Origin of the sequence: Pseudomonas sp. N2-3-1-14 (assembly GCF_041228395.1) — a bacterium.
In the GTDB taxonomy this organism is placed as follows: domain Bacteria; phylum Pseudomonadota; class Gammaproteobacteria; order Pseudomonadales; family Pseudomonadaceae; genus Aquipseudomonas.
Genome location: NZ_CP166199.1, coordinates 4,055,791 through 4,278,211 on the forward strand (window position 1 = coordinate 4,055,791; position 222,421 = coordinate 4,278,211).

224 protein-coding genes, 9 tRNA genes, 13 pseudogenes and 1 riboswitch (1 of these 247 cut by a window edge) are annotated in these 222,421 nt (G+C 59.4%); of the genes and pseudogenes, 80 read left to right on the top strand and 166 right to left on the bottom strand.

The genetic code is table 11. From position 1 onward, the window contains the following. From AB5I78_RS18520 to AB5I78_RS18560, 9 genes and pseudogenes are all read left to right on the top strand, one after another. Nucleotides 1–699 carry the 3' portion of a fimbrial protein gene (locus tag AB5I78_RS18520; RefSeq protein ID WP_242199229.1) on the top strand. It extends 258 nt beyond the left edge of the window, so the window shows 699 of its 957 coding nt (coding positions 259–957); its start codon lies off the left edge, out of view; its stop codon occupies nt 697–699. Between the two features lie 57 nt (nt 700–756). Next, nucleotides 757–3,555 carry an ATP-binding protein gene (locus tag AB5I78_RS18525; protein WP_369300976.1) on the top strand — a complete coding sequence of 933 codons (2,799 nt, stop codon included), beginning with the start codon at nt 757–759 and terminating at the stop codon, nt 3,553–3,555. Beyond that, nucleotides 3,542–4,735 (top strand): EAL domain-containing protein, encoded by a 1,194-nt coding sequence (locus AB5I78_RS18530; RefSeq protein ID WP_106578938.1) that lies wholly within the window; start codon nt 3,542–3,544, stop codon nt 4,733–4,735. Before AB5I78_RS18525 ends, AB5I78_RS18530 begins: the two co-directional genes overlap by 14 nt. A gap of 83 nt (nt 4,736–4,818) precedes the next feature. Next, nucleotides 4,819–7,992 carry a response regulator gene (locus AB5I78_RS18535; protein ID WP_369300978.1) on the top strand — a complete coding sequence of 1,058 codons (3,174 nt, stop codon included), beginning with the start codon at nt 4,819–4,821 and terminating at the stop codon, nt 7,990–7,992. Nucleotides 7,993–8,015: 23 nt separating this feature from the next. After that, nucleotides 8,016–8,663, top strand: coding sequence for a response regulator (locus AB5I78_RS18540; protein WP_053257033.1), 648 nt, complete (start codon nt 8,016–8,018; stop codon nt 8,661–8,663). 194 nt (nt 8,664–8,857) lie between these two features. Beyond that, on the top strand, nt 8,858–9,460 hold the full coding sequence (locus AB5I78_RS18545; protein ID WP_145165911.1) for a fimbrial protein: 603 nt from the start codon (nt 8,858–8,860) through the stop codon (nt 9,458–9,460). Between the two features lie 76 nt (nt 9,461–9,536). Further along, nucleotides 9,537–10,268 (top strand): molecular chaperone, encoded by a 732-nt coding sequence (locus AB5I78_RS18550; protein ID WP_214247810.1) that lies wholly within the window; start codon nt 9,537–9,539, stop codon nt 10,266–10,268. Nucleotides 10,269–10,353: 85 nt separating this feature from the next. After that, nucleotides 10,354–12,864 carry a fimbria/pilus outer membrane usher protein gene (locus AB5I78_RS18555; protein WP_369300980.1) on the top strand — a complete coding sequence of 837 codons (2,511 nt, stop codon included), beginning with the start codon at nt 10,354–10,356 and terminating at the stop codon, nt 12,862–12,864. 211 nt (nt 12,865–13,075) lie between these two features. Continuing rightward, nucleotides 13,076–13,192 (top strand): annotated as a pseudogene (locus AB5I78_RS18560) (acid phosphatase); the annotation flags it as partial. Between the two features lie 4 nt (nt 13,193–13,196). On the opposite strand, the gene AB5I78_RS18565 reads toward AB5I78_RS18560, so the two are convergent. Further along, nucleotides 13,197–13,475: a hypothetical protein gene (locus AB5I78_RS18565; protein ID WP_262210275.1), complete on the bottom strand. Its 279-nt coding sequence runs from the start codon at nt 13,473–13,475 to the stop codon at nt 13,197–13,199. Between the two features lie 115 nt (nt 13,476–13,590). After that, the gene (locus AB5I78_RS18570) at nt 13,591–14,079 is read right to left on the bottom strand and encodes a type VI secretion system tube protein Hcp (RefSeq protein WP_177018538.1); all 489 of its coding nucleotides are present in this window, start codon (nt 14,077–14,079) and stop codon (nt 13,591–13,593) included. Nucleotides 14,080–14,266: 187 nt separating this feature from the next. Between AB5I78_RS18570 and AB5I78_RS18575 the strand changes: the two genes are divergently transcribed. Next, the gene (locus AB5I78_RS18575; RefSeq protein ID WP_369300982.1) at nt 14,267–15,181 is read left to right on the top strand and encodes an NAD synthetase; all 915 of its coding nucleotides are present in this window, start codon (nt 14,267–14,269) and stop codon (nt 15,179–15,181) included. After that, nucleotides 15,178–15,744 (top strand): hypothetical protein, encoded by a 567-nt coding sequence (locus AB5I78_RS18580; protein ID WP_242199213.1) that lies wholly within the window; start codon nt 15,178–15,180, stop codon nt 15,742–15,744. Before AB5I78_RS18575 ends, AB5I78_RS18580 begins: the two co-directional genes overlap by 4 nt. Before the next feature lie 4 nt (nt 15,745–15,748). Here the strand turns inward: AB5I78_RS18580 and AB5I78_RS18585 are convergent, their stop codons facing one another. The 19 genes from AB5I78_RS18585 to AB5I78_RS18675 all read right to left on the bottom strand — a co-directional run bounded on the left by AB5I78_RS18585 (nt 15,749) and on the right by AB5I78_RS18675 (nt 36,256). Continuing rightward, nucleotides 15,749–17,107 carry an LLM class flavin-dependent oxidoreductase gene (locus AB5I78_RS18585; RefSeq protein WP_369300983.1) on the bottom strand — a complete coding sequence of 453 codons (1,359 nt, stop codon included), beginning with the start codon at nt 17,105–17,107 and terminating at the stop codon, nt 15,749–15,751. 244 nt (nt 17,108–17,351) lie between these two features. Next, complete coding sequence (locus tag AB5I78_RS18590; RefSeq protein WP_369300984.1) at nt 17,352–17,786, bottom strand: RidA family protein; 435 nt, start codon at nt 17,784–17,786, stop codon at nt 17,352–17,354. A gap of 11 nt (nt 17,787–17,797) precedes the next feature. Then, the gene (locus tag AB5I78_RS18595) at nt 17,798–19,381 is read right to left on the bottom strand and encodes a flavin monoamine oxidase family protein (RefSeq protein WP_369300985.1); all 1,584 of its coding nucleotides are present in this window, start codon (nt 19,379–19,381) and stop codon (nt 17,798–17,800) included. A gap of 11 nt (nt 19,382–19,392) precedes the next feature. Further along, nucleotides 19,393–20,316, bottom strand: coding sequence for an ABC transporter substrate-binding protein (locus AB5I78_RS18600; protein WP_369300986.1), 924 nt, complete (start codon nt 20,314–20,316; stop codon nt 19,393–19,395). 17 nt (nt 20,317–20,333) lie between these two features. After that, a complete protein-coding gene (locus AB5I78_RS18605; protein ID WP_242199205.1) occupies nt 20,334–21,107 on the bottom strand; it encodes an amino acid ABC transporter ATP-binding protein in 774 nt (257 codons plus the stop codon). Beyond that, on the bottom strand, nt 21,100–22,071 hold the full coding sequence (locus AB5I78_RS18610; RefSeq protein ID WP_106578952.1) for an amino acid ABC transporter permease: 972 nt from the start codon (nt 22,069–22,071) through the stop codon (nt 21,100–21,102). Before AB5I78_RS18610 ends, AB5I78_RS18605 begins: the two co-directional genes overlap by 8 nt. Nucleotides 22,072–22,096: 25 nt before the next feature. Then, entirely contained in the window at nt 22,097–24,490 is a 2,394-nt protein-coding gene (locus tag AB5I78_RS18615; RefSeq protein WP_369300987.1) for a TonB-dependent receptor plug domain-containing protein, read from the bottom strand. An 852-nt stretch (nt 24,491–25,342) separates the two neighbouring features. Beyond that, complete coding sequence (gene gspD, locus AB5I78_RS18620) at nt 25,343–27,466, bottom strand: type II secretion system secretin GspD (RefSeq protein ID WP_369300988.1); 2,124 nt, start codon at nt 27,464–27,466, stop codon at nt 25,343–25,345. A 5-nt stretch (nt 27,467–27,471) separates the two neighbouring features. Beyond that, complete coding sequence (locus AB5I78_RS18625) at nt 27,472–27,990, bottom strand: hypothetical protein (RefSeq protein WP_369300989.1); 519 nt, start codon at nt 27,988–27,990, stop codon at nt 27,472–27,474. Then, the gene (gene gspM, locus AB5I78_RS18630; RefSeq protein WP_242151007.1) at nt 27,987–28,586 is read right to left on the bottom strand and encodes a type II secretion system protein GspM; all 600 of its coding nucleotides are present in this window, start codon (nt 28,584–28,586) and stop codon (nt 27,987–27,989) included. The genes AB5I78_RS18625 and gspM overlap by 4 nt, the downstream gene beginning before the upstream one ends. Continuing rightward, nucleotides 28,561–29,553 carry a type II secretion system protein GspL gene (locus AB5I78_RS18635; protein ID WP_262210295.1) on the bottom strand — a complete coding sequence of 331 codons (993 nt, stop codon included), beginning with the start codon at nt 29,551–29,553 and terminating at the stop codon, nt 28,561–28,563. The genes gspM and AB5I78_RS18635 overlap by 26 nt, the downstream gene beginning before the upstream one ends. Then, nucleotides 29,550–30,251, bottom strand: coding sequence for a helix-hairpin-helix domain-containing protein (locus tag AB5I78_RS18640; protein WP_145165887.1), 702 nt, complete (start codon nt 30,249–30,251; stop codon nt 29,550–29,552). Before AB5I78_RS18640 ends, AB5I78_RS18635 begins: the two co-directional genes overlap by 4 nt. After that, complete coding sequence (locus AB5I78_RS18645; protein WP_369300990.1) at nt 30,248–30,856, bottom strand: prepilin-type N-terminal cleavage/methylation domain-containing protein; 609 nt, start codon at nt 30,854–30,856, stop codon at nt 30,248–30,250. The genes AB5I78_RS18640 and AB5I78_RS18645 overlap by 4 nt, the downstream gene beginning before the upstream one ends. Further along, the gene (locus AB5I78_RS18650) at nt 30,853–31,185 is read right to left on the bottom strand and encodes a type II secretion system protein (RefSeq protein ID WP_145165885.1); all 333 of its coding nucleotides are present in this window, start codon (nt 31,183–31,185) and stop codon (nt 30,853–30,855) included. The genes AB5I78_RS18645 and AB5I78_RS18650 overlap by 4 nt, the downstream gene beginning before the upstream one ends. After that, a complete protein-coding gene (locus tag AB5I78_RS18655; protein ID WP_242199191.1) occupies nt 31,182–31,607 on the bottom strand; it encodes a prepilin-type N-terminal cleavage/methylation domain-containing protein in 426 nt (141 codons plus the stop codon). The genes AB5I78_RS18650 and AB5I78_RS18655 overlap by 4 nt, the downstream gene beginning before the upstream one ends. A gap of 7 nt (nt 31,608–31,614) precedes the next feature. Next, nucleotides 31,615–32,064 carry a type II secretion system major pseudopilin GspG gene (gene gspG, locus AB5I78_RS18660; RefSeq protein ID WP_145165883.1) on the bottom strand — a complete coding sequence of 150 codons (450 nt, stop codon included), beginning with the start codon at nt 32,062–32,064 and terminating at the stop codon, nt 31,615–31,617. Continuing rightward, the gene (gene gspF / locus AB5I78_RS18665; protein WP_369300991.1) at nt 32,061–33,257 is read right to left on the bottom strand and encodes a type II secretion system inner membrane protein GspF; all 1,197 of its coding nucleotides are present in this window, start codon (nt 33,255–33,257) and stop codon (nt 32,061–32,063) included. Before gspF ends, gspG begins: the two co-directional genes overlap by 4 nt. Next, on the bottom strand, nt 33,254–34,951 hold the full coding sequence (gene gspE, locus AB5I78_RS18670) for a type II secretion system ATPase GspE (RefSeq protein ID WP_145165881.1): 1,698 nt from the start codon (nt 34,949–34,951) through the stop codon (nt 33,254–33,256). Before gspE ends, gspF begins: the two co-directional genes overlap by 4 nt. Nucleotides 34,952–35,215: 264 nt before the next feature. Next, complete coding sequence (locus AB5I78_RS18675; protein ID WP_369300993.1) at nt 35,216–36,256, bottom strand: LacI family DNA-binding transcriptional regulator; 1,041 nt, start codon at nt 36,254–36,256, stop codon at nt 35,216–35,218. A 205-nt stretch (nt 36,257–36,461) separates the two neighbouring features. Between AB5I78_RS18675 and AB5I78_RS18680 the strand changes: the two genes are divergently transcribed. From AB5I78_RS18680 to AB5I78_RS18690, 3 genes are read left to right on the top strand one after another with little or no spacing between them, the layout of a single operon-like run. Further along, a complete protein-coding gene (locus AB5I78_RS18680) occupies nt 36,462–38,654 on the top strand; it encodes a TonB-dependent receptor (RefSeq protein ID WP_369300994.1) in 2,193 nt (730 codons plus the stop codon). 2 nt (nt 38,655–38,656) lie between these two features. Continuing rightward, nucleotides 38,657–39,988, top strand: a complete 1,332-nt coding sequence (locus AB5I78_RS18685; RefSeq protein WP_369300995.1) for an LLM class flavin-dependent oxidoreductase — start codon at nt 38,657–38,659, stop codon at nt 39,986–39,988. Continuing rightward, the gene (locus AB5I78_RS18690) at nt 39,985–40,917 is read left to right on the top strand and encodes a sulfonate ABC transporter substrate-binding protein (RefSeq protein ID WP_369300996.1); all 933 of its coding nucleotides are present in this window, start codon (nt 39,985–39,987) and stop codon (nt 40,915–40,917) included. The genes AB5I78_RS18685 and AB5I78_RS18690 overlap by 4 nt, the downstream gene beginning before the upstream one ends. A gap of 163 nt (nt 40,918–41,080) precedes the next feature. Here AB5I78_RS18690 and fecE read toward each other — a convergent pair whose 3' ends face one another. The 6 genes and pseudogenes from fecE to AB5I78_RS18720 form a co-directional block, all read right to left on the bottom strand. Then, nucleotides 41,081–41,872, bottom strand: coding sequence for a Fe(3+) dicitrate ABC transporter ATP-binding protein FecE (fecE, locus tag AB5I78_RS18695; protein WP_145165876.1), 792 nt, complete (start codon nt 41,870–41,872; stop codon nt 41,081–41,083). A 4-nt stretch (nt 41,873–41,876) separates the two neighbouring features. Continuing rightward, nucleotides 41,877–42,845, bottom strand: a complete 969-nt coding sequence (locus AB5I78_RS18700) for an iron ABC transporter permease (RefSeq protein ID WP_145165875.1) — start codon at nt 42,843–42,845, stop codon at nt 41,877–41,879. After that, complete coding sequence (gene fecC, locus AB5I78_RS18705; RefSeq protein ID WP_369300997.1) at nt 42,842–43,831, bottom strand: iron-dicitrate ABC transporter permease FecC; 990 nt, start codon at nt 43,829–43,831, stop codon at nt 42,842–42,844. The genes AB5I78_RS18700 and fecC overlap by 4 nt, the downstream gene beginning before the upstream one ends. Before the next feature lie 2 nt (nt 43,832–43,833). Continuing rightward, nucleotides 43,834–44,748 (bottom strand): Fe(3+) dicitrate ABC transporter substrate-binding protein FecB, encoded by a 915-nt coding sequence (locus tag AB5I78_RS18710; protein WP_370004784.1) that lies wholly within the window; start codon nt 44,746–44,748, stop codon nt 43,834–43,836. Between the two features lie 354 nt (nt 44,749–45,102). Continuing rightward, on the bottom strand, nt 45,103–47,508 hold the full coding sequence (locus AB5I78_RS18715; RefSeq protein WP_369300999.1) for a TonB-dependent siderophore receptor: 2,406 nt from the start codon (nt 47,506–47,508) through the stop codon (nt 45,103–45,105). A 96-nt stretch (nt 47,509–47,604) separates the two neighbouring features. Continuing rightward, nucleotides 47,605–47,736: pseudogene (locus tag AB5I78_RS18720) on the bottom strand (Lrp/AsnC ligand binding domain-containing protein); the annotation flags it as partial. Nucleotides 47,737–47,978: 242 nt separating this feature from the next. Between AB5I78_RS18720 and AB5I78_RS18725 the strand changes: the two are divergent. Beyond that, nucleotides 47,979–48,605 carry a CatB-related O-acetyltransferase gene (locus AB5I78_RS18725; protein ID WP_106580540.1) on the top strand — a complete coding sequence of 209 codons (627 nt, stop codon included), beginning with the start codon at nt 47,979–47,981 and terminating at the stop codon, nt 48,603–48,605. A 96-nt stretch (nt 48,606–48,701) separates the two neighbouring features. Here the strand turns inward: AB5I78_RS18725 and AB5I78_RS18730 are convergent, their stop codons facing one another. Continuing rightward, on the bottom strand, nt 48,702–50,324 hold the full coding sequence (locus AB5I78_RS18730; RefSeq protein WP_369301000.1) for a methyl-accepting chemotaxis protein: 1,623 nt from the start codon (nt 50,322–50,324) through the stop codon (nt 48,702–48,704). Between the two features lie 493 nt (nt 50,325–50,817). After that, entirely contained in the window at nt 50,818–51,456 is a 639-nt protein-coding gene (locus AB5I78_RS18735; protein WP_370004786.1) for a lysis system i-spanin subunit Rz, read from the bottom strand. Nucleotides 51,457–51,608: 152 nt separating this feature from the next. On the opposite strand from AB5I78_RS18735, the gene AB5I78_RS18740 reads away from it, so the two are divergent. After that, on the top strand, nt 51,609–52,142 hold the full coding sequence (locus AB5I78_RS18740) for a hypothetical protein (protein ID WP_369301001.1): 534 nt from the start codon (nt 51,609–51,611) through the stop codon (nt 52,140–52,142). A gap of 221 nt (nt 52,143–52,363) precedes the next feature. Here AB5I78_RS18740 and AB5I78_RS18745 read toward each other — a convergent pair whose 3' ends face one another. From AB5I78_RS18745 to AB5I78_RS18755, 3 genes and pseudogenes are all read right to left on the bottom strand, one after another. Beyond that, nucleotides 52,364–52,594: a hypothetical protein gene (locus tag AB5I78_RS18745; protein ID WP_262210326.1), complete on the bottom strand. Its 231-nt coding sequence runs from the start codon at nt 52,592–52,594 to the stop codon at nt 52,364–52,366. Between the two features lie 57 nt (nt 52,595–52,651). Further along, nucleotides 52,652–52,990, bottom strand: a complete 339-nt coding sequence (locus AB5I78_RS18750) for a hypothetical protein (protein WP_369301002.1) — start codon at nt 52,988–52,990, stop codon at nt 52,652–52,654. Further along, nucleotides 52,974–53,118 (bottom strand): annotated as a pseudogene (locus tag AB5I78_RS18755) (chemotaxis protein); the annotation flags it as partial. The gene AB5I78_RS18750 and the pseudogene AB5I78_RS18755, both read right to left, overlap by 17 nt. Here AB5I78_RS18755 and AB5I78_RS18760 point away from each other — a divergent pair. Beyond that, nucleotides 53,112–53,892, top strand: a pseudogene (locus AB5I78_RS18760) (tyrosine-type recombinase/integrase); the annotation flags it as partial. The pseudogenes AB5I78_RS18755 and AB5I78_RS18760 sit on opposite strands and share 7 nt — an antisense overlap. A 69-nt stretch (nt 53,893–53,961) precedes the next feature. Here the strand turns inward: AB5I78_RS18760 and AB5I78_RS18765 are convergent. The 9 genes from AB5I78_RS18765 to thrS form a co-directional block, all read right to left on the bottom strand. Next, nucleotides 53,962–54,038 (bottom strand) — tRNA-Pro (locus AB5I78_RS18765). 90 nt (nt 54,039–54,128) lie between these two features. Then, nucleotides 54,129–54,485 carry a MerR family transcriptional regulator gene (locus AB5I78_RS18770; RefSeq protein WP_003174972.1) on the bottom strand — a complete coding sequence of 119 codons (357 nt, stop codon included), beginning with the start codon at nt 54,483–54,485 and terminating at the stop codon, nt 54,129–54,131. Further along, nucleotides 54,466–54,768, bottom strand: coding sequence for an integration host factor subunit alpha (gene ihfA, locus AB5I78_RS18775; RefSeq protein WP_002553164.1), 303 nt, complete (start codon nt 54,766–54,768; stop codon nt 54,466–54,468). The genes AB5I78_RS18770 and ihfA overlap by 20 nt, the downstream gene beginning before the upstream one ends. Nucleotides 54,769–54,771: 3 nt before the next feature. Beyond that, nucleotides 54,772–57,150: a phenylalanine--tRNA ligase subunit beta gene (gene pheT, locus AB5I78_RS18780; RefSeq protein WP_369301004.1), complete on the bottom strand. Its 2,379-nt coding sequence runs from the start codon at nt 57,148–57,150 to the stop codon at nt 54,772–54,774. Nucleotides 57,151–57,176: 26 nt separating this feature from the next. Beyond that, nucleotides 57,177–58,193: a phenylalanine--tRNA ligase subunit alpha gene (gene pheS, locus AB5I78_RS18785; RefSeq protein WP_057721572.1), complete on the bottom strand. Its 1,017-nt coding sequence runs from the start codon at nt 58,191–58,193 to the stop codon at nt 57,177–57,179. A gap of 109 nt (nt 58,194–58,302) precedes the next feature. Next, nucleotides 58,303–58,659 (bottom strand): 50S ribosomal protein L20, encoded by a 357-nt coding sequence (gene rplT, locus AB5I78_RS18790; protein ID WP_053257052.1) that lies wholly within the window; start codon nt 58,657–58,659, stop codon nt 58,303–58,305. 30 nt (nt 58,660–58,689) lie between these two features. Continuing rightward, complete coding sequence (gene rpmI / locus AB5I78_RS18795; protein ID WP_002553160.1) at nt 58,690–58,884, bottom strand: 50S ribosomal protein L35; 195 nt, start codon at nt 58,882–58,884, stop codon at nt 58,690–58,692. Between the two features lie 60 nt (nt 58,885–58,944). Continuing rightward, nucleotides 58,945–59,496 carry a translation initiation factor IF-3 gene (infC, locus tag AB5I78_RS18800; RefSeq protein ID WP_015884933.1) on the bottom strand — a complete coding sequence of 184 codons (552 nt, stop codon included), beginning with the start codon at nt 59,494–59,496 and terminating at the stop codon, nt 58,945–58,947. Beyond that, on the bottom strand, nt 59,496–61,418 hold the full coding sequence (thrS, locus tag AB5I78_RS18805) for a threonine--tRNA ligase (RefSeq protein ID WP_119742672.1): 1,923 nt from the start codon (nt 61,416–61,418) through the stop codon (nt 59,496–59,498). The genes infC and thrS overlap by 1 nt, the downstream gene beginning before the upstream one ends. A 368-nt stretch (nt 61,419–61,786) precedes the next feature. Between thrS and AB5I78_RS18810 the strand changes: the two genes are divergently transcribed. Together AB5I78_RS18810 and AB5I78_RS18815 are read left to right on the top strand one after the other, a co-directional pair. Then, entirely contained in the window at nt 61,787–62,098 is a 312-nt protein-coding gene (locus AB5I78_RS18810; protein WP_106580537.1) for a hypothetical protein, read from the top strand. A 292-nt stretch (nt 62,099–62,390) separates the two neighbouring features. Next, nucleotides 62,391–62,603: a cold-shock protein gene (locus AB5I78_RS18815; protein WP_003234260.1), complete on the top strand. Its 213-nt coding sequence runs from the start codon at nt 62,391–62,393 to the stop codon at nt 62,601–62,603. Nucleotides 62,604–62,677: 74 nt separating this feature from the next. Here the strand turns inward: AB5I78_RS18815 and AB5I78_RS18820 are convergent, their stop codons facing one another. After that, nucleotides 62,678–62,998 (bottom strand): I78 family peptidase inhibitor, encoded by a 321-nt coding sequence (locus AB5I78_RS18820; protein WP_106580536.1) that lies wholly within the window; start codon nt 62,996–62,998, stop codon nt 62,678–62,680. Between the two features lie 143 nt (nt 62,999–63,141). Further along, nucleotides 63,142–63,447 carry a hypothetical protein gene (locus AB5I78_RS18825; protein ID WP_145165847.1) on the bottom strand — a complete coding sequence of 102 codons (306 nt, stop codon included), beginning with the start codon at nt 63,445–63,447 and terminating at the stop codon, nt 63,142–63,144. 157 nt (nt 63,448–63,604) lie between these two features. On the opposite strand from AB5I78_RS18825, the gene AB5I78_RS18830 reads away from it, so the two are divergent. Continuing rightward, nucleotides 63,605–63,817 carry a hypothetical protein gene (locus tag AB5I78_RS18830; RefSeq protein ID WP_032886978.1) on the top strand — a complete coding sequence of 71 codons (213 nt, stop codon included), beginning with the start codon at nt 63,605–63,607 and terminating at the stop codon, nt 63,815–63,817. A gap of 33 nt (nt 63,818–63,850) precedes the next feature. On the opposite strand, the gene AB5I78_RS18835 is transcribed toward AB5I78_RS18830, so the two are convergent. The 7 genes and pseudogenes from AB5I78_RS18835 to AB5I78_RS18865 all read right to left on the bottom strand — a co-directional run bounded on the left by AB5I78_RS18835 (nt 63,851) and on the right by AB5I78_RS18865 (nt 70,817). Beyond that, nucleotides 63,851–64,879, bottom strand: a complete 1,029-nt coding sequence (locus AB5I78_RS18835; RefSeq protein ID WP_106580533.1) for a nucleoside hydrolase — start codon at nt 64,877–64,879, stop codon at nt 63,851–63,853. Nucleotides 64,880–64,905: 26 nt separating this feature from the next. Beyond that, nucleotides 64,906–65,310, bottom strand: coding sequence for a D-ribose pyranase (gene rbsD / locus AB5I78_RS18840; RefSeq protein WP_145165845.1), 405 nt, complete (start codon nt 65,308–65,310; stop codon nt 64,906–64,908). Beyond that, a complete protein-coding gene (gene rbsK / locus AB5I78_RS18845; RefSeq protein WP_369301006.1) occupies nt 65,307–66,224 on the bottom strand; it encodes a ribokinase in 918 nt (305 codons plus the stop codon). Before rbsK ends, rbsD begins: the two co-directional genes overlap by 4 nt. A 23-nt stretch (nt 66,225–66,247) precedes the next feature. Then, nucleotides 66,248–67,269 (bottom strand): annotated as a pseudogene (locus AB5I78_RS18850) (LacI family DNA-binding transcriptional regulator). Nucleotides 67,270–67,272: 3 nt separating this feature from the next. Then, nucleotides 67,273–68,250: an ABC transporter permease gene (locus AB5I78_RS18855; protein WP_145165842.1), complete on the bottom strand. Its 978-nt coding sequence runs from the start codon at nt 68,248–68,250 to the stop codon at nt 67,273–67,275. Then, nucleotides 68,247–69,800, bottom strand: a complete 1,554-nt coding sequence (locus tag AB5I78_RS18860; protein ID WP_145165841.1) for a sugar ABC transporter ATP-binding protein — start codon at nt 69,798–69,800, stop codon at nt 68,247–68,249. The genes AB5I78_RS18855 and AB5I78_RS18860 overlap by 4 nt, the downstream gene beginning before the upstream one ends. A 57-nt stretch (nt 69,801–69,857) precedes the next feature. Then, the gene (locus AB5I78_RS18865) at nt 69,858–70,817 is read right to left on the bottom strand and encodes a sugar ABC transporter substrate-binding protein (protein WP_145165840.1); all 960 of its coding nucleotides are present in this window, start codon (nt 70,815–70,817) and stop codon (nt 69,858–69,860) included. A gap of 496 nt (nt 70,818–71,313) precedes the next feature. On the opposite strand from AB5I78_RS18865, the gene AB5I78_RS18870 reads away from it, so the two are divergent. From AB5I78_RS18870 to AB5I78_RS18880, 3 genes are all read left to right on the top strand, one after another. Next, nucleotides 71,314–72,402: an asparaginase gene (locus AB5I78_RS18870; protein WP_369301010.1), complete on the top strand. Its 1,089-nt coding sequence runs from the start codon at nt 71,314–71,316 to the stop codon at nt 72,400–72,402. A gap of 155 nt (nt 72,403–72,557) precedes the next feature. Continuing rightward, nucleotides 72,558–72,809, top strand: a complete 252-nt coding sequence (locus AB5I78_RS18875; RefSeq protein ID WP_369301012.1) for a DUF1654 domain-containing protein — start codon at nt 72,558–72,560, stop codon at nt 72,807–72,809. 4 nt (nt 72,810–72,813) lie between these two features. Continuing rightward, nucleotides 72,814–73,503: an endonuclease gene (locus tag AB5I78_RS18880; RefSeq protein WP_124418031.1), complete on the top strand. Its 690-nt coding sequence runs from the start codon at nt 72,814–72,816 to the stop codon at nt 73,501–73,503. 31 nt (nt 73,504–73,534) lie between these two features. On the opposite strand, the gene AB5I78_RS18885 is transcribed toward AB5I78_RS18880, so the two are convergent. Further along, entirely contained in the window at nt 73,535–73,900 is a 366-nt protein-coding gene (locus AB5I78_RS18885; RefSeq protein WP_369301436.1) for an SPOR domain-containing protein, read from the bottom strand. A gap of 262 nt (nt 73,901–74,162) precedes the next feature. Between AB5I78_RS18885 and csrA the strand changes: the two genes are divergently transcribed. The 3 genes from csrA to AB5I78_RS18900 all read left to right on the top strand — a co-directional run bounded on the left by csrA (nt 74,163) and on the right by AB5I78_RS18900 (nt 75,221). Then, nucleotides 74,163–74,357, top strand: a complete 195-nt coding sequence (csrA, locus tag AB5I78_RS18890; protein ID WP_003192511.1) for a carbon storage regulator CsrA — start codon at nt 74,163–74,165, stop codon at nt 74,355–74,357. A 209-nt stretch (nt 74,358–74,566) separates the two neighbouring features. Then, nucleotides 74,567–74,830 carry a hypothetical protein gene (locus AB5I78_RS18895; protein ID WP_145165837.1) on the top strand — a complete coding sequence of 88 codons (264 nt, stop codon included), beginning with the start codon at nt 74,567–74,569 and terminating at the stop codon, nt 74,828–74,830. 94 nt (nt 74,831–74,924) lie between these two features. Continuing rightward, a complete protein-coding gene (locus AB5I78_RS18900) occupies nt 74,925–75,221 on the top strand; it encodes a hypothetical protein (protein ID WP_369301013.1) in 297 nt (98 codons plus the stop codon). Nucleotides 75,222–75,258: 37 nt separating this feature from the next. On the opposite strand, the gene AB5I78_RS18905 is transcribed toward AB5I78_RS18900, so the two are convergent. Beyond that, nucleotides 75,259–75,936 carry an HAD family hydrolase gene (locus AB5I78_RS18905; protein WP_369301015.1) on the bottom strand — a complete coding sequence of 226 codons (678 nt, stop codon included), beginning with the start codon at nt 75,934–75,936 and terminating at the stop codon, nt 75,259–75,261. 215 nt (nt 75,937–76,151) lie between these two features. Here AB5I78_RS18905 and AB5I78_RS18910 point away from each other — a divergent pair, with 215 nt between their 5' ends. The 5 genes and pseudogenes from AB5I78_RS18910 to AB5I78_RS18930 all read left to right on the top strand — a co-directional run bounded on the left by AB5I78_RS18910 (nt 76,152) and on the right by AB5I78_RS18930 (nt 79,854). Continuing rightward, nucleotides 76,152–76,922 (top strand): alpha/beta fold hydrolase, encoded by a 771-nt coding sequence (locus AB5I78_RS18910; RefSeq protein ID WP_369301016.1) that lies wholly within the window; start codon nt 76,152–76,154, stop codon nt 76,920–76,922. A gap of 111 nt (nt 76,923–77,033) precedes the next feature. Continuing rightward, nucleotides 77,034–77,294 (top strand): DUF2790 domain-containing protein, encoded by a 261-nt coding sequence (locus AB5I78_RS18915; protein WP_145165834.1) that lies wholly within the window; start codon nt 77,034–77,036, stop codon nt 77,292–77,294. 43 nt (nt 77,295–77,337) lie between these two features. Next, a pseudogene (locus tag AB5I78_RS18920) lies at nt 77,338–78,008 on the top strand (heavy metal response regulator transcription factor). After that, nucleotides 78,005–79,405, top strand: coding sequence for a heavy metal sensor histidine kinase (locus tag AB5I78_RS18925; protein ID WP_369301017.1), 1,401 nt, complete (start codon nt 78,005–78,007; stop codon nt 79,403–79,405). Before AB5I78_RS18920 ends, AB5I78_RS18925 begins: the two are co-directional and overlap by 4 nt. Nucleotides 79,406–79,608: 203 nt before the next feature. After that, nucleotides 79,609–79,854: a hypothetical protein gene (locus AB5I78_RS18930; protein ID WP_145165831.1), complete on the top strand. Its 246-nt coding sequence runs from the start codon at nt 79,609–79,611 to the stop codon at nt 79,852–79,854. Between the two features lie 15 nt (nt 79,855–79,869). On the opposite strand, the gene pcp is transcribed toward AB5I78_RS18930, so the two are convergent. The 5 genes from pcp to AB5I78_RS18955 form a co-directional block, all read right to left on the bottom strand. Continuing rightward, on the bottom strand, nt 79,870–80,514 hold the full coding sequence (gene pcp / locus AB5I78_RS18935; RefSeq protein WP_369301018.1) for a pyroglutamyl-peptidase I: 645 nt from the start codon (nt 80,512–80,514) through the stop codon (nt 79,870–79,872). A gap of 8 nt (nt 80,515–80,522) precedes the next feature. Further along, nucleotides 80,523–81,473 (bottom strand): DUF979 domain-containing protein, encoded by a 951-nt coding sequence (locus tag AB5I78_RS18940; RefSeq protein ID WP_145165829.1) that lies wholly within the window; start codon nt 81,471–81,473, stop codon nt 80,523–80,525. After that, a complete protein-coding gene (locus tag AB5I78_RS18945) occupies nt 81,470–82,186 on the bottom strand; it encodes a DUF969 domain-containing protein (RefSeq protein WP_242195166.1) in 717 nt (238 codons plus the stop codon). The genes AB5I78_RS18940 and AB5I78_RS18945 overlap by 4 nt, the downstream gene beginning before the upstream one ends. Nucleotides 82,187–82,427: 241 nt before the next feature. After that, entirely contained in the window at nt 82,428–82,853 is a 426-nt protein-coding gene (locus AB5I78_RS18950; RefSeq protein WP_369301020.1) for a GNAT family N-acetyltransferase, read from the bottom strand. Then, nucleotides 82,820–83,257 (bottom strand): ROK family protein, encoded by a 438-nt coding sequence (locus tag AB5I78_RS18955; protein WP_369301021.1) that lies wholly within the window; start codon nt 83,255–83,257, stop codon nt 82,820–82,822. Before AB5I78_RS18955 ends, AB5I78_RS18950 begins: the two co-directional genes overlap by 34 nt. A gap of 227 nt (nt 83,258–83,484) precedes the next feature. On the opposite strand from AB5I78_RS18955, the gene AB5I78_RS18960 reads away from it, so the two are divergent. Beyond that, a complete protein-coding gene (locus AB5I78_RS18960; RefSeq protein WP_369301022.1) occupies nt 83,485–84,885 on the top strand; it encodes an MFS transporter in 1,401 nt (466 codons plus the stop codon). Continuing rightward, nucleotides 84,882–85,079, top strand: a complete 198-nt coding sequence (locus tag AB5I78_RS18965) for a hypothetical protein (protein WP_145165826.1) — start codon at nt 84,882–84,884, stop codon at nt 85,077–85,079. The genes AB5I78_RS18960 and AB5I78_RS18965 overlap by 4 nt, the downstream gene beginning before the upstream one ends. 1,176 nt (nt 85,080–86,255) lie before the next feature. Here AB5I78_RS18965 and AB5I78_RS18970 read toward each other — a convergent pair. Then, entirely contained in the window at nt 86,256–86,762 is a 507-nt protein-coding gene (locus tag AB5I78_RS18970; RefSeq protein WP_369301023.1) for a hypothetical protein, read from the bottom strand. A gap of 1,150 nt (nt 86,763–87,912) precedes the next feature. Between AB5I78_RS18970 and AB5I78_RS18975 the strand changes: the two genes are divergently transcribed. Beyond that, a complete protein-coding gene (locus tag AB5I78_RS18975; RefSeq protein ID WP_145163928.1) occupies nt 87,913–88,122 on the top strand; it encodes a hypothetical protein in 210 nt (69 codons plus the stop codon). A gap of 25 nt (nt 88,123–88,147) precedes the next feature. Here the strand turns inward: AB5I78_RS18975 and umuC are convergent, their stop codons facing one another. The 3 genes from umuC to AB5I78_RS18990 form a co-directional block, all read right to left on the bottom strand. Continuing rightward, nucleotides 88,148–89,425 carry a translesion error-prone DNA polymerase V subunit UmuC gene (umuC, locus tag AB5I78_RS18980; protein WP_242198592.1) on the bottom strand — a complete coding sequence of 426 codons (1,278 nt, stop codon included), beginning with the start codon at nt 89,423–89,425 and terminating at the stop codon, nt 88,148–88,150. Beyond that, entirely contained in the window at nt 89,418–89,843 is a 426-nt protein-coding gene (locus AB5I78_RS18985) for a LexA family protein (RefSeq protein WP_369301025.1), read from the bottom strand. The genes umuC and AB5I78_RS18985 overlap by 8 nt, the downstream gene beginning before the upstream one ends. 96 nt (nt 89,844–89,939) lie before the next feature. After that, nucleotides 89,940–90,149 (bottom strand): hypothetical protein, encoded by a 210-nt coding sequence (locus AB5I78_RS18990; protein WP_242198598.1) that lies wholly within the window; start codon nt 90,147–90,149, stop codon nt 89,940–89,942. 83 nt (nt 90,150–90,232) lie between these two features. Here AB5I78_RS18990 and AB5I78_RS18995 point away from each other — a divergent pair. Further along, nucleotides 90,233–90,538 (top strand): annotated as a pseudogene (locus tag AB5I78_RS18995) (SOS response-associated peptidase family protein); the annotation flags it as partial. A gap of 483 nt (nt 90,539–91,021) precedes the next feature. Here AB5I78_RS18995 and AB5I78_RS19000 read toward each other — a convergent pair. Together AB5I78_RS19000 and AB5I78_RS19005 are read right to left on the bottom strand one after the other, a co-directional pair. After that, complete coding sequence (locus AB5I78_RS19000) at nt 91,022–91,267, bottom strand: hypothetical protein (protein ID WP_242198600.1); 246 nt, start codon at nt 91,265–91,267, stop codon at nt 91,022–91,024. A gap of 703 nt (nt 91,268–91,970) precedes the next feature. Next, nucleotides 91,971–92,510 (bottom strand): hypothetical protein, encoded by a 540-nt coding sequence (locus AB5I78_RS19005; protein ID WP_369301026.1) that lies wholly within the window; start codon nt 92,508–92,510, stop codon nt 91,971–91,973. A gap of 745 nt (nt 92,511–93,255) precedes the next feature. Between AB5I78_RS19005 and AB5I78_RS19010 the strand changes: the two genes are divergently transcribed. Then, entirely contained in the window at nt 93,256–94,881 is a 1,626-nt protein-coding gene (locus AB5I78_RS19010) for a methyl-accepting chemotaxis protein (protein WP_242198604.1), read from the top strand. A gap of 33 nt (nt 94,882–94,914) precedes the next feature. Here the strand turns inward: AB5I78_RS19010 and AB5I78_RS19015 are convergent, their stop codons facing one another. The 23 genes and pseudogenes from AB5I78_RS19015 to AB5I78_RS19125 form a co-directional block, all read right to left on the bottom strand. Beyond that, nucleotides 94,915–95,430: a lysis system i-spanin subunit Rz gene (locus tag AB5I78_RS19015; RefSeq protein ID WP_242198606.1), complete on the bottom strand. Its 516-nt coding sequence runs from the start codon at nt 95,428–95,430 to the stop codon at nt 94,915–94,917. Then, entirely contained in the window at nt 95,427–95,960 is a 534-nt protein-coding gene (locus tag AB5I78_RS19020) for a glycoside hydrolase family 19 protein (RefSeq protein ID WP_369301027.1), read from the bottom strand. Before AB5I78_RS19020 ends, AB5I78_RS19015 begins: the two co-directional genes overlap by 4 nt. Nucleotides 95,961–96,028: 68 nt before the next feature. After that, nucleotides 96,029–96,787, bottom strand: coding sequence for a tail fiber domain-containing protein (locus AB5I78_RS19025; protein WP_370003278.1), 759 nt, complete (start codon nt 96,785–96,787; stop codon nt 96,029–96,031). A gap of 180 nt (nt 96,788–96,967) precedes the next feature. Then, nucleotides 96,968–97,657 (bottom strand): hypothetical protein, encoded by a 690-nt coding sequence (locus AB5I78_RS19030; protein ID WP_214247846.1) that lies wholly within the window; start codon nt 97,655–97,657, stop codon nt 96,968–96,970. Nucleotides 97,658–97,989: 332 nt separating this feature from the next. Further along, complete coding sequence (locus AB5I78_RS19035; RefSeq protein ID WP_369301028.1) at nt 97,990–101,685, bottom strand: phage tail protein; 3,696 nt, start codon at nt 101,683–101,685, stop codon at nt 97,990–97,992. A gap of 59 nt (nt 101,686–101,744) precedes the next feature. Continuing rightward, entirely contained in the window at nt 101,745–102,356 is a 612-nt protein-coding gene (locus tag AB5I78_RS19040) for a tail assembly protein (protein ID WP_145164116.1), read from the bottom strand. Between the two features lie 228 nt (nt 102,357–102,584). Then, nucleotides 102,585–103,022 carry a methyl-accepting chemotaxis protein gene (locus AB5I78_RS19045; protein WP_250212154.1) on the bottom strand — a complete coding sequence of 146 codons (438 nt, stop codon included), beginning with the start codon at nt 103,020–103,022 and terminating at the stop codon, nt 102,585–102,587. Between the two features lie 99 nt (nt 103,023–103,121). Continuing rightward, nucleotides 103,122–103,898, bottom strand: a pseudogene (locus AB5I78_RS19050) (PAS domain-containing protein); the annotation flags it as partial. A 160-nt stretch (nt 103,899–104,058) separates the two neighbouring features. Then, on the bottom strand, nt 104,059–104,826 hold the full coding sequence (locus AB5I78_RS19055; protein ID WP_145163900.1) for a C40 family peptidase: 768 nt from the start codon (nt 104,824–104,826) through the stop codon (nt 104,059–104,061). Nucleotides 104,827–104,828: 2 nt separating this feature from the next. Continuing rightward, entirely contained in the window at nt 104,829–105,581 is a 753-nt protein-coding gene (locus AB5I78_RS19060; protein WP_145163898.1) for a phage minor tail protein L, read from the bottom strand. Between the two features lie 11 nt (nt 105,582–105,592). Further along, complete coding sequence (locus tag AB5I78_RS19065; protein ID WP_145163896.1) at nt 105,593–105,931, bottom strand: phage tail protein; 339 nt, start codon at nt 105,929–105,931, stop codon at nt 105,593–105,595. After that, nucleotides 105,931–106,938: pseudogene (locus tag AB5I78_RS19070) on the bottom strand (phage tail tape measure protein); the annotation flags it as partial. The gene AB5I78_RS19065 and the pseudogene AB5I78_RS19070, both read right to left, overlap by 1 nt. Then, entirely contained in the window at nt 106,917–108,989 is a 2,073-nt protein-coding gene (locus AB5I78_RS19075; protein ID WP_370003282.1) for a phage tail length tape measure family protein, read from the bottom strand. The gene AB5I78_RS19075 and the pseudogene AB5I78_RS19070, both read right to left, overlap by 22 nt. 27 nt (nt 108,990–109,016) lie before the next feature. After that, a complete protein-coding gene (locus tag AB5I78_RS19080; protein WP_242198619.1) occupies nt 109,017–109,322 on the bottom strand; it encodes a DUF1799 domain-containing protein in 306 nt (101 codons plus the stop codon). Between the two features lie 17 nt (nt 109,323–109,339). Then, entirely contained in the window at nt 109,340–109,720 is a 381-nt protein-coding gene (locus AB5I78_RS19085) for a phage tail assembly chaperone (protein WP_369301031.1), read from the bottom strand. 9 nt (nt 109,721–109,729) lie between these two features. Next, nucleotides 109,730–110,389 carry a phage tail protein gene (locus AB5I78_RS19090; RefSeq protein WP_145163890.1) on the bottom strand — a complete coding sequence of 220 codons (660 nt, stop codon included), beginning with the start codon at nt 110,387–110,389 and terminating at the stop codon, nt 109,730–109,732. A 39-nt stretch (nt 110,390–110,428) separates the two neighbouring features. Then, complete coding sequence (locus AB5I78_RS19095) at nt 110,429–110,857, bottom strand: phage tail terminator-like protein (protein WP_369301032.1); 429 nt, start codon at nt 110,855–110,857, stop codon at nt 110,429–110,431. Further along, on the bottom strand, nt 110,854–111,510 hold the full coding sequence (locus AB5I78_RS19100) for a hypothetical protein (protein ID WP_369301033.1): 657 nt from the start codon (nt 111,508–111,510) through the stop codon (nt 110,854–110,856). Before AB5I78_RS19100 ends, AB5I78_RS19095 begins: the two co-directional genes overlap by 4 nt. Next, on the bottom strand, nt 111,507–111,878 hold the full coding sequence (locus AB5I78_RS19105) for a hypothetical protein (protein WP_369301035.1): 372 nt from the start codon (nt 111,876–111,878) through the stop codon (nt 111,507–111,509). The genes AB5I78_RS19100 and AB5I78_RS19105 overlap by 4 nt, the downstream gene beginning before the upstream one ends. 17 nt (nt 111,879–111,895) lie before the next feature. Beyond that, nucleotides 111,896–112,399 (bottom strand): DnaT-like ssDNA-binding protein, encoded by a 504-nt coding sequence (locus AB5I78_RS19110; RefSeq protein ID WP_145163883.1) that lies wholly within the window; start codon nt 112,397–112,399, stop codon nt 111,896–111,898. 59 nt (nt 112,400–112,458) lie between these two features. Next, on the bottom strand, nt 112,459–113,043 hold the full coding sequence (locus AB5I78_RS19115; RefSeq protein ID WP_178119727.1) for a hypothetical protein: 585 nt from the start codon (nt 113,041–113,043) through the stop codon (nt 112,459–112,461). 47 nt (nt 113,044–113,090) lie between these two features. Then, a complete protein-coding gene (locus AB5I78_RS19120) occupies nt 113,091–114,056 on the bottom strand; it encodes a major capsid protein (protein WP_122822492.1) in 966 nt (321 codons plus the stop codon). Between the two features lie 12 nt (nt 114,057–114,068). Continuing rightward, the gene (locus tag AB5I78_RS19125; RefSeq protein WP_017479625.1) at nt 114,069–114,797 is read right to left on the bottom strand and encodes a hypothetical protein; all 729 of its coding nucleotides are present in this window, start codon (nt 114,795–114,797) and stop codon (nt 114,069–114,071) included. A gap of 78 nt (nt 114,798–114,875) precedes the next feature. Between AB5I78_RS19125 and AB5I78_RS19130 the strand changes: the two genes are divergently transcribed. Beyond that, nucleotides 114,876–115,343, top strand: a complete 468-nt coding sequence (locus tag AB5I78_RS19130; protein WP_256670891.1) for a hypothetical protein — start codon at nt 114,876–114,878, stop codon at nt 115,341–115,343. Here the strand turns inward: AB5I78_RS19130 and AB5I78_RS19135 are convergent. Genes AB5I78_RS19135 through AB5I78_RS19155 form a run of 5 tightly spaced genes read right to left on the bottom strand, consistent with a single transcriptional unit; the run spans nt 115,308 to nt 120,195 of the window. Next, nucleotides 115,308–116,402: a phage minor head protein gene (locus AB5I78_RS19135; protein WP_369301037.1), complete on the bottom strand. Its 1,095-nt coding sequence runs from the start codon at nt 116,400–116,402 to the stop codon at nt 115,308–115,310. The genes AB5I78_RS19130 and AB5I78_RS19135 overlap by 36 nt on opposite strands. Next, nucleotides 116,377–117,795: a DUF4055 domain-containing protein gene (locus AB5I78_RS19140; RefSeq protein ID WP_369301039.1), complete on the bottom strand. Its 1,419-nt coding sequence runs from the start codon at nt 117,793–117,795 to the stop codon at nt 116,377–116,379. Before AB5I78_RS19140 ends, AB5I78_RS19135 begins: the two co-directional genes overlap by 26 nt. Then, entirely contained in the window at nt 117,792–119,093 is a 1,302-nt protein-coding gene (locus AB5I78_RS19145; RefSeq protein ID WP_145163871.1) for a terminase large subunit domain-containing protein, read from the bottom strand. The genes AB5I78_RS19140 and AB5I78_RS19145 overlap by 4 nt, the downstream gene beginning before the upstream one ends. Further along, a complete protein-coding gene (locus AB5I78_RS19150; RefSeq protein WP_242201978.1) occupies nt 119,080–119,541 on the bottom strand; it encodes a DUF2280 domain-containing protein in 462 nt (153 codons plus the stop codon). Before AB5I78_RS19150 ends, AB5I78_RS19145 begins: the two co-directional genes overlap by 14 nt. Nucleotides 119,542–119,571: 30 nt before the next feature. Further along, nucleotides 119,572–120,195 (bottom strand): putative metallopeptidase, encoded by a 624-nt coding sequence (locus AB5I78_RS19155; protein WP_145164111.1) that lies wholly within the window; start codon nt 120,193–120,195, stop codon nt 119,572–119,574. Nucleotides 120,196–120,905: 710 nt separating this feature from the next. Here AB5I78_RS19155 and AB5I78_RS19160 point away from each other — a divergent pair. Next, nucleotides 120,906–121,154: a hypothetical protein gene (locus AB5I78_RS19160; RefSeq protein ID WP_369301042.1), complete on the top strand. Its 249-nt coding sequence runs from the start codon at nt 120,906–120,908 to the stop codon at nt 121,152–121,154. A 125-nt stretch (nt 121,155–121,279) separates the two neighbouring features. On the opposite strand, the gene AB5I78_RS19165 is transcribed toward AB5I78_RS19160, so the two are convergent. Together AB5I78_RS19165 and AB5I78_RS19170 are read right to left on the bottom strand one after the other, a co-directional pair. Then, a complete protein-coding gene (locus AB5I78_RS19165) occupies nt 121,280–121,597 on the bottom strand; it encodes a hypothetical protein (protein ID WP_369301044.1) in 318 nt (105 codons plus the stop codon). Next, the gene (locus tag AB5I78_RS19170) at nt 121,597–121,968 is read right to left on the bottom strand and encodes a chemotaxis protein (RefSeq protein ID WP_025856073.1); all 372 of its coding nucleotides are present in this window, start codon (nt 121,966–121,968) and stop codon (nt 121,597–121,599) included. The genes AB5I78_RS19165 and AB5I78_RS19170 overlap by 1 nt, the downstream gene beginning before the upstream one ends. A 180-nt stretch (nt 121,969–122,148) precedes the next feature. On the opposite strand from AB5I78_RS19170, the gene AB5I78_RS19175 reads away from it, so the two are divergent. The 3 genes from AB5I78_RS19175 to AB5I78_RS19185 all read left to right on the top strand — a co-directional run bounded on the left by AB5I78_RS19175 (nt 122,149) and on the right by AB5I78_RS19185 (nt 125,696). After that, a complete protein-coding gene (locus AB5I78_RS19175; RefSeq protein WP_178119726.1) occupies nt 122,149–122,343 on the top strand; it encodes a carbon storage regulator in 195 nt (64 codons plus the stop codon). 1,164 nt (nt 122,344–123,507) lie between these two features. Beyond that, nucleotides 123,508–125,286, top strand: coding sequence for an EAL domain-containing protein (locus AB5I78_RS19180; RefSeq protein WP_369301046.1), 1,779 nt, complete (start codon nt 123,508–123,510; stop codon nt 125,284–125,286). Between the two features lie 173 nt (nt 125,287–125,459). Further along, on the top strand, nt 125,460–125,696 hold the full coding sequence (locus tag AB5I78_RS19185) for a hypothetical protein (RefSeq protein WP_369301047.1): 237 nt from the start codon (nt 125,460–125,462) through the stop codon (nt 125,694–125,696). Between the two features lie 67 nt (nt 125,697–125,763). Here the strand turns inward: AB5I78_RS19185 and AB5I78_RS19190 are convergent, their stop codons facing one another. The 11 genes from AB5I78_RS19190 to AB5I78_RS19240 form a co-directional block, all read right to left on the bottom strand. After that, nucleotides 125,764–126,309, bottom strand: coding sequence for a hypothetical protein (locus AB5I78_RS19190; RefSeq protein ID WP_145163857.1), 546 nt, complete (start codon nt 126,307–126,309; stop codon nt 125,764–125,766). Next, nucleotides 126,306–126,950 (bottom strand): recombination protein NinG, encoded by a 645-nt coding sequence (locus AB5I78_RS19195; RefSeq protein ID WP_369301049.1) that lies wholly within the window; start codon nt 126,948–126,950, stop codon nt 126,306–126,308. Before AB5I78_RS19195 ends, AB5I78_RS19190 begins: the two co-directional genes overlap by 4 nt. After that, nucleotides 126,947–127,462, bottom strand: a complete 516-nt coding sequence (locus tag AB5I78_RS19200; RefSeq protein WP_369301050.1) for a hypothetical protein — start codon at nt 127,460–127,462, stop codon at nt 126,947–126,949. Before AB5I78_RS19200 ends, AB5I78_RS19195 begins: the two co-directional genes overlap by 4 nt. Continuing rightward, the gene (locus AB5I78_RS19205; protein ID WP_369301051.1) at nt 127,459–127,626 is read right to left on the bottom strand and encodes a hypothetical protein; all 168 of its coding nucleotides are present in this window, start codon (nt 127,624–127,626) and stop codon (nt 127,459–127,461) included. The genes AB5I78_RS19200 and AB5I78_RS19205 overlap by 4 nt, the downstream gene beginning before the upstream one ends. Then, the gene (locus AB5I78_RS19210; RefSeq protein ID WP_369301052.1) at nt 127,623–128,066 is read right to left on the bottom strand and encodes a hypothetical protein; all 444 of its coding nucleotides are present in this window, start codon (nt 128,064–128,066) and stop codon (nt 127,623–127,625) included. The genes AB5I78_RS19205 and AB5I78_RS19210 overlap by 4 nt, the downstream gene beginning before the upstream one ends. Then, a complete protein-coding gene (locus AB5I78_RS19215; RefSeq protein ID WP_369301054.1) occupies nt 128,063–128,851 on the bottom strand; it encodes a hypothetical protein in 789 nt (262 codons plus the stop codon). Before AB5I78_RS19215 ends, AB5I78_RS19210 begins: the two co-directional genes overlap by 4 nt. Continuing rightward, complete coding sequence (locus tag AB5I78_RS19220; protein WP_369301056.1) at nt 128,838–129,767, bottom strand: helix-turn-helix domain-containing protein; 930 nt, start codon at nt 129,765–129,767, stop codon at nt 128,838–128,840. Before AB5I78_RS19220 ends, AB5I78_RS19215 begins: the two co-directional genes overlap by 14 nt. Next, on the bottom strand, nt 129,764–130,351 hold the full coding sequence (locus tag AB5I78_RS19225; RefSeq protein WP_370003297.1) for an HNH endonuclease: 588 nt from the start codon (nt 130,349–130,351) through the stop codon (nt 129,764–129,766). Before AB5I78_RS19225 ends, AB5I78_RS19220 begins: the two co-directional genes overlap by 4 nt. Before the next feature lies 1 nt (nt 130,352). Continuing rightward, nucleotides 130,353–131,126 carry a Bro-N domain-containing protein gene (locus AB5I78_RS19230; protein ID WP_369301057.1) on the bottom strand — a complete coding sequence of 258 codons (774 nt, stop codon included), beginning with the start codon at nt 131,124–131,126 and terminating at the stop codon, nt 130,353–130,355. Nucleotides 131,127–131,281: 155 nt separating this feature from the next. Next, nucleotides 131,282–131,896 (bottom strand): hypothetical protein, encoded by a 615-nt coding sequence (locus tag AB5I78_RS19235; protein WP_369301059.1) that lies wholly within the window; start codon nt 131,894–131,896, stop codon nt 131,282–131,284. Nucleotides 131,897–131,946: 50 nt separating this feature from the next. Further along, on the bottom strand, nt 131,947–132,144 hold the full coding sequence (locus AB5I78_RS19240) for a Cro/CI family transcriptional regulator (RefSeq protein ID WP_369301440.1): 198 nt from the start codon (nt 132,142–132,144) through the stop codon (nt 131,947–131,949). Nucleotides 132,145–132,259: 115 nt separating this feature from the next. Here AB5I78_RS19240 and AB5I78_RS19245 point away from each other — a divergent pair, with 115 nt between their 5' ends. From AB5I78_RS19245 to AB5I78_RS19305, 13 genes and pseudogenes are all read left to right on the top strand, one after another. Then, a complete protein-coding gene (locus tag AB5I78_RS19245) occupies nt 132,260–133,072 on the top strand; it encodes a helix-turn-helix transcriptional regulator (protein WP_369301060.1) in 813 nt (270 codons plus the stop codon). Next, nucleotides 133,069–133,286, top strand: a pseudogene (locus AB5I78_RS19250) (hypothetical protein). Before AB5I78_RS19245 ends, AB5I78_RS19250 begins: the two are co-directional and overlap by 4 nt. A 113-nt stretch (nt 133,287–133,399) precedes the next feature. Further along, the gene (locus AB5I78_RS19255) at nt 133,400–134,317 is read left to right on the top strand and encodes a hypothetical protein (RefSeq protein ID WP_056861762.1); all 918 of its coding nucleotides are present in this window, start codon (nt 133,400–133,402) and stop codon (nt 134,315–134,317) included. 392 nt (nt 134,318–134,709) lie between these two features. Further along, on the top strand, nt 134,710–134,853 hold the full coding sequence (locus tag AB5I78_RS19260) for a hypothetical protein (protein WP_369301061.1): 144 nt from the start codon (nt 134,710–134,712) through the stop codon (nt 134,851–134,853). Between the two features lie 514 nt (nt 134,854–135,367). After that, nucleotides 135,368–135,604, top strand: coding sequence for a DUF1654 domain-containing protein (locus tag AB5I78_RS19265; protein WP_369301063.1), 237 nt, complete (start codon nt 135,368–135,370; stop codon nt 135,602–135,604). 762 nt (nt 135,605–136,366) lie between these two features. Next, nucleotides 136,367–136,804 carry a hypothetical protein gene (locus AB5I78_RS19270; RefSeq protein WP_369301065.1) on the top strand — a complete coding sequence of 146 codons (438 nt, stop codon included), beginning with the start codon at nt 136,367–136,369 and terminating at the stop codon, nt 136,802–136,804. Continuing rightward, entirely contained in the window at nt 136,801–136,992 is a 192-nt protein-coding gene (locus tag AB5I78_RS19275) for a hypothetical protein (RefSeq protein WP_145163824.1), read from the top strand. Before AB5I78_RS19270 ends, AB5I78_RS19275 begins: the two co-directional genes overlap by 4 nt. Continuing rightward, a complete protein-coding gene (locus AB5I78_RS19280) occupies nt 136,989–137,183 on the top strand; it encodes a hypothetical protein (protein WP_145163822.1) in 195 nt (64 codons plus the stop codon). Before AB5I78_RS19275 ends, AB5I78_RS19280 begins: the two co-directional genes overlap by 4 nt. Before the next feature lie 153 nt (nt 137,184–137,336). Continuing rightward, entirely contained in the window at nt 137,337–138,074 is a 738-nt protein-coding gene (locus AB5I78_RS19285) for a hypothetical protein (protein ID WP_145163820.1), read from the top strand. Then, on the top strand, nt 138,071–138,634 hold the full coding sequence (locus AB5I78_RS19290; protein WP_145163819.1) for a siphovirus Gp157 family protein: 564 nt from the start codon (nt 138,071–138,073) through the stop codon (nt 138,632–138,634). The genes AB5I78_RS19285 and AB5I78_RS19290 overlap by 4 nt, the downstream gene beginning before the upstream one ends. A 7-nt stretch (nt 138,635–138,641) precedes the next feature. Next, on the top strand, nt 138,642–138,887 hold the full coding sequence (locus tag AB5I78_RS19295; RefSeq protein WP_145163817.1) for a hypothetical protein: 246 nt from the start codon (nt 138,642–138,644) through the stop codon (nt 138,885–138,887). Continuing rightward, a complete protein-coding gene (locus AB5I78_RS19300) occupies nt 138,884–139,354 on the top strand; it encodes a hypothetical protein (RefSeq protein WP_369301066.1) in 471 nt (156 codons plus the stop codon). Before AB5I78_RS19295 ends, AB5I78_RS19300 begins: the two co-directional genes overlap by 4 nt. A 69-nt stretch (nt 139,355–139,423) precedes the next feature. Continuing rightward, on the top strand, nt 139,424–139,762 hold the full coding sequence (locus AB5I78_RS19305) for a hypothetical protein (protein ID WP_369301068.1): 339 nt from the start codon (nt 139,424–139,426) through the stop codon (nt 139,760–139,762). On the opposite strand, the gene AB5I78_RS19310 is transcribed toward AB5I78_RS19305, so the two are convergent. Beyond that, nucleotides 139,751–139,993 (bottom strand): hypothetical protein, encoded by a 243-nt coding sequence (locus AB5I78_RS19310; protein ID WP_369301069.1) that lies wholly within the window; start codon nt 139,991–139,993, stop codon nt 139,751–139,753. The two genes, AB5I78_RS19305 and AB5I78_RS19310, sit on opposite strands and share 12 nt — an antisense overlap. A gap of 120 nt (nt 139,994–140,113) precedes the next feature. Between AB5I78_RS19310 and AB5I78_RS19315 the strand changes: the two genes are divergently transcribed. Then, entirely contained in the window at nt 140,114–140,674 is a 561-nt protein-coding gene (locus tag AB5I78_RS19315; protein WP_369301070.1) for a hypothetical protein, read from the top strand. Between the two features lies 1 nt (nt 140,675). Here the strand turns inward: AB5I78_RS19315 and AB5I78_RS19320 are convergent, their stop codons facing one another. Together AB5I78_RS19320 and AB5I78_RS19325 are read right to left on the bottom strand one after the other, a co-directional pair. Further along, nucleotides 140,676–140,867 (bottom strand): hypothetical protein, encoded by a 192-nt coding sequence (locus AB5I78_RS19320; RefSeq protein WP_369301071.1) that lies wholly within the window; start codon nt 140,865–140,867, stop codon nt 140,676–140,678. Between the two features lie 99 nt (nt 140,868–140,966). Then, nucleotides 140,967–141,524 (bottom strand): hypothetical protein, encoded by a 558-nt coding sequence (locus tag AB5I78_RS19325; protein ID WP_369301072.1) that lies wholly within the window; start codon nt 141,522–141,524, stop codon nt 140,967–140,969. 47 nt (nt 141,525–141,571) lie between these two features. On the opposite strand from AB5I78_RS19325, the gene AB5I78_RS19330 reads away from it, so the two are divergent. Then, on the top strand, nt 141,572–143,602 hold the full coding sequence (locus AB5I78_RS19330; RefSeq protein WP_369301073.1) for a DNA cytosine methyltransferase: 2,031 nt from the start codon (nt 141,572–141,574) through the stop codon (nt 143,600–143,602). 379 nt (nt 143,603–143,981) lie between these two features. Here AB5I78_RS19330 and AB5I78_RS19335 read toward each other — a convergent pair whose 3' ends face one another. Further along, nucleotides 143,982–144,296 (bottom strand): hypothetical protein, encoded by a 315-nt coding sequence (locus AB5I78_RS19335; RefSeq protein WP_242199513.1) that lies wholly within the window; start codon nt 144,294–144,296, stop codon nt 143,982–143,984. Between the two features lie 151 nt (nt 144,297–144,447). Between AB5I78_RS19335 and AB5I78_RS19340 the strand changes: the two genes are divergently transcribed. The 6 genes and pseudogenes from AB5I78_RS19340 (at nt 144,448) to AB5I78_RS19365 (ending at nt 147,974) form a co-directional block, all read left to right on the top strand. Further along, nucleotides 144,448–144,696, top strand: coding sequence for a hypothetical protein (locus AB5I78_RS19340; protein WP_242199511.1), 249 nt, complete (start codon nt 144,448–144,450; stop codon nt 144,694–144,696). A gap of 49 nt (nt 144,697–144,745) precedes the next feature. Continuing rightward, a pseudogene (locus AB5I78_RS19345) lies at nt 144,746–145,839 on the top strand (site-specific DNA-methyltransferase). 49 nt (nt 145,840–145,888) lie between these two features. Beyond that, complete coding sequence (locus AB5I78_RS19350; protein ID WP_369301075.1) at nt 145,889–146,347, top strand: hypothetical protein; 459 nt, start codon at nt 145,889–145,891, stop codon at nt 146,345–146,347. A gap of 36 nt (nt 146,348–146,383) precedes the next feature. Next, nucleotides 146,384–146,602, top strand: coding sequence for a hypothetical protein (locus tag AB5I78_RS19355; protein WP_369301076.1), 219 nt, complete (start codon nt 146,384–146,386; stop codon nt 146,600–146,602). A 2-nt stretch (nt 146,603–146,604) separates the two neighbouring features. Continuing rightward, a complete protein-coding gene (locus AB5I78_RS19360) occupies nt 146,605–146,838 on the top strand; it encodes a hypothetical protein (RefSeq protein ID WP_105525176.1) in 234 nt (77 codons plus the stop codon). Continuing rightward, nucleotides 146,838–147,974 carry a tyrosine-type recombinase/integrase gene (locus AB5I78_RS19365; protein WP_369301078.1) on the top strand — a complete coding sequence of 379 codons (1,137 nt, stop codon included), beginning with the start codon at nt 146,838–146,840 and terminating at the stop codon, nt 147,972–147,974. The genes AB5I78_RS19360 and AB5I78_RS19365 overlap by 1 nt, the downstream gene beginning before the upstream one ends. Before the next feature lie 109 nt (nt 147,975–148,083). Here the strand turns inward: AB5I78_RS19365 and AB5I78_RS19370 are convergent. Then, nucleotides 148,084–148,160 (bottom strand) — tRNA-Val (locus tag AB5I78_RS19370). 184 nt (nt 148,161–148,344) lie between these two features. Between AB5I78_RS19370 and AB5I78_RS19375 the strand changes: the two genes are divergently transcribed. Continuing rightward, nucleotides 148,345–149,628, top strand: coding sequence for an FAD-binding oxidoreductase (locus AB5I78_RS19375; RefSeq protein ID WP_145165825.1), 1,284 nt, complete (start codon nt 148,345–148,347; stop codon nt 149,626–149,628). 158 nt (nt 149,629–149,786) lie between these two features. Here the strand turns inward: AB5I78_RS19375 and AB5I78_RS19380 are convergent. The 19 genes from AB5I78_RS19380 to leuC all read right to left on the bottom strand — a co-directional run bounded on the left by AB5I78_RS19380 (nt 149,787) and on the right by leuC (nt 168,864). Beyond that, nucleotides 149,787–149,863: transfer RNA gene (locus AB5I78_RS19380), tRNA-Asp, on the bottom strand. Between the two features lie 105 nt (nt 149,864–149,968). Then, nucleotides 149,969–150,044 (bottom strand) — tRNA-Asp (locus AB5I78_RS19385). Nucleotides 150,045–150,099: 55 nt separating this feature from the next. Continuing rightward, nucleotides 150,100–150,175: transfer RNA gene (locus AB5I78_RS19390), tRNA-Val, on the bottom strand. Nucleotides 150,176–150,282: 107 nt separating this feature from the next. Beyond that, nucleotides 150,283–151,047, bottom strand: a complete 765-nt coding sequence (locus tag AB5I78_RS19395) for an SDR family oxidoreductase (protein WP_106576690.1) — start codon at nt 151,045–151,047, stop codon at nt 150,283–150,285. Between the two features lie 11 nt (nt 151,048–151,058). Beyond that, on the bottom strand, nt 151,059–152,270 hold the full coding sequence (locus AB5I78_RS19400; protein WP_099583998.1) for an O-succinylhomoserine sulfhydrylase: 1,212 nt from the start codon (nt 152,268–152,270) through the stop codon (nt 151,059–151,061). Between the two features lie 65 nt (nt 152,271–152,335). After that, on the bottom strand, nt 152,336–153,841 hold the full coding sequence (gene purF, locus AB5I78_RS19405; protein WP_058426877.1) for an amidophosphoribosyltransferase: 1,506 nt from the start codon (nt 153,839–153,841) through the stop codon (nt 152,336–152,338). Nucleotides 153,842–153,882: 41 nt separating this feature from the next. After that, complete coding sequence (locus AB5I78_RS19410; protein WP_003192538.1) at nt 153,883–154,440, bottom strand: CvpA family protein; 558 nt, start codon at nt 154,438–154,440, stop codon at nt 153,883–153,885. A gap of 253 nt (nt 154,441–154,693) precedes the next feature. Then, nucleotides 154,694–155,371 carry an SPOR domain-containing protein gene (locus AB5I78_RS19415; RefSeq protein WP_262210364.1) on the bottom strand — a complete coding sequence of 226 codons (678 nt, stop codon included), beginning with the start codon at nt 155,369–155,371 and terminating at the stop codon, nt 154,694–154,696. After that, a complete protein-coding gene (gene folC, locus AB5I78_RS19420) occupies nt 155,355–156,662 on the bottom strand; it encodes a bifunctional tetrahydrofolate synthase/dihydrofolate synthase (protein WP_369301079.1) in 1,308 nt (435 codons plus the stop codon). The genes AB5I78_RS19415 and folC overlap by 17 nt, the downstream gene beginning before the upstream one ends. Beyond that, nucleotides 156,659–157,579, bottom strand: coding sequence for an acetyl-CoA carboxylase, carboxyltransferase subunit beta (gene accD / locus AB5I78_RS19425; RefSeq protein WP_106576687.1), 921 nt, complete (start codon nt 157,577–157,579; stop codon nt 156,659–156,661). Before accD ends, folC begins: the two co-directional genes overlap by 4 nt. 243 nt (nt 157,580–157,822) lie before the next feature. Next, nucleotides 157,823–158,455, bottom strand: a complete 633-nt coding sequence (locus AB5I78_RS19430; RefSeq protein WP_369301080.1) for a phosphoribosylanthranilate isomerase — start codon at nt 158,453–158,455, stop codon at nt 157,823–157,825. Between the two features lie 64 nt (nt 158,456–158,519). Further along, nucleotides 158,520–159,344 carry a tRNA pseudouridine(38-40) synthase TruA gene (gene truA / locus AB5I78_RS19435; RefSeq protein WP_106576685.1) on the bottom strand — a complete coding sequence of 275 codons (825 nt, stop codon included), beginning with the start codon at nt 159,342–159,344 and terminating at the stop codon, nt 158,520–158,522. A 234-nt stretch (nt 159,345–159,578) separates the two neighbouring features. Then, nucleotides 159,579–162,173, bottom strand: a complete 2,595-nt coding sequence (locus AB5I78_RS19440; RefSeq protein WP_369301081.1) for a FimV/HubP family polar landmark protein — start codon at nt 162,171–162,173, stop codon at nt 159,579–159,581. 161 nt (nt 162,174–162,334) lie between these two features. Continuing rightward, a complete protein-coding gene (locus AB5I78_RS19445; RefSeq protein ID WP_369301083.1) occupies nt 162,335–163,345 on the bottom strand; it encodes an aspartate-semialdehyde dehydrogenase in 1,011 nt (336 codons plus the stop codon). A gap of 239 nt (nt 163,346–163,584) precedes the next feature. Next, nucleotides 163,585–164,697 (bottom strand): aspartate-semialdehyde dehydrogenase, encoded by a 1,113-nt coding sequence (asd, locus tag AB5I78_RS19450; RefSeq protein WP_058412147.1) that lies wholly within the window; start codon nt 164,695–164,697, stop codon nt 163,585–163,587. Nucleotides 164,698–164,761: 64 nt separating this feature from the next. Then, nucleotides 164,762–165,844, bottom strand: a complete 1,083-nt coding sequence (gene leuB, locus AB5I78_RS19455; protein ID WP_021491199.1) for a 3-isopropylmalate dehydrogenase — start codon at nt 165,842–165,844, stop codon at nt 164,762–164,764. 52 nt (nt 165,845–165,896) lie between these two features. Next, complete coding sequence (locus AB5I78_RS19460; protein ID WP_369301084.1) at nt 165,897–166,661, bottom strand: class I SAM-dependent methyltransferase; 765 nt, start codon at nt 166,659–166,661, stop codon at nt 165,897–165,899. A gap of 129 nt (nt 166,662–166,790) precedes the next feature. After that, the gene (gene leuD, locus AB5I78_RS19465; RefSeq protein ID WP_094953214.1) at nt 166,791–167,435 is read right to left on the bottom strand and encodes a 3-isopropylmalate dehydratase small subunit; all 645 of its coding nucleotides are present in this window, start codon (nt 167,433–167,435) and stop codon (nt 166,791–166,793) included. Between the two features lie 10 nt (nt 167,436–167,445). Further along, entirely contained in the window at nt 167,446–168,864 is a 1,419-nt protein-coding gene (gene leuC, locus AB5I78_RS19470; protein WP_369301441.1) for a 3-isopropylmalate dehydratase large subunit, read from the bottom strand. A 147-nt stretch (nt 168,865–169,011) separates the two neighbouring features. On the opposite strand from leuC, the gene AB5I78_RS19475 reads away from it, so the two are divergent. Both AB5I78_RS19475 and AB5I78_RS19480 read left to right on the top strand, forming a co-directional pair. Next, on the top strand, nt 169,012–169,902 hold the full coding sequence (locus AB5I78_RS19475; protein WP_106576678.1) for a LysR family transcriptional regulator: 891 nt from the start codon (nt 169,012–169,014) through the stop codon (nt 169,900–169,902). A gap of 65 nt (nt 169,903–169,967) precedes the next feature. Then, a complete protein-coding gene (locus tag AB5I78_RS19480) occupies nt 169,968–173,246 on the top strand; it encodes an EAL domain-containing protein (protein ID WP_369301091.1) in 3,279 nt (1,092 codons plus the stop codon). Nucleotides 173,247–173,249: 3 nt separating this feature from the next. Here the strand turns inward: AB5I78_RS19480 and AB5I78_RS19485 are convergent, their stop codons facing one another. From AB5I78_RS19485 to AB5I78_RS19515, 7 genes are all read right to left on the bottom strand, one after another. Next, nucleotides 173,250–174,533, bottom strand: a complete 1,284-nt coding sequence (locus tag AB5I78_RS19485) for a hypothetical protein (protein ID WP_369301093.1) — start codon at nt 174,531–174,533, stop codon at nt 173,250–173,252. 104 nt (nt 174,534–174,637) lie between these two features. Next, a complete protein-coding gene (locus AB5I78_RS19490) occupies nt 174,638–175,588 on the bottom strand; it encodes a hypothetical protein (protein ID WP_369301094.1) in 951 nt (316 codons plus the stop codon). Between the two features lie 89 nt (nt 175,589–175,677). After that, nucleotides 175,678–176,673: a hypothetical protein gene (locus AB5I78_RS19495; RefSeq protein ID WP_369301095.1), complete on the bottom strand. Its 996-nt coding sequence runs from the start codon at nt 176,671–176,673 to the stop codon at nt 175,678–175,680. Nucleotides 176,674–177,037: 364 nt separating this feature from the next. Further along, the gene (locus AB5I78_RS19500) at nt 177,038–177,997 is read right to left on the bottom strand and encodes a tRNA-dihydrouridine synthase (RefSeq protein WP_145166116.1); all 960 of its coding nucleotides are present in this window, start codon (nt 177,995–177,997) and stop codon (nt 177,038–177,040) included. A 55-nt stretch (nt 177,998–178,052) separates the two neighbouring features. Further along, nucleotides 178,053–178,487 (bottom strand): thioesterase family protein, encoded by a 435-nt coding sequence (locus AB5I78_RS19505; protein ID WP_106576673.1) that lies wholly within the window; start codon nt 178,485–178,487, stop codon nt 178,053–178,055. A 38-nt stretch (nt 178,488–178,525) separates the two neighbouring features. Continuing rightward, entirely contained in the window at nt 178,526–179,359 is an 834-nt protein-coding gene (locus tag AB5I78_RS19510) for an alpha/beta hydrolase (RefSeq protein WP_242195227.1), read from the bottom strand. 15 nt (nt 179,360–179,374) lie between these two features. Continuing rightward, nucleotides 179,375–179,914 (bottom strand): TetR/AcrR family transcriptional regulator, encoded by a 540-nt coding sequence (locus AB5I78_RS19515; RefSeq protein ID WP_083357717.1) that lies wholly within the window; start codon nt 179,912–179,914, stop codon nt 179,375–179,377. 268 nt (nt 179,915–180,182) lie between these two features. Between AB5I78_RS19515 and AB5I78_RS19520 the strand changes: the two genes are divergently transcribed. Beyond that, nucleotides 180,183–180,548: a hypothetical protein gene (locus AB5I78_RS19520; RefSeq protein WP_369301097.1), complete on the top strand. Its 366-nt coding sequence runs from the start codon at nt 180,183–180,185 to the stop codon at nt 180,546–180,548. Between the two features lie 90 nt (nt 180,549–180,638). On the opposite strand, the gene AB5I78_RS19525 is transcribed toward AB5I78_RS19520, so the two are convergent. From AB5I78_RS19525 to uvrB, 6 genes are all read right to left on the bottom strand, one after another. Next, nucleotides 180,639–180,714: transfer RNA gene (locus tag AB5I78_RS19525), tRNA-Glu, on the bottom strand. 79 nt (nt 180,715–180,793) lie between these two features. Beyond that, a tRNA-Ala gene (locus tag AB5I78_RS19530) sits at nt 180,794–180,869 on the bottom strand. A gap of 50 nt (nt 180,870–180,919) precedes the next feature. Then, a tRNA-Glu gene (locus AB5I78_RS19535) sits at nt 180,920–180,995 on the bottom strand. Nucleotides 180,996–181,072: 77 nt separating this feature from the next. After that, nucleotides 181,073–181,148, bottom strand: a tRNA-Ala gene (locus AB5I78_RS19540). 147 nt (nt 181,149–181,295) lie between these two features. Then, nucleotides 181,296–182,777 (bottom strand): glutamate--tRNA ligase, encoded by a 1,482-nt coding sequence (gene gltX, locus AB5I78_RS19545; protein WP_053128828.1) that lies wholly within the window; start codon nt 182,775–182,777, stop codon nt 181,296–181,298. Nucleotides 182,778–182,963: 186 nt separating this feature from the next. Continuing rightward, nucleotides 182,964–184,979, bottom strand: a complete 2,016-nt coding sequence (gene uvrB, locus AB5I78_RS19550) for an excinuclease ABC subunit UvrB (RefSeq protein WP_369301098.1) — start codon at nt 184,977–184,979, stop codon at nt 182,964–182,966. A gap of 343 nt (nt 184,980–185,322) precedes the next feature. Between uvrB and AB5I78_RS19555 the strand changes: the two genes are divergently transcribed. Then, the gene (locus tag AB5I78_RS19555; RefSeq protein WP_369301099.1) at nt 185,323–186,519 is read left to right on the top strand and encodes an amino acid aminotransferase; all 1,197 of its coding nucleotides are present in this window, start codon (nt 185,323–185,325) and stop codon (nt 186,517–186,519) included. A 293-nt stretch (nt 186,520–186,812) separates the two neighbouring features. Next, entirely contained in the window at nt 186,813–187,022 is a 210-nt protein-coding gene (locus tag AB5I78_RS19560) for a hypothetical protein (protein ID WP_078738148.1), read from the top strand. Nucleotides 187,023–187,131: 109 nt separating this feature from the next. On the opposite strand, the gene AB5I78_RS19565 is transcribed toward AB5I78_RS19560, so the two are convergent. Continuing rightward, complete coding sequence (locus AB5I78_RS19565) at nt 187,132–188,004, bottom strand: LysR family transcriptional regulator (RefSeq protein ID WP_242195239.1); 873 nt, start codon at nt 188,002–188,004, stop codon at nt 187,132–187,134. Between the two features lie 102 nt (nt 188,005–188,106). Between AB5I78_RS19565 and AB5I78_RS19570 the strand changes: the two genes are divergently transcribed. Continuing rightward, nucleotides 188,107–189,498, top strand: coding sequence for an aldehyde dehydrogenase family protein (locus AB5I78_RS19570; RefSeq protein WP_369301101.1), 1,392 nt, complete (start codon nt 188,107–188,109; stop codon nt 189,496–189,498). 756 nt (nt 189,499–190,254) lie between these two features. Here AB5I78_RS19570 and AB5I78_RS19575 read toward each other — a convergent pair. The 3 genes from AB5I78_RS19575 to AB5I78_RS19585 are packed head-to-tail and all read right to left on the bottom strand — an operon-like array spanning nt 190,255 to nt 193,181. Then, nucleotides 190,255–191,274 carry a sensor histidine kinase gene (locus AB5I78_RS19575; protein WP_369301102.1) on the bottom strand — a complete coding sequence of 340 codons (1,020 nt, stop codon included), beginning with the start codon at nt 191,272–191,274 and terminating at the stop codon, nt 190,255–190,257. 9 nt (nt 191,275–191,283) lie between these two features. Further along, nucleotides 191,284–192,750: an RAD55 family ATPase gene (locus tag AB5I78_RS19580; protein WP_369301104.1), complete on the bottom strand. Its 1,467-nt coding sequence runs from the start codon at nt 192,748–192,750 to the stop codon at nt 191,284–191,286. Continuing rightward, on the bottom strand, nt 192,747–193,181 hold the full coding sequence (locus AB5I78_RS19585; protein WP_369301106.1) for a hypothetical protein: 435 nt from the start codon (nt 193,179–193,181) through the stop codon (nt 192,747–192,749). Before AB5I78_RS19585 ends, AB5I78_RS19580 begins: the two co-directional genes overlap by 4 nt. Nucleotides 193,182–193,293: 112 nt before the next feature. Further along, nucleotides 193,294–193,487, top strand: a riboswitch (cobalamin riboswitch). A 115-nt stretch (nt 193,488–193,602) separates the two neighbouring features. Here AB5I78_RS19585 and AB5I78_RS19590 point away from each other — a divergent pair. Genes AB5I78_RS19590 through AB5I78_RS19600 form a run of 3 tightly spaced genes read left to right on the top strand, consistent with a single transcriptional unit; the run spans nt 193,603 to nt 196,375 of the window. Then, on the top strand, nt 193,603–194,613 hold the full coding sequence (locus tag AB5I78_RS19590; protein ID WP_369301107.1) for an ABC transporter substrate-binding protein: 1,011 nt from the start codon (nt 193,603–193,605) through the stop codon (nt 194,611–194,613). Further along, nucleotides 194,610–195,614, top strand: coding sequence for a FecCD family ABC transporter permease (locus AB5I78_RS19595; RefSeq protein WP_369301109.1), 1,005 nt, complete (start codon nt 194,610–194,612; stop codon nt 195,612–195,614). The genes AB5I78_RS19590 and AB5I78_RS19595 overlap by 4 nt, the downstream gene beginning before the upstream one ends. Further along, entirely contained in the window at nt 195,611–196,375 is a 765-nt protein-coding gene (locus tag AB5I78_RS19600) for an ABC transporter ATP-binding protein (protein WP_369301110.1), read from the top strand. Before AB5I78_RS19595 ends, AB5I78_RS19600 begins: the two co-directional genes overlap by 4 nt. Nucleotides 196,376–196,688: 313 nt before the next feature. On the opposite strand, the gene AB5I78_RS19605 is transcribed toward AB5I78_RS19600, so the two are convergent. From AB5I78_RS19605 to AB5I78_RS19640, 8 genes are all read right to left on the bottom strand, one after another. Beyond that, nucleotides 196,689–197,186, bottom strand: a complete 498-nt coding sequence (locus tag AB5I78_RS19605) for a GNAT family N-acetyltransferase (protein ID WP_169367240.1) — start codon at nt 197,184–197,186, stop codon at nt 196,689–196,691. After that, nucleotides 197,183–197,407 (bottom strand): hypothetical protein, encoded by a 225-nt coding sequence (locus AB5I78_RS19610; RefSeq protein WP_145166000.1) that lies wholly within the window; start codon nt 197,405–197,407, stop codon nt 197,183–197,185. Before AB5I78_RS19610 ends, AB5I78_RS19605 begins: the two co-directional genes overlap by 4 nt. A gap of 84 nt (nt 197,408–197,491) precedes the next feature. Beyond that, nucleotides 197,492–198,031, bottom strand: a complete 540-nt coding sequence (locus AB5I78_RS19615) for a hypothetical protein (RefSeq protein ID WP_369301112.1) — start codon at nt 198,029–198,031, stop codon at nt 197,492–197,494. Nucleotides 198,032–198,219: 188 nt separating this feature from the next. Continuing rightward, a complete protein-coding gene (gene yidD, locus AB5I78_RS19620) occupies nt 198,220–198,426 on the bottom strand; it encodes a membrane protein insertion efficiency factor YidD (RefSeq protein WP_145166002.1) in 207 nt (68 codons plus the stop codon). Beyond that, complete coding sequence (locus AB5I78_RS19625) at nt 198,423–198,665, bottom strand: DUF4177 domain-containing protein (RefSeq protein ID WP_145166003.1); 243 nt, start codon at nt 198,663–198,665, stop codon at nt 198,423–198,425. Before AB5I78_RS19625 ends, yidD begins: the two co-directional genes overlap by 4 nt. A 53-nt stretch (nt 198,666–198,718) precedes the next feature. After that, complete coding sequence (locus tag AB5I78_RS19630; protein ID WP_369301114.1) at nt 198,719–199,669, bottom strand: alpha/beta hydrolase; 951 nt, start codon at nt 199,667–199,669, stop codon at nt 198,719–198,721. Further along, nucleotides 199,669–200,109 carry a TspO/MBR family protein gene (locus tag AB5I78_RS19635; protein ID WP_124418050.1) on the bottom strand — a complete coding sequence of 147 codons (441 nt, stop codon included), beginning with the start codon at nt 200,107–200,109 and terminating at the stop codon, nt 199,669–199,671. The genes AB5I78_RS19630 and AB5I78_RS19635 overlap by 1 nt, the downstream gene beginning before the upstream one ends. A 58-nt stretch (nt 200,110–200,167) precedes the next feature. Then, a complete protein-coding gene (locus AB5I78_RS19640; protein ID WP_124418051.1) occupies nt 200,168–200,737 on the bottom strand; it encodes a nucleotidyltransferase family protein in 570 nt (189 codons plus the stop codon). A gap of 124 nt (nt 200,738–200,861) precedes the next feature. Between AB5I78_RS19640 and AB5I78_RS19645 the strand changes: the two genes are divergently transcribed. Together AB5I78_RS19645 and AB5I78_RS19650 are read left to right on the top strand one after the other, a co-directional pair. Next, the gene (locus AB5I78_RS19645) at nt 200,862–201,467 is read left to right on the top strand and encodes a hypothetical protein (RefSeq protein WP_369301116.1); all 606 of its coding nucleotides are present in this window, start codon (nt 200,862–200,864) and stop codon (nt 201,465–201,467) included. Nucleotides 201,468–202,028: 561 nt separating this feature from the next. Then, nucleotides 202,029–202,268 carry a DUF6124 family protein gene (locus AB5I78_RS19650; protein WP_145166006.1) on the top strand — a complete coding sequence of 80 codons (240 nt, stop codon included), beginning with the start codon at nt 202,029–202,031 and terminating at the stop codon, nt 202,266–202,268. A gap of 37 nt (nt 202,269–202,305) precedes the next feature. Here the strand turns inward: AB5I78_RS19650 and AB5I78_RS19655 are convergent, their stop codons facing one another. From AB5I78_RS19655 to AB5I78_RS19695, 9 genes and pseudogenes are all read right to left on the bottom strand, one after another. Then, nucleotides 202,306–202,605, bottom strand: coding sequence for a hypothetical protein (locus AB5I78_RS19655; RefSeq protein ID WP_169367244.1), 300 nt, complete (start codon nt 202,603–202,605; stop codon nt 202,306–202,308). 76 nt (nt 202,606–202,681) lie between these two features. Then, the gene (locus tag AB5I78_RS19660) at nt 202,682–202,915 is read right to left on the bottom strand and encodes a hypothetical protein (RefSeq protein WP_106576648.1); all 234 of its coding nucleotides are present in this window, start codon (nt 202,913–202,915) and stop codon (nt 202,682–202,684) included. A gap of 814 nt (nt 202,916–203,729) precedes the next feature. Continuing rightward, nucleotides 203,730–204,098 (bottom strand): hypothetical protein, encoded by a 369-nt coding sequence (locus AB5I78_RS19665; RefSeq protein ID WP_119742573.1) that lies wholly within the window; start codon nt 204,096–204,098, stop codon nt 203,730–203,732. A 348-nt stretch (nt 204,099–204,446) separates the two neighbouring features. After that, complete coding sequence (locus AB5I78_RS19670) at nt 204,447–204,995, bottom strand: hypothetical protein (protein ID WP_369301117.1); 549 nt, start codon at nt 204,993–204,995, stop codon at nt 204,447–204,449. Nucleotides 204,996–205,018: 23 nt separating this feature from the next. Further along, entirely contained in the window at nt 205,019–205,333 is a 315-nt protein-coding gene (locus tag AB5I78_RS19675) for a hypothetical protein (protein ID WP_119742569.1), read from the bottom strand. Nucleotides 205,334–205,344: 11 nt separating this feature from the next. Further along, nucleotides 205,345–207,276 (bottom strand): annotated as a pseudogene (locus AB5I78_RS19680) (hemagglutinin repeat-containing protein); the annotation flags it as partial. Beyond that, nucleotides 207,177–213,587: a filamentous hemagglutinin N-terminal domain-containing protein gene (locus tag AB5I78_RS19685; RefSeq protein WP_370003342.1), complete on the bottom strand. Its 6,411-nt coding sequence runs from the start codon at nt 213,585–213,587 to the stop codon at nt 207,177–207,179. The pseudogene AB5I78_RS19680 and the gene AB5I78_RS19685, both read right to left, overlap by 100 nt. A gap of 41 nt (nt 213,588–213,628) precedes the next feature. Continuing rightward, nucleotides 213,629–214,135 carry a toxin-activating lysine-acyltransferase gene (locus tag AB5I78_RS19690; protein ID WP_078827813.1) on the bottom strand — a complete coding sequence of 169 codons (507 nt, stop codon included), beginning with the start codon at nt 214,133–214,135 and terminating at the stop codon, nt 213,629–213,631. Between the two features lie 9 nt (nt 214,136–214,144). Further along, nucleotides 214,145–215,923: a ShlB/FhaC/HecB family hemolysin secretion/activation protein gene (locus AB5I78_RS19695; RefSeq protein ID WP_369301122.1), complete on the bottom strand. Its 1,779-nt coding sequence runs from the start codon at nt 215,921–215,923 to the stop codon at nt 214,145–214,147. A gap of 251 nt (nt 215,924–216,174) precedes the next feature. Between AB5I78_RS19695 and AB5I78_RS19700 the strand changes: the two genes are divergently transcribed. Next, nucleotides 216,175–216,795 carry a tyrosine-type recombinase/integrase gene (locus tag AB5I78_RS19700; RefSeq protein WP_369301123.1) on the top strand — a complete coding sequence of 207 codons (621 nt, stop codon included), beginning with the start codon at nt 216,175–216,177 and terminating at the stop codon, nt 216,793–216,795. A gap of 44 nt (nt 216,796–216,839) precedes the next feature. Here the strand turns inward: AB5I78_RS19700 and AB5I78_RS19705 are convergent, their stop codons facing one another. The 4 genes from AB5I78_RS19705 to AB5I78_RS19720 all read right to left on the bottom strand — a co-directional run bounded on the left by AB5I78_RS19705 (nt 216,840) and on the right by AB5I78_RS19720 (nt 219,684). Next, nucleotides 216,840–217,292: a hypothetical protein gene (locus AB5I78_RS19705; protein ID WP_145166009.1), complete on the bottom strand. Its 453-nt coding sequence runs from the start codon at nt 217,290–217,292 to the stop codon at nt 216,840–216,842. Nucleotides 217,293–217,704: 412 nt separating this feature from the next. Further along, on the bottom strand, nt 217,705–217,968 hold the full coding sequence (locus tag AB5I78_RS19710) for a hypothetical protein (protein WP_369301125.1): 264 nt from the start codon (nt 217,966–217,968) through the stop codon (nt 217,705–217,707). A 254-nt stretch (nt 217,969–218,222) separates the two neighbouring features. After that, nucleotides 218,223–218,738 (bottom strand): hypothetical protein, encoded by a 516-nt coding sequence (locus AB5I78_RS19715; protein ID WP_369301127.1) that lies wholly within the window; start codon nt 218,736–218,738, stop codon nt 218,223–218,225. Nucleotides 218,739–218,943: 205 nt separating this feature from the next. Then, nucleotides 218,944–219,684, bottom strand: coding sequence for a BPL-N domain-containing protein (locus AB5I78_RS19720; RefSeq protein WP_369301128.1), 741 nt, complete (start codon nt 219,682–219,684; stop codon nt 218,944–218,946). A 125-nt stretch (nt 219,685–219,809) separates the two neighbouring features. On the opposite strand from AB5I78_RS19720, the gene AB5I78_RS19725 reads away from it, so the two are divergent. From AB5I78_RS19725 to AB5I78_RS19745, 5 genes and pseudogenes are all read left to right on the top strand, one after another. Next, nucleotides 219,810–220,265, top strand: coding sequence for a VOC family protein (locus AB5I78_RS19725; RefSeq protein WP_369301129.1), 456 nt, complete (start codon nt 219,810–219,812; stop codon nt 220,263–220,265). Nucleotides 220,266–220,331: 66 nt separating this feature from the next. Next, the gene (locus AB5I78_RS19730; protein WP_369301442.1) at nt 220,332–220,958 is read left to right on the top strand and encodes a LysE family translocator; all 627 of its coding nucleotides are present in this window, start codon (nt 220,332–220,334) and stop codon (nt 220,956–220,958) included. A 9-nt stretch (nt 220,959–220,967) separates the two neighbouring features. Then, nucleotides 220,968–221,378 (top strand): hypothetical protein, encoded by a 411-nt coding sequence (locus AB5I78_RS19735; protein WP_369301130.1) that lies wholly within the window; start codon nt 220,968–220,970, stop codon nt 221,376–221,378. Between the two features lie 92 nt (nt 221,379–221,470). Continuing rightward, complete coding sequence (locus AB5I78_RS19740; protein WP_369301132.1) at nt 221,471–221,821, top strand: hypothetical protein; 351 nt, start codon at nt 221,471–221,473, stop codon at nt 221,819–221,821. A 364-nt stretch (nt 221,822–222,185) separates the two neighbouring features. Next, a pseudogene (locus AB5I78_RS19745) lies at nt 222,186–222,332 on the top strand (N-methyl-L-tryptophan oxidase); the annotation flags it as partial. Between the last annotated feature and the right edge of the window lie 89 nt (nt 222,333–222,421).

Below are 222,421 nucleotides of genomic sequence, written 5' to 3' on the forward strand. Positions count from 1 at the left end.
CGCGTGGGTATTCGCTATAACAACCAGCCGATCACCCAAAGTACCGGCAAGGTCGGCACCGGGTTCTTTTCCGACCGCGGCTGCAACCTGACCAACTGCAAAGGCTGGGAAAAGGCGCGCTTCACCCTCAACTTCAGCGTATTCATCGAGAAATACGACCCGACGCCTCCCAGTGGCCAGGCCAGTACCCTGACCGAGTATCGGGTGTTCCAGCTGGACGGCGTGCGCGGGCTGAACTCAAGGCCCAACAGCAACTTCAACTACGTGGTCACCGGCATGAACGGCATCCGCTTCGTGCCCTGTACCCCCGAGCTGACGATCAGCCCCAGCGTGGTCAGCTTCCCGATGCCCTCGCGCAAGTTTGCAATCGGCGAAGTCGCCAGCACCGCAAACTTCAGCTTGAACCTGCGCAAAGGCTGCGACACGCCTTATACCGTCAGCGCGCGCTTCGCCACCACGCCGGGTGGCGGCAGTGTGATCAATGGGTTGCTGGTACCGGACAACAATAAATCGGTGGGCATCGCCCTGTCCCGCGCCGAGAGCCAACAACAATTGCCGTTCGACAATTGGTTCACGCTGCAGAACCTCATGGGCCTGGGCCAGAGCCACGACGAATTCCGCGCCGATTTGAAATGGCGCACCCTGCCGATTCCCGGCGCATTCGACGCCGCGGTGGTGGTGGATATGTATTACAAATAGCTGATTTTTAAGGATCGTCTTATGCCACGCGACACGGCCGACGCTTAAAGTCCGCCGATGCGATTGAAAAGTTATCTGCTCCAGATCAACCCCGTCCTCTCCCGACCCGAAGCAGCCAGAAGGCTGCTTCGTATTTTCGCGACCGTGCTGCTCATCGGCATCCTCAGCGGCGTTTACACCTTTCTGCTGTCCACCTTCAACAACGATATTTCCCAACGCCGTGGCTACATGAGCAGCGCCATCGCCGAAGCCCATACGTTTTTCACCAACCGCGAGGCGCTGCTTGAAAGCCTCAGCCTCTCGGCGGTGCGCAAGCAGTCGAGGATTTACCCCTCCTCTCCCGAAGAAGAGCATGTGCAGCTGGGCGACACGCCGGGCAACCAGTGGAGCATCTGGCTGACGGCACGCCTGCGCGACTACCTCAAGGCCAAGCAACTCAACCTGCTGTACGTGAACGCCGGCCCTACCCCGCAGGTGACACGGGTGTATGACGCGACCGCGCAAGTCCTGCCGATTTCCAAGTGCATGCTCAACCGCCTCAAGGCCTTGCAGCACAGCGATCCGTCCACCCTCAACGAGTTGTGGCTGAGCGACCGCACCGAACACCATTCGCACCTGTACATATTCATCCGTCTGGACCGCCAAGACCCCACTTCCGGCTGGCTGGGTCTGGAAATGGAAAGCCGTGAAGTGTCCTCGACCCTCAGCGACCAGAGCGCCGGCGAGTTCATGATGCTCAACTCCCAGGGCATGCTGGTATTTACCAACAGCGACGACACGCAGATGCGCCAGCAACACCTCAGGCCCAAGGAAGAAAGCTTTTTCGGCTTTGTCGGCAACGGCTTGCTGCCCGATCACCTGGTGATCCGCAAGCACCTGAAATCCTCGGACTGGCAGTTGATGTATTCCATCGACCTGCGCGCGGTGGTCACCGGCTTGTGGAAACAGCTACTGGGTTCGCTGCTGTTCTGCCTGTTCAGCCTGACGCTGATCTGGCTGGTGATGCGCCGCGTCGACCAGCGCTTCATCATTCCCTCGATCCATCGCATCCAGGCGCTGATCGAAAGCGAGGCGTTCGGCCGCGATGTGATCCAGACCGCGCCTGTCGCCCTGTGTGTACTGCGCCGCACCGACGGCCAGGTGGTGCTGGAAAACACCCTGGCCCAGCAATGGCTGGGCCACGGCCCGGAGCGCGAGGCGTTGCGCGCCTGTTGGATCGCGCAGGCCTACGCCGGTGAGCCGTCCGAACGCAGCGATTACTTTGAAACCATCGACGGCCGTCACCTGTACCTGAGCAGCGCACCGACCCGCTACAGGGGCGAGGACGTGCTGTTTTGCGCCTTCAGCGATATCAGCGCACGCAAACAAGTGGAAGCGGCGCTGGAAGAAGCGCGGCAGTCGGCAGACGCCGCCAACGCCGCCAAGACCTTGTTCCTGGCGACCATGAGCCATGAAATCCGCACGCCGCTGTACGGCGTGCTCGGCACCCTGGAATTGCTGGCGCGCACACAACTGGACGCCCAGCAGAAAGACTATCTGCAGGCCATCGAAGGGTCTTCCTCGACCTTGCTGCAACTGATCTGCGACGTGCTCGATGTGTCGAAGATCGAAGCCGGGCAGCTGGCTCTTGAAATGAGCGAGTTTTCGCCGCTGGACCTGGTCCACGAAATCATTCAGGGCTACGCCGCGGCCGCCCAGGGCAAAGGTTTGCAGCTGTATGCCTGCTTCGACCCGAAGTTGCCGGAACGGCTGATCGGCGACGTGACACGCATCCGCCAGATTCTCAACAACCTGCTCAACAACGCCGTGAAGTTCACCGACTATGGGCGCGTGGTGCTGCGCGTCAAAGTGCTTGGCCGCGATGGCGAGCGCTCCAGTGTGTTGTGGCAAGTCTCGGACACCGGCAAAGGCATCGCCCAGGAAGACCAGGCGATGATTTTCGAGCCCTTCTACCAGAGCGAAGGCAACACTAACGTGGTTGCCGGCACCGGCCTGGGCCTGCCGATCTGCCAGCGCCTCACCGAATTGATGAACGGTAATATCCGCATGGTCAGCGAACTGGGCCTGGGCAGCAGCTTCAGCCTGATCCTGCCGCTGGAAGAAGCGCCGACGCCACCGATGACCCCGCTGCTGGCCGAGACGATCTACGTGGTGTCGCCCATCCCGGAACTGGCGCATTCGATCAGCGGCTGGCTGCGCCGCTGGGGTGCACGCGCTCAGACCGGGCTGCCGACGCTGCCGGAAAGCCATCTGCTGCTGCAAGTGCATCCCGGCAGCGTCGATCCATCGCTGGCGCCCGAGTGGCCGGGCCCGGTGATTCACGTCAGCAGCCATGCCTGCACCGCGCTGGAGGCCGAGGCCGGCGCCTGGCACGTCAACCTCAACCACTTGGGCGCTGTTCATCAGGCCGTGAGCCAGGCCCAGGGGCTGTGGGTGGCCCGCGCCGGTGAGCAGACGCGTCAGCGTGACTTGAACAAACTCAACCTGCACCTGCTGGTGGCCGAGGACAACATCATCAACCAGCTGATTTTGCGTGACCAACTCGAAGAGCTCGGCTGCACCGTGGAGCTGGCGGCCGATGGTCAGGAAGCGTTGCAGCTGTACACCGCCGGCAACTTCGACGTGGTGCTGACGGACGTGAACATGCCCCACATCAACGGCTATGAACTGGCGCGCGAACTGCGTCGTCAGGGCTGCCCGTTGCCGATTATCGGGGCCACCGCCAACGCCATGCGCGGCGAGGCCGACCTGTGCCTGGCCGCCGGCATGAACCATTGCCTGGTCAAACCCTTTGCGTTGCGGGCTCTATTCAACTCCCTGGCGCCTTATGCACGGATCACCCATGAAGCCCCTTAGTATTTTGATTGTTGAGGACCATCCCCTGCAGCACATCTACCTGCAGCACCTGCTCAGTGAGTTGGGGGATTTCATGCTCGAAACCGCCGAGGACGGTAAAGAAGCGCTGGAGCGTCTGCGCCAGCGCGATTTTGACCTGGTACTGACCGACCTGCTGATGCCCGGCATGGACGGCGTGCAGTTTATCCAGTGCCTGGCCAGCCTGCGCTGCAAGCCGGCGCTGGCGATCATGAGCGCGGCGTCGCGGCGCATGCTGATGGCGGCCAGCCTGGTGGCGAAAAACCTCGATGTGGAAGTGATCGGGCTGATCTCCAAACCGGTCGCCGCAGACGCCCTGCGCAGCCTCGTCGACCAACTCAGGAACACAGTGCGCAAGCCCTCCCCCGAATTGCCCGAGCACCTGGACATCGACCGCCACACCCTGGTGCACGCCATGAGCAGCGGCCAGCTGCAGGCCTGGTTCCAACCGAAAAAGTCCCTCGCCAACGGCCGCATCGTCGCCGCCGAAGCCCTGGTGCGCTGGATGCATCCCGAGCAAGGCGTGATGCTACCCGCCGCGTTCCTGCCGGCGATCAAGGCATTCGAGCTGGAGGAGCGATTGTTGTGGGTGGTGCTCAAACAGGCGATCCACGCCCAGGAACGCTGGCGCCAGCGTGGCTACGAAATACCGGTGTCGATCAACTTGCCCACGCACCTGCTCAACAGCCATGACCTGGCCGACCGCTTGCTGGAATTTGTGCTGCACCACGACGGCATTCCGGGAATGATCTGCTTCGAACTGATGGAATGCTCGGTGCCCCAGGACATCAGCAACTTCTACGCCGGCGCCTGCCGCCTGCGCATCAAGGGCTTCGGCCTGTCCCAGGATGATTTCGGCAAGGGCTACAGCTCGTACTTGAACCTGGTCTCCACGCCGTTTACCGAATTGAAGATAGACCAGGCACTGGTGCAGGGCTGCCACGACAACGAGGGCATGGCGCAGGCCCTGGCAAGCATCATCGCGCTGGGCCGCAAACTTGGTCTCACGGTGGTGGCTGAAGGGGTGGAAACGCCGCAGCAACTGGCTCTGCTGCGCAAGGTCGACTGCAATCAGGTGCAGGGTTTCCTGATTTCACACGCGGTCTCTTCAGAACAATTTCAACAACTTCTGAACAATGATGGCCCCGCGACATCTCACTAGCTGACGGCCGCGGATAATCTGTTCGATAGTAAGGAGTCAGCTCCATCCTGTGCCGATTTATCCTGCGCCTGCGGAAACCCCTGATGAAGCACAACAACGCGGTCCTCGAAGCCTTCACCCGCAGCTCGTCGCGCCTGAACAAAGGCCTGATGGTGCTGCTCGGGATCGCGTTGCTGTTGGTGCTGACCAACTACTGGTCACTGCAACGCGGGGTCGAAACCCGTTACGGCGCCACGCGTTTTCATTTTGCGCGCCTGATGGAGAACCTGGCGGAGCAGGAGTCGTACCTCAAGAGTCTGACGCACCCGGGCATCCAGGCCGAACTGTTGCGCGCCACCAACGTTCAGGTCAGCCTCAAAAGCCGCATGGTCGACAACCACCGCACGCTGTACGAAGGCCAGAAATATTCGTTTTCGGTGCCGTTCAGCGTCAAGTTTGACGAGCAGCAGATCAGCGCTGCCGCCCGGTCGCAGATTTTTGCCCTGGGCGCGCACCTCACCAGCTATTACAGCGCCTTCTGGTCGTCATCGCCCTATGAAGCGCCACAAACCTTTCTGCTCAATCGCCAGACGCCTTACGCCATCACCGTTCCGTCGGTGGGCTACCAGCGTCGAGAAAGTAGCGAGGAAACCGGCAACTTGGTGGCGCTGGTCAACGCGGTGCAACAGACCCTCGAGCAGACGCCGCAGCCGCTGGAACAGAACCGCGTGTACTGGCAGGCCGGTCCCGCGCCTGCGCACCTGTTGGCCTATATCGGCCTGCCCCTCGACGGCCAGGGCCAGGCGGTGGTCGGCACCTTGCTCGACGTGGCTCAGGTTGACGATGTGCAGCGCGCCCTGGACCACTCGGCCTTTGACCGCTTCACCCTGATTGCCCCCGACGGCAGCCGGCTGGTCGGGCCAGACATCGGTGTGCCGCTCAGCGATGGCGTGCACTTCAGGGCAGACGGCTTCGAATTCAAGATTACCCAACGCGGCGACCAGCCCTGGAGCGCAATCTATGGGCTGAACTACTCGCACTTTTTCCATTCGGCCTTGTGGCCGCTGAGCAGCCTGGCCCTGTTGCTGGGCATCCTGATTACGCTGTGCTGGGGCGGTAGCCGCTGGTACCGGCGCCAAGTGATCAACCCCGCACGCCTGGCGCACGAACGCATCGCCGAAAGCGTGGCGTTCAGCCGCGTGATCATCGACACCGCCCCCACTGGCCTGTGCGTGGTGCGGCGCAGTGACGGCAAGGTGTTGATCGAGAACCAGCGTGCCCAGCAATGGCCAGGCACCGCGCGGCTGGTCTCCGCATTGACCGGTGTGCATGACAGCGCCGACAGCGGCGAGACGCACCTGGAGATCGAAGGCCGCCACCTGCAAATCGGCTTCGTCTCCACCCGTTACCAGGCCGAAGACGTACGCCTGTATGCATTCAACGACATCACCCGGCATATCGAAGATGCCCAGTCGTTAGAGGACGCCCGCCACGCCGCCGATGCCGCCAACGAGGCCAAGACGCTGTTCCTGGCGACCATGAGCCATGAAATTCGCACGCCGTTGTATGGCGTGCTCGGCACTCTGGAACTGCTCGGCCTGACCGACCTGGACCCGCACCAGAAAACCTACCTGCAGACCATTCAGCGTTCGTCCGCGACGCTGTTCCAGCTGATCAGCGACGTGCTCGACGTGTCGAAAATCGAGTCCGGGCAAATGGCGATTGAAGCCGTGGAGTTCTGCCCGCTGGACATGCTCGAAGACACCCTGCACACCTACGCCGCCTTCGCCCAGCGCAAGGGGTTGCAGCTTTACAGTTGCATCGACCCGCAGCTGCCCGACAGCGTACTGGGCGACCCGATGCGCATTCGCCAGATTCTCAACAACCTGGTGAGCAACGCGCTCAAGTTCACCGACATCGGGCGCGTGGTGATCCGCGCCCGGGTCACGGCGTGCGCCGCCGAGTACGTCAATCTGGAATGGCAGGTCACCGACTCTGGCGTGGGCATCCCCGAGGCGCAGCAGGCCAAGCTGTTCGATGTGTTTTACCAGGCTCCCGACACCGCCGGCGAAGGCGGCGCCGGGCTGGGGCTGCCGATTTGCCGTTGGCTGGCGCAAATGATGGACGGCGAGATCAAAGTGGTCAGCGAGCCCGGCCTGGGCAGCAGCTTCACCCTGAAAATACGCCTGCCGCTGAGCAGCGGTGCGCTGACCAACCCGCCGCTGATCGAACCCAGCGCGACGCCTGTGTATGTGCAGGCGCCGGTGCGCGAGCTGGCGCAGTCGCTGTGTGACTGGCTCAATCGCCTGGGCATTGCCGCGGCCCTGGCGGCGCCCACGCCGGAACAGGACAGCCGCCAGGCGGTGCTGGTCGATCTGCTGCCCAGCGAGCCCGCCCGCTACTGGGCCGGGCAACGCGTGCTGTGTCTGCCCGGCGCGCACAGCCCGCCGCTGCACACGGCACAGGGCTGGGTCGTGGACGTGCACGACGTACGGGCTATCGCCACCACCGTGTCGCTGGCCCAGCACGGCAAGCATGAGCAACCGCCGGCGGCCCTGCCACAAAGCGCCGGGCAGCTTGGGTTGCGCATCCTGGTGGCCGAGGACAACCCGATCAATCAGGCGATCATCAAGGAACAACTGGAGGCGCTCGGCTGCTCGGTGACCCTGGCCGCCAACGGCGAGCAGGCGCTGCAGTTGTGGCAACCGCAAGCCTTCGACCTGGTGTTGACCGACGTGAACATGCCCCTGATGAATGGTTATGAGCTGGCCCGCACGCTCAGGGCGCATGACCCGCAATTGCCGATCATCGGCGTGACCGCCAACGCCATGCGCGAGGAAGGCGTGCGTTGCCTGGCGGTCGGCATGAACGCCTGGATCGTCAAACCCCTGAGCCTGCAAACCCTGCGCGCGCAGTTGGTCAAGCTGTGCCAGGTCAAGGCGCCGGTCGAACCGCCGCCCGCGCCGTTCGACGACCACGTGCAGCTGTCGGACAAGATGCGCCCGCTGTTCATCAGCAGCGTGCAGCAAGATTTGCAGCGACTCGGCGCGGCACTGGCGCAGCGTGATGCGCGCGCGCTCGCCCAACTGCTGCATTCGGCCGCCGGCGCGCTGGGCGCCGTGCAGGCGCTCCCTCTGGCCCAAGCCTGCATCGAGCTGGAAAACGCACTGAACCGCGGCAGCCTCGACACGACGCTTGAGCTCAAGGTGAAGGCGGTGATGCAACGACTGTCGGCCGTCCTGGACACTCTCCAGCCCGGGCACACTTCCCTCACTTGAACTGGCACTACGGACGGCCCTTTATGAAAAAATTCAACGTGGTTATCGCGGACGATCACCCGATCGTGCTGCTCGGGGTACGCGAACTGGTGGAGCGCGACACGCGCTTTCAAGTCGTGGGCGAAGCGGTGTGTTCGGCGGGCCTGATCGAGCTGTTGCAGCGCCAGGGCGCCGACATCGTGATCACCGATTACAACATGCCCGGCGACTCGCCCTACGGCGATGGGCTGAAGCTGGTGGAGTACCTGAAACGGCATTTTCCGCAGGTGCAGATTTTGATCCTGACCATGATTTCCAACCACCTGATCCTCACGCGTCTGCAGGAGTTGGGCGTGGTCGGCATCATCCAGAAAAGCCAGTTGCACACCGAGATTCAACTGGCGCTCAAGGCGATTGCGCAACAGAGCGCCTACCGCAGCCTGGAGCCGCCCAAGACCTCGGTGATCGAGACCCTCACGGCCATCGACGAGCGCTTTACCAGCTTGTCGCCCAAAGAGTTCGAGATCTTGCGTTTGTTTATTTCCGGCATGAGCGTGAGTGATATTGCGCGCAGCCAGAACCGCAGTTCAAAGACCATCAGTGCGCAAAAAATATCGGCCATGCGCAAACTTGAAGTGAGCAGCGACCAGGACCTTCTCGCCTATTGCCTGGCGCGCAATATCTTCAACTAAGCACACCGTGCAAGCCATTCCCGGGCAATGGCTTGGCCCCCTGTTTGTGGGCTCCGAAACTGCCTTGCGGTGCAACTAACCCGTCTATTGCGCGGCTTATAAGAATCGTCTTATTCGCTCGCAGCGCCTGCCCTCTTATTCTTTCCTCGCAGTTCAACAACCGCATTTTCCAACTAACACTTACGGACATCATCATGAAGAAGTTTTCCCTGGCTGTTATCGCCTCGGCCATTATCGCCGCCTCCGGCAGTGCATTTGCCGATGATCCGGCACCGACGCCTACCCTGGGCGGCAGCGGTAAAATTACCTTCACCGGCGTGATCAACAACGACGCCTGCTCGGTAGACGGCGCCAACTCCGATCGCAGTATTTCGGTGGACATGGGCAACGTTTCGATCAAAGACATGGGCACCGCGGAAAACCCAACCGCCGGCCGTGTGACTGCCAAAGACTTCAACCTGAACGTCAACTGCAACCAGGGCACCAAAGTCGCGATGATCTTTGACGCCAACAACGGCGGTTCGGGCCTGGTGACCGGCAAGAACGTACTGGCGCTGAACGCCGGTTCCGCTTCGGCTAAAAACGTCGGTATCGCCCTGCTCGACAGCAATGGCAGCTTGATCGACCTCAGCTCGCAGGCCACTGCGCGCATCGAAAGCACCATGCACGGCACCGGCACTGCCGGCGGCGACGCCACCCTGAGCTTTGCGGCTGCCTACGTCACCACCGGCGCTGCCGGTGCATCCACCGCCGGTCGCGGTGATGCCACCCTACCGTTCATCCTGCAATACGAGTAACCCCGGCGCCCCGTGCACCGAACGCGCGAGGCCACACGGCCTCGCCATTCTTTTTTGATTACACCGGATAACCCTCATGCTGCCTCGTTCTATTGCCGCATGCCTGGGGCTGCTGGGCATGCTTATGGCTACCCAGGCCGCCGCCAGCATTTCATTGAATGCCACCCGCATCGTGTTCGATGGCGACCACAAAGAAGCCAATATCACCGTGCGCAACGGTAACCAGGATGTGTTGATTCAGTCCTGGGTCGACATGAATGACTCCAGCGGCAGCCGTGCTCCGTTTGCCGTCACCCCGCCACTGGCCCGGGTGTTCGCCAAGGAACAGCAACTGCTGCGCATCTTGTATGAAGGCACGGGCATGCCCACGGACCGCGAGTCGGTGGTGTGGTTGAACGTGCAGGAAATCCCCAAGGCCAGCGAGACCGAGAACACCTTGCAGTTGGCCATTCGCCAACGCATCAAGATTTTTTTCCGCCCTGCCGGCCTGACCGGCAGTGCGTTGCAGGCGCCTGCACAGCTGGAGTGGGCATTGGTCAAGCACGGCGCGCAAACGCTGTTGCAGGTGAAAAACCCGACGCTGTACCACGTGTCCATGGCCGACGTTAAGGTGCAGGCACAACTGGCGAGCGACTCGACCATGATCGCGCCCGGCGAGCAAAGACAGTTCGCGCTCAAGACGGCGCCAGCGCCCGGCCCGGTGCAACTGTCGTTTTCCAGCATCAATGACTACGGCGCACAGAACCATTACACCGCGCCACTTTCGGGCATCGCTGCACACGCCACCGAATCACGCCTCAACCCCTAAGCACTTTCTCTAACCCACAGGCTCACGTTGCGTGCGTGTTCGCGTGCCCGCCTGTTCGCCAATCAGGGATGTCACAGGTCTTCGCATGTCTTTTCTTTCCAGTAACAGGCCCGCGCGTGGCGCACTGAAGTTGAAGACGCTGTCGTTCGCGATTGCCGCCGGCCTGCCGGCCTGGGCGATGGCCGAGGACACTGCGCAAACCTTCAACACCACGTTCCTGCAAGGCTCGCAGTCAACGGTCGACCTGCAGCAATTGCTCTCGGCCAACAGCGTGCTGCCGGGCAATTACCGCGTCGACCTGTACAGCAACGAAGTGCTGGTGGGCCGGCGCGATATCGACTTCAAGCGCAACCCGAAAAACGACCGGGTCGAAGCCTGCCTGACCCTCGATCTGCTCAAGCAGCTGGGCATCGACATGCACCGCCTCCAGGCCGAAGGCAAAATCGACCCGCAGCAGCCGCAGGAATGCTATGCCCTCGCCGAGATGATCGAGGAGGCCAGCGTGCGTTACGACAGCAGCCGCCTGCGCCTGATGGCGAGCATTCCGCAGGTGGCCATGCAGCGCGGCATGCGCGGTTACGTCGACCCGCAACTATGGGATGACGGCGTGCCCGCAGCGTTTATCAACTACCAGCTCAACAGCAGCCGCACCGCCGGCGACTACAAAACGCGCCTCTCCAATAACCTCGGCCTGCGCAACGGTATCAACCTGGGCGCGTGGCGCCTGCGCAATGAATCGAACTTGAGCGGCGGCACCGGGCGCTCGAACACTTACACCAGCAACCGTACTTACCTGCAGCACGACGTGACGGCGATCAAGGGCCAGTTCAGCGCCGGTGAGATTTTCTCCGACACCGACCTGTTCGACAGCGTGCGTTATCGCGGCCTCAAACTGGCCTCCGATGACGGCATGCGCGCCGACAGCGAGCGCGGTTATGCGCCGGTGATCCGTGGCGTGGCGCAGACCAACGCGACGGTGGAAATCCGCCAGAACGACTACATCCTCTACACCGCCAACGTCGCGCCGGGGCCATTCGAGATCAACGACATCTACCCCAGCGGCTCCAACGGCGACCTGCAAATCACCGTGATCGAAGCCGACGGCACGCGCCGCGTGACGATGCAGGCGTTTTCCAGCTTGCCGATCATGGTGCGTGAAGGCCAGGTCAAGTACAGCCTCTCGGCGGGTACCTTCAAGAGCAACGCCGACGGCCTGGCGAGCCCGCGTTTTCTCAGCGGCACCCTGGCGTACGGCCTGACCAGCAACCTCAGCGGAATTGTCGGGTTGCAGGCCAGCGAGGACTACAACGCACTGTCCATTGGCGCCGGCAAGAACACCTCGTTCGGCGCTTTCTCGCTGGACACGACGCACTCCTCCAGCAAGGCGCAGGGGAAAACCACTCAGGGCAGCAGCGTGCGGGCGCTGTATGCAAAGACTTTCACTGGCACCGACACCAACTTCACCCTGGCCGCCTACCGCTACTCCACCGAGGGCTACCGCACCCTCAGCGACCATGTCGAAGACAACAGCCAGGATGTGCGTGTGCGCACCGGCCACTCAAAAACCCGCACCGACCTGACCATCAACCAGAGCATCGGGCGCAACAACGAATTTGGCAGCGTGTACGTGAATGCCAGCGACCAGCGCTACTGGAACCGCGGCGGCTCGCAGAGCTTTTCGGCCGGCTACACCAGCAACTGGGGCGACCTGAGCTACAACCTCGGCGTAACGCGCACCAAGCAGATTGTCACCTGGGGCCAGCCGAGCAGCGACACGCAATTGAACCTGTCGATTTCGTTTCCGCTGGGCAGCCAGGCCCGCGCGCCGCGCGCGTTCGTCACCACCAGCCGGCAGCACGGCGACACCACCACGCAGGCGGGCATCAATGGCTACGTTGCCGATACCAGCGACACGTTTTATTCGGTGCAGGCCGGCCACAGCGACACCAGCGGGGATTCCGGTTCGGTGAACATCAACAGCCGGACGTCCGTGGCGGATGTGAGCCTGGGCTACAGCCAGGGCCAGGGTTACAACTCGCAGAACCTCAACCTCGCCGGCTCCGTGGTCGCTCACGCAGGCGGTATCAACCTGGGGCAGACGGTCAGTGAGACCTTCGCACTGGCCGAAGTGCCAGGCATCTCCGGCGCGAAGATCAGCAGCTACAGCGGCGTAGAGACCGGCTATAACGGCTATGCAGTGATCCCCAATGCCCAGCCTTATCGGGTGAACTGGGTCAGCCTGGACACCCGCGACCTGGGCGGCAATGTGGAAATCACCAACGCCACCCAACAAGTGGTGCCACGCCGTGGCGCGATCGTGGTGGCGCACTACAGCGGCACCACCGGGCGCCGGGTGTTGTTCGAGTTGTTTGATGCGCAGCACAAGCCTCTGTCGTTCGGGGCTTCGCTGGAAGATTCGGCCGGCAAGCAACTGGCGATTGCCGACCCGAATGGCAATGCGCTGGCGTTGGTGGAAGAGGATCAGGGCACGTTGATCATCAAGTGGGGCGATCAGCAGTGCAGCGCAAGCTATGCGTTGGCGCCGCAGAACAAGGCGCTGAACTATGAGCGCCAGGCGTTGGTGTGTAGGCCTTGAAGGGGCAATCCACATCCTTGCTGTCTGATTCTCGAAGATCCAAATGTGGGAGCGGGCTTGCTCGCGAACGCAGTGTGTCAGTCACCAGATACATCAACTGACACTCCACCTTCGCGAGCAAGCCCGCTCCCACATTTCGGTTGAGGTACAGCTTAAGGTCAGCGTTTAGGCTAAGGTGCTGCCGATGCGCCCTCCTCTTCGAGACTTGCCCATGCGTAACCTGATTTTCGCCGGTGCCTGCCTGCTGGCCACAGCCCTCGCAGGCTGCCAGCAAACCCCACCCGCCAACGATCAACTCGACGCCGTGCTCTGGACCCAGACCTCCATCGGTATCATTTGAACCGTTCGTTTTTGCCCATTTCTCGGGCAATCCACGCCGTAAACAGGGTCAGCGCAATTAAAAACGTTTCAATAGCTGCCAACCAACTAAGGGTGAACCAATAGTGTTTCGGCTGCCCCGCCAGCGTGTAAGTGATGGAAGGCCCGACGCGACTGAAGGACACCACTACACCTCGAATCAACCCATCAATAATCTGGTAGCCGGAAAGCCCTACAATGACGGTCAATAGCGCAGTGATGTACCAGAACGACCGACTGTCTGAACGCTTCATAAAACTTCTCTTAATCTCCTAGATTGCGGGGGCAAATGAATCCGCCGCAAATTCTGGCGGCAGCGTGTGCTGTCTATTTTGATGAAGACGCAGTATCCGGGCACGTGATGGGGGCTCAGGCTTTCACGTTCTGCCGGATGTTCCAGCCAAACTTCACCGGCCCACCGTCCTTGCCGCCATCGGCTTTCTGCGGTTGGTAACTGACGTCGACGGTGGCGAAATTCAAGGCGAAACTGTCGTGCAGCACATCGGCGCCGTTTTCAGCACTGGTGCTGTAGGACACCACCATGACCTCCTTCAGGGTGATCACCAGATACTCCACCGGGCTCGCGCCTCCCGCCTTGCGCACCACCAGTTTCGCTTCCGGATAATGCTTGCCGCTGGCGCAGGCCATCATCAGGTTAGGGCTGGATTTATCCAGCGGCTTTGTCAGGTTCAAGTTGGCAATATTGACCTTGCCCGCACCGCCACCCGTGCCGCTGTGCATCGAACCCGACTGCGACATTCCCCACGCCCAGTGGGTAATATCGATCTCGTCGCGATGGGCTTGATCCCTTGACTCACCCTTGATGTCGCCCAGCTTCAAAAACATATCGACGGCCATGTTTGCTCCCTGCCTTGGTGTGCGTTGGTAGTGACGTGGGGGCGCACTTTTCCTTAGCCCCCACGTTGCACGCAAGACGCCAAAGCGGGATAGAGACGCACCCCACTTGAATTGGCGAACCTTCCGACATTCATAGGTGCCTGCGGGTCTTTACGCTCTCGACTCCCGCAAAAACAAGGCGTTAAGGATGACTGCGTCCCTGTTGAAAGATGGTTTCCCCTCGGCTCACCGCACCACGCGTCAGCGGATTGAAAGCAGTATTGATGTGCGTCGGCTGTTTTTTGCCATTGATACCGACCCGGGGCTGATTGGCGCGGGCGTGGTGTACATCGATGAGGCGTTCAACGTGGTGACACTGCGTGAGTTTCAGGCGGTATGCAGCGTGGTGCCGAAGAAGCTGGTGCTGCGCGAGGCGCCTCGCTATGTCGGGCCTGCGGAGTTCAAGCGGATGCTGGAGCATGAGCCGCGGGAGTCGAAGTTAGTGGCGGAGGCGCTTGGCACGGCGGTGACGTGTGCGGGGGCAATACTGAGTTGGATAGTTGTGACGAGTGGAGTGATGTTGTTGCCCTTTACGGCGGGCACGAGTGCGGTGATTACATTTATCGGCCAGGCCGCCCTAGCTGCCAGCGTTACACAATGCATGGTCGGGCTAGGTCGAACCGGCGCCGAGGCGTTTGCTCCGCAACGCCTTGATCGGTTGGATAGCGAAGCCTGGTATCAGGCCGTCGACGCAACGCTGAATGCCATTGCATTACTGGGTGTTGCCACTTCCGCCTTGACCACGATCAAAACAGTAAACACAGCAACGAGAGTCACCGGCAAGCCGCTCAAACAAGTACTCAAAGGCCTGAACCGCCAAGAGCGAGCGAAACTGAATGATGAGCTGCTCAAGCTTCGTGCCCCCCGATTGACGTCCAAACTGCTCAAGGTAAAACAAGCCAATGGGGTATTACCAAAACGAATCAGCGCCACACAAATGCAACTTTCTACCGTCAACCATATTAGAGATGCCTTCGCTGCAACCTTGGGTTTCGCTAGCAGCTCACTACCAGGAAACATCAGGACGCTGGCGATTGGTATCTACGAGGAAGCCAGCCAATGAGCAAGCGCGAAACATTAAAAGACCTAGGCGAATCCGCAATGGATGAAAAATGTAAAGATTGGAAATCTTTGCCTTCCGACGAACGCGCTTACGCATACTTCTACTTTGAAAACCCACGAAAGTTCAGGAGACGCTATGCGCTAGTGATTGGAGCCGATCTACTTGCCGGCTGTTTCACGATTGCGATGACTGCCGTCCTATTGTTGGTGACCCTTCTCTCAGGACTTCCGGAAGACCTTGCAATCAAAATCTTCTTTTTCGGCAGTGTTGCGACAGGCCTTGTCCTCTTTTTTTCCAAGGCTCAAGTCACCTATGGTCGAATCCGCTTGGTATGGGTCAGTGTCGGCATTTACGTAATCTGCTTACTGATATCGCTGCCCACGATAGCGTACCGTCCGCCGCCTTTTCTCTACGCCATATCCCTGCTTAGCCCGCTGACCGGCCTATTGATCCTCAACAGCCACCGCTACCGCGAACTCCGTCACAAGATGGTAGAAATCCGCCATAAACGCGAAGCCGTCATCGCGACCCTGAAAAAACAGGGTCGCTGGAAATGGTGGTAATCCCTTATCCGACTGCCTGCAACACCTCAGGCGCAGGCTCAGCGCGCGCCGCGGTGTGCCGATTTACCGGCACCGGTAAGCCCAAGTGCCCGCGCAAGGTGCTGTGGCTGTACTCACTGCGAAACAACCCGCGATCACGCAACAACGGCAGCACTTGATCGGTGAAGCGCGCGAAGTCGTCCGGCGCGCCCACGTGGATATTGAAACCGTCCACCGCCTCTTCGACAAACCAGCGTTCGATCTCGTCCGCCACGGTCTTGGGTGAGCCGACAAAACTGGAGAACGGCTTGGCGAAGCGCAGCGCCGCCTGGCGCAAGGTCAGCCCTTGATCGCGGGCGACTTGCTTTATGTTCTCGGCATGCCCGCGATAGCCATTGCTGCCCAGGTCACCCAGGTCAGGGAACGGCTCATCCAGCGCGTACTGCGTGAAGTCGTGGTAGTTGAACGGCCGACCCAGTTGCACCAGCGCCTTGTGCAAGTCCAGCTCGCCGTTGCGTTCACGGTCGATGGCCTGGGCCTGTTCGTCGGTGTCGGCAATAATCGGCGAGATACCGGGCAGGATGGTCACGTGGTCGGGGTTGCGCCCGGCGGCGGCAGTACGTTGTTTGATGTCGCGGTAGTAAGCCTGGGCGTCTTCAAAATTGCCCACGCCGGCGAAAATCCCTTCGGCGTAGTTCGCCGCCAGGCTGCGCCCGGACTCGGAGATCCCGGCCTGGAAGATCACCGGTTGGCCTTGGGCCGAACGGGCAATATTCAGCGGCCCGGTGACTGAGAAAAACTCACCGTGGTGGTCCAGGCGATGCTGACGTTGGGGGTCGAGAAACACCTTGCTGACTTTGTCGCGCACGAAGGCGTCGTCCTCGTAGGAATCCCACAGCCCTTGCACCACTTCCAAGTGCTCGGCCGCGCGGCGATAGCGCTCGGTGTGGTCGATATGCTGCTCACGGCCAAAGTTGCCGGCGGCGCCTTCCAGGCCGGTGGTCACCACGTTCCAGCCGGCGCGGCCGCCGCTGATCAAGTCCAGGGAGGCGAACTGCCGCGCCACGTTGAAAGGTTCGGTGTAGGACGTGGTCAGTGTGGCGACCAAGCCGATTTTCGAGGTCGCACCGGCCACTGCCGAGAGCAGGGTCAGCGGCTCCAGGCGGTTGAGAAAGTGCGGCGCCGAATCCTGGGTGATGTAGGGGCTGTCGACGATGAACACCAGGTCGAACTTCGCCGCTTCGGCCTGCTGCGCCTGGGCGCGATACCAGTCGATGTCGACACTGGCATCGCCGGGGATTTGCGGGTGCAGCCATTCGTTTTGCGCCGTGCCGACGCCAGTGAGAATGGCGCCGAACTTGAGTTTCCGGGGGAATGTGGACATTTTGATGCTCCTCCGTGGATAAACATGAATCACTGTGGCCAGCGCGCTTGTTGTGGCGAGCGGGCTTGCCCCGCGTTGGGCTGCGCAGCAGCCCCAAAACCTGACGACGCGGTTTACCCGTTATACCGCGGCGGTTGGATTGGGAGCGCTTCGCACTCCAACGCGGGGCGAGCCCGCTCGCCACAGTAAGCCCGCTTGCCACAACAGCCCCGCTTGCCACAATTAACCTGCTCACTGCAAAAAATTACGCCGTACGGGCCGCGATAGCTTCGACTTCCACCAACGCCCCCGGCAAGGGCAACGCCACCACTTGCAACGCCGTACGCGCCGGTTTGTTCGGCTGCTCTGGCGTGCCGAAGAACTGCGTATAACCACGCTGCAACCCGGCAAAGTCCAGCTTGCCACCGGTTTCTTCAGCGCCGACCAGAAACACCCGCAACTGCACGATATCGCCCAGGTCCAGGTCTTGTTGTTGAAGGATCTTGCGCAGCTTGTTGAACACCGACACCGTCTGCACTTCGGTGCTGCCGTACGCGGCTGGCGTGCCTGCCGGTGCCTGCGCGTCGGCAGGATCCGGTAAGGTGCCGCTGACGAAAATCAGGCTGGCAGACGCCGGCACAGTCACGGTTTGCGAGATCGGAAAATCACCGACGCTGGTACGTTGAATGCTGTCGCTCATGAGGATGCTCCTTAAGACGCGGCCAATGCCGCACGCTGTGTTTGTTGCGTCACGCGGTCCGCCAGTTGCGCAACCACATGGCGCGCCGAGTTGGCCGCCGATTCCTGCCAGATGCCCACGCCGCTTTGCACCAGACCGTCTCCGGCGAAATACACGCGGCCATGGGCCTGTTCAAGCAAGGCACTGGCGTGGGCGGGGAAGTGTTCGCGTTGCAGCCACGGGCCTTCGCTGTAGGGAATCTGTTCCCAGGACACGGCCAGCGGGTTGCGCAGGTGTTTGGCGTAACCCGGATGCAACAGCTCCACGGCTTCCCTGGAGGTGGCGTACTGCTTATCGAACGGCTGCGCGCCAAACACGTCGGCGCCCTCCCCGGTCACGTATCCGGCCACCAGCAAGCCTTCGCGGGTGTTGAGGTCGTTGCTCGGGTACCAGAGCAGGCGCGCCGGGTGTTCGATCCAGGACAGGCCGCCGTAGGTGCGGTAGTCGGTTTCCCAGAAGCGCGGCGATTGCCACGCCACTTTGGTGGCCTGATCGCTGCGGGTGCTGAGCAACGCGGCTTTGATCGGGTCGCTGAAATCGGTGTCGAGTTTGGCCAGCAACGGCAGCGGTAAGGTCGAGACCAGGTAATCAGCGCGCACCACCTGTTCGCGGCCGCTGTGTGTGTCGTGGTAAGTCACCGCCACGCCGTCTTCCAGCTGACGGACCTGCCTGACCTGCGCGCCCAACTGCACGTGTTCGCTGACGCGTTGGTAGAAAGCGTCGGTGATGCGGTCCATGCCGCCGACCGGCTCGAACATGGTTGCCGAAAACTCAGGGAACTCAGTGTGCAATAACGCGCCCCACAGTTCGGGGTGCAGCAAGCGGTCCAGCGCCAGCGGGCTGCGGCTGGCGGGCAATGCGCCGGGATGCGCGGGCGACTCCAGGTGACCGGCGCGCAGGCTGCCCTCATAGGCCAGTTCTTGCGACAGATCGCCGTAGACCTGCAAGAAGGCCAGCAAGCGCGTGCGCTCTTCGCCGCTCAACACATCATCGAGTGCATCACGCTGCACGGCTTTGGCGAGCAAACCAGAGAGGTGCCCACGCGCATCATTGATCGCCTGGCCAACGGTGAATGCCGGCTGTTGCAGGTCCGGGCGCACCTGCGCGCCATGGCTGCTGTTGACCAGCACTTCCAGCGGCACGCCCAGCTCGCTGCAGTAATCCAGAATCGTTCGGTGCTGGCTGGGAATCCTGGCCGGGCCGGCGTTGAAATACAGGCCCTGATCAAATGCCACGGTTTGCGTGCGGCCGTCCTTGTAGTCCACGCGGTCGCCATGGCGCAGGGTCCAGGTGCGCCCGCCGACGCGATCGCGCGCTTCCAGCACTTGCACACTGAACCCGGCGCGGGTCAGTTCCAACGCAGTGACCAGCCCGGCAATCCCCGCCCCCAGCACCAACACGCGGGTGCCCTGCCCCAGGCCGGGCTTGAGTTTCAGCGGCTGCGGGCGTCGGTGCGACGACGGCCCCAGCCCCAATACCGCCAGTGCATCCTTGACTGCCTGCTCACCGCCTACCGCGGCAATGCTCGACAGCGCTTCACGTCGTGTCAGTCCCATGATCGATGCTCCTAGTCCGGCAGGCCCGGTGGGTTGATCAGCGACTTATCGACGCGCTCGATGTCCAGGCCCCAACGTTGCAGCACCTGTTCGTATTGGCCGCCGGCAATCGCGCCTTCAAGCGCCGTATGAATCGGCTGGACCAGGCCGTTGTCCTTGCGCGTGGTCACGGCGATATCCGCTTTCAGCGGCCAGCCACCATTGACCGTGCCGACAAGCTTGATGCCACCGGTGATGGCCGCCGAATAGGCGTACACCGAGTTAGGCCCGAACAGCGCATCGCTGCGCCCCGATTGCACCGCCAGCTGCGCGGCGGCCTGGTCGTCGAAGTACTGCAACAGCGCAGGCTTGATGCCGGCCTTTTCATTCGCATCGTTCCACGCCAGCAGGACTTTTTCCTGGTTGGTGCCAGAGCCGACAATGATCTTCAGCCCGGCAATGTCCGCGGCCTGCTTGATCGCGGTGATCTTGCTGGTGCTCTTGACGTAAAACCCCAGCACATCCTGGCGATACGTGGCGAAGTCAAAACGCCTCTTGCGCGCTTCGGTCACGGTGACGTTGCTGATCACCGCGTCGTATTTGCCTGAGCTGACGCCCAGCGGCCAATCCTCCCAGCTGGTCTGCACCACGTTGAGTTGCAGGCCAAGGCTGTCGGCGACCAGCTGCGCGGTGTCGGCCTCGCTGCCGATGGTGGTCTTGTCGTCATTGGCCAGCAGCGCCAGCGGTGGCCCGGCCACGCCGGACACAGCCACGGTGAACTTGCCCGGCTGGGCAAACTTGAAGCCTGGCGGGATCTGCGCGATGGCTGCTTCGTTGCGCGGCACATGAATGCGCACGCGGTCGGGGCTGAGGTCGACCTGTTGCACGGCAAAAGCGCTTTGCGCGGTGCTGACGGCAAGCGCCAGCAAGGCCACGCGGGCGGTATGGATGAACATGGCAGTCACTCCTTGAACTAAAGCACCTTGCCGAGAAAGGCCACGGTGCGGGGATGTCGGGGTTGGCGGAAAATCTGTTCGGGCGGGCCCTCTTCGATCAGTTGACCGTCGCATAGGAACACCACGTGGTCGGCCACCTCACGGGCGAAACCGATCTCGTGGGTGACGATCACCAGGGTCACGCCCAGTTGGGTCAGGCCCTTGATCACATCGAGCACCTCGCCCACCAGTTCCGGGTCGAGGGCTGAAGTGGGTTCGTCAAACAGCAGCACCTTGGGGTCCAGTGCCAAGGCGCGGGCGATGGCCACGCGCTGTTGCTGGCCACCGGAAAGCTGGCGCGGGTAGGCATCGACCTTGTCCGCCAGGCCAACCTTGGCCAGCAACTCGGCGGCCTTGAAGTGGGCTTCGGCTTTACGCCAGCGCTTGTGGGCCAACGGCGCTTCGGCGATGTTTTCCCAGGCGGTGAGGTGCGGGAACAGGTTGAAGTTCTGGAACACGAAACCCACGTCGATGCGCCGCTTGAGAATCTCGCGCTCTTTCAATTCGTAGAGCAGGTCACCCTTGCGCCGATAGCCGACGTATTCACCGTCGATGGTGATGTGCCCGCTGTCGATCTTCTCCAGGTGGTTGATGGTGCGCAGCAAGGTGGATTTGCCCGAGCCGGACGGCCCGAGGATCACCGTGACCTTGCCCGGGTCAATGGTCAGGTCGATGTCGTTGAGCACCTGCTGGTTGCCAAAGCGCTTGCCCACGCCCTGGATCTGGATGCGCCCGGCGCGTGCGTCACTCATGGGTTTTCTCCTTGAGCCAGCGGCGGATGCGTTGCAGCGGCGTCGGCGGCAGCACGCGCGCGGTACCACGCGCAAAGTGGCGCTCGACGTAATACTGGGCGCTGGTCAGCACGGTGGTGATGATCAGGTACCACACGGTGGCCACGATCAGCAGCGGGATAACTGCCTGGGTGCGGTTGTAGATGACCTGCACGGTGTAGAACAGCTCCGGCAAAGCCAGCACGTAGACGATGGACGTGCCCTTGACCAGGCCGATGATTTCGTTGAAACCCGAGGGCAGAATCGAACGCAGCGCCTGGGGCAGGATGATCCGGAAGATACGCCGCGAGGCTGGCAAGCCCAAGGCCGCCGCCGCTTCATGCTGGCCGGCATCCACGCCGATCAGGCCGCCGCGAATGATCTCTGCCGCGTAGGCCGCTTGCATCAGGCTCAGGCCCAACACCGCCACGGTGAATTGACTGAGCACATCCACCGTCGACCATTCGGCGAACACCACGCCGGTGAATGGCACGCCGAGCACGATGTGGTCATACAGGTAGGCAAAGTTGTAGAGGATGATCAGCACCAGCAGCGCCGGCATCGAGCGGAAAAACCAGATGTAGCCCCAGGCCAACGCCGCCAGCAGCGGCGAGCCCGACAGCCGCGCCAGGGCCAATGCCGTGCCGAGGATGATGCTGAACACGGTGCTGAGCAATGTCAGCAACAGCGTCTGGCCCAGGCCACGCAGCACCGACGGCGAAAAGAACCACTGGCCGAACACGCCCCACTCCCAGCGCGGGTTGGTGGCCAGCGAATGCACGATGGCCAGCAGCACCAGCGCGGCGAAAATCGACCCGGCCCAGCGCCACGGGTGCCGGGCCGGCACCACGTGCAAGGCTTTGATCGGCGTTGCGACACGCGCCTGGCGAACCGGGTAGTCGGTGACCTCATCGATCAGGTCATAGGTTTTGGCGACAATGGGCATGGTCTATTCCTCGCGAGTTGCGGCCTTAGAAGGCGTAAGTCAGCCGGGTGTAGTAGTACCCGCCGGTAAAACCGTAGGGTGAATACGTGCCGTAGCTGGCGAGCATGGTGCTGCTCGGCACGCCTTGTTTTTTGGGGTATTGGTCGAACAGGTTCTTGGCGCCGACGGCGACGTTCAGGTCTTTGGTGAGGTTGTAGCCAAGGTCGAGGTCGGTGATCCACTTGGCGCTGTAGACCCGGTCGAGGCTGCGGTCGGCGGAGACGTTGACCTCTTTGTAAGAACCGTAACGGGTCAAGGCCAGGTTGAGGTTGAAGCGGTCGATGCTCCAGTCACCGCCCAGGATCAGCTTGGTCTTGGGCTGCACATCGGTGATCAGGCCGCGGGCCTGGCGGTCCATCAGGTCATAGGAGGTGCCGAGGATGTCGGTGGACGCCTTGTAGTTGAGGATCTTGGTCTGGTTCCAGTTGAACGCGGCCGTCCACTTCAGCGAGCCGTACGGGCCGATGTCCTGGTTGTAGTTGCTGACCAGGTCCACGCCTTTGGTGCGGGTGTCGGCGCCGTTGATGAAGTACTGGCCGCCGGAGGTGGAGTTGATGCCGTTGTTCTGCAAGACCTGGGTGACTTCCGGGCCCAGCAGGGTGCCGGTCAGGGTGATGCGGTCACGCAGGTTGATCACGTAGGCGTCGGCGGTGAAGTTCAAGCGGTCGGTGGGCGTGAGGGTGAAACCGAGGCTGAAGTTGGTCGAACGCTCGGGTTTCAAGCCCTCGGCGCCCAAGGCCTTGGCCGCCGCCGACCCCACGGGCAACACGCCGTAGTTGATCGATTGATACACGCCGTCAACCACGCCATAGGTCGTGGAGCGCGCGCTGAACAGGCTGTTGGCCAGGGACGGCGCGCGAAAACCATTGCTGACCGTAGCGCGCACGGCGAACTGCGGGGTGAAATCGTAGCGCGTGGTCAGTTTGCCGCTGCGGGTCGCGCCGACGCCTTCGTTGTAATGCTCATAGCGCAACGCGGTGCCCAGGTACCAGTCCGGCAGCGGGTTGAAGCCCACATCGACATAGCTGGCGAGGCTGTTGCGCGAGGCGCTGCTCTCTTCCGCCGGTGAAATGCCGTTGGTGACCTGCGCCCCGGACGACGCGCAATTGCCCGGCGCCACGCAGTAACCGCCATTGGCATAGGACGCGTAGTCACCGGCCTGCACCTCATAGGTGTCGCGCCGATGCTCGAAGCCGTAAGACAGGTCCAGCGGCTTTTGCAGGCCAATGTCGAAGCCGCGCTTGAAGTCAAGGTTGGTGGTCAGCTCGGTGGAAATCCAGGTGCCGGAGGTGAAGCTGTTGGGTGTGTACTCGCCCAGCGACGGGTTCTGGTTGTGGGTGGTGCCCTGCTCCGCTTCGTTGCGCCCGTAGGTGGTGGACAGATCCCAGTCCCACGCGCCGACCGTGCCCTTGCCGCCGAACGCGGCCTGGAAATCATCCTCGTCGATGTACCAGGTCGGCGTGTAGCCGGCCGGGTAGCCATTGGGCCCGGTGGTGATGGTGTTGGTGATGGTCGGCAGGCGGAAGTTCTGGCCTTGCTCGGCCTTGCGTCGCGAGTAGGTGGTGAAGGAATACAGGCTCAAACTGTCATCAATCGGCAGCTCGGCGTTGTAGCCCAGGGTCAGCAGGTTGGTCTTGGGCGTGCCGTAGCCGCCATAAGTGGACTTGCCCGCCAGGCCATAGGCTTGCTCGTAGGTGTAACCGTTGGCGCTGGCCTTGTTGTCGTCATTCTGGCTGCGTGCGTCCAGGGCCAACTGCACGATGCCGCCGTTGCCGATTTCGAAACCCTTGTTGAGGCTTTGCTGCACGGTCTGTTTCTTGCCGTCGTAGCCCTGGCCGATGTTGGTCACAGCGGTGCCGCTGGTGTCGGCCTTGAGGATCACGTTGATCACCCCGGCAATGGCGTCCGAGCCGTATTGGGCGGCAGCGCCGTCGCGCAGCACTTCAACGTGGTCGATGGCGCTGATCGGGATCAGGTCCAAGTCAGCCGGAGCCGCGCCGGTGTTGATGCCGTTGATGTTCAGGGTGGCGCTGGTGTGACGGCGCTTGCCGTTGACCAGCACCAGCACTTCGGCGGCACTCAGGCCGCGCAGGTTCGGGGCGCGGGCAATACCGCTGGCGTCCCAACCGGTTTTTTCCGGCAGGGTCAGCGACGGGATGACGGCGCTCAAGGCTTCCATCAAACCGGGCTTGCCAGTGTTTTGCAGTTGCTTGGCGCTGACGACATCGATTGGCACCGGGCTGCTGGTGACGGTGCGCTGCTCGGCGCCACGGTTGCCGGTGACCACCACGGTGGACAGGGTGCTGTCGTCCTGGGCCTGAGCTGCACTCGCCAGCAGGGCCAGCGCCAGGGCGGTGGTGGGGTGTAAAACGTGCTTCATGGCCACTCCAGACTTTCCAGATCGCGAAGTCGGGCGCTCGCGCGGTCGGGCGCGGTGCTCGGATTTTTCGAGGGTGTTTCGGCGATTGGAAACTAGGTGTGGGGCGAGCGAGGGGTTTGAATGGGCAACATACGTTGAACTCCGTTCCAACGATTCTGCCGCAGGGTCTTTACCCGGTTATGGCGCGCAGAATCTGAATCACGCTGGGTACCATCCGAGGTCAGGGGTAGGCTGTTGCGATCAAACATAACGGAATGGATTTTAAAAATATAATGCTATTTGGGTATAAGCTAATATTCTCTACTTTCATTATTTATTAATAATTTTATTCGTATTGGTAATGTCTTATTGAGATCAGGCGCGGGTCGCCAGCGTGGTTTAACTTGAGCACCCAGGATCAAAATCTACAGCTCGGCGGGCTGACAGCCGACCTGATCCTGGAGGCTGCACTCAATCAAATGTGGGAGCTGGCTTGCCTGCGATGCAGACAACTCGGTGGATCAGGCATACCCGGTTGATGCCATCGCGGGCAAGCCCGCTCCCACATTTGGATCTCTGTGCATCAGATAGAGATGTGTTGCTGTGCTTTTGCTTCTACCACTCAGGTCGGCTACCAGGCCGCCGTGCTCTGCTTTTCCAAAGCCTGCGTGAGGGCACACCGAGCCCAGGCGAGGTGCCGAGTGGTGGGGCGAGGACCTTTTGGTTACTTTTGGGTCCGTACAGGTCCTTCCAAAAGTGACCCGCTGTAAAAGCGGAACCCATAGCAGCCGTTACCACAGCAACGGATATGTACACGAGCTACCACCATCCCAGGCAACCCAACTCCCACATTTTCCACCCCATTGCTTCACTTCATCTCGCCGGCCGCAGCAACTGCATCTGCTGGCGATAATCATCCGTCACCTGCCGCGCCTGGCTGCTGCTGGTAATCACCCGAGGCGTAATTAACACAATCAACTCCGTGCGATCCTTGGACTTGCTGGTGTTACCAAACAACCACCGCAACCCAGGAATTTTGCCCAGATACGGCACAGCACTGACACTCTGCGCGTTGTCCTGCTTGATCAACCCGCCCAGCAACACCGTCTGCCCACTTTGCACCGCGACCTGCGTCGACACCGAGCGCGTCGATATCCGCGGATTCACCGGAGTATCACTGGTACCACTCTGAGTTTCGGCATCACTGACCTGCTGCTGAATATCCATGTACACCAACCCGCCCGGATTAATGCGCGGCACCACATCCAGAATCACCCCGGTCTGCACGTACTCGACGCTGCTCAAGGTGGAATCGGCGTTGCCGGTATTCACCGTGGTCTGACTGATAGGAATGTTATCCCCCACCTGAATCTGCGCCGGCTGGTTATTCATCACCACCAACGACGGCGCCGACAGCACCTGAGTGCGCCCATTGGTCTCCAACGCATGCAACGCCACCTGCAAATTGGTGCTGACAAACGAATAAAACAACGAATCCGACGCCCCCAGCCCTGCCCCGCCGCCCCCGAGCGCCCCCTGGCTGCCCGAGGCATTCGCCACCGTATTACTTCCCGAATTCCCCGCCAGGCGCCCCAGATACCACTGCACCCCAAGGTCCAGTTCCCCGGTCAACTTGACCTCAAGAATGCGCGTCTCGATCTGCACCTGAAGCGGCGGATTATCGAGGCGTTTGATCGCCGCTTCGATCTCCTTCCACTGCGCCGGACGCGTGCGCACCAGCAGTTGGTTACTGCTCTTCTGCGCGGTAATCCGAGTACCGGCTTCAAGACTTTTATCCGCCGCAGGCGCAGCAACGTCCGGTGCTTGCTCAGGCTCCTCGGCAGGCGGCGGCGCATCTTGCAACCCGCCGGAATTGCTGTTGAGCGACGACAACGTCGCCGTGCGCAACCCCGGCGCAACCTTCGCCGGCGCGTCGTCCTTGATCGCGTCATTGCCGTAGATCTGGCGCAGGTACCTGGCCAGGTCCGAAGCCTTCATATTGCGCACATCGTAGACATACATCTGCGGCTCGTTACCGCCGCCCTCATCGATGGTGCGGATCCAGTCACCCACCTCGCTGAGGTACTGCGGCTGTGAAGAAATCGCCACCACCGAATTGGTGCGCTCAATCGGCAAAAACCGCAGCATGCCCGCCAACGGCATGCCACTGTCCGGGCCGAACATGGCTTGCAGCTCGGGCATCAACTCGGCCACTGACGCGCGTTGCAGGCCGAACACGCCCACCGACATGCCCTTGAGCCAGTCCACATCAAAGGTGTCGATGGTTTCCTGATAATTGGCCAGTTCCTCCGCGGTGCCGGCCAGGCTGAGGATATTGCGCGCCGGGTCCACCAGCAAAAACGCGTTCTCGCGGGCAAACGGCTTGAGCAGCTTTTGCATCTCGGTGGCGGAGATATACCGCAGTGGGAACAACCGCGCAGAGAGGCCGCTGGACGGCGCCGCCACGTGCATTTGCGGCACCAGCTTGCCGGCCACGGCCTGGTCGGCGGGCAGGATCACATAGCGCTGGCCCTGGCGGATCATCGCGTTGTCGGTCCAGGACAGCAGGGTTTCCAGAATCGACAGCGCCTGCTGCTTGTCCACCGGTTTGGAGGTGGAAAAGCTGACGTTGCCCTTCACGCCCTGGGCGATGCTGTAGTTCTCGTGCAGCAGGTCGCCCATCACGCTGTTGATCACCGCTTCGATGGGCTGGTCGGCGAAGTTGAACACGATGTCGCCGCCCTGCTCCTTCGCGCTCGGTGATGCGGCGGGCGGGCGCACGAATTGCTGGTTGCCACGGATCACCTGGCGCTGTGGCGCTGACCTGGCTGCAAGCGGCGGGCTTTCAGGCGCAGGCGCCGCAGTCGGCGGCCGTTGTGAACCGGTGCCCTGCATGGCTTCGTGCAGCAGCTCGTCGTCCGCGTCGGGGCGGTCGGGGAAGGCGCCACAGCCACCCAGTGCGAGGGCGGTGGCCAGGCAAAATGTTGAAGTGCGCATGTCGATCAAGGGAGGGGCTCGCGGGGAAGAGTAATCGGGGGCCGGGTGGACGGCGGCGGCAGGCGTTTGGCATAGAGGTGCAAGGTTTGCGTGCGGCCATCCAGGGCAAAACGGGCGTATTGCGGCGTCAGGTGTTCCAGGCGCCAGCCGTTGGGCAGCGTCTGGCCCAGGCGCACGGTCAGCGGGCGGCCGTCGGCCTGCTTGAGCATCGCCATTTGCAGGTTGCCAGTGATCATGATGCCGCTGAGGGTCAGGTTGGCCAGGCTCGAGACTCGGGCTTTGCCTACCACGCTGTCGGGGCTGCGATCAGGGCTGAACAGCGGCGTTTGCCACGTGGCGGCGAGGCTGTCGAGTGTCACGCTTGGCGCCACGCGCGCACTGACCGCAGGGTGCGCGCGCACGACGGGTTCGGGCAGCCACTGCGGTTCATCGCCGATGCTGCTGAGGATGACCGCCATCAGCACGCCGAGTAACCCGGCCAAGCCGAGCAAGCCCCATTCCAGGGGACGCAGTGCGCCGATCATCGCGCCACCTGCGGTTGCAGATAGCCGCGCACCAACAGGTGCACCAGCAGTTTTCCCGCCCCGCCGCTGGCTGGCGCCTGCTGGCCGCGACGGATGCGCAGCTCATCCACAAACAAAAACGGCGGCTGGTACTCCAGCTCATGCAGCACGGCTTCCAAGGGCTCGATGGCGCAGTTCAGGGTCAGGCTGACTTTGACCTGACGATACGGCTCGCCCTCGTCCTGCTCGGGGGTGATGGGCTTGCGTTGGGTCAGGCTGCAGCCGCCGCCGAGCGTGGCGTGGCTGTTGATCAGGTCGGCAAGACGCTGCATCAGGTCGGCGGCCACCACGTCAGGGTCATCGCCCGGCAACAGGCTGGTGCTGCTGGCCGGGTCCTGGCGGGCCTGTTGCAGTTGCTGGCGCAGCGCATCGCCCTGGCGCACCACGCCGGCGTAGCGTTGCTGCTGCTCGCGCAACTGCTCGGCCTGTTCGCCCATGTCACGCAAGGGGCCGGCGAACCAGCTGTCGATCAACAGCCAGTAGGCCGCGCCGACGACCACGGCCAGCAGCAGCAAGGCCGCGCCGCGACGTTCACGGGGTGTGAGGGGTCGGCGCATCGGCGGCCTCCTGGCGTAGGTGGGCACGCAAGGCAAACTGGTCCTTGCCGGTGCGCGCATCGGGTTGAATCACCCCTTCGAACTGGGCGTTTTCCAGGCTGTGGCAACCCTTGATGCGGGTGATCAGCGCGCTGGCCTTGGCGCTTTGCCCGGAGATGGAAATCTCGCCGTCCTTGACGTCCAACTGGTCGAGCCAGGTGTCGGCGGGCAGGCAGGTGGTGAGGTCATTGAGCAACGCGGCCAAGGGCGGCTGCGCCAGTTTGCGCCGGGTCAGGTATTGCGCCGCGCCACGGGTATTGAGCAGTTGCTGGCGCAAGGCGTGCACTTCGGCAACCTGGGCTTTTTGCTGCTGCACGCTGGCGCGCATGGCGTCGAGCACGCGCTGGCGGTCGTTGAGCCACAGCAACATCGCCGCAATCAGCAAGGCGCCGCATAGCCACGGCAGGCTGCGTTGCAGGCCTTTGCCGGTGGGGCGTTGGCGCGGGCGCAGTGGCGCCGGGAGCAAGTCGATGCCCAAGTGATTCACATCCACCCGATGAGGGTGCACGCCGAGGGCGGCGCAGTCGGTGAGGATCTGGTCCAGCTGTTCGCGCAGGATCGCCACCAGCGTGACCTGCAGGTGCGTGGCGGTGCGTTGCTCCTGGCGCGCGACGAAGTACAGCTGGTCAGCCTCGAAGGGCGTGTAGCGATCCAGCTCGTACCCGACCACGGCGGTCAGGTTGCGCGCGGCGGCCAGCGGCAGCTGCACGGTTTGCAGCAGCACCGCGTCGGGCGCGAGCATCAGCACCTGGCGCGCGCTGGCGAGTGTGACCGGTTCGCTCAGTGGCCAGTGGCAGACCTGCTCAGGCGGCTCGCTCAGGGCCAGCCATTTCGGGACACAGGCGCGCAACTCCGCGAGCCACAGGCGCCAGCCCTGTTGCAGCAGGCTGCCGCGCCAGTGCCGGGCGATGGGTTCCAGTCGATTCATTCTTGCCAACGCAGCACCCGGTAGGGTTGCGCGCTGTCCTCCGAGGGGCTCAATAAAACGGTGAGTTGCAGGCGTGCCTGGTAGCCGCCGGGACGCTGTGCGTGGCTGTCGACCACCAGCACCACACCCGGGTCGGCGCCTTCGGCGTTCTGACGCGGCAAGTTCAGCGCCTTGCGCATCAGCGGGCTGGCGAAGGCCGGATCGGGTCGATCCAGGTCACTCCACAGGGTGATTTCCGGCAGCAATTGGCTGTACAGCGTTTGTGTCATGCCGGGCAGCTGGCGCACTTCTTCCAGCACCCGAAACGGCGGCAGGCCGTGCTTGCGGCGCGCCTCAAAGGCTTTGATCAATTGGTCGGCCTGGGCCTGGGTGGCGCCGCAGGCCAGGGCCAGGCGCATCAAGTCATCGGCCTCGGCGTTGATCAGGTAGAGCTTGCCGCGCTCGCTGCGCAGGCTGACGTGCAACTGGGCATCGTCGAAGGTCAGCGGGATGTCACGGCCGTCGGCAACCCAGCGCCGATCGGCCATGACCAGGGCGATGCCGGCTTCGGCAGCCAGCACGGTCTGGGTGTGCTGGCGCAACCACAGGGCCTGACGGCTTTGCAGCTGTACCCAACCGGCCAGGCCGCCGAGCAACACACTGAGCAAGGCCAGTGCCCACAGCACCAGCAGCAGCGCAGCGCCGCGTTGGCGCCTCATTCCTCCAGCGCTCCGCTGGCGAGGTTAAGACGCAGGGCAATCACTTGGGTAACCCACGGCAGCGGGCCGTCGATACGCGCGGCAATACGCACCGCAGCGGGCAAACGCTTGGGCCACGGCCATTGGTTGATCCATCCGGTGGCTTGGCCCAAAGGCGATACGCCGCGGTAACTGAACTGCACGTCCTGGACGTTTTTGAGCAGCACTTGCGGCTCACTGCGGGCGACGTTGGTGTGCGATTCGAGCTGAGCAAACGACACCTGCAATGCCTGTTTTTGCGCTTGCAGCGTGAACCGCTGAATGCCGCCGCCGAGCACACCTGGCAGCGTCGCCACAAACTGCAATCGCTGGGGCGTGCCGACAAAAAAACCATCGGTCTGGCTGTCATCTTCGGTGACGTCCAGCGGCAGCGCTTCACTGATCGCCGTGCGTAGAAACTGCTGGGCGGCGCGCATCTCATCCAGGCTGGTGGTGTAGCGCTGGGCCTTGGACACGGCGCGATTGGCGCCCAGCAACGCCCCGCCCACCAGCACCAGCAGCACCGCGAGCAGGCTCAGCACCACGAGGATCTCCAGCAAGGTGAAGCCCTGCTCGCGGCGCTTCACAGGCGCGCCTTCAAGGTACTGAAACGGGCCTGGTGCGGCCCTTCGCTGACGGTCAGGTCGAGGCGAAAAAGGTGCGGCTGTTGTCGGGTCTGGGTCAGTTGCCAGTGGATGCCCTGCAAGTCACCTTCACTGACACCTTCAGCCAGCGGCCCCGCCGCTTCCTGGTCGAGTACCGTCAGCGCCGCATGGGTGAGGCGGTCGCTGTGGGCGACTTGCGACAACGAGCGCGCGCTTTGGCCAAAGGCGACCAGCAACACTGTGCCGCACACCGCCATCAAGGTCAGTGCGGCGAGCATTTCAAGCAAGGTGAAGCCTGTCTGGTATTTCATGGCAGCGCCTTGGACTGCACGCTGCCGGTCAGCCAGCCCACGTCGATACGCCAGCGCCGGCTGCCATTGGCCAACAACAGGTGGCCGCCGGTTGAGCTGCCGTCGGGGTAAAACTCGACAGCCGAGCCGGCCTGTTCGGCAGTGTGCAAGCTCACCTGCAACTCAGCCGGCCAGCGTTGCAGCGCGCGGCCCGGCGCCTGGAAGGTCATTTTCTGCAGGTCGAATTCAGTGCGCGCCGCCGTGCCGCTGACAACCGCCCCGGCCCGCGTGGTGCGCAGCGCATCGACCATCTGCCCGACCACGCGACGCTCTTGCGCCGCCTGCAAACCCTGGCGCACGCCCAGCCCCAGCAACCCGGCGGCGAGGCCGATCAACAGGATGACCACCAGCATCTCCAGCAGGGTAAAGCCGCGCTGGGCCATGGCGAGGTTATTCCCAGTTGCCCAGGTCGGCGCTGTAGCCATCGCCGCCCGGCTGGCCGTCCTGACCGTAGAAAATCAAATCGAAGGCGCCGTGCTCGCCGGGGTAGCGATAGCCGAAGGCATGGCCGAACGGGTCCTTGAGGTCGGAGGGCTTGGCGTAGGGGCCGGCCCAGCTGGATGCGTTGGCGGGCTTGTCCACCAGCTGTCGCAGGCTGTTGGGCGGTGCGCCGACGTCGAGGGCATAGCTGTCGATTTTCATGCTCAGGCCGGCCAGCTGCGCCTTGCCTGCGCCGTATTTGCCCTTGTCCACGTTGCCGCCGACCTGGCGCACCACAATGGTCGCGACAATGCCCAGCAACACGATCACCGCGAGCATTTCGAGCAGGGTGAAACCGCTTTGGCGGCGTGTCGATCCGAGTTGAAGGTGTCGCATGGGAGTGGCTCCTTGAAGGTTCATATATTGCTGGTCAGGCTCATCAGCGGCAGCATGATCGCCAGCATGATTACCGCCACCAGCACGGCCATGACCACGGTCAGCGACGGCACCAGCGCGGCGAGCAGGCGGTCGATGCCGCGTTTGGCTTCGACGTCGAACACCTCGGCGACCTTGAGCAGCATGCTGTCCAGTTCACCGGCCTGTTCGCCGACTTCAATCATTTGCAGGGCCAGGTCTGGCAGCAGCGGTTGCGCGCCGAACGCGCTGGCGAGGGTGCCGCCGCCTTTGACCGATTCCGCCGCCTCCGCCACTTGTGCCTGCAGCGCACGGTTGGTGCAGACTTGGCGGGCAATGACGAGTGCCTGCAGCAAGGCCACGCCGTTGCTGAGCAAGGTGCCGAGGGTGCGCGTCAGCCGGGCGGCTTCGACGCGTTGCAGCAGCGGGCCGATCACGCGAATGCCGAGCAGGCGGCGGTCGTAGCGCTGCCTGCGCAGCGGATCACGCAGGCGTGCCGCCACGATCCAGATGACCGCCACCAGAGCGCCCAGGACCCACACGCCATAGGCGCCGAGGAACTGGCCAAGCGCGAGAATGACCTCGGTGATCAGCGGAATCGGCACGCCCAGGTCCTGGAAAATCGGCACGAATTGCGGCACCACGTACGCCAGCAACAGCGCCAGCGAACCCACTACACCGACCACCAGGAACGCCGGGTAGATCAGCGCATTGATGACGTCGCCGCGCAGCAACTGGCTGCGTTCCAGGTAGTCGCCCAACTGATGCAAGGTGCTTTCCAGCGCGCCACCGGCCTCACCGGCGCGCACCATGCTCAAATACAGCGCCGAGAACGTGTCGCCCTCCTCCTCCAGCGCGGCGGATAACGGCTTGCCCGCCTTGACGTGGTCGCGGATACGCTCGATCAGCGCGCGCACCTGGGGTTGGCCGGGTGGTTTGAGCAGCAGGCCCAACGCGCGCTCAAGCGGCTGACCGGCGCCGAGCAACGTGGCCAGTTGCTGGGTAAAGCTCACCAGGGCTGCGCCCTTCAACGGCCCGCGCACAGTGCGCAGCAGCGGGCTGCCGGCCACTTCGATGTGCAACAGCAGTAAACCGCGTTTGTGCAGGACGGCGATGGCAGCCGCCTGGTCCTGGGCTTGCAGCGTACCGTTGTGGGCCACGCCCTGGCTGTCCAGCGCGCGAAACTTGAACAGGCTCACGCGCCCTCTCCACGGGTGACGCGCAGCACTTCTTCCAGCGAGGTGACGCCCGCCAGCGCCTGGCGCAGGCCTTCTTCATGCAAGGTGCGCAGACCGGCGCGGCGCGCGGCCTGCTCCAGCGTGGCGGCGTCGGCGTGGCGCATCAACAGGCTGCGCAGTTCGTCGTTCATCACCAGCAATTCGGTGATTGCACTGCGACCGCGATAAGTGCCCTTGTAGAGCAGGATCGGGCGCTGGTCGGTCAAGCGATCCAGGCCATGTTCTTCGATCAGTTCCGGCGCGGCTTCGAATGCCACGCGGGTCGCCGGGTCCAGGCGCCGTACCAGGCGCTGGGCGAGAATGCCGCTGACCGTCGAGGCGATCAGGTAGCTTTCCACGCCCATGTCCAGCAAGCGCGTGATGCTCGCGGCGGCGCTGTTGGTGTGCAGGGTGGAGAGCACAAGGTGGCCGGTGAGCGAGGACTGGATGGCGATGCGGCAGGTCTCCAGGTCGCGGATTTCGCCGACCATGATCACGTCCGGGTCCTGGCGCACGATGGAGCGCAGCGCGCCGGCGAAGTCCAGGCCAATGGCGGGCTTGACCTGGATCTGATTGATGCCTTCGAGCTGGTATTCCACCGGGTCTTCAACGGTGATGATCTTGCGTTCAGCGGTGTTGAGCCGCGACAACGCGGTGTAGAGCGTGGTGGTTTTGCCTGAGCCTGTGGGCCCGGTGACCAGCAGGATACCGTGCGGGCGTTCGAGCAGGTCGAGAAACGCCGCCAGGCGCTGGCCGTCAAAGCCCAGGCTCTGGAAGTCGAACTGCACGGTTTGCCGGTCGAGCAGGCGCATCACCACCGATTCGCCGAAGCTGGTGGGCACCGTGGACACGCGCAGGTCCAGCGCCTTGCCCTGGACGCGCAGCATGATCCGCCCGTCCTGAGGCAGGCGCCGTTCGGCGATGTCCAGGCGCGCCATGATCTTGACCCGCGAGATCACCGCCGCCGACGAACTGGCCGGCGGCGCTTCGGCGTCGTGCAGCACACCGTCGATGCGGTAACGCACCTTGAGCTGGTTTTCGAAGGGTTCGATGTGGATATCCGACGCGCGCTGTTCCACCGCACGCTGCAGGATCAGGTTGACCAGGCGAATCACCGGCGCTTCGGAGGCCATGTCCTTGAGGTGTTCGATATCTTCCAGCGCCCCGCCCTGCTCATCGAGGTTTTCGATCAGGGTGCCCATGGCGGAGCGGCCCTGGCCGTAGTAACGCTCGATCAGCGTGTCGACTTCAGTACGCGGGCCGATGGCCAGCCACACCGGCACCTGGCAGGCGTAGGCCAGGGCTTGAAAGGGATAGAGGTGCGCCGGGTTGGCCGCCAATACGCGCAGGCCACCTTGGGCCCAGCCCATGGGCACAACCTGGTAGTGGCGCATAAAGCGTTCAGTGAGGGCGGGCAATGGGTCGAGCAGCGGCGGCGCGGCATCGGCCAGCAACAGCGGCGCGCCAAGCAGGTCCGCCCAGGCGCGGGCCAGTTCGATTTCAGAGACCAGCCCCAGACGCGCGAGCAGGCCGAGCAGGTCGCCGGCGTCCGTAGACAGGCGCCGGGCGCGCTCCAGGTCGACCGTTTTCAGCCCGGCGTGCCGCATCAGCCACGCGCACACGTGGTCGGTGTGCGGGATCTGCAGAGTGCAGGCATCGATGGGCATTGACGACATAGTGTGGGGTGTCTAGTTGCGAGAAAGTATGGCTATTTGGAACTACTGGCCAATACCGGAGAAGTGCCATTAGTTCGCCACGCCGCAGTCGGGGTTAACCGGGTTAATCGACTGAAAGTTGTAAATCTAGTTCCTGATGGCTGGAAACAAACTGAAAAGAATACGCATTGGCTGTCCCGGATTTCCGGTACAGCCCTTGATTTAGGGCCTTTGGAGTGAATCAGCAGAAGTGAGCTAGTTGCAATTAGCCACTTCACTAGTTATTCAAGTGCTCTCACGCTCAATCAAGCGACACTCCAGAAGATTCAATCGCACAACTTCATCCTCCACTGGCAGAACACCCAAACTTTCAAGTACCCGCGTGGCGGCTAATATTCCGATTTCCAGGGCTGGCGGTTTTATCGTGCTCAGACTTGGCAAAAGCATTTGGGCAAAGGGGTAATCACCAAAACCGAGCACGGCGCAGTCTTGCGGGATGTTCAATCCGGCCCGCTGGCCTGCCAGCAAACCACCGGCGGCCAGGTTGTCGTTGGCGAAGAAAATCGCATCCGGCGGCGTGGCGTGGCTCATCAGCACCTGCATTGCCTGCTTGCCGGCTTCGAAAGGCGCCAGGTCCGCATCCGGGGCAAACACCCAGGGCTGCACACCCAGTTGGGCGGCGGTGGCGGCATAACCGTCGCGCCGCTCCAGCGCACTGAAGTCGCCGGGCGCACTGTTCTGCACGAAGGCGATGCGCCGATACCCTTTGGCATGCAGGTAGCGCGCAGCACTGACGCCCACCTCGTAATGGGAGAAGCCAATCTGCAAGGGTTCGCGCGCGGGCACGTAATCCCAGGTTTCCACCACCGGAATGTCTGCCTCGGCGATCATTTTTTCAGTGCCCGCGCTGTGGAAACGACTGGTCAGTACCAACGCCGCCGGCGACCACCCGAGAAACGCGCGCACCGCACTTTCTTCCTGGTCGGCGCTGAAGTAACTGGACGCCAATAGCAGCTGATAACCATGGCGGCTGAGCGTGTCACTGAAGCCCTGGATGGTGTTGGCAAAGATCGGCCCGGAGATGTTGGGAATCACCATGGCCACGATCCGCCCACGCGCCGAGGCCAACCCACCGGCCACCAGATTGGGCACATAACCCAACTCGGCCACCACCGCCGCGATACGCTCCCGGCGCTCTGGCGAGACCTGCTCTGGCTGATTGAAATAGCGCGACACGGTGATCGCCGACACCCCGGCCTGGCGCGCCACGGTATTAAGAGTGACGCGCCCGGCGCCACGGCGTTTGCGCGGTTTTTCTTCGCTCAAGAGGCAATCCTGTTAGACACGAAAAGGCATATAGGACTAATTTTTTAGTATTTGACGCTCTAAACCAGTCCCAACAATAATGCCGATGTTAGCGCTACCAAAGCGCTTTGTCTGCTACTCGCTCGAGCGAATGCCCAAGACACGACACAGGCGCTGACGGTCGCAGAACCGCAGCGGTTCAGGGCATTTTTGGAGCGGGCACAGCATGCACAACTTTCCACGTCACACTCATTTATTGTTTCTCGCCGGGCTGACCGCCCTCCCCGCGCCGGGCGTATTTGCCGCCGATGAGCAAGAACCCACGCTCAAATCCATCACGGTTACCGCGACGCGGCGTGAAGAGTCGCTGCAAAAAGTCCCGGTGGCGGTCTCGGTACTCGATGGCGAACAACTGGAGCGCGATAACCGCAACGGCGTGGCGAGCATCGTGCAGCAAGTGCCGTCGCTGAACTTTCGCACCGGCGCGTCGAACAAGGACACCTCGTTGTTCGTGCGCGGCGTGGGCACCATTTCCACCTCTCCAGGCGTTGAACCGACCGTGGCCACAGTGATCGACGGCGTGGTGTATGCGCGTCCAGGCCAGGCCACCCTCGACCTGCTGGACCTTGAGCGCATCGAAGTGCTGCGCGGCCCGCAGGGCACCCTGTTCGGCAAGAATGCCTCGGCCGGCGTACTGAACATCACCAGCAAGGCACCCACCGCCGAGACCCACGGCTATATTGATCAGTCGTATTACAGCGGCAACGAAAGCCGCACGCGTTTCGGTATTGGTGGCAGCCTGGTGCCGGGGGTGCTCAAGGGCTCGATCAGCACGCTGCTGGGCAGTTACGACGGTAATGTGGATAACAAAAATAACGGCCAGGAGATCAACGGCTACAACCACAAAGGTATTCGCGGCAAGCTGGAATTCACCCCCAGTGACGAGGTGAAACTGACCTTGATCGCCGACTATATGCAGGCCCATGACGACGGCCCGAATGGCGTGGTGAGCAAGTCGCTGACACCCGCGTTTGCCAATGCGTTGAGCCCGGTGCGCGCGTCCAGCGACAACCGCGATATCAACACTGACACGCGCAACCATGTCGAAGACACCAATAAAGGGTTATCGGCGCAGCTGGACTGGAACCTGGGCGACTACACCCTGACCTCGATCACCGCCTGGCGCGGCTGGGACAACACCCAATACCAGGATGGCGACCGCCTCGGCACCATAACCGCCGCCTTCCCCGGCACCGCCGACAAGGGCGAGCTGGCCTTCGACCAGTACTCCCAGGAACTGCGCCTGGCCTCGCCCAAGGGTGAGTTCCTGGAGTACGTCGGTGGCCTGTTCTACATGCATGGCAAGGACGAAGAGACCTACCAGCGCACGCTGACCACCCCGGCGCGCACCGACCGCGGCATTGCCGACTACACCACCACCAGCGACAGCTACGCGGCATTCGGTGAAACCACGCTGAATTTCACCTCACGCTTTCGCGGCATCGCCGGCCTGCGCTACACCCACGACGACCTGAAATACGATCACCGCCGCGTGTCGACCTCCGCCACCACGGTGAGTGGCATTCAACCGGCCACCCGCAGTGCCGGTTCGGTAGACGAGGACGGCTGGTCCGGGCGGTTGGGCGTGCAATTCGACATCAGCGACAGCATCACCAGCTACCTGACCTACTCACGTGGCTACAAAGGCCCGGCGTACAACGTGTTTTTCAACATGCAGCCGCGCGACACCAACGCCCTCAAGCCAGAAACCTCCAACACCTGGGAAGCCGGGATCAAGGCCACCAGCTGGAACAATCGCCTGACCACCAACCTTGCGGTCTTCCACAGCGACTACGACAACTACCAGGCCAACTTTTTCGACACGGTCGCCGGCCAAGTCGTGACGCGCCTGATCAACGCCGGCAGCGTCAGCACTGAAGGTGTCGAACTCGATTACGCCTTGCAGGCCACCCAGCAACTCAAGCTGTCCGGGGCCTTGGCCTACACCCGTGCACGTATTGACGAATTCGCCTGCCCCGCCGGTGCGGCGGCAACGTGCAACGTGAATGGCAAACCACTGCCGTTCAGCCCGGACTGGAAAAGCTACGTGCGCGCCGACTACAGCATCCCGCTGGAGAACGGCCTGGACGTTGAGCTGGGCACCGACTACAGCTGGCAGAGCGAAGTGCAGTACGACATCAGCCAGAACCTCGACACCAAACAAGGCGCCTACGGCATCTGGAACGCCAGCGTGGCCCTGGCCGATTACAGCAATGGCTGGCGCGTGGCGCTGTTGGCCAAGAACCTCGCCGACAAGTCTTATTCACCGCTGCTGGCCAGCGGCGGCAACTACATCTACCGCGCCGTACCCCGTGACGATGAACGTTACTTCGGCGTGCAACTGCGCAAGGATTTTTAAGCATGAGCCGTCAATTGAAACTCGGCGCCTTTCTCATGGCCACCGGGCACCACGTCGCCGCCTGGCGCCACCCGGACGTGCCGGCCAACGCCGGGCTGGATTTCGCCCAGTACAAACGTCTGGCGCAGATCGCCGAGGCGGCCAAGTTCGACGCGCTGTTCGTGGCCGACAGCATTGCCGCCGCCACGGGTGAGATCGCCAGCCAGATGGCGCGTTCGGATCACTTCGAGCCGCTGACGTTGCTCTCGGCGTTGAGTGCGGTAACGGCGCATATCGGCCTGATCGCCACGGCGACCACCAGCTACAACGAGCCCTACCACGTGGCCCGCAAATTCGCCTCGCTGGACCACCTCTCCGGCGGGCGCGCCGGCTGGAACCTGGTGACCTCGGACAATGCCGCCGAGGCGCAGAACTTTGGTCGGGATGAGCACCTGGGCCATCGCGAGCGTTACAGCCGGGCGCGGGAATTTCATCAGGTGGTGACCGGGCTGTGGGACAGCTGGGAAGACGACGCTTTTGTGCGCAACAAGGCCAGCGGCCACTACTATGACCCGGCGAAACTGCATGTGCTGGACCACGTCGGCGAGCATTTCCGGGTCAAGGGCCCGTTGAACGTGGCCCGCTCGCCACAGGGCCAGCCGGTGGTCGTGCAGGCGGGTTCTTCCGAAGCCGGCCGGGAGCTGGCTGCGCAGACCGCCGACGTGGTGTTCACCGCGCAAACGTCGCTGGCCAATGCGCAGGCGTTTTATGCCGACCTCAAAGGGCGCCTGGGCGGCTACGGGCGTGAGGCCGACGCGCTGAAAATCATGCCCGGCGTGTTTGTGGTAGTGGGGCCAACCGAGGCTGAGGCACAGGCGAAATTCGAGGCGTTCCAGGCGTTGGTCGAGCCCGAGGTGGGCGTGGCTTTGCTGGGGCGGATGCTGGGTAATTTCGACCTGTCCAAGTACCCGTTGGACGGGCCGTTGCCGCCGCTGCCATTGACCGACAGCGGGCAACGCAGCCGCCAGCAATTGCTCAGTGACCTAGCGAATCAGGAGCAACTGACGCTGGCGCAACTGGGCCGGCGGATTGCCGGTGGTCGCGGGCATTACAGCCTGATCGGCACGCCGGTGCAGATTGCCGATGAGCTGCAACGCTGGTTCGAAAACGCTGCGGCCGATGGTTTCAATATCCTGGTGCCGCATTTGCCGGGAGGGCTTGAGGACTTTGCCCAATGGGTGGTGCCCGAGTTGCAGCGGCGCGGCCTGTTCCGGACCGACTACACCGGCAGCACACTCAGGGAACACCTCGGTTTAGTGCGCCCGGCGAATCGTTTCAAGGCGGCTCAGGCATGAAAATCCCTTTGCTGTTGCTGACCTTGCTGGCCGTCACCGACACCGCGCTGGCGGCCGACCCCGCCACCCTGCGCATCGGCTATCAGAAAGGCTCTATCGCCCTGGTACTCGCCAAGGAACATGGCCTGCTGGAAAAACGCTTTGCACACACCGCGGTGAAATGGGTCGAGTTTCCCGCCGGCCCGCAGATGCTTGAGGCACTGAACGTGGGCGCGCTGGATGTAGGCTCTACCGGCGATATCCCGCCGCTGTTCGCACAAGCGGCCGGTGCCGACCTGGTCTACATCGGCGCCGAACCGCCCAAGCCAACCGCCGAAATCCTCCTGGTGCGCAACGACAGCCCGCTGCACTCGGTTGCCGACCTCAAGGGCAAAAAAGTGGCCTTCCAGAAGGGCTCCAGCTCCCACAACCTGATCCTGCGCGCCTTGAATAAAGCAGGCCTGCGCTATCAGGATATTCAACCGGTGTACTTGCCCCCGGCCGACGCACGCGCGGCGTTCGAGCAAGGCAGCGTGGACGCCTGGGCGATCTGGGAACCCTATTCGTCATTGGCGTTGAGCCAGAGCCCGAGCCATGTGCTGGCCAATGGCGAGGGCCTGGGTTTGTCGGGGCCGATGTACACCGCGCGGCGTGAGTATGCACAGGCGAACGGCGCGTTTATCCATGCTCTGCTGGGTGAACTCAGTGCCGCCGAAGCGCTCACCCGCAGCGAGCGTGAAGACAGCTTGAAGGTGCTGACCGCCTTTATGGGCCTGCCTGCCGAGGTGATTGCCCGCTATATGGATAACCGCCCGCCTTCGCCGATCCTGCCGATTGACGAGACGGTCATCCAGGCGCAGCAAGCGACGGCGGATCTGTTTTATCAGAACCGTTTGTTGCCCAAGGCCATTGAAGTGAAGAAAGCCGTGTGGAGCGCTGAAGCCAACTGAGGCCAGGCATTGTGGGAGCGGGATTGCTCGCGAATAGAGCGTGTCAGCCAACACATCAGGTGGCTGACCCACCGCATTCGCGAGCAAGCCCGCTCCCACAGTTTTAACTGCATTTCACATCAAGCCACGCAGGGCACGGTGGTCAGTAGCAGGTTGAGTGGCGTCAGGCTTGATTTCGGGTGCTTTTTTCCACGAGGCACATCGGTGTGCCGGCCACCGGCTCGCGCATGATCTGTACCTGCACATCGAACACTTGACGCATCAGTTCGGCGCTGATCACTTCGGCGGGCGCGCCGTGCGCGACCAGTTTGCCGCCGTGCATCACCGCCAGGTGGTCGGCATAGCGGCAGGCCTGGTTGATGTCATGGAGCACGGTGATCACGGTCTTGCCTTCGGCGGCCAGTTCGCCCATCAGGTCGAGCAGTTCGACCTGGTGACTGATGTCGAGGTAGGTAGTGGGTTCGTCGAGCAGCACCACCGGTGCGTTCTGCGCCAGCACCATCGCCAGCCACGCGCGTTGGCGCTGGCCTCCGGACAAGTCCGCCAGGGCGCGGTCGGCCAGGGCGTCGAGTTCCAGGCGCTGCAGGGCTTGGGTCACGTGGGCCTGGTCGTTGCCGCTCAGGCGCCCCCACAGCGAGTTATGCGGGCTGCGGCCATAAGCGATGAGTTGGCGCACGCTGACGCCTTCCGGCACCGGCAGCACCTGGGGCAAAAATGCGATCTGTTGTGCCAACTGACGAGCGGACAGGCTGGCGTAGGCTTGATCCCCCAACGTCAACTCGCCCTGGCTTGGCTTGAGGATGCGCGCGAAGGCCTTGAGCAAGGTGGACTTGCCGCAGCCATTGGGTCCGATCAACGCAGTGACACGCCCCGGTGGCGGCGCGAACGACAAACCCTGCACGATGCGCGTGGCGCCGTAGCCGATATCGAGTTGATGTGCTTTTAAAATGCTCATGTCATCAGCCCTTGAACCGTGCCAGCAACCAAAGAAAATACGGCGCGCCAATCACCGCCGTCAGCACCCCCGCAGGGATTTCGCTGGGCGCGATCAACGTGCGCCCGAGGGTGTCGGCCAGCACCAGCAACAGCGCGCCGATCAGCATCGCCGCCGGCAGCAGATACAGGTGATGCCCTCCGACCAGCCGCCGCGCCATGTGCGGCGCGACCAGGCCGATAAACCCAATCGGCCCGATCACCCCCACGCCGAGGCTGGTCAGGACCACCGCGCACGCCATCGCCAACCAACGCGTGCGGGTCAGTGCGGTGCCCAGGCTGTGGGCGGCTTCGTCACCCAGGGCGATCAGGTTCAGCGGTTTGGCCAGGCACAGGCCCAACGGAATCAGCAGCAGAAACGGCAACACCAGCGCCACGTGGTGCCAGTTGCGGCTCCACAAACTGCCGGTCAATGCGAGCAAGGCGGTGTTGATATCCAGCGGATGGGAGAGGATCAGAAATTCAGTAACGCTGGACAACGTGACCGCAATCGCCACGCCCGACAGCGCGAAACGCACCCCGGAAAAACTCACGCCGGTGTTGTACAGCGCGAGCAGCAAGGCGCCACCCGCACCGCCGAGGCAGGCCACCAGGGGCAACCAGGCAATCGGCATGTGCGGCCATCCGATGATCGCCACCGTCAGTGCCAGCCCGGCGCCCTGAGTGACGCCGAGGATTTCCGGCGAGGCCAGCGGGTTGCGAATCACACCCTGGACAATCGCCCCGGCCAGGCCGAACGCGCAGCCGGCGAGGATGGCGATCAGGCTGCGTGGCAGGCGATGGTTCCACACTTCGAAGTCGAGGGCGTTGTGGGCCAGCAGACGGTCCAGCACCGTTTCCGGGGTGAGCCACACCGTGCCGGCACTGAGGCTGACACCGGTCGCCACCAGCAACATGCCGAGCAACAGCCATAGGCGTAATCGGGGTTGGGTCATAGCGCGCGCCTGGCAAGAAAGAGGAAGAACGGCGCACCGATCAGCGCGGTCACCACACCCGCCGGAGTTTCCACCGGAAAGGCCACAGCGCGGCTGAGCAAGTCGGCGCCGAGCACGATCGCCGCGCCCAGGGCTGCACTCAGCGGGATCAGCCAGCGGTAGTCATTGCCGAGAAATTGCCGAATGATATTCGGCGCGATCAGCCCGACAAAACCGATGGGGCCGACGGCGCAGACGCTGGCCCCCACCAGCAACAGGCTGGCGAAAAATACCTGCAGACGCAGGCTGGCGATGCCCACGCCCAGCGAGCGTGCAGCGTCTTCGCCCAGGTTGATCAGGTTCAGGCGCGGCGCGCACCACAGCGCCCACAGGCCGCCGATCAAGGTGCAAGGCCAGAGTAATTGCACCTGGGCCGCGCCGACGTTCGCCAGGGAGCCGGCCAGCCAGTTCAGCACGCTTTGTGCCTGAGCCTCGACCAGAATCACCGTGAGCCGCGTCAATGCTGCGCACAGCGCCGCCACGGCCACGCCGGCCAATACCAGCAGGCCTTGGGCGGTGGCGGGCGACCACGCACCGCCCAGACTGAACACGGTAATCCAGGCCAATGCGCCGCCCACGCAGGTCATCAACAATGCGCCGCCGGCAAAGGGTGGCGCGACCAAGCCGGTCGAGAACAATGCCAACCCCAGCGCCGCACCCGCCGTTACACCAAACAGCGACGGCGATGCCAGGCGGTTGCGGGTAATGCCCTGCATCAGCGCACCGGCCAGGCCCAGGCAGGCCCCGACCAAGGCCGCGCATACCGCTCGCGGCACCCGCAACTGGGCGACGATATAGGCCATATTGCCGCCCACGCTGCCCTGGTGAACCAAGCCATTCCAGGCATCCGTCGCCGTGAGGGTGAACGGTGACCAGCTGTACAAAGAGAGCCAGAACAATAAAGCGCCCAGCAGCACGATACTCGCTGCCGCGAGACTTCGGCCCATGCTTATTGGCTCAGTACGGCTTTGCCGCCTTTGAGAATGGCCAGGGCGTCTTCGGCGATTTGCTCCGAGGCCAACACACCGCGATTGCGCGCCCAGCTGTCGCCGTCGACTTCGGCCACATGGTGGTTACGCACCGCACCGAGCACTTGCCACAGCGGCTGCTTGCTCCAGGTGTCGACGATGCTTGGGCGGCGGTAGTGACCGACCAGCAACCAGCCCGGATCCAGCGCGAGCAATTGCTCCAGGCTGACAAACTCAGTGGGGGCGGCGTTGGCGCGCACCGAAGGTACTTTCAGGCCAATGGCTTGCAGCACGCTGCCGGCATAGGAGTCCGGGCCGTGCACGGAAAAGCTGTCTTCCCGGGCGACGCCGAACAGTACGCTGGCACCGGCGGGTATCTGCTTGGCAATCGCCTGCAAATGCTCGCGGTTCTGCGCGATACGCGCCTCCATCTGCGGGCTTTTACCCAGGGCCTTGCCGATCAGCTCGGCGGACTTGAGGCTGCCCTCGTAATCCTCACCACGCGAAGGCAACAGCAAGGTGGGCGCGATGCTCGACAGGTCGCTGTACAGCGCCTGGTGGCGATTGAGGTCGGCGACGATCAGGTCCGGCTTGAGCCGGGCGATTTCCTCGATGCTCGGCTGCGAGCGCAGGCCCACCGATTTCCATTGGCCGATGGCCTGGCGCACGCGTGGCAGCACTCGGTTGGCGTCGCCATCATCGGCAGCGCCTACGGGCGTAACGTCAACAGCGGCGAGGCTGTCGAGAAAGGAAAACTCCAGCACCACCACGCGCTTGGGCACATCCGGCAAGTGCACTGCGTGCTGACCATCATTGAGGTCGATGGGTGCAGCGCTTAACACGCTGGACGAGAACGCCAGGAGGCAGGCGGCAAGGGTCGGGATGGAGCGCAGCATTCGCATGACAGGGACCTCGGCGTTGGAACACCCCGGCTGGACAGGCTGGGGAAAACGGCGGGTACTATTCCATATCGGGGCGATGCAATCAAAAAACATTCTTATTAACGCTTTTTCATTTACAGGCGCTGTACATCCTGTTGGCAGTTGGGCTGCTGTGGCGAGCGGGCTTGTTGTGGCGAGCGGGCTTGCCCCGCGTTGGGCTGCGCAGCAGCCCCTATTCAGTCACCGCAGTTTTTTCAGTCAGAACTCATTGGCAGGTTTTGGGGCCGCTTCGCAGCCCAACGCGGGGCAAGCCCGCTCGCCACATCAATCACGCTTGCCTCGACAAGCGCTCGCCCTCAAGTTGCGCAGTTAGAAGTCGACGGTGGCCGAGAGCAAGTAGGTACGCGGCGTCGACAGGGTCAATCCCGGTTCGCTGTCATCCGAGGCCCCGGCCGAGCTCCAGTAGCGTTTATCGGCGACGTTCTCGATATTGGCGCGCAAGGTGATGTGTTTGTCATCCACCTTGAAGGCGTAACGCGCGCCAACGTCGATGCGGTTCCAGGCATCAATTTCTTTCACGTTGGACTGATCCAGGTACTGCGAGCTGGAATAAATGCCCCGGCTGGTCAGGGTCAAACCCTCGAGCGTCGGCACATCCCATTCCGCCCCCAGGTTCACGTTGTACTTGGGCGTGGCCGGCGCGCGGTTGCCGTCGTAGGTGCCGTTGGTGGTATGGGTCAGCTCGCTGTCGATGTACATCACGCCACCGAGCAGGCGAAAGCCCTTGAGCGGCTCGCCAAACACACTCAGCTCCACCCCGTCGTTCTGGCGTTTGCCGTTGGGGCCGAACACCCGCGTGGTCGCGTTGGTCTCATAGGCTGGCTGTTTGATGCGGAACACGGCGGCGGTGACGGCGAAGGCGCCCGCGTCGTATTTGGCACCGACTTCGACCTGGCGGCTGATGAACGGCGGGAAGATTTCGTCTTCGTTGATCGAGGTAGAAGGTGCGATTTTGCCCTGGCTCAGGCCTTCCATATAGTTGGCATACAGCGACAACGTGTCGGTGGCCTTGAAGAGGATGCCACCCGACGGCGAGACTTTTTCCTCGTCATAGGCGGTGTCACCTTTGACGTTGTCGGTCCAGTCATCCACCTTCACCCGCTGCCAGCGCGCGCCGAGGGTCAGCAGCAATCGGTCGTCGAAGAAACCCAGGGTGTCGGACAGCGCGACACCGCTGAACTTATTCTCCGTGTAGACCTTGGAATCGAAGCGCGTCGGCCGCGAGGGGGTCGGGGTTTGCACGGGGTCGTAAAGGTTACTTGGCGCCGCCGCGTACCGCGCCCCGCCATTTTCAAAGTCCATATAGAAGTAGCTGGCAGCCAGGTTGAGCTCATGGCTGACGGGGCCGGTGTGCAACCAACTGCGCACTCCCGCCGTGGCGGTACGCACGTTTTCTTCACGGGTGAAATCACGCGGCTGCACGCTGAAATCCCCGGCGTTGTTGGTGACGGACACTGCGTGGCGCAGGAAGTCGTGATTACTTTTTCGCGCGCCGACACCGCCGTAGAGCATCACGCTATCAGTGAGGTCGAACTCGCCGTTGACGGTGCCGAACGTATCGTTGGTGCTGGCCTTGCTCCAGGGTTGCGCGTAGTTGCGGCGCACATCGCTGGCACTCGGCACGCGGGCATTCGGGCCGATCTGGACACGCTCCTGCGGGGCATCGGTGTCACGCTCGGTGTGACCGATGTCAGTGGAAAGGCGCAGACGTTCGCCACGAAAATCCAGGCCCAGAACGGCCATCTCACGGTCGACACTCTGGTGGTCCCACTCGGTGTCGCCAGACTGCTTCACGCCGTTGAAACGGATGCCGAATTTGTTGTCCTCACCAAAGCGCCGGCCCACGTCCACCGCACCGCCAGCCTGGCTGCCGGAAGCCCAGGTGCCGGTAAACGAATTGATGTCTTTGTCGGTGGCGCGCTTGGGCACCACGTTGATTCCGCCGCCGACGCTGCCGCGTGGTGAGATGCCGTTGAGCAACTGGCTAGGGCCTTTGAGGATATCGACGCGCTCGGCCATTTCCATGTCGATGGTGTACGTCGGCAAAACGCCGTACAGGCCGTTGTAGGCCACATCACTGTTGAACAGACTGAATCCGCGAATGGTGAACTGCTCATAGCGCCCGCCGGCCGGGTTGGTAGCGCGCACTGAGGGGTCACTGGCGATCAGGTCGCCGAGGGTGCGCGCCTGCTGGTTCTTCACCGCTTCCTCGGTGTAGGTGGTCATGCTGAACGGCGTTTCCATGAAGTCCCGCGAACCGAGCAAGCCCTGCGAACCACGACGCGCCACTTGCCCGCCAGCGTAGGTATCGCCGCCCTCCTGCCCTGCGCTGCCGATGATTGACGTCGGCGCCAATTGCAGGCTGCTGCCTTCGGGCACCGGCACCAGCCTGTACGCCTGCTCACCCATCGGTTGCAACTGCAGGCCGGAGCCTTGCAACAGGTAAGCAAAGCCCTCCTCCACGCCATATTCGCCGGCCAGGCCACTGCTGCTGCGACCGCTGACCAACGCAGGATCTACCGACAGATTAACCCCCGACAACCCGGCGAAACGGGTCAGCGCCGCGCTCAGGCTGCCAGCCGGCACCTGGTAGCTGCGCCGAGCACTGCTGTCTTCGGCGTAGCTGATCGGGACGAATAATGGGCTGGCACTGAGGCTCAGCATCAGGCTCAAGTTCAGTAACGGGCGCAGGCGCAAGGGTGGGACGGCGGGCATTGGCGGAAGCTCTCGATTTGATTCACTTGCCATGAATGACAGGCGAGGTGAAAAAAAGGGACAGGCATCGGCCATTTTTTTCAGGCAATGAAGCGCTCAACTGATCGGTACTTTTAGCCCCACCTTGACCCGGTCCAGCGCCTGGTATTCCCGCAGGCTGGCGACATTCAGTATCAGCACGAAATCCACTTCGCCGGTGACGGGGTAGCAATGGTGCACCTGGGGCAGGATCGACCCGTCGAAACCGTCCAGGACCAGGGTGTGGAAGAAGGTCAGTGGGTGCGCCTGGCGTGCCTGATCAACCCTGCTGGTGACGTTGATGGGACTTTGCTGCTGGCGGTGGTTGGCAGCTAAACGCTTACGTGCCAGGGTTCTCCCGGCCATTACCCTGAGCATTTTCGTCTTGCATAGAAGCCACCCATTGCTCAGGATGGCGGCCTGATTTCAACCTCTGCAAGAAGGCTCGACGCATGAAACTATTGCGTAAATGGCGCGAACACCAAGCGCGCAAGGCATTGCGCGCGCTCTCCCCCCTGGAGCGTTCGACGCAGAAACTGCGCAACCGTTACCCCGACTACAGCTTTGGCATCGGCACCTACGGAGACCTGAAGGTTCACGACTGGCATGAAGGCACGACCTTGCGCGTAGGTGCCTACACGTCCATTGCCGGCAATGTCGAAGTGTACCTGGGGGGCCATCATCGCACCGACTGGCTCAGCTGCTATCCCTTCCCGGCCAAGGTCAAAAGCCTCGCGCACATCACTGATTTTGGTGGCAGCAAGGGCGACGTGATCATTGGCAATGATTGCTGGATCAGCTCGCACGCGAAGATTCTGTCCGGCGTCACCATCGGCAATGGCGCGGTCGTCGCGGCCGGCTCGATTGTGACCAAGGATGTTGCCCCGTACGCCATCGTGGGCGGCAACCCCGCCAAACATATCCGCTGGCGCTTCGATGAGCCCACCCGCCAGATCCTCGAACAGTCCGCCTGGTGGGAATGGCCGGAAACCGAGGTGCGCGCGATCGCTCATTTACTCTGCAGCACGGATATCGACCCGTTTGTGGATTACCTCAAGCAGCGCGCCACTGGCGCCTGACGGGTGCCAACAGGCAGCCATGCAAAACTTACGCGCATGAAAAAGCCCAACCTTTGCAGGTTGGGCTTGATCAAGAATATGGTTTCTGCCACTCCATTACAGACGAAACCGACCTACTTCCTGTTTAAGTCCTATCGCCAACTGATTCAAATCGTTGCTGGTGCGCAGAAGATCTTGCACAGACTGATTATTTTGCTCAGCCATCTGTGCAGATCGTTCGACGTTACGTGCGACGTCCTGACTTGCAGCTGTTTGCTCACGCAAGGCCAAAGAAATCTGTTCGACCACCTCGAGCACTTGGCCAGAGCTTTGACTAATTTCAGTAATAGCCTTGCCAGCTGACTCCGCCATTTCCACACCCTGGCTAACTTCCATCACGCCGCTGCGCATACTCTCCACAGTCTCACGGACTCCGAGCTGGATCTTGTCGATCATGCCGGCAATTTCCTGGGTAGATTTACCGGTGTTCTGCGCGAGCAACCGTACCTCGTCGGCGACTACTGCAAAGCCGCGGCCTTGTTCACCCGCTCGAGCAGCCTCAATGGCAGCGTTGAGGGCGAGGAGATTGGTTTGATCTGCGATGCCTTGAATAACACTGATAATGGTAGATATCTGCTCGGAATGGTGGCCCAACTCTGACACTTTGGTTGAGGCATGCTGCACTGTCTTCGCGATACCATTCATGCTGGTCAGTGTGTTCTGGATGACAGTGGATCCATCTATTGATTGCTGACCAGAGCGGTGAGCGAGTCCGCCGGCCTCGCCTGCGTTGTTGGATACATGGTTGATACTTACCGTAAGTTCTTCAACCGTGGCCGCCATCGCGGATGCCGAGTTTGATTGTTCGTTTACCGCGCTGGAAAGCTGCTCCGAAGCTCCTGAAATCTTCTGTACGGATTCAATCAATTGACTGGCAGCTTGATTGATCTGCTGAATCATTTCCCGCAGGCGCGTTTGCATGCGATCAAATGCCCTGGGCAGTTCATCGCTGCTGCTGGTATCAATCACGGTGTCCAATCTACCTTCGGCAACCGCTGTCGCCGCGTCTATAGCCACTTGCAGGCGGGCGCGCGTGGTACGGCCTAAAGCATAGGCGAGGATGACCGCCAAAAAGGCCGCAATCAAACCACCGGCCACCAGAATCGTAATCGCGCGATCCTTGGCGTTGTTCATCTCTTGAGTGCGGCTTGCCAACAGAACGTCTTCTGCCTGCGATAGCTCTGCAATAATGCCGCGCATGCCATCCATTTTGGCTTTGTCTGCGCCGCTGCTTATGCGCTGATTCAGCGAATCACCGGAGGTGCCGCTTTGCGTCAGCTCACGCCGTTGCGCGATGATCGAATGAACGTCTTCGTCCAGCCACCGCTTTTGTAGCTGCTCCAATGAGGCAAGCCGTTTCTGCTGCTCGGCGTTATCAATCGTCAGTTCTTTGAGCGTCGCAAGACTGCTAGAGAATGTACTTTCACCGGCAATCTGGGGCTCAAGAAAGTTGTCCTTGCCGGTGATGACGAAGCCGCGCATACCGGTCTCGATATTGATCAACTGTTCAAGGGCTATCTTGGACTGACTTAACACGCGATAACTGTGGACGTTGCTGCTGATCGCACTGTCGACCTGTCCAAACCCACGGTATGCGCTGATGACAAGGATGCCCAACAGAAACACGATGGCGGCAAAGCTGAGGTAGAGCTTTTGGGAAATACTGAGTTTGCTATACATATGTATGCTCGAATGGTGGAGCATCCTTGGCTCGGACTTTTAGATTTTTAATGCAAAGATCGAATGATGTCGTATCGACATCACTCTTTATCGACTGCTAGTGCCCTAGCTTGAGTGGCGCTCTCAACAGGCATCAAATTTACTGGAGTGCGCCTTAAGACATGAGTCTGGGCATCACGTTTAGTCAACGGAAAGCCCCCATAGCAGGCTGCCACCCCTCACGGGAAGCGGAGCCAAAGCTGCAGAATGGTTGGAGTCCGCTCGATCACTGCTTGTCTCCCACTCATAACCTGTAGCCGCTGGTGGACCGGTGATCGAGCTTCTAGCAAAACAATGGCTCATTGACATCATCGCAACCATCCGACAACCTCTATTTAAGTGTAGGAATGTTGAAACAGCGGTTAGGAAAACCCCTACCCCAATGCGCTGGTCACAAAATCGACGGCAGCGATGAGCAAGACAAAAGCGCCAAAAAGGACTGCTTATCCATAACTTAATAACTCCTCCAGTGCGAAGTTAAAATGCTTTTCACATAACCCTGACAGGCCCGCAGCGCGATCAATCCTTGGTCGCCGGCGTCGGTGATGCCGATAATTCTTTGAACATGCGCTGGGTCAAGTTGGGCTCGACGGGCTGCCTGAACCACGCCGACGGTGCCGGCGGCGGTAGGCACGTTGCAGCCACTGGCTGGGTCGTCGGCAAGGAGGACTGACAGCCGCACATCAGCAGTGGCAAGGCGATCGCGCAAAAGGGCCTGGTTGCGTTGAGCATCGGATAGTTCTCGGGTGTGTTGTTGGTCCTGGGCCGCGAGATCCTGCTCGATGGCCAGGCGCTTGTTCTGTTCTGCGCGGGCTTGCGCGCTGGCGGCTTTAGCTATTGCGGCCAAATCATCCTTGTGCAGGCCGGCCTGCTCGGCGAACCAATCACGCATCTGTTGCTCCATCCGGGCTTTCTGCCAACCGCCGGCGCGGAACGCTACTTGTTCGGCCTGGCCAAGAACTGTTCTGCCCTGCTTCTCGAAGCTCGATGACGCCCACATCACCCGGATGTCTGCATCCAATAGGTGGGCATGGTCTTCGTTGTGAATGCTACCGGTGTCGGCAAGGATCTCGGCTTGGAGCCAGTCCCACACCTCTGGAGCTGGGGTCAGGCGAATATTGTGAGAAGACAAAATCTAAGGGATCGAGCAACGAAGCAGCAGGCATCGGCCTTTTCACGACTCCCCCATAACGTCTTTGAGATGGTAGGTTCTCGTGCGTAACGAACGACCTAGAGCTTAATGAAATGAAAGACCTGAGCCATCAAGAACCTAAGCCCCCAAGATTCAAACTTCTTAGCTTGCTAAAGGACGGGACGTGGTTTGCAAGCTTCACAGTGCTGTTAATTTTTGCGATCAATGTCGTAGATGAACGAAGTCAACTTAGAAGCGACGTCAAACACCTGACTGACACGTTGGCGGAGGTGAGAAAGGACCTTGAGTCAGCTCACCTCGAAAACAAGCAGCTCAACGATTCACTGCTCCAAAGCCGAATCGATCTCGCCACGAAAGAGGTTCGTCTCGAAGAGTTCGATAAACAACTCGCCTCCATCAATCGGGGCGCTTTGAACTCTAAGGCAGAAGCTGAAACCTACAAAGCACTCACGGCATCTGATAAACGCTGCGAACCCTACAGGCAAGATATTTCAAGACTGGAGAGCAAACTCGCTATATCGGCACTGGATGTATTCTCGACTCGAGGAGAGCAGCGCAAAGAGACACTGGCGGCGCTGGAACGGAGCAAAGACTCATTGGATGCTTGCATGGGGATAAAACGTTAACTGCCTGATCTCACCCCAGCTCCTTAACGGCTATTCAACTCACCATGATGTGGGTTTGTACGTGTGCGTGCCCATGCAGCTCCGCGACGATCAGCCCTTGAGGGATTCCGGCGACCCGAGCAGCGTCGACCGCCTTGGCGATGGCCACATCCAGGTCGGTCAGTGCCTTGTGATGTCCTGGCTCATCGGCAGCGCGTGGCGCAGGCGGGTTACATTGCTCTTCAGCTGAACGGATCGGCAGGTTTCGCGATCGAGCGCACAAACCACATGAAACCCTGCTGCAGATTGGACTTTGCCAACGCTAACAGTCGCGGGTCAACGCCTTCAATCTGGCCGATCTGCTTGAACAGCTCGCCGGCGTCGGCTTCCAGAGCTTTGATCGAGTTCATGCCGTCGATCTCGGACTGACTCAGGTCGCGGTAGCCGGTGATTTTCTTGTGCTGGTTATCCATGGGGGATTCCTCATGATTGCGCGCCACGATTTGGCGCATTCGAAAACGTGGCGCGGATTACGGCGCCTGCCGCTCTACCGCTTCGCTGACCTTCTCGGCCGCCTTGCTAGCGGTATCAGCCACCTGGACTGCGGAGCGTGAAGCGTCTTGCACCTTCACTGCAGCGTCCTGGGTCTTCTCGGCCAGGGTAGTCAGTCGCAGGTCGCGCTTGCCCAGGGCGACGTCGTAAGCGGCGCGAACCTCGGCAAGCTGTTTGGTCTGCTCGCTACTGGCGGACCACACGCCGGCTTGGTAGCCAAGTGTCAGCCCGCCGAACACCAGCAGGATCGCAATGACCCATACTTCGGCGCGCCGCCACCAATGGCGGGCGATGAAGTTGATTGCGCATCTGTCCATCAGTTGATGCCTCCCAGCTTGATTCGCAGTCGGGCGATCTCTTCGCTCTGCGAGATGACCGTTGCCATGACCTGCGCGACCTGGCTTGTGAGGGATTCGATCTTCCCTTCCATGCGCCCTACTGCAGCGCGTCGTCAGGATTTTGAACCTATGCCACCGCAAATGGCGCGATGCTGAAAAGCGGCCGTGGCTGGAGAGCGTACCGATGATATCGATGCTTGAGGAAAAGAGGTCTGCCCGGAAACCCTACCCGATGTCCTGGGAAGAGCAGACGATTCTGTTCCCTGAACTGCCGGATCACCTGTTGAGGATGGCCCTCTATAAGGTGAACACGGGGTGCCGGGAACAGGAAGTGTGCAAGTTACGATGGGAGTGGGAAATACGGGTGCCGGATCTGAACACCAGCGTGTTTTTGATACCTGCCGGATTCGGTGGGCGAAGTGATAAAGCTGGGTAAAGAACGGCGATGAACGCCTGGTGATCTTGAATAGAGTGGCGATGAATATCATCGACAAGCAGCGCGGCCTGCATAAAGACTTGGTGTTCCCCTACGGACAGCCAGATCAATATGGGGCCACTACCATGGACAGAATGAACGACTCCGCCTGGAGGAAGGCCAGGAAGCGCGCGGCGGACAAGTGGGAGGTAGCCAACCAGTCGCCGGCGCATCCAGGGTTCAGGTCATTTCGGATTCACGATCTGAAGCACACCTTTGGCAGAAGGCTACGTGCAGCAGGTGTGACAGAGGAAGATCGGAAAGCATTGTTGGGGAACAAGAACGGCAGCATTACGAGCCACTATTCTACCCGGAGCTGCAGCACCTGATTGAGGCTGCGAACAAAGTGTCGGCAACTGACTCTAGGGGGCCAGCGCTGACTATCTTGAGAAGGAAATCGGGCTGATCCCCCGCAAAAGTCCCTACGCATGAAAAAGCCGAACTGGTTAGAGTTCGGCTAAGTCATTGAAAAATATGGTCGGGACGGAGTGATTCGAACACTCGACCCCTAGCACCCCATGCTAGTGCGCTACCGGACTGCGCTACGCCCCGACTAGGCGTGTTACTGGGTTCGCTTCGCTACGAAGCGATCCGGAATATACCGCAAGCTTTTGAAATGTGGAAGTATTTTAAAAGCCGACGTTATTTCTTCAAAACCACCAGCACATCTTCGAGTTCGGAGATCATCTGGCGGATCAGTTGCTTGTATTGGGTGGTGTCGTCTTTGGCTTCATCACCGGACATGCGCTGGCGCGCGCCACTGATGGTGAACCCCTGATCGTACAGCAACGCGCGGATCTGTCGGATCATCAGCACATCCTGGCGCTGATAATACCGACGGTTCCCGGTGCGTTTGACGGGGTTGAGTTGAGGAAACTCCTGCTCCCAATAGCGCAGCACGTGCGGCTTGACCGCACAAAGCTCGCTGACTTCACCAATGGTGAAGTAGCGTTTGCCTGGGATGACGGGTAGTTCGTCGTTATGACTTGGTTCCAGCATAAGCCTCAACTCGGGCCTTCAACTTCTGCCCTGGACGAAAGGTGACCACACGGCGAGCCGTGATCGGGATTTCTTCTCCCGTTTTTGGATTGCGGCCAGGCCGCTGGCGTTTGTCCCGCAGGTCAAAATTGCCGAAACCGGACAATTTGACCTGTTCGTTGTCTTCCAGAGCGTGCCTGATTTCTTCAAAAAACAGCTCGACCAATTCCTTGGCTTCGCGTTTGTTCAGACCCAGCTCTTCGTACAGACGTTCCGCCATCTCAGCTTTCGTCAAAGCCCCCATACGTCACTTCCTTAACGTGGCGTTCAACCTTTGTTCAAGCGAGGTGAGGATATTTTGTGTCGTGGTATTCACCTCATCGTCATTAAGAGTGCGCGATGGATGCTGCCAGGTCAAGCCAACTGCAAGGCTTTTTCTATGCGGATCAATGCCTTTACCCTGATAGACGTCAAATAGCCTGAGGTCTGTCAGCCATTCCCCTGCATTTTCACGGATTACATCCAGAACGGCAGTGGCGGCGACTTCGCGATCGGCGATCAGGGCCAGGTCACGACGCACTTCAGGGAAGCGCGACAACTCGCTGAATTTAGGCATCTTGCCCGACGCAACTTCCGCCAAGACTAGCTCAAAAACGAATACCGGACGGTCCAGGCCGAGGGTTTTCGACAACTCCGGGTGGATGGCACCTACGTAGCCCACCAGGCGCCCTTCGCGTTCGATACGCGCAGTCTGGCCTGGGTGCAACGCTGGGTGGCTTCCCGGCACGAACGTGAAATCGTCAAGCGCGCCGGCAAAGCCCAATACCGCTTCCACGTCAGCCTTGACGTCGAAGAAGTCCACGGCGTCGCGGCCTTGGGCCCAGCCCTCAGGCAGGCGGCTGCCGCACACCACGCCAGCCAGCATCGGTTCTTGTTTCAGGCCGTCGAGTTGGCCGACAAAACGCAGACCGCTTTCGAACATGCGCACGCGGTCTTGCTGACGATTAAGGTTGTGGGACAGTGCCTTTACCAGGCCCGGCCACAACGACGAACGCATGGCCGCCATGTCGTTCGAGATCGGGTTAGCCAACAGCAGTGGCTCGACGCCCGGGTTGAACAGCTCGAACTGTTTAGGATCGATGAAGCTGTAGGTCACCGCTTCCTGGTAGCCACGAGCGACCAGCAGGCGACGCAACTCCGGCAGGTGCGCACGGGCCTCAGCTTTAGGCTGCGGCGCCAGGCGTGCTTGCGGATAGCGAACCGGCAGGCGGTTGTAGCCATACAGGCGGGCCAGTTCTTCGATCAGGTCGACTTCCAGGCTGATATCGAAGCGATGGCTTGGTACTTCGACGTGCCACTGCCCTTCCGCGCCCGCGGAAATGCTCAGGCCGAGGGCCGACAGCAGTTGCTCGATCTGAGCCGGCTCGATTACCAGGCCGAGCATTTGCTCGACGCTCTTGGCGCGCAAGGTGATCGGTGCAACGGATGGCAGGTGCTGCTCGCTCACGGTTTCAGTGATCGGGCCAGCTTCGCCGCCGGTGATTTCCAGCAGCAGGCCAGTGGCGCGCTCCATGGCTTCACGGGCCAGCTTCCAGTCCACACCACGCTCATAGCGGTGCGAGGCATCGGTGTGCAGGCCGTAGGAACGGGCTTTGCCAGCGATGGCGATCTGATCAAAGAACGCACTTTCAAGGAAAATATCACGCGTGGTCGCGAACACGCCGCTGTGCTCGCCACCCATAACGCCGGCAATGGCCAGGGCGCGGGAATGATCGGCGATCACCAGGGTATCGGCGCGCAGGGCCACTTCCTGGCCGTCGAGCAAGACCAGTTTCTCGCCTTCTTCGGCCATGCGGACGCGAATGCCGCCGTTGATTTCGGCGAGATCGAACGCGTGCAACGGTTGTCCCAGCTCCAGCATCACGTAGTTGGTGATGTCGACGGCAGCGTCGATGCTGCGCACGTCGGCGCGGCGCAGGCGCTCAACCATCCACAGCGGGGTTGGCTTGGACAGGTCGACGTTGCGGATCACACGGCCCAGGTAACGCGGGCAAGCGTTGGGAGCCAAGACCTCGATCGGGCGCACTTCATCGTGCACAGCGGGCACGGCGGCAACCACTGGACGAGTAACCGGGACGTTATACAACGCACCCACTTCACGTGCCAGACCGGCCAGGGACAGGCAGTCGCCACGGTTCGGGGTCAGGTCGACCTCGATGCTGGCGTCTTCGAGTTCCAGGTAAACGCGGATGTCCTGGCCCACTGGCGCGTCGGCCGGCAGTTCCATCAGGCCGTCGTTGCCTTCGCCCACTTGCAGTTCAGCCTGGGAGCACAGCATGCCGTTGGATTCAACGCCACGCAGCTTGGCTTTCTTGATCTTGAAGTCACCCGGCAGTTCGGCGCCGATCATGGCAAACGGAATCTTCAGGCCCGGGCGCACGTTAGGCGCTCCGCACACGACCTGAAACGTCTGCGCGCCGTCACTGACCTGGCACACACGCAATTTGTCGGCATCCGGGTGCTGCTCGGTGCTCAGCACCTCGCCCACCACGACGCCGCTGAAAACACCGGCGGCCGGCGTGACGCTATCGACCTCAAGACCGGCCATCGACAGACGAGCAACCAGCTCGTCGCGATCTACCTGCGGGCTTACCCAGCCACGCAGCCATTGTTCACTGAATTTCATCCTGCTCTCCTAAAGATTCGTTACGACTAGCGAAATTGCGCGAGGAACCGCAAGTCGTTGTCGAAGAACAGACGCAAGTCGTTCACGCCGTAACGCAGCATGGCCAGGCGCTCAACGCCCATGCCGAAGGCAAAGCCCGAGAACTCTTCCGGGTCGATCCCGGACATGCGCAGCACGTTAGGGTGAACCATGCCGCAGCCCATCACTTCCAGCCAACCGGTCTGTTTGCAGACGCGGCAGCCTTTGCCGCTGCACATCACGCATTCCATGTCGACTTCAGCGGACGGCTCGGTGAACGGGAAGAACGAAGGACGGAATCGCACCGCCAGCTCTTTTTCGAAGAACACCCGCAGGAATTCTTCGATGGTGCCTTTGAGATCGGCGAAATTGATGTCGCGATCAACCAGCAGGCCTTCGACCTGGTGGAACATCGGCGAGTGGGTGATATCCGAGTCGCTACGGTACACACGGCCTGGGCAGACGATGCGGATCGGCGGCTTGGTCGCTTCCATGGTGCGGACCTGTACCGGCGAGGTATGGGTGCGCAACAGCATGTTCGCGTTGAAATAGAAGGTGTCGTGCATCGACCGGGCCGGGTGATGGCCTGGGATGTTGAGCGCCTCGAAGTTGTGATAGTCGTCTTCGACCTCAGGGCCTTCGGCAATGCCGTAGCCGATGTGGGTAAAGAACTGCTCGATACGCTCCAGAGTCCGGGTGATCGGATGCAGACCGCCCGAGGCCTGGCCACGGCCAGGCAGGGTCACGTCAATGGACTCGGCGGCGAGTTTGGCCGCAAGATCGGCCTCCTCGAGCGACGCCTTGCGCGCATTGAGAACCTCTGTGACACGCTCCTTGGCAACGTTGATCAGCGCACCGACTTGCGGACGCTCTTCAGCCGGCAAATTCCCCAGGGTCTTCATCACCTGAGTCAATTCACCTTTCTTGCCAAGGTAGTGAACCCGGATTTGCTCCAGGGCATTTACATCTTCAGCGCTTTGCACAGCCTCAAGGGCTTGAGCGACGAGCGCGTCCAGGTTTTCCATGTACAGACTCCAGATACAAAATAGGGGAAGAGCTTGAAGGCTCTTCCCCTATTTATGACGTTTACCACCTTGAGCTGCAGGAGCAGCCCAGGGTGACTGTCGGGGGTACTTAAGCCAAGGTGGCTTTAGCTTTCTCGACAATCGCAGCAAACACCGCTTTATCGTTCACGGCCAGTTCAGCCAGAACCTTACGGTCGATTTCGATGGACGCTTTTTTCAGGCCAGCGATGAAACGGCTGTAGGACAGACCGTTAACACGAGCACCAGCATTGATACGAGCGATCCACAGAGCGCGGAACTGACGTTTTTTCTGACGACGGTCACGGTAGGCGTATTGGCCTGCCTTGATTACCGCTTGCTTGGCAACACGGAATACGCGTGAGCGTGCGCCGTAGTAGCCTTTAGCGAGTTTCAGAATTTTTTTGTGACGTTTACGGGCAATGACGCCACGCTTTACACGAGCCATGAGTTACTTCCTCTAGTCTTGATCCAAAAATTAACGAAGGCGCAGCATGCGCTCGACTTTTGCCACGTCAGACGGATGCAGCAAGCTGCTACCGCGCAGTTGACGCTTACGCTTGGTCGACATTTTGGTCAGGATGTGGCTCTTGAAAGCGTGCTTGTGCTTGATACCGTTAGCAGTTTTCAGAAACCGCTTAGCAGCACCACTTTTAGTCTTCATCTTTGGCATGTTCGGATACTCCGCATTCAGTTGATAAACATAATCAGAAGGCCTGCCGTGCCCTGTTGATTACTTCTTCTTTTTCGGGGCGATGACCATAATCAGCTGGCGTCCTTCCATCTTAGGATGCTGCTCGACGGAACCGTACTCCAGCAGGTCAGCTTCAACCCGCTTGAGGAGTTCCATCCCCAGCTCCTGGTGGGCCATCTCACGGCCGCGGAATCGCAAGGATACCTTGGCCCTGTCCCCATCACTCAGGAAACGTACCAGGTTGCGCAGTTTTACCTGGTAATCCCCTTCCTCCGTCCCTGGACGAAACTTGATTTCTTTTACTTGAATCTGCTTCTGGTTCTTCTTCGCTGCGGCAACCTGCTTCTTCTTCTCGAAGATCGACTTGCCGTAGTCCATCACCCGGCAAACGGGTGGGATTGCATCGGCGGAGATTTCCACCAGGTCCAATTTGGACTCTTCAGCAATACGAAGCGCTTCATCAATCGAGACGATGCCAATCTGCTCGCCGTCAGCGCCAATTAACCGAACCTCGCGTGCCGAGATATTCTCGTTGATCGGGGCTTTCGGTGCAGCTCGTTTATCTTGTCTCATTTCACGCTTAATAATAATTACTCCGAATCTGGGCGACCACGCCGGGAAACCGCTTGCGCGAGGAACTCAGCGAACTGGGCGACGGGCATCGAGCCCAGGTCAGCACCTTCACGAGTACGCACAGCGACAGTCTGCATCTCGACTTCCCGATCTCCGATAACCAAAAGATAGGGAACCTTGAGCAAAGTATGCTCGCGGATTTTAAAGCCGATCTTTTCATTTCTCAAGTCGGACTTGGCACGAAATCCGCTTTCGTTGAGAGTTTTTTCAACTTCAGCCGCAAAATCTGCCTGTTTATCAGTGATATTCATGATCACTGCCTGGGTCGGAGCAAGCCACGCAGGGAACGCACCCTCGTAGTGCTCGATCAGGATTCCGACAAACCGTTCGAACGAACCAAGGATCGCTCGGTGCAACATAACCGGGTGTTTCCGGCTGTTGTCTTCGGAGACGTATTCGGCTCCCAAACGGATCGGCAGGTTAAAATCGAGCTGCAAAGTACCACATTGCCAGACACGACCAAGACAATCTTTCAGCGAGAACTCGATTTTCGGACCGTAGAAGGCGCCCTCACCCGGCTGCAGATCGTACGCAAGGCCCGCGCTGTCTAGGGCTGCGGCCAGTGCAGCTTCGGCGCGATCCCACAGTTCGTCGGAGCCGACGCGTTTTTCCGGACGAGTGGACAGCTTCATTTCGACTTCGGTGAAGCCGAAATCGCGATAAACGTCCATGGTCAGTTTGATGAACGCGGCGGATTCAGCCTGCATCTGCTCTTCGGTGCAGAAGATGTGGGCGTCGTCCTGAGTAAAACCGCGCACGCGCATAATGCCGTGCAGCGCACCCGATGGCTCGTTACGGTGGCAGGCACCAAACTCGGCCAGACGCATCGGCAACTCGCGGTAGCTTTTCAGGCCCTGGTTGAACACCTGCACGTGGCATGGGCAGTTCATCGGCTTGATGGCGTAGTCGCGGTTTTCCGACTGAGTGGTGAACATGTTGTCGGCGTAGTTGGCCCAGTGCCCGGATTTTTCCCAGAGGCTGCGGTCAACGACCTGCGGAGTCTTGATCTCCAGGTAGCCGTTTTCGCGCTGAACCTTGCGCATGTACTGCTCGAGCACCTGGTACAGGGTCCAACCGTTCGGGTGCCAGAACACCATCCCAGGCGCTTCTTCCTGAAGGTGGAACAGGTTCAGGCGCTTGCCGATCTTGCGGTGGTCGCGTTTTTCGGCTTCTTCAATGCGCTGGATGTAGGCCGCCAGCTGCTTTTTGTCAGCCCAGGCCGTGCCGTAGATACGCTGCAGTTGCTCGTTCTTTGCATCGCCGCGCCAGTAAGCGCCGGACAGCTTGGTCAGCTTGAACGACTTGAGGAAGCGCGTATTCGGCACGTGCGGGCCACGGCACATGTCGACGTATTCTTCGTGGTAGTACAGGCCCATGGCCTGCTCGTCCGGCATGTCTTCCACCAGACGCAGCTTGTAGTCTTCGCCACGCGCGGTGAACACGTCGATCACCTCGGCGCGCGGCGTGACCTTCTTGATTACGTCGTAATCTTTTTCGATCAGCGCGTGCATGCGCGCTTCGATAGCGGCCAGGTCGTCCGGAGTGAAAGGACGCTCGTAGGCGATATCGTAATAGAAGCCTTCATCGATAACCGGACCGATCACCATTTTTGCCGTGGGGTACAGCTGTTTAACCGCATGGCCGATCAAGTGCGCGCAAGAGTGGCGAATGATCTCCAGCCCCTCTTGATCCTTGGGCGTGATGATTTGCAGGCTGGCGTCGCTGGTGATCAGGTCGCTGGCGTCAACCAGCTTGCCGTCGACTTTGCCGGCTACGGTGGCCTTGGCCAGGCCTGCACCGATAGAAGCGGCGACCTCGGCTACGGATACCGAATGATCGAATGAACGTTGACTGCCGTCGGGAAGAGTAATAGTTGGCATGGCGCCTCCTCTCCTAGTGGTGACCCCTACCAAAGGTCACGTGGGTTGGGATGAGCCAGTACAAGATCCAACACCAGGCCGTTCAATGATGAACGCCTGCCTTACAGCGGCAGGAGCCTTTCGGCCAACCGATAATCGAACCAGAGTGACTGGAGTGAGCTAAAAAGAACATGGCAAGGCGGCAACTTGGCACGCCTGGAAATAGCCAGGCCGAGGATGCTAGCACAGATGAACGGTCATCGTGCTGGCGCCGCCTTTCTGAAAGACAAATTCGAGGCTTTATAGGTGCAAAAGTGAACTTGAGCTGTACGCCATGCCTCAAACACACCGAGAATCGCTGTTCGTCCTCGACCCAAAGGAGCATCCACATGATGCGTTTCACCTCGACCCTCGCTCTCGCTGCTTCCCTGGCCTTCCTGTCGCTCGGCGCCCAGGCAGCCGCCCCATCGAACTGGCCAACCGGCGCTCGCGACAACTTCATCAAAGATTGCAGCTCGGCAGCCCAGCAAAGCGTGGACGCCAAAACTGCCAAAGACCATTGCGAATGTGGCGCTGACAAGATCAACGCCGAATTGAGCACTGCAGAGATCAAGGAGCTCATGACCAACCAGAACGCAGATCCGGCGCTTAAGAACAAAGCTGTCGCGGCTATTTCGTCCTGCAAAGTCGTGAAGAAATAATCAGAACGACCACTGATCAGACGGCCGTCGCGCTGAAAAAACAGCCTGAAAACTGCCATTTCGCACAAATTACGCAGCTTTTACGGCTTTTTTTAACAGCTGATATTTCGCACCAAAGCCCCGTAAATCGGGGCTTTCAGCCAGCCCAGACAGCAAATGCAACGCTATTGATTAGCAAACAATGCCTTGGGGGGGCTCCCAAGTCGAACATTTCGACTATGATAGCCAAGTGTGCCCAGTTGGCCTGAGCAGCACAGCACTACTGAAAATATATGTTTCTTGGAGATACACCATGTCTAATCGCCAAACCGGCACCGTTAAATGGTTCAACGATGAAAAAGGCTTCGGCTTCATCACTCCTCAAGGTGGCGGTGACGACCTGTTCGTACACTTCAAAGCTATCGAAAGCGACGGTTTCAAAAGCCTGAAAGAAGGCCAAACCGTTTCCTTCGTGGCTGAGAAAGGCCAAAAGGGTATGCAAGCTGCACAGGTTCGCGGCGAGTAATTCTCCGCTGAGCTAAAAAAAACCCCGTCCATGTGACGGGGTTTTTTATGGGAGCTACAAAAGTGCCGAGGTTCTTAGCCGCAGTTGACTCGCGTGATCACCAGATTGTCATCGGTGTTCAGGTTCAGGCGGTCGGAGCGGTATTCCAGGGTGATCATGTCATTAGGCTTGAGGATACGTGCGTTCTGCGCACCGGCACGTGTACGCGCCTGCTCCAGCAACTGGGGCGAGGCTTTCTGGCCGATCGCGAACTCGGCGGCCTTCGCCTCACAGCGGCTATGACCGGCATCGGCCACGGCGGCGTCTTTGGCTGGCTCAGAGGTACCCGGGGTGCTGCAACCCGCCAACGCGAATGCTGCCAACAAAGTACCGAATGATGCGAGCTTCCAAGGCATGAAGCCTCCTATGATAAAAATGGACAGAGATCGTGCGACAGCGATCTGGGGGATTGGTTTCAAGACGTGAATCGCCCGCAGGCAAGTCTGCCTGACTCAGGCCGAGCATTCGCTCGGTCAATCGTCACCAGATATGAATGTATTCAGTAGATGTCGATGTAGTCGAACGGCGGCTTCGGCCAGTTCTGCTTGAGCGCGTTGAATATCTGCATGACCCAGACTTCATCACTGGCCGCTACGTTACCGACATAACCGGAGCCTTTGGCCCAGGTCTCAAGGCGAAACAGCAAGCCGGCGATATCAGTGCCGCCCACCACGCCTGACGAGATGTAGGCAATCCCGGCCTTGGTCACCCGCAGCTGGGTATGCTGGTCATCGCTGGCGCTGGCCAGCAACTGACGAACAGCCTCCAGCGTCAGGTTCTCGGGGTTGTTCAAATCGATCTGCACCTGGCGTTCCCCGGCAATTAAACAGGGCCACAGTGTCGCACAGCACATGCCTCATGCCTAAGTAGCAGTGCCAAACGCTACCCAAAAATGGTTAACTGCGCCGGTAAAAGCCGCGTTTTAGCGCACTGCCCAGTACTTTCAACCCCGCGAGACACCCATGACCACTGTTACCCTCCAAGCCGACATCAAAGCCAAGTGGCCCCAAGGACAAAGCTCCTACAGCCCCGGAAGCCCGGAGGAGTTGGCAATCATCGGAATCGACCTGCTGGTCAAGGAACTCGGCACTCAGGCTGCACAGGCCTTCATCGGCCAGGTATTCGAAAAATACCCGGCCGATCACATGGGCGCACACAACCCCGAGCGCGAATAAGAACCGGCCGACGAACGCCGACCGGCACACACATTACTTCAGACGCGCCAGACGCTCGGTCAGCAGATCGAAGAAGCCCTGAGCATCGCCGTTCTCGACCCAGAAGGCATTCTTCGGCTGCTTCAGGCCATCGTACCAATCGACAATGGTCTGGCCGAAGGTCGGGCCTTCACGGCTGTCCACCACCACATTGACTTCACGGCCGCTGAACAGCTCAGGTTTGAGCAGGTAGGCAATAACGGTGGCATCGTGAACCGGGCCGCCTGGAATGCCGTAGTGCTCCATGTCGCCTTTGACGTATTCATTCAGAATATCGCCGACGACTTTGCTCGCGTTGTTGTTGATATCGGCGATTTGCTTGAGGCGCGCCTCACTGGTCAACACCTTGTGGGTGACGTCCAGTGGCAGGTAAGTCAACTTGACGCCGCTTTTGAGCACGACCTCAGCCGCGATAGGGTCGGCAAACAAGTTGAATTCGGCCACTGGCGTGATATTGCCGCCGTTGAAGTGCGCACCGCCCATCACCACCACTTCCTTGATGCCTTGGGTGATTTCCGGAGCCTGGGTCAACGCCAGCGCCAGGTTGGTCTGTGGGCCGAGCATGGCGATAGTGATGCTGTGGGGCTTGGCGGTGCTCAGGGTTTTGATCAGGTAATCAACGGCATTGCCTTCGGCCAGGCCTTTTTTCGGCTCGTGCACGGTAACGCCCGAAATACCCTCTTTACCGTGAATATTCTCGGCGTAGATCGGCGTGCGCAGCATCGGTTTTGGCGCCCCTGCGTACACTGGAATATCCTCACGCCCCGCCCATTCGCGGGCCAGGCGCGCATTGCGGGAGGTTTTGTCGAGGCGCACGTTACCGGCGACGGTGGTCAGCGCACGAATATTCAATTCCTGTGGAGAGGCCATTGCAAACAGCAAGGCCACTACATCGTCAGCACCCGGGTCGGTGTCGATGATCAGGTCGATTTTTTCCGCCGCGTGGGCGCTGGCTGCTGTGAGCGCGGACAAAAGCAGGACACTCCGAAACAGGTTTTTCAGGGATGGAAGACCACGTTGCATGAAACACTCCTTGTCGTAGGAAATCTCTAGAAAGTTACGCCGGACACCAGCGCGATATTGCAATAAGGCTGGCACTCGCCGGTGCGCACGACGGCGCGAGCCTTGCGGCTCAGTTGCTTGAATTCTTCGTGGCTGACCAGGCGTCGCTCGCCCAGGGCTGCCTGCTCGGTCAGGGTGTTGAGCGCAGTGAGTGCAGGCGGTTGCTTGAGCAGGATTTCTTCGGCCAGCACGTGGCTTTCCACCTGCATCTCGCTGAGCACAATGCGCAGGGTGCTGATGAAGTCAGGAATACCTTGGGTCAGCGCCAGGTCGATCAGCTCGACACCCGGCGGCACGGGCAAGCCGGCATCGCCGATCACCAGGACGTCACCGTGACCGAGAGACGCAATGACACGCGACAGGGCAATATTGAGCAGCGGTGTCTTTTTCATAAGGGCACAAAACCTTGAACGTCGTGCAGCGTGGGAATAGAGGGTTGCGCACCGGCGCGAGTCACAGATAGCGCTGCGGCCACCTGACCAAAGCGGATGGCCTCGGCTTCGCTCTTGCCATTGGCGAGCGCGGCGGCAAACCCGCCGACAAAGGTGTCGCCCGCCGCCGTGGTGTCCACCGCCTTGACCTTGGGCGCCACCAGATGCTCAAAGCCTTGGCCATCGGCAAACAATGCGCCCTGGGCACCGAGGGTAATGATGACCTTGCCCGCGCCTGCCTTGATCAACTGCGTCGCAGCGACCTTGGCACTGTCGAGAGAGTCGAGCGTCACGCCGCTCAAGGCGGCGGCTTCACTTTCATTGGGAATCAGGTAGTCAATCGAGGCATACCATTCGGCCGGCAAAGGGCCGCTGGCGGGTGCCGGATTGAGGATCACCGTCTTGCCCAGTTCACGTCCGCGCTTGAGGGCCTGGCCTACCGTGTCCATCGGCGATTCCAGCTGGCAGACGATGACATCGGCGGCCTGCAACACTGCGTCAGCCCGTTGCAACGAGGCTGGCGTCAGCGCACCGTTGCCGCCGGCCACGATCACAATTGCGTTCTGGCTGCTGTCATCCACCACAATCAACGCCACGCCGCTGGAGCCGTCTACCGTGCTCACGGCCTGACAATCAATGTCCTCCACCACCAGCGCATCACGCAATTGGGCGCCGTAGGCATCAGTGCCGACACAGCCGACCATCGCCACATCAGCGCCCAGACGCGCAGCAGCCACTGCCTGGTTGGCGCCCTTGCCGCCGGGGACGGTAGAGAACGTTTGGCCGATCAGGGTTTCACCGGCACGCGGCAACCGACTGGCGCGGGTGACCAGGTCCATGTTCAAGCTGCCTATTACCACTACTTTTGCTGGCATACATCAGTACTCATCAATTCGGTTCAGCGGTATTGGGCGAACACACCGGCGACCGGCGCCGTCGACTCACGCAAAACAATACTCGGCGTCACGATACGTTGAACGATCGGCAGTTGGGGGTTGCAATTCTTCGCAGCAAAAGCTCGGCCGCCGTTTCGCCCAGTTGCACGATCGACTGCCCGACCGTAGTCAGCGCCGGGTACACGTAACGGCCCATTTGAATATCATCGAAACCAATCACCGACAATTCGCCGGGCACGCGAATATTGCGCTCTGCCGCAGCGCGCAACACGCCGAAACCGATCATATCGTTACTGGCAAAGATCGCGCTCGGCGGATTGTCCGACAGCAACTGCACGGCTGCGGCATACCCGCCGATGCTGGTGAAGTCGCTCTCTTGAGTGCGATTGGCCGCTACTTGCACACCCGCCTCACGCAGCGCCCGGTGATACCCCGCCAGACGCATTTGCGCCACGCGGGTGTGGCCGGGGCCACCAATGCAGGCGATGTCGCGGTGACCGAGTTCAAGCAAGTGCCGGGTCGCCAGGTAGGCGCCCTCCTCGTGGTCGATGCGCACCAGATCGACATCGATGCCATCCAGCGCACGGTCGACGATCACCATGGGCGTGCGCACTGCGCTCAAGCCAGCGGCAAGGCCACTGTCGTCGCCCCCTACCGAGGTCACGATCAAGCCGTCGATGCGCTTTTCGAGCAACACGCGCAAGTAGCTGCGCTGTTTTTCAGCGTTGTCATCGGAGTTGCAGAGGATCACGCAATAGCCATTACGCTCGCAGTAATCCTCGATCCCGCGGGCCAACTCGGCAAAATACGGGTTGAGGCTGTTCGGCACCAACAGGCCGATGGTGGCGGTGGTCTTGGCCTTGAGCGATCGCGCGACCGCACTGGGCACATAATCGAGCTGCTTGATTGCCGCTTCGACCTTGATCCGCACAGGCTCACTCACCGGCCGCGTCTTGTTCACCACATGGGACACGGTGGTGTAGGAAATACCCGCAAGCGCTGCCACATCCTTGATCGTCGCCATGGTTCAGACTCGCCGGCTGGCGCGCTGGCTGCGATAAGTGTCGAGGACCACGGCAATCACGATCACAGCACCGGTGATGATGCGTTTGGTGGGCTCCGTAGCACCGATCTGCGCCAGGCCAGCGGCCAGTACCGAAATGATCAACACGCCGAAAAAGGTGCTGATAACCGAACCGCGTCCGCCCATCAAGCTGGTGCCGCCGATCACCACAGCGGCGATCACCTGCAGCTCCAGGCCGGAGCCGGCATTCGGGTCCGCCGCTTCCAGGCGCGAAATCTGGAACAGTGCCGCCACACCGGCCAACAGCCCCATCAGGCTGAACACCAGGATTTTGTACGGCTTGGGATTGATCCCGGCCAGGCGCACGGCCTCTTCGTTGGTGCCGATACCGATCAGGTAGCGACCAAACACCGTGCGCGTCAACACCAACTGAGCGGCAATGATCACCAGCAAGGCAATGATGAACGACGGCGAAATTCCGAAGGCAATCGGGTTCGACAGCCAGGCAAACGAATCACCAATATAGGCGGTGCGCGAGCCGGTCATTTGGTACGCCACGCCGCGCGCCATCTCCAGCACGCCGAGGGACACAATAAACGAGGGGATTCGCCAGGCCACAGTAATCGAGCCGGTGATGGTGCCTGCCACTGCCGCACAGCCCATGCCCAGCAGCGCTGCCGGCAGCACGCTCCAGCCCCAGCCGAGAATCGCCACACTGACCGCCGACGCGGCCAATGCGAGCACCGAGCCAACCGACAGATCGATGCCGCCGATAATCAGGATGAACGTCATGCCCACCGCCAACACCATCAAGTCCGGTATCTGGTTGGCCAGGGTGCTGAAGGTGTCATAGGACAGGAAGTGATCGCTCAACACTGAGAACAGCGCAATCATCGCCAGCAAGGCGCCAGCCAGCCCCAGGTAAGTGCCCAGGCCGTAAAAGTTGCCGCCGGTTTTACCCGGGGAAGTTGTGGTTTTCATGGGGTATCCCTAAGCGCTGCGTCGTTGAGCAGCGCGTCACGTTTTTGGTAGCCGGCAAAAGCGGCGGCGAGCAATTCGTCCTGGGTCCAGCTGTCGCGCTCGAAGGTTTCGATCAGGCGCCCGGCGGACAGCACACCGATGCGGTCACAGATCAGCATCAGCTCACGCAGGTCGCTGGACACCACCACCAGCGCTTTGCCCTGGCGCGTCAATTCGCCGAGCAAGGCATAAATGTCGAACTTGGCGCCGACGTCGATGCCTCGGGTCGGCTCATCGAACAGCATCACCGCGCAATCGCGCTCCAGCCAACGGCCGATCACGACTTTCTGCTGGTTACCGCCCGACAGCTCAGACACCAACTGCGCAGGACTGGAGCTGCGGATGCGCATGGCGTCGATCTGGCGCTTGGCCAAGGCGGTTTCGTCGCGGCTGTTCACCACGCCGCCGCCGGAAATTTCCGGCATGTTGCCCAAAGCAATGTTGGCGCTGATCGACTGGGTCAACAGCAGGCCTTCGCCCTTGCGGTCTTCGGTGATCAGGGCAATGCCATGGCCCACCGCATCCACCGGGGAACGAATGCTCACCACCTGAGCCGGCGACCCCAAGGCGACAGTGCCGCTGTCCGCCAGGTCCGCGCCGAAGATCAGGCGCAGCAGCTCGGTGCGGCCGGCGCCGATCAGGCCGGAGATGCCATAGATCTCCCCGGCGCGTACTTCAAAGGACACATCACGCACCTTGTCCGAGCGGGTCAGCCCTTTCACGGTCAAGGCGGGGCCGCCGATAGTGCGCGGGCCCAGGTCGATCTGTTCACCCAGCTCGCGCCCGACCATCAGGGTGACCAGTTGCTCACTGTTGTAGTTGGCCATCGGCTCGACGCAGACCAGTTTGCCGTCGCGCAATACCGCAATACGCTGGGCAACACGGGCCAGCTCTTCGAGCCGGTGTGAAATATAAATGATCGCCACGCCCCGAGCCTGCAGGCGGGTGATTTGTTCAAAGAGCATTTCGACTTCACGCGCGGTCAGCATCGCCGTGGGTTCATCGAGGATCAGTACGTGGCAGTCGCCGATCAGGTTGCGGGCGATTTCGACCATCTGCTGATGGCCAATGCCCAAGGTGCCAACCAGGGTATCCGGGTCGATCGCATCCAGGCCGACCTGAGCCATGGCTTCGATCGCGGCTTTGCGCAGCTGTTTGCGGCTGATCCATCCACACTTGCTGGGCAGGTTATCCAGGAACAGATTTTCGGCCACGGTCAGTGTGGGCAGCAGGTTGAGCTCCTGCATGACCATGCGCACGCCCAGCTCTTCAGCCTGGGTGCGGCTGCCGGGACGGTAGTCCTGACCATTGAACTGCATATGCCCGGTGGTCGGCGTGACCAGCCCGCCGATGATTTTCGACAGCGTACTTTTACCTGCGCCGTTTTCACCGGTCAGCGCCAGCACTTCCCCACGATTGAGCGTCAGGGTGATGTCGGACAGAACCGGTTGGGCATAGGTCTTGCCGATACCGCTGACCGAGAGGACAGCGTTCGGGGCGGAAGATGACATAGGAAAATCTCCAGGCGCCCACTCAGGACGAGCGGGCGCTGTTGGGTGCTGCCAGGATTACTTCTTGAGGACGAGTTCGACCGGGGTTTCGATCACACCGTCTTTGGCATCGACTTTCTCACCCTTGACCAGCTTGAGCGCGTTCTGGATACCGAACACGGCTTGCTGGGCGGCAGCCTGGTCAGCGGTCGCAAGCACACGGCCATCTTGCAGCATTGGTTTGATGGCTTCGATGTTGTCGTAGCCTACGACCAGCACTTTGCCGGCTTTGCCCGCAGCGCGCACGGCAGAGACAGCGCCCAAGGCCATGTTGTCGTTACCCGCCAACAGTGCCTTGAGGTCCGGGTATTCGCTCAACATGGCGGAGGCGACTTTCTGACCCTGGTCGATTTCCCAGTTGCCCGACTGAGTGGAGACGATCTTCATGCCGGCCGCGTCCATCGCGTCCTTGTAGCCTGCGGTGCGCTGCTGCGCGTTGGTGGTGGTCGGGACACCTTCGATGATGCCGACCTTGTCACCCGCGGCCAGTTGCTTGGCCAGGTAGTCACCGACCAGCTTGGAGCCTTTACGGTTATCCGGGCCTACGAACGGAATATCGAGGTTTTTGCTTTTCAATACATCCGGATCAAGGCGGTTGTCGATGTTGACGACCTTGATGCCCGCATCGGAAGCTTTCTTCAACACGGTGACCAACGCCTTGGAATCAGCCGGAGCAATCACGATGGCGTTTACTTTGGCGAGGATCATCTGGTTGACGATATCGATCTGCGCGCTGGTATCGGTTTCGTTCTTGATCCCGTTGGTGATCATGTCGAAATCACCGGCGTGGTCTTTTTGATACTTCTTGGCGCCGTCCTGCATGGTCACGAAGAATTCGTTGGCGAGGGACTTCATCACCAGGCCGACCTTGGGTTTGGCGGCGGCGTCATCGGCAAAAGCAGAGGAAAGGGGCAGAGCAGCGGATGCAGCGGCAAGCACAGCGACAGCAAGAAGACGTCCAGCAAATGGCAGCTTCATGGGTTCACTCCGATCTTATGATTATTGTGAGCAACGCTTGCACGGCAGACCGTCTCGCAAACGTTTGCGTTAGTCAAACTATGAGAACCTTGTCGAGATTTGTCAACGGGTGAAAAACGCCTTTCATCCAAGCCCATTGCTACCTGCCATTGCGCCCCATTCGGTGGATGCGACTAAACATCGCCCTCGCCCGCCCGTTCTCTAAAACGACAGCCTGTGAGACTCATGTCATACGCAACCTGTCGATATGCCCTGATGGCTTTCGGACAACCGAACACGATACTGCCTCCCCGTTCGGAAAGCCGGACGTGTGCTTTTTCATGTCCTCTGGGATATCTGTAAATAGTGTTTTAAATCAACACCTTAATTTATAGGCACGAACACAATCAGCTTGGTACAAATCCTGCTCTTTCCTGGCACCTCGTGGCGTTCAGAACCGCCCGGGTGTTCTAGATGAACCTGCGACCGCACTCATCAAAAACCAGAGAGAAAAATAATGAAATCTGCACTGAAGTCTTTTGTTCCGGGCGCACTCGCCCTCCTGCTGCTGTTCCCCGTTGCCGCTCAGGCAAAGGAAGTTGAAACCAAGACCAAACTGTCCAATGTGGTGATCCTTGCCACCGGCGGCACTATTGCCGGCGCTGGCGCCAGCGCTGCCAACAGCGCCACTTATCAGGCGGCCAAGGTCGGCATCGAGCAATTGATCGCTGGTGTTCCTGAGCTTAGCCAGATTGCCAATGTGCGCGGCGAGCAAGTGATGCAAATTGCGTCCGAAAGCATCAACAATGAAAACCTGCTGCAACTGGGTCGCCGTGTTGCCGAACTGGCCGACAGCAAGGACGTCGACGGCATCGTGATTACGCACGGTACCGACACCCTCGAAGAAACCGCCTACTTCCTTAACCTGGTGGAAAAAACCGACAAGCCAATCGTTGTGGTGGGCTCGATGCGTCCGGGCACCGCCATGTCGGCGGACGGCATGCTCAACCTGTACAACGCCGTCGCCGTCGCTGGCAGCAAAGATGCACGCGGCAAGGGCGTGCTGGTCACCATGAACGATGAGATCCAGTCGGGTCGTGACGTCAGCAAGATGATCAATATCAAGACCGAAGCGTTCAAGAGCCCATGGGGCCCATTGGGCATGGTGGTTGAAGGCAAATCCTACTGGTTCCGCCTGCCGGCCAAGCGCCACACCCTGGATTCTGAATTCGATATCAAAACCATCAAAAGCCTGCCGGACGTTGAAATCGCTTATGGCTACGGCAATGTGAGCGACACCGCCGTCAAGGCCCTGGCTCAGGCTGGCGCCAAAGCCATCATCCATGCCGGCACTGGCAATGGTTCGGTGTCTTCCAAGGTCGTCCCTGCCCTGCAGAAACTGCGCAAACAAGGGGTGCAGATCATTCGCTCGTCCCACGTGAACGCCGGCGGTTTCGTGCTGCGTAACGCCGAACAGCCTGACGACAAGTACGACTGGGTGGTTGCCCATGACCTGAACCCGCAGAAAGCGCGGATCCTGGCGATGGTTGCGCTGACCAAGACCCAAGACAGCAAAGAGCTGCAACGGATGTTCTGGGAATATTGATTTCTGATAACACTGTGGAGGCGGGTTTACTCGCCTCTATCTTCCCTTGAAACTTCCCCGCCACAACTCCCCGCGCAAGTCCTGAGTTTTAAGCAGTTGCGAAATTCCTTATAGTTAAATACTGTATACACATACAGCAAACTAAGGAATGCTCCGTGGCAAAGTCCTCTTCCGCAACCACAACCCCGCCTGACGCTTACGCACGCTTGGCCGTTCGTGTGCAAAAAATCATCAACTCGACCAATGCCCAGAAAGCCAAGGCAGCCTTGATCTTCCGTTTACCCGAAGAGCCCGAAGATGAATGGGCGCGCTTGCTGGAAGAAATTGCGGAGAACGACAACGTGACCCTCGCTTATCGGGACGACGGTGGTGTGCAGATTTTCTGGGTTGTGCCGAAGGAAGATTGATTCAATGAGTGTTCGCTTTACTGCGTTGTTTTGTCTGTTTTTTGCCATTACTGCCAACGCCCAGGCGCCTCGAACCTTCAGCGAAGCCAAGAAAGTTGCCTGGAAGCTCTATGCGCCACAATCCACAGAGTTTTACTGCGGCTGCAAATACACCGGCAACCGGGTGGATTTAAAAGCCTGCGGGTATATTCCACGCAAAAATGCCAACCGTGCCGCACGCATCGAATGGGAGCATATCGTTCCAGCCTGGCAGATCGGCCATCAGCGTCAATGCTGGCAGAACGGTGGACGCAAGAACTGTACGCGCCGCGATGATGTATTCAAGCGTGCAGAGGCCGACTTGCACAACCTGGTGCCTAGCATCGGGGAGGTCAATGGTGACCGCAATAACTTCAGTTTTGGTTGGCTGCCGGTACAAACCGGACAGTACGGCTCATGTTTGACCCAAGTGGACTTCAAGGCAAAAAAGGTCATGCCGCGCCCGTCTATTCGCGGAATGATTGCCCGGACCTACTTTTACATGAGCAAACAATATGGCTTGCGCCTGTCGAAACAGGACCGCCAACTATATGAAGCCTGGAACAAGACTTACCCGGTACAAACCTGGGAGCGCCAGCGCAACCAGACCGTGGCCTGCGTGATGGGGCGGGGCAACGAGTTTGTCGGCCCGGTTAACCTGAAAGCCTGCGGTTGAAGGCGGGAGGAACTCCCGCCCGGTCTGTTGGTTACTGTGCAACCTTGTGTTCAATCACCTGGGACTCGGTGTCATTTTTCTTGGCGCGGGCCAGTTTTTCGGTCAGTTGCGCCTGCTTGGCTTCGGCTTCGGCCTTACTGGCGAACGGCCCCAACAGGACATCGTCCTTGCCGTCTGTTTTCACGATATAAAAATTAAACCCATGTTCCAGCAACCAGGCAGTCAAGTCAGTGATTGCCTGGAGCTTGTGGTCCGGCGGGCCGACCCACACATCCCATTCCTGAGCGGCAATCGCGCCGGTGCCTGGCTGGCTTTCAGTCACGGCAGGCTTGGCCTTGGGCGCTTCGACAGGTTTGCCTTCACCGCAACCGGCCAATGCCAACACCGCAATTGCCATCGCTACTTTACGCACTGCCCTGCTCCTTTGAGGATAAAGAGGCAACTTTATCATTCACTGTCTATTCTGGCCGTCATAAACGTTGGCTTAAACAATGCGAATGATGTATCGCAGACCTGTATGATGCCGCCATGGGAATTAATGTCGCCTCTATGCGTCCTAAAAGAGGCAGTCACAGGGAAGCGCTTAGCAGTAAGCTACACACATCCGACATCTGCCCTGTCTGAAACATGTGTCCTTAAAAGTAATCAAGGAGAAGTCCATGCTTATACTCACCCGCAAAGTCGGTGAAAGCATAAACATCGGTGATGACATCACGATCACCATTCTGGGCGTCAGCGGCCAGCAAGTACGAATCGGCATCAACGCACCCAAGGACGTTGCCGTGCATCGCGAGGAGATTTACCAGCGTATCCAGGCTGGCCTGACGGCTCCGGACAAAAACCAGACTCCTTGACGCACTCTCAGTAGCCAGCCCTTTCGTTCACTGTAACGGCTGGCGAAGACCCTTAAAGGCTGCTCGAGTCTCTTGCGTGAACAGCACGCTTTGCGCCTTGCGCTTCGCCCCAAGATGAAACTGTCTTGACGACTTGAACTTGTTGCGTAATCCACAGCCGAATCTTCTGACTCTTATCCTGCCGTCCGAGTGCATTCAGGAGCACGTCGATGAGGCACGCCGCCCCCAAGCCCCTCGTTTCCAAGTCCTGGTGGATCGTCCTGCTGATAGGGCTGGTCTTCGTGACGCTGGGTTATGGCCTGAGATACGAAATTGAAAGTAGCAGTGCCTCCCATGGTAGCTCTTGGCCTGATCTGGCGCTGTTTCTGTGCGGTTACCTGTTTGCGTTCTGCCTCAAGCCTATTCAGAAGGCGATTCTGCGCAAGTTGTGTCAACGCGCCGCGCAACGAACGCACCACAAAACTGCACGATGACGCCTCCTTGCGGGCTATCAGATCACCGGCATTTACAGTGTCGCAGCAAGACCTATGCTTGGGCTTGCACGGTCAGTATTAAGGGCTGAAACAGATGGATACCCTGAGTAAATCCGAAATTGAAACTGCGCTGGCGGCCCGCCTGCCCAGTTACACAATCGCCTGCACACTGCACGCTGACGGCACATTGTCGGCTGTTCTCAGCGGCCCTGAAACCGACCACTTTGCAATCACCGGTATCGTGCGCGCGCACTATCGCGGCCCAGAAGCGATAGCCCGGCTGGCGAACGAAATCCTCAGAGAAATGGTGATGTCCCGACAGGGCCTTCGCAGCAGCCGACTGCAGGCCCTACCGGAAAACAGCGTAAGGTCAGACCGACCCGGCAGCTGATGAAATCAGGAGCGATAACAGGTTTGGCTTTCGTGTATCAAGCCACGGCGATCGATAAACTCAGCAACCCGTCATCATTACGATGCACGCGCACGCGCTCATACCCATGAATCGACGCATGTACCGTGACCATGGGCTGCAAGTGCGTCGAGGTCACGACTACCACGTCAGCCCCCGCCGCCTCCGCGGCGCGAATCCCCACCGTCGCATCCTCGAACACCAGGCAGTCCTGCACCGGTACGCCCAGACGCTGCGCACCCAGCACATAACAAGCCGGATCCGGTTTGCCGCTGGCGACATCCTCGGCCGTCACCAGCACTGCCGGCGGCGCAATGCCCGCCGCTTGCAGGCGGCGCAACGCCAACTCCCTGGGGGCAGACGTGACCAGCGCCCACTGACCGCCAGGCAAACTGTTCAGAAACTCGACAGCGCCTGGAATCGCGACGACACCCTCGACATCGTTGATTTCCGCCTCGGTTATCCACTGCGCTTCAACTTCAGCGTCCACGCCTGGCAATGCCTGCCGGGTGATCGTATCAATGGCTCGTGCGCCGTGAATGGTACTCAGAAAAGCCGCCACCTCCAGGCCGTGGCGTTCAGCCCAGATACTCCAGACCCGTTCGGCGGCGGCGATAGAGTTGAGCAAGGTCCCATCCATATCGAATAAAAAGGCGCGGTAGCGTTGGGTAAATGCGGCTGGACCTTGAATAGACACTGCGGGGTTTCCTTTTTATCGCTGACAAATGCTGACCCCGATGCAATCTACGGATCACGTCAACACTTGTAAACGTTGCAGAGCACTGCCCTCCCCCTTTGCATTACAAGCTTGTAATGAAGCTGTAAGTCTTGTCAGCACCCTCACTTCATACAGTGGCGTCGCCAGTCACCCACACCGGGTGACACACCTGCACACTGATGAAGGGCCGCACGATGAAACCTGCAAGCACACTCTGCCTGATCGCCGCCAGCTTGTTGATGCTGGGCACCGGTACCGCCATGGCTGGCACCGTGGCACCGATCAAAGCCAACAACGTGGTCCTGGTGCACGGCTCCTGGGCGGACGGCTCGAGCTGGTCCGAGGTGATCACCCGTCTTCAGGCCGCCGGCCTGCATGTCACCGCCGTACAGAACCCGCTGACCTCGGTGGCCGATGACGTCGCCGCCACCAACCGCGTACTCGATCAACAGGACGGTCCTACCGTCCTGGTCGGCCATTCCTACGCCGGCACCGTGGTCAGCGACGCCGGCGCGAACTCGAAGGTCAGCTCTCTGGTGTATGTGGCAGCCCGCGCGCCGGACGCCAATGAAGACTTTGTCGCGCTCTCCGCCAAATACCCGAGCATGCCGGTGCGAGCCGGCGTTGAAGAGCACGACGGTTACCTGACCCTGCACCAGGACGCTTTCCTGAAGTACTTCGCCGCCGACGTGCCCCGCGCCAAGGCACTGGAGCTGTACGCCGTACAACAACCGATTACCAAGACGCTGTTCAGTGGTCGCACCGTGAATGCCGCCTGGCACACCAAGCCGTCCTGGTACGCCGTGTCGAGCAATGACCAGACCATCAACCCGGAGCTGGAACGCTTCCTCGCCAAGCGCATGAACGCCACCACCATCGAGCTGCCTTCGAGCCACTTGTCGTTGGTGTCCCACACCAAGGAAATCACCGACCTGATCCTCGAAGCGTCCGGTCGCCAGCCTTGAATCCGTTGATTACGAACTTGTCATGATCCTGTTGGTTGGCTGTTTGGGGCGCCTGGTTACTGTGAACTCACTGCCAATCCCGGCAGCCGACCTTTTAAGAGAGCTACTGCCATGAAACTGTTTATCCTGGGCTTCGCCGCGCTGCTTGCCACCGGTTCCGCATTTGCCGCCGACACCTCTTCCGCCAACAACGTGATCCACGACAAGACCGGCTTCTTCGTGCACCTGGACGTCGACAAAGTGCTGTCGAGCACCGACACCTACGGGCAGTGCGGCATCGTCCCTGCCCGCCTCGATTACCTCGACCACCAGGGCCGCGAACATGTGCTGGACTACCAGGTACAGGGCATCGGTTGCGCCAGTGACAATTGATCGGGCTACACTTGCGCCACGCACAGAATCAGGGCACTTCCCCATGAGTATCCTTGTAGTCGAAGACGAACCCAAGGCCGGCAATTACCTGCTCAATGGGCTGCAGGAACTGGGTTACTCCGTGAGCCTTGCCCGTGACGGTGTGGACGGGTTGCACCAGGCGCTGGAAAAGTCATTCGACGTGATCGTGCTGGATGTGATGATGCCGAAAATGGACGGTTGGGAAGTGCTGCGCCGACTGCGCAAGGAGGCCGACACGCCGGTGCTGTTTCTCACCGCCCGCGACGACATTGCCGACCGCATCAAGGGCCTGGAACTGGGTGCCGATGATTACTTGATCAAGCCGTTCTCCTTCGCCGAGCTGGTCGCGCGTTTGCGCACCTTGACCGCCGCGGCCCGAGCCGCGAAGAAGAACAGCTGCACATCGCCGACCTGCAGATCGACGTGCTCAAACGCCGCGTCACCCGCGCCGGCGCGCGCATTACCCTGACCAATAAAGAGTTCGCCCTGCTGCATCTGTTCGCGACCCATCAGGACCAGGTGCTGTCACGTTCGATGATCGCCTCGCGGGTCTGGGACATGAACTTCGACAGCGACACCAATGTAGTCGACGTCGCCGTGAGGCGCCTGCGCCTGAAAATCGACGACCCGTTCCAGCTCAAGTTGATCCACAGCGTGCGGGGCATTGGCTACCGCTTCGACACCCAGCCATGAACAACCGCCGCCACTACTCGCTGACCCTGCGCCTGGCGCTGATCTTCGCCCTGCTCGCCTTTGCCCTGCTGGCCACCCTGGGCGTGGCGCTGTACCGCGAACTTGAGCGTGAACTGATCAAGCGTGACGATGCCGCGCTGATCTATCGCGCCGACCAGTTGCGCGACCTGCTCAACGACAGCAACACCCTGGACCTGATCAAGACCAAGCCGGAGCTGTTCCGGAACATGCTGGGCAACAGCGAGTCGGTGCTGAGTATCGCGGCGCCGGGGCAGAAGCCGTTATTGCTGGTCAACCCGGGCAACATTGAAATGCCGAACGTAACGCCCGTGCCAAAGGACCATGAACTGGGCTTTTCCGACGTGCACCACTTACCTGGAGTGAACGGCGTACCCTTCGCCACCGTCGCCGCCTCCATTGATTCCGGAGACCTGGGAAGCCTGCAAGTCACCACGGGACGCTTGATGACCGAACGTACCGCCATGCTTGCCAGCTATCGCCTGAGCGTATTTATCCTGGCCAGCATCGCGGCGATTATCCTCGCCTTGGTCGGTTACCTGCTGGTGTACCGAGGCCTGCTGCCGCTGCGGCGCCTGGCCACACACGCGCAAGGCGTCGGCGTGGGTAACCTTGCCGAACGACTCGACAGCCACGGTGCGCCGAAAGAACTTCTGCCGATGATCGACTCTTTCAACACCATGCTCGAGCGGCTGGCCAAGGGTTTTGTGCAACTGGGCCAGGTGTCTACCGACATGGCCCACGAACTGCGCACGCCGATCAACAACCTGCTGGGCGAAACCCAGGTCGCGCTTCAGCAGAGCCGCAGCATCGAAAGCTATCAGCAATTGCTGGCCTCCAATGTCGAAGAGCTCGAACGCCTGGCACGGATGCTCGACAACATGCTGTTTCTCGCCCGCACCGATCCGGCCAGCGCCTTGCGCCAGCGCCAGGAGCTGAGTGCAGCGGATGAAGTGCAACGCATGGCTGATTACTTCGAAGGGTTGGCGAGCGATGTGAATATCAGCATCCTCGCGCAAGGCGAAGGCGTGATCTGGGCTGAACCGATGCTGCTGCGCCGGGCGCTGGCAAACTTGTGTGCCAATGCCATCAAATACGGCGCCCCCGGTTCGGAGCTGGTGATTCAAGCCACGCCAAATGCCGAAGGCATCCGCCTGAGCGTCAGCAATCAGGGAGAGACCATCCCCGCCGAACACCTGCCCAGGCTGTTCGAACGGTTTTATCGGGTGGACGAATCGCGGGAACGCTCGGCCCAGTCCAACGGGCTGGGTTTATCGATCGTCGCGACCATCATGCAGCTGCATAACGGCCGCTACAGCGTCACCAGTGAAAGCGCATTGACATGTTTTGAGCTGATTTTTCCGAAGCGGGAACACTGAGCAGTGCGTGCCAGAACCCTGGTGTTATTTTGCAAAGTTTTGTAGGTCGCAGCCGTTCCCATCTGCCTCTACTCTTGCCCAGAGCGCTCTCTCAGATCATTCAAAACAGGTGTCACGCTTTGGAGAACAAACAGCATCAATCAGGCGGGACGAACACGCTGACTCAGGGTAGAGCCGGTGCAGGTAATAACGGAGATTCTGGTATGGAAAAACGCTTGGGTTTACTGGAAAAAGGGCTGGCTGACATGAAAGAGAAGCTGATCGCCGTTTCGAACAGGGCAGAAGCCATTGAAAGGCACTCCACCACCCATGAAAAACACTATGCAACCCGCGCGGACCTGGCAACCACAGAGCTGAACCTGATCAAATGGTATGTGGCCACTGCGTTCGCGATGACGGGGTTGGCCTGCGCCATTACTTTCGGGCTGACCCGAGCGTTGGCCGGTTGAGGCAAGCCTGGCAGGTCAACTGACCTGCCCACCGGTTTGCACGATATCCACCTGCGTATCCCACGCCGTCTGTAGCGCAACCCGCAAACCTTCAACCATTGTCACCAGTGCCATAGAGGGCTGCGCCGCACCAGAGACCTGATCCGGCAGGCTTGGGGGTACGTGGATAAAGCCACTGCGTATCGCCGTGCCGGCCAGGGCATGCTGCAATAGGTAAAACACCTGATTACACACAAAGGTCCCCGCCGTCTGTGATACCGACGCCGCGATCCCGGCCTCGCGCACAGCCTTGACCATCGCTTTGATCGGCAAGGTCGTGAAGTAGGCCACCGGCCCCCCGACCACCACTGGGGTATCGACCGGTTGGGCCCCCAGATTGTCAGGGATGCGTGCGTCGTTCACGTTGATTGCCACGCGCTCCATGGAGAAATCGCTACGGCCGGGGGCGAGGCCTGTGGCAATCACCATCACCGGGTCAAATTCGGCGATCAACCGCGTCAGGCACGCCCCCGCCGTGGCAAACGCACAGGGCAGTCGACGCGCCACAATGTGCACATCTTCGCTCAGTCGCACGCCGTCCAACTGGCGCGATGCCTCCCAGGACGGGTTCATCAGGTCCTGGTCAAAGGGCTCGAAGCCCGTCAGCAACACAGTTTGCATTTTTGGCCTCACATCAACAGGTAGAGCAGCACGATATTGACCACCAGCATCATCAACGCCGTCGGCAGTTGAGCCTTGATCACCGCGTTCTTGTCCGGTAACTCCAGCAACGCCGCCGGGACGATATTGAAGTTGGCAGCCATGGGCGTCATCAACGTGCCGCAATAGCCGGAGAACATGCCGATTGCCGCCATCACCGCCGGGTTGCCGCCATACACGCCCACCAACACCGGTACGCCGACACCGCCGGTCATCACCGGAAACGCCGCAAAGCCGTTACCCATGATCACCGTGAACAGCGCCATGCCCAGCACGTAGACCATCACCGCCACCAACTTGAAATCAAGGTTGATGTAGGTAGTGGTGACATGCGCAACGGCCGTGCCCACTCCGGCTTCATTGAACAATAGCCCCAGCATTGCAAGCATCTGCGGCAATACCATGGCCCAGCCGAGGGCCTCGGTCAGGCGCCGGGATTCACGCAAGGCTTGCACCGGAGTATCGCGGGTCAGCCAGCAAGCCAGGCCGAGGGCGATCAGACAGCCGATGCCCAAGGATACAAAGGTGGTGTTTTTCGGGTCCAGCAGCGGTACGCCGCCGATCTCGGTGTGTTTGAGCAACACCGAACCAATCACGGTGGTGAGGGGAATGGCCAGCGCGGGAATAAACAATTTATGCCCCAGGCGCCCGGCACTCGCGCGGGAGGCCTTGTCATGCAGTTCGGCATGCTTGCCGCGGCCGACGCCACCCAAGCCTGCGATCAGCGCCATCACCACCACGCCGACACCAATGACCACCGACGGCAAGCGCTCCCCCACCAGGAATGGAACGGCAAACAAGAGCCAGAACAGCGCGGTTGACCAGCGTTTAGGGTGGGTTCGATCCAGCAGGATCATTCCTGCAGTTATCAGCAATAGAACACCGGCAAGCCAGTACAGGTACTCAATGGAGATGATCATTGTGCAGCCTCCACCGGCGTGGCGGCGGGCGTCATCTCGCGCGTAAGCCTGCGATCAAACCGGTGCAGGCGAATGGCGTGGATGATAAAGGCGCAAATCGCCGTCGGAATGCCCCACACCGCAATGTGCAGTGGCTCCACATCAATCCCCGAACCCAGCAGGAAGGTGTGCATCAACGCGATCGCACCAAAGGCGACAAAGATGTCCTCACCGAAAAACAGCCCGACGTTATCGGTTGCCGCACACATGGCCAACACTTTGTGGCGCAACGTATCCGGCAGTTTGCCGTAGCGCTTTTCCGCCGCCCCTTCGGCCATGGGCGCCAGCAACGGCCGCACCATTTGCGGATGCCCGCCCAAGCTGGTCAGGCCCATGGCGGCGGTGGACTCGCGCACAAACAGGTAAATGATCAACAGGCGCCCGACCGTGGCTCGCTCGAAACGCGCGATCCAGTTTTGTGCATGCAAGCGCAGGCCATGGCGCTCCAGCAGGCCAATAACAGCCAGGGGCAATAACAGGATCAGTTGCAGCGCGCGGGTCTGAAGGAAACCATCACCCATGCTGGCGAGAATTTTTTCCAGCGGGAAGTGGGCAGCCAGCCCGGTGGCAATGGCGGCGGCGGTGACCACCAACAGCGGATTGAAGCGCAAGACGAAGCCAACCACGATGACAAGTACGCCGATCAACGGCCATAGGTTCACAACAGTTTGCATGACGAAGAGGTCCTTGAATGCGCGCTGCGGCGCCATTACAGCAGGATGTGAACAAAGGGTTCACAGCATGAAAGTGGCATGCAGCTCGGCGCGGTTTTTATTGTTGACCCGATAGGTCGAGCGTCAGTGGCGGCAACTTTGCTGCCTGGGGGCGGGAGGTGTCCAACAAGAAAAATTGTTGCTGCAAACCAATAAATTTTGTGGGTGATTGGCGCCGGGCGATCCGGCGCCGTACGAAAATTCAGCCGAGGCGTTTCTGGAAAAAGTGCCGCTGGTGACCCGCCGGGTAATCAGCGATATGGCCAAATTCACTGAAGCCCAGCTTTCGATAAAACCCCGGTGCCTGGAAGCTGAAGGTGTCCAGCCAAATCCCGACACACTCCCGCTCACGGGCCAGCTCTTCGGCGGCGCGCATCAACCGCGTGCCGGTACCTTGGGTACGCATCTGATCCGGGATGCTCAACAGCTCAATGAACATCCACCCATAGGAAATTTTTCCATAAAGGCCACCGACAACCTCTTGTGTAGCGGGGTCTCGCAACAAAATCCCGATGGTTTCGAACGCCATGTTGCCCGTGTGACTGAGGTTGTACGCCCTCAGCGGTTTGAGGATGGCCTCACGCTCCTGCGCCGTTACGTCGAACGACACTTCCATTGCCACTTCCATAGCGTGCTCCCTGGTATGAATTGAGTCGGCGACCAGTATGCAGGCTTACTGCGGCTTGACCAGCCTCGTAATCCGGGCTGATCTGCGCCAGGATCATCGAGGCTGCAGCCCCCAATGGCACTGCGTCCTGCCCAGCGGCCCCAGGTGCTCCAACACCCTTGGTTACCCCAGGAACACGCCTTGCCACCCGGAATCACCATCATGTGCCCGATCTCACCAGCATTGTGCCAGTGGCCGGAATACCGGCGGTTATCCAGGTACAAACCGGCACCGAGACCGCTGCCGATAAACAGGTGCACAAAATTCGTCAGCTCGCTGGCGACGCAATAGAGGCGTTCAATTGTGATTGATCGCCGCGCGGCACGGCTTGCGAAGGCCTGTTGCCCAGCGTGCCGACCGCACATGCGCTACTGGAACCCTTCACGATGATTCAAGGGTTCTATGTGAGTGCAGTGCAGCTGGCTATGACGCGCGGGCGCAATCCGGATCAGCCGCGGAATTTGAAGAAGGTGACGCAGACGCGGTAATTCGAGCGTGCGGGCCCAGGGCTGACCCGGTATTGTCGAGTGCGATCGACCTTCACTGAAAAAGGCCAACACCGGTGACATCATCCGTTACACCTGTTTCAAGCGTGCAAACCCGTTTGATCGCCCTGGTGGTCGCCGTGACCTTTTTCATGGAGAACCTCGATGCCACCGTCATCGCCACCGCCTTGCCCACCATGGCGTCCGCGTTCGGGGTCACGGCGGTCGACATGAATATCGGCATCACCGCGTACATTCTTGCCGTAGCGATCTTCATCCCGCTGTCCAGTTGGATCGCCGACCGTTTTGGCGCACGCCGGGTGTTCGCCGGTGCGATCATTATCTTCACCCTGGCTTCGCTGCTTTGCGGGTTGAGCCAAAGCCTTGAGATGTTCGTGATCGCCCGTGTGCTGCAAGGCGTGGGCGGCGCGCTGATGGTGCCGGTGGGGCGCCTGGCGGTGCTGCGCAATACCGACAAAAAAGACTTGGTGAACATGATTGCGGTGATCACCTGGCCCGGCCTGGTCGCGCCAATTCTAGGGCCGTTGGTGGGTGGTTTGATCGTGACCCACGCAACGTGGCCGTGGATTTTTTACGTAAATCTGCCTCTGGGAGTGCTGGCCCTCGTTGCCGCATTGTGGCTTGTGCCCAAGGGGCGCGAGGCCAGCGTACGGCGATTCGATGCCAAAGGCTTTGTGCTGCTGGCAGGTGCGTGTGTGGCAGTGCTGGGCGGGCTGGAATGGCTGGGCAACCAGACCAGCGAAACGCTGATCCCGGGTTTTGTACTGGTGGCCACGGGCACGTTGCTCGCGGCATGGGCCGTGCATCATTGCCGCCAGCATGCCGAACCGTTATTACCGCTTCAGACCCTGTCCATCGGCACCTTTCGCGTGAGTATTCTTGGCGGGTCGCTGTTCCGTCTCGCCATCAGCGCCCTGCCCTTTCTACTGCCCCTGTTGTTTCAAGTGGGTTTTGGCCTTTCTGCGGTGGATGCCGGCTTGCTGGTGCTGGCGGTGTTTGCCGGCAACCTGGTAATGAAACCCTTCACGACGCCCATCATGCAACGCTTCGGGTTCCGCCCGGTGCTGCTGGTCAATGGCGCCATTGGCGTCGCATTGGTTGCGGCCTGTGCCTTGTTCACGGTGCAAACGCCCTTACCGCTGATAGCGGCCGTGCTGTTCGTGGGTGGGCTGTCACGGTCGATGCAGTTTACTTGCTACAACTCAATCGGCTTCGCCGACGTCCCCAAGGCGCGGATGAGCGAGGCGTCGGCGCTGTTCAGCATGGCGTTCCAGCTGGCGATGGGTCTGGGGGTCTCCATGGCGGCGCTATTGTTACGGGCGTCGATGGCTGTGCAAGGGCACGCCGTGCACGCGGCCGTCGGGGACTTTCGGGTGGCCTTCGTGGGCGTGGCGCTGCTTGGGCTCGTGGGATTGATTGACGTGTATCGTTTACCGATGGGCGCCGGCGAAAACGTGCTGAATCGCGCTAAAACGACGGGACCGTGAAGAATCCTGTTCCAGACCTATACTCACTTGAGCTGTTGCGCGTTTTGCGCACCGCTCACGGCAGTATTGCCGACCAAGAGGTAGCCGCTATGTACGCAGGACAAATGAATATGACGACAACAAATGGTGAAATACGCTGCCAGATGGTTGTTCAAATCATCTGCCTTTTGTCGGTTGCCACGCTGTTCTGCTGACCCATCAGTACTGCCTGCCTTTCAACCTCCGCCGCGTATAACCGCGCGGGGGCCGCATTCGCGCTGAAGATCTTAAATAATAGGCCTCAAGGGCTTGAACACCCCGCCAGAACATTCAAGGCCTTGGCGTATCGGGCCAGACGCGCGCCTAGCTCAACAAACAGGCGAAAGCCGAAAATAAAGCCGACAACGACAAACCAGACGGATAAATAGGTGAGCTTCTCCGCGCCGGTCGAATCGCGCCCACACCGGTATCGGCTATTTTGAGTAAACCTCAATCACATCGGCGCAGCGTGTGATCAGCACCGATGCACTCAGGGCGATTCGAATAAGAAGGCGGGCGCCGAACGGGGCGTGGGTAAATCGCAGACAACAAAAAAGGGCCCACCTTTCGGTGAGCCCTTCTAGACCGCCCAGCAGAGCGGATTTTGTTTGGTAGGCGCGATTGGACTCGAACCAACGACCCCCACCATGTCAAGGTGACCCCGAAACAGATGTAAGTCTTTGACACACAAGGAAAACATACCATTTTTCTGTGCATCCATAACAGCCAATACTCTCTATAAAAATCAACAACTTAGCGTTGGATATTCCTACAGTAGTGCCCCCTCCCCGGCGTCCTGCCGACCGAACACGACCCTCCCAAATAACACCGGTTGCTAAGCTGTTCACTCCACCAGAGAAACGCAAATGCCAAACTCAAACCTACTCCCTTCACTGTTGGAAGATGTGGTTCCAGCCACTGTTACGGTGGGCAGCGCTCATAAAAAGCCTGCAGCTCTACCTCGGTGAGCTGCAAAAGATGATCTACGAGCAGTACCTACCTGCGTTCGAGGAGGTCGGCTCTAAGCCGTGAAAATCTACGTCTTACGCAACCACATCGAATGTGTGTTGGCCAAACGCTTACCAAAGGTTAGCGTGATGGCTGAACCAAACCGCAGAAACGCAAAAGCCCCGCTAATGCAGGGCTTTCGTTTGAATCTTAACGGTAGACCGGGGAGTCGAACCCTGGAGATGCTATCAACGTCCGACGGCTTTCAAGACCGCTATGCAACTGCCCGCAGGCCGTGGCCTTTGAATGTTCATTGATTCGCGTGAGGCGAGTATTGCACCAGAGATGGACGTCTTTTTCAGTATTTCCCTCACTGGCAAAAGACTCACCCTCACGCGGAATCATTACTTGGCTTGGCGAAGCACGAGCTCCGAGAGACGGGTCTTAACCCGGAAGCAGAACTCGCGAATTTGAAATTGATAAGCGGGCATGACCATGTGGTTTAAATCGGGACCTAATGAGTCTTTGATTTCCATGTACTTGGCCGTCTTGGCAGCAATGGCCTGGTATTCCGCCTCGTATTTGTTGTAAGACACTTTGTTGTAGACCTTTAAAACATCCAGCTCTTTACGGCATTGCTCAGCGCGATTTTGGTTCAGGTCTGTTTCTGATTCTGCCTGCGCGGATTCCGGAGCGGCAGGGACATGTGAATCAGCACGGGCGTTCGCAGGCGCAGCCTCGTAGCGGACTGTCCAGTTGTCTGGAGTGGTGTGTGCGACTTCAGGGGGGGCTTCCTGGACGACGGCAGGAGGTGGAGCCACGTCAGGTTTTTCTGGCGTTTTCGTAGCGCATCCCGAGAGGGCCAGTCCTACCACTACAACGATGCCACACATTTTATCCATCGGTTCCACCAATAGTCCATTACGGTTGGCTGAGTCGTTAGGTTCTGGGTAAAAGTATTAACTCACTCAATGATCGAGTGAAATTTTCTACCAGCCTCAAGGCGCTCAGCCCCTCTTCCTTGAGTACGCAGATAAACGATAATAGTAAAAAAACAAAAACATGACGAGTAAAAGCTCGCCAGAAAGGCTACAAATTTAATCGGTTAAATTAGTGTGGGGCCACGCTGCGCATGCGCCTGGTGGTGGCCCGTGTAAATCGCAGCGCCGATGGGGATGGCTGCCATTGTGGGCCAAGGGCAAGCGCCCCGAACCAATTGACGCCATTATAGGGGCGGTCACCAAATGGATTTACCGAAGGATTGGTGAGGACGCCAAGCCCTTCGAATAGTCAAGGTTTCGGCCCCCATGAGAAACCGTCTTACGCCATCAACCCCCAGAAACGCAAAAGCCCCGCTTTCGCGAGGCTTTTGTGTAAATCTTGGCGGGAAACTAGGGATTCGAACCATGGGAACGCTATTAACGTTCGCCAGTTTTCAAGACCGCTACGCATATAAAGACGGGCTGACGCCTTGAGGGCCTGCAGAGTTCCTTTTCTCGAAGCAATTGATAAGGCTTGAAGGCGCATTCCACCTGGGGTACTTTTTTAGTTTAGGAACTGCTTTTCTAAGCAAATTGCCCCATAAAAAACCCAGCTAGCACTCCAGACCACCCAGGTCAACAAAAACTTGACAGGCCGTTTTTTTTATGAGATGATTTTATAGATTAGTGTTTTTAGCTAGTGTGTTTCTGAGTTCGAATCTCAGTGCCTTGCTGTTCCCCCTACTGTTTCTTAGTTTTTTGCGTTTCATCAGCGTTTTAGTGCAAAAAAAATCAGAACAGAGCTTTAAATCAACAAAAAAGGGGGTACTTATGAATAATAAATCTCAACGTCGTACAAAAAGCAATGTCATCACTTATGTTGCATGTTTTTTTGAGACAGTATGGGCAGCAATGGTATCGGTAATGGCGGCCAGCACGAGCGGTGTACAGGGTATCCTGTCACTAGCTAAGAACATTATTTCTCTTCGCTGATTCCTGCGCACCTTTAATTAGATGCTTCGGCCTCACTTCTCAAATACCTTCTGACTGGTACTCTTATTCCTTCTTAGGAGAACCAGACATGCCCAACTCAGACCTGCTCCCCTCTCTTCTGTCCAAGCTCTACGAAAACCAGCTGGCCCTTGAGGCTTCCATCATGGAGATATCGAACTGGATCGAGCAGCGTGGCTCCGCCGAGGTAGCCGAGAACGTGCGCGGAGCTCTGGACACCATTGATGACAACGAGAAGTTCATCAAGCTGACCCTGGCGGTCCTTATGTCGCCCGAGTGAAGTTGATCTGACGCTGAGCGCTTCACTACTTGCAAGCAACCGACCACAGCTGATCGAGCTTCGTAGTGTAGCTCTGGCTCATCATGTCCCGGCGCATCCCCCAGTCGGGGTTTGTCGGTACACTGGCCGATCGCAGCGTCCCCCTTCCCCACCTGTCATTGATCTGGTCCAGCACGGTCATCACTCTGGTGGCCTCGACTGGCTGAGACACCGCGAATAGATCGTCCGTGTATTCACCTGGCTGGCAAAGGTTGAGCAACATCACCTCGGCTTTACTGTACTTGAAGCCAGGTCGAAAAATCCGGTCAAGGGCGTCAACTGCAGCCTTTGTCAGCAGGCGCACGTCGTCAGTTGGATACGGCATATCCACCACTACCCCATTGGCATACTTGGCTTCTTCGGGGTTGAACATGCCTGTGCGGATGCAGACACGGACCTTTTTGCACAGCGAGTTTTGAGCTCGCAGCTTTTCAGAGGCGCGCATCATGTAGGTGGCCACCGCCTCCTTGATCGGCGGCAACTCGGTAAGGCGCTTTCCGAACATCCGGCTACAACAGATTTCCTGCTTGGGTGGGTCGGGCTCGTCCAGTTCCAGGCATGAGGTGCCGGCCAGTTCGCGGGCGGTCTTCTCGATGACCACGCTGAATTTTTTGCGAAGCGTCCAGGGGTCGGCCTTGGCCAGATCCATCGCTGTCTTGATGCCCATCGTGTCCAGGTGAAGCTTCATCTTCCGGCCGACACCCCACACCTCTGAGACGTCGGTGTTGCGCAATACCCAGTCACGCTTTACCGGGTCAGTGATATTCACTACACCGCCGGTCTGGGCCTGCAGGCGCTTCGCTGTGTGGTTGGCCAGCTTGGCCAGGGTCTTTGTGTGGGCGATTCCGACGCCCACCGGGATTCCGGTACACTGAAAGACCCGTGCGCGGATCTGGCGTCCGAGGACATCCAGGCTGGCAATACCGCTCAGGTCGGCGAAGGCCTCATCAATGCTGTAGATCTCGACGGCGGGCACCATGCTCTCGATCAGCGTCATGACCCGCTCACTCATGTCCCCGTACAGGGCATAATTTGATGAAAACGAGACAATGCCGTGCTGCTTGAGCTTGTGCTTGATCTGGAAATACGGCTCGCCCATCTTGATGAAAGGCTTCGCGTCGTAGCTTCGGGCGATGACACAGCCGTCGTTGTTGCTTAGCACCACGATTGGCACCTTTGCCAAGTCAGGGCGGAACACACGCTCGCAGCTTGCATAAAAGCTGTTGCAGTCAATCAGCGCAAAGACAGGTGTCTGTTCAGACATGGCTGCGTACGGTGCTGGTGATCACGCCCCAAATCGACAGCTCGTCGCCCTCCAGAATGTACCGCGCCGGGTATTTCGGGTTCTCCGACAGAAGGATCACCTCTCTCCCGCGCTTACACAGACGTTTGCAGATGGGGTCATTATTCAGCAGCGCCACCACTACATGCCCGTGTGCCGGCTCAATAGACCGGTCCACAACCGCCAGGTCACCCTCAAAAATTCCCGCGCCCTGCATGCTCTCGCCAGTGATGGCGATCAGATAGACGTGCGGCGCCCTGATATTTAAGACCTCATCCAATGAGATGTTCTGCTCAATATGGTCGGCCGCCGGCGATGGAAAGCCAGCTGGTACCCGAAAAGAGCAAAAGGGCAGCTTCGTGCCGCCCTCGGCGATAGGACCTAAAATTGCGAAGCTCATGATGCAGCCTTTTACATGCACTGTACGAATGTACAGTTAATAACGCAGATGGCTTGCGGTCAATTTGGCGTAAGAGATATCTGACAAGCGGCCCCGTCAGACAAACTCATCTGCGTAAGCGGCGACAGCCTCTTCTGTGAGTTCCCGCCACTCACCGCTGTCGATTACGCCGCGCTCTTTCATATCGTCAGCCAGGGACAGGCGCCTCTCGTAACGATCTTCAGCTGTCGCCGATATGAAGTCGGGTTCATTGCGCAAGGCGAACCACGCCTGCATTGCGTTGATTTGCTCGCTGTGGATCGTCATGACGAATACTCGAGGCCAGTGTCTACAGTGTAGAGATTGGCCAGCGCCCAACTGTTCAGCAGGTCCGACAAGCGGAGAGCATCATGTGCGGAAGACTTACCCAGTACCGGGGAATTCACGACTTCGTGGCAGCGTTGAGCATGCCTAACGCTCTGGCTAACTCTGTCGGTGAATTGCCAGTGGAGCGTTACAACGTAGCCCCCACAACCCAAGTCGCCCTGCTCCACCTACAGGGTGATCTGCTGCACGCCGACATGGTGCGCTGGGGTCGGCGGCCACACTGGGCCAAGGTCAGGGCCGCACCGATCAATGCGCGCGTCGAGAAAGTAGCCCATGGACGGTTCTTTCGTGCGATCTGTCCGCACCGAGCAATCGCACCCATCGACAGCGGCTGCGCTTGTCGCGATGGCGACTGTAAAGACGCTACCACCACGCCCCCGGCGCTTTCCGTCTGATCAGGGACAGCGCTGGCGGCCCAGTTCGGCCACGCCACAGGCCCCCTGAATGGATCGCCGAACGGATGGGAAAAGCAACCGGCAACATGATCCTCTAGCACCATGGGGAATGGATTAACGAGGATGGGCCGGACGCGGTGGGCGTGCTACAGCTGGCACTAAAGCTTCCGCCGACGCCAGTTTTACACTTGACGCCTTAAAGCCCCATGACTGGCGCAACGGACCACTGCAGTGGGGCTTGATCAGGTACGCAATGGTTCTCGTACAGAGCGCATCGGTACAAGCCGCGCCGAGGTATCGCCCAGACGAATCGAAAGCGTCCGCTTACTATCTTTGCCGGCAATGCTGCCAACCACCACCTCACGCATCACGTGTTCACTGACAAGAGCTTTAGCGTGTCGGGTGAAGCCTCCTCGATCAAGCGGTCAGTTCCCGGTACCGCGCGGCAGCTGCGTCCTCGACCGCAATAAACAGCGCCTCGATGGTCGCCGGGGTCAGCGCATGGGCTGCATCTACCCCTTCGACAAAACCTTTAGCGCGCGCCAGGGCCAGCTTCAGGGCTTGCAAATCCTCAGCACGCGCCTGGCGTGACAGGTGGTTTTGCATCTTGGTGCGAAGCCCAGCCGGTAGGCTTATCGCGTCCAACTGCTGGCTGACGTTCATCTCGCAACTCCCTGCACTTCGGCTAATATTCTGGCCAATTCGCGCAACGGGTACTGAGCTTGAATCAGCTCGCAGCCTGCGCAGTGTCGCACCGGGTCATGAGCATTACTCGGCCATTGCGTGGCCAGGCATAAACGGCAGCGTACCGCTTCCTCGCTCATGATCCATCGCTCATTCAACAGGCCTAAAGCGAAATCAGCACACAAGTCGGGCGACAGTGGGCTAGAAACAGGACACTGAACCTTTATGTATTCATCCATGCGGATTCGAACCCTTTAATAAGACGGTAATGGAATTCCCGCCCGTGCTCTGGGGATAAGACCTCGCCGGCGATCAAACCGTCCAAAAAACCAATCAACTGGTTATACAGACTGGGCGGCGCCCGCTCAGTCAAGGACTGGATCCGGAACGCCTCTACGTGGTGACGCACTCTAAATAAGATGTACTCGGGGTCTGCCAGGGTCATGAGGTCGTTGAAAAATTGCTGGGCGTTATCGATGGCTAGTGGATGAGTGAGGGGCGCGTACATAATTATTGTTGCCTTTGTAGATGGACTGCACGTTGAAGCGGTTATGCGAAACTGGTAACACAGTCTAGGGCTGCCTGGCTGCCTATACCAATAAAAAACGTCTCCGTCAAGTCAATACGTGCAGCCCCTTTTTATAAGTGGATTATTGTTAACGCCTGACTGGGAGAATGCCACTCATGGAGAATCCTCCGACACAGCCCTCAGAATGTTTGCCAAATCCCGCAACGGATATTGCATGTTGCCAATTTCACAGCCATCGGAATGGACCATCGGAATTTGAGCATTGCTGGGCAATTGTGTGGCAAGGCAGTAGCTGCAGCGCACGGCTTCGTCACTCATAAGCCACTTATCATTCCACAGTCCGAGTGCAAAATCGGCCGTCGTTGTGTCGGCCACTGCCGGCGGTAGATCTGGATTTAGGGTCATACTCCACCTCGCCATGCGCTGGTCAGCGTCGCCATTCGTATTCGGGCAACCAAATTCCTCGGGGAAGACTTTGTTATCGTTCAGCCACGTAAAGACCTGGGCACATGCTCGGACGATCTCTGGATCAAGTCCCCACACCTCGGTAACGGCGGAGCGAACATGTCTTCCCGCGTTCCACAAGGTGAACAGAAAACTGGCTACCGTACGGCCCTGCCTGGTGTCCTTCTGAGCGGTTAACAGGAGTTGCTCAAGTGCTTGTTGAGTTTCGGAATCGAAAGTAAGTGACACGGCGTAATTTCCTTTTTACGTAATCGATGGACTTACGAAGAGCTACTGCGGGGGTAGGGTATACCCTGCCTGAGGCCGACTTTCCATTCAGCTATCAAAGCTTTACCTTTGACATAGATGATTGCAGCGACTAACGCGATACGCCTCAGCGATGCACAGAGCCCACGCCGCTTCGGCTTGTCCGCCAGAAGGTAGCACAGGTTAACTCGCTGATGGCCACACCATAAACACCGACTTGTAACACCGGAGCGTGACTGGTGATAGTACCGGTGGCGTGGACTGTGTGGGCCAAAGCCGACGCTGAGGGGCGCCAACCGCTGCTGCTCGCGATTGACGCATGCACTGATGGGCCCTGACAGAATATGCACACTCGTCGACAGGTGAAGTGAATAATCTCCACAACTACCAATCCATGCAATATAACTTGGATACCGGAGACTAAGGTTGACTAGTATTAGTGGGTGAAGGTGTCGTAAGCACTCACCAATATTCTGAAATAGCCCCCTGTACTACACTGAAAGGTTCCACGCAGCGTCACTTGATGCCCTCGCAGATTTTCCCAATTCACTTTTCGCAATCCATCTGCCGTAAAATTGGCGTTTTGAGAGCTCCATAGACTCCAAGCACGCTCAGCTGCAGACATAACGGGTCATTCGATAGAAATTTTTGATTGATCTGTCAGAGGTTAAGGCCGATAGATAAATAATACTGGCAGCGTCGCTGGTTTTTTCCCTATGGAGTCACCATGAATCTACGTTCCATTAATATCGCTCCCAGATCCGCTCTCTGCTTCGGCCTTATCACTATGCTTGTAATTGCACTTGGAGCCTTTTCGTACGTACAGCTCGGAAAATTGAGAGGAACAGAGCAGGACATTGAAAATAATTGGCTCGCAAGCATACAGACTGCTGACGATATACAGATTGCACTTTTGGGCGCCCGTTTAGAGAGCATTCGCTTACTAGCCACTTCGAGCCTAGAAGAAAAAGCGACAGCTTCAGAGCATCTCCAGGACGCGCAGAATATACTTAATAAGCAAACCGAATACTATCGAAACAATTTAATATCCGATGAAGACGAACGAGCGAAATTTAATGAAGCCGCTACGACGATGGAGAAATATATAGACGGGCTCAAAACCATACTCGAATTAGATGGCACGCAGCATGAGAAAGCCGTTCAATTTGCAAATACTGAACAGCGTGATCGCGCCAACGATTACCAGGCTAAGCTTACAGCATTGAGAGATCACAACGTCAAAGGAGCAGCTACAGCAGGGACTACAGCGACGGCTGTATACTCAAACAGCATTACAATTGTCGACTCAGTGATTGGTGCTTCATTAGTTCTTACCATATTTCTTGCAATTGCACTTACTCGAAGTATAGTTCGCCCTATGAACTCCTCTGTAAAGATGGCAGAAGAGATAGCAGCAGGCGACCTTAGGCTTGTTCTTGAGGTAACCGGAAATGATGAGTCCGCAAGGTTAATGCGAGCGCTCAATACAATGCAAGGAACCTTGCGTGATACCATCAGCGAGATATCTGAGGCTGCCACGCAGCTTAGCACTGCCGCAGTTGAGATGAGCTCGATAACAGAAGGCGCAAGCTTTACCCTTCAGCAGCAAAATAGTGAAATCGAACAGGCTGCAACTGCGGTGACCGAGATGAGCGCCGCGGTTGATGAGGTTGCTCGCAACGCTATTTCCACATCAGAATCAGCTCGTGAATCCAACAAAGCTGCAGCGGCAGGAAACAATAAAGTTGGTGAAACACTCAAAGCAATGCGCAGCTTAACGGACAGGATTGAGATCACGTCGGAACAAGTACAACTGCTAGCTGGACAAACGCAAGAAATAAGTACAGTTTTAAGTGTAATTCGAGCAATCGCGGAGCAAACCAACCTCCTAGCGCTAAACGCTGCTATTGAAGCTGCTAGAGCAGGTGAACAAGGAAGAGGATTCGCAGTGGTTGCGGATGAAGTTAGAGCTCTTGCTCATCGAACCCAAACTGCAACTCAGGAAATCGAACAAATGATTTCAAGCATTCAGGCAGGTAGTGCGCAAGCTGTAGAATCGATGATTAGTAGCACCCATGAGGCGCATAGCACTAGGCAAACGGCTGATGAGGCTGGCCAGTCGCTCAAAGCTATCACATCAGCTGTTCAGCTGATCGATGATCGGAATCAGCAGATCGCGACTGCATCGGAAGAGCAGGCTCATGTAGCAAGAGAGGTAGATAGAGCCCTCATAAGCATTAGAGAACTCAGCGTTCAAAGTAGCGAAGGAACCCATCAGACTCTTCTAGCAAGTAACGAGCTTTCGAGACTTGCAATATCACTCAATCAGATGGTCGGTCGTTTCAGAATTTAAATACCAAACCCACCGTCAGCCCTGCCATTTAATTTAATCGGCTATCGCCCTGAGATATGCCTGGCACGCGCGCAGCGCGATCAGTCCGTTGTCCCCATCGTCGGTGATGGCGATAATTCGTTGCGCATGCGCTGGGTCAAGTTGGGCTCGACGGGCTGCATGAACCACGCCGACGGCGCCGGCGGCGGTAGGCACGTTACAGCCACTGGCTGGATCATCGGCAAGGAGGACCGACAGCCGCACATCAGCAGTGGCAAGGCGGTCGCGCAAAAGAGCCTGGTTGCGTTGAGCATCGGATAGTTCTCGAGTGTGTTGTTGATCCTGGGCCGCGAGATCCTGCTCGATGGCCAAGCGTTTGTCCTGTTCGGCGCGGGCCTGGGCCGCTGCGGCATTGCTGATCGTTGCCAAATCATCCTTGTGCAGGCCGGCCTGCTCGGCGAGCTTCTCTCCCATGCGCCAGTCCTGCACCTGCCAGGTCACGCCCGCGGCGCCGGCCATCAGCGCCAGGATCAGCAGCACCAGGCTCGCCAGCTTCTGCACCGGCGTCACGCCAGCACCTTCTTAGCCCGCTCCCACAACTGCAGGCGATCTTCCAGGCCGTTGAGCCCACCGTTAATGCGGCGGGTGATCTTCGTGAATTCACCCTGATCCGCCAGCGTGTTGAGCCCCTTGGTGGACCAGAACCAGGCCGCAGACATCGCCGCGTGCTGGGGCAGTTCGAGCAGTTCGGGCTCGTTGATCAGCTCCAGGCCCATCGCTTCACCGCACGCGGCATAGTTGGCCCGGCCGGTGATCTGGATCAGGCCGCGGCCACGGTACTTAGAACCGTCCCCCTTAACGGTGTTGCCCAGATCGGCGCGACCTTCATAGCCGGCCTGCTGAGCTGTGGGTCCCCAGACCTCGCGCACGTAACGCAGTTGCCCCGATTCATGCCCGACCTGGGCGATAAACGCGGCCAGGCGCAACTTGCCGACGATGCCATAGCGGCCCATGGCCGTGTTCAACACAGGAACGAAAACGCCGGTTTGGCGGCCGGCGTTCGGGAGGATTTGCAGCAACTGCTGCTCGGTGATCGGCATAGCTTTTCTCCAGGCGAAAAAAAACCGCTCAAGGCGGTATCGGTGGGCTTTTTTGTGGGGGGCTCTGCTTAAGCCTGTGCAGCCTTCAACGCAGCGAGTTCTGCGCGCAATTCTTTGACAGCCCCCATCAAGTCCGTGATCAACGCCATCGGTTCGAGTTGCTGAACGCGGGGTTGGCCGTCGTCGCCAATCCCATCTTTTTCGCCGGTGACGGCAAGCGGATTGACTTCCTGCGCCTCGTGCGCGATCAGCCCTTGGTAAACGACGTTGTCACCTTTGAACACATCGCCGAAATTTTTGCGCTGGTAGGTGACGATCCGGTAAGCGTCGACACGGTCCAGGTAAGATGTCTTCGGCGCGTCCTTGATGTATTTCTTGAAGCGGTAGTCAGAGCCGAACAGTGTCATGGTGCCCACGTACGTTGCGCCGATGTACACGTCAACGTTGGAGCCGGTCCAGTTGAAGTTGTAAGATGTTGCACCATATACACCACCAACACCTGTACGCGTACGGTATCCACGAGCAGCGATTGGTGTATTAACCTCGTTCGACACTGTTAAAATACTGACATTGGCATATGGGGTTACTACACTTGTAGGGACATTAAGTGTCCCTCCATATGAATAACTCATAGAAGGTCCACCAGCTGTGTTATCTGCATTAACAGATCGCCAAGTGAACCCACCGTCACCATTACCCTTGTTTACGATGAAGTGCCCCTCCCCCAGCCCGCCAGCATTCCAGCCCATATACAAACCTTGGATGTTGTACCGGCCTGATGCTTCCCGAACGCCTACCTCCGCGAATATAGCGCGGCCGTCAGTCACGCCAGTGCCACCCTTAGCAACTGGTAAGGCGGAAGGGAGAGTTCCACCCGTTCCGCCGAGGGCCGCATAAAGCTCCGTCGACATAGCGTTGATCTTCGTGCTCGCAGTCCGAGGTGGATCACCACCTAGACCTTGTGGCGGAGTACCGAGGATAATTTCTTGCCTAGCCATAAGTTCTCCCTATACCACCATCTTGGCGGTCATCGTCGATATACCTAAAGAGGTCGTGTTGTATCCTGGAATGTAAATAACGGCCGCAATCATGCGCTTATTCGGGTAATCCCAAATAAACTGAAGGTCGCTTTGTTGTTGAAGCGACCTAGTTACAGGCATGCTCATTGTATTTATAAGCACGTATTCATTATCTGAAAGGACAAAAGGAGATGAGAAGAAGTTAATACTCTGACCCTGAGCCGTTGAGCCGCTCCCCGTGAAAGTCCAAGTAGAATTTGAGTTTGAGAAAAGCGCTGTGGGCGTGCCTGTGTCGAAAATAATCTTTCTGGAACCATCTCGAAGCCTTATTCCGTAATCGCTCAGGATTTCAGCACCAAACCCAGCCGCGAAATATTGACCATTAGGCCGTACACTTGAGTTGTCGTAAGCCCTAATCTGAAACCCCGTCCATGCGCCAGCGCTTCCGAGAACTTCGGCGCGAGACATGCCTATTTGGCCCGATACAGGATCTGGCCGAATGAAAACAAAGGGCGGCAAGATCGACGTGATGGTGAATGGAAACGAGGTTATTGCAAATAGTCCAGAGTTATTGTTGTATCTCCCCTTGCATATAACAGAAAGCCTTGTTCGCTCAGAATCGATAATCACCCTGTTATCGACTGACCCCTTAAACATTAGTCCGTAGGAATCTGCCATTTATTTGAACCTCACTACCACTAAGGTCATTGCCGTCAATGAAATCCAGCTTGCTGTTGTCGTATATCCTTTCATGCGCCTCCATACCCGAGCAGCGCCATTTATCACTTCAGGCTCAAGCTGACGATCACTGTTGTAGTTTATTGGTCCAAGGGGGACGCAGAAGGCAATAGAGTTCTGGGGCGTAATGTCAGCAATGGGCACGTCGATATATGAAGTGCCCGGAGCCCAGGTATTAGGGCTTACAGTTTCGGCGTAGACAATTCGACAAGTGAACACGCTATCGTCGAGCTGGACCTGTCCATCGCCCCCCTTTACACGCATGCCATTATTCATGGCATAAGCCTCCCTACCGTGACTCGATCAACATCATTAGGGTCGTACACCGTGATGCCGTCATTGTTGAGCACCGTTGACGCACCAGCGCCAGCACTACGCAGCGTGAAGGTCCCGGCCTTGACGTTGATCTCCAACAGTGGCCGCCCCTTAGGGTCGACAGCTTCAGACCTCAGTGTCATACCCAGAATGATTTCCTGGATGAAAGCCTTGCTGATAATTGCTTGGTTGAGGACGACCTGATTGTTCTGTACCACGAACATCGGCACCAACTGACCGCTTACCTCATCGACCACCGCGAATCGCTGCGCGAATATGAGGAACTCCGACTGCTCTCCATCCGATCCAAACGCAAACCCGGAAGTTACCGTCTTACCGCCAACTATTGTCTGAGCCTTGAGAGTGACCATTGCCGACACTTTTCCATTGGTGGTGGCGACAACCTGGTTCGTCTCCTGAATGGCCGCTGTATTTCGCCCCGAGCTAGCCTGCACGGTGTCGATCCTCTCGCTAAGCGCCTGATCCGTGGCAGCAAGCGTGGTTGTTGTGGATTTGAACGCAGCTTCATTGCTGTCGACCTTTGCTCCTAGCGTCGTTACTCGCTCTGCGACTGCGGTCGTAGCCGTAGCCGCTGCCCTAGACACATCCAGAATGCTCGCCGCGTTATTCGCGACATTGGCCTCAACAATGTCTGTGCGTACAGATTGCGCAAAATCACGCTCTGCGATCACAGACATCAAAGACCATGCTCCCGCGGAGGAAGTGCTGTCGCCAGCGCTCCCCTCCTCTGAGCCTGCTGAGTCGGACTTCACAAGCGCGTACACCCCGTCCAGGCGCTCGGCGGTGGCCGTGACCTTCCCGTCCACGTCCCCGATAGCTGCCTTGTTCTTGCTGATCTCCAGGGCCATAGCTGCATTGGTTTCGGCGATGGTGCCCAAGTTGAACCAGTAGTTGGCGTTCGGCGGCGTCGTATTGACAGGGACTGCGGTTGTCGCCTGGAATAGCTGCTGACCCACGCGAACCATATCGCCCTTGACGTAGGTTTTGCTCGGCACGTATTCCAGAGCGTCGACCACTTCAGATATAAGTTCTTCCAACTCCTGCCTGGCCTTATCCAATCGGTCATTGACCGAGCCAGGGCCGTCGCCAGTGATCAGATCGATCTCCTCACGCAGGCTCTGGTACAGCGCCCCCTTGCCGATCTTCTCGGCGAAATACTTGTCGTACTCGGTCTGATCAGAGCTAGCACGGCCATTCACTGCGCCCGGGATCGGCCAGAACGGCCCAACGTTGCCGGTGCGGTCCACCAGGCGCGCCCAAAAGAACAAGCTCGCACCGGCCAGCAAGCTGTGCATCTCATGTTTGGCCTGCGGGTAGCTGAAGTCGCTCAGCTTGGTCGCGGTGCCCAGGTCAGGCGCTTGGCTATACCAAAGCTCAGACCGCTGAGTGTCTTCGGCGCCCGGCGGGAATCCCCACTGAATGCCGATGCCGTAGACCAGACTGGTGGTGGTCAGGAACGACACCGGCGGCGGCAGGCCAGTTTTGCCTTGCAGTTTGGTGAGGTTCGAACTCTTCCAGACTGAGGAAATTTCAAAGGCGCTCACCGAGCGCACGCGAGCCAGGTAGGCGCCCGAGTAGATGCCGGTGACGTCGACGCTGGTCGAGCCAGTGCGCTGCACCTTGATCCAGTTGCCGCTGTCCTTACGCCACTCCACGTCGTACGCGACGGCGCCGATGACGGCTGGCCACGAGATGTCCATGGTGCTGATCGCGATGCCCTGATTTACGGCATAGCTCGATGTCAGGGTGACGCTGGCCGGCGCCGGAACCACGGTGATCGGGATAACGCTGATCGGCCGATCTTCCAGGCGCGCGCCGGTGTCGATGTGCGCAAACTTGCTCGGGTCGTACTGCACGGCCGAGATCTCGAACACGCCAGGCTCTGGCCGGGCCACGCTCACGACCCGATACAGCGGGATCGCCAAGTCGTCGGCATCCAGCGCCCACACCAGTTCAGCTTCGGGCGTCACGGAATAAGCCACGGTCACCGTGACTTTCCGGCCACTCACCAGTTGCACAGTCCGCCCCTCACACTTGCCATCAGGCAGGTTGAGGATCAACCGGTCGCCGGGCTTGGCCTGGGTGTCGCGGTCCAGGGTGATGACCTTGCCATTCACAGCCGAGATGCGCCCGCCCACCGGCCGACCGGCCAGCAGTTCGTCAGCGATCGGAATTACGTAGCCGGGCAGCGGGATACGCCCGTCGAGGCCGACCTTGAAGGTGACCGCCCGATCCTTGGAGTTTGTGAGCAGCGCCCACTTACCACGGCGCTGGGCCTCGGATTCGCGGGTGCAGCCAATCGCGCTGATCTCCAACGGATTGTCGCCATAGCGCCGCTGCAGCTTCTGGTCAGTCACCGCCGTGACGTCGGTGTCGTAGTTGTTCAGCGGGTTGTCGTAGCTGACCAGCGCGCGGGTATAGCGGGTGCGCTCCGACGCGCTGGAATAGGTGAACTTGCCATCGAGCACGCTTGCGCGGGTGTAAGCGAAGTCGAAGTCCGTGGCTCGCGGCATATCCGACAGGGTGAATACCTGGCCCTGAGCCCAGTAGGTCATCCCTCGGTAGATCGCCGAGATATCGCGCAGTAGCGACCAGGCATCAGCCTTGCTCTGCAGGTTCAAGTTGCAGATGAAGCGCGGCTCCTGGCCACCCTTCCCGTCCGGCACCAGCTGGTCACAATACTGCGAGATGCGGTACAGCTCCCACTTGTCGACCATCCACGGCTTGATGCGGCGGCCCAGGCCGAAACGGTCGTTTGTTGTGATGCCGTAGGTGTGCCAGACAGGGTTGTCCGTCCAAGCCTCCTTGAACGTCCCATCCCAGACACCTGTGTAGCTACGCGATCGGGGATCATAGTTACTCGGCACCTGCCATTTTCGGCCATCACACTCGAGCGTTACCGCTGGAATATTGCGGAACTGCTCGGCCGAAAACTCGATGAAAAGTAGGGCCGTATTTGGGTAACGAATCTTTGCGTCGATCACCTCGGTGAAACCGGCGATCTGCATCGTATCGGAGATTTTGTTGTTGTTCTGGTTGGACGTCAGCCGGGTGATCTTCAGCAACCATCCAGCCGTTGCGCGCGGCAGATCGATTCGCCGGCTGCGCTCGTACAGGCTGGTGGTCTTTCCGGAAACCCCCTCGCTCAGCACTTCCTGGTAGGCGCCGCCGTCAGTGGCCAACTCGATCTTGTAGCCGATCGCGTAACCATTGATGTTGCTGCCAGCATCCACAGATTGAAGCGCCGGCCATGCAAAGCGCACGCGCACAGCCGAGAGCTGTGTGTTGCTGATGGAACGGACCCATGGAGTACCGCTACGCAACTCGGTGCCAATAGTGGTTTCGTTCGCGACAGATGGAATGCCCTGGATGTAGGTTTGGTCTACCGCTCCTGCTCGCCACTCCCACTTCACATTCGGGAAATTGATGTTTCCCTGAGGGTCTTGCAGGGGGGTGTTGTCGAGATAGATGTCGCGCGCCGTCGGTATGCCTTCGAACTCACCCTCGCCCACCGCGATCAGCATTTTCGCGATAGCAACAGAGCGCAGACTGTCCGGCGCTTCGGTTGGTATTTTCGGTTTCTCGGAACCACCCTTGGCGCCGTAGATGTCGAGCTTCTTTGCTGCGCCCATGCTTTCCTCCAGGCAATAAAAAACCGCCTCAAGGGGCGGCGCTGTTCAGCAGGTGCGGGCTACATTTGGTCTTCCGCGTAGATTTCGGCACTGATGATCGCGCCGCCCCAGCGTCGGCGGCCGGCACACAGTGCTGCCGGGTTGCCGGATGCCGTGGTGTTCTTCGCGCTACCGAAGGCGTAGCCGGGAGTATTCTCCGGCGCCGCACTGGTCTTGAGGCCGCCGGCCTGGGGGCTGAGCATTTGGATAACGCCGCCCAGCACCATCGAACCGCCCATCATGATCAAGGCTGAGCCAAACGGTGCCCCCGCGCCAAAGGTTCCGCCGGTGATGACCAGCCCGACAACGATCAGTACTGCGCCGACAATGGTTTGCAGCGCTCCGCCGCGCTTACTGCCGGTTATCACCGGGGCAATGCGAATATCACCCTCCCCCGAGAACTCAAGTTCCTTCTCAGCTAGGTTTGTCTTGCCGCGAAATACGGCGAACTCGATCCCACGGGACTTCGCGTTGGACAAGAATCGCTCGAACCCTGGAATTTGCACGCACAGGGCCTTAACTGCTTCTGCCGGCGTCCTTACGGCCATCCGAAAGGACTTACCAAACTGACGAAGCTGTCCGTAGAGCAGGATCGTGGTCATAGGCTGATAATTAACGGCAAGTGCCGCCATTTGCTTTTCTCCAGGCAATAAAAAGGCCCGCAGAAACGAGCCTTGATCAATTTGATGCGCTGCAATACGCGCTAGTTTAAGTACCGCCAGTCTCTTACTGGCGATCCAGTAACTCACCAACAAATAGTGCGTTGTCTCAGAAGCTACGCCTCTGGGCCGATTTAAAGTTACTCTCCAACGAATGAACCTAGCCCTCAAAATGGCAGCCTTACCGGACCACCTCGTTCGCTAAGCAACCTGGGTCGCAAACCTGCCCACCGCGTCGACCACTCGCTTCGCACCATCCTGAATTTCGACAATGACCTGACCTGCCTGGGTGGCGAGCTCAAGGCCCTGTTCAGCTTGTGATTTGCTATTCGCCATTTCAGTGACGGTCTCATCTACCAGCTTCTGATTCTGTAAAACTACCGATGCGATTTCTTCTGTCGCCGTGCTGGTTCGCCCAGCCAATTGTCGAACCTCGTCGGCCACAACGGCAAAGCCTCGACCCTGCTCACCTGCGCGAGCGGCTTCAATCGCAGCGTTTAAAGCCAGAAGATTGGTTTGCTGAGCGATGCTGCTAATCGTCTGAATAATCGAGCTGATCAACAATGACTGTTTGCCCAGCGCTTCTACTCCCCCAGAGGCTGCCTGCATGTCAGCGGCGATTTTACGCATTGTGTGCATAGTGTCGTTTACGACAACAGCTCCTCGCTGTGCGCTGATATCAGTTTGCTGGGATATCTCAAACGCTGTTTGGGCTGCCCCGCTGACTTCTTGCTCACGGGCCACCTGATCCGTCACCACAGTCGCGAACTTTACTACTTTACAAAGTTTACCTTCGGTGTCGTAAACAGGGTTGTAGGTTGCTTCCAGCCACACCGTTTGGCCGCGGCTGTCTAAGCGCTCGAATCGGCCGGCAATAAACTCACCTCTATTCAACGCTGACCAGAAATCCTTGTATTCCTGGGATGAAACTTGCTCTGGTTTACAGAAAACTCGGTGATGGCTCCCTTTTGCTTGTTTTAGGCTGTAGCCCATAGCTTGTAAAAACTGATCATTTGCCATCAGTACATTTCCAGAGAGATCGAACTCGATCACCGCTGTAGAACGTAGTAGCGCCTCAATAAATGACGCATTTTCCGAAGCTTTTTCTACTCGAGAAGTAATGTTAGTAGCGTAGCAAGTAACATGACTCAACTGGCCACTCTCATCTTTGATTGGCTGCCAATGTGCATGAATCCAGACTAATGAGCCATCAGCATGAAGGTACCTATAATCGTCGGTGATCGATCTGCCTGCGGCAACCGCGGATCGGAAGTTATGAAAGCACTCTAGTTTGGATACGTACTGCGGCACAATCTCTGCCATTGCGCGACCTAAAAGACTATCCGGAGCATAGCCCAGTGCTTTTCCAAAATTGTCGTTACATGCCGTAATTCTAAACGTTGAGTCGATACTCAAAGTTAACATTTCACGGTTAAGGCCATCGCGCAGCTGGCGCAGCTCCAACAGCTCATTATTTTGAAATTGAAGCTGTTTCTTAAGGTTAGCGTTGAACATAGGAAATCGCCTCTGTGATCACACCAGTCCTATCGGCATCTTCTGGCGAAAATTGAGGACATCCGAGGGGAAAACGGTTTTGCTGTGCACAGTATAGTTGAGCGACGATGCTGCAACATCCAGAGGCTGCAGAATTCAGCGACTCTGGCGCTAAATAAAATTATTTCAATTGGCTCATGGCGTCTTTGTGCCGGAGAATCAAGCTGGTTCGGTCATACCAAGATCCGCCAAAGACAATGATCTCAGATGGCCTTCCGTAAAGATGGTGTAGTAGGAATGGACCGATGCCGAACGTACCCGACTCTTCATCGGGCAGTGCCGGGTCTGTGCCCAGGTAAATCCCAGCGTGGTTCGGGTGAACAGTCCGCCCGACATGCATGACGATTAGGTCGCCGCGCTGTGGCCGGTCGACTCGCACAAAGCCGGCTGCCGCGTAATGCTGCTCGTACAGGCTTACGTTCTCTGCACTCTCCCACCAGCCATCGACGCGCTGGAAGGCTTCAAACTTCAGCCCCCATTCCCGCTGATACCAATCGGCGCAAACCTGCCAACAGTCCCAAGCGCCGTGCACGAACGGGCGCTTGAGCAGCGGCGTGCTACCCGCCGGCGTAATCGTGCGCAAGTCACCCTCGGGCCAAGACAGGATGTGCCATGGCAAAGCCGTGGCCTCACACATGGCCAAGTCATGCGGTGAGGGCCTGCTGGTGGCGTCCGGGTGCGAGTGGACGATGCCGATCACCTCGCCCAAGTCTTCCGCCGCGGCGTAGTCCTCGGGGTCAAGCCGGAACTCTTCGTTCGGCTCCTTGGCTATGTTCCGGCACGGGAAGTACTTCTGCGCGCGGCCCACGGCCAACAGCAGGCCGCAGCACTCTCGCGGATACTCCGTCGCCGCATGCGCCTGGATGGCCGCAATGATGTGCTTGCGCATGGTCAGCTCCGGGCAATGAGAGACACGGCGGGGAATCCGCCAAAGGACAGTTCGTTGTTCTCGCCGAATCGCAACTTGCAGGACGACAGGCAGCCCTTGCACTGATCCTTGGCCGGATCATCCGTGGGGTTGTCTTCGTCGTCGAACATGGCCGCGCCGGTGTAGCCGCAGTCCGGCCCTCGGTAACCATTGGTCATGGCCCAGTGGCAGAACGTCGTCATCTGGCGCCCGGGAAGTCCATGGTTGTCGATCTCACCAGGAGACGACAGCTCCCAGACCACCGCCTCGCCGTCCTCGCTGGTCTTCTGGTCGATGTACCAGATCTCCAGCGCCTCCTGGGTCGAGTCTGCAGTCGGATTGCCCTCCGGGTAGTTCGCTGCATCCAGATACTGCGCCAACGTCTCGCGGACAGTGAGCTTGAACTTCAGCAGGTCCTCGAACGCCAGGCACAGCGCTGTGACACGCCCATTGATGTTGCCGGCGGCAAATGTCGGGCGAGTGGCTGTTCCGTCGCTGCTGGAACCGATACCTTCAATTTGCACCGGCCAGGCCGCGTACTCGGCACCCTGCCACCAAATCGACTTAGCCGGCAGATCGGCTTCTGATCCCTCGTATGCCAATAGTTCGTCCGGCGTGTGCGGGATAGCATGACCGTGGAAGCGCAGGTAATCGGCGCCGTATTCGGTACCGTCAATTTCGAACAGGCGAATCTCGCCGCCGGGCTCCAGTTTCTGGATGTCCGTGATCAGTGCCATGGGTGGTTATCTCAGGGATGAAAGGTTTGCTGGAAGGTAGCGGTGATGGCGTAGACCTGGCCGCCGCGGTGCACTGGCTTGTAGCCGTTGCACTTGTAGAGGCCAAGCTCGCCGAGGGGCGGCGTCCAGAGAAAGCCTTTTGCCCCCTTATGCCTGTCGAGGAACTTCCTGATCTCCAGGATTCGCGTGCCCATACCGGTAAACGTCACCGGCCAGGATTCCGACTGATTGTTCAGTCCATCCTCGACCGACTGCTCATAGCCATCGCCGAACTTTTTGGTCCGGACGCGCTGGGTAATCTCCCCTTCCGCGCCCTTCTCCGTTGCCCATGTAAATCGTTCGATTGCCATCAGCGTCCCTTGATTGCTTTGTTGATAACGCCGCCCTGGCCCATGTCCTTGTTGCGCATCTGCTGGTACTTCTGCTCCACAAAAGCCGCCAGCTCCTTGCCGAACAGGTCGTAGCCAGGCGCGTCGGCGGAGGATGATGCGTTGCCGTCTCCGTCGATATGCACCGCGACGTTGATCTGCGTTGCACCCGCCCCGCCACCGCCCATGGCCATAACACCCAGCTTGCCGCTGGATGTGCGAGTCAGTGGCATGATCGCCTCTGCTCCAGCCTCCCCCATAACGCCGGTTTTGCCGTTGGCCATGCCAAAAGCTGTGGGTTTACTGACGACCGAGTTGGTGAAAGCGCCGCCGTCGGCGAACATCTGCACTCCGCCCGACCAGGCGCCGCCCAATGCTTGCGGGAAGTAGGACCCGGAATAGCCGCCAGCCGAGGCGCCAAGGTTTGAAGACGCGGCACCAGCTGATCCAGCAGCCAGCCCATTGCCAACGGCGGCACTGCCGCCCAAGTAACTCGCCGCGGAACCCACCAGGCTGCTCAGTAATGCCGAGCTGGCCTGACGCGTTGCTATGCGCGCCATGTCAGCCAGGATCGATTTTGCAAAGTCCGAGAACGATGCTTTACCAGTCATGGCGAAGTTGACTACCGCGTCTTCCATCGAACTGAAGGCGTTGCCGAACAGGCTTTTCGTCTGCCCGGCGATGTTCCGCGCCGAATCCAAATAGTTGTCCCAAGCCGCTGTCGCGCCCTTCGTCCAGTCGCCCTGGGCGCTCTCCACATCCGCGTAGTTCTGCCGAATCTGGTCAGTGGCAGCTTTATTCGCGTCGGCGAGCGCTTGCGACTTACGCTTGAACTCTTCCTCCGACATGTTCCGCGACGGGTCAGACTTCTGGTTGGCAAGCTCCAGCGACTGCTGAGCAAATCGGTCCTGTTGGTTGTTCAGTTCGCCGCTGAGTGCGTTCTGACGGTCACCCTGGCCTACGCCAATCACGGCGCGCTGCCGGCAAGCTCCAGGGCTCGTTGTTGCTGCCCCAGTGCCTGCACGTAGGTGCTGATCGCGCGCTCTTGCTTCGCCAGGCGCCCGGTCTCGTTGGTCGCCAGCACTTCAAGCTGGCTATCAGCGTCCTTCTGTGCCTTGACCATTCCCGCTCGCGCGTCAGCGATCTTCTGGTCGAGCTGGATGGTCTGCGCGGCCAACGTGGTCTTCATCCCCTTTGCGGCTTCAAGGGCGGCGATCTCGGCCTCGTAGGCCGCCGTTGTCTGGTCGAGCTGATTGCCGATAAGCGCCTGGCGCCGCAGCAGATAGTCTTCCTCGGACAGCAAGCCAGCCTTTTGAGCCGCTTCCAGTTCCTTCTGGTAATTTTTGTAGGTGTCGGTGATCGCCGACAGGTCGTTCTTAGCGTTGTTGAAACTGGTTAAGTCCACCTGGGAACCGGCGGCCTTCGGGTCTTTGAACTTGTCGTTGATATTGGCGATGTTTTTGTCGACCGTTGCCTGAGCCAGGCGAGGATCGTTCGGCGCTACCTTGCGGATATCGTCGAGCTGTTTCTTGTAGTCCTTGAGGGCGTCGGCGCGTTTCTGCTCATTCGTCCATGACGATTTAGTCAAAGCATCGATTTTAGCCATCGATGATACGGCTTCGCCTTGGGCCTTGGCTTGGTCACCCTCCCACTTCGCGATATCGGCTTGGGCCGCCTTCTCATCTTCCAGCATATTCAGGCGATCTTGCCGAAACTCAATCAGCGCGTCTTTGGACTTTTTGTTTTGGAACAAACCGTCCATGTTATGCGCTTCAAGCAGGTCCGCCTTCGCGCTTTCAATATCCGCGTTGATGTCGCGACGACCAATATTCTTGATCCCGTCGGCGGCGCGCGCCACGGCGTTGTACGCCTTCTCCCAAAGACTGAGGTTTGCCAGAATCTTTGGAGTGCGCTCATTGATCGCATCAGCGTAGGCATCGGTCGCGAGCTTCACGGCGCCGGCGTGATCGCCTTGCTTTTCCAGGGCCACGATTTGCGAGTAAACCGAGGCAGTCAGGTAGTGGTACTGCTCGTTTAGCGCGGCGGACGCCTTGACAGGGTCGTCCGCCAGCTTGGAGAACTCCCCTACTGTCTCACTCACAGCTTTGCCAGTGGCTTCCTGCATCGACACGGCGGCCTGAGTGATCTCGGTAAAGCTCGCACCTGCGATCTTTCCGTTGTCAGCCAGCAGGGCCAGGACAGAGGCTGCTTGCCCCGTAGATCCGACAGTAGCGCTGACCTGGCGCGCCATATCGCCGAGCTGTCCGGCACTGACGCCTGCGTAGTTGCCGGTGAGGATCAGCGACTTGTTGTAATTGTCGGTTTCGGCTCTACCCTGAACAAATCCATAAGCGAGTGCGCCGACCGCTGCGACAGCCAGCCCAATAGGCGCGGCCATTGCCGCGATCCGAATTGCCGATGAACCGGCATTGGTCCCCAGCTCCAGAATGTTGTGCGCTGCAACGCGGATGTTGCCTTCAGCCAGAGCGTTTCCCAGCTGAACCACGTTCTGCCGGGCGGCCTTGGTGTTCAGTCCGAGGCCGGCAAACGCCGAACTTGTCTTGTCGATCTCGGCATACTTGCCATCGATCTTCTTTAGGGCTTGGTTGTATTGCTCTTGGTTGATACGGCCCGCATCCAGGTGCTTGCCCAGTTGCTCGACCTGGGTATCCAGCTTGGCCAATGCGGCGCGGGCCGGGTCAATGGCACCCAGCAGGCTGTTCAGGGCCTTCTGTTCGTCCATTGCAGACTTGGCCAAGGCGATTTGCTGCTTATCGAGCTGCGCCGAGATCTTCGCCGCCTCGGCCTCGCCGTAGGCGCCGGTCTTGGTCAACTTGGTGAGCGCGTCACGCTGCTTTGCCAGGTCCTGCGTAGTCTTGGCGCTGGTGGAAAGCGACTTCTCCAGCGCCTGCATTTCGTTCATCAGCGAAACGGCGGACTGCTCGGCCCGGCCGCCGGCCTTCGCCATATCATCCAGGCTCGCTTTAGCCTGGATTGCATCGGCCGAGTCGATCTTGACGCCGAGTTCTGCAATGTTCATCGACTCACCTTGAATAAGTGCCCGTGCTCACGGGCTGTTTTCCCTTTCCTCCGCCATGACGCGCAGGGCTTCGCCTTCCAGCACCTGAAGGTCAGGGAAGATTTCAGCGAGTTTCTTTTTCTTGATACCGAGGAAGCCGGCCACGTCGCGGATGCAGTTGTAGTCGAGACCGATCGCGCCGCCGGAGCCCGCGCGCCACTGAGTCGACATCCGGCTGAACAGGAAGAACGCCGGCCAGTTGCAGGGCCAGACCTCGACATCCTCATCGTCAAGGTCGGCAGCCGTCAGCCCGAGAACACCCAACTGCTCAGCAGATGGGCCGCTTTCGTACATTGCTTTGGCTGCCGCCCTCAGTTTCCCAGGCGCGCCTGGCTAAAAGCGCTCTGGTAGGCGTTGATTACCGCCTCGGCGGTGCCATAACAGGACTTCACAAGAGCATGGATGCTCTTGTCGTCGAACTTGTCATCGAAGCCCCAACCGACGACGAGATCCTTGATTTGCTGCACCTGAAGCTCGGTCTCGGCAGAGACAACATTAGACAATGTGGTCTCTTCAACGAAACTGGCGCGCATCTCCTTGCCCTTCGCGCTCCAATCATCAAACAGGGCGGCAAGTCCCGGCCGATCCCGATACTTGAAGGTGAACTCAATTTTTTCGGGCTCCTCCCCGACAATTGGAATCTGCACGAATGCCTTGAATGTAGGGTTCTGGGCGATCCTGATCTTTGCCATGGGAAGTCCTTATGCGCCAGCCAGATAACGAAGCGAACGAGCGGAAAGCCCAATGCTGATCGTGCGCGTCATGACGTTGTTGCGCTCCATGGTCGGGTCAGGGGTGATGCTCACATAGCCCGGATAGAGGATCTGATCACCGTTACGCAGCTTCATGCGGACGACCGCCAGCTCCTTGGTGTCGTCATAACCTTCGACGGTTTCCACATACTGAGCTGTCGGCTGGTCCTCTACTACGATGGTGATCGTGGTGGGGTTGCGGTTGGTCGGGAACTGTTTGTCGTCATCGTCTTCCAGATAGCCGACAGTTTGGTACTGCTGCTCACCGCCGGACGATGTGAAGGACGTGACCTTCGAGATCTGCGTCCAGCCGGACACAGGAATCACTGAGCCGGCACCTGCGCCGACGGTGTACTTGTCTGTGTTGGTGGTGTTGAGGCCAGCCAAGGAAAAGGCATCGGCAGTAATCCCGGATGCTTTTACAGCGCGATCATTGATGAGCGCCCAGCCAGAGTTGACCAGCAAGATGTCGCCCATTTCAATGCTGTGTCCAACAGATGCAGCGACTGGCGGTTTGGCATTGGTCAAGGCGGTGAATGGGACAGCAGATCCCAAAACTCTGGCGATCTCCAGCACAGCGCCGTTCGGCAGCGGGAAGCGTGCGGCCATGGTGTATTTCCTCTTGAGTGCCCGCCTGACGGCGGTAGGTTATGCCCCAGCGGGCGGTTGGTCTGCGACACCCAGATAGGTGAAGCTGGCCGGGACCGTGTAGGTCGCCGACTCGGTAATAGTTGGTCCTTGATCTACTGGCTCGGTGATCAAGCCCTCGAAACCGTTGCGGGCCAGTGGCGTGTCGACGCGAAACAGCCGGGTCAGTTCGTCAATAAGCGCTTCGGCGGTGGCCATGGCCTGCGCCGAGGGGCAGACGATGCTGACCTGATAAACACCGGCGTACTCGTAGGCATCCCCGCCGAGATAGCGGCAGATTGTGCTGGCCGGCAGTTGGAAAGCTCGCAGGTACGTTTCAGAAGCGCTTGGCGTAAAAGGCTGGTTTGGGTAGGCCACTCGTATCGGGCGCGCAGCCGCCCATGCGGCCAGCTTCGTTTCGATTGCCTGACGGGCGCGTGCGTGACTCATACCTGGTTGTTCCTGATGGCCTCCAGCACGATCTGCTGAAAGCGAGCCACGGTTACCCGGACCATGCCGCCGGGGGCCTGGGTGGAATGGCCGAACTCCAGCGGAATCGCGTAGGGCAAGTTGTTTACGATGAAAGCCGTTTCGCCGGCCTTAAACTCAATGGCGCCCGCCACAAGCCGCGCATTCGCCTCAGCTCCTGTCGGGTCCGGGTGAATGCGGAAGCTGTTGTCGACAGAGCCAATAGAGAAATTCCAGTTCGCCCGAAATCGGCCGCCGACATGGTCCTGACCGGCGACCAGGCCATTCACGTTGAAGTTCTGGTGGCGCTCGGCCTTCGTTAGAGGCTTGGCATATTTCACGCCGCGCTTGAGGTTGCCTGCCTTCGTGAAGTTCGACTCGTTCAGGTTGATGAGCGTGTTGCGGATGGCGACTTTGAAGTCGTAGTCATCGGCAGCGCGGGCATTGGATTCCCGGTGAGCGACGTTCGCGGCCCATATCTCAGGGTTGCCCACCGGCGACATGCGGATGATGCTGCTGCCAATCTCGATGATGATTTCACGCAGGCTCGCGTCGATTGCTTCACTGGCCTGGGCGGCGAACTCGGCCAAGCTCAGGGCGAAGCTGCCTGACTGGCCAGCGCCTGCCCGGCTCACGAGCGCACCTGCAGCTCATACAGGATTGGCGTCCCGGCTGGGTTGACCTCTTTCAGCGGAGGAATAATTGACCAGGTACGCCCCTGGACGACCACTTTGTCGAGTAGGCCTGGCACCCAGGCCAAACCCTGCGCAGCGATCTTGAGCTTCTTGTCGCCTTGCCGGATGAGGCTGTTGTTCTGGAATTCTAGGCCGGTGAAGTCGAGCAGGAGGCCTTGGGCGATTTGGTCAACAGTTGCGCCAGGCGCTTCGCCGCCGATGTCCGGGTCGTACTCGCCCGGCTCCGTCTTGCTGATGGTCACGGGCTGGCCGAACTCTGTGATCATATCCAGAGCCATCACGGCCATTTCGTCGTAGAAGGTGGCCATGGTGGTCTCCGTTACAGCTATGCGCGGATCGCGAACAACCCGCGCTTTTGTAAGTAGTCGGCAAACTGCGTAGCGCTCGGTCGATCAGGCGCCGCCGGCAACAGTCGGCCACTGGTGTTGGAAATCGTCGCGTATTCGCGGGTGACCGCACCTTCAACACGCTCCAGCGTCACCGCTCCTTTCCGCTTCTCCACCGGGTCAATATCGTCCTGATGGATCTCGGCGGCCAGCGCCATTTGGCCGTACTGAATACGCGCCGGCAGGTAGTTGTTCGGCTTGATCTCGTGATCCAGCAGCACTTCCCGGCGCGGCCAGGACAGTCCCTGCTCGCTATTCGTCTTGCTTCCCTTCCAGGTCATGCCATCCATCGCCAAGGCGGCCCGGCGCAGCAACGCTTCCTGCTCGGGAACGCCTGCGGGGATGACCGTGCCGAACTTCACGGCATACATGGCCAGGTCCTCGGCGCTCGCGTAGCTTTCGGCGTCAGGCTTGCCGGTACCGTCCTCGATGATGAGTGTCATACGTCAACTCGCTGGCATGTTTTGAAAAATGGCCGCCGGAACAGCGACAGCCAGCAGTATTACTCCTTGGGCAGCTCAGCGACGAGCTTTTCCAGGGATTCTTTGGAGACGTTTGCCCGATACTGGACCTTGGCCTCATCGAGCTTTGCTTTCAGCGCCGCGATTTCACCGGCCTCGTCAGCCGGCGGAGTGAGGGCAGACTTCTTCAGCGCTTCAACCTCTCCGCGAAGTGCGTCGACATTCAAGGCCAGGCCGTCACGCTCAGTCGTCAGCTCACCAACCGAGGCATGGATGGTGCTCAGCACTTCAAACAAGCGCAGCGCCAGCTCGCCGGATTCGGGGCGGTTAATCTCGCCAGCCTCCAGGCCGTCAACAAGTATCTGAATCGATCCATGCTCAGCACGCAAAGACAAGATCACCTTTTCCAGTTCGGACTGGCTGCCCGCACCAACAATCTGCACCCGTTTGGCTTCCCTCACTGACACGTCGATGCCGGCCGCTTGATACGCTTCTACCACGCCAGGCCAATCGCCAATCACCAGCACACTGGTCACACCGGCCTCGGGCTTATCGAAGTGTTCCGGATTGCGGTAACGCTTCTCCGGGTCGAAGCCGCTCAGCTGGTTGCTGTAAGTCAGTTCCATGTGTTTCTCCAAGGCGGCCATTGCTGACCGCGCGTTGAGTTTGAGGTTTAACCGCCAGTAACAGGAGGCGTTGCGGTCAGCGTGATCATCACGCCGGCGGTGACTTTGTTGCTGCCCGCATGCTTAATCCAGTTGGCAGCTGAACCGACTGCAGCCAGGGTTGGGTTGGAACCGCCAGTGGTGGCTTTCCAGCTGTAACCCAGCACATCGATATTCACGGTGCCTTCCGCGCGGTAGCCGATGCTCAGGTTTTCTTCGTCGTTCACTTCATAGGAACGGAAGCCCGGGGCCTGCGACTCGGTAATGGTCACGGCGTTAGGCAGCAGGCCGAAAATCACGTCCGCCGGCGCGGTGTCGGTCACCAGTACAGGCTTGCCCAACGTGCCCGGCAGGCCGCCGTAGATCACGACACCGGCCTCTTCGTAGATCTTGTTGGTGATCGCTTCGTCGACGATGTCGAAGTAAGCGCTGGAGTGCATCACCCACAGAGCGATCCGGCCGAACTTGTCACCGAACTTGCGCATGCCACGGGTCAGCGTCTTCTTGCCGTCGGTTTCGATGTTGGCCGAAACCACCATGTCAGCGTTGGAGCCGATGGCGGCACGAAGGCCAGCTGTTGCGTATTGGATGAAGCCTTCCAGCGTCGCGTCTGCTACGTCAGCACCAACGATCTGGGAGAACTCCTCGACCGGACGGCCGCGGCGCTTGAACGCCTCTTCGGTGGTCTGGTACGGGCCGTACTTCCAGGGAGCTTTGACGCCGACAGCTTCACCGGCGCTGATTTTCTTGGCAGTTACCTTGCCGTCAGAGTTGACGTCGCGGTGCTCCAGAGAGCCGTTCAGCTTGTAGAGAGCGCGTTTGCGGAAGTCGCCTTCGATCAGCTCGTTGTCCAGCACCATCGCGCCATTGGACGATGCGTTGAACACATCCAGGTTGTCCTGGACACGCTCCAGGTATGCGGTTTGCGCCTCATCGTTGTAGATGATCAGGTCGCTGTTAACGGTTGTAGCCATGGGTCAATCCCCTTACTTGGGCAATGCGAGATATGCGGTTTGGCCGTGCTTGCGCTGAAAATCGCGCTTCTGCTCGGAGGTCATTTCGGAGCGCTTGAATGCAGCCTTGCCGCCACCCCCGCCCGGGGCAAATGTTCCTGAAGCCCTTGGCCACAGATGAGGTGCGCTTTCACGCAGAGATTCCGCCCATTCGAGCGGAGTCAGAGGGGTCTTGCCATCTTTACCGAGGATGACCTGGCCGGATTCATCAACGGCGACCGCATCGCCATCTTCGTTGAGGGTGAACACGCCTTTGGCGCGCAGGATGATGTCGTCTGTTGCTTCCGGCAGCGCGCCGGCCTTCAGTGCTGCGCCGCGTACCGAGTCGCCCAGGACTTTGCCCTGGAACTTGGCAGCGAAAGACTCAGCCTTCTCAGCGCGCTCGCTGATGGTCTTCAACTGCTTGTCGTAGTCGCCACGCAGGCGCTCGGTGCGACGGTTGAAGACCTCGTCCACCTTACCCTCTGTCAGCAGCTTGGTTTCTTCGTCCTGGCCCGCACGACTGAGCAGGCCTTTGACGGCGTCGATGTCGATGCCTTCAAACTGGGTTTCGAACTGGGTCAGCTTGCCGGAAGTTTCCTTGAGCTTGCCCAGCAACTCCGAGTTCTTGGTTTTCAAACCGGAAACAGAGGCTTCAACGGCAGTCGCGATAGCGGCCTTGATTGCCGGGTTTTCCAGGTCGATTTCGTTTTCTTCTGCCACGTTGATGCACCCCTTGGGTTTGGATTAGCCTGCCTCGCAGGCAAATGAAATCGCGTCCCTATTTCAGGGGCGATAAAAATGGTGAAAGTTATGGCGCGGATGGACACAAGGCTGGAAAGCGAAGGAGCTGAATTTCTCGTGCTAGGGCAATTGCTGATTCACAAAATCGCCGCTTACAAGACTTATACCAACATGCCTGGATACGACATCGTGGCTACCGACGCTGCGCAAAACTCTTCCGTTCGAGTTCAGGTAAAAAGCCGTTGGAGAACAGGTGCGACTGGATTCCCCATCAAAAACTTCGATTGCGAATTTGTGGTCGCGGTATTCCTCAATCGCGGATCTCCAGACGGAAAAAAGCAGCCTATCCCACCGCATTACTATGTTTTGCCAGTAGCAACGATCCAGGCCCTTCCTAGATCTGAGGGCTGGAGCAAGGTGGACCTGAAGCACTTGCCCGATCTTGAGCAGTACAGAGAGGCGTGGGGCTTGATATCAGACGCCTTAGGATCAATTCGGGCCGACGCCTGCCCTTTGGAACGCTAATGGTTCCAGTGTTTTCATCTGCGCGAGAGTCAATGGCGCAAAGTTGCGATCAAGCTGCAGCTCTGCGAAGCGTTCAACGCTTAGACCACCCTCGCGAAACAGCTTGGCCCGCATAGGACCGATTGCCTCGTCCTGGAACGAGGCTGGCTGCTGCTGGAGCCAGTGGTAGTAATCGATGTCAGCACTGACCTGCTTTCCGCCGTCAGCACCTACCGAGGCACGCGTTGCGCCCTTGGCGAACATCGCGCTGAGCTTGGTCAACAGAATGAAGGTGGTGCGGCAGTTAGGGTGGAAAGGCGGTCTTGGGCCGGAATCCACCGGAAACTTGCGCTTATCCATTGAGCGGCACAACTGGCCGGTCTTGCTATCCAGCGTTGCCACCATCTGGATCTCTTTCACGATGTCCATGTTGGCCTTGGCCACCTCCATCCGGGCCTGGGAAGACACATGCTGAATAGCGGTGTGCACGACGGTGCTGGCATTGCGGTTGGTGGTGGCCAAGATGCCGTCTTTGTACCCTGCCGCCTTGGTGCCGCGAATGTTGCGGATGATCTGGAAGTTCGTCTGACCTTCGAAGAAGCCCTGCCGGATGGTGCCGGTAACTCGTTCACGCTCTGCACCGGTCCAACCCTTGATGAAGGCCTTCAGCAGCTTCCCGCCGCCTGTGCCGCGCACGCTGAGCGGATTCGTCAGCACTGCGGTGCGGATTGCAGCGGCCGTCGGAGCGACCACATCCAGCGACACGCCAACCGGCGCAGACCTGGCAAGACTGGATGCCTCAAATTCGGCCTCGTAGTTGGCGATGTCCACCAGATCCAGGTTTAGCTGCGTGCTGTACCGGTCGAAGATGCCCAACAGCAGGCTATCTACTTCCTTCAGCAGCGCTTCCAGACGCTTGACGTTGTACTCGGTCAGGTCCGACTGGGTGAGCCGATCCCGGATCGATCGATCAATCTCCTTGAGGAAAGGGGCGAACTTACCGACCTCCCCTGCCTTCAGCTTCTCGAGAAAGACCGCGTGCCGGATCGTGGCATCAAGTACTGCCGGATTTACCGCCATTTGGTTTGTCCTCGTCGTCCAGGCCCAGGCCATCGCCCTGCTCTTCCAGCTCACCGTCAATCTGTTGGTCAGTACGTTCTGGTGCGATCAAGCCGAGCTTGCGCAGGTACGCCCGAAGGTCAGCTTTCGCAAAGCCGCCGTTCTGCCACAAGCCAACCAAGGCCGTGATCATCTGCGGATCAGCTGTGAGTTCGACGAACTCCTGATTAACCTGGTAGGCGACCTTCTTGTCTGCAACGCCCATGTAGGCGCAGCACCACATGATTGCCCGGGTGTAGGCCTCGCTGACGTTTGCCACGCAGCCGGCCAGCACTGACGTGGACGCCGATTGGTCGCCGCGGGCCTCGGTAGCCGTCTTGGACGACAAAGACGCAACCACCATCCGCGCCCCGAGCTCGATCATCATCTGGTTCTTGTCGGCCATGGCCTCCTTGACCAGCGTGTTCGGCGCCGGTTGTGCATAGCCGAATGCACCACCCGCCGGCAGCATCATCGGCGCCCTGGAGCCGACATAGACGCCGTTCTTCTCCATCCAGTCGCGCCACTGCTCATCAAGGCCGCTGATCCACGGCTGAGCCTGACCACACCAGAAGACGCTGTCTTCGTAATCGGCACTGTTCCGGTAATGGCCCAGGTTGATCATGGCGATGTCGTACAGCGGCGACTCGTCGATGCTTGGGTCGTTGTTCTGCGCGCCGACGAAAGTGAACGGGATCTCCTTGAGACGACCGGTTACGCCTTCTGGCTTGAACTCGTCAATGACTGCCAGTGGCCCGCCACCTTTCGGACCGGACCGGCGCCAGACGCGGCAAACAAAGCCGTCATCCTCAAGCGCCAGCTCCCGGTACTGCTCAGCCGTCTTGTAGCCGAAGCCGTCAGGAATCTCCGGCGACTCGCGCAGGACCACCAGCGTCAGCACGCTGTGACCGTTCACCATGCCCGTGCGCCAGTTGATGATGTCTTCGGCGCAATAGGACAGGATCACCGAGTGTCCGCCGATGCCGTCATCCTGGTGATAGTCGACGTACAGACCGTGCCGACCAGCCTCAAGCACCTTCTCAAGCGTGCCCTGTGAATGCTGGTAGATGCTCACCCCGGAGCCGTTGGCGTTGTCCTGCAGGTACTCCAGCTTCTTCGGCACCGTCAGTGTCGGATCTTTGTGGAAAGCCAAACCCAGCAGCCCGTTTCGGGTGTGCCCGGTGGCGTTCTTGAACACCGCCCGCTCGCGGTAAGCCCGGTTCCGATCTTCGTTCTCCGGCGACTTGTCGTGCGAGTTGATGTACGGCAGCCGATCGACTACCCGGTGCTGGCCCGCGCAGACGTCGCGAACCGTCGCCCAGCGGTCCAGCACTGCCGTGTATTCCGCCCGCTTGAAGGAGACGTCGTTGCTCATCGGGCGTATCCCATTTTGATAGCGGTGACCGGTTTGATGATCGGGTACTCGCGGTGGATGAAGTAGCCGCCGGCGTCGTTCGCGTGATCGATGCCAGCGGTTTTGTCTGGCTCCCCGTTCGCACCCCATACCTGCTGCTCCAGGCCATCGGCATAAGTTGGGCAGGTGAACGGGTTAACCAGGTAGCGGCGCTCGCCCTGCGCATTGCAGAAGACGGCGTTCATTGCGTTGATTCGGTCCTTCACGGGCGGGTTTGCCGCTGGAGCGATGACCGCGAACCCGGCCTGCTTGAGCATGGCAAGGTCGGTGATGCTGGCGTTCAGGGACTTGCGTGAATCACCCGAGGCATCCGGGTAAATCCTGATCTCGCACGTCTTCTTGAAGTCGTTGCCGTCGTGCTGCCAGTAGCGCTCTTTGATCCGGCGGATCATGTCGGGCGTGTCGTAACCGTCGATAAGCTCATCCACGGCCCTGGGCAACCCCTGGTCGCGCTTGACGTGGGTGATCGCCGCCATCTTCCCGACGTTGAAGTCCATACCGATGAACAGCGGCTCGCCGGGCTGCACGGTGTCGAAGCACCCGTTGAGCTTGCGGTCGTAAGCCGTGTAAATCGTTCCCGACGTAAGGTTGACGAACTGGCCCTTGAGGTACGCCATGATCAACTGGGGCGGATATGACTCCATCAGAGAGGCGATGTAGTCATCCGGCAGGTTCAGCTCGTTGTCGAACGTGCTGGCCTGCACCAGGCCGTACATCTCTTTCAGTGACGGCTTGTCGCGCAACTGCTTCACGAATTGCAGGAAGACAAACTTAAAGCCTTCCGGCGTCGTGGTGACGTCCACGCCGTTCTTCAGCCCCGGAAGGTTGTAGCGCATACGGGCAATGATCTTGCGCCAGGCCTGCTGAGCCTTGATGGCAGTCAGTACGTCCAGCTCATCCACCAGGGCGTGACCAATCTTGAAACCGACAATCGTCTGCGGTTTCTCCATCGACCGGCAAATCACAGTGCCGCGGTACTGCCGACCGCTGTAGATGTGAACCTCGTGGTTCGCCTGGTTGATCTTGGTCTTGAGCCCCCAGTCGTAGGCCACCTCATCCATGGTCGGATAGAAGATGTCCCGGATCTGCGGGTAAGTCGGTGCGAAGTAGCCAGCGTTGACGCCGGGCCACTCCATGAAGTGCTTACTCAGTGCCGAACAGCCCACCCAGGTCTTGCCTGAGCCGAACCCGGCAACGAACGCACGGAATTTGTGAGGCAGCGTGAGGAACTGAGCCTGCGGAACGTTAAGGCTCGGCATTCGGCTTCCTCGCATCCACCACGTCGACCTGGATGCGGGTCGGGATCACCGGTTCATCACCGGCCTCTTCCTTCCGTGCCCGGTTGACGTAGATGTCGCCGCACTCTTTGGCAGCCTGCTCCAGTAGCTGGGCAGTGAGCGCCATGTTCTTCATGCCTTCGGCTTTCTCAGCCATGCGGCTCAGGGCGCGCAGTCGGAAGGCTCGATTGGCGATCGGGATGTCTTCAGTCTCTTCGCGGAACCGCTTGCGGCTCTCTCGGAACATCGTTGCCCACTTCTCGCCCAGCGCCTTACCGGCTGCCTTTGTTGGGTCGTGTGATTCGCACTGCTGACGAGTGACAACAACGTTGAATTCTTTTAAGACCGCCTCAACCACCTGAGAAGGTGTGTCAAAGCACGCGAGAGCCTGAACAATAAAGGCTTTCACCTCACTTCGAAGAGCTGCCATTGGCGATCATCCGTCTTAACCTGTCTAAAATCAGGCCGACTTGAGCAGACAGGTTCCGCAGGCCCTCGATATGTTCAATTTCCCCACCTCAGCAGGACTGTTTGCAGCGTCCACCAACGCTTGAACGTCAGGGCTTGCACCATAACGGCGGACGACACCGACGAACTCTTCAACGTCGTGGCCCTGCAGCTTGATCTTCGGTGCGCCGTCTTGGGTGAATGCTGGTTGAGCGTACTTGTCGGTCGCATGAGCCAGGTGATACAGCTCGTGTTCGATCAGGGCGCAGAACTCAAGGTCGCTGCACTGGGCGCAGTAGTCGGCCGCCAGGGTGATGATGAAGGCCGGCACATCGCCGAACCAATCACGCATCTGTTGCTCCATCCGGGCTTTCTGCCAACCGCCGGCGCGGAACGCTACCTGTTCGGCCTGGCCAAGAACTGTGAGTCCTTGTTTCTCGAAGCTCGACGACGCCCACATGACACGGATACCTGCATCCAGCAAATGGGCATGGTCTTGGTTGTAAAGGCTGCCGGTGTCGGCAAGTATCTCGGCTTGTAGCCAGTCCCATACCTCCGGCGCTGGTGTTAGGCGAATTAGGAAGTCTGGCAGATCGGCCAGATGAAGCGCTGAGGGAGGGGGTCTCGGCCAACTCAAAATCACACCTTTCCAAACTTGAAATAAGTAGCTAATACCTGCAAATATGTGACTCGCATAGCTAAGGAGCAGCAAATGGTGATGTCATGCCATGACCCCCGAAGACTCGTTAAGCATATTGAAAATGCATACCCTGATGCCAGTCGGTCTGCGGTCAATGCGGTCGGAGCCCTACAGTTTGTATTTCCTGATGGCATGGTAATCAACATCTATCCAAAGGGAACCATTCACTTCCAAGGGAAATCCAGCGCCATCCGGGCGAAAGTGGAAGCTCAAATCTCATTTATTAACAGACGATAGCGAGCAGTATCGGTGTTGATTCACCGCTGGCTACCTCAAAGTCACAATCGATCAGGCCGTTTTAGTGGGCAATGGTATTCATTGAGATACCATCTCATAGGCCTGCATGGTGACCATGGAGCAATCCAATGATCAAGCCTTTAGGAACGCTGGTAGACAACGCTGCCGTGGCATCGGCAATAGCCTTGTCGATAGCGCTTACCGCAGTATTGATATCCGGGATCACTGGCGTACTGTGAAGCAGTCGGACGAGGTTGCTCAGTTGCAAAGCCTCGCGCCACGTTTGGGCGCATTCGAAAAATATGGCGCGTTGGGTACGGCGTACCGTCAGCCGCTCGTCACACCAATTAAACTTTCTGAGCGCCAGTGCCGACCTATATTTAGGTGCAAATAAAAAATTTGGAGCGCTTGTGAATAAAGAAGAAATTGAACGAGAGCTTGCCCATGCCGCAAATAATTACAGGCAGCTGGCAAGTACCCTCGCAATGATCAAAGGCACTCCACTTGCTCAAGATCCATCTTTCATAGACCAAATTGACCACCTCAAAGGTGCAATGATTGCTCTTCAAGCGCAAGTTCGCCGGCTGAGCGTCCTCGATGGAGCAATGCATAGTCCTGCTCGAAGAGGGAAGCACGCGCTGCACCTCGTCAAGCGATAAACGTATAGAGCGATGTCGCACTCACTTACTCTTGCTTATGACGATCTGAGCGTTCATCTAGCCTGCTCAGGAGTCCAGCAACCTAATCTACTTAACTAAGTAGGCAGTGCACCCGCAGTACGCCATCACGGGGGTGCTCGGTTTAGGACTTCATCCACTTTGTCGGCAGCTTTGGCAGCAGTCGTCGCAGCCTTCGTGGCTTGGTCGGCGGCGGTACCGGTTCGGCGGCTCAGCTCTTCTAGGCGCTTGTCGCGCTCAGTCATGGCGGTGTCGTAGGCTTTTCGCATGTCGGTCACTTGGCTGCTCTGCTTATCAGCGAGCGACCAGTATGCGGCTTGGTAACCCAGTACTGCCCCACCACCCACCAGCACTACAGCAATGGTCCAAACTTCGGCCCGGCGCCACCAGCGGCGTGCGATAAATTCCAATGCGCATCTGTCCATTAGGCGATTCCTCCCAGCTTGGTGCGAAGGCGGGTGATCTCATCGCTCTGCTGCGTCACGCGGTCAGTGAGTTGAGCTACCTGGCTGGTGAGCGCTTCGATCTTACCTTCCATGCGCCCAACGGCAGCTGCCAGGTCATTCCGCTCCTTCGCGAATTGATCGGCGCGGGCCTCGGCTTCTTTGCGAGCGGCGCGCTCCTGGTTCAGCAACTCGTTTAGTCGCTTCAGTGTGCCGATATCGGCGCTGTCCATTGCTCGGTCAGTTGCATCCTTAGAAAGGAACCGGCGCAGCCATAGCAGGCCGCCCAGTACCACGGTGGCACTACCGCCCAGCCAGGTAGCTGTGCCTGGGCCTAGGTCAGTAGGGTCCATCTTCACTCCAAACCGCATTTATTCCCATTCTGGGATTCAATAATTGCATGTTCCGCATCATTCAGAAGCGGAGACAAAAAGATATTTCCACACAAAAAATCAGATAATTCCTACATCAATTTTGCTTCGGATAGGGAATATTGACGTCGAAATGAGTAATTGAGCAGAGAGGATCGCCTTTTGTTAGTCATTACTAGAACTCCCAATAAGCGCTTGCGTATAGGCGACGAAATCCAAATCAACGTGGCTAAGGTCGTTGAAGATACGGTGTATTTAGCCCTCAGCGCACCCGAACGCATATCAATCAAAGCGGTGAGTGGTATTCACGACGATGAAATACCCAAGCGTCCGAACGGCGCAGTAGAACTTGCTTGAAACGGGGTTAGCAGGCTGCACTCCCTGCTCAGAGCGAGGGGTGGCGGGGCAGAAAACGAAAAAGCCCGCATAATGGCGGGCCAGTTATTACAGCTAGTATCGAAATCCCACTAAAGAAACAGCTCTAAAAAGGGAAAATTATGAGCATTGGATACATACTAATTGGTATCAAACTTGTCAACCATAGTTCTGGCGCTAATTGTATATCGATTGAAAAGTCAATGACCGTCCGTCAGTTACGGAAGTACGTTTTAAGCAAATTTAGCAAAGTTGACGACTGATCAACCTGAAAGGCGCTACTCGACCTCGGTCAAGCGGCGCTCCAAAAAAACTTATCCTCCTATCCTTCTCCAGACTCACCAAGTATTTGCAGTTTCATCGCAGAAATTTCTGTTACGAGAGCAGTAATGCGAGAAGACTGCGCATCATTCATAACCACCCGCGCAATTTGCTCGATCTGAGTCTGAGCCCTGACCGCGGGTACCTAGCCGCTCACTGGGCTGAATTGAGGGTACAGATCTTTTCTGTGCCTCTTATCGGGAAAAATCCAGCGAATGCTGGGTGCCCGAATAGGGACGTCACAATCAATGAAATTAAAGTGAGGTCGATATTTAATCGACGCCCAACTCAGTGTGCAGATCATGCGGAAGGCCTAGCGCCAAATATTCCAAAAACTTTGGTTGTCGAATATGAGGGACGGCGAGAGGTTCGAAGCAGCACTCCTCTCCATTGGCATTGGCCGGAGAGATCTAGATACGTGCGCACTTTGCTCGGGATCGGGTCGATAAGGACACCTTATCTGCCCCGTTTGCGCAGCGCTCGGAAAAGAAAGCCAGCCATGGATGCGAAAAATGAAGCGTCGCGGCCATTTTTTTTACACAAACTCAAAACGCGTAAGATCGACAGTATGGGCGGATAATCTCTCACTTTCTCACTCGACGCAACTCCATTTTGTGATAAAAGGAGATTTTTTATAGCTACAGTTGCTAAGCATCAAGTATTTTAGGGGAATTGTTAGCGGCTTTAGGCGACCCTAAACATATGAGCTCGCTTTCGGCACCAATCCTACCGAATAAAGCTATGACCATCATAGATAAATGCAGTCGAATTGGTGATGAGCATCTGATATGTTCACACACATATGTGTTCCAAGCGGAGGTGATCATGGATGCTGCCGATTCGACCCCAGATTATGAAGAGGTGCGCTTGAAGCGCGTGGCAGAATTTTGCTCATGCGACCAAGAGAGTGATGAGGTTTTCGAAAAGTTAATCGCTATCACTTCAGAATATTTCAACGCACCGATCGCACTGATATCCATTGTAGATGAGCATAAGCAATGGTTTAGAGCTCGGATTGGAATCCCAGAACACTCAACATCTCGCGGCATTTCGTTCTGCGCGCACTCGCTTTTTGACAAAAACCCTTTAGAGGTTTTAGACGCTAGAATGGACGAACGCTTCAAAGATAACCCTATGGTAAATGGACCGCCTTATATTAGGTATTACGCTGGCGCGCCTCTTCTTACAGATGATGGCTTCTCTCTCGGTAGTCTCTGCATTATCGATACATCTCGTAGAGAACCAATGAGCAAACGAGACATGGGAATGCTCGTTTATTTCGCTCAACTCGTAATTATGCGAATGACGGGCTTACGCTCACGCACCTACATTGACCAGCCAACTGGCCTATTTAATCGACTCCGATTGGAAGAAGATATAAGACTCGTCAGCACCACTGACGAAGAACATTATCTTTATGCTGTGGACGTTATCTCACCTAAATTTCTAAACGACGTTGTAAAAGCTCTCGGGTACAGTTTCTCACAGGAACTAATGCTCAACGTCAAGACTCGCCTTCAAGCGATATTACCAAAAGGTTGCGTCTTATATAAAATCAGCCCTACACGATTTGGCTTTCTTCTACATGCGATAGACCCTATAGAGACTCTGTGTAAGAAGATACTATCAGATTTAGAACGGCCGGTTGATTGCAAAGGGATTCCCATACAGATGCAGACAGGCATTGGCGTGTTACCTCTTATCGACTCAGGGGAGAAAGACTGGCTTCGCTTAGTGGTTGGAGCTGCTGACGACGCTAGAGTTCGCAATCTGGGATGGTCACTGTATCAACCGAAGTTAGATGCAGCACAGAAACGGGCGTTTGTGCTACTAAGCTCATTATCTGAGGCCGTCCGGTCAGCCAGCCAATTAAATTTGGTTTTCCATCCGAAAATAAACCTGTCGGATTTTTCCTGCGAAAGTGTTGAGGCGTTAATCCGCTGGACCCACCCGACACTCGGCCCTATAGGTCCAGCTGAATTTATTCCTTTGGCTGAAAAGACTGCATTAATGCGACCTCTGACTTTCTGGGTACTTGATGCAGTTGCCACTCAAGCAAAAGAGTGGAAGGAACAAGGGATTAAATTGAGAGTGGCCATGAACGTAACTGTTGGCGACCTTGAAAATTCGAATTTCGTAGATCGAATCGAAGACCTTATAGGCGAGAGCGACCTTGATCCAGACGATTTAGAGCTGGAATTCACTGAAAGCATGCTTATGTCCGACCCCGTAACGGTAATAACGCAACTGGAGCGCGCACGAAAATTGGGCATAGAGGTCTCTGTGGACGACTTTGGCACTGGTTACAGCAACTGGTCATATCTACGACAGCTTCCAGTTAACACGGTGAAACTTGACCAATCACTAATTAGCAACCTCAATGCAAATGAAAAAGACAAGCGACTCGTTAAGACATTGATCGAGCTCGCTAAAGGACTGGGATATCGGGTAGTAGCAGAGGGAGTTGAAACCGAAAAGATTCTGTCCCTCATTAGCCAATGGGGCTGCACCGAGGCCCAAGGGTACTTGATTACTAAGCCTCTGAGCGCAGGTCTATTGACCGAGTGGTTGCAAAAGGGAGGTTTTCGACCTGAATCTCGATAAGGCGAGAGCACCCAATTTTGTGCTATGCCGAGGCGCATTTGATCTCTCAGCCTCCGCGCTGAGCCCCGCCTCTATACGCGCTTAGAAAACTTCGACTCCAGCATTGAGAACCTTCAATTCTCCGTCTAGTTTTACTAGACCCAATCAGGGACGACTGAAATCGGAGATAGGATATGCGTGGATATAAGGGAGTATTCGTTGTGGCGTGTCTAGCTGCGGGAATCATGTCACAAGCGGCCATCGCTAGCGCCGAGGGGGATATTGCCACAGACGTGCGCACGGATGTACGTAATGCAGACAAAGATGCTGACCGCGCCGAGCATGATGTTGATAAGGAAGCGAAGCATCTAGAAAACGAGCGGCACAAGGGCGATCGCCACGTAGATAAAGAGATGAAGAAAGACCTCTAAAAAACATGACCATGGCGGCGGGCAGTCCTAACATCGACTCCCCGCCATCTCAATAGTGCGCCCCATCCTATGCAGCAACAGTTTCAATTAATCCTTCCGCATCGAGCAGGTCTTGAGCAGCGGTCAGCGCAGCATTCACCTGGTCGTCTAACGCTTTACGGATAGACGAACGCCAGCGGTAGCGTGTCGATTCCGGCTTACCATCATTGTCCCAATTAGTAATGTTGTACCAGGCAGCGGGTAGCACCGCGGCGGAGCGCTTACCCTCGGCACCGGAAACCTGCGGGATGGCCCAGGTAAGTACAGCGCACTCACGGAACCGTTTCGGCGCCGGCGTCTTCACCGAGTTCAGCAGTTCCAAAATGGCGCCATGCTTTCGTTCCTGGTGCGTCGAGTACTTAGCCACAAGTGCCCGCCAGTGCGCCGGGCTCAACGCCTTGTGTAGCCGCCCGAACACCCAGCAGTCCTGAAGAAACGCAGCCTCCTTGCCGACGATCTCCCCCTTCTGCTTAGCGCACTGCACCTTCGGCTCAAAGTCGCAGCCGCCGGCGGAAGTGATGGTCTCAGCCGCGAGGGCTCGAACTACTGCTGAAACGACGTTGCGATAGGTCATGCGGCTTCCCCTTTTTTCAGCTCTCTGGTCATTGCCCGGTATTTGGCCTTGATGGCCTTGATCTCATCCACGGTGTACTTGCGCGCCTCATGAGGCCCTTCGATCCATACGACCTTCTCGGCACCAATGCGCAGCACAAGGCGGATGCGGTACTCCACGGCGTTGCCGGAAAGGTTTCGGTTGCACTTCACGCACTGACGGTGGATGTTCGACGGCTCGAAGCGCAGCTCTGGGCAGGCGCCGACGGATCTATAGTGCCCAGCGTCCCAGCGGCTGCCAGTCATGAGATCGTTGTCAATGGGCGTCGAGTCGCAGCTGATGCATGGCAGGTGCGCGTCACGCAGGCGCACGTACTCGTTCACCGCGGCCTGGGCTTCGCGCAGGTGGTCCGCCCTACTCTTCATCTTCTCCTTGCGGACCTTGATGTCCTTGCGCTCAACGTCGGCCAGCGCCTTTCGTGCCCGGACCTGATTGACCGGCGCATGAGCCAGCGCACAAGCAATTTCACCACAAACCGCCTGGAAGTCTCGAACCGGGGTGAACTTGACCCGGCATACGGCGCAGCACTTCTGGCGGCGCGCCCGGGTCTGGATCCCGCCGGACTTGAGCGGCGTGGTGCGCTTCAGTTCGGTACGCTTCATGCCGCCTCCTTGAATGCTTCAAACTCTGCCATTTCGGTCAGGCGCTCTTCCGTGAGCGTTGGCCAGTCATGCAGCATCAGGTACGCGCAGCACTGGCGCCAGAAGTCTTGGAATGCCTCCTCCCCCATTGAGTCGTACGAGAGACTGCGAGGTGTCTTGCGCGTGAGCTGGCCCAGGCCAGGGATGTCGAACAACTCCTCGTCGCAGTACACGCCCGACTCCAGTTGCAAGGCCTTAATGGCGTCGTGGGACTGCTTGCCAGAGAACCGGTCGATGTTCTGGCTCAGCACCCGGCCCAGGCCGTGGACCAAACCATTGAACCGTGGGTTGCGTGGCTGCTTGAGGTCGGCACGAATCTTCGTGTTTATCCGAAAATCGCGCTCGCGGAGTATCGACCGGTCAGCGTCGGAGGACGGCACGAACGCTGCCACCTCCTTGCCAGTAGCCGGATCGACCAGGCGGCGCAGCACCAGGTACACAGGCATTGGGCGTGGCTTGGCTGGCTTGGTCATGGCCGCTCCTCCCTACCACTACCGCGGAAGCAAAGATCCAGACCAAAACCAAATACGCCAAGTACCACCACCACACCCAAAGGTACAGAAAAGAACGCTATTACCAGGCCAACCGCCAGTGCTGGCACGGCGGCGAAAAACAGCCCTGCAAGGAAGTAGCTCATGACGGCTCTCCCTTGCCCATGACGGCGCGTCGACCTTCGTGGAACGCCATTACCTCCTGCATACCGTTATCCACTGCGACGATCTCGCGGTCGAAGTAGGCCTGTCTGTCGGTCTCACCCTCTGGAGGTAGCTCGCCCGGGCCGGCCAGCGAGTTGTAGATCCACGCCATTGCGGCGGCCGGGCCCTTGCCATGCTCTTCCTCGATGAGGGCCGAGCGCATGGCGAGGAGGTAGCGACCAAACAGCAGATCCAATTCCTTGATACGCATGCGGGCCAACTCGTTCTCTGCCAGCAGCTCCAGCGCCACCTCCTCCACGGTCTTCTCACCCAGGAACTCATCCAGCGCCTCGGTGTTGCGCTTCCAGTCGGCGCAGTCGGCCCGGAATGACGCGGCTTCGGCCCAGAGCAGTTTATGAAGTTGTTGCTTGTCGATGGTCATGCTCGTGACTCCAATTCCTGGGCCTGCCTGATCAGCAACGCCCGGCGATCCGCCAACTCGTTGGCAGCTGCAATCCGTATTTCGTCCTGCTGCTGTGCGCTGGCTTTGCGCATTTCCAGCATCGAGCTCTTAACGGTCTCGAGCTTTGCGCGAAGGGCGGGCTCCGGCCGGGTGACGTTGCCAGTAAGCAATCCGGCAATGGCCCGGCCATCCTCGGTGATCGGCTCAACGCTCAGGTCTTCCAGGTACTTCTGGGCGTGTTCGCGCGGGATTCTCTTCAGCTCCATCGCCTTGGTCACAGCCTGCATGCGGCGGTTGGTGTCGAAGCCCACGGACACGTGCCAGTTGACTGGTCTCGCATCCTCGCGAGCCTGGCTCACGAACCTCTGGTAGGCGTCAATGAACGCCATGCGCGCGCCGATTTTGTCGCCGCCATCCAAGATGGGTTTCGCGGCTGCCAGAGCCAGCTGGATTTCATCGGTCAGCACCACGGTTTCAAATTCGTCATTCGTGGTCATCGCAATGGCCCAAGCCTCGTCCTTGCCCGGGCGCCCGTCGGAGGACTGAACGCGCTGCAGGATGTCTGCCATCGCCAGCTTGCCCTTCACTTCGAAGCGGCAAGCCTTCAGTGCGGCTTTCACGACAGGCACGGGATACGCACAGAGGTCTTCAGCCATCATCGCTGCGGTACCTGGGTTCATCTCCTGGCCCATAGCCTCGGCCGTTGCGCAGATGGCGGCGGCCAGCCCGGCGACCTGCTGGTCGTTCATTTCAAAGGTATTCATTGCGGTCACCTGCTTGGCGTTTGGCCAGAACCATCTGGGCGGCCTGTTCTGCTGCGGAGTGGTTCGCCTCCGTCCGTTCCATCTGGCGAGCGGTTGTGCCGTTGATTTGCTGCCCGGTCACCCACTGGGTGTGATAGCTCTCGGCGTTGGCCAGCAGCTCGTTGAGGCTGTGGCACTTGCGCAGTACAGCGGCATCGCTGGTTTTCAGGAAGTGGGCAGCGACGTGATGGGCGACATCGGCGCCGAGGCGGTCGACCAGTTGGCCGAGCTGGCCGCCGACCTTGGCATTCCACACCGGCCAGGCGCTGTAGCGCTTGCGGTATGCCATGGCGTAATTCGCCCAGACCTTGAAGGTTTTGCAGGTCTGGTCTTTGGGGCCCGGCATGTCGGCGGGGATCTCAACCCGTGGGGCATCGGTGCGATCAGCCACCAGCATCAAGCCGCGGGAATGAGCCGGAACAACCTCGGCGGGAGCCGGGGGTGCAATTGGTTCATTGACCGGTTCCATGACTGGTTCAAGAGAGTTACTGATTCTGGGTGCAGCTGCTGCACTACCCCCTGGTGCAGGAGATTCACTAGGGGGTGAACCTGCTGCACTACCCGGGTGAATCTGCTGCACTACCCCTGGTGCAGGAGGTGCACCACCCCCTTCGAGGGTCAGGAAGTAAACGTTCGACGAATTCCCTTTTGGGCCTCCCTTCCGGATCTCCTTGCGCAACAGTCCCGCCTCACACAGAGCGGTGATGTGGTTCATGACAGAGCGCTTGCTGATCTCGCACTGATCGGCGATGTGCTGGTAGGACGGCCAGCACTCACCAACGTCGCTGGCGTTGTCGGCCAACTTGATCAGCACCAGCTTGCGCAGTGGATTACCGACGCGAAGTTTCATCGCGGCGACCATAAGGCCCATGCTCATGCTGCACCTCCGGCGAACGCGCGGAAATCAATCGTCCGCACGCCCTTCCAGCTATTGCAGGACATGCAAAGGGTCTGGAGGTTGCCCAAAGAAGCCTCTCCACCTTGGCATTCAGGTACGACGTGATCAGCCCTCAAACGCATCAGCACCGAGCAGCCACAGCGCAAGCACGCGTGACCGTCACGGGCGAATACCCGAGCACGCAAGCCAGAAGGGATTGGTTTCTTTTTCGTCCTGCGCCGGGGCGGGAGGGCCCGTGGTTGGTGCGCGGTGACGTGACCCATACGGTCCGGGTTCCACTCACAGCCTTTTTCCGTGAGTCGGAATGCTTCAGGACGAAGCTCAATCAAACCGGCCTCTTCAAGGGCCTTCAGCATGCGGTAAGCGGTGTCTGGCTTGTGGGTGAGCAGCGGCAACTCCTCAGTGATCTTGGCCTTGCTCAGCGCGAAGAAGACCCCGTCATAGGTATTGATTGGCTTGGTCCAGCTCGGGCAGCCGTAGACGAAGGCGAACAGCAGGGCCTGCTGAGAATTCAGCCCCCACTCCAGCGCCTTCACCTGGTTAATCGTGACGGTGTATTGCATGTCAGGCCTTCCCGACCTTTGCGGCCAATTCGATGAAGCGATCCACGTACCAGTGAGGCTGCGTCTCGCGGGGGCATTGAGGGCTGGTGAGGTTCTTGCCGTAGGCCAGGCCCTTCCCGGTCACGGACCAGAAGTCGATCATTTCCTGCTTGGAGTTTTTGCGCCGCAGGACCTTGAGGAAGCCGTGGGCCTCCAGTGCAAGGTTGAAGGCGCGGGCGGTGCTGGCGATGGCGTGATCTTTGATCAGGGCGGTAATTGCCTTGGTGGGCATCGAAGAGCCGCCAGCGGCATCAGGGGCGGCGTCAACGGCGTAGCCTGGAAGGAACTTGGCGTCCAGGCCGTTGTTGGCGGCGATCATGGCCAACATCAGCATCTTGCTGGAGTTGGCCGGCTTCAGCAGGCGGTCGAAGCATTCCAGAATGGCGAGTTCGCCAATGACCTTGGAGTTGTTCGTCTCTTGGGCGGTGTAAGAGCCGGTCTTTCGAATGGTCGGCAGCACCTGGCCCACCACCCACTCTTCGAACTGCTCAGCAGCCGGAAGCTTGGACTTCATCACAAGACGGTAGAGATCGCGCTCAGGGATGATTTGCACTGCGCGGACCTGACCTCCCATTTCGGTATGGCAGGTACTGACCGCTTTGCAGTGAACATTGATCGCTTTCGACGTGTTGGAGTAGCCGAGGGTTTCGGCGATATCCTTGGCGATGAACCAAGGCTCTCCGAGGCCGTCGTCAATTACGCGGACAGGGAAGCCGTGGAAGTCGAAAGGGGTCACAGGCTTAATCCGCGCCACGTTTTGAAATTGCGGAAAACGTGGCGCGGGAATATTGGGTTATTGATCGATTCAGTGTGTTGGTGCATGATTTGCTCCAATTGTTTACCGCTGTAGAAAAAGCCGACCTCTAACGTTGGCTTTTTTGTGCCTGCTAGTCAGGCTATGGATTTCAGTGGCCGAGCCGCCGCGAGCAGTTGCTCAGCTCTACGCCCCAACTCCCCCGCCTTCGCTTCAACCTGACGGCACTGCTTGGCGAACGCTGGCAAGTGCGGAAGGTCCAGTTCGCACATCACTTGGTCATCAAAAACTTCGCTGCCGGTATCGATCACATCGCCCAGCGCGCGGATCAGCGCACCGAAGCTTTTGTTCGCACATTGGTCGCTGGTCATCTGGCGGGCGCCGGTCAGGCCGTGGCGGCTTGCAAGCTCGTTTACGCAGTGGTCGCGGAATTCGGGTTCAAGGGCGTTGACCCAGGACTCTTCCAGCCACGACGGCATTTCCTGATCGCCAGACAGCCAGCGCTGAACACGCTTGAGCCAGCGACCGGTAGCCTTCACAAACTCATTTACGTCGGCGGTCAGTTCCGCAGAGTTGAAGTCAGGAACGTCTTTCTTCTGGGCGCGCTCCGGGATCGACAGGTGCAACTCGCGACTCAACGCCTGGGCGAAGTCGTCCTGGCTCAGGCTGGTGCGTGCGATCTGGTTTGCAGCGTGGGCGACCAGCACCTGATCACGGGTTTGTACGGTGTGTCTAGAACTGGACGTTTTCATGAGGCCTGCCCTCTTCTAACCTGGCTTCAATGGAGCGGCGGACAGAGACGTCAGGCGGCTGTCTTACGTGCGGGAATAGGGCGTATCTCATTTGCCTGGATCGACCCGTCGTCCATCAGCGTGATCGAGATATCCCGACTAGAGTGATACATCTGAGATACGGCGCTTTGCTGGATACCCAGAGCCTTGGCGAGATCGCTCTGGGTTCCGTGCGATGACAGGTATTCCCCGAGGGATACAGTCTTCATCATCTGAGTCTCCGGTTGAGTTGCAGCCATATTAGCACTGCTGTTTTAAACTAAACAAGGAAAGGATTAGCAGTGCTGTTTGCAGAAATATCAGCGCTGCTACTTAATCACTCGCATGACCAAGCCCATTCGAACCCCTCTTAACCAAGAGCAGCTAAATGATGCCGCTCGCCTAAAAGACGCGTACCGCAACGCGGTTAAGGCGTCGAAGGATAAAGGCGAAAGCCCGGCACTCAACCAATTTGAAGTTGGCGCAAGGTGTGGCTGGAGCTCACCGCAGAGCACTGTAAGCCAGTACCTTAATGGAAAGGTCGCACTCAACTTGGACGCCCTCATCAAGCTGGCAGAGGTATTCGGCGTCAAACCTTGGGATATAAGTCCATCACTTGCAGACGGTATCAGGCGCGCCGCTGGCGAAACGGCAGTCCACATGCACAGTGGTAGGGATCTAGCCGCAAATAGCCCCTTTCCTGCCGGCAGTGATATCGAAGCAGCGGAAGAAAAATACGCCCACGTACCGCAGTACAGCGCCAAGGCGGCTGCCGGCATCGGACATGAGAATCCGCACGTCGAGTCAATAGCCACTCTCGCGTTCAAGCGCGACTGGCTGCGAACCAAAGGTGTGAAGCCAGAGAGTTTGATCGTGATTTATGCCGACGGCGATAGTATGTGGCCAACGATCAATGACCATGACGTCCTGCTGCTTGATACCTCTAAAACCGAGCCTGTCGATGGTCAGGTGTTCGTTCTCACTAGTGCGGACAAAGGCTCGATCGTTAAACGAGTCGTGAAGACACCGCTCGGCGGCTGGATCCTCAGAAGCGATAACGATGACTGTGATGACTACGCCGATATTGTGCTTGTCCGCAGTGAAGTGAATGAGCACCGCATCATCGGCAAGGTTATCTGGAGAGGTGGAGACCTGTGAATCTCACCAAGCCAAACCAAGACCTAAAGCACGACCTACAAGCATCGCCTCCGACCTCAAGTGGTCAGCCGTAGAGCTAATGAGAATTGTGGAGCGGCTGACGCTTGCCGGCAATGAGGCGGGTACCCAAGCCGTGCTGAAGATGTGCACGGTGCTTTTTGCGGACGAGGATCGGCTGGCCGGGTATGCGGACGAGGTGAAGGCGGCCAGATAAATCGAAGCAAGCCTGAATAGGCGCATAGTTTGGCGCGGAGGGATGCTGTAGCCTCTCGCTTTCGGACGGGCAGCCATAGTCTTAAATAGACAGAATCACGCACGGAAGCAACAATGGAAGACATGAGCAAAGCATCGCTACAAGTCGTTTATGACGGGCCCGCGCTTCAATCGCACGAGATGGAGGTGCGTGATCTTGCGCCCGCCCTTCTGGCTCTCGGGGAGCTTTTCGAAGAGGCAAACGCCACGCTCAACGATGGCCGAACCAAGCTCTCCGTCAGCGTCAAAGGATCATTTAAAACTGGCAGTTTTGGAATTGATCTTGGCGTAACGCAGAGTCTGATTCAGCAAGCCCAGGATCTTTTTGCCGGTAGCCCGGTTACCGCAGCGGCGAATCTGATCGCCCTGCTCGGCTTTACGAGCCTAACAACGAGGGGTGTTTTTCAGCTCATCAAGTGGGTTCGCAATCGAGATATCACAAAAGTTGAAATCCTTAGCGATGGCGTTGTCAGGGTTTTCTGCGATCAGGAGCATTTCGACACCGAGGAAAAGGTCTTAGCGCTGTTCCGAAATTGGAAGCTACGCAAGGCTTTCCAAGACGTAGTGCACAAACCGCTCCAGCGGCCGGGAGTTGATTACTTCGCCGTTCGCGAGCCTGATGGCGATTTCGTAGCGGCATCAGAAACGGAAGCCGAAAACTTCATCGCTCCCGAGCAGGAAGAGGAGCGACTTGATGAGAGTGAGCGAGTGGCCAGCCTTCAGTTGGTGAACATCGCCTTTCGCGACGAAAATAAATGGAGATTCCACGATGGCGCGTCCACGTTCTACGCATCAATTGTTGATCCAAGTTTCCTTTCGATGATTGAGAGTGGCGATCTGCGATTTGGCAAGGGAGATATCTTAAGGGTTCGCCTAAAGGAAATTAAAACCCTTGTGGGCGATCAGTTGAAGGCCGAGCACCAAGTTTTGGAAGTGCTTGACCATCGCCGCTCTGGCACTCAGCTAAAGCTTCCAATTCAACACCCCGATTGAATCAAGCCCGGCCCAGCGCCGGGCTTCTTGTATCTACTCTACCCTGGCCCGCCCATACATTGCGCAGTACTGCAAAGCAATGCTCCCGCGTGCTGCACCAGCCTTCTCCACTCATCGCTAGTTATGAGGTCCGCTCGCTCCATTGCGTCAGCCCGCCTCAGCAATTCGAAATATTTAAACTCTGCGTCCATTCGACTTGCAGCCAACGCACATAGCTCGCGCCAAGCTGTGAGGGCTAATTTTCGCTGCTCCTCTCTCATAGGAAACCCGCCATCGACATTCCGGATATGCGTCAGATTACAGGCGTCAATAGCGTGATGCTGCTAAAGGCGACCAATGGTGGCCGTACGCCATGATTGGCAAAGTGTCGGCTCTATTACGGGAGGGATTCAATGCGTTTGAAAAACTGCACTCCGCTTGCTGCTTTGACCATGGCCTTGGCTGGCTACGCCGCATCGCAACAGAGAACTCCAGTCGCACAGGTCGCTGCAGGTCCTGCCAAGGCGCCGCATGTGTTCAAGGCTATTGATTTCTAATATGACCCAAATTCACCTGAGGCCGTCAACTTCTCTAGGCAACTGGATCTTCCTGCATGGCAGTGCGACCTGGAGACGACCACTAGCAATGCTATGGTTTGATATGCGAGCGCTCAAACTATAGCCGTATACAACAACTCGCTTAGCGCATGCTTCAAGCACGCTAGGGCACAGGGTGATGAAGCAGTTAATCGCCTAAAGGCCGCCAAAGTACCGGCCACACAGGCCGAACTGAGCAAGGACCTATACCCAAAGTGGTCGGCCTACATGGTCACCATGAGTGCCTATCGCACTACGGACCAACAAGCCAAATCCGCGTACCAGGCCGCGAAAGAAGCTCTCGCGACAGAGGTGAAGTTTTCTAACTGACCTTTAGCCGAAGCATCCAAGCCTGCCAAGTGCGTGCTTTTTTATGCTTCGCACCGACAGGAGTACATCCGTACTCTTAAAGCTTGCCCTTCCTACGGGCATGAAATACTGTTTATGCATACAGCCAAACAGCGGAGCGTCATCTATGGCAAAGCACAAATCTCAAGCACCAAAAGAACCGTCGACCTATGAATTGCTCGGCATGCGCGTACAGCGAGCGGTCAATGCGACCAAGGCGCAGGCATCCAAATCTGCGCTCTTGGAGCGCTCCACAAATGACGATCCGGCTGATTGGGACCGCGTGCTGGACGAAATAGCGGAAAACGATAACGTGACCATCGCCCATCGGGATGACGGATTAATTCAGCTGCTATGGACGTAACCTGGAGAAGACTGAGCCTGCCCTCAATAGAGCCCGCACTTGCTGCGGGCTTTTTCATGTTCGCGCAAAATACATTAGCAGTGCTGTTTACTTTAATTATCAGCAGTGCTAATTTATCTTCACCGAGTCACCCAACAGCGACTCGCCAGGGCCTTGCAGCCCAACGCTCTTTAGCGAAACCCCTCGCCGGATCACCGCCGGCCCAGATTCAAAGGCAGCGATGAACCGGCCTAAACGGTTCAGAGGGTTGGCAACTGACCCGGGCGTGCAGCGTAAAGCGCCAAGTACAGTTATCCAGCGGGAGAACAAACCGAAAGGCCCGCGGCTGGAAGAACATTTGATTCAAGCCGGTGACCGACGCCAGTAGCGGGTCACGGCCAGCTCCAAAAGATTTGAATTAGCGATCCCAATAGCCTCGGCTGGGAACGCCGGACCTCATGCACCCTGCCCACCTAACCGGGCAAACGAGCTGCAGCGTGCTTGTTGTAGGGACCTGTGATCCAAGGCGAATAGATGCTGATTGACGCCCTGAGGAGGAAGCTCACCGCCAACCTACGAAGATGAAAGGCCAGCCCTGCAATCAGCAGCGGGCAACGAGCCACACCGCTGACGCAACAAACCCAGGCCGTCGCCAGTAGCGGGCCTGGGCCCCCTTCCCCACCTCTATTACGTCAGCACTCCTCCCCCGCGCCCATCGGCAACCAGCGGGAGGCATGAGTGTTGACGAATACAGGTGAACAACCCGCCACCTTGGAGGCGACCATGAACGCAGCATTGAATATTTGCCAGGAGCGTTACGACGCTCAGTTGCCTCCAGAGGTCAGCGAGAGCAACGAGGTGGCTGACTGGCTTGAGCATTCGGCGGAGCGCTTGGTGTGCGGCGTCGACATCAACTGGAAACGGCGCTTCGGCCAGCCGCAGGTCGTAACGTTCGACCGGTTCTGCACGGTCCTGCAAGGCCACCTTAACCAACGCCAGATCGACGGCTTGGACCAGCGTGATTCGTTTGCCCGCCTGCTGCTGTCGGCGATGCTTGGCAGCCAGAGCGACGCACGGTCCCACGCCGCGGACCTGCTGGGCCAGCAACGGCCAATTGAAGCAATCGAGAAGATCGCTGTAGCGCTGCTGAGGCCGTATGCCGAAGACGCAGTAGCTGCGGAAAGGGAAGAGCGCGAAGACGACGTGGATGCCGATGTATGAGCCCGCACATCTTGATCGACGAAGCGCTGGAGGCGCTTGAACACCCAAGCTGCGAGCCCGGCTCCCAAGCCGTCGTGGCACGGATGATCACCAACATGCTTACCGGCGACGCGATCACCGTCGAAGAATTCAACCACTACTGCCAGCGCCTGCTGAAGATCACCAGGCAGCGCAAGGAGGCCGCATGACCACCGCACCGGTTAAATCGCTGATTGATGAGCAGCTTGAAGACGTTGAGTCAAAGCTGATCATGCTGGGCTTCGGCCTCCCCTTCAATGAAGTGATCGGCCAGCCGCGTGAGCGTGCTGTGGCCACCTTGCCGAAGCGCCTGGCGGCGACCATGAAGGGCGGTCGAATTGCGGTGAGGGTTCGGCCGTGACCACCCGCCAGCGCACCCGGCGTCTGCTCATCTGGCGCGGCTCCTTCTCTGCCCTCGCAGTCTTCACCCTCCTGATGTTGCTCAGCGCTCTCGCTGATCGGATCACCTCCTAAACACTTACAGCGCCCCTCTCCGGCGGCGCGGAGACCAATCATGTCCGAACAGAACATGCATATCTGGAACAAGGTCGATAAGACCGACACCAGGTTCACCAAGAAAGCCAAGGTCAACGGCCAGGACATCACCAGCTTGAGCGGTACCGCGATGGCCATGAAGGCCACCGAGCTGTTTGGTCCGGTCGGCATCGGCTGGGGCTGGAGGATTGTCGAAGAGCGCTTCGATGAGGGTCATGAAATCTTCATCGGAGAAGGCGACAAGCGCGCATGCATAGGTCGCGAGATTGGTCACACAGTCAAAATCGCGCTCTGGTTCATGCAGGACAGCCAGCGTGGCGAGATCGAGCAATACGGCTGCACTCGGTACCAGTACAAAACTACCTACGGCATGATCACTGACGGCGAAGCGCCAAAAAAATCGCTCACCGACGCCATCAAGAAATCGCTTTCGATGCTTGGGTTCAGCGCCGATGTGTTCCTCGGGCTGTTCGATGACGACGCGTACGTCACTCAACTCAAAGAAGAGGAAGCGATCGCAAATGCCGACGACAAGGACGCTGAAATTCTTCGGCAGAAGCAGGAGCGCGTGGACTGGCTCGCCTCAGCAGTTGAGACCATCGGGAAGGCCCTCACTACGTACGAACTGAAAACCTTGAACGTGAAATACATCCGCGAAGCTACTCGCCGCAATGAACCAGCCTTCATCGCCCGCATCACTCGCGCATTCGAAGAACGCAAAGCCAGCCTTGAGAAAGGCAAGGAGGCAGCAGCATGACTCAACTGTACGCACTCACCGGCAAACTCGCCGAACTCCAAGCCATGGCCGACACCGATGATGAAGGCCTTAAAGAGGCTTTGCAGCACGCGATGGACGAAGTCCAGGGCGACTTCAACGACAAGGCCGACAACATCGTTATGTTGCGCCGCAATATCGAAAGCGACGTGACGGCCATCGAAAACGAAATCGAGCGCCTGGCCGAACTCAAGCGGATCAAGTCCAACAGTGTGTCGCAGATCAGCGACTATCTGCGGCGCAACATGGAAGCCGCCAACATCAAGTCGATCAAGCGTCCGCTCTTCACCATCACACTGGCCATGGGCAGCGAACGGGTGATCGTGGATAACGAAGATGCAGTGCCGGACGAACTGACCACTGTGAAGTCGAGCATTGCTCCGGACAAAAAAGCCATTGCCGCCAAGCTCAAGGAGATCCGCGAACATAACGAAGCGGTGCGCAAGCGCATGGCAGCCGGTGAAGACGCTGAACACGAACTTCTACCCGAACCTACCTGGGCTCACTTGGAGCGCGGCGACAGTTCGATCCGAATCAAGTGAGGTCGCCATGTACGTCAGCAACCACCTCAACCTGTTTGAGCAGCACCGCAAGGACGCCTACTCAATATCGGAGCGCACGGCGGAGTTCTTGGCCGCTGGCGGGACAGTCGCGCAGTTGCCAAGCCCGCCACGCAAACCACTGCCACCGCCCCGCTCCACCAAGATCGATCCCGAAACCATCCTCAAGCGCCGCAAGCCGTCTATCACAGCGGCAGAACGTAAGGCGCTGCGCAAACTCGCGGTGGCACTATGAGCAAGCGCAAACCGCATAACCTGCATACACGCATAGCCCGATCGTGCCGCTCGCTGCTGGCATCCAATCACGTCGCAGTGGTCAACATCGACCCCAGCGGCCGCCAGGGCATGATCAATTACAAGTCACTGAAGAACATCGCGCCGGGGAAGATTGGCCAGGCCGTCTGCGGTATCCCCCACCGATGGACGATCTACCTCAGCGCCCTCTGCATCGACGCCCGCGGCGACCGGTACAGCAAGTCGGTGGAGGTGGCGCCCGATGGCGTCTACCTCTCCGACCACCTGGAAGACGTGATCGAGCATTGCTACAAGAAGCTGCGCGACGAGGCCAATCAAAGCCAGATGGTGGCTTCGGGCTGGATCGCTATCCCCGACACCTTGTCGCTGGACGAGGAACACGCCGCGCGGATCTTCGAAGCCGTCGGCGCCTGGCACCAGGTAAAGGTCGATTCATGCGCCGCATAGCCCGCATCCAGCAACGCAAACGTCAAACCTGGCTCGCACTGCCGGCCAGCGGAATAGAAGAGGTAGGCCATGGCCAAGACTGTGCAGGAGCGATCGGCAAAAACTGCCAGGAAGCGCGTGGCGAATGCCGAAGAGGAGTTGAGGCTAAGGGTTCGCCCAGGCACGCGCCAGGCGCTGGCCGACCTGATGGAGTGGTCAGGCATTACTGAGCAGGGCGAGGCGATGACGCTGATGATTCATCACCTGCACGCGATGGGTTCAGCGAAGTGCCAGCCTCTACTGAACCCGCCGCGCCACGAAATCGAGATATCTCAAAACGTGGCGCGGGAATTCAGAAATAAAAGCCTGCTCGCCATCCAGAAAGACCCGGGCGACGAGATCATAGAGCCGCACAATTCAGGCGTTTAGCGTTTCAATGTATCTACGTCCCATTGAGTAGCCATGCTCGAAAGCCTCATCAAGGGCGGCTTGCGGCTCATGAGATGCAAGAAGCTCAGTCTCGGGTAAACCATCCTTCGATACCTGGTATTGAACCGTGAATTTTCCTGCGGTTTTCTCGGACGGAAAATGGACCATAACGAGTATTTCGTGATTGTTGAATTTGAAGTCGCGAGTCTCGCTGCTGACTATATCGTTCATCGCTGCACCTGCTTTACGAGGAAAGATCAGACCTTAATCGGTTTTCTCTTCTTCTTGTATACCCCCACCCTACTCGCTGCATCCGGTAACCGGAGGGCAGCGCCTGACTGGAGATAATCCATGAGCAACTACATGTACAAGACCACTGCCCCGGCCGTGCTTGCCGCGGTAATCGCCTGGGAAGCAAAACGCAAAGAGTGGGACGCCCAGCGCGCCAAGCTTGGCGAGGTGTTTGGTGGTGCGGCATCACCGATGCGGTCAGGCAACCGGAGCTACGTCGGCGGCGTGAAACTCAGTGATAGCCGCGAGCTGGACGTGCACTGGTGCCGTCCCGACCAGTACGACTACCGCGCTCTGCGCTCTAGCGCCAAGCCGGCGAAAGGAACGCAAAAGGAAGCCCGCGCCGCCCAGGTCGCCGAGCATGAGCGCCTGTCTGCCCTGTGGAAGGAGCATTGCCCTGGCAGCATCGACATGGACGAATCCTGGGAGGCGATCGGCCTGAACCCGGGCGCACTGTGGATGTGCGGCGGTGTGTTCTTCGAGCTGGATGGGGTTGTGTACCTGAACCTCGGCCTCAGGCTTGAGGATGGACACGAGAACATCGAGGGCGCCGCCGAGATCCTCGGCAGCGAGTTTGAAGCGGCGCGGCAGCAAGCACTGCATCTGCGCAAGGCGGCTTGACTTAGGCGGGGAAAAGCTCGGACAAAGGAAGCACGCCAACAACTGCTTGGCAGTTCAAATCAGCGCACACAACCATGCCGATTGCTAACGGCGTTCTTGCAACGTAACTGTTAGCGACAGCAACGAAGTCCACACCGGAACACTTCGGGCAAGATGGCTTGAATTCATCGTCCCGCATTTGTTGGATATTCATCTGTTTCTCTCCTTGATCCGGCTCCACGCCGGTCACCCGTAATACCGCAACCCAAACCAGATTACCACCATGCGGTAACAGCCTTCTGAGATCAGTCGCTCATTTAAATACCCGGAGAAGAAATCGCTCGATTCGGTCATTTAAGGAGGGTTTTGGCGCTAGCAGGGACTGAAGCTTATTAACAGCCTCAGTGATCTCTGCCTGGTAACCATGAACAGGACTTATGGTGAGCTCCGGCTTCTCGATCACCTCGAAAACCTGATTGAACTCATTGAGTACACCTTCGACGGCATGGCGAACGGATGAAATATGACCGCAAACTTCTGCGTCTGCACCTGAATCAGCTTCAAAGGATCGAAGGGGAAAAAGCGCCTGGTTCAGGCTAGATATGACTACGGATTGCAAGCTCTTCGTCTGTAGGCCCTTACTCCAAGTATCCAAAGCTTGAATCACTCTGACTCTACAATTTTCGGCGATCAAGATGGCGCGGGCAGTAGCATTCTTTCGAGCTTGTCGCTCAACGTGCAATCGGTATCGGGACTCCCTTCCGGATAGCCAGATCGCAACCAAGATTGCTGCAATAGCTCCAAACGCCTGAACCCATGACGCCAGTCCTGGATGACTCTCGATCCAACGAAAAACGACTTCCCAGCTCATAACCCACTCCCCTGTAGATCCCGGAACTATACCGGCGAGGATCCCCTATGCCCGCACAACAGAAGAAACACCCCTTCGATTTCAAAACCCAATACGGACTCGGCTTCAACCCTCAGGACGATGAAATTGTTGTCGACTTCTTCTGCGGCGGCGGCGGTGCCGGTACCGGGCTGGAGATTGGTCTGGGCCGCGCTGTGAACGTGGCGAAGAACCACAGCCCGCAAGCGATCAGCATGCACACCATGAACCACCCAGGCGCACAGCACTTCACCACCGACGTGTTCGAGGGTGACCCTGACACCGAGTGCGGCGGCAAGCCTGTCGGCTGGTTCCACATGTCACCGGACTGCACGCACTTTACCCAGGCCTCAGCCGGCCAGCCGCGGAAACGTGAGATCCGCAGCCTGTCGTGGATCGGCTTGAAATGGGGTGGCAAGAAACGCCCACGCGTCATCAGCCTGGAAAACGTGAAGCAGATTCTGCAATGGGGTCCGTTAATCTCCAAGCGCTGCAAAATCACTGGCCGCGTAGTGAAGCTCGACGGGACAGTTGCCTTGCCTGGCGAGCGCGTACCAGTTCAGCATCAGTACTTGGTACCCGATCCAAAGAAACGGGGACGCACCTGGCGCCGATTCGTCGCCCTGCTGGAAGGCATGGGCTATGTCATTGAATGGAAGGTGATCAAGGCGTGCGACTTCGGCGCGCCGACCAGCCGAGAACGCCTGTTTATGATCGCCCGGTGCGACGGCCAGCCAATCGTGTGGCCGGAGCCGACCCACGCCAAGAACCCTGCCAAAGGCCAGCAGAAGTGGAAAACAGCCGCCGACTGCATCGACTTCACCGACCTGGGCAAAAGCATCTTCGGCCGCAAGAAAGACCTGGCTCCGGCCACGCTGCGCCGAGTTGCCAAGGGCATGAAGAAGTTTGTCATCGACAGCGCGTCGCCGTTCATTGTGCCGATTGCCAACTGGTCCGGCGAGGCAGTGCAGTCAGCCGATGAGCCGCTGCGCACAATCACCTCCTACCCAAAGGGAGGCGCTTTCAGCGTGGTGAGCCCAATCATCGCACCGGCAACGCACCAGGGCGGCGACCGAATCAACGACCCACTCGAACCGCTGCCGACAGCGACCTGCGCGAACCGCGGCGAGCTGACGCTGATCAGCCCACTGATGGTTGGGGCCGGTGGCCCGGAGTATTCGGGCAAGCCGGTGGGCACGCTGATGACGCAGAATCACCGCGCGCTGGCTTCCGCCTGCATCGTCCAGGCCGGGCACGGGGAAGGCTCTGGCACAAACAAACGCCGCTCCCATGGGGTGAACGACATCTGCGGCCCGGTCGGCACTATCACTGCAAGCGGCGGCGGCCAAGCCGTCAGCGCGGCGGTGATGATCCAAGCCAACGGTGGATTAAATACCACGCACGCCAAGGGCATGCACGAACCCATGACCACGGTGACCAACACCGGCAGCCAGCAGCAGCTGGCCGTGGCAAACCTTGTGCACATGCGCGGCAACTGCGATGCGCGGGACGTGAACGACCCGTTGCACACCATCAGCGCCGGCGGCCAGCACCACGGGTTGGTCAGCGCATTCATGGAGCGGGCATTCGGCGGCAGCATTGGCCAGGGCCTGGAAGAGCTGGCGCCGACCATCACAGCCGGCGGCGGTGGCAAGAGCTCGCTGGTGTCGTTCACGTTATCGCCTGAGCACGAAGCCGGTGCCCTTCGCGTCGCCGCCTTCCTGATCAGCTACTACGGCACCGAGAACATCAGCGCATGCGACTCGCCGGCGCCGACGATAACCACCAAGGACCGCTTGGCCATAGTCACCGTGATGGTCAAGGGAACGCCCTATGTGATCGTCGACATCTGCCTGCGGATGCTGAAGCCGTCCGAGCTGTACAAGGCACAGGGCTTTCCCGCCGACTACATCATCAGCCACGGTGCCGATGGTAAGCCGTTAACCAAAACTCAGCAGGTGCACATGTGTGGCAACAGCGTCAGCCCGCCGCCGATGGCCGCGCTGGCACTGGCCAACGATCCATGGCGCGCCGCCGAGAGACAATCCGAAGCAGCATAGGAGTACATCCGTACTCCTCTCGCGAAACCTGCATATTTCAGGAGAGCACCTGCTGACTAATGGCGACTGTCCGAAGCTGCTGGAACAGCCCTGAGGAAATGTCTCCACGCTTCATAGGCGTAATGATGCTTCTGAGCAGACTCCAGCCACTCAGGCCCGGTCATCTGCCCAGCCGACACCAACATCATCATTTTGCTAGTGGCAGCATCGAGTTCTACGAGCAACTCGTGGTATTTGAATCGAACGTCTTCCATCCCGCTTTCCTCAGAGGCTCATCCAAGTGGGACTCATAACGAATCTGATTCATTTTGGATCCAAAAGAGTAACAAGTCAGTCGCTCGAAAGATTCACATCAGTTGATAAGCGGTTGAATTCGAAGCTAGAACGACCTTTGACGTCGCTCTTTTGGGGGAGAAGCAAGGTTGGGTACGGACTGCGAAACTCTCTCGCGAGCAAAATCCAAGCCCCAGACCAGAGCCTGGGACATCGTCTGCCCAGGGCGATCAAGAAAACTATCTTCAAAAATCATCATTCCAGTCTGTCCGTAAATACCAACGAATAACTGGGTCTGATTGGTCTTTGACAGTCGGACTTGGATGTTCAGCAAGATGCCAGATGGAAGTCGCTCATCGTGATTGCGGCAATGCAATTCAGGATCGGCCCAATTCCAGTAGATCTGACCGCGGGTACGCATGGTCCGGCCTCATTAGATGTGTGTCGCTCAAGATTACACCAATGCCGGTGGATAGATACGTGTGGCGCCGAAGGTTCCGCACATCCGACCAATGGTCATTAATTAACCCCTCCCCTTCACAGTCAGCCGCTATAGCGGCAAGGACAAAGTCATGCCTGAAGAAAGTGAATCAAGCCTGCGTCAGCGCATCACCACGTACATGAGCGGCGCCGGCGGATCCCGCGATAGCTGGTTCTGCACCTGGTGGTTTCGGTTCCACATCGAGCCATTCACCACCAAGCAGGTCCGCCGCGAACTGGAGCTGATGAAGCGCGAAGGCTTGGTCGAGTCGGACCACGGCCAGAGCAACAACACCAAATGGCGGCTCACCAAATACAAACCTGACGAGGTGACGCCATGATCGCCACCCTCTGGTTCGCCTACGTCTTCATCTACAAGGGGCCAAGGCCATGAAACAGCATCGCGTTTTGATCGGCGACTGCATTGAGTCGATGCGCACGCTGCAGGACCAGTCAATACACACCTGTGTTACATCGCCGCCCTACTTCGGTCTTCGGGACTACGGCATGGCCGGGCAGATCGGCCTGGAAGAAACTCCTGCTGAATTTATCGCGCGTCTGGTGGAGGTCTTTCGCGAAGTGCGCAGGGTTTTGCGTAATGACGGAACGCTATGGGTAAACATGGGCGATACGTATGCATCAATCGCCGGGGTTACGCACCTGGTGGTTCCGCTGGCAAACACGACATGGTCTCTCAGGCTACGCGCGGTGCGGTATTACGCGGCAAGCGCCGAGCTCCACCGACGGGTCTGAAGCAAAAAGACCTGATGGGCGTGCCCTGGCGACTCGCCTTCGCCCTTCAAGATGATGGCTGGTACCTGCGTCAGGACATCATCTGGCATAAACCGAACCCCATGCCTGAATCCACCAAGGACCGGTGCACAAAGTCGCATGAGTACCTGTTTCTCCTGAGCAAGTCACCACGTTATTACTACGACCAGGATGCGATCAAGGAACCTGCAGCGCTCAGCTCTATAGTGCGAATGGCGCAGGATCTCGAGCAACAGCGCGGGAGTGATCGCGTGCCCGGAAAAGCGAATGGGCCAATGAAAGCTGTGCGTAGCAAGCGGGATAGTTTCAAGCGCGATGAATCAAAGCGAGAGCAGCCCATCCCTGGGCAGTCGCTGGGAACGCACCGGCCAGATCGAGAGGAAAGTGCCTAGCCCTTGGACACTCGAAACAAGCGCAGTGTGTGGACGGTGCCGACGCAAGGTTTTAAGGGTGCGCACTTCGCGACCTTCCCCCCGGACCTGATCAGGCCTTGCGTCCTAGCTGGCGCGCCACTCGGTGGCGTCGTGCTTGACCCTTTTGGCGGTGCCGGCACTACGGCGGTGGTCGCCATGCAGGAAGGTCGCAAATCGATCCTGTGCGAACTGAACCCGGAATATGCCGCAATGGCTGAACGCCGGATCGCAGCAGCCTGGCTCGACGGCGCGGCACAGATGGATGTCTTTCGCGACACCGCGCAACACCCAGCAGCCTAACCCCAATCCCCCTACATGCCTGCCGGTGAGCGGCGGGCGAGGTATTCCTATGTCAGCAGTTCAGCGATTCCACGAAGCAGCCAACGACGCCCTGGTCAAACTCAGCGAGTACTGCCTACCAGGCGCCAAGCTTGCCCTGGTCATTGTCACCCCAGGCGAGCCGGAGCGAGACATCATCCTGGAAGACCAGGGCATTGATAGAAACGACGTGGTCAGCGCGCTGCGCCGGCGTGGCCTCAGCATCGACGGCGACAACACCTACAAGCGCGATCTTTGCGACACGATCGTCGGTGCACTGGCTCTGGGAGCCCAAAACACCAACCCGCCGCCGGCGGATCACTGGGCGCAGCAGTTCTGGGAGATCGGCCGAGAAGAGCGATCTATGACCGAGGAACTGGTCGAGGTGCTCAAGGGGGTTCAGAAGCGCTGCGAAGGCATGGGATATGTCGGGGTTGACGGCCAATACCTGAAAGTCGTCCGGGCAGCCATTACCAAAGCCACCCAATAACCAACCTTCTGCCGCCCAGCGCGGCAAGGACACCACATGTTCGCAATAAAACTCACCCTGCTGATGCTGGGCGTTCTGCCCTACGTGTCAGCCACGGCCTGCTGGTTCTTTTGGATCGGCCCCTGCCTGCTCATGGATGGCGAGTCGGCAAATATCCTCGGCGCCTTTGCAGGCACCTGCATCTGGCTGCTGATCACTTTCGGCATGGTCATCCACGTCATCAAGACAGCGCGGCCCACGGTGGGCGGGAGGTAGCTATGGCAAAGGTCCTGGCGCAAATTACGGTCAAGCTGCCGCGCCTCATGGAGGCAGGCGAATACAGGAAGTTGCGGTACGTCGGAGGAAAGCCGAGCCTGCAGCAGTTGAAAAAATGGATCGAGGAAGGCGAAGTGATCGGAGAGGTTAAAGGCGGGATGTATTTCGTCGATGTGCAGGCGGCGGTCATGGGATCGAATGACCCGCTGCTGGCCAAGATGCTGGAGCTCGGGTGATGGCTGCCCGGCCCCGCACGCTGCAAAACAGAAAACTTCCGCCGAACCTTTACCCGAACGGGAAGTATTGGCGGTACCGCAACCCGGTCACTGGTGTGATGACCAGTATCAACCGCCCACTGGAGGATGCAATCAAGCTGGCCCGGGCGGCAAACCTCAAGTTCGCCGAGCTGGTCGTCGATGATGGTTCGCTGCTGGCGGTGCTGACGGGCGACCGCCTACCAATCGTGAGCAACCTGCTTACGCGATTCGAGGATGAGTGGTTGCCGGACCGATCATACGCCGCGCGCACCCTCGAGGAGATCAAGTTCAAGCTCGAGCGGTACCGGCAGGATTTGGGCGACCGACTGATAGGTCAGCTCGATGTGCTGGCCATGGCCGAGTACCTGGACAACTTCAACAACAACGCCTACACAAAGCATCGCGGGCTGTGGGTGCAGATCTTCGCCTTTGCGGTAGCGAAGGGCTTGGCCGAACGTAACAACGCCGAGCTGACCCTGGTGAAGAAAGAGGCCGAAAAGAAGCGGCAGCGCCACACGCTCGACGGTTTGAAGTTGATCATCGAGGCGGTGACCACGCCGCCCTGGCTGAAGCGGGCAATCCGCCTGGCCCTGGCCAGCCTCCAGCGCCGGGACGACATTGTCACCTGGCTAAAGTCGGCGGCCGACATGGAAAATAACACGCTGACCGTCTCTCCCGGAAAGACCCAGGGTTATGAGAACCCTGTGCACCTAAAAATCACCATGGGTACCGCGCTGCGGGAGGTGGTCGGGGAATGCCTGCGGTCGCCGCTCGCATCGCCGTACTTGATCCACTACAAGCCCAAGGCCCGCCGGCGGGAACAGATCGACGCCAAGGACCACTGGACATCCGTGACCCCGGACTACCTGACCAAGGAGTTCAGCAAGGCCAGGGACGCCGCACACGCCTACGACCATGTGCCGGCCGGCGAGCGCCCCACTTTTCACGAGATCCGCGCACTGGGCGCGTGGCTGTACGAGCAGCAGAAATTCCCACAGGAGTACATCCAGGCGCTCATGGGTCACGCGGACGAGAAGATGACGAAGCATTATCAGGAGGGGCACGACGAAAAGAAGATCGAGTACCTGGAGGTGGGCGCCGAATTGGCGTTCTAAGGTGGGAGTTTTGCAAAAGTTTTGCAAAAGTTTTGCAAATCGCAGACAACAAAAAAGGGCCCACCTTTCGGTGAGCCCTTCTAGACCGCCCAGCAGAGCGGATTTTGTTTGGTAGGCGCGATTGGACTCGAACCAACGACCCCCACCATGTCAAGGTGGTGCTCTAACCAACTGAGCTACGTGCCTGCTGTGAGGCGGCATTCTACGGAATTCCGGAGGGGTGTCAACATCTTTTTTGCAGCTAACCCTATGAATATGCGAATTATTTATTTGCGTCGGGTGCACCGGTGATTTTCGGGTGGCTGGCAGGCAATTTTCAACTCAGGTAGGATCGGCGCACTCGTAAAAAATATAAAACAGAGGTTCCAGGATGGCGAACACCCCCTACCCCCAGTCGTATTACGCCGCGTCCGCGAATGCGGCACCGCCACGCCCGGTACTGCAAGGTGACGTCGAAACCGATGTGTGCGTGATTGGCGCCGGCTACACCGGCCTTTCCAGCGCGCTGTTTCTGCTGGAGAACGGTTTTCGCGTCACCGTGCTGGAAGCCGCCAAGGTGGGGTTTGGTGCGTCGGGCCGTAACGGCGGGCAAATCGTCAACAGCTACAGCCGCGACATCGATGTGATCGAGCGCAGCGTCGGCCCCAAGCAAGCGCAGCTGCTGGGGCAAATGGCGTTTGAGGGCGGCAGGATCATTCGCGAGCGCGTGGCCAAATATCAGATCCAGTGCGACTTGAAGGATGGCGGCGTGTTCGCCGCCCTCAACAGCAAGCACATGGGCCACCTGGAATCGCAGAAACGCTTGTGGGAACGCTACGGGCATACGCAACTCGAGTTGCTGGACGAACGCCGTATCCGCGAAGTGGTGGCCTGTGACAACTATGTCGGCGGCTTGCTCGACATGAGCGGCGGGCACATTCACCCACTCAACCTCGCACTGGGCGAAGCGGCTGCCGTTGAATCCCTGGGCGGCACGATCTACGAGCAATCGGCCGCGGTGCGCATCGAGCGCGGCGCGAACCCGGTGGTGCACACCGCCGAAGGCAAGGTCAGGGCCAAGTTCATCATCGTCGCGGGCAACGCTTACCTGGGGAACCTGGTGCCGGAGCTGGCGGCCAAATCGATGCCTTGCGGCACGCAAGTCATCACCACGGCACCGCTGGGTGATGAACTGGCCAAGACGCTGCTGCCCCAGGATTATTGCGTCGAAGACTGCAACTACTTGCTCGACTACTACCGCCTCACCCGCGACAAGCGCCTGATCTTCGGCGGCGGGGTGGTGTACGGCGCACGTGACCCGGCCAACATCGAAGCGATCATCCGCCCGAAGATGCTCAAGGCCTTCCCGCAACTCAAGGACGTGAAAATCGATTACGCCTGGACCGGCAATTTCCTGCTGACCCTGTCGCGCTTGCCGCAGGTGGGTCGTCTGGGCGACAACATCTATTACTCACAAGGCTGCAGCGGCCATGGCGTGACGTACACGCACCTGGCAGGCAAGGTGCTGGCGGAGGCACTGAGAGGTCAGGCGGAGCGTTTTGATGCGTTTGCCGACCTGCCGCACTACCCGTTCCCGGGCGGGCAACTGTTGCGCACGCCGTTTGCGGCGCTGGGCGCCTGGTATTACGGGTTGCGGGACAAACTGGGGTTCTGAGTACGCAGTGGGAGCCGGCTTGCCGGCTCTTGCAGCAGAAAGCCAAATCGCAGAAACAAAAAACCCCGGTCTTTCGACCAGGGTCTTTGCTATCGGATCAAAGTCAGCCAAAGGCTTTCTTTGTGCTTCAAGGCGTTCAGTGGGCCTTGAGGCAGATATGGCGCAGCGGACGGGACTCGAACCCGCGACCCCCGGCGTGACAGGCCGGTATTCTAACCGACTGAACTACCGCTGCGTATCGCTTGACCAGCTGAGCGTAAACCCTCAACTGTCTTTAAACATCTGATCGATCAGCCTGGGCTGTTCAATCTCAAGCTCGACATGTCGAACCTGGAAAATATGGCGCAGCGGACGGGACTCGAACCCGCGACCCCGGCGTGACAGGCCGGTATTCTAACCGACTGAACTACCGCTGCGCGTCGGTGCAACCTTTAACGTTGCGTCTTGCCCTAGGGCAAAACTCTCAAGAAGTGGTGGGTGATGACGGGATCGAACCGCCGACCCTCTGCTTGTAAGGCAGATGCTCTCCCAGCTGAGCTAATCACCCTTTGCTTCGTTGAGGCCGCGAAATTTACGCAGGTAGCGGACCTAAGTCAATAGCCTGCTTGAAGTTTTTCTGAAAAAGACAAAATTGCTTCAAGACGGCTATCTGCCCTACTCGCTGTAAATCATCTTCTTGCTCATGCCACCGTCCACCACAAACTCTTGCCCGGTGACAAACCCCGCCTGGCGCGACAGCAACCACGCCACCATCGCCGCCACGTCTTCAACCGTACCCACCCTGCCCGCCGGATGCTGGGCATGGTCGGCATCCGTCAAAGGCTCGGCACGTCGGGCCGCCGGATCACGCGCATCGATCCAGCCAGGGCTGACGGCATTGACCCGCACCTCCGGCCCCAGGCTCATGGCCAAGGCATGCGTCAGGGCCAGCAGGCCGCCCTTGCTCGCCGCATAGGCCTCGGTGTCCGGCTCCGACTGACGCGCCCGGGTCGACGCCAGGTTGACGATGGCACCGCCATGGGCACGCAGGTACGGCGCGCAGTGCTTGGCCAACAGCATCGGCCCACTGAGATTCACCGCCAACACGCGGTTCCAATACGCCAGGTCGAGGCTTTCCAGGGTGATATTGCGCGGGTCGGCCACGGCCGCGTTGCACACCAACGCGTCCAGCCGCCCGAACTGCCCCAGTACTTCTGCGACACCTTGGGCCACTTGTTTCTCGTCGGCGACGTCCATGGTGATAAACCAGGCATTGTCGCCCAGCACCTTGGACACCTTGGAGCCGCGCTCGCGATCAAGGTCGGTCAACACCACTTGCCAGCCTTCGCTGATCAGCCACGCCGCGATCCCGAGACCAATGCCCCGCGCCGCGCCCGTCACCAGTGCGACGCGGCCGTTACCGACCGCCGCAGCATCCATGGACCACTCGATCACAAGGCCGCCAGCCCGCGGGCCAGGTCTGCCTGCAAGTCGGCCACATCTTCCAGGCCCACTGCGATGCGGATCAGGCTGTCGCGAATGCCGGCCGCTTCACGCTCTTGCGGCGCCAGGCGACCATGGGAGGTGGTGCTCGGGTGCGTGATGGTGGTCTTGCTGTCGCCCAGGTTGGCGGTGATCGAAATCAAGCGAGTGGCGTCGATAAAGCGCCAGGCACCCTCTTTGCCGCCCTTCACTTCGAAGCTGACCACGGCGCCGAAACCACGCTGCTGGCGCTGGGCCAATTCGTGTTGCGGGTGGCTCTTGAGGCCGGCGTAGTGCACTTTCTCGATGCCATCCTGCTGCTCCAGCCACTCGGCCAGGGCCTGGGCATTGGCGCAATGGGCCTTCATGCGCAGGCTGAGGGTTTCCAGGCCCTTGAGGAAGATCCAGGCGTTGAACGGGCTCAGCGTCGGGCCGGCGGTGCGTAAGAAACCCACCACTTCTTTCATCTGCTCGCCACGTCCAGCCACCACGCCGCCCATGCAACGGCCCTGGCCGTCGATGAACTTGGTGGCCGAGTGCACGACGATGTCTGCGCCCAGCTTCAACGGCTGCTGCAATGCAGGCGTGCAGAAGCAATTGTCGACCACCAGCATCGCGCCCTTGGCGTGCGCCACTTCGGACAATGCGGCGATGTCCACCAACTCGGCCAGCGGGTTGGACGGCGACTCGACGAACAGCAATTTGGTGTTGGCCTTGATCGCCGCATCCCAACCGGACAGGTCTGCCAGCGGCACGTAGTCCACTTCAATACCGAAGCGCTTGAAGTACTTCTCGAACAGGCTGATGGTCGAACCGAACACACTGCGTGACACCAATACATGGTCGCCAGCGCTGCACAAGCTCATCACAACGGCGAGGATGGCCGCCATGCCGGTCGCCGTGGCCACCGCCTGCTCAGCGCCTTCGAGGGCAGCAATACGCTCCTCGAACGCACGAACGGTCGGGTTGGTGTAGCGCGAGTAGACGTTGCCCGGCACTTCACCGGCAAAACGCGCGGCGGCGTCGGCGGCGGTGCGGAACACATAGCTGGAGGTGAAGAACATCGGGTCACCGTGCTCACCTTCCGGGGTACGGTGCTGGCCGGCGCGCACAGCCAGGGTATCGAAAGCTACGCCATCGAGGTCGCTGTCCAACCGACCGGCATCCCATTCCTGACTCATGCTGCGACTCCTTACTCAATTCTTTATTTAAGATACAAAACCGGCCCCTCAGGGCCGGTGTTTACTCAGTTGTTGTACAGATCGATGATCGCGCTGACCGCCTGGGTCTTGATCTTCGACGAGTCGTTGCGCGCCTGTTCGATCTTGTTCAGGTAAGCCTCGTCGACATCGCCGGTCACGTACTTGCCGTCGAACACGGCGCAATCGAACTGCTCGATCTTGATCTTGCCGCCGCCAACCGCTTCGATCAGGTCCGGCAGGTCCTGATAGATCAGCCAATCGGCGCCGATCAGGTCGGCCACATCCTGGGTCGAACGGTTGTGGGCAATCAGCTCGTGGGCGCTCGGCATGTCGATACCGTACACGTTCGGGTAACGCACAGCTGGCGCAGCAGAGCAGAAGTACACGTTCTTGGCACCCGCTTCACGGGCCATCTGAATAATCTGCTTGCACGTGGTGCCGCGTACGATGGAGTCGTCCACCAGCATCACGTTCTTGCCGCGAAATTCCAGCTCGATTGCGTTGAGCTTCTGGCGAACCGACTTCTTACGCGCCGCCTGGCCCGGCATGATGAAGGTACGGCCGATGTAGCGATTCTTGACGAAACCTTCGCGGAACTTGACGCCCAAATGGTTGGCCAGCTCCAACGCAGCGGTACGGCTGGTGTCCGGAATCGGGATTACCACGTCGATGTCGTGCTCAGGACGCTCGCGCAGGATTTTCTCGGCCAGCTTCTCGCCCATGCGTAGACGCGCTTTGTATACCGAAACGCCGTCGATGATCGAATCCGGACGCGCCAGGTAGACGTGTTCGAAAATGCACGGGGTCAGTTTCGGCGCAACAGCGCACTGACGGGTGTGCAGCTTGCCGTCTTCGGTGATGTACACCGCTTCGCCCGGGGCCAGGTCGCGGATCAGGGTGAAGCCCAGCACGTCCAGGGACACGCTTTCGGAGGCGATCATGTACTCGACGCCTTCGTCGGTGTGACGCTGGCCGAACACGATCGGGCGGATGCCATGCGGATCGCGGAAACCGACGATGCCGTAACCGGTGACCATGGCCACGACCGCGTAACCACCGACGCAACGGTTGTGCACGTCAGTCACGGCGGCGAACACGTCTTCTTCGGTTGGCTGCAGCTTGCCGCGCTGGGCCAGCTCGTGGGCAAACACGTTGAGCAGCACTTCCGAGTCGGAACTGGTGTTGACGTGGCGCAGGTCGGATTCGTAAATCTCCTTGGCCAGTTGTTCAACGTTGGTCAGGTTACCGTTGTGCGCCAGGGTAATGCCGTAAGGCGAGTTGACGTAAAACGGTTGAGCTTCGGCCGAGGTCGAGCTACCGGCAGTCGGGTAACGCACATGGCCAATACCCATGTGCCCGACGAGGCGCTGCATGTGACGCTGATGGAACACGTCACGCACCAGGCCATTGTCCTTGCGCAGGAATAACCGGCCGTCGTGGCTGGTCACAATACCGGCAGCGTCCTGGCCGCGGTGCTGGAGGACGGTTAGCGCGTCATACAGCGCCTGATTCACGTTCGACTTACCGACGATACCGACGATGCCACACATGCGACGCAACCCCTACTTAATGAATCTTGACTGAACACTGCTTACTGAGGCGTTTTGGCCGGCAAGAGGTGTTCCTTGAACGGAAGATCAGCGGGTACGCTGATTCCGCTGGCCAGCCACTGACTGCTCCACCCCAGAATGAGGTTCTTGGACCAATCTGCAACCAATAGAAATTTTGGCACGAGTACCGACTCCTGCCACCACGAATCCTGCTGTACCGGCCCCAGGCTCAACAGCCCGACCGCCACGACCACCAGCAACGCGCCACGCGCAGCGCCGAAGGCCATGCCGAGAAATCGATCGGTCCCGGAGAGGCCGGTGACACGTATCAACTCGCCAATAAGATAATTGACCATTGCCCCCACCAGCAGCGTGGCGATGAACATGATGGCGCAGCCCGCGATGACGCGAGCCGAAGGTGTCTCGATGTAACCGGCCAGGTAAACCGACAATGAACCACCAAACATCCAGGCTACGACTCCTGCGATGATCCAGGTCAGCAACGACAGTGCTTCTTTTACGAAGCCGCGGCTTAGACTGATCAAAGCGGAGATGGCGACGATTGCAACGATCGCCCAATCAACCCAGGTAAATGGCACAGTGCAGCCTACGTACGGATAAGGCGGCGCATTTTAGCAGAGCGCCGGGCTGTCGGTAAGCTGTGATTGCGGGTGCGTTGCAAATCAATGGGTTGAGTAGGGCGAAGACCCCCTCAGGACCACCAAATACAATGTGGGAGGGGGCTTGCCCCCGATAGCGATGGGTCATCATCAGAGATGCTGACTGACCTACCGCCATCGGGGCAAGCCCCCTCCCACATTGAGTGCATTCCAAGCTGAAACGGGGGTGAAATCAGCCGCGCTCAGGCTGAAAACGCACCACAAAGCCATTCAGGTTCTGCTGGCGACCCAGCAAGTCGCGCAGACGATCGGCCTCGGCGCGCTCGATCAGCGGCCCGATAAACACGCGATTCTTGCCATCGGCACTGCGGATATAGGCGTTGTAGCCCTGAGCACGCAGCTTTTTCTGCAAGGCTTCGGCGCTCTCGCGATTGGCCAGGCTGGCGAGCTGGATCGACCAAGTGATCGGCAGGCCATTGGGATCGATACGGCTTTGACCAACGTCCGGCTTGCCCGGCGCGGCAGGTTGCGGAGCAACCGGCTTGGGCGCTGGTGCCGGCGCGGCCGGCTTGGCCGCAACCGCAGGCGCTGCCGGAGCGGGCGCAGCTGCAGGTGCGGGCTTGACCACCGGCACACTCGGCTGCACCGGCATGCTCGGCGCCTGCTGCGCAGCCACATCCGCATCACTCGGCACAGGCTCCTCAGGCAACGCCTGCGGCTCGGGCACCACCACCGGCTCGACCTGAACTTGCGGTACCGTCGGCGCCTGGGGCGCAGCCGGCGCCTCAACGACTACCTGGCGCTGCTCGTCCTGACGCGAAAACAGCATCGGCAGAAAAATCACCGCCAACGCCACCAGCACCAGGGCTCCAACCATTCGCTGCTTGTATGCGCTATCCAGTAATGCCATGTGCAGCTTCCTCCGTGGAGCGCCGGGCCAACCACTCTAGCGCCTCGGCAACACAATAAAATGATCCGAACAACAGAATCTCGTCCTCGGCCGTTGCCACCGCACACTGCGCTTCAAGCGCGGCGGTGACGCTTGCATACGACGCCACTGGCGCACCAAGGTTCTGCAAGGCCGTTTCCAATTCAGCGGCCGGCCGACTGCGCGGCGTATCCAGCGGCGCAACCGCCCAAGCCTGGACATTGTCCAGCAACGGCGCAACCACGCCGTCCAGGTCTTTGTCAGCCAACAGCCCGAACACCGCCAGGCGGCGACCCACCGGCGGCGTGCGCGACAGGCGTTGTGCCAGGTACTCGGCGGCATGCGGGTTGTGCCCCACATCCAGCAGCAGGTTCAGGCGCTTGCCCTCCCACTCGAAGGTGCGACGATCCAGGCGCCCGACCACCCGAGTGGCCAGCAATGTCGCGGCAATCTGCTCGGCATGCCACGGCAGATCCAGCAGCAGGTAAGCCTGCAACGCCAGCGCAGCGTTTTCCATCGGCAGGTTCAGCAGCGGCAGATCATGCAGCTCTACCACCTGGCCGCGCGCATCACGCCCACGCCATTGCCAATGTTGAGCACCGATGTCGAGATTGAATTCGCGGCCGCGCAGGTAAAACGGGCAATCCAGCTCGCGCACCTTGTCGAGCAAGGGTTGCGGCGGGTCCAGATCACCACACAGGGCAGGCTTGCCCTGGCGGAAGATCCCGGCCTTTTCATAGGCCACCGACTCGCGGGTATTGCCCAAGTAGTCGGCATGGTCGACGCCAATGCTGGTGACCAGCGCCAGGTCGGCATCCACCACGTTGACCGTGTCCAGACGCCCACCCAGGCCGACTTCCAGGACAACCACATCCAATTGCGCACGCTCGAACAGCCAGAACGCCGCCAGGGTGCCCATTTCGAAGTAGGTCAGGGAAATTTCGCCGCGCCCGGCATCCAGTGCGGCGAAGGCTTCGCAGAGCAGCTCATCAGTGGCTTCTACACCATTGAGCTGCACCCGCTCGTTGTAACGCAGCAGGTGCGGGGAATTGTAGACGCCGACTTTCAGCCCTTGGGCTTGCAGCAGCGCCGCGACAAAGGCACAGGTAGAGCCTTTGCCGTTGGTGCCGGTCACCGTGATCACACGCGGTGCCGGCCGGCCCAACCCGAGGCGGGCCGCTACCTGTTGCGAGCGCTCCAGGCCCATGTCGATGGCTGACGGATGCAACTGCTCAAGGTAGGCGAGCCATTCGCCCAGGGTACGTTGGGTCATAGGTTTGCAGGCACCGGCGGTACAACGATCGGTTCGACTTTAGGCGCGACGTACACAGGCGTCGGCAGACCCATCATTTGCGCCAGCAGGTTACCCAGGCGTGGACGCAGCTCGCCACGGGCAATGATCATGTCAATCGCGCCGTGCTCCAGCAGGAACTCGCTGCGCTGGAAACCTTCCGGCAGTTTTTCGCGAACGGTCTGCTCGATCACGCGCGGGCCGGCAAAGCCGATCAGGGCCTTGGGTTCGCCGACAATCACGTCACCCAGCATCGCCAGGCTGGCGGAAACGCCGCCATAAACCGGGTCAGTCAGCACGGAGATGAACGGAATGCCTTCTTCACGCAGACGCGCCAGTACCGCGGAGGTCTTGGCCATTTGCATCAGGGAAATCAGTGCTTCCTGCATGCGCGCGCCACCGGAGGCGGCGAAGCAGATCATCGGGCAACGGTTTTCCAGGGCGTAGTTGGCGGCACGTACGAAACGCTCACCGACGATGGCGCCCATGGAGCCGCCCATGAAGGAAAACTCAAACGCCGACACCACAACCGGCATGCCCAGCAACTTGCCGCTGACGGAAATCAGCGCGTCCTTTTCACCGGTCTGCTTTTGCGCGGCGGTGAGGCGATCCTTGTACTTCTTGCCATCGCGGAACTTGAGCCGGTCAACCGGCTCCAGGTCAGCGCCCAGCTCGGCACGGCCATCGGCGTCGAGGAAAATGTCGATGCGGGCGCGGGCGCCGATACGCATGTGGTGGTTGCACTTGGGGCAAACGTCCAGGGTCTTTTCCAGCTCCGGGCGGTAGAGCACCGCGTCGCAGGATGGGCACTTGTGCCACAGACCTTCAGGAACCGAGCTTTTCTTCACCTCGGAACGCATGATCGAAGGGATCAGTTTGTCTACTAACCAGTTGCTCATGCTTTCTTTCTCCAGTACCGGTGGCTTGAACACAGCCCCGCGTATGCCCTTGAGCTAAATTCATATGTGGCGATGACACAGGCTGGACGGGGTCAGACGTTCGACCAGCCACTTCCTGCCTGTATCCTCAGCCTTCCAGACAACCTGCAGCGCGGGTTGTCACTACATTTCCGGGCCTCCCGCAGGCGGCGCCGATGCTGTTTTACACAGTGGTAGTTATGGACGGCGGCAGACTGCGAGCCGTCACATCACACCATTGCTGTTGCGCACCGCTTGCATGAATGCGCGAATCTTGTGGTGATCCTTGATGCCCTTGCCCTGCTCCACCCCACCGCTGACGTCGACGGCGTACGGCCGAACCTGCTCGATGGCAGCCCCGACATTCTCGGGGTTTAGCCCGCCGGCCAGGATAATCGGCTTGCTCAGCCCCTCTGGAATCAGCGTCCAGTCGAATGCTTCGCCCGTACCGCCCGGCACGCCTTCGACATAGGTATCCAACAGAATGCCACGAGCGCCAGTATAGGCAGCGCACGCGGCGGCGATGTCATCCCCGGCCTTGACACGCAGCGCCTTGATATACGGACGTTGGTAGCTTTCACACTCGTCGGGGCTTTCATCGCCGTGAAACTGCAGCATGTCCAGTTGCACGGCATCCAGGGTTTCGTTGAGCTCGCAGCGGCTGGCGTTGACGAACAAGCCAACGGTGGTCACGAACGGGGGCAACGCGGCGATGATTGCACGCGCCTGCAACACATTCACCGCCCGTGGGCTCCTGGCATAAAACACGAAACCGATGGCATCCGCCCCCGCCTCGACTGCCGCCAGCGCGTCTTCTATGCGGGTGATCCCGCAAATCTTGCTGCGAACGGCTGGCATGTCGTAGAAACCTCAGGGGTTGAACCGAGAAAGTCCCGGATGGTAACAAAAGCTATTCCGGGCGTCAGCCGCCAAGTTCGCTGAAACCTGTGAGGAAGTGTGGCCCGATGAAACGATCCGGCAATTCGAACTCGTCGCGGTACTCCACGTCCACCAGATACAGGCCAAAAGGATGCGCCGTCACCCCACCTGTGCGGCGGATACGACTTTCCAACACTTCTTTGGCCCACTCCACCGGGCGCTCGCCGGTGCCGATGGTCATCAACACGCCTGCAATATTGCGCACCATATGGTGCAGGAAGGCGCCAGCGCGGATATCCAGCACGATCATCTTGCCGTGACGGGTCACCCGCAGGTGATGGACTTCCTTGATCGGCGACTTGGCCTGGCACTGGCCGGCACGGAACGCGCTGAAATCATGCACACCGACCAAATGCTGCGCGGCCTCGGCCATGCGCTCGGCGTCCAGCGGGCGATGGTTCCAGGTGATTTCCTGGTTGAGGTGCGCCGGACGGATCTGGTCGTTGTAGATCACGTAGCGATAACGCCGGGCAATCGCCTTGAAGCGCGCATGAAAATGCGCAGGCATGACCTTGGCCCAGGTGACGCTGACGTCATGGGGCAAATTGATATTGGCGCCCATCACCCACGCTTTCATCGTGCGCTCGGCCTGGGTGTCAAAGTGCACCACCTGGCCACAGGCGTGCACACCGGCGTCGGTTCGCCCGGCGCACATCAGCGACACCGGCGAGTCGGCGACCTTGGACAAGGCGTTTTCGAGGGTTTCCTGCACCGTCAGCACACCCGAGGCCTGGCGCTGCCAGCCGCGATAGCGTGAGCCTTTGTATTCCACGCCCAGGGCGATGCGGTTAAAGCCTGCGGCCGCCATTTCGGCGGCCGCGTTATCTATATTTGCCAAGAACTGAGAGCCCGATGAGTTGCGCAAAGGCGGCCATTATAAAGGCGGCACACGCATGAGGGGCGCTTTTGTTGCGAGGCCACACGCCAAACCAACTGTGGGAGCGGGCTTGTACGCGAATGCAACGTGCCGGTCGCTCAATCAGCTAACCGGCACGTCACCCTCGCGAGCAATCCCGCTCCCACACTGGTGTTACACCACCCTTCAGATTTTGCCGAGCATTTCCTTGGCTTCACCGCGCTGGGCTTCGTCGCCCTCAGTCAGCACTTCGGACAGGATGTCGCGCGCGCCGTCGGCATCGCCCATGTCGATGTACGCCTGGGCCAGGTCGAGCTTGGTGGCCACTTCATCGGTGCCAGAGAGGAAATCGAACTCCGGCTCATCAGCGCCCAACGCCGCATCTTCAGCGGTAAAGGAAGGCTCGATCGGCGGATGCTCGAGGCTCTGGGACAGGCGATCGAGCTCCGCGTTGACATCGTCCAGCTCGGACGTGAAGGCATCCGGCTTGGCGGCCGGCGGCGCTTGCGGTTCGTCAGCCAGGGACAGGTCGAAGTCTTCCGGCAGGTCGAAATCATCCAGTGCGGCAGGGGTAAGGGTCGGCGGCTCAACGGCCGGCACATCCTTCATCTGGTCTTCAAGGCCCGAGAGGAAGTCATCGTCCGACTGCGTGGACGACGGCGCGTCCAGCTGCAGGTCCAGATCGAAGTCCGACATATCATCCGGGGCAGGCTTGGCTTGCGTCTGGCGCTGCAGGACCGACTCGAAACTCGACTCATCCTTGGGGCTGACCACGGCCGGCGAAGCGGCTTCCAGATCGTCCAGGCTCAAGTCGAAATCCGTATCGAACGCGTCGGGTTCCGGGGCCGGTGCTGCCGGTTTGTCTTCGAGCAGGTTCTTCACGTATTGAGCGTCCAGCGCCGCCGCGGCCACCGCAGCACTGACGCCCGCGGCCAACACGGCCATGGCCGGGAAGCGACTCTTGAGCTGCTCGACCTGAGCGTGGTTTTCGCCCGTGGCCACCAGTTGACGCTCTTGCGTGACGAAGCCGTCCTTGTCGCTCTGCAGACCGTAGACTTCCATCAGCTTCAAGCGCAGATCACTGCGCTTGGGCTCGCGCTTGATCGCCTGTTCCAACACATCGGCGGCCTGATTCAGGTGACCACGGTCGATATGGGATTGAGCTTGTGCCAGCGCATCGCTGGAGTTTACCGGGGCTACGGCGACCGCCAACGGCGCCAGCACGGAAGCCACGCTCGGCACCACGACAGGCTCAACCACGGGGGCAGGCGCTGGCGCAGCAGCCAGCTTGACGTTCGGCGGCGGCACTTCCAGGCCTTCGAAGCTGTCCGGTGGCAGGTCGTGATCCACACTCGGCGAGAACTGTGGCTCTTCAGCCAGCGCCCGCGCCATACGCAGGTGCTTTTCCTCTTCGAGGCGGGCGTTGCGGTGACGGGCCCACAGCAGCAGGAGCAACAACACCAGCAAGCCGGCAGCACCGCCGATGACCCCAAGGACAATCGGGTTGGTCAGCAGATCGTTGAATTTACCTTCGGTGGTGCTCGCCGGCGCGGCATCCGGCTTGATCGGCTCGGGCGTAGCCACCACGGCAGCCGGCGTCGCATCGGGTGCCGGCGCAGCCGCCGCAGTGGCCGCAGGCTCACCTGGCAGCTGCGCGGGGATGGTTGCTGTCGCGGGCGCAGTGCCCGGCACTGCCGGGTTACCGCCCTGAGCCTGCAACTTGGCCAGTTGATCGTTTTTCAGTTGAATCAGCTTTTGCAACTTGTCCAGCTGGCTTTGCAGGTCGGCTGCGCGGCTTTTCAGCTCGGCATTGTCGCGGCGCGTGGTGTCCAGCTCTTCCTGGGTCATCGCCAGCTTGTCGCTCAACGCACGACCGTCAGCGGCCCTGCCCTTTGCACCTTTCTTGGCGGACTCGGCCGACACCAGGCTCAAATTGTCCTTGGCATTGGTGCTCGAGGGCGCATCGCCTGCCTGGGTGCGCCGAGTGGCGTCGAGTTGCTGCTTGCCGGCGGCCTGATTATTGGCCGTGCGACGCCCCTGGCGCCAGGCGGCATTTTGCGCAGTGACTTCGGCAATCGCCTCCGGCTGCGGCAAGCTGGTGGCTTGCTGGCGATCCGGAAGACGCAGCACCTGGCCGGTTTTCAGGCGGTTGATATTGCCGTCGATGAAAGCATCAGGGTTGAGCGCCTGGATCGCCAGCATGGTTTGCTGGACCGACGCGCCGTTGCGGTTCTTCGCGGCAATTTCCCACAAGGTATCGCGAGACGTCGTGGTGTGCTGCGCAGCTTTGCTGACCGTGGGCGCCGTGTTGGCAGGTGCCGACTGGGTCGGCGCACTCAAGCGCGGTGCAGGAGCGCTGGCGGTCGGTGCCGGCTGCTCGAACTTGGCCGGGTCGAGCAGCACACTGTAGTCGCGCATCAGGCGGCCGTTGGGCCATTGCACCTGCAGCAGAAAACGTACATAGGAATCAGGCAGCGGCTTGCTGGAGGTGACGCGCACCACACTGCGGCCATTGGGGTTGATCACCGGGGTAAACGTCAGGTCATTCAGAAACGCCTGGCGATCCACGCCGGCGTCCACAAACGCCTGGTCAGACGCCAGGCTCGGGGTGATCTCGGAGGCGGTGAGGCCGCCGACGTCGAGCAATTCGATTTCCACCGCCAACGGCTGGTTCAACTTCGACTTGAGGGTCATCTCCCCAAGCTGCAGCGCCTGCGCCATACCGGAAGACAGCGCCGAGGCGGCCGCTATTGCTAACACCAGTTTGCGAACTTGAACCATAGCCTCATCCTTTGTTTGAACACTCCCCGGCCTGCGAGAAGGTTGGTAACCGCTGCCATAAGGCATGGCGAGCCGATAGGTTACCGACGCGCTTCTGTTTCGCTTGGGGCCAAGCATAGCGCCTGGCTAGAATCAATCTACAAATTGCCGCCAAGTATCTTTTACACAAGGCCTTTTATCAACAACTGCGCCAGCTGCACGGCGTTCAACGCCGCGCCCTTGCGTACGTTATCTGACGTCAACCACAGATTTAGTTCCGCCGGGTCGTCAACGCCCGCACGCACTCGTCCAACGTAGACCACATCCTGGCCGACCGCATCCCCAACGGCCGTAGGGTAGTCGCCCTCTTCCACCAGCTCGATCCCCGGCGCTGCCTCCAGTGCACGGTTGACAGCGGCCAGGTCGACCGGCGCGCCCAACTGCAATGACACTGTCAGGCTATCGCCAAAAAACACCGGGGCTTGAACGCAGGTTGCGGAAATCTTTAGCAGAGGCGTTTCCAGCACGGCGCGCAGTTCGTGTACGAGGCGTTTCTCCAGGGCTGTATGACCTTGGGCGTCAGGCGTGCCGACTTGCGCCAGCAGGTTGAAGGCCATCTGCCGATCAAAGAACTTCGGCTCCAGCGGGCGCACGTTCAGCAGCTCGGCGGTCTGCCGGGCCAGCTCGCTGACGGCCTCGCGGCCCTGGGCCGAAACGGCCAGGTTGGCAGTGACGCTGACGCGCTGGATATCCAGCACGCCGCGCAACGGCGCCAGAACCACCGCCAGGTTGGTGGCCGACGGACTCGGGCTGCCGAGCTGGAAGGGCTTTTTCAGGCCCTTGAGAATATGCGCGTTGGCTTCCGGCACGACCTGAGGTGCCTGGTCGGCCGGCAAGGCGCCGGAGAGGTCGATCACCGAGCAACCGGCCGCCGTGGCGCGTGGCGCGAAACTCAGGGTCACCGCCGGGCCTGCCGCGAAGAAGGCCAGCTGGGCTTTTTTGAAGTCGAACTCATCAACTTCCTTGACCCGCACGTTTTTGCCGCGAAACGGCACCGAGGCGCCGGCCGAGTTGCTGCCCGCCAGCAGATACAGGGTGCCTACCGGAAAATCCAGCTCTTCGAGAATCTGCACCAGGGTTTCACCCACGGTGCCGGTTGCACCGATCACGGCGATTTCAAAGGTCTGGGTCATGGTGGCTGCCTCGGGCGTTGCGGGGGGAGCGGCACTTTACCGGGTGGTGGGGAGTGAGGCAATTGGGCTGGGCCCTGGGGTGAGGCTGATGGCCCCATCGCGGGCAAGCCCGGCTCCCACATTTTGATTTGTGAACACAGTCAAATGTGGGAGCTGGCTTGCCTGCGATGAGGCCCTCAAGAGCAATAAAAAACCCGCGCCTGTCACCAGAACGCGGGTTTCTCACTCACCAGCAGCGATCAACGCTCCAGCAAAATCCGCAGCATGCGACGCAGCGGTTCAGCCGCGCCCCACAGCAGTTGGTCGCCGACGGTGAACGCGCCCAGGTACTGAGTCCCCATGTTCAGCTTGCGCAGACGGCCAACCGGTACATTCAGGGTGCCGGTGACCTTGGTTGGGCTCAGCTCCTGCATGCTGATGTCGCGGTTGTTCGGCACCAGCTTGACCCATGGGTTGTGCTGGCTGATCAGCCCTTCGATATCGGCGATCGGCACGTCTTTGTTCAGCTTGATGGTCAGCGCCTGGCTGTGGCAGCGCATGGCGCCGATGCGCACGCAGATGCCGTCCACCGGAATCGGGTTCTTGAAGCGACCGAGGATCTTGTTGGTCTCAGCCTGGGCCTTCCACTCTTCGCGGCTCTGGCCGTTCGGCAGTTCCTTGTCGATCCACGGGATCAGGCTACCGGCCAATGGCACACCGAAGTTTTCGGTCGGGTAGGCATCGCTGCGCATGGCTTCGGCCACACGGCGGTCGATGTCGAGGATCGCGCTGGCAGGGTCGGCCAGTTGATCGGCAACGGCCGCGTGGGTGGCACCCATTTGCTTGATCAGCTCGCGCATGTTCTGCGCACCGGCGCCGGAAGCCGCCTGATAGGTCATGGCGCTCATCCACTCGACCAGGCCAGCTTCGAACAAGCCGCCCAGGCCCATCAGCATCAGGCTGACGGTGCAGTTGCCGCCCACGTAGTTCTTGGTGCCAGCGTCCAGCTGCTGGTCAATCACCTTGCGGTTCACCGGGTCGAGGATGATCACGGCGTCGTCCTGCATGCGCAGGCTCGAGGCGGCGTCGATCCAGTAACCCTGCCAGCCGGCTTCGCGCAGCTTGGGGAAGACTTCGCTGGTGTAGTCGCCACCCTGGCAGGTCAAAATCACGTCGAGGGTTTTGAGCTCTTCAATGCTGTAGGCGTCTTTGAGCGGAGCAATATCCTTGCCCACGGACGGCCCTTGGCCACCCACGTTCGACGTGGTGAAAAACACCGGCTCAATAAGATCGAAATCCTGCTCTTCCAGCATCCGCTGCATGAGCACGGAACCGACCATACCGCGCCAACCGATCAGACCTACACGTTTCATCGCAACTACACCTTGTTAAAAAGTGGGCCGCCTTGCAGCAACAACTGCAAGCGGGCCCGAGAGATTACAGATTCCGCAGCGCGGCGACTACTGCGTCGCCCATTTCTTGCGTCCCAACTTTGGTGCAACCCTGCGACCAGATGTCGCCGGTGCGCAAACCCTGGTCCAGCACCAGGCTCACAGCCTTCTCGATCGCATCCGCCGCTTCGCTCAGGTTGAAGCTGTAACGCAGCATCATCGACACCGACAAGATGGTCGCCAACGGGTTGGCAATGCCTTGGCCTGCAATGTCCGGCGCCGAACCGTGGCACGGCTCGTACATGCCTTTATTGTTGGTGTCCAGGGACGCCGACGGCAGCATGCCGATGGAACCGGTGAGCATCGACGCCTGGTCGGACAGGATGTCGCCGAACAAGTTGTCGGTGACGATCACGTCGAACTGCTTGGGTGCACGCACCAGCTGCATGGCGGCGTTGTCGACGTACATGTGGCTGAGTTCGACGTCCGGGTAGTCCTTGGCCACTTCTTCGACGATTTCGCGCCACAGTTGGCTGGAGGCCAGTACGTTGGCTTTATCCACCGAGCAGACCTTCTTGCCGCGCACGCGGGCCATGTCGAAACCGACACGGGCGATACGGCGGATCTCGCTCTCGCTGTACGGCAGCGTGTCGTAGGCCTGACGCTCGCCATTTTCCAACTCACGCACACCGCGTGGCGAGCCGAAGTAGATACCGCCGGTCAGCTCGCGCACGATCAGGATGTCCAGGCCCGCCACCACTTCCGGCTTGAGGCTCGACGCATCGGCCAGCTGCGGGTACAGAATCGCCGGACGCAGGTTGCCGAACAGGCCCAGTTGCGCGCGAATCTTCAGCAGGCCGCGCTCCGGGCGGATATCACGTTCGATTTTGTCCCACTTCGGGCCGCCCACGGCGCCGAGCAGTACGGCGTCGGCAGCACGGGCGCGGTCCAGGGTTTCGTCAGCCAGGGGCACGCCGTGCTTGTCGATGGCGGCGCCGCCGATCACGTCGTGGCTCAATTCGAAGCCCAGGCTGTACTTGCTGTTGGCCAACTCCAGGACTTTGACCGCTTCGGCCATGATTTCCGGACCAATACCGTCGCCAGGAAGAATCAGAATCTGCTTGCTCATGCGTTCCTCGTTTCATCAAGCGACCCGCCCGTGGGCAGGTCGGGAAAATTAATCAGCGTTCGGCAAACACCACCAGCACGTCGGTGCTGAAGGTGCCGTCGGCTTGAATCTCGTAGTAATCACGCACTTCCTGGCCCATCGCCTGCTGCAACTCGAGGATCGCGGCGCGCAATACCTCGGGCGTACGCATGCGCTCCACCCACGAGGTGTATTCCAGGCGCAGGCGCTGACGGCTGCTGTTGCGGACGTGCAAGCCGGCTTCGCTGAGCTGGCGCATCCATTCGGCGGCGGAGTAATCGCGCACGTGACTGGTATCGCGCAGCACTTCGACGGTTTGCAGGTAAGTGTCCAACAGCGGGCTGCCCGGTGACAAGACATCGACAAATGCCGCGATGCCGCCAGGCTTGAGCACCCGACGCACCTCGCGAAAGGCTAGGCCAAGGTCGCTCCAGTGGTGGGCCGAGTAACGGCTGAACACGAAGTCGAACTCGCCATCGGCAAATGGCAGGCGCTCGGCGGCGCCGTGCACGGTGCGGATGTTGTTCAGGCCTCGCTCTTTTGCGGCGGCTGCCACCACGTCGAGCATTTGCTGGGACAGGTCGTAGGCCACCACGTCTTTAACCAGCGGCGCAACGTGGAAACTCACATGCCCGGCACCGCAACCCAGGTCCAGCAGTCGTGCGGCGCCCTGCCCGGCCAGTTCGGCCTGCAGCAGTGCGAATTCGCTGCCTTGAGCGTGCACGGCACTGCTCAGGTAGGCCGAGGCCTGTTCGCCGAATTGTTTTTGCACGACTTGGGTGTGGGCGGTGCTGGTCATGGTGGCTTTCCTTGGGTTTTGGGGTGGTTGTACGGGCGCTATCGCAGGCAAGCCAGCTCCCACCGCTGGAATGCATTCCAAGGTGGGAGTCGGGCTTGCCCGCGATGGGGCCCGCACGGTTACCGCAAATCAGGCATCGCGAAACAACCAGGGCTGGCTCGCCCGGTGCTTGGTTTCAAACGCGGCAATCGCATCGCCGTCCTGCAAGGTCAGGCCGATATCGTCCAGGCCATTGATCAGGCAGTGCTTACGGAACGCATCGACTTCAAAGTGATAGACCTTGCCGTCCGGACGGGTCACGGTCTGCGCGGCCAGGTCAACGGTCAGTTGGTAGCCGACATCGGCTTCGACCTGCTTGAACAGCTCGTCCACTTCGGCGTCGCTCAAGATGATCGGCAGCAAGCCGTTCTTGAAGCTGTTGTTGAAGAAGATGTCGGCGTAGCTCGGCGCGATGATGCTGCGAAAGCCATATTCTTCCAGGGCCCACGGCGCGTGTTCACGGCTGGAGCCGCAACCGAAGTTCTCGCGGGCCAGCAATACGCTGGCGCCTTGGTAACGCTCGGCGTTGAGCACAAAATCCTTGTTCAACGGGCGCTTGGAGTTGTCCTGGTAGGCGTAGCCCACGTCCAGGTAGCGCCACTCATCGAACAGGTTCGGGCCAAAGCCGGTGCGCTTGATCGATTTCAAGAACTGCTTGGGAATGATCTGGTCGGTGTCGACGTTGGCACGGTCCAATGGCGCGACAAGACCGGTGTGTTGGGTAAAAGCTCTCATCGGGTATTCCTCAGATCAATTCGCGAACGTCGATGAAACGACCGTTGACGGCAGCGGCGGCGGCCATGGCCGGGCTGACCAGGTGGGTACGCCCACCGGCGCCCTGACGCCCTTCGAAGTTACGGTTGGACGTGGACGCGCAATGCTCGCCCGACTCCAAACGGTCCGGATTCATCGCCAGGCACATGGAGCAGCCCGGCTCGCGCCATTCAAAACCGGCCTCAAGGAAGATCTTGTCCAGGCCCTCGGCTTCGGCTTGCGCTTTGACCAGGCCCGAACCTGGCACCACGATGGCTTGCTTGATGGTCGAGGCCACTTTGCGGCCTTTGGCGATCACCGCCGCGGCGCGCAGGTCTTCGATCCGCGAGTTGGTGCAAGAACCGATAAACACGCGGTCCAACTGGATGTCGGTAATCGCCTGGTTGGCTTTCAGGCCCATGTACTTCAAGGCGCGCTCGATGGAACCACGCTTGACCAGGTCGGTTTCCTTGGCCGGGTCCGGCACGTTCTGGTCAACGGCCAGGACCATTTCCGGCGAGGTGCCCCAGCTGACTTGCGGCTTGATCTGGGCGGCGTCGAGCTCAACCACGGTGTCAAACACCGCATCGGCGTCGGAGACCAGGTCTTTCCAGGCTTCGACCGCTGCGTCCCAATCGGCGCCTTGCGGGGCGAAGGGGCGGCCTCTGACGTATTCAACGGTTTTTTCGTCCGCCGCGACCATGCCGACACGGGCACCGGCTTCGATAGACATGTTGCAGATGGTCATGCGGCCTTCGATGGACAGGTCGCGAATCGCGCTGCCGGCGAACTCGATGGCATGGCCGTTGCCGCCGGCGGTGCCGATCTTGCCAATCACCGCGAGCACGATGTCCTTGGCGGTCACGCCGAACGGCAAGGTGCCTTCGACTTTAACCAGCATGTTCTTCATCTTTTTGGCGACCAGGCACTGGGTGGCGAACACATGTTCCACCTCGGAGGTGCCGATGCCATGGGCCAGAGCGCCGAACGCGCCGTGGGTGGAGGTGTGGGAGTCACCGCAAACCACGGTCATGCCTGGCAAGGTGGCGCCCTGCTCCGGGCCGATCACGTGCACGATGCCCTGACGCACGTCATTCATCTTGAATTCGGTGATGCCATATTCATCGCAATAGTCGTCGAGGGTTTGCACCTGCAAACGCGACACCTGGTCGGCAATGGCCTCGATGCCGCCCTTGCGCTCCGGGGTGGTCGGTACGTTGTGGTCCGGGGTGGCGATGATCGAGTCGACGCGCCAAGGCTTGCGCCCGGCCAGCCGCAGGCCTTCGAACGCTTGGGGCGAGGTCACTTCATGGATGATGTGACGGTCGATATAGATCAGCGACGAGCCATCGTCGCGCCGTTTCACTTCATGGGAATCCCAAAGCTTGTCGTAAAGCGTTTTGCCGGCCATCAGTCGGTCCTCATCATCGGTCTTTCTATGCCCCGGGCCTTGAGACATTCAATAACCCTTTGGCTTGTGAGGCTGATGGTATGGCGCTACATTAAATAACTCAAATTCATATTTTTTATGCTTTGGATTACCAACTGGAATACCTCAATGGACTTGGCCAACCTTAATGCCTTTATTGCCATCGCCGAGACCGGCAGCTTCTCCGGCGCCGGTGAACGCCTGCACCTGACCCAACCGGCCATCAGCAAGCGCATCGCCGGGCTGGAACAACAATTAAAGGTACGTTTATTCGACCGCCTGGGCCGTGAAGTCGGCCTGACCGAGGCCGGGCGTGCCCTGCTGCCACGTGCTTATCAGATTCTCAATGTGCTGGACGACACCCGCCGCGCGCTCACCAACCTGACCGGCGAAGTCAGCGGCCGCCTGACGTTGGCCACCAGCCACCACATCGGCCTGCACCGCCTGCCACCGATTTTGCGCACCTTTACCCGCGAGTACCCGAATGTGGCGCTGGATATTCAGTTCCTCGATTCGGAAGTGGCCTACGAGGAAATCCTCCATGGCCGCGCTGAAGTGGCCGTTATTACCCTGGCGCCCGATCCGCACAACCTGGTACGCGCCACACCGGTGTGGGACGACCCGCTGGATTTCGTGGTGGCGCCCGAGCACAGCCTGACCGCCAATGGCACGGTCAACCTGGCCGATATCGCCAAACACCCGGCGGTCTTCCCCGGTGGCAACACCTTTACCCACCATATTGTCAGCCGCTTGTTCGAAGCCCAGGGCCTGACGCCGAATATCGCCATGAGCACCAACTACCTGGAAACCATCAAGATGATGGTGTCCATCGGCCTGGCCTGGAGCGTGTTGCCGCGCACCATGCTTGATGAACAGGTGGCAAGTATCGCTTTGCCGGGCATACAGCTCAGTCGCCAGCTAGGCTATATCGTGCACACCGAAAGGACGCTGTCGAACGCTGCGCGGGCTTTCATGAGCCTATTGGATGCACAGGTCGATCTGCCAGGGACACCGGCATGAAGCTGTGCGGCCTCAAGGTCTGAATAAACCGCGCCGAACGCCCATTGAGCCAAGGCCCTTTGATAATGCGCAACCCCGTCGATTCCGTGCCACCCCTGCCCCGCATTTACGCCCTGGACCCTCAAGAGGCGGAACGAAGCTGGGACAGCGCCCCGCAGTTGCTGGCAGCCCTCAATGCTGCCCGCCTGGGCGCGTGGTGCTGGGAAATCGACACGGGCAGGATCAGCTGGTCACGCGGCACCCAGGCGCTGTTCGGCTACGATCCGCGCCAGCCGCTGCCCAAAGACCTGGATTACCTGGATCTGCTCGCGCCGTCGGACCGCGCGCGCGTGGTGCGGGCCTTTCACGCCGTGCTGGCGGGCGAGCCGTTTGAGCAGGCCATGCACCACCACATCCAGTGGCCGGATGGCAGCCATCACTGGCTGGAAATCAACGGCAGCCTGGCACCGGACAAGACCGGCCGGCGCCGCATGATCGGCGTGATCCGCGAAACCACTCGCCAGCGCGAGCGCGAGCACGCCCTTATCCACTCGGAAAAACGCTTCGCCACGCTGTTTCATCTGTGCCCCAATATGGTCCTGCTGACCCGCCAGGCCGACGGCCTGATCAGCGAAGCCAACCAGTATTTCGAGATGCTCTTCGGCTGGCCCGTGGCCCAGGCCATCGGCCGCACCACGCTGGACCTGGGCCTGTGGCGTGACCCGCAACAGCGCGCCCTGCTGGTCAGGGCCACCCAACGCAAGGGCGAACCCATCAGCATGGAAGTGCAGTTCTGCGCCAGCAATGGCCAGATCCACGACGGCACCTTGAGCGCACAAAAAGTCGAGCTGGAGGGTGAGGCCTACCTGATCAGCACGTTTGTCGACACCACCGAACGCAAAAACGCCGAGCAGGCGCTCAAGGACAGCCAGGAGCGCCTCGACCTGGCCCTGGATTCGGCACAGCTGGGCACCTGGGACTGGCATATCCCCAGCGGCATGCTCTATGGCTCGGCCCGCGCGGCGCAACTGCACGGCCTGGAGGCGTTGCCGTTTCACGAACCTTTCGATGCTTTTTTTGAAGGCATGTCTGATGAAGAGCGCGAGGGCATGCGCAACGCCTATCGCAGCCTGCGCGAAGGCCCGGGCGGCAACTACCAGTTGACCTACCGCGTACAGATGGAGGACGGCAGCGCTCGTTACCTGGAAAGCCGCGCGCGGCTGTATCGCGACGAATCGGGAAAACCGTTGCGCATGGCCGGCACCTTGCTGGATATCACCGACCAGGTGGAACGCGAGCAGCGCATCACCGCCTCCGAAGAAAAGTTCGCCAGCCTGTTCCAGGCCAGCCCCGACCCGATCTGCGTGACCTACCTGGACAGCGGCGCCTTTATCGAAATCAACCCCGCGTTTACGCAGACCTTTGGCTGGACCGCCGCCGAGGTACTCGACAAAAGCGCCGACCAGATCGGGCTGTGGGATGACTCGAGCAAGCGCCTGCAACGTATCGAGCGGGTGATTCGCGAGCAGTCATTAAACAATGTCGCCATTGGGGTGCATCACAAAAATGGTCAAAGCCTGACCTGCGTGATTTCCAGCCGCCTGATCAAGGTCGGCGACCAACCCTGCATCGTCACGACCCTGCGCGATATCACCCAGCAACAACGCTCCGAGGCCGCCCTTAAAGCCAGCGAAGAAAAATTCGCCAAGGCCTTCCATTCAAGCCCCGACGCCATCTCCATCACCGAACGTGACACCGGCCGTTATGTGGAGGTCAATGACGGCTTCTGTCGCCTCACCGGCTACCGCGCCGAGGAAGCCATCGGCCTGACGCTGTATCAGATCGGCATCTGGGCTGATGAGAATCAGCGTGCGGCGCTGCTGGCCGAACTGCAGATCAAGGGCCGAATTCATCACCTGGAAATGCTTTGGCACAACAAACGTGGCGAATTGTTGGCCGTGGAGGTATCGGTCGAACCGATCACCCTCAATGAAACGCCGTGCCTGCTGCTGACGGCGCGGGACGTGAGCCTGCTGAAAAACGCCCAGGCGCAGATCCGTCACCTGGCCTATCACGACCCGCTGACCAACCTGCCCAATCGTGCGTTGCTGATGGACCGCCTGAGCCAGCAGATCGCCCTGCTCAAACGCCATAACCTGCGGGGCGCCCTGCTGTTTCTCGACCTCGATCATTTCAAGCACATCAACGATTCCCTCGGCCACCCGGTCGGCGACACCGTGCTGAAAATCGTCACCGCACGCCTCGAAGCCAGCGTGCGCATGGAAGATACGGTGGCGCGCCTGGGCGGCGATGAGTTCGTGGTGCTGCTCAGCGGCCTGGAAGGTACACGCGTGGAAGTCAGCGCTCAGGTACAGGAACTGGCGGACACCCTGCGCGAATTGCTCTCGGAACCGATGTTCCTCGACGGCCATCGCCTGCAGGTCACGCCGAGCATTGGCGTGGCGCTGATCCCCGACCACGGCTCGACACCCGCAGACCTGCTCAAGCGTGCCGACATTGCGCTGTATCGGGCCAAGGATTCAGGACGCAACACCACGCAGATGTTTCATAACAGCATGCAGAAAACCGCCAGTGAACGCCTGCGCATGGAGACCGACCTGCGTCTGGCGCTGTCACGCGGTGAGTTCAGCGTGCATTACCAGCCTCAAGTGGATGCGCGCGGCAACCGCATCATCGGTGCCGAAGCACTGGTGCGCTGGCAGCACCCGCAACTGGGAGCGCAGTCACCCACCGAATTTATCAAAGTGCTGGAAGACAGCGGCCTGATCCTGGAAGTCGGCACCTGGATTCTTGATGAAGCCTGCGGCGCCTTAGCCCAATTGATCGCCGATGGCCTGGTGGACCCGTTGAATTTCAGCCTGTGCGTGAATATAAGCCCGCGCCAGTTTCGCCAGAACGACTTCGTGGAGCGGGTGGAGCGCTGCCTCAAGCAGCATCACCTGCCGTATAGCCTGCTGAAACTGGAAATCACCGAAGGCATCGTGATTCAGAACCTGGATGACACCGTGGCCAAGATGCGCCGCCTGAAAAAACTCGGCGTAAGTTTTGCCATGGATGACTTCGGCACCGGCTATTCGTCGCTGACCTACCTCAAGCGCCTGCCGGTGGATGCGTTGAAGATCGATCAGTCCTTTGTGCGCGACGCCACCCACGACCCCAACGATGCCGAAATCATCCGCGCCATCGTCGCCATGGCGCGCAGCTTGAACCTGGAAGTGATCGCCGAGGGCGTGGAAACCCCGGAACAACTGGCATTCCTGCAAAAGCTGGGCTGCCATTTGTTCCAGGGGTATTTACACAGCCGGCCTCTGCCCATCGAGGCGTTCAGGAAGCTATTGGTGTGACCCTTACACCAGCTTCAATGCGCGAAACCCGCCGTTCATCCATCGCGATGACGCCAGGTCCTGCTTTCGCCCATAGAAATCCAGCGCGCCATTGATGACCGCGACCGAGTGGCCGGTGTCCGCCAGCGTGCCGACCGCGCCGCGGGCCAGTTCTTCAACCGTGCTTTCACGTATATAGGCGTACAACCCAAGCCGCCGAAGCGCCTCCCCCGGGTGCTCGCCGTCGTTGAGGGTGTGCAGGGCCGTTGCATAACTCTGCCCGGCGCGCATGTCGTTATTTTCCAGGTGCGCGCGCTTGGCACTGACCGCGTACAAGAAGTTGGCGTAGTTGATCAACTGCGTATTGCTGCCGTGGAAGTTTGACGCGACGATGGCCTGGCGCAGCTCATCATGGGTCACCGTCAGCGTGAAGGAGTCCCTCATGACCACCTCAAAACCGTCGGCGGTGACTTGGATGCGCTTATAGATTCCCTGGGGGTCCTGCCAGAACCGGATGATCGCCGCCTTGATCGCCGACACCGTGACGCAATTGCCTTCCACGCCCTGATAAAAACCACCCCAGATCTGTTCGGGCGTCATGCCGGACACGACATCGGACACCTGCCGAGCGTTGTCGGGTACCGCCGGCTTGTCGTCGAACAACACGTACCCGTAACCCTGCCTGGTCTGGCGCCGCTCGTCGTAATAATGGCTTACGCCGTCCATCACCAGCGCCGAGCCAAAGTTGTGAGTCTCCATGACCCCTACCGCACCCTTTGCCTGCATGGCACTTGACCGCACGTACTGGCACAGGCCGAACAGGCCCATGCCCTGCAAACACCGCAGGACGGTTTCGCCCTCCAGCGTTTTTGCCAGCGCGGCTTCAAACGTCGGGTAATTGCCGGTCAGTTGCTTGCGCTTTACGAACGCCGCGAACACAAAGTTGGCATCCTTGACTGCCCCGCTATCGTCGCCACTGAACCTCGAAGCCTGCGTCGCCTGCGCCAACTCCTGGCGAGACAACTGAACCTTGAACTCGTCCTTCATGGTGATGTGATAGCCATCGCCCGTGGCAGTCAGCGCATTGAACATGCCAGCCGGGTGCTGCCCGAAGGTTGTCATCATCAGTTTGATGACGGCTGCGTGGGTGCTGGTGTCAAAGTGCTCGCCAAACTCCCCCCGCGCCGCATTGAATGCACGGATGATATGCGCAGGTTTTTCCCCCGCACGTTTTGACGAAAACACCGAAGCCGCGTCGTCGTACCCGTTGGCCGGCGAGCCTGGGCCATTACTTGCTGTGATATTCATTCACTGATTTCCTGAGACTTACCGAAGCAATAACCTGCAAAACACAATCGGGGCGAGGCGGCGTTGCGACGGGTTGAGCCGCCCGCATCACCTGTGGTCGCCCCCTAGAAAAGGGCTATCGCCTGACCGCGGGCAGGCGTGGCACCCCTGCGCCCCCACAACTCTTCGCGGCCGTTGATCACCGCCACCGAATGCCCGGTGCGATTGCACATGCCCAATTGCCCACGGGCGAGTTCCCGCACAGAGACCGTTTTCATGTGCTTGCGCAGCCCCAGCCGCATGAACCCCTCCCCCGGCCCACGCTCATCCTCACCGTTGTTCAGGCTGCGAATCGCAGCCTGATAACTTCTGCCCGCCGTGTAATCGTTGTTTTCCATCTGTGCGCGCTTGGCACTGACCGCAAACAGAAATTGCGCATCCTTGAGCATGCCCTTGTCCTGCCCTCTGAACCTGGCGCCTCGCGCACCTTCGGCCAATTCACGGTCAGTCAGCGTGAGCTGAAAATCATCGCGCATCACCACTCGATAACCGCCGCTGAGGCGCGTGACTTGTTGGTAGATATCCGTGGGGCTTTGACCAAATCGGTGCATCGCCGCCTTGATCGCCGACACCGTCACGCAGTTGCCATCGGGGCCTTGGCGAAACCCACTCCAGATGTTGTCCGGCTTCGCACCGCCGCGCTTGTTTGAAAGGCACGGGAGCGCGGCTTCGGAATTGGGCCTGGGAGTGACCGGCTCGTGCACTACCGACGGATTGACCGGTGGCGTGGGTATAACGGGGACTAACTTATCTTTGGTGGCCGACAACGCCCTCAATATCTGAGTCAATAAAGAACTCAACAGCACCGCAAACGACTGCACCGCATCACGTTCATTAACGCCGCGCACCCGACGCGCTGAACCGTTGATAGATGGCCGACAAACAGTCGCAGCAGTCTTTCTTTCAATCACGTTCAAGTGAACATCCGCTGCATGATTGGCACTTGTTAAATCACTATTGATCACCTGCCGGACATCGATGACACGCGCAATATTATTAATTAAACAGTTAGACATATTCCCCCCCATTGAGCAGGCACCTCTTCGCAACTTATAGCCAAAGAGGCGCCTGCACGCTTCAAGAAGTTAAACCAAGTGTGGGACTATCAGGCCTTGAACATTGGCTTGGTATTTAACCGCCAGTTTCTTGGATCAAAATAATCTTCAACCGGGCCTGGGCTGGTTAAGTCTGGAACCGGCGTATCAGGCAAGGGCTTTGGAGCGATGTCCGGCACCACGGAGGGCGTTGGCTCCGGCGTAACCACCGGCGTGACGATGCCTGGCACCGCATGTGTGTGGTCTGGCTTGATCTCGGTCTTTGGCGCAGGCGGCACGCCAGGCTTGGTATCCGACTCGACCTCAGGCGTGACGGTGCCGGGTACCTCAGGGGTGTGTTCTGGCGTGATATCAGCCTTCACGTCCGGTGTTACACCCGGCTTGATCCCCGGTTGCGGGCCGGTTTCAGGCAATGGCGACAGATCCAGCACACGCTTCAGTCGTGGGACGTTGTTCACAACCGCCTGCGCATCCGTGCAATGGCAATGACCGGCGTTCACATTGACGTGTACGTTGGTCTTACCGTCATTCGTCACGGTAATCGCCGGCTCGGGCGCGGGCAGATGTGGCAGCGCAGCTGGCGCCTTGAGTGCAGCAGGCACTACCACCGCAGCGTCCATCAGCTGCAGCTTCGCTTGCGGCTCCGACACCTGCGGTTTCGCCGGCAAGTTGCCCACATCCGGCGAACTCGGCTGCTTGGCGACCTCGGAATTGACCGGCACCGTGCGCGCCTCAGGCTTGGCGTCTGGCACAACGCCCGGGCCGGACAGCAGCGCGGGCGTTAAATCCTTTCCGGCGACCATTTCGCGTATAGCCTTGAAAACCTGCTCGAGCATGTCAAATAACCGCGTGAGCGCAGCACCCGGAATCATCAGTTCGTTGGGCGAGAACCGGGCGTTATCAGTGTTAAGCGGCGTATTGGCAACACGCGCACCGGAAACCTGCACCTCTGTCGTTTCAGCAAACTTAGCGGATGAAATACTGTTTCGATCAAGGACAGACGCGTTAACTTTCATGAACGATGGATTATTAACCGACAGCGACATTTAGCAATTCCTTATTCAACAGAGCCTGGCCGTATCAGCGGACCAGAGAAGTGAGAGTGTTAATAGCTGAAAACAACCACGTTGCTTCACAGTCCTTACTTTCGTGGAAAGTTAGGCTATCGAGTTCCGCCAATCGCAGCTCATATAAGGAAACCAATGCGCGTTATCAGACTTTGCCGCATGAACTATCGCGACAAACCGCGAGGCAAGCCGCTCTTGGCGCTAAAAAATCGTCACACCCGTTAATACACTGCAGGCATGCAACTCACCGACAAGATTAAACCGCCTGTTCGTCAATCTTTTGTGCTAGCCCACAAACGAAAAAAGGGCGCCAATGGCACCCTTTTTTAGTGAACGTGAACCATCAGGCTGCAATGGGGTGCTGCATGCCCAGCAGGTGGCTGACGTGCTTCAAATCCGTCTCGCGCCGCAAGGCGGTAAACAGCACCACTGCTTCGGGATAATTGCGCGTCAGCATCGCCAGCCATTGCTTCAACCGGCCAGGCGCCTGCTTTTCAGTCAGTTGCGCCACTGATTGGGTCCAGAACGCCTGAAGCATCGGCTGCATCTGCGCCCAGGTCATTTCCACCACCTCTTCGCCCGCCTTGGCTGCCACAATTTGGCGCGCCAAGTCAGGCCGTGCCACCAGGCCGCGACCAAGCATGATGTCTTCAACGCCGCTGATTTCACGGCAACGCTTCCAGTCTTCGACGCTCCAGATATCCCCATTGGCGAACACCGGCACCTTGACCACGTCCTGCACCCGCGGGATCCACTCCCAGTGGGCCGGCGGCTTGTAGCCGTCGGTCTTGGTACGCGCATGCACCACGATATGCGCCGCGCCGCCTTCAGCCAGCGCCGTAGCGCACACCAGCGCACCGTCCGGGCTGTCGAAGCCAAGGCGCATCTTGGCGGTCACGGGGATATGCGCGGGCACGGCACGGCGCACATGTTCAACAATCTGATTGAGCAGCTCCGGCTCCTTGAGCAGCACGGCGCCGCCGCGCGACTTGTTGACCGTCTTGGCCGGGCAGCCGAAGTTCAGGTCAATCACCTGGGAACCCAGCTCGCACGCCAGCGCGGCGTTTTCGGCCAGGCACACCGGGTCGGAACCCAGCAATTGCACACGCAACGGCACGCCCGCCGCGGTGTGGGCACCGTGCAGCAGTTCCGGGGCGAGCTTGTGGAAATAGGCGGGGGTCAGCAGGCGGTCGTTGACGCGGATGAACTCGGTCACGCACCAGTCAATACCGCCCACGCGGGTCAGCACATCGCGCAGGATGTTGTCGACCAACCCCTCCATGGGCGCCAAAGCAATTTGCATGGAAAACACTCAACAAAAATCGTGGCGCAGTTTACTGGGTTTCCTGCAAGAAACGTTAACCCCCTGTCAGCGCAGGACCGTAGCCGTCGAGAAATTCGGCCGGCATACGCTTGGGCTTGCCCGTGGAGAGTTCGATGCAGACAAACGTGGTATGCGCGCGCAGCAAGGTCGCGCCGTCGCGAGGACGGACCAGCTGGAAACGGCGGGTCATCTTCAGGCGCTGGTCCCAGTCGACGATCCAGGTCGCCAGCTGCAGCTCATCACCTTCGTAGCCGGCCGCCAGGTAGTCGATCTCATGGCGCACCACGGCCATGGCGCGGTCGAGCCGGCGGTACTCGGTAAGGTCCAGCCCCAGGCGCTGGGAATGGCGCCAGGCGCAACGCTCCAGCCACGACACGTACACCGCATTGTTGGCGTGCCCGAGGCCGTCGATGTCTTCAGCGCCAACCTGCAGATCGATGATGAATGGCGTTGCCAAGTCCCAGCCCATGCCTTGCTCCAGTCGATTGATGTCGGCGGGGCAGTGTATCAGGCCGTTTGCCGCGCCTGTAGACGACGGCCGGCCAACAGGGCAAGCACACCCTCGATCACCCGTGGATCGGCCAGCACTTTCTGGTGCCCGCCTTGTTCCAGGCGCAACAGGCGGCTGTCGAACCAGGCCTCGTGAATGGCTTGTGAGGCTTTGACCGGGACAAAGGTGTCGTCTTCGGCGTGCACGATCAAACCGGGGATATTGAGCTGGTAGTGAGCCACGTCCAGGTGTTTGAGCGGCATGCCGAAGGTCAATTCAACTTCCTGGATAAACGCCGAGCGCGCCCGTGGCGGCAACCCGACCATACCGGCGAAACCGCGCAGCACGTCGAGAAAGCGCGAAGGCGCCGCAATGCTCACCAGCGCCTCGGTACGCAGGCCCAGCTGCACCGCCAGCATCGCGCTGGCACCGCCCATGGAATGCCCCACCACCGCGTGCAACGGCGGCAACTCGGCGGCAGCTTCGAGCATGGCGCGGGCGAACAGCAGCACATGCGCCTCGCGCCCCGGTGAACGGCCGTGGGCCGGACCGTCGAGGGCAATCACCGAATAGCCGTCATCCACCAACGCCGTGATAAGGCTGGCGAACTGCGTGGGGCGCCCTTCCCAGCCGTGCATCAGCAACACGGCGGGGCCCTGGCCCCAACGCAACGCCGACAGGCCGAAACGCAAGGTGATGCGCTCCGATTGCGCCAGCAGCGGCAACTCCCAGTCGCGCGGCGGCAGGTTGCGTGGCGTCATGAAGGTACGACGCAACTTGCTGGCCACCAGGTGCGGCGCCACACGGCCGACGGTGCCATTGAAGCCTCGAATCCAGGTTAATGCGCCCATCAGGCGACTCCTTTTTCAGCGCACCGCCGATTTGGCCGCGCGCAACACGCGGTCCGACAACTCGCCCGGCCCGAGCGCGCGGGCCAAGGCCAGGCCGCCAATCATCAAGGCCATATCCGCCAGGGCTTTGTCGGTGTCCTCCGGGCTGGCAGCCAATTGCGCGGCCATCAGCTCCGTATGCTCGTTGAGCGCCTGGCGAAACTCATCCGGCAAGCGGCTCATCTCGCCCACGGTGGCGGGTATTGGGCAGGCCTGGTCCGTGGAGTCACGGTGCTTGCGCGACAGATAAAACGCCGCCACCAGGCCTCTGCGCTCCTCACCGGTGAGTTGCGCGTCCATGTCGTCAATCGACGCGCGCCGCCGGGCGAGCAACTGGGTGAAGGCCTCCAGCATCAACGCGTCCTTGCTTTCAAAGTGCGCGTAGAAGCCGCCGACCGTAAGCCCCGCCGCGCCCATGACTTCGCCGACACTCGGTTCGGCCGGGCCGCGCTGGATCAACGCCGCGCTGGCAGCCTGCAAAATGCGTTCGCGGGTTTGCGCTTTTTTATCGCTCATCGTTGCCTCCGTCTCTCATGGGTTGAATATTATTACCATAATAATATTTCGCAAGCCACCCGCGTGACCGCTCGTCCGAGCAGCACAGATCACATCAAAGGAATAAACCGCCCGCCCCAGGCCTTCTCAATGCAATAAACTGCACATCGCAGAGAACGTCATGGCCTGGCGGCAGTAAAACCAGAACTGTGCGTGGGTCGCCGCAGAAGCCGCCCCTACGTGTTCGCCAACGAATACACCGCCAACTTCAAAGGTTGAAGGCGAAGGCGTGGGCAACCAGCCGTTCGGCAAATTCTTCAACGACGCCGACGGGCATGCCGAGGCCAACTTTCTGGAGGCCCTGCGCGTCAATGACTGTGTGTTCGATGCGGGGTATCAGGAGATCGTGGTGAGCCTCAACAACTCACCGTGCCGGCAATGCTGCGTGCTGTTCAGGCAGTTCATGGAGGACATCCTGCTGCGCTTTCCAAACACACGGCTTGCGATTTCACGCTTGCCCGGCATTCGCGTCGAAATGTGCAACGTCGCACTGGGGGACGCCCAGAACAGAGGTCCGCAGGTTGATCGGCAAAAGGAGCTGGCGCGCATCAACGAATCCCTGCGCACCGCCAATGGGGTACGCAGGATGCCGTAAACGGCCGCGGGAAAAACCCAAACGCCAGACAAACAAAAGGGCCATTCAATAATTGAATGACCCTTAAAAATCCCGCAGAGCGGGTAATCGTGGCGTCCCCTAGGGGACTCGAACCCCTGTTACCGCCGTGAAAGGGCGGTGTCCTAGGCCACTAGACGAAGGGGACACAAACCTTCTATACAACTGACCAGCGCTGAGAGCCGATCGATTCAAGGACGGTGTGGCCAGACCTTGAACCTGTAAATTGGTGGAGCTAAACGGGATCGAACCGTTGACCTCTTGCATGCCATGCAAGCGCTCTCCCAGCTGAGCTATAGCCCCGGATTTTTCGCCTCGCGGCGCAGCAGACCTTTCGAGCTGCTTGTTGAAACTGGCGTCCCCTAGGGGACTCGAACCCCTGTTACCGCCGTGAAAGGGCGGTGTCCTAGGCCACTAGACGAAGGGGACAAAACCTTCTGTACATCTGATCAGCGCTGAGAACTGATCAATTCAAGGACGGTGTGGCCAGACCTTGATCTGTAAATTGGTGGAGCTAAACGGGATCGAACCGTTGACCTCTTGCATGCCATGCAAGCGCTCTCCCAGCTGAGCTATAGCCCCTCATCGGTGAGGACGGGGCGAATCTTAATGGCGGTTTGGAAACGTGTCAAATTTATTTTCAACTATTTCCAAAATTTTTTGCCGGGATAACAATCACTTACCGACGAAACCCCGGAAAACCGGGGTTTCGTCGTTACAACAGCCGACTTAAGCGATAGCGCCCAGCAGCTTTTCCCACTCTTTGTTTTCTTTCTTCGACACACCACCAAGCAAATCAAGGGCTTGGCGCAGACGGAAACGCGTCAGGTCCGGGCCGAGGATTTCCATCGCATCCAGTACCGACACCGAACTGGCCTGCCCGGTAATCGCGGCAAACATCAGTGGCATGGCATCGCGCAGTTTCAGCTCAAGGGACTCGACCACCGCCTGAATCGTCGCGGTGATTGCATCCTTCTCCCACTGACGCAGGCTTTCGAGCTTCCACAGGATCAACTGCATCAGTTGGCGAACCTGATCACCCGAGAGCTTCTTGGACTCAAACAGCTTGGCATCCGGGTTCACGCCACCGGCAAAGAAGAAGCTGGCCAACGGAGCCACCTGGCTGAACGTCTCCACCCTGCCCTGCACCAACGGCGCGATCTTCATCATGTACTCGGGGTTCAACGCCCATTGCTGCACACGGCTGGCGAATTCTTCCACCGGCAGGTCGCGCAGCCACTGGCCGTTGAGCCACGACAGCTTCTCGATATCGAAAATCGGCCCGCCCAGGGATACGCGCGACAAGTCGAAGTTATCGACCATTTCCTGCAGCGAGAACTTCTCACGCTCGTCCGGCATCGACCAGCCCATGCGGCCCAGGTAGTTGAGCATCGCTTCGGGCATGAAGCCCATGCGCTCGTAGAACGTCACTGAGGTTGGGTTCTTGCGCTTGGAGAGCTTGCTCTTGTCCGGGTTACGCAGCAGCGGCATGTAGCACAACTGCGGCTGTTCCCAGCCGAAGTATTCGTAGAGCAGGATCAGTTTGGGCGCCGACGGCAGCCATTCTTCGCCGCGCAGCACGTGGGTGATGCCCATCAGGTGGTCGTCGACCACGTTGGCCAGGAAGTACGTCGGCAGGCCGTCGGTCTTCATCAGCACCTGCATGTCCATGCGGTCCCACGGAATCTCGACGTCACCGCGCAGCATGTCCGGCACCACGCACACGCCTTCGCTCGGCACTTTCATGCGAATCACGTGAGGTTCACCGGCAGCCAGGCGCTGGGCTACTTCTTCTTTGGATAGAAGCAGCGCACGGCCGTCGTAACGCGGGGTTTCGCCACGGGCCTGTTGCTCGGCACGCATCTGGTCGAGTTCTTCGGCGGTGCAGAAGCACGGGAACGCGTGGCCCATGTCGACCAATTGCTGGGTGTACTGTTTGTAGATGTCGCTGCGCTCGCTCTGGCGATACGGGCCGTGCGGGCCACCGACGTCCGGGCCTTCGGCCCAGGTGATGCCCAGCCAGCGCAAGGCATCGAAGATCTGCTGTTCCGACTCACGGGTCGAACGCAGTTGATCGGTGTCTTCGATCCGCAGGATGAATTCACCGCCGTGCTGCTTGGCAAAGCAGTAGTTGAACAGGGCGATGTAAGCAGTGCCGACGTGGGGATCCCCAGTAGGCGATGGCGCAATGCGCGTGCGGACGGTGGTCATGGCAAGTCTCGAATGGGCGATATAACTGAAAATTGAAACAAGGGGCGAATGGTAACAGCCTGGGGGATTTCTGGAAAACCGAGGCGCGGCCATCGGGGGCAAGACCCCTCCCACACTTTGGCGTGTGAACGCCGTCAAATGTGGGAGGGGGCTTGCCCCCGATGAGGCCCGCTCATTCACCGCAAATCAAACAGCCAACAACCGCTCGCGCAACTTGCCGATCTCATCGCGCATCTGCGCCGCCGCTTCAAACTCAAGGTCGCGCGCCAGCTGGTACATCTTCTCTTCCAACTGCCGGATACGCTTGGTGATCTCACTCGGCGAGCGCAATTCGTTCTCGTACTTGGCGTTTTCTTCAGCGGCCTTGGCCATGCCTTTGCGCTTCTTGCTGCGCGAGCCCGGCACAGTGGCGCCTTCCATGATGTCGGCGACGTCCTTGAACACGCCTTTGGGGATGATGCCATTCTCCAGGTTGAAGGCGATCTGCTTGTCACGGCGGCGTTCGGTCTCGCCAATCGCGCGCTCCATGGAGCCGGTGATACGGTCCGCATACAGAATCGCCCGGCCATTGAGGTTACGCGCCGCCCGGCCGATGGTCTGGATCAGCGAGCGCTCGGAGCGCAGGAAGCCTTCCTTGTCGGCGTCCAGAATCGCCACCAGCGACACCTCCGGCATGTCCAACCCTTCACGCAACAGGTTGATGCCCACCAGCACATCAAAGGTGCCCAGGCGCAGGTCGCGGATAATCTCGACGCGCTCCACGGTGTCGATGTCCGAGTGCAAATAGCGCACGCGCACGCCGTGGTCGGCCAGGTAATCGGTCAAGTCTTCGGACATGCGCTTGGTCAGCGTGGTGACCAGCACCCGCTCTTCCAGGGCCACACGTTTGGTGATTTCCGACAGCAAGTCATCGACCTGGGTCAGCGCCGGGCGGATTTCGATTTGCGGATCGACAAGGCCCGTCGGACGCACCAGTTGCTCAATCACGCGGCCCGCATGTTCGGCTTCGTAGTTACCCGGTGTGGCCGAGACGAAAATCGTCTGCGGGCTGATGCTTTCAAACTCGTCGAAACGCATCGGCCGGTTATCCAGCGCCGATGGCAGGCGGAAACCGTATTCCACCAAGGTTTCCTTACGCGAACGGTCACCTTTGTACATCGCCCCCACCTGCGGCACGCTGACGTGGGATTCGTCGATCACCAGCAAGGCGTCGTCCGGCAAGTAATCGAACAAGGTGGGCGGCGCCTGCCCGGATTCGCGACCCGAGAGGTAGCGCGAGTAGTTTTCGATGCCGTTGCAGTAACCCAGCTCCAGGATCATTTCCAGGTCGAACCGCGTGCGCTGCTCCAGGCGCTGGGCTTCCACCAGCTTGTTGTTGGCGCGCAGGTAGTCCAGGCGCTCGACCAGCTCGGCCTTAATGCCCTCGATCGCGCCCATCAGCGTTTCGCGCGGCGTTACGTAGTGGCTTTTCGGGTAGAAGGTGAAGCGCGGCAGCTTGCGTATCACCTCACCGGTCAACGGGTCAAAGGCCGACAGGCTTTCGACTTCATCGTCGAACAGCTCGATGCGAATCGCTTCCAGGTCGGATTCGGCCGGGTAGATATCGATCACATCGCCGCGCACACGGAAGGTGGCGCGGGCGAAATCCATGTCATTGCGGGTGTACTGCAAGCTCGTCAGGCGCCGCAGCAGCTCGCGCTGGTCGAGTTTGTCGCCGCGATCGACGTGCAGCACCATCTTCAAATAGGTTTCGGGGCTGCCCAGGCCGTAGATGCACGACACCGTGGTGACGATGATCGCGTCCTTGCGTTCCAGCAGCGCCTTGGTCGCCGACAACCGCATCTGCTCGATGTGGTCGTTGATCGACGCGTCCTTCTCGATGAAGGTGTCAGAGGATGGCACGTAGGCTTCGGGCTGGTAGTAGTCGTAATAGGAAACGAAGTACTCCACCGCGTTGTTCGGGAAAAACGCCTTGAACTCGCCATACAGCTGGGCGGCCAGGGTTTTGTTCGGCGCCAGCACCAGGGTCGGGCGATTGGTCTGCGCAATCACATTGGCAATGCTGAAGGTCTTGCCTGAACCGGTCACCCCAAGCAGCGTCTGGTGCGCCAGGCCGGCTTCAATGCCTTCAACCATCAGGCGAATGGCTTCGGGTTGATCGCCGGCGGGTTCAAAGCGGGTGACGAGCTGGAAATCCGACATAACGTACCTCGTGAAGTCACCCCAGACTCGAAACCGCCAGGGACGAAAAAGCTCAGCAACCCGCGAATAGTCAACGCAGGTTGCAGGAAAAAACCATGATAGCTGTAGAAGTGGAGGCAAATGTGACGGGTTTCAAGGCAATCGTCCTACCTGCTGTCGCCGCCCCTTATTGCAATAAGACTAACGGTCGGCAAATAAACCGAAAAACTTGGCCGAAAAGCCGTTTCGGTTGTCGCCCTGAGCCTGGATGGCCTCTATACTAGCTCCCCGTTTGTGCACCGCTCTAGTGCATTCGGCTGGAGCGCGACACGTCCCTCCATTCCCCCATAGAGCTGCCGCAAAAATGAGCCTGTTCTCCGCTGTCGAAATGGCACCACGCGATCCAATCCTGGGCCTCAACGAAGCATTCAACGCCGACACACGAACCACCAAGGTCAACCTTGGCGTGGGCGTTTACTGCAACGAGGAGGGGAAGATTCCACTCTTGCGTGCCGTTGCCGAAGCGGAAGCCATTCGCGTGGCGCAACACGCCGCCCGTGGCTACTTGCCGATCGACGGTATCGCTGCCTACGACCAGGCCGTGCAAAAGCTGCTGTTCGGCGCCGACTCGCCCCTGCTGAGCGCTGGCCGTGTGATCACCGCGCAAGCCGTCGGCGGCACTGGCGCGCTGAAGATCGGCGCAGACTTCCTCAAGCAACTGCTGCCCAACGCCGTGGTTGCCATCAGCGACCCTAGCTGGGAAAACCACCAGGCGCTGTTCGAAAAAGCCGGCTTCCCGGTGCAAACCTACCGCTACTACGACGCCGCCACCCACGACGTCAACCGCGCCGGCCTGCTCGAAGACCTCAACGCCCTGCCGCCACAGTCCATCGTGGTGCTGCACGCCTGCTGCCACAACCCGACCGGCGTCGACCTGAGCCCGGCCGACTGGCAAAACGTGCTGGACGTGATCAAGGCGAAAAACCTCGTGCCGTTCCTCGACATGGCCTACCAGGGCTTTGGCGATGGCATCCACGAAGATGCCGCCGCCGTGCGCCTGTTCGCTGAGTCGGGCCTGACCTTCTTTGTGTCCAGCTCGTTCTCCAAATCGTTCTCGCTGTACGGCGAACGCGTGGGTGCGCTGTCGATCGTCAGCGAATCCAAGGAAGAAAGCGCGCGCATCCTGTCCCAGGTCAAACGCGTGATCCGCACCAACTACTCCAACCCGCCGACCCACGGCGCGGCGATTGTGGCGGCGGTGCTGAACAACCCTGAGCTGCGCGCCCAGTGGGAAGCGGAACTGGCCGAAATGCGCCTGCGCATCCGCGGCATGCGTGAGCAGATGGTGGCTGAACTGGCCAAGGCTGCCCCGGGTCACGACTTCAGCTTCGTCGGCCGCCAGCGTGGGATGTTCTCCTACTCCGGCCTGACCGTGGAGCAAGTCACCCGCCTGCGCACCGAGTTTGGTATCTACGCGCTCGACACTGGCCGCATCTGCGTAGCGGCGCTGAACCAGTCGAACATTGGTGCAGTGACCCAGGCGATTGTTCAGGTGTTGTAAACCTGCAACGGTTGCGACAAAGGGGAAGCCATTCAATGGCTTCCCCTTTTTTGTAGCCAGGCGCCTCCTGTGGCCCGCAGGCCTCCCGTGGCGAGCGGGCTTGCCCCGCGTTGGGCTGCGAAGCAGCCCCATAAAGCCCCCCGTGAACTTACTGAAAGAACCCGATGCCTGAACAAGGGGCCGCGACGCCCTCCAACGCGGGGCAAGCCCGCTCGCCACAGGAAGAAAACCTCGCTGCCTGCCGCGACCAGCCCTAGACTGAACCCCAACTGCCCCTTTGCTGTGAGAGCCTTATGAGAAACGACGACCTGGACCTGCGCGCCGACCGCGACGAACTGCATGACTTCACCCCGCGCGCCCCGCAAGCCAAGCGCCAGAAAAGCCTGGTGCTGCAAGTGGCACTGGGTGTGTTCCTCGGTGGCCTGGCCCTTTGGTTGGTACAACTGGGCGCCACGGCCATCATGGCCAAACTCGCCATGGGCACCCTGCAATTTGGCGGTTAAAAACACGATCAACAGGTGGGAGCTGGCTTGCCTGCGATGGCGTCAGTCCAGCCTGCACGGCCTTAGCCGATACACCGCTATCGCAGGCAAGCCAGCTCCCACATTTGATCTAAGTGGCTACCAGACCACGTTCCTCCAACAGCTTCACAAAACTGTTCAAGCTCTGCGACACCGTGCCCCGGCGCCAGATCAGCCAGGTATGGAGGAGGCGGAACGCGTCGCTCAGCGGCCACACACTCACCGCCGTAAACCCCGGCATGCTCTCCAGCATGCTGCGCGGCATCAGCGCCAGGCCGGCCCCGGCACTGACGCAGGCGAGCATGCCGTGATAAGACTCCATTTCAAAGATCTTGCCCGGCACCGCGCCATCCTGTGAGAACCAGCGCTCGAAGTGGTGGCGATACGAGCAGTTCGAGCGAAACGTGTAGATGCTCTCCCCCGCCACATCCTGCCCGCGCGTGATGGGCGCATGGTGCAGCGGCGCAATGACCACCATCTCCTCCTCAAACACCGGCACGCCTTCCAGCGTGGCATGCAGCACTGGCCCGTCGACAAACGCGGCCGCCAGGCGTCCCGACAACACGCCCTCGATCATCGTGCCGGACGGCCCGGTGCTCAGGTCCAGCTCGACCTTGGCGTGTTTCTGGTTATACGCCGCAAGCAACGCCGGAATGCGCACCGCCGCCGTGCTCTCCAGCGAACCCAGCGCAAACGCGCCCTGGGGCTCCTCCCCCGCCACCGTGGCGCGGGCCTCTTGCACCAGATCAAGAATGCGCCGCGTGTAGCCGAGGAAATTCCACCCGGCCGGCGACAGGCGCAGGCGGCTCTTCTCACGGATAAACAACTCCACGCCCAAGTCCTGCTCCAGTTGCTTGATGCGCGTGGTCAGGTTCGACGGCACGCGATGAATCAACTGCGCGGCGGCGCTGATGCTGCCTTGCTCGGCAACGGCCTTGAAGATTTCCAGCTGCACCAGGTCCAAGTCATTCTCCAATCGTGAATGTATTGCTTAATATTATTCAGTTTCCAGAAAACATGCAGCCCCGTAGGCTGAACCCATCCACTCATTCAGCCGGACGGTGCCATGAACGCTATCTCTCACCAGACTCACGCCTTGTCGATCAACCCCGCCACTGGCGAAACAGTTGGCAGCTACCCTTACGAAACCGAGGCGCAGTTGGACGCGGCGCTTAACCGCGCCACGGATGCTTTCCGCAGCTGGCGCCGCCAACCAGTAAGCCAGCGCGCCGAATTGCTGCTGGCCCTGGCCGCTGCGTTGCGTGAGCAAGCCGAAGACATGGCGCAGATGATCACCCTGGAAATGGGCAAACCCATCGCCCAGGCCCGCGCCGAAATCGAAAAATGCGCGCAACTCAGCCAATGGTATGCCGCCCACGGCCCGGCCATGCTCGCCCCGGAACCCACGCTGGTGGACAACGGCAGCGCCCAGATCGAATACCGCCCACTGGGCCCGATTCTCGCCGTCATGCCGTGGAACTTCCCGGTCTGGCAAGTGCTGCGCGGCGCCGTGCCGACCCTGCTCGCCGGCAACACCTACGTGCTCAAACATGCACCCAACGTGATGGGCAGCGCCTACCTGATGAAGGCGGCGTTTCAAAAAGCAGGCTTCGCCGATGGCCTGTTTGAAGTGGTCAACGTGACCAACGACGGCGTGTCCAAGGCCATCGCCGACCCACGCATCGCCGCGGTCACCCTCACCGGCAGCGTCCGCGCCGGCGCCGCCATCGGCTCCCAGGCCGGCGCCGCGCTGAAGAAATGCGTGCTGGAACTGGGCGGCTCCGACCCATTCATCGTGCTCAACGACGCCGACCTCGACGCCGCCGTCCAGGCGGCGGTGATCGGGCGTTTCCAGAACAGCGGCCAAGTCTGCGCTGCCGCTAAGCGCCTGATCATCGAAGAAGGCGTAGTGCAAGCCTTTACCGCCAAATTCCTCGCCGCCAGCCGCGCCTTGGTGATGGGCGACCCGACCGAAACCAACACCTACGTCGGCCCAATGGCCCGCTTCGACCTGCGCGACGAACTGCACGGCCAGGTGCAGGCCACGCTGGAAGAAGGCGCAACCCTGCTGCTGGGCGGCAACAAAGTCGCCGGTGCCGGCAACTACTACGAACCGACCGTGCTGGCCGACGTCACCGACCAGATGACCTCGTTCAAACAGGAACTGTTCGGCCCCGTGGCCTCGATCATCACCGCTCGGGATGCCGACCATGCCGTGGCCCTGGCCAACGACAGCGAGTTCGGCCTGACGGCGAGCGTCTTCACCACCGACGCGGTGAAGGCACGGAATATCACCAACCAGCTGGAAACTGGCGCAGTATTCGTCAACGCGTTCAGCGTGTCCGACCCGCGCGTAGCGTTTGGTGGAGTGAAAAAGAGTGGGTTCGGGCGCGAACTGTCGCACTTTGGCGTGCGTGAATTTTGCAATGCACAGACCGTGTGGCTGGATCGCAAATAAAACAGGCAACACCCTTCAACTGTGGGAGCTGGCTTGCCGGCGATAGCGGTGGATCAGTGACAACTCCTTGGCTGACACACTGCAATCGCAGGCAAGCCAGCTCCCACCTTTGATCTGCGGCGTTTGTGGCCGTGCGTGATTTCTGCAACGCGCAGACCGTGTGGCTGGATCGCAAATAAAACAGGCAACACCCTTCAACTGTGGGAGCGGGCTTGCTCGCGAAGGCGGTGTATCAGTTGGCAAATTTGTCGACTGACAGACTGCATTCGCGAGCAAGCCCGCTCCCACTCAAGCCAGCTCCCACTTTTGATTTGCGGTGTTTGTGGCCGTGCGTGATTTCTGCAACGCGCAGACCGTGTGGCTGGATCGCAAATAAAACAGGCAACACCCTTCAACTGTGGGAGCTGGCTGCCTGCGATAGCGGTGGATCAGTGACAACTCCTTGGCTGACACACTGCAATCACAGGCAAGCCAGCTCCCACCTTTGATCTGCGGTGTTTGTGGCCGTGGGTGAATTCTGCAACGTGCAAACCGTGTGGCTGGATCGCAAATAAAACAGGCAACACCCTTCAACTGTGGGAGCGGGCTTGCTCGCGAAGGCGGTGTATCAGTTGGCAAATTTGTCGACTGACAGACTGCATTCGCGAGCAAGCCCGCTCCCACTCAAGCCTGCTCCCACTTTTGATTTGCGGTGTTTGTGGCCGTGCGTGAATTCTGCAACGCGTAGCCCCTGTGGCTGGATCGCAAATACGCGAGTCAGTCGCTCAACAACGGCAGCGTCACCACAAACTCACTGCCCTTGCCCTTGCCCTCGCTTTTGGCGGTGACCTTGCCGCCATGTGCTTCAACCAGCTCGCGCACCACCGTGAGCCCGATCCCCAGGCCCGAGCCGTTGAAGCCGATGGCGTGTTCATCCTGCACGTAAGGGTCAAAGATCAGCGGCAGCGCCTTGGCCGAAACGCCAATACCGTTGTCACAAATGCTGATCCGCAGCGCGTCCGTCGCGGTCACAGCCAGCACAATCGAGCCGCCCACCGGCGTGTACTTGGCTGCGTTGGCCAGCAGGTTATGCAGAATCTGCGCAAGGCGCCCAGGGTCTCCGCTCACCATCACTTGGCCGTCAGGCAGGTGGGCCTCAAATTGCTGCTTCTTCGCCCGCATCACCGGGCCGCAGGCATCAATGGCACTTCTGAGGATTTGCAGGATGTCCACATCGCGTCGTTCGATGCGCAGCTTGCCCGTGCTGACGCGGGACACGTCCAGCAAGTCGTCGACCAACTGTGAAATATGCTGCACCTGACTTTCAATCAGCTCACGCATGCGCGGCAGCTGGTCGCTGGGCAGGCGAACCATGCGCTCGGCGATCATGCTGATCGGCGTCAATGGGTTGCGCAGTTCATGCGCCACCATCGCCAGGATGCTTTTCTGCTGGCCCAGCGCGCGCTCGGCCGTGGCCTGCAAGTCTTGTGCACTGAGCGCCGCGATTACCAGTTGCGCATTCGCCTCGCGAAGCTCCTGGTAAAGGCGTTGTTCCTCCAGGGGCGGCGGGGTTGCGGCGCCCGACTGCGCGAGGAGGATCGCCAGCACCAGCTGCTGATTGGCCTCGATCACCTGCTCGACGTGCTGGGTATCCACCAGACGGCTGCTGGCGTCAGTCAATTGCTGCTGCAGGGCGGCCAGCACTGTACGCGCCTCAACGGTTTTTTGGCCAATGAGGAACAGTTCGTGAGCCGCCGTGGTCAGCTCACTTTCAGGCTTGCCGTCGCCGCCACTCACGAGTCGGGCTCACACATGTTTGGTTTCCGCCGAAGCTTGCCGGGTCGGTCGGCCGCCCAACAGCCCCTCCTGCTCCGGCAGCATGTCGCGAATCTGCAGGCCGTTATCGTCGATGTGGTACTGGCGCAGTTGGTCGGAGTGGGCGCTGGCGCGCACTTTGACCACGGCCATGATGCGCAGTAACCGGCTTTGTACTTCGATATAGCGCTGCACGATGATCGCGTCGGTCAGAAACGCCGTGCCATAAGGGCTGAAGCGCAGGTCGGTGTAACGGTCTTCGAGCTCCGAGGTCATCAACACGCTGACCCCAACGGCGGTCAGCGCCGTGACCATGCGTGACAGCGACTCGCGAAAATCCGCACGGAAGGTAGGTGCCAACGCCAGCTCAAAGCCTGACAGCGAGTCAATCACCACACGGGTGGCTTTCAACCGGCTGATTTCACTGAGCAGCAGTTGCACGATTTCGTCGATGGACAGGTCCGGCGCGCGGCTGTCCACCAGGCTGACGTTCCCGCTCTTGATCAACTCGGCCAACTGAGGGTTCTGCGAATGGTTGGGCCGTTGCTCGAACGCCGCAATCACTCCGGTTTCGCCGTTGCGCGCGCCTTCAGCCAGAAAGGTCGCCGCCAGGATGCTCTTGCCCGAGCCGGACGGGCCGGCCACCAATAGCGAATAACCCCGAGGCAGGCCGCCGCCGAGCATCTCATCGAGCGCTGGCACGCCCATTTTCAGACGGGTGATCGGGAACGTCGACGGCGCTTCAACCGCACGGTTGACGGCGGCCGGCGGGAACACCTTGACCCCCGAGGTGGCAATACGAAAGGTGTGCAGCCCCGGCAAGGTCGGTTGGCCGCGCATCTTCATGATTTCCATCTTGCGCACCATTGAATTGCGCTCAACGCTCTGGCGTAGCCAGATCAGGCCATCGGCCACGGTGAAAATCGGATTGGTGTCCGTCTCGGTGAAATATTCACCGATCAGGAAGGTGGTCGCCTGCCACGTGGTCATCAACATGCCCAACTGCTGGATGAACTGCGGCAGGTTGTTGTTCGGGTTGTGCTGCGTCTGGCTGGCCAGCACCACGGAACGGAACGAATCGACAAACACCAGCGACGGCGAATGCGCCTCGACCTCGCTGACAATGCGCCGCAATACCTCGTCCAGGTCGCCCGCCAGGGTGTCGTCCGCCAGGTTTATATAACGAATCGACCGGTTGATGGCGGCGTCGTCGAAAAAATCGAATTGCTGCTGATAGCGCAGCATCTTCAGCGGCGGCTCACCGAGCACGGTAAAGAACAGCGCCGGACGCTCCGGCGTGGCCAGCGCAAACATCATCTGGTGCGCGAGGGTGGTTTTGCCGCAGCCTGGCGGGCCGGCGATCAGGTTGAACGAAAACTCCGGCAGGCCACCGCCCAGTACCTCGTCCAGTCCTGGCACACCCGTGGCCAGGCGGTTGATAGTCACTTTGGTGCTCATGGCGAAATTTCCTGCGAAGAGGTGTCGCTCGAAGAAGGCTGCCACACGCCAACCAGCAGACGTGCGGTGAGTGAAGGCCCGATCAGCGTGGTCAGAAGCTCGTAGAGGGTCGTCAGCAACACCTCACCGAAAAACAGCGCATCGGTTTCGTTCTGCTCGACGAGTACGGATTTGAGGGCAATCAAGTCCATCGCGGCCGGCACACTGTCATAGGTGGCGGCCAGGCGTGGATGGGTCGAGACGCACAGATGGAAGCTGCGACGGTACAGCGCGGCAACGCCTTGCTGGCCGATGACGGGCGCCAGTGCTGCGCCCACATCCTGCAAAATCGAAACAACCGCCGCGGCGACGCTTGCAGTGTCAGCCTGCGGACCAACACGGTGCGCCAGAGAAGCTACGATCCGGCGGCTCTCTTCGCTAAGCGTGGGCATGTCTGACTAATATCTGATGAACAGAGACTGATGGTACACCCTATATCCGCAGATAGAGACCCCCGGCGGCCTGCCAATTGCGCGTGGACAGGCTCCCCCTTGCGGGCATGATCGACTACCATACCGCGCCGGTTCCCACACGGGACTAATAGGGAATCCGAAGCGCGTTCATTGCGCCAATCGGAACTGCCCCCGCAACTGTAGGTGCTGAGCCTGCTCCACATCGCCACTGGGCATTGCCCGGGAAGGCCGGAGCGTGGCGACGACGCATCAGTCAGGAGACCTGCCGGCCCAGCAAAATCACTAACCGGCGGGGTGTCCGGGAAGTACCTCCGCGCCCTGCGATGCCCGCAGCGCTCCAGGGTGTATTTCCGAGCCGTACCTCCCCAGTTCCACGTACGGTTTACCCGGAGATTGCCCGATGTTGCCACGCGTTAGCGCCCTGATCACCGCCCTGGGCTTTTGTGCCCTGGCCCAAGCGACGCCCACTCACTACCCGCTGACGGTGCAGAACTGCGGTAGCACCCTGACCTTTGAGCAGGCGCCTGCGCGCACGGTGACTATCGGCCAGGCCGCCACCGAGATGCTTTACGCCTTGGGCGTGGGCGACAAAGTGGTCGGTACCTCGCTGTGGTTCAATAACGTATTGCCGCAATTCAAGGCGCAGAACGACGCCATTGAGCGCCTGGCCAACAACGAACCCAGCTTCGAAGCGGTGATCGCCAAGCGCCCGCAGCTGGTGGCCGCCGAGCTGGAATGGGTGGTGGGCCCGCAAGGCGTGGTCGGCACCCGCGAGCAGTTTCACGAGCTGAAGATCCCCACCTACCTGCTGCCCTCCGACTGCGAAGCCAAGGACAACCGGGTGGGCGCCGACGGCACGCGGCTGGAGCCGTTTCGCGTCGAGACCGTCTATAAAAGCATCAGCCAACTGGCCGAGATTTTCGACGTACAGGCGCGCGGCCAACAATTGAACGACGAGCTCAAGGCGCGCCTGGCCAAATCCATTGCCACCGCCCACAGCAAAGGCCTCAAGCACGCCAGCGCATTGGTGTGGTTCTCCAGCTCGGAAATGGCCAGCGACCCGTACGTGGCCGGCCACAAGGGCGTGCCCGAATTCATGCTCCAAACCCTGGGCCTGCACAATGTGGTGCAGTCCGATGAAGAGTGGCCCGCCGTCGGCTGGGAGACCATTGCCAAGGCCAACCCGACCTTCCTGGTGATCGCGCGCATGGACCGGCGCCGCTACCCGGCCGACGACCATGAAAAGAAACTCGCCTTCCTGCGCAGTGACCCGGTGACGCGCAACATGGACGCGGTGAAAAACAACCGCATCATCATCCTCGACGCCCTGGCATTACAGGCCAGCGTGCGCACGTTCGATGGCCTCGAACAGCTGGCCGGCGCCATCGACGGCTACGACCTGCACAAATGATGCGTACCCTTCTCGCCTTGGCGCTGCTGTTGCTCGCCGTGCTCGCCGGGGTAGCCATCGGCGAAACCGCCATCGCGCCGCAGGTGGTGTTGCAAGTGCTGGCCAACAAACTGTGGGCGGCCGGTTATGCGCTTGACCCAATCGACGAAGGCGTGGTGTGGAATTACCGCCTGACCCGCGCCCTGGTCGCCGCCGCGTGCGGTGCCGGGTTGGCCACGTGCGGGGTGATCTTGCAGTCGCTGTTGCGTAACCCGTTGGCCGATCCTTATCTGCTGGGCATCAGCGCCGGCGCCTCGACCGGCGCGGTACTGGTGGCGCTGATCGGCGTCGGCGGCGGGCTGGTTTCGCTGTCGGCAGGTGCGTTTGTCGGCGCCATGGCGGCCTTTGCGCTGGTGATTCTGCTGGCGCGCGCCAGCGGCTCGACGAGCGGCACCGGCCAGATCATCCTCGCCGGCATCGCCGGCTCACAGCTGTTCAACGCCCTCACCGCGTTCCTGATCACCAAGTCCGCCAGCTCCGAGCAGGCACGCGGCATTATGTTCTGGCTGCTGGGCAACCTCAGCGGGGTGCGCTGGCCGTCGGTGTGGCTGGCGGTGCCGGTGACCGTCGCAGGCCTGGCGGTGTGCCTGTGGCACCGGCGTGCGCTGGATGCGTTCACCTTCGGCACCGACTCGGCGGCCTCGCTGGGCATTCCAGTGCGCCGGGTGCAGTTTGTGCTGGTGGGCTGTGCGGCGCTGGTGACGGCGGTGATGGTGTCGATTGTCGGCTCCATTGGCTTTGTCGGGCTGGTGATTCCGCATGCCGTGCGCCTGCTGGTCGGTACCGGGCATTCACGCCTGCTGCCGGCCAGCGCCTTGGGCGGCGCGCTGTTTTTGATCGCCGCCGACGTGCTCTCGCGCACGCTGATCAAGGGCCAGGTGATTCCGGTCGGCGTGGTTACCGCGCTGGTCGGCGCGCCGGTGTTTGCATTGATCCTGATCGGCCGGAGAAATGCGCGATGACGGTGCTCAGTTGCACAGGGCTGGGGTTCAAGGTGCGCGACGCCGAGTTGCTGCGCGATATCCACCTTGACGTTCAGCGGGGTGAAACCTTGGGCATCGTCGGGCCGAACGGTTCCGGCAAGTCCACCCTGCTCAAACTGCTCGCCGGTTTGCGTGCACCGGCTTGCGGTGAAGTGCTGTTGGGCGGCGAGCGCCTGGGCCGCCTATCCCGGCGCGCCATCGCGCAGCAACTGGCCGTGGTGGAACAGCAGGCTGATACCGACGATGCCATCCGCGTGTTCGACGCCGTGGCACTGGGCCGCACGCCCTGGCTGTCGGCATTGAGCCCGTGGTCGGACGCGGACGCGGCCATCGTCAGCCAGGCGCTGCACGACGTGGACGCCACCCACCTGAGCAAACGTGCATGGCGCAGCCTTTCGGGCGGCGAACGCCAACGCGTGCACATCGCCCGTGCCCTGGCGCAACGGCCGCAGATTCTGCTGCTGGATGAGCCGACCAATCACTTGGATATCCAGCATCAACTGGCGATCTTGAAGGGCGTGCAGGCCTTGCCGGTGACCACGTTGATTGCGCTGCATGACCTCAACCAGGCGCTGACCTGTGATCGTTTGGCCGTGCTGGACCGCGGGCGGCTGGTGGCGCTGGGCCCGCCACTGGAGGTGCTGACGCCGCAGCGATTGCAAGAGACATTCGGGGTACAGGCGCACTACCTGACGGACCCGTTTGACGGCGCGCAGATCCTGCGGTTGCGCTCGAACTGATGAGCTGACCGCGGCCCCTAAAAACACCACCGATCAAGTGTGGGAGCTGGCTTGCCTGCGATAGCGGTGGGTCAGTGGCACATCAGTCGGCTGACCCTCCGCCTTCGCGGGCAAGCCCGCTCCCACAGTTTGACCGAGTTCATCTGCCAGTGCCGCACTGCTTTGCTCTTCTGTGGGAGCTGGCTTACCTGCGATGCAGGCGCCTCGGTCCACCAGGTACACCGGGTTGATGCCATCGCAGGCAAGCCAGCTCCCACATTTGATTGAGTTCAGCTTCGAGAATCAGGTCGGCTGCCCGGGGTCCTTGAAGCAGCTACAGAGACCGCTGCATATGCGTCGTCCGCCAAACCGGATCCGCCTCGACATCAACAATTTCAAACCCTTGCCGAAGCCAAAAATCAATCGCGCCAGCAAGAAACGGATGAGTATGCAGGTAAACCATCTCCACCCCCTCCCCCCGCGCCTTCGCCTCCAGCGCGCCGTACAACTCACCCGCCAACCCGAATCGGCGCAACGCCGGCGCCACAAACAGGCGCACCACCTCCACCGTCTTGAGGCCCTGGTAATTCAACTGGGAGAAGCGCCCGTCGTAGGGCACATAGCCGATGGCCGCAACAATTTGGCCATCAACGCGGGCGATCAGGAACTGGCCGTCGCCATGAACATACACCGCTTCAAATCGCGCCAGATCGTCCGGCATGCCGGCTGCGCTGAGCTTGGGGAAAAGCTCGCTGCGAGCCTCAAGGACAAAGTCCAGCACTGCTGGAATGTCGTCGCAGGTCACGTCCTGAATGACCGGTCGCTCGTTCATACAACTTTGATCTGGCTGATCCCTACCACCTGCGCCTGCTCCAGAATCTCCTCGGGCGTCGCATCCGCAGGCGGCAGGATCAACCCATTCTCCGCATCGCCAAAATGCAATTGCAGTAAATGCATCGCCGCCTCGTGCACGGGCAGTTCAGGCTGTTTGAGTTCAAACACGTGGGTGCGGGGCTCGTCGTTGAACAGGTAGTTCAGGGTGTATTCGCGCATGGTGAAGTCCTGATGATGGGAAAGGAGCAACTGATTAACCTGACTTATCGATCAGCTTTTAAGTTCCCACCCACTCGCTCAGTGTCATTTAGTCTGCACGTAGCACAAAGCAGATCCCTTCACGCCCGACGCATGGACGCTGACATGGCGAGTGGAAAAGCCTGGCTTCTCGACGAACTGCTTCTCTTGCCAACTCGCATAGATGCCGTACTGATAACCGATGGCGCCATTGGCATACCACGACACGGCCATCTTATACACGCCCTTCTCATCGGGAGCCTCCCACAGCGTCTTGTCGATGACCGGCTTCGCCTGGTTGAACGTGCGCAGGTGGAACGTGCGCGGTCCGCCGTTTGGCTCGGTAGAACTGGACAGAAACAGCGTGTCGTCCTCGGCATCGTCTTCGGCAGCGGCCAGAATCACTGCCGGCACCCACTTCTCGCCCCGGTACTCTTTTTCGATGAACACCGTGCAGCTCAACGTACCGTCACCTGGGGTCTTCATTTTGAATTGCCGCTCGTACTGCCCGTAGGGCACATCAAACGAGAAGTAATATTCGGCGCCTTGAACACCTGCCACCAGCAAAAATGCCGATAGCCCTACGACTGCATGGGAAATGGCCACGTATGCGTCCTTGCGAGAGTCTGAAAATGAGGGTGTCAGAGGTTACCCAACTTGCAGGAGAATCTGAAAGATATCGCCCACTCTATCTTCACTTTTCAGGACTCCACGCTGGAAGGCCAAGGCGTGAACACTTTGCGCCACTTCGGGAATCGACGCGGTAGTCACTGGAGCACCGAACGCGTGAATGCTTAGGGGAAATCCTGCCCGCCGTTCGGGTAACGACACCTGCAAATACGCCCGGCGGTTTTGCGACAGCCCTGCATAACGCCATACTTCTCGATAGCCTGAATAGCATAATTGGAGCAGGTGGGCTCAAACCGACAAGCATCACGCAGTCGGCTGGGAGCGACTCGCTGGTACCAGCGAATCGCTGACAAGGCACAGCGCTTGATCATCGAGGCTTGCGCAAAGAAATCACGTAGTAGCTGCTGAGCACATCTTTCTTCCCAAACAGCGCATCGAAGCAACCGGCTTTGACGGAGACGCCGATTGTGTCGATTCGATAGAACTCCCAACCATCCTCGGCGTGAGCATTAACTACATTCTCAAGGTAGGCTGCAGCCTCATTGCCCCTATGCTCTTTCGCCCGAACTTCAATGTTCGGTGGCACCTGAACCATTTTGTAGATATACATCCGTGATCACCCTACAAGTGCTTGCATTCCCTTGAACACAAATCGCAGCAGCTTTATAGCTCGACGAGTGCGGGATGAACAGCCTGGATCCTCGCCGATATCCACTCCCGACTGTAAGCAAGTACGCCATCTGCCATCGCCACCGGAAAATGAATAAACCCGTGGGCTGATTCCGGTAGCAGATGGGCTTCAACCTCCGCCACCGCTGCCCATCGCTCAGCGAGATCAAGCGTGTCGTCCTTGAGCGGGTCCAACTCCCCCACAAACATCAACGCTGGCGGCAACCCCGTAAGGTCGCCATACAGCGGTGACAAGGGTGGCTGGCGCCGCGCCTCATCACTCAGCCCCGGCGTGAGCATGCGCAGCGCCTCGACCATTCCCGGCCCGTCCAGCAACAATGTCTCCGGCCCCGCCGTGCGCACGCTCGGTGTGCCGGTCAAGTCGTATACGCCGTAGTACAACACCGCACCGCGCACGCGCTTGAGCAAATCCGGCCATTGCTTAAGCGCCAGCAAGGTTGCCGCCGCCAGATGCCCACCGGCGGACTCACCCACGACAAACACCGGCAAATCAGCAAACTCGTCACTGCTGAGCAGCCAGCGCGCAGCATTCAGGCAGTCCTCCATCAGCCCTTCAACCGGCGTGTCGACCGCCAGCCGATAGTCCACCGACACCACCGCCACGCCACACGCCTGCACCATGCCCAGGTTCAGGTCGTCGTCCATCTGCGCATTGCCGATCACCCAGCCGCCGCCGTGGATATCCAGCACCACGCCTTTGGTTTTCCCCTCGGGCCGCAGGATGCGTACGGGCACCGAGCCGACCCTTCGGGTTTCGGCCACAGGCGCTTTCTTGAGGGCTTGGCTGACCCGCAACAGCGCCTGAATCACACGCGGCGTGACGCGGTTGCGGATTTTAAAGCGCGGCATCCAGGCAAGCTTCTTGTTGAAGTCGCGCATCTGCTCCAGCTCAGGCTCGCTGGCAGGCCACGGTGTGTAGGCCATCAGCGATTGTTCCGCAGAATCGAGAAATTCAACGCCGCCGCCACACTCAGCCACGCCAGGTAAGGGAACAGGATCAACCCGGTGATCAAGTCCAACCGCAACGCCATCACCACCAACGCCGCTACTACGAGCCACAGCAGCACGATCACCACCATCCCGGCGAAGAGGTTATGCGCGCCAAAAAACACCGGCGTCCACAGCGTGTTCAGCGCAATCTGCGCCGCCCACAAGCCCAGGGCCAATTGGCTGCCGGGGATCATCGTCAGGCGATAGCCCGCCCAGGCGAGCAGCAGATAGATGACCGTCCAGGCCACCGGAAACAACCAATTGGGTGGGGTGAAGCTGGGTTTGACCAGGCTTTCGTACCACTGGCCGGGCTTGAAAATAACGCCGGTGCTGGCGGCCGCGGCGCAGGCGATGAGGAAAATCAGGAAGATCATGGGCTATCCACTCTCAGGGTTCATTTGAAGATAGGACGCATGGGGAGCCGGTAAAAGTTCACAAATCATCCGGCGCCACGATCTTCAGCCAAGGCCAGCGCGCTTGATAACTGCGGGCCTTGGCGGCGAACAACTCAGGTTCCGGATGCAGCGGGTTAATGCGCAACACACCCTGCTCCACATCCGCTAAGCCATAGGGCGCATACACCTCGCCCGTGTCGATCTCCAGCCCGATGCAGGTGCCGGCCACCAGGTAACGGTCGACGCCCTGTTTAGCCGAGTGCAACTGTGGATAAGGCCGACCAAAGCGCTCGCCGTACCAAAGGTGCACCCGCGCCTGGTTCTTGACCTCGACGTTGACGCCCAAATCCTCAAATAAACGTTCGGCGGCGCGGATCACCTTGTCCTCCGCTTCGTAGGACAGATCCGTGTCGAAGTAAAAGACGTCGTAGTCCTTTACGCCCTGCGCCGCAGGCAAGTTTGACTGATGGTTCCATACGGCCTGGAACAGGCAGCCCGCCGTGAGCATGCACTGCTCCACACCGAGGTCGGGCAGGCGCGCGGTGATCTGGGCGTTGATGGGGTTGGCCATGGCCAGTTCGAGCAGGGTGTTGACGGTCAATGTCATGGTTAATCCTTGGGTGTTCAGTGCGGCTCAAGCCACCGACCCTACACGACTGGCGGGAGGGTTTCGTGACAGCAATATTTCTATACACTTTGCCCGCCCGCTACCAATCGTCAAGGATAAAACGATGCGAATCAGAGAAATGGCCCTCATCACCGCCGCCGCGTTGCTGCTCACCGCCTGCAGCGACAGCCCATCGGACGCCGACATTCAAGCCGCGCTGCAACCCAGGCTGGAAGGGGCTTCCTGCGTAACGGCGGCGATGTTCAACAGCTTCCCGGTGACCTTGAGTGACAGCGTCATGAGCGGCACCTCCAGCGCCAACCAGCCGGCCTTCGATGCGCTGACCAACGCCGGCCTGCTGGCCAAAAGCGACAAAACCTACACCCTCACCGACGCCGGCCGCGCCGCCTACGTGCAGCAGGAATCCGGGTTCTGCTACGCCCAGGGCTATGAAATCGCCAAGGTCCAGAACATTGCCGCCAACACCAACCCCATGGGCGCCGCCGTGGACAAATCCTGGGTGGTGACCGTGGACATTCGCCAGAAAACCATCGCCGACTGGGCCAACACCCCGGCGATTGAAAAACTGGCCCGCAACCCGGAAAACCTCTCCGAAGTGCCAAAGACCTACCACGTGGTGGTCGGGCGCCTGAAGGGCGAGCAAACGCTGAAGCTGATCGACCCACGGTTTTCGATCATGCGTGGGGTTGGGGTGAATCAGGCGTTCTAACCCGGCGCGGTGGTGGCAAGCAGGCTTGTTGTGGCTTGAAGGCTTGCTGTGTCAGGCAGGCTTGTTGTGGCTTGAGTGCTTGTTGTGGCGAGCAGGCTTGCCCTGCGTTGGAGTGCGCAGCGCTCCCAACCCAGCCACCGCGGTCCAACAGTAAAACTCGGTCGCCTGTTTGGAGGGGCCGCTTCGCACCCCAACGCAGGGCAAGCCTGCTCGCCACAAAAGGAGTTTCCTCAGCCTGGGACATTGCGAACGGCCCGCAGCACCTTGCCCCATTGCCTACGCGTGCGTCAGAATCCGCCGGCTTGTGCGCTGGGGTGGCCGTCTCTAAGGTGGCTCGGTCGCTGAATGTTCAGTGATCGGGTTTAGTAGCCCACGGTTTAACCTAACAAGTGCATAAGCTTCATCTGTCAGACGTTCTCGTCTGTGCTTGATGGTGGCTGTGCGTAGGGCACCCTCGGGTGCGCCGGTTTTGTTAGGTTCCACCGGTCTACTAACCTGCGTACAGCTACCGCCTTTTCGTTTAGTAGCGATGAGGTTGTAGCCCAAGCAAGGAACTTAACAATGGCTAATGTCACAACAGACTCAACCACCCTCTTCACCGTCGTCCCCGACGCCAGCACCGAAACCCTCATCACCAACAGCTACGAAACCTTCACCAGCGTCAGCACCCTGCTGCTCGACCTGTCCGAAGACCTGTGCGGCAAACACCGCGACATCGCGCTGGCCATTCACCAACTGAGCGAACTGGGCGTGCTGCTCACCGCCAAATTGCTCGACCGTGAAGCACCTTGCCCTGGCTGACCCACAGCCCACGGCAGCGCCGCTGAAGGCGCTGCCTTCAATTAACCCCAGGGAACGAATCAACGTACTGAATGGTGAAGTCTGGAAAGGAGTCAACAATCTGGATCTTGTAGTCGGGGAAACTCTCGACTGTTTTCCACTTGCCGGCCGAATCGGGAAAACTGCTCACCTGCTTTACCTTAAGGTCAGGGAAACTGTTTACCACCTTGACCTTATAGTCCGGGAAGCTACTGACGAACTTGATGTTGCCGTAAATCTTTGACACATCAACAGTCGTATCCGCTTGAGCGCTGAAGGCACACGCCAGCAGCAGTGACGCGAGAGCAACTTTGAACATGGCAGCCTCATCCTGAGAAATAAAAAGGCGCCCAGTTTAACGACCTGCGCGCACAACGTCCTGTAGTGCTGGGTTCTTAACCCTTCAACTCACCCGCGCGGTTACTCGCCGCATCGTCGTAAGCCACATACAACGACTCGGCGATCTGGCTTTTGATGGCTTTGGTGGCTTCCAGCCCCAACACAAACCCTTCAGCCTTGCCGCCAGCGCGGTTGAGTTCTTCGTGGGTGGAAGCACCGGTGATGGCGTCAAGCAGCTTGATGGCGTGAGGGCCGACGCCTTTAGGGAGGGAGATTTGGTCGATGGACATGGCAATACCTTGATAAAAAATGATCGGAAGCGCATGGACCACTGCCGGGGGATGCCATGGTAGACCGGTTAGCGGGGAAAGGGGCTGCTTTCAGCCAGAAGCAGCCGGTCATCAAGGCCCAAAAGTGTCCCGAGGTGAGTATCTAGTTGCGCCAATCGGCGCCAGTCATTGTGAGCCAGGCTAGAGGTTTCAACCATTTGCTAACTGGAGGTAATCGCAAATAGGTTTTTGCACAAGTAGGCATCCTCTCTTGGAATGAAATCTTCGGGGCTTTCATTGCAGGAAAATGCTTCGAAAACGTGGCTGATGATTTTCTTTGCTTGGTCCGTGGAAAGGATGCGCGTGTCTATCAGGTCAAGAAGAGCATCGGCTATCTCGTTTAAACTAACGCAGTATTCTTCAGCTGCAATCCTGAGAAGCGCTCGCATTTCCCTATATTCATCATCTGAATTTACGTTGTTTTTCAGAAACTCAAGTGGCTCTTCCAGAATTTCAAAGGGTAAATTTTTTGATATCTGTCGCAGTATTCTATAAGGGCCCGCCTAAGCATCACGCCATCAAATTTTTGAGAGCTAGCCCCTTACAGTGCATTAACTTTCGTATTAGCTATCCAGCTTTTCATCGCGAAACCTACCTTGCTTAGCGCTTAGTTGAGGGACGTCAAAGCGTCCAGTCGGCTTCTTCAAATACTTCAATCCTCACCATGCGTCACCTCACCACAAGAGGCCCCCGATTCTGTTGGCTCCTTCGAATGCTCGCAATGGGTCGAAAGTGGTCATCGACAGATTTTCGTTGCTCACACTGCACAACGCTTTCACAAGAAATCACTGACCTGGAACGGTTTATCAGTCGCGAAAATCGATTCATAGACCGCGTCGTCAAGTTCGTCACGGGCAAGGAACACGCTAGCACTATATGCGCGGGCCTTGCAAAACCAAGCAAAAGATCCGTCGTCGTCGCGCTCCAGCAGATAGAAGTATTGTTCCTCCATTTGAGCGCATATAGTCTCAAGTCGAGCCCGACCTCCACACGACAACAGTTCAGCGACCTCGTTAGAGTCACCCCCTACCTCATCAACCGCCCAGAGAACGATACGAGTAGCCACCCGCGTTTTCTCGGCCGGTTCTAGAGCATCGAAAGTACGGTGTACGTCAGGATAGCTTGACACCAAGCGGTCAGTCATGGGGCTTAAATCCTCAGAGCGGGCTTGCCGATTACACCTGAATTGCCATCTAAAAGGACACCGTAGTACGTCGGCGAAACTTCGTTGAAACCTCTTCAGGTCGGTAGCAGCCCCTCGTGACAGAAATCAACCGGCCAAAAGCGGACGACCAACTCGGTTCTGGTTTCGCCCAGCTTGCCTCCTCCGCAAGTGCAAGCTGGCTCACTTCTCTGCCTCTTGGATACGCCTGGTATGTCAAGTCGGCTAAAGGCCACACCCCCGATGCGCATTGATTCGGCTCACGCTTAGGTTTGAACTATCCGCAATATCCGGATAGCCACCTGTCGCTGGAATTCTGAATACGCTGAGCTAAAAGGCATCCAGTGCTCTACACAGCCCTGCCTTCTCAACAGGCTCACTTTCAGGTTTTCCAGCTGGGTTTAAGCGCTGCAACGCGACCAGGCACTGGCCACCGTCCAACAGGACCAGCTCATAGTCCTGACCCGCCTTTGGGGTGAAACGAAAGGTTTGCCGGCAACTATAGGAATATCCGGCGGAAACGTGGCCTTCACTCTGGAAGTTCATGGCGAAAGGCTTGCCCGCCGGCACTTTGAGTTCGGTACGCGCCAGACCTTGTCCTTCCACCCGGCGGTTGCTCTCGGGCATGCCCAGGCTGCGACCATTATTCTTGTCCGCAAAGCCGGATTCGGACACGGCCATCACCCCGGCGCCGGGGACACGCCAGTCGATGCAATCGCGGCCCGGCACGCCGCGCGCCATGCCATTGGTGATTACGCGCAAACGCGCGGTATCACCTGAGGCGGGTTCGACATAGGCCGTGGAGTAAGCCCGGATATTGGCAATATTGCCGCAGCCGCTCACGGCAAAAGCCAGACCCGCTATCAGAAACGCTCTCATGGAAAATCCTATTTTTTGTGCCTTCAACGTGCGGACGCACAGGCCTTGAGCTCATGCCGGGTGTCCAGCGCACAGAGATCAAAACCGTCACTGCGGGTGTAGCCTGCACGCTTCATACACTCGAAGCGTTCTGCTTTCTGCTGGAGCGTGGCCTTGGGATCAATGCCGGATCGGTTTTTTGAACCGCACGCCAACATCGAAGCGAACACCTCCTGGCTGTTCGCACCCGGTTTCTTCCATAGCTCCACTTCATCAGTGGGTGGCTGAAACGGCGTGGCAAAACAGGCCGTGACGAGCGGTAGCAGCATGACTGCAAGTGCAACTGGTTTAAGCCACATTCTAGGTTTCCTTATTTTCTAGGGCTGACAGGCACCAGCACCGGCTTCATTTCTTTCATGTCAGGCCAATACCTCGTGCAGGCAGACTCACCACTGCCATAACAACTGTGCATCGTAGTGGCACCGTTGAAGACGTTGATTAGTTCCTTGAGATAGGTACTGCCTTCAGGGATCACCCCGCCGGTGCCCGGGTTGTTGCCCATGAAGAACAACCGGCCAACCGGATCGTAGTTGTGGACCTCATATTTGAGGACCATGTTCGCCCGTTCGACAGGGTCGGTGACGGCGTTGCGGTTTTGCAGATAGGCCAGCTGTTCATCGGCGCGATAGACATTGAACGCTCCGCCAAAGTTATACACCGTGGTCTTGCTGAGCAGACCCGCAGCATCAGGCAAATTAGCAATGGAGTCTCGCGAGTTGCCGCCGGTCATGGTGCCGCGGCTGTGCTCAGTCAAATGCAAACCGGTGGCACCGTACTTGAGCTGGATTTCCCGAGCGGCTTCGGTGTAGTTGGTCAAGCCCCAGAAGTCGTTGTCCATTGCCTTCTGATAGCCGGCAACCAGCAGCTCTGACATTCGATTACCCGCTGTCGGAAACCATAGGAAATATTGTGGCCCTGTAGCATCTGGGTCGCGATGCTGAGCGGCGTATTTCGCCGCTGCCTGCGCGTCGTTGAAAATCCCGTTGAGGGCCACGTTGACCACGTTGTTAGCGTCGGGTTGCAGGTTATCCCGCTCCTCACCCTCAACCTCCCGGAACTGCGGTTTCGTGTCCGCACCTCTGTCGACATTGCCCTGATCATCCATATCCACGGCATACATCTGGGGCGCCGTCTTGAACATCGTACGGTACGCCTCATCGGTAAACTGCACCCCCTGGCGATAGGCTTCATTCTTGATCGACTGCTCCGCCTCGGCGGTGCGTTGCAGTTTGTCCAGATCCTGGCGCCCAGCGCCAACATGGGAATGGGCGGTATCACGGTTGAGCCCGGCCACTGTTTGGTTGGCATCACGCCCGGTCAGCTGTTGCTGGCGATAGGCATCGGTAATCAGAATATTGCCCGCACTCACCGCGCTCAGGGTATTGCCCTGGGATGAATCCGAGGCTTTTCCCGCATCCAGGTAATTGCTGAACAAAGCCTTACTAGCGCCGTACATGCCCTGGCCGACAAAGTCGCTGCTGAGGGTGAACCCGCTGCTGTCCGCACTCGCCTTGGCGCTGTTGTGCAGGTTGGAGGTGGTCAATGAGCCAGTGCTCAGGCTGTTTTTGCCCTCGGCGATCGCCTTGTCATTGCTGGCAATCACGCCGCCCACCAAGTCGGTATTGCCTTTGACGCGGATATCAAAGCCATCGTCGCCAGCCCGAATGCCGCTCTGCTCGGTGACGCTTTCAAAGTTGGATTTCTGGATGCCTTTGTTCTGACTCAGCGTGAAGCTCGATGAACCGATGCAGAACGGCGGCACGCAGATGCTCACGCCCACGCCGAGGCTGGTTTGCTTGGCCTTGTAGGTACTGGTGTCCTGCAGGCTTTCGACGCTGAAATCACCGCCCACATCGGCAGTGACTTGCTTGCCGGTGACCACCGCTCCCTTGAGCCGGGTATCGCCTGCAGAGTCGAGCGAGACTTTATTACCCGCATCCACGTGGGTGTTGCTCCAGACCACGTCATTGCCGTCGGCCTTGCCGCGGTTCTGGGAAGCACCTGCGTTGAAACTGATACCGTTGGTCGAACTGCCGATAGCAATACCGATCCCCAGGCTGGCATTACTGCCCTTCTCGGTACTGCGCTGCTCCACTGTATTTTGCGCGGCGAGCAAGGCGATTGTGCCGTCGGCCTTGAGATTTACATCATGCCTGGCGGTGATCTGGCTGCCTTGCACCGTGAGGTTACTGTTCTTGCCGGCGCCTGCAGCAGTGATGTTGACATCGCCACCGGCCAATACCGACGAGCCGGCCGCCGAGTTGGAGGTCTGCTCGCTTTTACTCTCCTTCTTACTGGTGCCTGCCGAAATGCTGATATTGATGCCCCGGCCATGGCCGGGTCTTTGTCGTACTGGATATAGCCGTTGCCGGCTCCCATCAGGGTATTGACCAGCGCCAGGGTTTTTAGCCGGCCATCGTCGGTACGGTCGGAAGCGGTTTTCATCCGCTGAGCGGTCTGCACGGCTTCGATCACCGGGTTAGTCACGGTAATCGTGAGGCCGCCTTGCTTGAATTTGGTCTCCTGACTGATGTGTTGCTGGTCGCGAGCCTCAAGGATATTGACGTGCTGCGCCGCAATGTCCACATCGCCCTTGGGCGCCGTCAATTGGCTGCCGACCTGGCGATACGCATTGCCGGCCAAAATGTTCACGCTGCCGTCGGTGGCGCCGATGGTGCTGGCGGCCGCCGTTTCACTGTCGGTGCGGTTTTTGTCACTGCGTTGCTGGCTGCCGATGGTCACCGCGATTGCGCCGCCGCTGAACAACCCGCTTTGCTTGACGTCCTTGAAATGCTGCTCGCTGAGCTGATCGGTGGCGGCCAGTACATTCACATCGTGCCCGGCCAACAAGGTCGTACCGCTGGTAGAGACCACGTTGCTGCCGCGCACATTCACGTCGTTGCCGGCCTTGACCCACGTCGTCTCGCCACTGAGGGTGGTGGCCTGGGCGCGGGTCTCACTGACCGTGTCACGGGTGGTGGTGGTTTTGCTGGAGAACAGGCTATTACTGCCGGTGACTTTGTGGGCTTCATCGACAAAGTTGTAGCTCTGGCTGGTGCCGAGATTGACGTCACGCCCTGTGGCAACGGTGACCCCACCCTGCTCGCTGGTGACTTTCGCGCCACGGGCATTGAGGTCGTTGTCTGCGACCAGGCGGACCTCGCCTTCACCCTGGATCACGCTGCCGGTATCGGTGCGGCTGGCGTCCTTGCGCCAGTTGCTGGAATTCCATTGCACACTCTGCTCGCGGCTCTGGGTCACCGTGCCCAAGTTGATATCGTGGCCGGCAACCACCGTGGTCTTGCCGTCTTTGCCCGAGCTGACGATCTGCGCCGCACTGAGGTTGATGTCGCGCGCGGCATTCGCTACCAGTTCACCCTTGGCATCGGACACAAAAAGTCCGGCAACCCGTGATATCCCGGTCGCGGTGCCCTGGGCACTTTGGGTGTCGCGCGTGCTGGAAACCAGGTTGATGTCGCGACCGGCGACTGCGTTCAGGCGCGTGCCGGCATCGATCAAGCCACCGAGGTTGTTCAAGTCAGTGCGAGCCTTCACTTCTACCTCGGCGCCGGACAGACGCCCGCCCAGGTTCTGGATGCTGTCGGCGGAAATCGCCAGTACGCTGCGCCCGGCAATCGTGCCGCTGTTGACCAGGTCGCCTTGCAGATTGAGGTCCACCACGTTACCCGCCATCAGCGCGCCGGAACCGTCCAGGTCACCGTCGCGCACCCTTACATACACCTGCGGCACCAATGCCTGGGTCACGCTGCCATCGGCGAGGGTCACGTCTTTTTTGACCAACCACACGATGTCACTGGTCAATTGCGCCATTTGTTCAGGACTGAGTGCCACACCGGGCACCAGGCTCCACTTTCCGGCGTAGGTCAGCGCGCTGTCCAGCAGCGCCCGGTACTGGGTCTCGTCGTTGGCGTAGCCATCCAGAAAGCGCCGCCCGGTCAGTTGGGCGATCTGCTCACGGATCAGCTTCTGCTCATAGAAACCATCGCCCAGGCGCGTCAGGGTCAGGCCGGGGTCGAGTTGGAGCCGATCGAGCATGTAATTGGACGACAACCAAGAGCGGTAACTGGTGAAACGCGGGTCGCTTTCCACCAGGTAGTTCGGGTTTGCCTGCGGGTTGAGGTGGAACAGGCTATTGTCCGGTACCTGCACACTGACACCGCCAGTGCGTATCGACTCGCCGACGCCGCCCGCCGCAGTAGCTTGCAAGGCCGGCACCTCCAGGACCGGGGCCGACGCACGGCCATTGCCCACGTTCACGGTGGCAGCGCCGGCACCGACGGCGGCCTGGTCGACGCTGCTGGTCAGGCGTGCACCGACTTGCAGGCCACTGCCGGTTTGGGCGGTATTTTCCAGGTACTGGGTGGGCTGCAGGAAGATATCTGTGACACTGGCTGCCGGGTTGTAGGCGGCTGTGGAGTTGCCCTGGCGGTCGCGCCCTTTGCGATGGATGCGATACAGATGACTGAATGTGCCGCTGTCCGTCACAGTCTGCTGCCCGGGGACTTCGGTGTTATTAAGTTGCCCGATATTACCCACGAGGGTACCACCGGCGATGATCCGGCTCTTATCGTTCAATACCGAATTGGCGGTCAGCAGCATCGAGCGGCCGGAGAGTATTTCTCCGGGGTCCGAGGTGAGGATCTGTGTCTGGGTGGTCGTGCGGGTGAAGTCGTAGCGGTTGTAGTTGTCAGCCACGCCTTCAGGGCTGACCAAGTGGCTGACTTCGTTTTTGTAGAGTGAGATCTGGTCCGGCCGATAACGGTTGGCGGAGCCCGTGTGCTGGAACTCCTGCACCGCCTCCTGGCTGACTTGCACCACCTGAGTGCTGAAGTGTTCGTTAGTGTTACGCAACTCGGCACTGTTGAGGCTCAACGCGCCTAGGGCTTCAATGCTGGCACTCGCGTTGCGCACCAGCGCGGCCTGGCCGACAGCCTGGCCTTGGGCATCCAGCGCTGCTCCAATCAACAGGTCACCAGCGCTGAAAAGCATCGCGTGTTCACGGTTAAGCAGTGTGCCGGTGCCGATGTCCAGCCGTTCGCGTGCAGCGATAACCGCTGCGCGGGCATCTTCCACATCGTTGGTCAGTTGCCCCGTCGCAATCGACACCTGGTCGCCGTAGATACGGCCGGTGCCCAGGTTATTAAGCACCTGGGTATTGAGCCGGGTGATATGGGCGTCAATCAGGCCACGGTTATTCAGGCTGTCGGCCGCATCAAGGGTGACCTGCGCGGCGCTGAGTTCACCGCTGGCGCGGTTTTCAATTACAGCACTGGAAACCCGCAGTTGCTTGCCGGCCTGCACGCTACCTTGGTTGTCGAGCGTGCCTTGCAGGGTCAGGTCAAGATCGCCGTTGGCTTGCAGCTTGCCGGTATTGACCAGTCCCGAAGCCAGGTCGAGGCGAATATCACCCAGGCTCAACACACTACCGTCACCGCTGAGGCTGGCGCTGGTAAGGCCGAGTTTTTCCCCTGCGATCAACGTGCCGCCGCTGTTGAGCAGCGACTGGTGGGCGCTGATCGACAATTGCTTGCTCGACGAGATCAAGCCCGCACTGTTATCCAATTGGCCGCTGCTGTGGACGCTCAGATTCTGATCAGCCCGGATGGCGCCCGAGCGGTTGAGCAACTGAGCCAGATTCAGAGCCAAGGACTGCCCCTCCACGCCCTGGTTGGCGCCTGTGGTCTGCTGGTTGTCCAACTGCCCGGCATCGACCGTCAGGGTGCCGCCGGCACGCAACAGACCACCAAGGTTATCAATACGCCCGCTGCCGATATCCAGGCGCGCATTGCCCAGGCTTTGCAGTTGGCCTCCGTGGTTATTCAAGGCGTTGCCGGTCAGCAGAATGGATTTTTCGCTGCTGAGCACACCGGCGGCAAGATTGTCGATCTGCGCCGCATGGAGCGCCACGTCGCCTTTGCTGCCGATAAAGCCGGCGCTGTTGTTCAGATAGCCTGCCCAGAGGTTGACCTCGGCTTGGCCAAGGATGCCGTTGGCGCTGCCCGAATCGGTGTTGGTTAACGTTTGCCCATGGGTGTCGAGCGTCATCGCGCCCTTGGCCTGGATCAGCCCGGCCTGGTTGTTCAACTCACCGCTGCGCAGGTCCACCGTGCCGCTCCCGATAATGGCGCCACGCTGGTTCGACAGTCGTTGCACGGCGCTGTCCAGCAACAAGGCCGCGCCACTGATCAAGCCGTCATCATTGTTCAGGCCCTGGCTGCTGATCGTCACGCCTTGCTGTGTTTGCACAACGCCCGCGGCGTTATCGAAAGCGCCCTGGCTCAGCGTAATACCCAGCGGACCGCTGACCGAGCCCACAGTGCCTTGGCGGTTACTCAGAGAATGGCCACTAACACTGAGTGTACCCTTGGCCGCCAGTGTGCCGTGGTCATTGTTCAACTGCTCGCCAGACACCACCAGGCTGTCGTCGGCGGTGATCTTGCCTTGCCCATTGAGCAGTTGCCCTGCACTGAGGTGTGCGCCTTTGGCCGCAGCCAGGGTGCCTGCGCTATTGTCCAGCTGCGTATGCGCGGTGATATTGAGGTTGCCGGTGACGGCAGCCTGGACCGTACCGCCCTGATTGAGCAAGCGATCCGCCGTCAGGCTGACGTCACTGTCACTGGCCAGGGTGGCGCCGGTGTTGTCGAGCAAACCGGTGGTGGTGATACGCAGAGTATCCGTGCCGGTCTGCAGGATTTTCCCCTGCCGGTTGGACAGTTGATGGCTGTCGATCTGGATCTGCCGCGCCACGGTGCTGGCGCCGTCCAGCACGGCATCGGCAACCGCGACTTGCAGTAAACCGTTGCTGTGTATGTCCCCATGGTCCCCCTGCAACGCCTGGCCTTGAAGTGTCAGGCTGCCCGTGCCGGCATGCTCGATCCTGCCCTTGGCATTGGACAGGCGCGCCGCCGAAAGGCGTACGTCGGTCGCATTGCTGGCGATGCGTCCTTCGGTGTTATCCAGGCGGTCGGACACAGCAATCACCGTGGCGCCCTTGCCGACCTGGACGATTTCACCTTGGCGGTTGGACAGGCTGCCGGCGGCCAATTGCACACCTTCGGTGTTGATTTTGGCACTGTCGGTGGTCAGGGTTTGTCGCACCGCTGTGCTCAACGTCCCTGTCGCGTCCAACGCTGCACCGCTTAAGTCAGCGCCGCCCGTGCGAGCAGTGAGCATGACATTGTGCGCAGCGGTCTTACTCGCATTGAGGTCAAGGTTCTCGGCGCTCAACTGCAGATCCCCGGCAGCAATCGCCGAGCCTTGGTGCTTGAGCGTCTGGCTGGCGCTGACGCGCAGTGCGCCATTGCCACTGACCGCGCCGTCAGCTGCCACACCTGCGCCCAATATCGACTTGCTGGCGTTGTCGATGGTTTGGGCGGTCAGGGTCAAGTCCTGCTGCGCAGCCACCACCCCTTGGTTGTTGATATCGCCACGACTGGACAGCGTCGCGGCGCCCTTGCTGTACAGCGAACCGCTGTTATCGATGCCCAGCTGGCTGTCCACCTGCAGGTTCTGACTGCTGCTGATTTGCCCGCTGTTGCCCAGGCGCCCGTCGGCGCTGATGACCACATCGCCGGCACTCGAACCTATTTGCCCGGCATTGCGCACGCCCAGGCCGGCTTCGGTACCCACCAACTTGATTTTGCCGGCATACATGCCACCCAGCTGCGCCACGTCAATGGCGACCTGGGGCTTATCGCCGGAACCGTTGATGACCGTCGCCTGGGTATTGTCGGCATTGACCTGGTTGGCGCCACTGGTCACCCGCAGGTCCTTGGCCCAGATACCGGCATTGACCTCGACCGAGCGTGCGATGACATCGGTAAAGTCGGTCTGCGATGCGTCCAGGCCCTTGCCGGAGATAACCACCTTGCCGCTTTCAACGCGGTAGCCTTGCAATTGGCCGTCCTGCATCTGCGCACTGCCGCTGGTCAAGGTGGCACGGTTGGCGTTGATAAAACCACAGCCGTCACAGGCGATGCCCGACGGGTTGGCGATCACCACCTGGGCTCGGTCACCGGCGACTTCGATGTAACCACGCAATTGGCTGGGGTTGCTGCTGTTGACCTCATTAAGGATCACCCGCGCCGTACCGCCGGCCAAATGCGCATTGCCCTCGATCCAGCCACCCAGCTGAGTTTGGGTATTGGTGCGCGCATTGTTGAGGATCGCGCCTTGGGCATTAACGTCGAACTGGCTGTAGGTGTTACGTGACACCCCTGCCGCACTCGGGGCCTGAATGTTGACTTGGGGCACACCGTTTGCGGCGTTGATAATCACCGGTTGCTGGCCGGGCGCAGCGCCACGGTCAGCCACAATATCGCCCCAGGCCAGCGGCGAGGCCAATGTGATCAAGCCCAACGCCGCCATCAATGAGAACCGCAGGGGAAGCAGTGTCAGCACAGTATTCAAGACGACAGGGGCGACACCGATCCCGGTGCCTGAGGCTTTTTTGCTGCCCAGCACGTTTTCGGCCACTACCATCAGCAGGCCACGGGCTTTGTTGAAAACGATCCTGTAGAGGTGTTTGTTCATGACGATCCCTGTGTCTTGAAAGCTCTAAAATGCGACAAGTACTACGATTGGCGGGCAACGGCCGCGATCGGCCACTTCAAGCGCGCCAGAGCAGCACCTTGAAACCGCTTGATCCGTAACCCGCGCTCGTTGCCCCGGTGATACAGAGCGCTGAACCGGCTGTCGGCAAACAAATGGCGCTGCACTAAGCGTGCAAGGCGGGCGCTGTGACCAAAAGGCGTCACCCAGTCCAGGAACCACAGTCGCTCGCCGCTGTTCCAGTCGTGCGCAGGCAGGCTGATGGCAGGATTTTGCACATAGCGCTGCTCGGCCTCGACGCTGAACCAACACCAGGCGGCGTAAAACACCGGGCGCCCCGATTCGTAGCCGATGATGAACTGGCGGTTGGCAATAGCTGGCAACAGCAGCGCGTTCAGGGTGTGCAGCGGCACATCGCGATGGCTCGCCGAGTGCATCCACAGCCATACGGCGGCACCCAGCGCCTGGGCCTCGTTCCATGGCTTTTCGCTGAACGCCGGCGCGATCAGCTCAAGGTTATCGAGTTGCATGGCAAACCCTCACATCGACCACGTCAGGCTGAAACCTGCCGTGGTACTGGCAGTCTCGAAGCCCTTGGGTTTGCTGATCGGTTGACCGACAAACACGTCGTAAGACACTTGCCGGTAGCCACCGCGCAACCCCACCACGTACCCGGCCAGATGATCACCAATGAGGTATTGGCTTGAAGGGCCGCCCACCTTGCCGTAGTCAACACCCAGGTAGGTCTCCTGCCCGGAGTTGCCCAGCGCCAGGCCGAGGTCGTTACGCACCAGCCAACCACGGTCGGCCGACAAAATGTTTTCACCGTCAAACCCGCGCACGCTGTAGCGCCCGCCGATCGAGAAACGATCCTGCGGCACCAACGCCGTGCGGTTCCACTGCGCACGCCAGGCCGCGGTGTAACGCAAGCGCTGCGTGGCAAGGCCAAACGGTACGGAAAATTGCGCGTCGGCGTTGATGATCTGCGAACGCGAGGTCCCTTCGTCAAACGCCTCCTCAGGCGCAGCGATTGCGTTGCGCGCACCTGTGCCCCGGCGATAGCTGGTGCCCAGATCGAGCGTGGCGGTACCGATGAACTCCCGATGACTCAGCCCCAGCGCCCAGCCTGCCATGCGTCGGCGCTGAATTTCGATCTCGGTATCGTCGATATAGTTTTGCGAAGTGCGCGTCCAGCCACTGAGCTTGAGCGTGGTTTTGCGCACGGCATCGCGATACAGCAAGCGAGACGCGCTGATCTCGTTGTTTTTGCTTTCTCCGGTGTACTTGTAAGTCTGGTTGGCCCCAGCGACCGTCTGGTGATAGTCATACTCGCTGGACGTGACGCCAAACAGCCAATAACCGTAGGGGACAGAGTAGTGCAAGGTATGGCCCTTGGAACCACGATTACCCGGGTCCCCCCCGCCCAAGTCGTGGTTGAAGCTGGCGTAGAACAAATCGTTCAGGCTCAGCAGGTTGTCCAACGACACCGAAGCCGAACCCAGGTATTTACCTGTGGCATCGGTTCCCGAATCATCTACCGACACGCTCAAACGCACGGGAAGTGCCTGTTTCCACGCGATAACCAAGTCACTGTCGCCCGGCTTTGCGTCCATCCCTTGGGCCGCGGCGATTTGGATATCCGCCTCAGCCGTGGGCACGCGTTTGAAGTTTTCCAACGCTTGCTCAAGATCACGCAGGTTCAGCAGGTCACCTGTTTTGGCAGGCACCGCGTTCCAGGCATTGGCTCGGGTAGAGGTGCCTTCGGCGAAGCGGATGGAATGAATGCGCCCCGGAATCAGGGTCAGTTGCAGCACACCGCTGTTTAAATCCTGAGGCGGTGCAAGCACGCGTGTCGTGACAAACCCGCGCTCGATGATTGCATTCTGGATTCGCTTCATCGTCAGGTTGATGCCTTGGGCACCCAGACATTGACCGGTGGCCGGGTCATTTTTGGGATCGGCGCTGCGCAGTGCCCATTGAAAATCTTCAGCCAACTCGCCGTTCAAGACGACCTGACGAATCAGGAAACAGGGGGATTCGCGCTTCTCGAGCAAAACCCCGGCGGAGGATGAGGGCGGCGCCTCAAGGCGCACATCCGGCGACGGCTCAAGTTGCTCGCGCAACGCTCGCTCGCGGTCCTGCTGCAATAGCAACTGTTGGGCAGGTGCGGGAGGGTCAGCGGCCTGCACGCCGAAACTGCTGATCAAACCGAACAACAATACGGCCACCGAATGAAGGGACGGTGGCAGTTTTCTAACAGGCAAGTACAACGTACCGAAACGGGCCAGGTACTCCCTAGGCCGGAAACATACTTTCATTTCGCATCCCTGTGAAATCTTCCTGCGGGTGCAGCATGCACCAGAACGGCACGTGATCTGCAAGAATTGCCTCTGACAGGCAACTCCCCTATGAACAACTGTTGCTCATTAAAGTTCAAGGGCGCGTGAGAAATTTCCTACACTTAATTTCTTCCCGGCTTCTTAGACCCCTCTAAGAGACTACTCTTGGCCGGTGAGCGACCGTCGCTCTGATTAGCCATCCTTGTCTTTCCACACGTGGAGGACTTGTTATGAACATCATCGCTACCTGCGGCCGTCAGCCCTGGAACAAAGGAAAACTAGTCGGGCAGAAAGCCCCACTCCGACTGAGAGATATCTGGGCCATCCGAGTAAGGCTTCAAATTGCGGAAAGAACCCGGGATCTGGCTCTATTCGATCTGGCCATCGACAGTAAGCTTCGAGCCTGCGACTTAACCAAGCTCCGCGTGCGCGATGTCGCCCATGGCGAGCACGTATCATCACGAGCCATGGTGATGCAGCAAAAAACGCAGCGACCAGTGCAGTTTGAGATCACTGAGCAAACACGGTCAGCTCTCGTGGCCTGGATACATCAGGCACAACTACGCAGCGAGGACTGCCTTTTTCCTAGTCGGCTACATACCTCAGACCATCTATCCACTCGTCAATACGCTCGTATCGTCAAAGGCTGGGTGAAAGCCGTAGGCCTTGATCCAGCCATGTATGGCACTCACACAATGAGACGTACGAAGGCATCACTAATCTATCGCAGAACGAAGAACCTACGGGCGCTTCAGTTGCTGCTCGGCCATACGAAGCTGGAGAGCACTGTTCGATATCTGGGGATTGAGGTCGATGACGCCCTGGAGATGGCGGAACAGACTGAGGTTTGATCATGCATAGCGACGGTCGAAGTCAGACCGTCGCTAACCGCTAGTTAGGAGCCATTTGGTGTGGCGTGTAAGAATTTACCGCCTTTAGCTTCAACTGCCGAGCGAACTGCCGCGGCATCTGATGTCGAGCCGATAAATGCAAGTTGCAACTTAGGGAGCATGCTTGATGTGTTACTTAAGGCTGTAATAGCTGAGTTGGCTGCAAAAGAACTATTGGTTCCTGAGATGGCGACACGAACATCAGCTTTGCTTGCAGGGGCAATTATTTGGTGGATGCTTGAAACAATTGGAGATTCTAAACCTGCACTTCCGATAAGCGCGGATGCCATAGCTCCGGAAATGCCGTTATTCGCTGCGGGAACCCAAACTAAATTAAATTTTTGTTGCTCAAATAAAATTGCCGCAGATTGTGCGGCTTGCTGTGGCGATTGGCTCCCAGTTGTAGCGCATCCTACTAATGCAAATAACAAAATTGTGAATGTCGCGAAAAGTTTCATAACTGCTCCTGGATATTTATTAGGCGAAGGTTCTTTCGAGATTCACTGAGTGTATGTTGTATAACTTTCCATCGCCATACATAACCTCTTGATCATCATAAAAGGTGATTTTGTAAGCGCGACAGTGATGGGTACATCATTGCTGATGCATTAGCAGACTGCCCACCGTCTGCTTTGGGCCCAGCCCACACGTCGCGCCAAGCCTTAGCTGTCGTCTTACTCCTGAGCTATGCGACGACTCATTCAGGCCTGATAGCAAAGGCATTTCGATGTCGCGTTAGTGCGGATTCGCTGGTCCGTTTGCTTTCCGTCGTGAGAGGCAGGAATCGGCCAATAGCGGACAGTGATAGAAAAATAAATCTGTCCCCTTTTCGCCGTCCCCTTTTCGCCGAATAAAGGCTAAGCAACCTGATCAGACTTCTTGCAGTGGACCGGTTGGAGCAAACAGAACTGCAAATTTTAGCCTTTCGGGTAACACGCCAGACTTCAGTGTACTGACCAACCCTAGCAACTCTCTTTTCGCCTGTTCTTCGTCCTCCCAACTTGACCAGCAGAAGTCATTGTCTGGAAGAGAAATAAGCTCAATGGCTGCTTCAAGAACATGGATGAGACTTTCAATAGGGAAGTCCTGATTTAACTCTCCATGAATCAGCTGCCTTGCACGGTCCAAATTCATAGGGTGACTGCCTCTTCCTGTTCGTGACGGTTAAAACAGCATCGAGGCTAGCGCGTACAGGGATGGCGAAACAAGGGAGAAGCCCCCTATTTCCGAACGTCCGCTTCTGGCCGATTGCTGCCCTCCGTAAAGGGCAGCTTAGGGTCGATAACTGCCAGTCAGCATGAAATCGGGGTCAGACCACCATTGGTTTAAACGTGGGCTGACCCTGAGGAATCTACCAAAAGTGCGGTCAGGTACGCTGCAGTTTTCCACTACAGCGTCGGTAACCGGTCCAGCGCGCAAGTGCGCTCTATTTTCGGCTCGTCGGCCGTGGGCACGCGCAAGCCCGAATCGACATTGAATATGTCGATGTAACAACGGCTCAGCGAGCCCGGGACGTCGACAATCCCTCCCTTGATCACATAGCGTGCGCCCGGCGAAAATTCGCTGACAAACGCTACGCTGCACGAGCGATGGGCATTGGCCACGCCGCGCATTTCCAAGTGCAGCGGCTTGCCGGCTTCAATTGGGAAAAATCCGTCCGGCGTCGAGACATTCTTATAAACGGAAACCAACTGCTTCCCCATCCCTGACTCAGTCGCCACGGTTCTACCGTATTTGCAGCCGATGGCAGGCGCCTCGACCAGAGTCACGCCGTTTCGATAATTTTCCATAGAGACCAATTCGCTGCGGATCAGCGCCTGGGGCGCCCCCGCAGGCACAAGGTATTTCGGCGCTGGGGCGCAGCCTGCAAGTAGCAGAACTGAGCACAGATAGAGAGGCTTCATAATTTCCTTATTAATGGCGGTAGAGGCGGCACTAACAGGCCTGATCAATCACAGTGAGTCAAGCAATAAGCGAGAAGGATGGGCGGCTGATCAGGTTGAATTAAAGGTGAACCGCCCTTGGTTTATTAGATACGCGCAATGGCCACTTTTGGCCGAAAGCAGCCCTTCCCGACAACCCGCTACCAAACAAACATAGATACACCTGTTATTTCGCCACCCTCCCTACCAACACCCCAAACAACTCCCCCCGCGGCATCTCACTCACCGCAATCCCCGCATTCTCAAACCACGCCTTCCCCGCCTCCGGATGCGGCCCGCTCAGCACCACCACGCCCTTCTCATACCGATACCGCGCCGCCGCCACATCACCATTGCGATAAGTCGCAATCACCGCATACGGCGCGTGCCCATCAACCTTGGGAAAGTACGGCCCGTCCTGATAGAACACACTGTCCAGCTTGCCATCCCACACCACCCGCACCGCCGCATCCTCAATGCCCGCCACTTCAAACCCTGGCCGCCCGGCTTCGGAGTCCAAGTCCTGGGGTATCAACCCAAAGTTGCTGTTGTCCGCCAGATAAGCGCCCATGCATAACCCCAGGTAGCGCCCGCCCTTGGCCACGTATTCACGAATGGCGTCCACGCGTGCATCACCAAAGCTGTCGAGCGCGGCGGGAATATCCTGCCCGCCGCCCGGCTGAACATAGAGGTCATAGCGCGCAAGGTTTTGCGGGGTGATGTCGATGGCTTCATCCGCGCCGACAAAGTCGATCTGGTAGTTCGGGCTGAGCCGCAGCAAGGCGTTTTTGACGTTCTCGGAACAGTCGTCACACCCCGCCGGGCCACGGTAGATGGCGACATGGGTGATGGGCGTCGCGCCTTGCGCCCATGGCGATTGCAAGGTGGCGAGTGCAAAAAACGCGACAGCGATAGCAGGCAGTTTCATGGCGGCTGGCTCAGCGAACAGTGGGTCGGGGCTGTTCAAAGCCTATATCGAAGGTTTCTTTGAATACGTAAACAGTTGTAAATCGGCTAGTGTCGCCTGAACCCATATCCGCCAGAGGGCATGCAATGCAGCTGACATTCAGCCACGTCGATGTATTGGTCGAGGACCTCGAACAGGCGTGCGCGTATTACGCCAATATTTTCAACGCCAACATCTCCACCACTCAAGTCTGGAATCGCGGCGGCTTTCATGTGCGGTATGCGGTCGTGCTGATGGGCCAGGAGCGTTTCATGCTGGTGCAGCCGCTGGCGGGTAACTTGCGCGAGCTGTTGGACGCACACGGCGAAGGGATGATTTACCGGCACTGCTACACCACGCCGGACATCGAGGTGGCCTATGCCGAGTTGGTCGCCAAGGGCGTGCAACCGGAGGATGAGAACGGCCGGCCATTGGCCCTGGAGGATCTGCAGTCGCCATCCGGCACGCGCATCATTTGGTTGCCCAGGCGCTTTGGGCATTTCTCCATCGAGATTCTGGAAGAAAAAGGCTTGCAGGCCTTTATGCTGGCGGCGTTTGCTTGAGCGGCGTTGCATTACCCCTTTACATGAGGATTACTGTAGGCCGTGCCTGACTCAGAGATCGCCGCCATGTTTGAACTCGCCTCCCTCGTCACCTACGTCGCCGTGGTGATCGGTCTTTTCCTGATCCCCGGCCCTTCGGTGCTGTTGGTGCTCACGCGTACGCTGCAAGGCGGGCGCAAGGTGGGCATCGCCACCGGGCTGGGGGTGGCTTGCGGCGATTTGATTCACACACTGTGCGCGGCACTGGGCCTGTCAGCGATTTTGATGACCTCGGCGGCGGCGTTTAACGCGGTGAAGTGGGCCGGTGCGGCGTATCTGATCTACCTGGGCGTGCGGGCCTTCATGGCCAAAACCAGCACGCACGCGCGCCTTGAGTTACCGGCGGTGACGCCGCGTCAGGCATTTTTCCAGGCGATCGGGGCTGAGGTGTTGAACCCGAAAACCGCGATCTTTTTCCTGGCCTTTTTGCCGCAATTTGTTCATCCCGAATCCGGCTCGTCGCTGGTGCAATTTGCGGTGCTGGGTTTGATTTTTTCGGTGCTGAGCGCGATTTACACGAGCTTGCTGGCGATCTCGATTCGCCCGTTGAGTCGCGGGATCAAGGGGCTGTCAAAGTTGCGTCGCTGGGAAGGCAAAATCATCGGGACGCTGTTTATGGGGCTGGGGCTCAAGGTGGCCTTTCAGCAACGATAGGCAGGCGCGATGAAATTCCACGGTTTTGTACTCGGGCATATAGAGGTTGAGGTCGAAGGACGCGCCTGTGACCTGCACAATTTCTATGTCGCCAGCGACATCCATTACGCGCTGTCTGAGCGCACGCTGTCGCTCAGGTTTACACGACGGACCGAGGACTGGGTGCCGCCCGAAGAGCCACGGGAGATCACCGTCACCTTCCATGGCGTGAGTTATTTTTCGGCCGAAGGGTGCCATGACAGCCCGATTGAGGACGACACGGTGCTTCACGCCATCGGCATTGTGGCGGCCGACGCCGAGACAGAAACGTTCTACCTCTGCGACACCTTCCCCGCCGACCATCACGTGGTGGTGTGCTTCGCATCGGGTCTGACCTTGCGGCTGCACGCCGTTGAGGCGTGGTGTGACATTCAGGTCTAAGGCGTTTCACTTCGAACCGATGGGAACCACTGGCTAACCCGTGAATACGGGCCGGATGATGTGATGACTTTTATTGAATCTCAGGACCTTTGATGCCCCTAACCAAACGCGACACCGCCCGCCTCGAACGCCGCCTGGTCGCCACGCTGACCGAAGCCTGCGAAACCGCCAAGGCTGAAATCCCGGGCTTCGAGTGGCTGACTCACACGGTTGACTACGCTGCGTTCCCGCAAAGCCTGCGGGTGATTTGGGTGTTCGATACGCGGGCCAACAAGGATCTGGCCCTGGCAAACGGGGCGGACCAACGTATGCGCGAACTGACGGCTGCTGCGTTGGAAGACGCCGAGGTGGCCTCGGTGAAAATCGAGCGCTGTGTACGCTTTGATTCTGAAGAGGCCTGCAACCTCCAGCATGGCGGTGATTGGCGGGTGCGACTGGCCTGACGCGGCTCTAATGTGGGAGCTGGCTTGCCTGCGATAGCCCTGGATATCTACACAACTTTTGAAGGCAGCCAATTTCTCCTGTGGCAAGCCTGCTCGCCACAACAGCGCACTCTGTGCTGCGGTAGCGGTGGATCAGTGGCAGATGCTTACGCTGACACGCCCCTATCGCAGGCAAGCCAGCTCCCACAGTAGATCGTTGTTGCCCGCCAATGCTGCGTGGGCGCTGATCATTCCAGTGGCCGCAATGACGAGGTCACCAGCAAATCCCGTGTATAGGCATGCTGCGGCGACTCAAACAGCTGCTGCGTACTCCCACCATCAAGTCGTGCGCCAACGCGCGTACCACGGCCAGGTCATGGCTGATCAGCAAACTCGGGTGGTGTCGCCGTGTTCGGGGCATGGCTTCAAGCACTCGGCGGCGCTGGGTGAAGGGTTTGCGCAGTGGTGCATCCGGGGTTCGAGTGACCTGGATTTGTCGTCGTTTTCGTTGAAGCGCTTTGCGAACAGCTGAGAAGCCGCACACAGCTCTCGGTGGTCTGTAGGGGCTAAGGCTTTGTGACGCGCGGGCTTTTTGTGGCGAGCGGGCTTGCCCCGCGTTGG

Bases quoted from the DNA above. Each gene is read 5' to 3' on its own strand.
- AB5I78_RS19030 (WP_214247846.1), bottom strand. From the start codon at position 97,657: ATGGCAGATTCCTACGGACTAATGTTTAAGGGGTCAGTCGATAACAGG.
- AB5I78_RS19315 (WP_369301070.1), top strand. From the start codon at position 140,114: ATGAGCAACTACATGTACAAGACCACTGCCCCGGCCGTGCTTGCCGCG.
- AB5I78_RS18570 (WP_177018538.1), bottom strand. From the start codon at position 14,079: ATGGCCGTCGATATGTTTTTGAAGCTGGGCGACATCAAGGGTGAGTCA.
- AB5I78_RS19270 (WP_369301065.1), top strand. From the start codon at position 136,367: ATGAACGCAGCATTGAATATTTGCCAGGAGCGTTACGACGCTCAGTTG.
- AB5I78_RS19460 (WP_369301084.1), bottom strand. From the start codon at position 166,661: ATGACCAGCACCGCCCACACCCAAGTCGTGCAAAAACAATTCGGCGAA.
- AB5I78_RS19220 (WP_369301056.1), bottom strand. From the start codon at position 129,767: ATGAGCATGGGCCTTATGGTCGCCGCGATGAAACTTCGCGTCGGTAAT.
- AB5I78_RS19650 (WP_145166006.1), top strand. From the start codon at position 202,029: ATGGCTAATGTCACAACAGACTCAACCACCCTCTTCACCGTCGTCCCC.
- rplT (WP_053257052.1), bottom strand. From the start codon at position 58,659: ATGGCTCGTGTAAAGCGTGGCGTCATTGCCCGTAAACGTCACAAAAAA.
- AB5I78_RS19120 (WP_122822492.1), bottom strand. From the start codon at position 114,056: ATGGCTACAACCGTTAACAGCGACCTGATCATCTACAACGATGAGGCG.
- AB5I78_RS19000 (WP_242198600.1), bottom strand. From the start codon at position 91,267: ATGAACGTCAGCCAGCAGTTGGACGCGATAAGCCTACCGGCTGGGCTT.
- AB5I78_RS18605 (WP_242199205.1), bottom strand. From the start codon at position 21,107: ATGAGTGACGCACGCGCCGGGCGCATCCAGATCCAGGGCGTGGGCAAG.
- AB5I78_RS18910 (WP_369301016.1), top strand. From the start codon at position 76,152: ATGAAACCTGCAAGCACACTCTGCCTGATCGCCGCCAGCTTGTTGATG.
- rpmI (WP_002553160.1), bottom strand. From the start codon at position 58,884: ATGCCAAAGATGAAGACTAAAAGTGGTGCTGCTAAGCGGTTTCTGAAA.
- AB5I78_RS19645 (WP_369301116.1), top strand. From the start codon at position 200,862: ATGCGAATCAGAGAAATGGCCCTCATCACCGCCGCCGCGTTGCTGCTC.
- AB5I78_RS19010 (WP_242198604.1), top strand. From the start codon at position 93,256: ATGAATCTACGTTCCATTAATATCGCTCCCAGATCCGCTCTCTGCTTC.
- rbsK (WP_369301006.1), bottom strand. From the start codon at position 66,224: ATGCCAGCAAAAGTAGTGGTAATAGGCAGCTTGAACATGGACCTGGTC.
- AB5I78_RS19020 (WP_369301027.1), bottom strand. From the start codon at position 95,960: ATGCCGATCACCGAGCAGCAGTTGCTGCAAATCCTCCCGAACGCCGGC.
- thrS (WP_119742672.1), bottom strand. From the start codon at position 61,418: ATGCCAACTATTACTCTTCCCGACGGCAGTCAACGTTCATTCGATCAT.
- AB5I78_RS19635 (WP_124418050.1), bottom strand. From the start codon at position 200,109: ATGATCTTCCTGATTTTCCTCATCGCCTGCGCCGCGGCCGCCAGCACC.
- AB5I78_RS19690 (WP_078827813.1), bottom strand. From the start codon at position 214,135: ATGCAACTCGATAACCTTGAGCTGATCGCGCCGGCGTTCAGCGAAAAG.
- AB5I78_RS19500 (WP_145166116.1), bottom strand. From the start codon at position 177,997: ATGCAAATTGCTTTGGCGCCCATGGAGGGGTTGGTCGACAACATCCTG.
- AB5I78_RS18525 (WP_369300976.1), top strand. From the start codon at position 757: ATGCGATTGAAAAGTTATCTGCTCCAGATCAACCCCGTCCTCTCCCGA.
- AB5I78_RS19095 (WP_369301032.1), bottom strand. From the start codon at position 110,857: ATGAGTCACGCACGCGCCCGTCAGGCAATCGAAACGAAGCTGGCCGCA.
- yidD (WP_145166002.1), bottom strand. From the start codon at position 198,426: ATGATCAAGCGCTGTGCCTTGTCAGCGATTCGCTGGTACCAGCGAGTC.
- AB5I78_RS18555 (WP_369300980.1), top strand. From the start codon at position 10,354: ATGTCTTTTCTTTCCAGTAACAGGCCCGCGCGTGGCGCACTGAAGTTG.
- AB5I78_RS19590 (WP_369301107.1), top strand. From the start codon at position 193,603: ATGTTGCCACGCGTTAGCGCCCTGATCACCGCCCTGGGCTTTTGTGCC.
- AB5I78_RS18975 (WP_145163928.1), top strand. From the start codon at position 87,913: ATGCCCAACTCAGACCTGCTCCCCTCTCTTCTGTCCAAGCTCTACGAA.
- AB5I78_RS18870 (WP_369301010.1), top strand. From the start codon at position 71,314: ATGAAATCTGCACTGAAGTCTTTTGTTCCGGGCGCACTCGCCCTCCTG.
- AB5I78_RS19275 (WP_145163824.1), top strand. From the start codon at position 136,801: ATGAGCCCGCACATCTTGATCGACGAAGCGCTGGAGGCGCTTGAACAC.
- AB5I78_RS18680 (WP_369300994.1), top strand. From the start codon at position 36,462: ATGCACAACTTTCCACGTCACACTCATTTATTGTTTCTCGCCGGGCTG.
- AB5I78_RS19060 (WP_145163898.1), bottom strand. From the start codon at position 105,581: ATGGCACTGATCACGGACATCCAGAAACTGGAGCCCGGCGGCGAGATT.
- AB5I78_RS18585 (WP_369300983.1), bottom strand. From the start codon at position 17,107: ATGTCCACATTCCCCCGGAAACTCAAGTTCGGCGCCATTCTCACTGGC.
- AB5I78_RS18740 (WP_369301001.1), top strand. From the start codon at position 51,609: ATGAAAGACCTGAGCCATCAAGAACCTAAGCCCCCAAGATTCAAACTT.
- AB5I78_RS18685 (WP_369300995.1), top strand. From the start codon at position 38,657: ATGAGCCGTCAATTGAAACTCGGCGCCTTTCTCATGGCCACCGGGCAC.
- AB5I78_RS18600 (WP_369300986.1), bottom strand. From the start codon at position 20,316: ATGTTCATCCATACCGCCCGCGTGGCCTTGCTGGCGCTTGCCGTCAGC.
- AB5I78_RS19145 (WP_145163871.1), bottom strand. From the start codon at position 119,093: ATGCCGAGCCTTAACGTTCCGCAGGCTCAGTTCCTCACGCTGCCTCAC.
- AB5I78_RS19675 (WP_119742569.1), bottom strand. From the start codon at position 205,333: ATGTGGCTTAAACCAGTTGCACTTGCAGTCATGCTGCTACCGCTCGTC.
- AB5I78_RS19725 (WP_369301129.1), top strand. From the start codon at position 219,810: ATGCAGCTGACATTCAGCCACGTCGATGTATTGGTCGAGGACCTCGAA.
- AB5I78_RS19730 (WP_369301442.1), top strand. From the start codon at position 220,332: ATGTTTGAACTCGCCTCCCTCGTCACCTACGTCGCCGTGGTGATCGGT.
- AB5I78_RS19185 (WP_369301047.1), top strand. From the start codon at position 125,460: ATGCGTGGATATAAGGGAGTATTCGTTGTGGCGTGTCTAGCTGCGGGA.
- AB5I78_RS19350 (WP_369301075.1), top strand. From the start codon at position 145,889: ATGTCAGCAGTTCAGCGATTCCACGAAGCAGCCAACGACGCCCTGGTC.
- AB5I78_RS18580 (WP_242199213.1), top strand. From the start codon at position 15,178: ATGAGCAAGCGCGAAACATTAAAAGACCTAGGCGAATCCGCAATGGAT.
- AB5I78_RS19695 (WP_369301122.1), bottom strand. From the start codon at position 215,923: ATGAAAGTATGTTTCCGGCCTAGGGAGTACCTGGCCCGTTTCGGTACG.
- csrA (WP_003192511.1), top strand. From the start codon at position 74,163: ATGCTTATACTCACCCGCAAAGTCGGTGAAAGCATAAACATCGGTGAT.
- AB5I78_RS19310 (WP_369301069.1), bottom strand. From the start codon at position 139,993: ATGAACGATATAGTCAGCAGCGAGACTCGCGACTTCAAATTCAACAAT.
- AB5I78_RS19325 (WP_369301072.1), bottom strand. From the start codon at position 141,524: ATGAGCTGGGAAGTCGTTTTTCGTTGGATCGAGAGTCATCCAGGACTG.
- AB5I78_RS18535 (WP_369300978.1), top strand. From the start codon at position 4,819: ATGAAGCACAACAACGCGGTCCTCGAAGCCTTCACCCGCAGCTCGTCG.
- AB5I78_RS19515 (WP_083357717.1), bottom strand. From the start codon at position 179,914: ATGAGCGATAAAAAAGCGCAAACCCGCGAACGCATTTTGCAGGCTGCC.
- AB5I78_RS19285 (WP_145163820.1), top strand. From the start codon at position 137,337: ATGTCCGAACAGAACATGCATATCTGGAACAAGGTCGATAAGACCGAC.
- AB5I78_RS18985 (WP_369301025.1), bottom strand. From the start codon at position 89,843: ATGAGCTTCGCAATTTTAGGTCCTATCGCCGAGGGCGGCACGAAGCTG.
- AB5I78_RS19280 (WP_145163822.1), top strand. From the start codon at position 136,989: ATGACCACCGCACCGGTTAAATCGCTGATTGATGAGCAGCTTGAAGAC.
- AB5I78_RS19485 (WP_369301093.1), bottom strand. From the start codon at position 174,533: ATGAATATCACAGCAAGTAATGGCCCAGGCTCGCCGGCCAACGGGTAC.
- AB5I78_RS18860 (WP_145165841.1), bottom strand. From the start codon at position 69,800: ATGTCATCTTCCGCCCCGAACGCTGTCCTCTCGGTCAGCGGTATCGGC.
- AB5I78_RS19140 (WP_369301039.1), bottom strand. From the start codon at position 117,795: ATGAGCAACGACGTCTCCTTCAAGCGGGCGGAATACACGGCAGTGCTG.
- pheT (WP_369301004.1), bottom strand. From the start codon at position 57,150: ATGAAATTCAGTGAACAATGGCTGCGTGGCTGGGTAAGCCCGCAGGTA.
- umuC (WP_242198592.1), bottom strand. From the start codon at position 89,425: ATGTCTGAACAGACACCTGTCTTTGCGCTGATTGACTGCAACAGCTTT.
- AB5I78_RS19665 (WP_119742573.1), bottom strand. From the start codon at position 204,098: ATGACTGACCGCTTGGTGTCAAGCTATCCTGACGTACACCGTACTTTC.
- AB5I78_RS19040 (WP_145164116.1), bottom strand. From the start codon at position 102,356: ATGGCGGCACTTGCCGTTAATTATCAGCCTATGACCACGATCCTGCTC.
- AB5I78_RS18750 (WP_369301002.1), bottom strand. From the start codon at position 52,990: ATGGACAGATGCGCAATCAACTTCATCGCCCGCCATTGGTGGCGGCGC.
- AB5I78_RS19105 (WP_369301035.1), bottom strand. From the start codon at position 111,878: ATGGCCACCTTCTACGACGAAATGGCCGTGATGGCTCTGGATATGATC.
- AB5I78_RS19670 (WP_369301117.1), bottom strand. From the start codon at position 204,995: ATGAGAGCGTTTCTGATAGCGGGTCTGGCTTTTGCCGTGAGCGGCTGC.
- AB5I78_RS18815 (WP_003234260.1), top strand. From the start codon at position 62,391: ATGTCTAATCGCCAAACCGGCACCGTTAAATGGTTCAACGATGAAAAA.
- AB5I78_RS18655 (WP_242199191.1), bottom strand. From the start codon at position 31,607: ATGGCCCAGCGCGGCTTTACCCTGCTGGAGATGCTGGTGGTCATCCTG.
- AB5I78_RS19135 (WP_369301037.1), bottom strand. From the start codon at position 116,402: ATGGCGGTAAATCCGGCAGTACTTGATGCCACGATCCGGCACGCGGTC.
- AB5I78_RS19340 (WP_242199511.1), top strand. From the start codon at position 144,448: ATGCCTGAAGAAAGTGAATCAAGCCTGCGTCAGCGCATCACCACGTAC.
- AB5I78_RS19660 (WP_106576648.1), bottom strand. From the start codon at position 202,915: ATGTCCATCGACCAAATCTCCCTCCCTAAAGGCGTCGGCCCTCACGCC.
- AB5I78_RS19295 (WP_145163817.1), top strand. From the start codon at position 138,642: ATGTACGTCAGCAACCACCTCAACCTGTTTGAGCAGCACCGCAAGGAC.
- AB5I78_RS19440 (WP_369301081.1), bottom strand. From the start codon at position 162,173: ATGGTTCAAGTTCGCAAACTGGTGTTAGCAATAGCGGCCGCCTCGGCG.
- AB5I78_RS19205 (WP_369301051.1), bottom strand. From the start codon at position 127,626: ATGAGCTACTTCCTTGCAGGGCTGTTTTTCGCCGCCGTGCCAGCACTG.
- AB5I78_RS19570 (WP_369301101.1), top strand. From the start codon at position 188,107: ATGAACGCTATCTCTCACCAGACTCACGCCTTGTCGATCAACCCCGCC.
- AB5I78_RS18715 (WP_369300999.1), bottom strand. From the start codon at position 47,508: ATGCCCGCCGTCCCACCCTTGCGCCTGCGCCCGTTACTGAACTTGAGC.
- AB5I78_RS18700 (WP_145165875.1), bottom strand. From the start codon at position 42,845: ATGACCCAACCCCGATTACGCCTATGGCTGTTGCTCGGCATGTTGCTG.
- AB5I78_RS18710 (WP_370004784.1), bottom strand. From the start codon at position 44,748: ATGCTGCGCTCCATCCCGACCCTTGCCGCCTGCCTCCTGGCGTTCTCG.
- AB5I78_RS18930 (WP_145165831.1), top strand. From the start codon at position 79,609: ATGGAAAAACGCTTGGGTTTACTGGAAAAAGGGCTGGCTGACATGAAA.
- AB5I78_RS18690 (WP_369300996.1), top strand. From the start codon at position 39,985: ATGAAAATCCCTTTGCTGTTGCTGACCTTGCTGGCCGTCACCGACACC.
- AB5I78_RS18820 (WP_106580536.1), bottom strand. From the start codon at position 62,998: ATGCCTTGGAAGCTCGCATCATTCGGTACTTTGTTGGCAGCATTCGCG.
- AB5I78_RS19585 (WP_369301106.1), bottom strand. From the start codon at position 193,181: ATGCCCACGCTTAGCGAAGAGAGCCGCCGGATCGTAGCTTCTCTGGCG.
- AB5I78_RS19365 (WP_369301078.1), top strand. From the start codon at position 146,838: ATGGCTGCCCGGCCCCGCACGCTGCAAAACAGAAAACTTCCGCCGAAC.
- gspD (WP_369300988.1), bottom strand. From the start codon at position 27,466: ATGCGCACTTCAACATTTTGCCTGGCCACCGCCCTCGCACTGGGTGGC.
- AB5I78_RS19715 (WP_369301127.1), bottom strand. From the start codon at position 218,738: ATGAAGCCTCTCTATCTGTGCTCAGTTCTGCTACTTGCAGGCTGCGCC.
- AB5I78_RS19235 (WP_369301059.1), bottom strand. From the start codon at position 131,896: ATGAAAACGTCCAGTTCTAGACACACCGTACAAACCCGTGATCAGGTG.
- AB5I78_RS19605 (WP_169367240.1), bottom strand. From the start codon at position 197,186: ATGAACGAGCGACCGGTCATTCAGGACGTGACCTGCGACGACATTCCA.
- AB5I78_RS19375 (WP_145165825.1), top strand. From the start codon at position 148,345: ATGGCGAACACCCCCTACCCCCAGTCGTATTACGCCGCGTCCGCGAAT.
- AB5I78_RS18575 (WP_369300982.1), top strand. From the start codon at position 14,267: ATGACTGCGTCCCTGTTGAAAGATGGTTTCCCCTCGGCTCACCGCACC.
- AB5I78_RS19260 (WP_369301061.1), top strand. From the start codon at position 134,710: ATGCGTTTGAAAAACTGCACTCCGCTTGCTGCTTTGACCATGGCCTTG.
- AB5I78_RS19610 (WP_145166000.1), bottom strand. From the start codon at position 197,407: ATGCGCGAATACACCCTGAACTACCTGTTCAACGACGAGCCCCGCACC.
- AB5I78_RS19355 (WP_369301076.1), top strand. From the start codon at position 146,384: ATGTTCGCAATAAAACTCACCCTGCTGATGCTGGGCGTTCTGCCCTAC.
- folC (WP_369301079.1), bottom strand. From the start codon at position 156,662: ATGACCCAACGTACCCTGGGCGAATGGCTCGCCTACCTTGAGCAGTTG.
- AB5I78_RS18990 (WP_242198598.1), bottom strand. From the start codon at position 90,149: ATGACGATCCACAGCGAGCAAATCAACGCAATGCAGGCGTGGTTCGCC.
- leuB (WP_021491199.1), bottom strand. From the start codon at position 165,844: ATGAGCAAGCAGATTCTGATTCTTCCTGGCGACGGTATTGGTCCGGAA.
- leuD (WP_094953214.1), bottom strand. From the start codon at position 167,435: ATGAGAGCTTTTACCCAACACACCGGTCTTGTCGCGCCATTGGACCGT.
- AB5I78_RS19685 (WP_370003342.1), bottom strand. From the start codon at position 213,587: ATGAACAAACACCTCTACAGGATCGTTTTCAACAAAGCCCGTGGCCTG.
- AB5I78_RS19710 (WP_369301125.1), bottom strand. From the start codon at position 217,968: ATGAATTTGGACCGTGCAAGGCAGCTGATTCATGGAGAGTTAAATCAG.
- AB5I78_RS19245 (WP_369301060.1), top strand. From the start codon at position 132,260: ATGACCAAGCCCATTCGAACCCCTCTTAACCAAGAGCAGCTAAATGAT.
- AB5I78_RS19240 (WP_369301440.1), bottom strand. From the start codon at position 132,144: ATGAAGACTGTATCCCTCGGGGAATACCTGTCATCGCACGGAACCCAG.
- AB5I78_RS19170 (WP_025856073.1), bottom strand. From the start codon at position 121,968: ATGGACCCTACTGACCTAGGCCCAGGCACAGCTACCTGGCTGGGCGGT.
- AB5I78_RS18615 (WP_369300987.1), bottom strand. From the start codon at position 24,490: ATGAAGCACGTTTTACACCCCACCACCGCCCTGGCGCTGGCCCTGCTG.
- rbsD (WP_145165845.1), bottom strand. From the start codon at position 65,310: ATGAAAAAGACACCGCTGCTCAATATTGCCCTGTCGCGTGTCATTGCG.
- AB5I78_RS18540 (WP_053257033.1), top strand. From the start codon at position 8,016: ATGAAAAAATTCAACGTGGTTATCGCGGACGATCACCCGATCGTGCTG.
- AB5I78_RS19150 (WP_242201978.1), bottom strand. From the start codon at position 119,541: ATGGCAGCTCTTCGAAGTGAGGTGAAAGCCTTTATTGTTCAGGCTCTC.
- gltX (WP_053128828.1), bottom strand. From the start codon at position 182,777: ATGACCACCGTCCGCACGCGCATTGCGCCATCGCCTACTGGGGATCCC.
- AB5I78_RS18635 (WP_262210295.1), bottom strand. From the start codon at position 29,553: ATGAATCGACTGGAACCCATCGCCCGGCACTGGCGCGGCAGCCTGCTG.
- AB5I78_RS19505 (WP_106576673.1), bottom strand. From the start codon at position 178,487: ATGGGCTGGGACTTGGCAACGCCATTCATCATCGATCTGCAGGTTGGC.
- gspE (WP_145165881.1), bottom strand. From the start codon at position 34,951: ATGTCGTCAATGCCCATCGATGCCTGCACTCTGCAGATCCCGCACACC.
- AB5I78_RS18915 (WP_145165834.1), top strand. From the start codon at position 77,034: ATGAAACTGTTTATCCTGGGCTTCGCCGCGCTGCTTGCCACCGGTTCC.
- AB5I78_RS19210 (WP_369301052.1), bottom strand. From the start codon at position 128,066: ATGACCATCGACAAGCAACAACTTCATAAACTGCTCTGGGCCGAAGCC.
- AB5I78_RS19045 (WP_250212154.1), bottom strand. From the start codon at position 103,022: ATGCACACAATGCGTAAAATCGCCGCTGACATGCAGGCAGCCTCTGGG.
- AB5I78_RS19480 (WP_369301091.1), top strand. From the start codon at position 169,968: ATGCGCAACCCCGTCGATTCCGTGCCACCCCTGCCCCGCATTTACGCC.
- AB5I78_RS19510 (WP_242195227.1), bottom strand. From the start codon at position 179,359: ATGGGCGCATTAACCTGGATTCGAGGCTTCAATGGCACCGTCGGCCGT.
- AB5I78_RS19400 (WP_099583998.1), bottom strand. From the start codon at position 152,270: ATGAGTCAGGAATGGGATGCCGGTCGGTTGGACAGCGACCTCGATGGC.
- AB5I78_RS18745 (WP_262210326.1), bottom strand. From the start codon at position 52,594: ATGGATAACCAGCACAAGAAAATCACCGGCTACCGCGACCTGAGTCAG.
- AB5I78_RS19555 (WP_369301099.1), top strand. From the start codon at position 185,323: ATGAGCCTGTTCTCCGCTGTCGAAATGGCACCACGCGATCCAATCCTG.
- AB5I78_RS18950 (WP_369301020.1), bottom strand. From the start codon at position 82,853: ATGGAAGTGGCAATGGAAGTGTCGTTCGACGTAACGGCGCAGGAGCGT.
- AB5I78_RS19215 (WP_369301054.1), bottom strand. From the start codon at position 128,851: ATGAATACCTTTGAAATGAACGACCAGCAGGTCGCCGGGCTGGCCGCC.
- AB5I78_RS18770 (WP_003174972.1), bottom strand. From the start codon at position 54,485: ATGCTGGAACCAAGTCATAACGACGAACTACCCGTCATCCCAGGCAAA.
- purF (WP_058426877.1), bottom strand. From the start codon at position 153,841: ATGTGTGGCATCGTCGGTATCGTCGGTAAGTCGAACGTGAATCAGGCG.
- AB5I78_RS19495 (WP_369301095.1), bottom strand. From the start codon at position 176,673: ATGTCGCTGTCGGTTAATAATCCATCGTTCATGAAAGTTAACGCGTCT.
- AB5I78_RS18925 (WP_369301017.1), top strand. From the start codon at position 78,005: ATGAACAACCGCCGCCACTACTCGCTGACCCTGCGCCTGGCGCTGATC.
- AB5I78_RS18565 (WP_262210275.1), bottom strand. From the start codon at position 13,475: ATGAAGCGTTCAGACAGTCGGTCGTTCTGGTACATCACTGCGCTATTG.
- AB5I78_RS19290 (WP_145163819.1), top strand. From the start codon at position 138,071: ATGACTCAACTGTACGCACTCACCGGCAAACTCGCCGAACTCCAAGCC.
- AB5I78_RS18730 (WP_369301000.1), bottom strand. From the start codon at position 50,324: ATGTATAGCAAACTCAGTATTTCCCAAAAGCTCTACCTCAGCTTTGCC.
- AB5I78_RS19700 (WP_369301123.1), top strand. From the start codon at position 216,175: ATGAACATCATCGCTACCTGCGGCCGTCAGCCCTGGAACAAAGGAAAA.
- AB5I78_RS18725 (WP_106580540.1), top strand. From the start codon at position 47,979: ATGAAACTATTGCGTAAATGGCGCGAACACCAAGCGCGCAAGGCATTG.
- AB5I78_RS19110 (WP_145163883.1), bottom strand. From the start codon at position 112,399: ATGACACTCATCATCGAGGACGGTACCGGCAAGCCTGACGCCGAAAGC.
- AB5I78_RS18550 (WP_214247810.1), top strand. From the start codon at position 9,537: ATGCTGCCTCGTTCTATTGCCGCATGCCTGGGGCTGCTGGGCATGCTT.
- pheS (WP_057721572.1), bottom strand. From the start codon at position 58,193: ATGGAAAACCTGGACGCGCTCGTCGCTCAAGCCCTTGAGGCTGTGCAA.
- AB5I78_RS19300 (WP_369301066.1), top strand. From the start codon at position 138,884: ATGAGCAAGCGCAAACCGCATAACCTGCATACACGCATAGCCCGATCG.
- AB5I78_RS19705 (WP_145166009.1), bottom strand. From the start codon at position 217,292: ATGAAACTTTTCGCGACATTCACAATTTTGTTATTTGCATTAGTAGGA.
- AB5I78_RS18590 (WP_369300984.1), bottom strand. From the start codon at position 17,786: ATGAGCGACAGCATTCAACGTACCAGCGTCGGTGATTTTCCGATCTCG.
- AB5I78_RS19305 (WP_369301068.1), top strand. From the start codon at position 139,424: ATGGCCAAGACTGTGCAGGAGCGATCGGCAAAAACTGCCAGGAAGCGC.
- AB5I78_RS19360 (WP_105525176.1), top strand. From the start codon at position 146,605: ATGGCAAAGGTCCTGGCGCAAATTACGGTCAAGCTGCCGCGCCTCATG.
- fecC (WP_369300997.1), bottom strand. From the start codon at position 43,831: ATGGGCCGAAGTCTCGCGGCAGCGAGTATCGTGCTGCTGGGCGCTTTA.
- gspM (WP_242151007.1), bottom strand. From the start codon at position 28,586: ATGCGCCGACCCCTCACACCCCGTGAACGTCGCGGCGCGGCCTTGCTG.
- AB5I78_RS18955 (WP_369301021.1), bottom strand. From the start codon at position 83,257: ATGTGCGGTCGGCACGCTGGGCAACAGGCCTTCGCAAGCCGTGCCGCG.
- AB5I78_RS19430 (WP_369301080.1), bottom strand. From the start codon at position 158,455: ATGCCAGCCGTTCGCAGCAAGATTTGCGGGATCACCCGCATAGAAGAC.
- AB5I78_RS19190 (WP_145163857.1), bottom strand. From the start codon at position 126,309: ATGACCTATCGCAACGTCGTTTCAGCAGTAGTTCGAGCCCTCGCGGCT.
- asd (WP_058412147.1), bottom strand. From the start codon at position 164,697: ATGAAACGTGTAGGTCTGATCGGTTGGCGCGGTATGGTCGGTTCCGTG.
- AB5I78_RS19580 (WP_369301104.1), bottom strand. From the start codon at position 192,750: ATGAGCACCAAAGTGACTATCAACCGCCTGGCCACGGGTGTGCCAGGA.
- AB5I78_RS18940 (WP_145165829.1), bottom strand. From the start codon at position 81,473: ATGATCATCTCCATTGAGTACCTGTACTGGCTTGCCGGTGTTCTATTG.
- AB5I78_RS18610 (WP_106578952.1), bottom strand. From the start codon at position 22,071: ATGCCCATTGTCGCCAAAACCTATGACCTGATCGATGAGGTCACCGAC.
- AB5I78_RS19320 (WP_369301071.1), bottom strand. From the start codon at position 140,867: ATGAATATCCAACAAATGCGGGACGATGAATTCAAGCCATCTTGCCCG.
- AB5I78_RS19180 (WP_369301046.1), top strand. From the start codon at position 123,508: ATGGATGCTGCCGATTCGACCCCAGATTATGAAGAGGTGCGCTTGAAG.
- AB5I78_RS19625 (WP_145166003.1), bottom strand. From the start codon at position 198,665: ATGTATATCTACAAAATGGTTCAGGTGCCACCGAACATTGAAGTTCGG.
- AB5I78_RS19200 (WP_369301050.1), bottom strand. From the start codon at position 127,462: ATGACCAAGCCAGCCAAGCCACGCCCAATGCCTGTGTACCTGGTGCTG.
- AB5I78_RS19195 (WP_369301049.1), bottom strand. From the start codon at position 126,950: ATGAAGCGTACCGAACTGAAGCGCACCACGCCGCTCAAGTCCGGCGGG.
- AB5I78_RS19065 (WP_145163896.1), bottom strand. From the start codon at position 105,931: ATGGCAATCGAACGATTTACATGGGCAACGGAGAAGGGCGCGGAAGGG.
- AB5I78_RS18545 (WP_145165911.1), top strand. From the start codon at position 8,858: ATGAAGAAGTTTTCCCTGGCTGTTATCGCCTCGGCCATTATCGCCGCC.
- AB5I78_RS19085 (WP_369301031.1), bottom strand. From the start codon at position 109,720: ATGGCAAAGATCAGGATCGCCCAGAACCCTACATTCAAGGCATTCGTG.
- AB5I78_RS18810 (WP_106580537.1), top strand. From the start codon at position 61,787: ATGATGCGTTTCACCTCGACCCTCGCTCTCGCTGCTTCCCTGGCCTTC.
- AB5I78_RS18855 (WP_145165842.1), bottom strand. From the start codon at position 68,250: ATGAAAACCACAACTTCCCCGGGTAAAACCGGCGGCAACTTTTACGGC.
- AB5I78_RS19415 (WP_262210364.1), bottom strand. From the start codon at position 155,371: ATGGCATTACTGGATAGCGCATACAAGCAGCGAATGGTTGGAGCCCTG.
- AB5I78_RS19335 (WP_242199513.1), bottom strand. From the start codon at position 144,296: ATGCGTACCCGCGGTCAGATCTACTGGAATTGGGCCGATCCTGAATTG.
- AB5I78_RS19225 (WP_370003297.1), bottom strand. From the start codon at position 130,351: ATGCAATACACCGTCACGATTAACCAGGTGAAGGCGCTGGAGTGGGGG.
- AB5I78_RS19395 (WP_106576690.1), bottom strand. From the start codon at position 151,047: ATGGATGCTGCGGCGGTCGGTAACGGCCGCGTCGCACTGGTGACGGGC.
- AB5I78_RS19330 (WP_369301073.1), top strand. From the start codon at position 141,572: ATGCCCGCACAACAGAAGAAACACCCCTTCGATTTCAAAACCCAATAC.
- fecE (WP_145165876.1), bottom strand. From the start codon at position 41,872: ATGAGCATTTTAAAAGCACATCAACTCGATATCGGCTACGGCGCCACG.
- AB5I78_RS19560 (WP_078738148.1), top strand. From the start codon at position 186,813: ATGAGAAACGACGACCTGGACCTGCGCGCCGACCGCGACGAACTGCAT.
- AB5I78_RS19080 (WP_242198619.1), bottom strand. From the start codon at position 109,322: ATGTACGAAAGCGGCCCATCTGCTGAGCAGTTGGGTGTTCTCGGGCTG.
- AB5I78_RS18885 (WP_369301436.1), bottom strand. From the start codon at position 73,900: ATGGCAATTGCGGTGTTGGCATTGGCCGGTTGCGGTGAAGGCAAACCT.
- AB5I78_RS19055 (WP_145163900.1), bottom strand. From the start codon at position 104,826: ATGCGCAAGCACATCATTGCGGCCATCCAGGCGCATGCGGCGACGGAG.
- AB5I78_RS19090 (WP_145163890.1), bottom strand. From the start codon at position 110,389: ATGGCCGCACGCTTCCCGCTGCCGAACGGCGCTGTGCTGGAGATCGCC.
- AB5I78_RS19720 (WP_369301128.1), bottom strand. From the start codon at position 219,684: ATGAAACTGCCTGCTATCGCTGTCGCGTTTTTTGCACTCGCCACCTTG.
- AB5I78_RS18640 (WP_145165887.1), bottom strand. From the start codon at position 30,251: ATGAGGCGCCAACGCGGCGCTGCGCTGCTGCTGGTGCTGTGGGCACTG.
- AB5I78_RS19735 (WP_369301130.1), top strand. From the start codon at position 220,968: ATGAAATTCCACGGTTTTGTACTCGGGCATATAGAGGTTGAGGTCGAA.
- AB5I78_RS19165 (WP_369301044.1), bottom strand. From the start codon at position 121,597: ATGGACAGATGCGCATTGGAATTTATCGCACGCCGCTGGTGGCGCCGG.
- AB5I78_RS18945 (WP_242195166.1), bottom strand. From the start codon at position 82,186: ATGCAAACTGTTGTGAACCTATGGCCGTTGATCGGCGTACTTGTCATC.
- uvrB (WP_369301098.1), bottom strand. From the start codon at position 184,979: ATGTCGGATTTCCAGCTCGTCACCCGCTTTGAACCCGCCGGCGATCAA.
- AB5I78_RS19595 (WP_369301109.1), top strand. From the start codon at position 194,610: ATGATGCGTACCCTTCTCGCCTTGGCGCTGCTGTTGCTCGCCGTGCTC.
- AB5I78_RS19115 (WP_178119727.1), bottom strand. From the start codon at position 113,043: ATGGAACTGACTTACAGCAACCAGCTGAGCGGCTTCGACCCGGAGAAG.
- truA (WP_106576685.1), bottom strand. From the start codon at position 159,344: ATGGCGGCCGCAGGCTTTAACCGCATCGCCCTGGGCGTGGAATACAAA.
- AB5I78_RS19265 (WP_369301063.1), top strand. From the start codon at position 135,368: ATGGCAAAGCACAAATCTCAAGCACCAAAAGAACCGTCGACCTATGAA.
- accD (WP_106576687.1), bottom strand. From the start codon at position 157,579: ATGAGCAACTGGTTAGTAGACAAACTGATCCCTTCGATCATGCGTTCC.
- AB5I78_RS19255 (WP_056861762.1), top strand. From the start codon at position 133,400: ATGGAAGACATGAGCAAAGCATCGCTACAAGTCGTTTATGACGGGCCC.
- AB5I78_RS19630 (WP_369301114.1), bottom strand. From the start codon at position 199,669: ATGGCCTACACACCGTGGCCTGCCAGCGAGCCTGAGCTGGAGCAGATG.
- AB5I78_RS19490 (WP_369301094.1), bottom strand. From the start codon at position 175,588: ATGTCTAACTGTTTAATTAATAATATTGCGCGTGTCATCGATGTCCGG.
- pcp (WP_369301018.1), bottom strand. From the start codon at position 80,514: ATGCAAACTGTGTTGCTGACGGGCTTCGAGCCCTTTGACCAGGACCTG.
- AB5I78_RS18835 (WP_106580533.1), bottom strand. From the start codon at position 64,879: ATGCAACGTGGTCTTCCATCCCTGAAAAACCTGTTTCGGAGTGTCCTG.
- AB5I78_RS19600 (WP_369301110.1), top strand. From the start codon at position 195,611: ATGACGGTGCTCAGTTGCACAGGGCTGGGGTTCAAGGTGCGCGACGCC.
- AB5I78_RS18900 (WP_369301013.1), top strand. From the start codon at position 74,925: ATGGATACCCTGAGTAAATCCGAAATTGAAACTGCGCTGGCGGCCCGC.
- AB5I78_RS18530 (WP_106578938.1), top strand. From the start codon at position 3,542: ATGAAGCCCCTTAGTATTTTGATTGTTGAGGACCATCCCCTGCAGCAC.
- AB5I78_RS19445 (WP_369301083.1), bottom strand. From the start codon at position 163,345: ATGACCCAGACCTTTGAAATCGCCGTGATCGGTGCAACCGGCACCGTG.
- AB5I78_RS18650 (WP_145165885.1), bottom strand. From the start codon at position 31,185: ATGAAATACCAGACAGGCTTCACCTTGCTTGAAATGCTCGCCGCACTG.
- AB5I78_RS19130 (WP_256670891.1), top strand. From the start codon at position 114,876: ATGGTGAAAGTTATGGCGCGGATGGACACAAGGCTGGAAAGCGAAGGA.
- AB5I78_RS18895 (WP_145165837.1), top strand. From the start codon at position 74,567: ATGAGGCACGCCGCCCCCAAGCCCCTCGTTTCCAAGTCCTGGTGGATC.
- AB5I78_RS19740 (WP_369301132.1), top strand. From the start codon at position 221,471: ATGCCCCTAACCAAACGCGACACCGCCCGCCTCGAACGCCGCCTGGTC.
- AB5I78_RS18830 (WP_032886978.1), top strand. From the start codon at position 63,605: ATGACCACTGTTACCCTCCAAGCCGACATCAAAGCCAAGTGGCCCCAA.
- AB5I78_RS19655 (WP_169367244.1), bottom strand. From the start codon at position 202,605: ATGTTCAAAGTTGCTCTCGCGTCACTGCTGCTGGCGTGTGCCTTCAGC.
- ihfA (WP_002553164.1), bottom strand. From the start codon at position 54,768: ATGGGGGCTTTGACGAAAGCTGAGATGGCGGAACGTCTGTACGAAGAG.
- gspG (WP_145165883.1), bottom strand. From the start codon at position 32,064: ATGAACCTTCAAGGAGCCACTCCCATGCGACACCTTCAACTCGGATCG.
- AB5I78_RS19035 (WP_369301028.1), bottom strand. From the start codon at position 101,685: ATGGGCGCAGCAAAGAAGCTCGACATCTACGGCGCCAAGGGTGGTTCC.
- AB5I78_RS18865 (WP_145165840.1), bottom strand. From the start codon at position 70,817: ATGAAGCTGCCATTTGCTGGACGTCTTCTTGCTGTCGCTGTGCTTGCC.
- AB5I78_RS18625 (WP_369300989.1), bottom strand. From the start codon at position 27,990: ATGATCGGCGCACTGCGTCCCCTGGAATGGGGCTTGCTCGGCTTGGCC.
- leuC (WP_369301441.1), bottom strand. From the start codon at position 168,864: ATGGCCGGCAAAACGCTTTACGACAAGCTTTGGGATTCCCATGAAGTG.
- AB5I78_RS18880 (WP_124418031.1), top strand. From the start codon at position 72,814: ATGAGTGTTCGCTTTACTGCGTTGTTTTGTCTGTTTTTTGCCATTACT.
- AB5I78_RS19075 (WP_370003282.1), bottom strand. From the start codon at position 108,989: ATGAACATTGCAGAACTCGGCGTCAAGATCGACTCGGCCGATGCAATC.
- AB5I78_RS18595 (WP_369300985.1), bottom strand. From the start codon at position 19,381: ATGGGACTGACACGACGTGAAGCGCTGTCGAGCATTGCCGCGGTAGGC.
- AB5I78_RS19640 (WP_124418051.1), bottom strand. From the start codon at position 200,737: ATGACATTGACCGTCAACACCCTGCTCGAACTGGCCATGGCCAACCCC.
- AB5I78_RS19475 (WP_106576678.1), top strand. From the start codon at position 169,012: ATGGACTTGGCCAACCTTAATGCCTTTATTGCCATCGCCGAGACCGGC.